206 protein-coding genes, 1 tRNA gene, 3 pseudogenes and 1 riboswitch (1 of these 211 running past the window's edge) are annotated in these 230686 nt (G+C 71.0%); of the genes and pseudogenes, 125 read left to right on the top strand and 85 right to left on the bottom strand.

The annotated features are described in order from the left end of the window. Positions 1-262: the 3' end of an amidase gene (locus tag EDC02_RS32210; protein WP_123605998.1), read on the top strand. The gene continues 1130 nt to the left of window position 1, outside the view; only the last 262 of its 1392 coding nucleotides appear in the window; the start codon falls outside the window, past its left edge; its stop codon occupies positions 260-262. Continuing rightward, positions 259-1479 (top strand): threonine ammonia-lyase, encoded by a 1221-nt coding sequence (ilvA, locus tag EDC02_RS32205; RefSeq protein ID WP_123605997.1) that lies wholly within the window; start codon positions 259-261, stop codon positions 1477-1479. The genes EDC02_RS32210 and ilvA overlap by 4 nt, the downstream gene beginning before the upstream one ends. Positions 1480-1524: 45 nt before the next feature. Here ilvA and greA read toward each other — a convergent pair whose 3' ends face one another. Both greA and EDC02_RS32195 read right to left on the bottom strand, forming a co-directional pair. Continuing rightward, positions 1525-2025, bottom strand: coding sequence for a transcription elongation factor GreA (gene greA / locus EDC02_RS32200; protein ID WP_123605996.1), 501 nt, complete (start codon positions 2023-2025; stop codon positions 1525-1527). A gap of 154 nt (positions 2026-2179) precedes the next feature. Then, complete coding sequence (locus EDC02_RS32195; protein WP_123605995.1) at positions 2180-2614, bottom strand: DUF4307 domain-containing protein; 435 nt, start codon at positions 2612-2614, stop codon at positions 2180-2182. A 149-nt stretch (positions 2615-2763) separates the two neighbouring features. Between EDC02_RS32195 and mca the strand changes: the two genes are divergently transcribed. From mca to purE, 7 genes are all read left to right on the top strand, one after another. Then, positions 2764-3627 (top strand): mycothiol conjugate amidase Mca, encoded by an 864-nt coding sequence (gene mca / locus EDC02_RS32190; protein WP_199758097.1) that lies wholly within the window; start codon positions 2764-2766, stop codon positions 3625-3627. Between the two features lie 51 nt (positions 3628-3678). Continuing rightward, positions 3679-3936 carry a hypothetical protein gene (locus EDC02_RS32185; RefSeq protein ID WP_123605993.1) on the top strand — a complete coding sequence of 86 codons (258 nt, stop codon included), beginning with the start codon at positions 3679-3681 and terminating at the stop codon, positions 3934-3936. Positions 3937-4263: 327 nt separating this feature from the next. Next, positions 4264-6795 carry an EAL domain-containing protein gene (locus tag EDC02_RS32180; protein ID WP_123607305.1) on the top strand — a complete coding sequence of 844 codons (2532 nt, stop codon included), beginning with the start codon at positions 4264-4266 and terminating at the stop codon, positions 6793-6795. Continuing rightward, positions 6792-7394 (top strand): HAD-IA family hydrolase, encoded by a 603-nt coding sequence (locus EDC02_RS32175; RefSeq protein ID WP_199757995.1) that lies wholly within the window; start codon positions 6792-6794, stop codon positions 7392-7394. The genes EDC02_RS32180 and EDC02_RS32175 overlap by 4 nt, the downstream gene beginning before the upstream one ends. An 80-nt stretch (positions 7395-7474) precedes the next feature. Further along, on the top strand, positions 7475-9508 hold the full coding sequence (locus EDC02_RS32170) for a thioredoxin domain-containing protein (RefSeq protein WP_123605992.1): 2034 nt from the start codon (positions 7475-7477) through the stop codon (positions 9506-9508). A 12-nt stretch (positions 9509-9520) separates the two neighbouring features. Next, positions 9521-10690 carry a 5-(carboxyamino)imidazole ribonucleotide synthase gene (locus EDC02_RS32165; protein WP_123605991.1) on the top strand — a complete coding sequence of 390 codons (1170 nt, stop codon included), beginning with the start codon at positions 9521-9523 and terminating at the stop codon, positions 10688-10690. Next, entirely contained in the window at positions 10687-11181 is a 495-nt protein-coding gene (gene purE, locus EDC02_RS32160) for a 5-(carboxyamino)imidazole ribonucleotide mutase (protein ID WP_123605990.1), read from the top strand. Before EDC02_RS32165 ends, purE begins: the two co-directional genes overlap by 4 nt. 21 nt (positions 11182-11202) lie before the next feature. Here purE and EDC02_RS32155 read toward each other — a convergent pair whose 3' ends face one another. Together EDC02_RS32155 and EDC02_RS32150 are read right to left on the bottom strand one after the other, a co-directional pair. Next, positions 11203-16275 (bottom strand): SCO7613 C-terminal domain-containing membrane protein, encoded by a 5073-nt coding sequence (locus tag EDC02_RS32155; protein ID WP_123607303.1) that lies wholly within the window; start codon positions 16273-16275, stop codon positions 11203-11205. A gap of 168 nt (positions 16276-16443) precedes the next feature. After that, positions 16444-17871 (bottom strand): UDP-glucose/GDP-mannose dehydrogenase family protein, encoded by a 1428-nt coding sequence (locus EDC02_RS32150; RefSeq protein WP_123607302.1) that lies wholly within the window; start codon positions 17869-17871, stop codon positions 16444-16446. A gap of 264 nt (positions 17872-18135) precedes the next feature. Between EDC02_RS32150 and EDC02_RS32145 the strand changes: the two genes are divergently transcribed. Continuing rightward, the gene (locus tag EDC02_RS32145; RefSeq protein ID WP_123605989.1) at positions 18136-19299 is read left to right on the top strand and encodes an acyl-CoA dehydrogenase family protein; all 1164 of its coding nucleotides are present in this window, start codon (positions 18136-18138) and stop codon (positions 19297-19299) included. Between the two features lie 43 nt (positions 19300-19342). Here EDC02_RS32145 and EDC02_RS32140 read toward each other — a convergent pair whose 3' ends face one another. Together EDC02_RS32140 and EDC02_RS32135 are read right to left on the bottom strand one after the other, a co-directional pair. After that, positions 19343-20350 carry a hypothetical protein gene (locus EDC02_RS32140; protein WP_123605988.1) on the bottom strand — a complete coding sequence of 336 codons (1008 nt, stop codon included), beginning with the start codon at positions 20348-20350 and terminating at the stop codon, positions 19343-19345. 88 nt (positions 20351-20438) lie between these two features. Then, a complete protein-coding gene (locus EDC02_RS32135; protein ID WP_123605987.1) occupies positions 20439-21176 on the bottom strand; it encodes a hypothetical protein in 738 nt (245 codons plus the stop codon). Positions 21177-21451: 275 nt separating this feature from the next. On the opposite strand from EDC02_RS32135, the gene EDC02_RS32130 reads away from it, so the two are divergent. After that, positions 21452-23464 (top strand): acetoacetate--CoA ligase, encoded by a 2013-nt coding sequence (locus EDC02_RS32130; RefSeq protein WP_123605986.1) that lies wholly within the window; start codon positions 21452-21454, stop codon positions 23462-23464. Between the two features lie 51 nt (positions 23465-23515). Beyond that, positions 23516-23872, top strand: a complete 357-nt coding sequence (locus EDC02_RS40550) for a hypothetical protein (protein ID WP_158632391.1) — start codon at positions 23516-23518, stop codon at positions 23870-23872. A 37-nt stretch (positions 23873-23909) separates the two neighbouring features. Here the strand turns inward: EDC02_RS40550 and EDC02_RS32115 are convergent, their stop codons facing one another. Beyond that, entirely contained in the window at positions 23910-24656 is a 747-nt protein-coding gene (locus EDC02_RS32115; protein ID WP_123605984.1) for a TIGR03089 family protein, read from the bottom strand. 198 nt (positions 24657-24854) lie between these two features. Between EDC02_RS32115 and EDC02_RS32110 the strand changes: the two genes are divergently transcribed. Then, positions 24855-26018: a glycosyltransferase family 1 protein gene (locus EDC02_RS32110; RefSeq protein WP_123605983.1), complete on the top strand. Its 1164-nt coding sequence runs from the start codon at positions 24855-24857 to the stop codon at positions 26016-26018. Between the two features lie 78 nt (positions 26019-26096). Next, positions 26097-27197 (top strand): mannose-1-phosphate guanylyltransferase, encoded by a 1101-nt coding sequence (locus tag EDC02_RS32105; RefSeq protein ID WP_123607301.1) that lies wholly within the window; start codon positions 26097-26099, stop codon positions 27195-27197. 13 nt (positions 27198-27210) lie between these two features. Here EDC02_RS32105 and EDC02_RS32100 read toward each other — a convergent pair whose 3' ends face one another. Further along, positions 27211-28353 (bottom strand): coenzyme F420-0:L-glutamate ligase, encoded by a 1143-nt coding sequence (locus EDC02_RS32100; protein WP_123605982.1) that lies wholly within the window; start codon positions 28351-28353, stop codon positions 27211-27213. Next, positions 28350-29372: a 2-phospho-L-lactate transferase gene (gene cofD / locus EDC02_RS32095; RefSeq protein ID WP_123607300.1), complete on the bottom strand. Its 1023-nt coding sequence runs from the start codon at positions 29370-29372 to the stop codon at positions 28350-28352. The genes EDC02_RS32100 and cofD overlap by 4 nt, the downstream gene beginning before the upstream one ends. A 79-nt stretch (positions 29373-29451) precedes the next feature. Here cofD and EDC02_RS32090 point away from each other — a divergent pair, with 79 nt between their 5' ends. From EDC02_RS32090 to EDC02_RS32065, 6 genes are all read left to right on the top strand, one after another. Beyond that, the gene (locus EDC02_RS32090) at positions 29452-30315 is read left to right on the top strand and encodes a hypothetical protein (RefSeq protein ID WP_148083729.1); all 864 of its coding nucleotides are present in this window, start codon (positions 29452-29454) and stop codon (positions 30313-30315) included. Between the two features lie 128 nt (positions 30316-30443). After that, positions 30444-32969, top strand: coding sequence for a bifunctional FO biosynthesis protein CofGH (locus EDC02_RS32085; protein ID WP_123607299.1), 2526 nt, complete (start codon positions 30444-30446; stop codon positions 32967-32969). A 236-nt stretch (positions 32970-33205) separates the two neighbouring features. Further along, entirely contained in the window at positions 33206-33490 is a 285-nt protein-coding gene (locus EDC02_RS32080) for a hypothetical protein (RefSeq protein WP_123605980.1), read from the top strand. Between the two features lie 80 nt (positions 33491-33570). Then, complete coding sequence (locus EDC02_RS32075; RefSeq protein WP_123605979.1) at positions 33571-34959, top strand: DUF4331 domain-containing protein; 1389 nt, start codon at positions 33571-33573, stop codon at positions 34957-34959. A gap of 57 nt (positions 34960-35016) precedes the next feature. Further along, entirely contained in the window at positions 35017-35382 is a 366-nt protein-coding gene (locus EDC02_RS32070) for a phospholipase (RefSeq protein ID WP_123605978.1), read from the top strand. A 494-nt stretch (positions 35383-35876) separates the two neighbouring features. Continuing rightward, positions 35877-36134: a WhiB family transcriptional regulator gene (locus EDC02_RS32065; RefSeq protein WP_123605977.1), complete on the top strand. Its 258-nt coding sequence runs from the start codon at positions 35877-35879 to the stop codon at positions 36132-36134. A 32-nt stretch (positions 36135-36166) separates the two neighbouring features. On the opposite strand, the gene EDC02_RS32060 is transcribed toward EDC02_RS32065, so the two are convergent. Further along, on the bottom strand, positions 36167-36532 hold the full coding sequence (locus EDC02_RS32060) for a metallopeptidase family protein (protein WP_233606708.1): 366 nt from the start codon (positions 36530-36532) through the stop codon (positions 36167-36169). Positions 36533-36751: 219 nt separating this feature from the next. On the opposite strand from EDC02_RS32060, the gene EDC02_RS32055 reads away from it, so the two are divergent. Further along, positions 36752-37123, top strand: coding sequence for a DUF3499 domain-containing protein (locus EDC02_RS32055; protein ID WP_123605976.1), 372 nt, complete (start codon positions 36752-36754; stop codon positions 37121-37123). 44 nt (positions 37124-37167) lie between these two features. Here EDC02_RS32055 and EDC02_RS32050 read toward each other — a convergent pair whose 3' ends face one another. Together EDC02_RS32050 and EDC02_RS32045 are read right to left on the bottom strand one after the other, a co-directional pair. Beyond that, positions 37168-38556 (bottom strand): FAD-binding oxidoreductase, encoded by a 1389-nt coding sequence (locus tag EDC02_RS32050; RefSeq protein ID WP_123605975.1) that lies wholly within the window; start codon positions 38554-38556, stop codon positions 37168-37170. Between the two features lie 31 nt (positions 38557-38587). Next, positions 38588-39934 carry an aspartate aminotransferase family protein gene (locus EDC02_RS32045; RefSeq protein WP_123605974.1) on the bottom strand — a complete coding sequence of 449 codons (1347 nt, stop codon included), beginning with the start codon at positions 39932-39934 and terminating at the stop codon, positions 38588-38590. Between the two features lie 399 nt (positions 39935-40333). Between EDC02_RS32045 and EDC02_RS32040 the strand changes: the two genes are divergently transcribed. The 6 genes from EDC02_RS32040 (at position 40334) to EDC02_RS39870 (ending at position 45796) form a co-directional block, all read left to right on the top strand. Further along, positions 40334-41104, top strand: a complete 771-nt coding sequence (locus EDC02_RS32040; protein WP_123605973.1) for a helix-turn-helix transcriptional regulator — start codon at positions 40334-40336, stop codon at positions 41102-41104. Beyond that, positions 41095-41301, top strand: coding sequence for a DUF397 domain-containing protein (locus tag EDC02_RS32035; RefSeq protein WP_123605972.1), 207 nt, complete (start codon positions 41095-41097; stop codon positions 41299-41301). The genes EDC02_RS32040 and EDC02_RS32035 overlap by 10 nt, the downstream gene beginning before the upstream one ends. 248 nt (positions 41302-41549) lie before the next feature. Continuing rightward, positions 41550-42056, top strand: coding sequence for a SigE family RNA polymerase sigma factor (locus EDC02_RS32030; protein WP_123605971.1), 507 nt, complete (start codon positions 41550-41552; stop codon positions 42054-42056). A gap of 149 nt (positions 42057-42205) precedes the next feature. Beyond that, a complete protein-coding gene (locus tag EDC02_RS32025; protein ID WP_123605970.1) occupies positions 42206-43108 on the top strand; it encodes a DUF4232 domain-containing protein in 903 nt (300 codons plus the stop codon). Between the two features lie 238 nt (positions 43109-43346). After that, positions 43347-44474: a hypothetical protein gene (locus tag EDC02_RS39875; protein ID WP_148083727.1), complete on the top strand. Its 1128-nt coding sequence runs from the start codon at positions 43347-43349 to the stop codon at positions 44472-44474. A 293-nt stretch (positions 44475-44767) separates the two neighbouring features. Beyond that, positions 44768-45796 carry a hypothetical protein gene (locus EDC02_RS39870; RefSeq protein WP_158632389.1) on the top strand — a complete coding sequence of 343 codons (1029 nt, stop codon included), beginning with the start codon at positions 44768-44770 and terminating at the stop codon, positions 45794-45796. 87 nt (positions 45797-45883) lie between these two features. On the opposite strand, the gene EDC02_RS32015 is transcribed toward EDC02_RS39870, so the two are convergent. The 5 genes from EDC02_RS32015 to EDC02_RS31995 all read right to left on the bottom strand — a co-directional run bounded on the left by EDC02_RS32015 (position 45884) and on the right by EDC02_RS31995 (position 49668). Further along, a complete protein-coding gene (locus EDC02_RS32015; RefSeq protein WP_123605968.1) occupies positions 45884-47140 on the bottom strand; it encodes an ATP-binding protein in 1257 nt (418 codons plus the stop codon). Positions 47141-47389: 249 nt separating this feature from the next. Further along, complete coding sequence (locus EDC02_RS32010) at positions 47390-47641, bottom strand: hypothetical protein (protein ID WP_123605967.1); 252 nt, start codon at positions 47639-47641, stop codon at positions 47390-47392. A 103-nt stretch (positions 47642-47744) separates the two neighbouring features. Continuing rightward, positions 47745-48656: an SPFH domain-containing protein gene (locus tag EDC02_RS32005; RefSeq protein WP_123605966.1), complete on the bottom strand. Its 912-nt coding sequence runs from the start codon at positions 48654-48656 to the stop codon at positions 47745-47747. Positions 48657-48788: 132 nt separating this feature from the next. Beyond that, complete coding sequence (locus EDC02_RS32000) at positions 48789-48998, bottom strand: hypothetical protein (RefSeq protein ID WP_123605965.1); 210 nt, start codon at positions 48996-48998, stop codon at positions 48789-48791. Between the two features lie 187 nt (positions 48999-49185). Beyond that, positions 49186-49668, bottom strand: coding sequence for an Lrp/AsnC family transcriptional regulator (locus tag EDC02_RS31995; protein WP_123605964.1), 483 nt, complete (start codon positions 49666-49668; stop codon positions 49186-49188). 233 nt (positions 49669-49901) lie between these two features. Between EDC02_RS31995 and EDC02_RS31990 the strand changes: the two genes are divergently transcribed. From EDC02_RS31990 to EDC02_RS31975, 4 genes are read left to right on the top strand one after another with little or no spacing between them, the layout of a single operon-like run. Continuing rightward, entirely contained in the window at positions 49902-51140 is a 1239-nt protein-coding gene (locus tag EDC02_RS31990; RefSeq protein WP_233606556.1) for a PotD/PotF family extracellular solute-binding protein, read from the top strand. 11 nt (positions 51141-51151) lie between these two features. Next, positions 51152-52330 carry an ABC transporter ATP-binding protein gene (locus tag EDC02_RS31985; protein WP_123605962.1) on the top strand — a complete coding sequence of 393 codons (1179 nt, stop codon included), beginning with the start codon at positions 51152-51154 and terminating at the stop codon, positions 52328-52330. Then, positions 52327-53238 (top strand): ABC transporter permease, encoded by a 912-nt coding sequence (locus EDC02_RS31980; RefSeq protein WP_123605961.1) that lies wholly within the window; start codon positions 52327-52329, stop codon positions 53236-53238. The genes EDC02_RS31985 and EDC02_RS31980 overlap by 4 nt, the downstream gene beginning before the upstream one ends. Continuing rightward, a complete protein-coding gene (locus tag EDC02_RS31975; RefSeq protein WP_123605960.1) occupies positions 53238-54077 on the top strand; it encodes an ABC transporter permease in 840 nt (279 codons plus the stop codon). Before EDC02_RS31980 ends, EDC02_RS31975 begins: the two co-directional genes overlap by 1 nt. Here the strand turns inward: EDC02_RS31975 and EDC02_RS31970 are convergent. The 3 genes from EDC02_RS31970 to EDC02_RS31960 all read right to left on the bottom strand — a co-directional run bounded on the left by EDC02_RS31970 (position 54055) and on the right by EDC02_RS31960 (position 56368). Beyond that, a complete protein-coding gene (locus tag EDC02_RS31970) occupies positions 54055-55491 on the bottom strand; it encodes a gamma-aminobutyraldehyde dehydrogenase (RefSeq protein WP_123605959.1) in 1437 nt (478 codons plus the stop codon). The genes EDC02_RS31975 and EDC02_RS31970 overlap by 23 nt on opposite strands. Before the next feature lie 155 nt (positions 55492-55646). Further along, positions 55647-55934: a CopG family transcriptional regulator gene (locus tag EDC02_RS31965; protein ID WP_123605958.1), complete on the bottom strand. Its 288-nt coding sequence runs from the start codon at positions 55932-55934 to the stop codon at positions 55647-55649. Next, the gene (locus tag EDC02_RS31960) at positions 55931-56368 is read right to left on the bottom strand and encodes a hypothetical protein (protein WP_148083725.1); all 438 of its coding nucleotides are present in this window, start codon (positions 56366-56368) and stop codon (positions 55931-55933) included. The genes EDC02_RS31965 and EDC02_RS31960 overlap by 4 nt, the downstream gene beginning before the upstream one ends. Between EDC02_RS31960 and EDC02_RS31955 the strand changes: the two are divergent. Further along, a pseudogene (locus tag EDC02_RS31955) lies at positions 56361-56807 on the top strand (DUF4291 domain-containing protein); the annotation flags it as partial. The gene EDC02_RS31960 and the pseudogene EDC02_RS31955 sit on opposite strands and share 8 nt — an antisense overlap. Before the next feature lie 82 nt (positions 56808-56889). Here the strand turns inward: EDC02_RS31955 and tnpA (EDC02_RS31950) are convergent. Next, positions 56890-57306, bottom strand: coding sequence for an IS200/IS605 family transposase (gene tnpA, locus EDC02_RS31950; RefSeq protein WP_123605955.1), 417 nt, complete (start codon positions 57304-57306; stop codon positions 56890-56892). Positions 57307-57331: 25 nt separating this feature from the next. Between tnpA (EDC02_RS31950) and EDC02_RS31945 the strand changes: the two genes are divergently transcribed. Together EDC02_RS31945 and EDC02_RS39865 are read left to right on the top strand one after the other, a co-directional pair. After that, the gene (locus EDC02_RS31945) at positions 57332-58501 is read left to right on the top strand and encodes an RNA-guided endonuclease TnpB family protein (RefSeq protein WP_123607297.1); all 1170 of its coding nucleotides are present in this window, start codon (positions 57332-57334) and stop codon (positions 58499-58501) included. Positions 58502-58612: 111 nt separating this feature from the next. Beyond that, on the top strand, positions 58613-58765 hold the full coding sequence (locus EDC02_RS39865; protein WP_148083724.1) for a DUF4291 domain-containing protein: 153 nt from the start codon (positions 58613-58615) through the stop codon (positions 58763-58765). A 120-nt stretch (positions 58766-58885) separates the two neighbouring features. Here EDC02_RS39865 and EDC02_RS31940 read toward each other — a convergent pair whose 3' ends face one another. Next, positions 58886-59254: a VOC family protein gene (locus tag EDC02_RS31940; protein ID WP_123605954.1), complete on the bottom strand. Its 369-nt coding sequence runs from the start codon at positions 59252-59254 to the stop codon at positions 58886-58888. 61 nt (positions 59255-59315) lie between these two features. On the opposite strand from EDC02_RS31940, the gene EDC02_RS31935 reads away from it, so the two are divergent. Then, positions 59316-59786, top strand: a complete 471-nt coding sequence (locus EDC02_RS31935) for a MarR family winged helix-turn-helix transcriptional regulator (RefSeq protein ID WP_123605953.1) — start codon at positions 59316-59318, stop codon at positions 59784-59786. Positions 59787-59967: 181 nt separating this feature from the next. Here the strand turns inward: EDC02_RS31935 and EDC02_RS31930 are convergent, their stop codons facing one another. The 5 genes from EDC02_RS31930 to EDC02_RS31910 all read right to left on the bottom strand — a co-directional run bounded on the left by EDC02_RS31930 (position 59968) and on the right by EDC02_RS31910 (position 63438). Further along, positions 59968-61356 (bottom strand): IS1380 family transposase, encoded by a 1389-nt coding sequence (locus tag EDC02_RS31930; protein ID WP_199757464.1) that lies wholly within the window; start codon positions 61354-61356, stop codon positions 59968-59970. Positions 61357-61449: 93 nt separating this feature from the next. Next, complete coding sequence (locus EDC02_RS31925; RefSeq protein ID WP_199757994.1) at positions 61450-61914, bottom strand: hypothetical protein; 465 nt, start codon at positions 61912-61914, stop codon at positions 61450-61452. Between the two features lie 156 nt (positions 61915-62070). Then, the gene (locus EDC02_RS31920; protein WP_123607296.1) at positions 62071-62274 is read right to left on the bottom strand and encodes a DUF397 domain-containing protein; all 204 of its coding nucleotides are present in this window, start codon (positions 62272-62274) and stop codon (positions 62071-62073) included. Positions 62275-62369: 95 nt separating this feature from the next. Next, the gene (locus EDC02_RS31915; protein WP_123605952.1) at positions 62370-62570 is read right to left on the bottom strand and encodes a DUF397 domain-containing protein; all 201 of its coding nucleotides are present in this window, start codon (positions 62568-62570) and stop codon (positions 62370-62372) included. Further along, positions 62551-63438: a helix-turn-helix transcriptional regulator gene (locus EDC02_RS31910; protein ID WP_158632388.1), complete on the bottom strand. Its 888-nt coding sequence runs from the start codon at positions 63436-63438 to the stop codon at positions 62551-62553. The genes EDC02_RS31915 and EDC02_RS31910 overlap by 20 nt, the downstream gene beginning before the upstream one ends. Positions 63439-63839: 401 nt before the next feature. Here EDC02_RS31910 and EDC02_RS31905 point away from each other — a divergent pair, with 401 nt between their 5' ends. The 3 genes from EDC02_RS31905 to EDC02_RS31895 all read left to right on the top strand — a co-directional run bounded on the left by EDC02_RS31905 (position 63840) and on the right by EDC02_RS31895 (position 66410). After that, positions 63840-64100: a hypothetical protein gene (locus EDC02_RS31905; RefSeq protein WP_123605950.1), complete on the top strand. Its 261-nt coding sequence runs from the start codon at positions 63840-63842 to the stop codon at positions 64098-64100. A gap of 88 nt (positions 64101-64188) precedes the next feature. After that, positions 64189-64611 carry a DivIVA domain-containing protein gene (locus EDC02_RS31900; protein ID WP_158632387.1) on the top strand — a complete coding sequence of 141 codons (423 nt, stop codon included), beginning with the start codon at positions 64189-64191 and terminating at the stop codon, positions 64609-64611. Then, positions 64608-66410: a hypothetical protein gene (locus EDC02_RS31895; RefSeq protein ID WP_123605948.1), complete on the top strand. Its 1803-nt coding sequence runs from the start codon at positions 64608-64610 to the stop codon at positions 66408-66410. Before EDC02_RS31900 ends, EDC02_RS31895 begins: the two co-directional genes overlap by 4 nt. Before the next feature lie 115 nt (positions 66411-66525). Here the strand turns inward: EDC02_RS31895 and EDC02_RS31890 are convergent, their stop codons facing one another. After that, positions 66526-67836, bottom strand: a complete 1311-nt coding sequence (locus EDC02_RS31890; RefSeq protein ID WP_199757993.1) for a ricin-type beta-trefoil lectin domain protein — start codon at positions 67834-67836, stop codon at positions 66526-66528. Positions 67837-68110: 274 nt separating this feature from the next. On the opposite strand from EDC02_RS31890, the gene EDC02_RS31885 reads away from it, so the two are divergent. Next, positions 68111-68518: an NUDIX hydrolase gene (locus tag EDC02_RS31885; protein WP_123605946.1), complete on the top strand. Its 408-nt coding sequence runs from the start codon at positions 68111-68113 to the stop codon at positions 68516-68518. Between the two features lie 504 nt (positions 68519-69022). Further along, the gene (locus EDC02_RS31880) at positions 69023-69556 is read left to right on the top strand and encodes an NUDIX domain-containing protein (protein WP_123605945.1); all 534 of its coding nucleotides are present in this window, start codon (positions 69023-69025) and stop codon (positions 69554-69556) included. A 12-nt stretch (positions 69557-69568) separates the two neighbouring features. On the opposite strand, the gene EDC02_RS31875 is transcribed toward EDC02_RS31880, so the two are convergent. The 9 genes from EDC02_RS31875 to EDC02_RS31835 are packed head-to-tail and all read right to left on the bottom strand — an operon-like array spanning position 69569 to position 76037. Beyond that, positions 69569-70243 carry a thymidylate kinase gene (locus EDC02_RS31875; RefSeq protein WP_123605944.1) on the bottom strand — a complete coding sequence of 225 codons (675 nt, stop codon included), beginning with the start codon at positions 70241-70243 and terminating at the stop codon, positions 69569-69571. A 24-nt stretch (positions 70244-70267) separates the two neighbouring features. Next, positions 70268-70927, bottom strand: coding sequence for a PolC-type DNA polymerase III (locus EDC02_RS31870; protein ID WP_123605943.1), 660 nt, complete (start codon positions 70925-70927; stop codon positions 70268-70270). After that, positions 70909-71946: a DegT/DnrJ/EryC1/StrS aminotransferase family protein gene (locus tag EDC02_RS31865; protein WP_233606555.1), complete on the bottom strand. Its 1038-nt coding sequence runs from the start codon at positions 71944-71946 to the stop codon at positions 70909-70911. Before EDC02_RS31865 ends, EDC02_RS31870 begins: the two co-directional genes overlap by 19 nt. Next, positions 71943-72974 (bottom strand): radical SAM protein, encoded by a 1032-nt coding sequence (locus tag EDC02_RS31860; protein WP_123607294.1) that lies wholly within the window; start codon positions 72972-72974, stop codon positions 71943-71945. Before EDC02_RS31860 ends, EDC02_RS31865 begins: the two co-directional genes overlap by 4 nt. Then, the gene (locus EDC02_RS31855; RefSeq protein WP_158632386.1) at positions 72971-73657 is read right to left on the bottom strand and encodes a thymidylate kinase; all 687 of its coding nucleotides are present in this window, start codon (positions 73655-73657) and stop codon (positions 72971-72973) included. The genes EDC02_RS31860 and EDC02_RS31855 overlap by 4 nt, the downstream gene beginning before the upstream one ends. After that, positions 73654-74463, bottom strand: a complete 810-nt coding sequence (locus EDC02_RS31850) for a bifunctional 2-polyprenyl-6-hydroxyphenol methylase/3-demethylubiquinol 3-O-methyltransferase UbiG (RefSeq protein ID WP_123605941.1) — start codon at positions 74461-74463, stop codon at positions 73654-73656. Before EDC02_RS31850 ends, EDC02_RS31855 begins: the two co-directional genes overlap by 4 nt. After that, on the bottom strand, positions 74460-74951 hold the full coding sequence (locus tag EDC02_RS31845) for a phosphoribosyltransferase (RefSeq protein WP_233606554.1): 492 nt from the start codon (positions 74949-74951) through the stop codon (positions 74460-74462). Before EDC02_RS31845 ends, EDC02_RS31850 begins: the two co-directional genes overlap by 4 nt. Next, positions 74941-75657 carry a 7-carboxy-7-deazaguanine synthase QueE gene (locus EDC02_RS31840; RefSeq protein WP_123605939.1) on the bottom strand — a complete coding sequence of 239 codons (717 nt, stop codon included), beginning with the start codon at positions 75655-75657 and terminating at the stop codon, positions 74941-74943. Before EDC02_RS31840 ends, EDC02_RS31845 begins: the two co-directional genes overlap by 11 nt. Further along, complete coding sequence (locus EDC02_RS31835; RefSeq protein WP_123605938.1) at positions 75654-76037, bottom strand: 6-carboxytetrahydropterin synthase; 384 nt, start codon at positions 76035-76037, stop codon at positions 75654-75656. Before EDC02_RS31835 ends, EDC02_RS31840 begins: the two co-directional genes overlap by 4 nt. Before the next feature lie 336 nt (positions 76038-76373). On the opposite strand from EDC02_RS31835, the gene EDC02_RS31830 reads away from it, so the two are divergent. From EDC02_RS31830 to EDC02_RS31815, 4 genes are read left to right on the top strand one after another with little or no spacing between them, the layout of a single operon-like run. After that, positions 76374-80207, top strand: coding sequence for a phage resistance protein (locus EDC02_RS31830; protein ID WP_123605937.1), 3834 nt, complete (start codon positions 76374-76376; stop codon positions 80205-80207). After that, on the top strand, positions 80204-83071 hold the full coding sequence (pglZ, locus tag EDC02_RS31825) for a BREX-2 system phosphatase PglZ (protein WP_233606553.1): 2868 nt from the start codon (positions 80204-80206) through the stop codon (positions 83069-83071). The genes EDC02_RS31830 and pglZ overlap by 4 nt, the downstream gene beginning before the upstream one ends. Beyond that, on the top strand, positions 83068-84396 hold the full coding sequence (gene brxD, locus EDC02_RS31820) for a BREX system ATP-binding protein BrxD (protein WP_233606552.1): 1329 nt from the start codon (positions 83068-83070) through the stop codon (positions 84394-84396). The genes pglZ and brxD overlap by 4 nt, the downstream gene beginning before the upstream one ends. A gap of 37 nt (positions 84397-84433) precedes the next feature. Then, positions 84434-86578: a DEAD/DEAH box helicase gene (locus EDC02_RS31815; RefSeq protein ID WP_123605936.1), complete on the top strand. Its 2145-nt coding sequence runs from the start codon at positions 84434-84436 to the stop codon at positions 86576-86578. Here the strand turns inward: EDC02_RS31815 and EDC02_RS41075 are convergent. The 4 genes and pseudogenes from EDC02_RS41075 to EDC02_RS31795 form a co-directional block, all read right to left on the bottom strand. After that, positions 86575-87588, bottom strand: a complete 1014-nt coding sequence (locus EDC02_RS41075) for a CU044_5270 family protein (protein ID WP_199757992.1) — start codon at positions 87586-87588, stop codon at positions 86575-86577. The two genes, EDC02_RS31815 and EDC02_RS41075, sit on opposite strands and share 4 nt — an antisense overlap. A gap of 130 nt (positions 87589-87718) precedes the next feature. Beyond that, positions 87719-88060: pseudogene (locus tag EDC02_RS42020) on the bottom strand (RNA polymerase sigma factor); the annotation flags it as partial. A 279-nt stretch (positions 88061-88339) separates the two neighbouring features. After that, a complete protein-coding gene (locus EDC02_RS31800; RefSeq protein ID WP_148083723.1) occupies positions 88340-89068 on the bottom strand; it encodes a hypothetical protein in 729 nt (242 codons plus the stop codon). A 97-nt stretch (positions 89069-89165) separates the two neighbouring features. Further along, positions 89166-90278: a YafY family protein gene (locus EDC02_RS31795; RefSeq protein WP_123605932.1), complete on the bottom strand. Its 1113-nt coding sequence runs from the start codon at positions 90276-90278 to the stop codon at positions 89166-89168. 111 nt (positions 90279-90389) lie between these two features. On the opposite strand from EDC02_RS31795, the gene EDC02_RS31790 reads away from it, so the two are divergent. From EDC02_RS31790 to EDC02_RS31770, 5 genes are all read left to right on the top strand, one after another. After that, the gene (locus EDC02_RS31790; protein ID WP_123605931.1) at positions 90390-90812 is read left to right on the top strand and encodes a VOC family protein; all 423 of its coding nucleotides are present in this window, start codon (positions 90390-90392) and stop codon (positions 90810-90812) included. Between the two features lie 15 nt (positions 90813-90827). After that, positions 90828-91946 (top strand): winged helix DNA-binding domain-containing protein, encoded by a 1119-nt coding sequence (locus EDC02_RS31785; protein WP_123605930.1) that lies wholly within the window; start codon positions 90828-90830, stop codon positions 91944-91946. Positions 91947-92019: 73 nt separating this feature from the next. Further along, positions 92020-92466, top strand: coding sequence for a hypothetical protein (locus EDC02_RS31780; protein ID WP_148083722.1), 447 nt, complete (start codon positions 92020-92022; stop codon positions 92464-92466). Positions 92467-92550: 84 nt separating this feature from the next. Continuing rightward, positions 92551-93999 (top strand): class II fumarate hydratase, encoded by a 1449-nt coding sequence (locus EDC02_RS31775; RefSeq protein WP_123605928.1) that lies wholly within the window; start codon positions 92551-92553, stop codon positions 93997-93999. Positions 94000-94018: 19 nt separating this feature from the next. Beyond that, positions 94019-94699, top strand: coding sequence for an HAD family hydrolase (locus EDC02_RS31770; protein WP_123605927.1), 681 nt, complete (start codon positions 94019-94021; stop codon positions 94697-94699). A gap of 29 nt (positions 94700-94728) precedes the next feature. On the opposite strand, the gene EDC02_RS31765 is transcribed toward EDC02_RS31770, so the two are convergent. Then, entirely contained in the window at positions 94729-95379 is a 651-nt protein-coding gene (locus tag EDC02_RS31765) for a helix-turn-helix domain-containing protein (protein WP_123605926.1), read from the bottom strand. 42 nt (positions 95380-95421) lie between these two features. Between EDC02_RS31765 and cysS the strand changes: the two genes are divergently transcribed. The 3 genes from cysS (at position 95422) to EDC02_RS31750 (ending at position 100710) form a co-directional block, all read left to right on the top strand. After that, entirely contained in the window at positions 95422-96885 is a 1464-nt protein-coding gene (gene cysS / locus EDC02_RS31760; RefSeq protein ID WP_123605925.1) for a cysteine--tRNA ligase, read from the top strand. Then, positions 96885-98000 (top strand): 23S rRNA (guanosine(2251)-2'-O)-methyltransferase RlmB, encoded by a 1116-nt coding sequence (gene rlmB, locus EDC02_RS31755; protein WP_123605924.1) that lies wholly within the window; start codon positions 96885-96887, stop codon positions 97998-98000. Before cysS ends, rlmB begins: the two co-directional genes overlap by 1 nt. Positions 98001-98088: 88 nt before the next feature. Further along, positions 98089-100710, top strand: a complete 2622-nt coding sequence (locus tag EDC02_RS31750; RefSeq protein WP_123605923.1) for an Hsp70 family protein — start codon at positions 98089-98091, stop codon at positions 100708-100710. A gap of 97 nt (positions 100711-100807) precedes the next feature. Here EDC02_RS31750 and tnpA (EDC02_RS31745) read toward each other — a convergent pair whose 3' ends face one another. Continuing rightward, positions 100808-101278: an IS200/IS605 family transposase gene (gene tnpA, locus EDC02_RS31745; protein ID WP_123600934.1), complete on the bottom strand. Its 471-nt coding sequence runs from the start codon at positions 101276-101278 to the stop codon at positions 100808-100810. A 19-nt stretch (positions 101279-101297) separates the two neighbouring features. Between tnpA (EDC02_RS31745) and EDC02_RS31740 the strand changes: the two genes are divergently transcribed. After that, entirely contained in the window at positions 101298-102641 is a 1344-nt protein-coding gene (locus EDC02_RS31740) for an RNA-guided endonuclease TnpB family protein (protein ID WP_199757990.1), read from the top strand. Here EDC02_RS31740 and EDC02_RS31735 read toward each other — a convergent pair. The 5 genes from EDC02_RS31735 to EDC02_RS31715 all read right to left on the bottom strand — a co-directional run bounded on the left by EDC02_RS31735 (position 102575) and on the right by EDC02_RS31715 (position 107607). After that, on the bottom strand, positions 102575-103219 hold the full coding sequence (locus EDC02_RS31735) for a hypothetical protein (protein ID WP_148083721.1): 645 nt from the start codon (positions 103217-103219) through the stop codon (positions 102575-102577). The two genes, EDC02_RS31740 and EDC02_RS31735, sit on opposite strands and share 67 nt — an antisense overlap. Positions 103220-103224: 5 nt before the next feature. Then, positions 103225-104103, bottom strand: coding sequence for a carbohydrate ABC transporter permease (locus EDC02_RS31730; protein ID WP_123605921.1), 879 nt, complete (start codon positions 104101-104103; stop codon positions 103225-103227). Between the two features lie 20 nt (positions 104104-104123). Next, positions 104124-105116, bottom strand: coding sequence for a carbohydrate ABC transporter permease (locus EDC02_RS31725; protein WP_370461589.1), 993 nt, complete (start codon positions 105114-105116; stop codon positions 104124-104126). 88 nt (positions 105117-105204) lie between these two features. After that, on the bottom strand, positions 105205-106554 hold the full coding sequence (locus tag EDC02_RS31720) for an ABC transporter substrate-binding protein (RefSeq protein ID WP_123605919.1): 1350 nt from the start codon (positions 106552-106554) through the stop codon (positions 105205-105207). Positions 106555-106572: 18 nt separating this feature from the next. Further along, on the bottom strand, positions 106573-107607 hold the full coding sequence (locus tag EDC02_RS31715; protein WP_123605918.1) for a LacI family DNA-binding transcriptional regulator: 1035 nt from the start codon (positions 107605-107607) through the stop codon (positions 106573-106575). Positions 107608-107876: 269 nt separating this feature from the next. Between EDC02_RS31715 and EDC02_RS31710 the strand changes: the two genes are divergently transcribed. The 6 genes from EDC02_RS31710 (at position 107877) to EDC02_RS31685 (ending at position 116353) form a co-directional block, all read left to right on the top strand. Further along, the gene (locus tag EDC02_RS31710; protein WP_123605917.1) at positions 107877-109202 is read left to right on the top strand and encodes a Gfo/Idh/MocA family protein; all 1326 of its coding nucleotides are present in this window, start codon (positions 107877-107879) and stop codon (positions 109200-109202) included. A gap of 43 nt (positions 109203-109245) precedes the next feature. Then, positions 109246-110715 (top strand): glucuronate isomerase, encoded by a 1470-nt coding sequence (gene uxaC / locus EDC02_RS31705; RefSeq protein ID WP_123605916.1) that lies wholly within the window; start codon positions 109246-109248, stop codon positions 110713-110715. Continuing rightward, positions 110712-112022 (top strand): enolase C-terminal domain-like protein, encoded by a 1311-nt coding sequence (locus EDC02_RS31700; protein ID WP_123605915.1) that lies wholly within the window; start codon positions 110712-110714, stop codon positions 112020-112022. Before uxaC ends, EDC02_RS31700 begins: the two co-directional genes overlap by 4 nt. Next, a complete protein-coding gene (locus EDC02_RS31695; RefSeq protein ID WP_233606551.1) occupies positions 112019-113539 on the top strand; it encodes a mannitol dehydrogenase family protein in 1521 nt (506 codons plus the stop codon). The genes EDC02_RS31700 and EDC02_RS31695 overlap by 4 nt, the downstream gene beginning before the upstream one ends. Positions 113540-113570: 31 nt before the next feature. Continuing rightward, positions 113571-114755: a Gfo/Idh/MocA family protein gene (locus EDC02_RS31690; RefSeq protein ID WP_123607290.1), complete on the top strand. Its 1185-nt coding sequence runs from the start codon at positions 113571-113573 to the stop codon at positions 114753-114755. A gap of 245 nt (positions 114756-115000) precedes the next feature. Further along, positions 115001-116353 carry a polysaccharide lyase family 1 protein gene (locus EDC02_RS31685; RefSeq protein WP_123607289.1) on the top strand — a complete coding sequence of 451 codons (1353 nt, stop codon included), beginning with the start codon at positions 115001-115003 and terminating at the stop codon, positions 116351-116353. Between the two features lie 199 nt (positions 116354-116552). On the opposite strand, the gene EDC02_RS31680 is transcribed toward EDC02_RS31685, so the two are convergent. Beyond that, positions 116553-117644, bottom strand: coding sequence for an ABC transporter ATP-binding protein (locus EDC02_RS31680; RefSeq protein ID WP_123605914.1), 1092 nt, complete (start codon positions 117642-117644; stop codon positions 116553-116555). A 362-nt stretch (positions 117645-118006) separates the two neighbouring features. On the opposite strand from EDC02_RS31680, the gene EDC02_RS31675 reads away from it, so the two are divergent. Beyond that, positions 118007-118083: transfer RNA gene (locus tag EDC02_RS31675), tRNA-Thr, on the top strand. 594 nt (positions 118084-118677) lie between these two features. Here the strand turns inward: EDC02_RS31675 and EDC02_RS31665 are convergent. Further along, on the bottom strand, positions 118678-119163 hold the full coding sequence (locus EDC02_RS31665; protein WP_148083720.1) for a hypothetical protein: 486 nt from the start codon (positions 119161-119163) through the stop codon (positions 118678-118680). A 494-nt stretch (positions 119164-119657) separates the two neighbouring features. Here EDC02_RS31665 and EDC02_RS31660 point away from each other — a divergent pair, with 494 nt between their 5' ends. Continuing rightward, positions 119658-120365 (top strand): hypothetical protein, encoded by a 708-nt coding sequence (locus EDC02_RS31660; RefSeq protein ID WP_148083719.1) that lies wholly within the window; start codon positions 119658-119660, stop codon positions 120363-120365. Positions 120366-120407: 42 nt separating this feature from the next. On the opposite strand, the gene EDC02_RS31655 is transcribed toward EDC02_RS31660, so the two are convergent. Next, complete coding sequence (locus EDC02_RS31655; protein WP_123605910.1) at positions 120408-121976, bottom strand: FAD-dependent oxidoreductase; 1569 nt, start codon at positions 121974-121976, stop codon at positions 120408-120410. A gap of 119 nt (positions 121977-122095) precedes the next feature. Here EDC02_RS31655 and EDC02_RS31650 point away from each other — a divergent pair, with 119 nt between their 5' ends. Then, a complete protein-coding gene (locus EDC02_RS31650) occupies positions 122096-123859 on the top strand; it encodes an NAD-binding protein (RefSeq protein ID WP_123605909.1) in 1764 nt (587 codons plus the stop codon). A 32-nt stretch (positions 123860-123891) separates the two neighbouring features. Here the strand turns inward: EDC02_RS31650 and EDC02_RS31645 are convergent, their stop codons facing one another. Then, entirely contained in the window at positions 123892-125112 is a 1221-nt protein-coding gene (locus EDC02_RS31645) for a DUF4032 domain-containing protein (protein WP_123605908.1), read from the bottom strand. A 150-nt stretch (positions 125113-125262) separates the two neighbouring features. Between EDC02_RS31645 and EDC02_RS31640 the strand changes: the two genes are divergently transcribed. The 3 genes from EDC02_RS31640 (at position 125263) to EDC02_RS31630 (ending at position 128121) form a co-directional block, all read left to right on the top strand. Then, complete coding sequence (locus EDC02_RS31640) at positions 125263-126033, top strand: phosphatase PAP2 family protein (RefSeq protein ID WP_233606550.1); 771 nt, start codon at positions 125263-125265, stop codon at positions 126031-126033. Positions 126034-126383: 350 nt separating this feature from the next. Further along, entirely contained in the window at positions 126384-127133 is a 750-nt protein-coding gene (locus EDC02_RS31635; protein WP_123605907.1) for an NYN domain-containing protein, read from the top strand. A 436-nt stretch (positions 127134-127569) separates the two neighbouring features. Then, entirely contained in the window at positions 127570-128121 is a 552-nt protein-coding gene (locus EDC02_RS31630) for an HD domain-containing protein (protein ID WP_123605906.1), read from the top strand. A gap of 125 nt (positions 128122-128246) precedes the next feature. Here EDC02_RS31630 and EDC02_RS31625 read toward each other — a convergent pair whose 3' ends face one another. Next, positions 128247-128705 carry an NUDIX hydrolase gene (locus EDC02_RS31625; protein WP_123605905.1) on the bottom strand — a complete coding sequence of 153 codons (459 nt, stop codon included), beginning with the start codon at positions 128703-128705 and terminating at the stop codon, positions 128247-128249. A gap of 50 nt (positions 128706-128755) precedes the next feature. On the opposite strand from EDC02_RS31625, the gene EDC02_RS31620 reads away from it, so the two are divergent. The 3 genes from EDC02_RS31620 to EDC02_RS31610 all read left to right on the top strand — a co-directional run bounded on the left by EDC02_RS31620 (position 128756) and on the right by EDC02_RS31610 (position 130288). Continuing rightward, positions 128756-129520: a GntR family transcriptional regulator gene (locus tag EDC02_RS31620; RefSeq protein ID WP_123607287.1), complete on the top strand. Its 765-nt coding sequence runs from the start codon at positions 128756-128758 to the stop codon at positions 129518-129520. 301 nt (positions 129521-129821) lie between these two features. Further along, on the top strand, positions 129822-130010 hold the full coding sequence (locus EDC02_RS40545) for a hypothetical protein (RefSeq protein ID WP_123605904.1): 189 nt from the start codon (positions 129822-129824) through the stop codon (positions 130008-130010). Between the two features lie 20 nt (positions 130011-130030). Then, entirely contained in the window at positions 130031-130288 is a 258-nt protein-coding gene (locus EDC02_RS31610) for a hypothetical protein (RefSeq protein WP_123605903.1), read from the top strand. A 7-nt stretch (positions 130289-130295) separates the two neighbouring features. On the opposite strand, the gene nagA is transcribed toward EDC02_RS31610, so the two are convergent. The 3 genes from nagA to EDC02_RS31595 are packed head-to-tail and all read right to left on the bottom strand — an operon-like array spanning position 130296 to position 133359. Further along, positions 130296-131426 (bottom strand): N-acetylglucosamine-6-phosphate deacetylase, encoded by a 1131-nt coding sequence (gene nagA / locus EDC02_RS31605; RefSeq protein ID WP_123605902.1) that lies wholly within the window; start codon positions 131424-131426, stop codon positions 130296-130298. After that, on the bottom strand, positions 131423-132430 hold the full coding sequence (locus EDC02_RS31600) for an ROK family protein (protein ID WP_233606549.1): 1008 nt from the start codon (positions 132428-132430) through the stop codon (positions 131423-131425). The genes nagA and EDC02_RS31600 overlap by 4 nt, the downstream gene beginning before the upstream one ends. Next, complete coding sequence (locus tag EDC02_RS31595) at positions 132427-133359, bottom strand: SIS domain-containing protein (protein ID WP_123605901.1); 933 nt, start codon at positions 133357-133359, stop codon at positions 132427-132429. The genes EDC02_RS31600 and EDC02_RS31595 overlap by 4 nt, the downstream gene beginning before the upstream one ends. A gap of 252 nt (positions 133360-133611) precedes the next feature. Between EDC02_RS31595 and EDC02_RS31590 the strand changes: the two genes are divergently transcribed. The 4 genes from EDC02_RS31590 to EDC02_RS31575 all read left to right on the top strand — a co-directional run bounded on the left by EDC02_RS31590 (position 133612) and on the right by EDC02_RS31575 (position 136927). Next, on the top strand, positions 133612-134397 hold the full coding sequence (locus tag EDC02_RS31590) for a DeoR/GlpR family DNA-binding transcription regulator (RefSeq protein ID WP_123605900.1): 786 nt from the start codon (positions 133612-133614) through the stop codon (positions 134395-134397). Positions 134398-134458: 61 nt separating this feature from the next. Next, a complete protein-coding gene (locus tag EDC02_RS31585) occupies positions 134459-135445 on the top strand; it encodes an ABC transporter ATP-binding protein (protein ID WP_123605899.1) in 987 nt (328 codons plus the stop codon). Then, positions 135442-136452 carry an ABC transporter permease gene (locus EDC02_RS31580; protein WP_123605898.1) on the top strand — a complete coding sequence of 337 codons (1011 nt, stop codon included), beginning with the start codon at positions 135442-135444 and terminating at the stop codon, positions 136450-136452. The genes EDC02_RS31585 and EDC02_RS31580 overlap by 4 nt, the downstream gene beginning before the upstream one ends. 31 nt (positions 136453-136483) lie before the next feature. Continuing rightward, entirely contained in the window at positions 136484-136927 is a 444-nt protein-coding gene (locus EDC02_RS31575) for a DUF3263 domain-containing protein (RefSeq protein WP_123605897.1), read from the top strand. Between the two features lie 51 nt (positions 136928-136978). On the opposite strand, the gene EDC02_RS31570 is transcribed toward EDC02_RS31575, so the two are convergent. Beyond that, positions 136979-137191, bottom strand: coding sequence for a hypothetical protein (locus tag EDC02_RS31570; protein ID WP_123607285.1), 213 nt, complete (start codon positions 137189-137191; stop codon positions 136979-136981). 160 nt (positions 137192-137351) lie between these two features. Between EDC02_RS31570 and EDC02_RS31565 the strand changes: the two genes are divergently transcribed. Together EDC02_RS31565 and EDC02_RS31560 are read left to right on the top strand one after the other, a co-directional pair. Further along, positions 137352-138218 carry a hypothetical protein gene (locus tag EDC02_RS31565; protein WP_233606547.1) on the top strand — a complete coding sequence of 289 codons (867 nt, stop codon included), beginning with the start codon at positions 137352-137354 and terminating at the stop codon, positions 138216-138218. 203 nt (positions 138219-138421) lie between these two features. Then, on the top strand, positions 138422-138943 hold the full coding sequence (locus EDC02_RS31560) for a GNAT family N-acetyltransferase (RefSeq protein ID WP_123605895.1): 522 nt from the start codon (positions 138422-138424) through the stop codon (positions 138941-138943). Positions 138944-138991: 48 nt separating this feature from the next. On the opposite strand, the gene EDC02_RS31555 is transcribed toward EDC02_RS31560, so the two are convergent. Then, on the bottom strand, positions 138992-141232 hold the full coding sequence (locus EDC02_RS31555; RefSeq protein ID WP_123605894.1) for an AAA family ATPase: 2241 nt from the start codon (positions 141230-141232) through the stop codon (positions 138992-138994). A gap of 75 nt (positions 141233-141307) precedes the next feature. Between EDC02_RS31555 and EDC02_RS31550 the strand changes: the two genes are divergently transcribed. The 3 genes from EDC02_RS31550 to EDC02_RS31540 all read left to right on the top strand — a co-directional run bounded on the left by EDC02_RS31550 (position 141308) and on the right by EDC02_RS31540 (position 145836). After that, positions 141308-144190: an alpha/beta fold hydrolase gene (locus tag EDC02_RS31550; RefSeq protein WP_123605893.1), complete on the top strand. Its 2883-nt coding sequence runs from the start codon at positions 141308-141310 to the stop codon at positions 144188-144190. After that, positions 144190-145092, top strand: a complete 903-nt coding sequence (locus EDC02_RS31545) for an ABC transporter permease subunit (protein ID WP_123605892.1) — start codon at positions 144190-144192, stop codon at positions 145090-145092. Before EDC02_RS31550 ends, EDC02_RS31545 begins: the two co-directional genes overlap by 1 nt. Positions 145093-145167: 75 nt before the next feature. After that, entirely contained in the window at positions 145168-145836 is a 669-nt protein-coding gene (locus EDC02_RS31540) for a hypothetical protein (protein WP_123605891.1), read from the top strand. Positions 145837-145840: 4 nt separating this feature from the next. Here the strand turns inward: EDC02_RS31540 and EDC02_RS31535 are convergent, their stop codons facing one another. The 3 genes from EDC02_RS31535 to EDC02_RS31520 form a co-directional block, all read right to left on the bottom strand. Next, positions 145841-147661 (bottom strand): dynamin family protein, encoded by a 1821-nt coding sequence (locus EDC02_RS31535; RefSeq protein ID WP_123605890.1) that lies wholly within the window; start codon positions 147659-147661, stop codon positions 145841-145843. Between the two features lie 176 nt (positions 147662-147837). After that, positions 147838-149469, bottom strand: a complete 1632-nt coding sequence (locus EDC02_RS31530; protein WP_158632385.1) for a hypothetical protein — start codon at positions 149467-149469, stop codon at positions 147838-147840. A 164-nt stretch (positions 149470-149633) separates the two neighbouring features. Then, positions 149634-151985, bottom strand: a complete 2352-nt coding sequence (locus tag EDC02_RS31520; protein ID WP_123605887.1) for a LuxR C-terminal-related transcriptional regulator — start codon at positions 151983-151985, stop codon at positions 149634-149636. A 396-nt stretch (positions 151986-152381) separates the two neighbouring features. Between EDC02_RS31520 and EDC02_RS31515 the strand changes: the two genes are divergently transcribed. From EDC02_RS31515 to EDC02_RS31505, 3 genes are all read left to right on the top strand, one after another. Continuing rightward, positions 152382-153851 carry a dynamin family protein gene (locus EDC02_RS31515; protein WP_199757989.1) on the top strand — a complete coding sequence of 490 codons (1470 nt, stop codon included), beginning with the start codon at positions 152382-152384 and terminating at the stop codon, positions 153849-153851. Between the two features lie 166 nt (positions 153852-154017). Further along, positions 154018-156009 carry an Hsp70 family protein gene (locus EDC02_RS31510; RefSeq protein ID WP_199757988.1) on the top strand — a complete coding sequence of 664 codons (1992 nt, stop codon included), beginning with the start codon at positions 154018-154020 and terminating at the stop codon, positions 156007-156009. A 189-nt stretch (positions 156010-156198) separates the two neighbouring features. Beyond that, positions 156199-156759: a hypothetical protein gene (locus EDC02_RS31505; protein ID WP_123605886.1), complete on the top strand. Its 561-nt coding sequence runs from the start codon at positions 156199-156201 to the stop codon at positions 156757-156759. Positions 156760-156775: 16 nt separating this feature from the next. On the opposite strand, the gene EDC02_RS40540 is transcribed toward EDC02_RS31505, so the two are convergent. Further along, complete coding sequence (locus EDC02_RS40540; protein WP_158632384.1) at positions 156776-156913, bottom strand: hypothetical protein; 138 nt, start codon at positions 156911-156913, stop codon at positions 156776-156778. Between the two features lie 485 nt (positions 156914-157398). On the opposite strand from EDC02_RS40540, the gene EDC02_RS31500 reads away from it, so the two are divergent. The 6 genes from EDC02_RS31500 (at position 157399) to paaN (ending at position 163696) form a co-directional block, all read left to right on the top strand. Beyond that, positions 157399-157659, top strand: coding sequence for a hypothetical protein (locus tag EDC02_RS31500; RefSeq protein WP_123605885.1), 261 nt, complete (start codon positions 157399-157401; stop codon positions 157657-157659). Positions 157660-157727: 68 nt separating this feature from the next. Beyond that, a complete protein-coding gene (locus tag EDC02_RS31495) occupies positions 157728-158588 on the top strand; it encodes an inositol monophosphatase family protein (protein ID WP_123605884.1) in 861 nt (286 codons plus the stop codon). A gap of 132 nt (positions 158589-158720) precedes the next feature. Beyond that, the gene (locus EDC02_RS31490; RefSeq protein WP_148083716.1) at positions 158721-159092 is read left to right on the top strand and encodes an STAS/SEC14 domain-containing protein; all 372 of its coding nucleotides are present in this window, start codon (positions 158721-158723) and stop codon (positions 159090-159092) included. 118 nt (positions 159093-159210) lie between these two features. After that, a riboswitch (SAM riboswitch) is annotated at positions 159211-159351 on the top strand. Positions 159352-159361: 10 nt separating this feature from the next. Next, a complete protein-coding gene (gene thrC / locus EDC02_RS31485; protein WP_123605882.1) occupies positions 159362-160666 on the top strand; it encodes a threonine synthase in 1305 nt (434 codons plus the stop codon). 325 nt (positions 160667-160991) lie between these two features. Continuing rightward, positions 160992-162005 (top strand): GNAT family N-acetyltransferase, encoded by a 1014-nt coding sequence (locus EDC02_RS31480; protein WP_123605881.1) that lies wholly within the window; start codon positions 160992-160994, stop codon positions 162003-162005. A 14-nt stretch (positions 162006-162019) separates the two neighbouring features. Further along, a complete protein-coding gene (paaN, locus tag EDC02_RS31475; protein WP_123605880.1) occupies positions 162020-163696 on the top strand; it encodes a phenylacetic acid degradation protein PaaN in 1677 nt (558 codons plus the stop codon). Positions 163697-163753: 57 nt separating this feature from the next. Here the strand turns inward: paaN and EDC02_RS31470 are convergent, their stop codons facing one another. Together EDC02_RS31470 and EDC02_RS31465 are read right to left on the bottom strand one after the other, a co-directional pair. Then, positions 163754-164293 (bottom strand): GNAT family N-acetyltransferase, encoded by a 540-nt coding sequence (locus tag EDC02_RS31470; RefSeq protein ID WP_123607283.1) that lies wholly within the window; start codon positions 164291-164293, stop codon positions 163754-163756. A 111-nt stretch (positions 164294-164404) separates the two neighbouring features. Beyond that, a complete protein-coding gene (locus EDC02_RS31465; RefSeq protein WP_123605879.1) occupies positions 164405-165325 on the bottom strand; it encodes a serine hydrolase in 921 nt (306 codons plus the stop codon). A gap of 232 nt (positions 165326-165557) precedes the next feature. Between EDC02_RS31465 and EDC02_RS31460 the strand changes: the two genes are divergently transcribed. Both EDC02_RS31460 and groL read left to right on the top strand, forming a co-directional pair. Continuing rightward, positions 165558-165761, top strand: coding sequence for a cold-shock protein (locus tag EDC02_RS31460; RefSeq protein ID WP_067305333.1), 204 nt, complete (start codon positions 165558-165560; stop codon positions 165759-165761). Positions 165762-166253: 492 nt separating this feature from the next. Then, on the top strand, positions 166254-167876 hold the full coding sequence (gene groL / locus EDC02_RS31455) for a chaperonin GroEL (protein ID WP_123605878.1): 1623 nt from the start codon (positions 166254-166256) through the stop codon (positions 167874-167876). A gap of 93 nt (positions 167877-167969) precedes the next feature. Here groL and EDC02_RS31450 read toward each other — a convergent pair whose 3' ends face one another. Further along, positions 167970-170381 carry a S8 family serine peptidase gene (locus tag EDC02_RS31450; protein ID WP_233606705.1) on the bottom strand — a complete coding sequence of 804 codons (2412 nt, stop codon included), beginning with the start codon at positions 170379-170381 and terminating at the stop codon, positions 167970-167972. Positions 170382-170488: 107 nt separating this feature from the next. On the opposite strand from EDC02_RS31450, the gene EDC02_RS31445 reads away from it, so the two are divergent. Then, entirely contained in the window at positions 170489-172324 is a 1836-nt protein-coding gene (locus EDC02_RS31445; protein ID WP_123605877.1) for a glycerol-3-phosphate dehydrogenase/oxidase, read from the top strand. A gap of 46 nt (positions 172325-172370) precedes the next feature. Here EDC02_RS31445 and EDC02_RS31440 read toward each other — a convergent pair whose 3' ends face one another. Then, entirely contained in the window at positions 172371-173765 is a 1395-nt protein-coding gene (locus EDC02_RS31440; RefSeq protein WP_123605876.1) for an FAD-binding oxidoreductase, read from the bottom strand. A gap of 99 nt (positions 173766-173864) precedes the next feature. Here EDC02_RS31440 and EDC02_RS31435 point away from each other — a divergent pair, with 99 nt between their 5' ends. Next, a complete protein-coding gene (locus EDC02_RS31435; protein ID WP_123605875.1) occupies positions 173865-175031 on the top strand; it encodes an aromatic acid exporter family protein in 1167 nt (388 codons plus the stop codon). An 89-nt stretch (positions 175032-175120) separates the two neighbouring features. Continuing rightward, positions 175121-176977 carry a PrsW family intramembrane metalloprotease gene (locus tag EDC02_RS31430; RefSeq protein ID WP_123605874.1) on the top strand — a complete coding sequence of 619 codons (1857 nt, stop codon included), beginning with the start codon at positions 175121-175123 and terminating at the stop codon, positions 176975-176977. Positions 176978-177024: 47 nt separating this feature from the next. Here EDC02_RS31430 and EDC02_RS31425 read toward each other — a convergent pair whose 3' ends face one another. The 3 genes from EDC02_RS31425 to EDC02_RS31415 form a co-directional block, all read right to left on the bottom strand. Next, positions 177025-178269 (bottom strand): helix-turn-helix domain-containing protein, encoded by a 1245-nt coding sequence (locus tag EDC02_RS31425; protein ID WP_233606546.1) that lies wholly within the window; start codon positions 178267-178269, stop codon positions 177025-177027. Next, positions 178266-178535, bottom strand: coding sequence for a hypothetical protein (locus EDC02_RS31420; protein ID WP_199757987.1), 270 nt, complete (start codon positions 178533-178535; stop codon positions 178266-178268). Before EDC02_RS31420 ends, EDC02_RS31425 begins: the two co-directional genes overlap by 4 nt. A gap of 465 nt (positions 178536-179000) precedes the next feature. Further along, on the bottom strand, positions 179001-180227 hold the full coding sequence (locus tag EDC02_RS31415) for a helix-turn-helix domain-containing protein (protein ID WP_123605873.1): 1227 nt from the start codon (positions 180225-180227) through the stop codon (positions 179001-179003). Between the two features lie 372 nt (positions 180228-180599). Here EDC02_RS31415 and EDC02_RS31410 point away from each other — a divergent pair, with 372 nt between their 5' ends. Genes EDC02_RS31410 through EDC02_RS31395 form a run of 4 tightly spaced genes read left to right on the top strand, consistent with a single transcriptional unit; the run spans position 180600 to position 185334 of the window. Beyond that, positions 180600-181655: a tetratricopeptide repeat protein gene (locus tag EDC02_RS31410; protein WP_123605872.1), complete on the top strand. Its 1056-nt coding sequence runs from the start codon at positions 180600-180602 to the stop codon at positions 181653-181655. Positions 181656-181658: 3 nt separating this feature from the next. After that, complete coding sequence (locus tag EDC02_RS31405; RefSeq protein ID WP_255500596.1) at positions 181659-181988, top strand: hypothetical protein; 330 nt, start codon at positions 181659-181661, stop codon at positions 181986-181988. A 14-nt stretch (positions 181989-182002) separates the two neighbouring features. Beyond that, a complete protein-coding gene (locus EDC02_RS31400) occupies positions 182003-184267 on the top strand; it encodes a CHAT domain-containing protein (protein ID WP_123605870.1) in 2265 nt (754 codons plus the stop codon). Continuing rightward, the gene (locus EDC02_RS31395) at positions 184264-185334 is read left to right on the top strand and encodes a tetratricopeptide repeat protein (RefSeq protein WP_123605869.1); all 1071 of its coding nucleotides are present in this window, start codon (positions 184264-184266) and stop codon (positions 185332-185334) included. Before EDC02_RS31400 ends, EDC02_RS31395 begins: the two co-directional genes overlap by 4 nt. Before the next feature lie 190 nt (positions 185335-185524). Here the strand turns inward: EDC02_RS31395 and EDC02_RS31390 are convergent, their stop codons facing one another. Next, a complete protein-coding gene (locus EDC02_RS31390; RefSeq protein WP_123605868.1) occupies positions 185525-185863 on the bottom strand; it encodes a co-chaperone GroES in 339 nt (112 codons plus the stop codon). A gap of 121 nt (positions 185864-185984) precedes the next feature. Between EDC02_RS31390 and EDC02_RS31385 the strand changes: the two genes are divergently transcribed. Further along, a complete protein-coding gene (locus EDC02_RS31385) occupies positions 185985-187328 on the top strand; it encodes an AI-2E family transporter (protein WP_370461588.1) in 1344 nt (447 codons plus the stop codon). Between the two features lie 12 nt (positions 187329-187340). Here EDC02_RS31385 and EDC02_RS31380 read toward each other — a convergent pair whose 3' ends face one another. Continuing rightward, positions 187341-189491, bottom strand: coding sequence for an ATP-dependent DNA helicase (locus EDC02_RS31380; RefSeq protein WP_123605867.1), 2151 nt, complete (start codon positions 189489-189491; stop codon positions 187341-187343). Between the two features lie 89 nt (positions 189492-189580). On the opposite strand from EDC02_RS31380, the gene EDC02_RS31375 reads away from it, so the two are divergent. The 4 genes from EDC02_RS31375 (at position 189581) to EDC02_RS31360 (ending at position 192864) form a co-directional block, all read left to right on the top strand. Beyond that, a complete protein-coding gene (locus EDC02_RS31375) occupies positions 189581-190087 on the top strand; it encodes a DUF402 domain-containing protein (RefSeq protein ID WP_123605866.1) in 507 nt (168 codons plus the stop codon). A gap of 93 nt (positions 190088-190180) precedes the next feature. Next, on the top strand, positions 190181-191089 hold the full coding sequence (locus EDC02_RS31370; RefSeq protein WP_123605865.1) for a PPK2 family polyphosphate kinase: 909 nt from the start codon (positions 190181-190183) through the stop codon (positions 191087-191089). Between the two features lie 138 nt (positions 191090-191227). Continuing rightward, on the top strand, positions 191228-191854 hold the full coding sequence (locus EDC02_RS31365; RefSeq protein WP_123605864.1) for a DUF47 domain-containing protein: 627 nt from the start codon (positions 191228-191230) through the stop codon (positions 191852-191854). 5 nt (positions 191855-191859) lie between these two features. Continuing rightward, on the top strand, positions 191860-192864 hold the full coding sequence (locus EDC02_RS31360) for an inorganic phosphate transporter (RefSeq protein ID WP_123605863.1): 1005 nt from the start codon (positions 191860-191862) through the stop codon (positions 192862-192864). A 17-nt stretch (positions 192865-192881) separates the two neighbouring features. Here the strand turns inward: EDC02_RS31360 and EDC02_RS31355 are convergent, their stop codons facing one another. The 3 genes from EDC02_RS31355 to EDC02_RS31345 are packed head-to-tail and all read right to left on the bottom strand — an operon-like array spanning position 192882 to position 194712. Beyond that, positions 192882-193301 carry an arsenate reductase ArsC gene (locus tag EDC02_RS31355; protein WP_123605862.1) on the bottom strand — a complete coding sequence of 140 codons (420 nt, stop codon included), beginning with the start codon at positions 193299-193301 and terminating at the stop codon, positions 192882-192884. 7 nt (positions 193302-193308) lie between these two features. Next, entirely contained in the window at positions 193309-194406 is a 1098-nt protein-coding gene (gene arsB, locus EDC02_RS31350; RefSeq protein ID WP_305036226.1) for an ACR3 family arsenite efflux transporter, read from the bottom strand. Then, positions 194407-194712: a helix-turn-helix transcriptional regulator gene (locus EDC02_RS31345; RefSeq protein ID WP_233606544.1), complete on the bottom strand. Its 306-nt coding sequence runs from the start codon at positions 194710-194712 to the stop codon at positions 194407-194409. It abuts the gene before it with no gap. Between the two features lie 133 nt (positions 194713-194845). On the opposite strand from EDC02_RS31345, the gene EDC02_RS42015 reads away from it, so the two are divergent. Beyond that, entirely contained in the window at positions 194846-196189 is a 1344-nt protein-coding gene (locus EDC02_RS42015) for a three-helix bundle dimerization domain-containing protein (protein ID WP_233606543.1), read from the top strand. Positions 196190-196214: 25 nt separating this feature from the next. On the opposite strand, the gene EDC02_RS31330 is transcribed toward EDC02_RS42015, so the two are convergent. Beyond that, entirely contained in the window at positions 196215-197186 is a 972-nt protein-coding gene (locus EDC02_RS31330) for a Gfo/Idh/MocA family protein (protein WP_123605860.1), read from the bottom strand. Positions 197187-197331: 145 nt separating this feature from the next. Between EDC02_RS31330 and EDC02_RS31325 the strand changes: the two genes are divergently transcribed. After that, on the top strand, positions 197332-198153 hold the full coding sequence (locus EDC02_RS31325; RefSeq protein WP_123607276.1) for an NUDIX domain-containing protein: 822 nt from the start codon (positions 197332-197334) through the stop codon (positions 198151-198153). A gap of 22 nt (positions 198154-198175) precedes the next feature. Here the strand turns inward: EDC02_RS31325 and EDC02_RS31320 are convergent, their stop codons facing one another. Next, positions 198176-198904, bottom strand: a complete 729-nt coding sequence (locus tag EDC02_RS31320; RefSeq protein ID WP_158632383.1) for a response regulator transcription factor — start codon at positions 198902-198904, stop codon at positions 198176-198178. A 485-nt stretch (positions 198905-199389) separates the two neighbouring features. Then, a complete protein-coding gene (locus EDC02_RS31315) occupies positions 199390-200667 on the bottom strand; it encodes an IS4 family transposase (RefSeq protein ID WP_233606542.1) in 1278 nt (425 codons plus the stop codon). Positions 200668-200986: 319 nt separating this feature from the next. Here EDC02_RS31315 and EDC02_RS31310 point away from each other — a divergent pair, with 319 nt between their 5' ends. Genes EDC02_RS31310 through pstA form a run of 3 tightly spaced genes read left to right on the top strand, consistent with a single transcriptional unit; the run spans position 200987 to position 203874 of the window. Further along, positions 200987-201958: a phosphate ABC transporter substrate-binding protein PstS family protein gene (locus tag EDC02_RS31310; protein ID WP_199757985.1), complete on the top strand. Its 972-nt coding sequence runs from the start codon at positions 200987-200989 to the stop codon at positions 201956-201958. A 24-nt stretch (positions 201959-201982) separates the two neighbouring features. Then, positions 201983-202939: a phosphate ABC transporter permease subunit PstC gene (pstC, locus tag EDC02_RS31305; protein WP_199757984.1), complete on the top strand. Its 957-nt coding sequence runs from the start codon at positions 201983-201985 to the stop codon at positions 202937-202939. Continuing rightward, positions 202936-203874: a phosphate ABC transporter permease PstA gene (gene pstA / locus EDC02_RS31300; RefSeq protein ID WP_123605856.1), complete on the top strand. Its 939-nt coding sequence runs from the start codon at positions 202936-202938 to the stop codon at positions 203872-203874. Before pstC ends, pstA begins: the two co-directional genes overlap by 4 nt. A 161-nt stretch (positions 203875-204035) precedes the next feature. Here pstA and pstB read toward each other — a convergent pair whose 3' ends face one another. The 3 genes from pstB to EDC02_RS31285 all read right to left on the bottom strand — a co-directional run bounded on the left by pstB (position 204036) and on the right by EDC02_RS31285 (position 207247). Continuing rightward, the gene (gene pstB, locus EDC02_RS31295) at positions 204036-204911 is read right to left on the bottom strand and encodes a phosphate ABC transporter ATP-binding protein PstB (protein ID WP_123605855.1); all 876 of its coding nucleotides are present in this window, start codon (positions 204909-204911) and stop codon (positions 204036-204038) included. Positions 204912-205348: 437 nt separating this feature from the next. Beyond that, a complete protein-coding gene (mshD, locus tag EDC02_RS31290) occupies positions 205349-206260 on the bottom strand; it encodes a mycothiol synthase (protein ID WP_233606541.1) in 912 nt (303 codons plus the stop codon). Between the two features lie 48 nt (positions 206261-206308). Continuing rightward, positions 206309-207247 (bottom strand): polysaccharide deacetylase family protein, encoded by a 939-nt coding sequence (locus EDC02_RS31285; protein ID WP_199757983.1) that lies wholly within the window; start codon positions 207245-207247, stop codon positions 206309-206311. Between the two features lie 363 nt (positions 207248-207610). Here EDC02_RS31285 and EDC02_RS31280 point away from each other — a divergent pair. Further along, positions 207611-208488 (top strand): IS5 family transposase gene (locus EDC02_RS31280; protein ID WP_370461505.1). Its coding sequence is split into 2 segments (ribosomal slippage): positions 207611-208000 and positions 208003-208488, totalling 876 coding nucleotides; the frame shifts between segments, so codons are not numbered across the junction. 18 nt (positions 208489-208506) lie between these two features. On the opposite strand, the gene EDC02_RS31275 is transcribed toward EDC02_RS31280, so the two are convergent. Further along, a complete protein-coding gene (locus EDC02_RS31275; protein WP_123605854.1) occupies positions 208507-209223 on the bottom strand; it encodes a response regulator transcription factor in 717 nt (238 codons plus the stop codon). Positions 209224-209564: 341 nt separating this feature from the next. On the opposite strand from EDC02_RS31275, the gene EDC02_RS31270 reads away from it, so the two are divergent. The 6 genes from EDC02_RS31270 to EDC02_RS31250 all read left to right on the top strand — a co-directional run bounded on the left by EDC02_RS31270 (position 209565) and on the right by EDC02_RS31250 (position 214135). Continuing rightward, a complete protein-coding gene (locus EDC02_RS31270) occupies positions 209565-210740 on the top strand; it encodes a hypothetical protein (RefSeq protein ID WP_370461587.1) in 1176 nt (391 codons plus the stop codon). A gap of 111 nt (positions 210741-210851) precedes the next feature. Then, positions 210852-211664 (top strand): DUF2993 domain-containing protein, encoded by an 813-nt coding sequence (locus EDC02_RS31265; protein WP_123605853.1) that lies wholly within the window; start codon positions 210852-210854, stop codon positions 211662-211664. Positions 211665-211763: 99 nt separating this feature from the next. Then, positions 211764-211874, top strand: coding sequence for an Ms5788A family Cys-rich leader peptide (locus EDC02_RS42970; RefSeq protein ID WP_370461622.1), 111 nt, complete (start codon positions 211764-211766; stop codon positions 211872-211874). A 223-nt stretch (positions 211875-212097) separates the two neighbouring features. Next, positions 212098-212946, top strand: coding sequence for a sulfurtransferase (locus EDC02_RS31260; protein WP_123605852.1), 849 nt, complete (start codon positions 212098-212100; stop codon positions 212944-212946). Positions 212947-212948: 2 nt separating this feature from the next. Then, the gene (locus tag EDC02_RS31255) at positions 212949-213290 is read left to right on the top strand and encodes a DUF1416 domain-containing protein (protein WP_123605851.1); all 342 of its coding nucleotides are present in this window, start codon (positions 212949-212951) and stop codon (positions 213288-213290) included. A 362-nt stretch (positions 213291-213652) separates the two neighbouring features. Then, on the top strand, positions 213653-214135 hold the full coding sequence (locus EDC02_RS31250; RefSeq protein WP_158632382.1) for a lamin tail domain-containing protein: 483 nt from the start codon (positions 213653-213655) through the stop codon (positions 214133-214135). Positions 214136-214239: 104 nt separating this feature from the next. On the opposite strand, the gene EDC02_RS31245 is transcribed toward EDC02_RS31250, so the two are convergent. Then, complete coding sequence (locus tag EDC02_RS31245) at positions 214240-218772, bottom strand: S8 family serine peptidase (protein WP_370461621.1); 4533 nt, start codon at positions 218770-218772, stop codon at positions 214240-214242. Positions 218773-219057: 285 nt separating this feature from the next. On the opposite strand from EDC02_RS31245, the pseudogene EDC02_RS42010 reads away from it, so the two are divergent. Together EDC02_RS42010 and EDC02_RS31235 are read left to right on the top strand one after the other, a co-directional pair. Beyond that, positions 219058-219573: pseudogene (locus tag EDC02_RS42010) on the top strand (winged helix-turn-helix domain-containing protein); the annotation flags it as partial. Between the two features lie 377 nt (positions 219574-219950). Then, complete coding sequence (locus EDC02_RS31235; protein ID WP_148083714.1) at positions 219951-220907, top strand: hypothetical protein; 957 nt, start codon at positions 219951-219953, stop codon at positions 220905-220907. Between the two features lie 40 nt (positions 220908-220947). Here EDC02_RS31235 and EDC02_RS31230 read toward each other — a convergent pair whose 3' ends face one another. Continuing rightward, positions 220948-221313, bottom strand: coding sequence for a DsrE family protein (locus tag EDC02_RS31230; protein ID WP_123605848.1), 366 nt, complete (start codon positions 221311-221313; stop codon positions 220948-220950). Positions 221314-221338: 25 nt separating this feature from the next. Between EDC02_RS31230 and mtfM the strand changes: the two genes are divergently transcribed. The 5 genes from mtfM (at position 221339) to EDC02_RS31210 (ending at position 224684) form a co-directional block, all read left to right on the top strand. Beyond that, the gene (gene mtfM, locus EDC02_RS42570) at positions 221339-221443 is read left to right on the top strand and encodes a small membrane protein MtfM (protein ID WP_278171721.1); all 105 of its coding nucleotides are present in this window, start codon (positions 221339-221341) and stop codon (positions 221441-221443) included. Positions 221444-221458: 15 nt separating this feature from the next. Beyond that, a complete protein-coding gene (locus EDC02_RS31225) occupies positions 221459-222088 on the top strand; it encodes an FABP family protein (protein WP_123605847.1) in 630 nt (209 codons plus the stop codon). Positions 222089-222163: 75 nt separating this feature from the next. Further along, positions 222164-222586, top strand: coding sequence for a Fur family transcriptional regulator (locus EDC02_RS31220; RefSeq protein ID WP_123607270.1), 423 nt, complete (start codon positions 222164-222166; stop codon positions 222584-222586). Then, a complete protein-coding gene (locus EDC02_RS31215; RefSeq protein WP_370461586.1) occupies positions 222583-223674 on the top strand; it encodes a folate-binding protein YgfZ in 1092 nt (363 codons plus the stop codon). The genes EDC02_RS31220 and EDC02_RS31215 overlap by 4 nt, the downstream gene beginning before the upstream one ends. 53 nt (positions 223675-223727) lie before the next feature. Continuing rightward, positions 223728-224684 carry an asparaginase gene (locus tag EDC02_RS31210; protein ID WP_123607268.1) on the top strand — a complete coding sequence of 319 codons (957 nt, stop codon included), beginning with the start codon at positions 223728-223730 and terminating at the stop codon, positions 224682-224684. 48 nt (positions 224685-224732) lie between these two features. On the opposite strand, the gene EDC02_RS31205 is transcribed toward EDC02_RS31210, so the two are convergent. Further along, positions 224733-225542, bottom strand: coding sequence for an alpha/beta fold hydrolase (locus tag EDC02_RS31205; RefSeq protein WP_123605846.1), 810 nt, complete (start codon positions 225540-225542; stop codon positions 224733-224735). Between the two features lie 142 nt (positions 225543-225684). Here EDC02_RS31205 and EDC02_RS42005 point away from each other — a divergent pair, with 142 nt between their 5' ends. The 4 genes from EDC02_RS42005 to EDC02_RS31185 all read left to right on the top strand — a co-directional run bounded on the left by EDC02_RS42005 (position 225685) and on the right by EDC02_RS31185 (position 228003). Continuing rightward, on the top strand, positions 225685-226269 hold the full coding sequence (locus EDC02_RS42005) for a helix-turn-helix domain-containing protein (RefSeq protein ID WP_233606539.1): 585 nt from the start codon (positions 225685-225687) through the stop codon (positions 226267-226269). After that, positions 226266-226727 carry a hypothetical protein gene (locus tag EDC02_RS31195; protein ID WP_123605845.1) on the top strand — a complete coding sequence of 154 codons (462 nt, stop codon included), beginning with the start codon at positions 226266-226268 and terminating at the stop codon, positions 226725-226727. The genes EDC02_RS42005 and EDC02_RS31195 overlap by 4 nt, the downstream gene beginning before the upstream one ends. Before the next feature lie 77 nt (positions 226728-226804). Further along, positions 226805-227113 (top strand): DUF2516 family protein, encoded by a 309-nt coding sequence (locus EDC02_RS31190; protein ID WP_123605844.1) that lies wholly within the window; start codon positions 226805-226807, stop codon positions 227111-227113. Continuing rightward, the gene (locus EDC02_RS31185; protein ID WP_123605843.1) at positions 227110-228003 is read left to right on the top strand and encodes an alpha/beta fold hydrolase; all 894 of its coding nucleotides are present in this window, start codon (positions 227110-227112) and stop codon (positions 228001-228003) included. The genes EDC02_RS31190 and EDC02_RS31185 overlap by 4 nt, the downstream gene beginning before the upstream one ends. Positions 228004-228053: 50 nt before the next feature. Here EDC02_RS31185 and EDC02_RS31180 read toward each other — a convergent pair whose 3' ends face one another. Next, positions 228054-229340 (bottom strand): FAD-dependent oxidoreductase, encoded by a 1287-nt coding sequence (locus EDC02_RS31180; protein WP_123605842.1) that lies wholly within the window; start codon positions 229338-229340, stop codon positions 228054-228056. A 147-nt stretch (positions 229341-229487) separates the two neighbouring features. Between EDC02_RS31180 and EDC02_RS31175 the strand changes: the two genes are divergently transcribed. Together EDC02_RS31175 and EDC02_RS31170 are read left to right on the top strand one after the other, a co-directional pair. Next, complete coding sequence (locus tag EDC02_RS31175) at positions 229488-229967, top strand: alanine--tRNA ligase-related protein (protein ID WP_233606538.1); 480 nt, start codon at positions 229488-229490, stop codon at positions 229965-229967. A gap of 177 nt (positions 229968-230144) precedes the next feature. Beyond that, the gene (locus EDC02_RS31170; protein ID WP_148083713.1) at positions 230145-230495 is read left to right on the top strand and encodes a hypothetical protein; all 351 of its coding nucleotides are present in this window, start codon (positions 230145-230147) and stop codon (positions 230493-230495) included. Positions 230496-230686: the final 191 nt, after the last annotated feature.

Raw genomic sequence — 230686 nt, 5'->3', positions numbered from 1 at the left:
CAGCTGGGCGCGCCGGTCCTGGGCGGCGAACATGTGGAGCTGCGTGCGGTACGCCCCGTACGCCGCGCCGTGGAACATGGCCGGCCTGCCCGCGTTGGTGGCGCCGGCCGGGCTGCGCCCGGACGGCCTGCCGGTCGGGGTCCAACTGGTCGGGCCGCCCGGCTCGGAGCTGCTGCTGCTCGCCGTGGCCGGCCAGCTGGAGATGATGGCACCGTGGCCCCGGCACGCCCCGTCGTGGCCTAGAGTGGACAGCACGGTATGACGGAACTGGTCGGACTGCCGGACGTCCTGGCCGCCCGGGACGTCCTGGCGGACGTGGTACGGGTGACTCCACTGGAGCCGTCCCGGCCGTTGACCGCCCTGCTCGGCGGTCCGGTGTGGTTGAAGTGCGAGAACCTGCAGCGGGCCGGCTCCTACAAGGTGCGGGGCGCGTACCTGCGGATCTCCCGGCTGACCGAGCGGCAGCGGCGGCGCGGGGTGGTCGCGGCCAGCGCCGGCAACCACGCCCAGGGCGTGGCACTCGCCGCCGGGCTGCTGGACATCGGGGCGACGGTGTTCATGCCGACCGGCGCGCCGTTGCCGAAGGTCGCCGCGACCAGAAGGTACGGCGCCGAGGTCGAGTTCGCCGGTGCCACCGTGGACGAGGCGTTGGAGGCGGCCCGGGAGTTCGCCGACCGTACCGGCGCGGTGCTCATCCACCCGTTCGACCATCCGGACGTCATCGCCGGTCAGGGCACCGTGGCGCTGGAGATCCTGGAGCAGTGCCCAGAGGTCACCACCATCGTCACGGCGGTGGGTGGCGGCGGGCTGATCTCCGGGATCGCGGTGGTGGTCAAGGCGCTGCGCCCGGACGTACGGGTGATCGGCGTGCAGGCGGACAGCGCGGCCGCGTACCCGCCGTCGCTGGCCGCCGGCGCCCCGGTGCGGTTGGCCGACTACCGTACGATCGCCGACGGCATCGCCGTGGGACGCCCCGGCGACCTGACCTTCGCGCACGTCAGCACGTTGGTCGACGAGATCGTGACGGTCACCGAGGAGGACCTGTCACGGGCGCTGCTGATGCTGCTGGAGCGGGGCAAGCAGGTGGTCGAACCGGCCGGTTCGGCCGCGGTGGCGGCGTTGCTGTCCGGCGCGGTGCGGCCGTCCACCCCGACGGTCGCGGTGCTGTCCGGCGGCAACGTAGACCCGTTGCTGCTGTTGCGGGTGATCGAGTACGGCCTGGCCGCAGCTGGCCGGTACCTGCGGTTCACCGTGCGGTGCGGCGATCGGCCCGGCGAGCTGGCCGCGCTGCTGGCGCTGATCGCCGAGCGGCGGGCGAACGTGGTCGACGTCGATCATCAGCGGCGCAACCCGCACCTGCGGTTGGGTGAGGTCCAAGTCGGCCTGTCGGTGGAGACCCGCGGACCGGAGCACTCGACCGAGTTGGTCGAGGTGCTCCGTGATCGCGGCTACCAGGTGGCGTTCGCCACCGCTGACTGACCCGTCCCCGCTGACTGACCCACCGCCGCCACGGCGGCCGCGAATTCAGCCGGCGAAGGGCTCGAACTTGTCGACGGTGACCTTGATGTCCGCGCCGCTCGGCGCGGTGTAGGTCACCGTCTGACCCTGCCGGCTGCCCAGGATGGCCTGACCGAGCGCGGACTCCGGGCTGTAGACGGTCAGCTCGGTCGTCGAGGAGATCTCCCGGGAGCCGAGCAGGAAGGTCTCGGTGTCGGCGGGGTCGTCGTCAAAGTGGATCGTGACGACCGTGCCGGGCGCGACGCTGTCCGCGTTCGGTGCCTCGCCGACCTTGGCGGTACGCAGCAGCTCCTGCAGGTAGCGGATCCGTGCCTCCTGCTTGCCCTGCTCCTCGCGGGCGGCGTGGTACCCGCCGTTCTCCCGCAGGTCGCCTTCCTCCCGACGGGCGTTGATTTCGGCGGCCATCGCCGTCCGTCCGGCGATCAGCTCGTTGAGCTCGGCCTGGAGCCGGTCGTAAGCGTCCTGGGACAGCCAGGTGGTGGGCGCCTCGCGGTCGGTCGTGGACACAGACGATCTCCTTGTGGGCTTGCGGGCGGTCGAGGTCGAACTACCAACGTACCAGCGATCCGCACCGAGGTACCGGGGTTGCAACGGCCCGGGTGTGCCGGCCGCCGGCTCGCCACCCGCCCCGGTGGGTGTGGCGAGGGTCACGGTCGGCTGGTCAGTCGGCGGGTCGGCAGCGTGGCACCTCGCCCAGGAACGCGACCCGTTCGGTGGCCAGTCGGTACGTGGTGCGGACGTGTCGTTCGCCCGGTTCGGCCCGGACGGTCACCTCGGACCGGCCCACCTCCGCCCCGTCCCGCGATCGGGCCCTGACCAGGCAGGTCGTCGCCCCGCCGGGGGGCACCGTGACGGCGAAGTCGATGGTGATCCCGGCCTCGGTGGCCTCGGTGTAGGTGATCACCTCGGGCTGGTGCAGCGGGTCGCCGTAGAGCGTGTACAGCCGGCCGGCGATCGCCGTCCCGACCAGCACCGCCACCGCCGTGAGCAGCGCGACGAGCCACGGCCGGCGCACTCGGGGCGCGCGTCGCCGGCCGTACCGCCCGGGTGGGAACATGGCGGCGGTCGGTGCGGTTGTGGCGGACGTGTCGGTCACCCGGGACGGAACTCCTTGGCGGACGTGTCGGTGCGGTCGGCGAGAATGGTCGACGGGCCCCATTGTCGCAGCCGGGCCCGGACGCCGCCGGCAGGGGATGTCAGGCACGGGATGAGGGAGCGTTTTCGTTGGCTGAGCAACTGCGTCTGATGGCGGTGCACGCCCATCCGGACGACGAGTCCAGCAAGGGTGCCGCGACGATGGCCCGGTACGTCGCGGAAGGCGCCCAGGTGCTGGTGGTGACCTGCACCGGCGGGGAGCGGGGCAGCGTGCTGAACCCGAAACTCGACCGGCCGGACGTCTGGGAGAACATTGCCGAGATCCGCCGGGCCGAGATGGACGCCGCCCGGGCGATCCTCGGCGTCGAGCAGGCCTGGTTGGGCTTCGTCGACTCGGGGCTGCCCGAGGGCGACCCGCTGCCGCCGCTGCCGGACGGGTGTTTCGCCCTGGAGCCGCTGGAGGAGGCGGCCGGGCCGCTGGTGCGGTTGATGCGGGAGTTCCGTCCGCACGTGGTGACCACCTACGACGAGGACGGCGGTTATCCGCACCCGGACCACATCATGTGCAACCGGGTCAGCGTCGCCGCGTTCGAGGCGGCCGGTGACCCGGCCCGCTACCCGGGTGTCGGTGGTGAGCCGTGGCAGCCGTTGAAGCTGTACTACTGCATGAGCTTCACCAAGGCGCGGATTCTCGCGCTGCACGAGGGGATGCTCGCGATCGGTCGGGAGTCGCCGTACCAGGAGTGGATGGACCGGTGGGAGGAGCGCCCGGACAAGGGCGACCGGATCACCACCCGGGTCGACTGCGCCGACTACTTCCCGGTCCGCGACGACGCGTTGCGCGCACACGCCACCCAGGTCGATCCGGACGGCTTCTGGTTCCAGGTGCCGATGGAGGTGCAGCGGCAGGCCTGGCCGACCGAGGATTTCGAGTTGGTCCGGTCGTTCGTCGAGAGCCCGAAGCCGGAATCCGACCTGTTTGCCGGGATTCGTGAGGGGCTCGGCCGCTCCTGATCCACCGGGCGTAACGTGTAGTCGACGTCAGCGACGCAGAGGGGTCCGATCGTGCTGAGTGCTGTCCATGTCCTGGCGGTGAACAACTTCGGGGACACCCGCAGCGGTGGTCTGGCCGGGCCGATGGGACTGTTCCTGCTCCTGCTGCTCGCCGCCGCGACGGTGTTCCTGATCCGGAACATGAACGCCCGGCTGCGTCGGCTGCCCGAGCGGTTCGACGACGCGGCGCCGGGCGGCGGGTCGGCGTCGGCCGAACGCAATGTCCTTGATCCGACAGAAGGCGACTCGCGTCCAGGATCCCCTTTGTAACCGCTTACATGCGCTCTCACCAGGGACTTTTCTCCCCTCCAGTGGGCCTCCGCCGGTAAACCGGCCCAGTGGCCCCTGTTGCCGGAATCGGCTTTGGCTTAGCCTTCCGCCGGGGACCTTCAGTTCCTCCGACCGCGCGCGGAAAGGGGCGACCATGGATCGGACAGCTGTCGTCCCTGGTCGTACGGAACGGACGCGAGGGATGCTCATCATGGTCGGTCGTCCGCGCCGGGCATCGGTCCACGGCCCGGCGGTCACCGGGAGTGACCCGTGACGCCGGCGCGGCCGGAACCGGCTGCGACCGCGTACGAAGCGACGACCGAAGCCCTGGACGGCGGAGGCCAGTGGCGGCTGCCCGTCTTCACCGTCGCCGTCGGTGTGGCCGCCGTCGCCACCATCGCCATCGGGCTGCTCACCGGGTCGGCCCCGCAGGCGTCGGCACTCCCGGCCCCGGCCGGGTTCGCGATCGTCGCGGCACTGCTCGGCGTCGCACAACTCGCCCGACTGCGGTTCCGCATCGGCACCGGCACGGTCAGCTTCACCTGGGGCGAGGCCGCCCTCATCGTCGGGCTCTACGTCCTCCCGGTCGGCTGGCTGCCGGCCGCCGCCGCCGTCGGCGTGGGTATCGCCTGGACCCTGCTGTCGGTCTTCTCCGAGTCCCGTACCGTGCCGGAGATTCTCCGGGTCACCGCGTCGTTGACCGTCGCCGTCGCGGCGGCCGGCGTCGCCGCCCGGGCGGTCGCCGACCCGTACGCCGAGCAGCTCACCCCGCTGCTCGCCGCCGCCATGCTGCTCGGCGGGCTGGTCTATCTGCTGATCACCGCCGCCCTGGCCACGGTCGCCCTGTCGCTGCGGCACGGCCGGCCGTTCGGTGCCACCCTGCTGCACGTGCTGCGCAACAAGCTGTTGATGTTCGTCGGCAACGTCCTGGTCGGGCTGGTCACGGTCGGGATGCTCGGCCACGATCCGCGTTGGCTGCTGCTGCTGCCCCCAGCGCTGTGGCTGCTGCAGCAGACCTACGGACACCGGCTGCGGGTCGAGGACGAGCGTCGGGCCTGGCAGGAGTTCGCCCGGGCGACCCGGGCGCTCAACCAGCTCGACGAGCCGGCCGTCGTCGGTGCCGGGGTCGCCGGCGGGCTCGCCCTGTTCGGCGCCGAGCGCGTCGAGATCGACGTGCGGCAGGCCGGCGGCAGGCTGTGGCGCTACGTCGGCGACGCCGATGGCGGGTTGCGCCGGTCGGAGCCGCCGGCCGACCCCGTCGACCCCGTCGCGGCGGCTGAGGACGTCGCCGACGACGCCACCGACCAGATGCTCGTCCACCCGCTCACGGTCGGCCGGACCGCCGTCGGCGAGCTGCGGATCCACCTGCCGGCCAGCACCATGCCGAGGTCCCGGGACCGCAACGCGCTCTCCGCCTTCGGTGACGCGCTCGCCGCGGCCCTGCACGACGCGGCCACCGACCGGGCACTGCGCCACCTCACCGACCGGACCTTGCACCGGTCGATGCACGATCCGGTGACCGAGCTGCTCAACCGGGCGGCGCTGCTCACCAAGGGCGACGTCGCCCTGCACCGGCTGGAGCATGATCATCCGGTCGCTCTGCTGCTGCTCGACATCAAGGGCTTCAAAGAGGTCAACGACACCCTGGGCAACGCCGCCGGTGACGAGCTGCTGCAGTCCGCCGCCCGGCGGCTCAGCGACCGGCTCCGCCCCGGCGAGCTGCTCGGCCGGCTCGGCAACGACGAGTTCGCCCTGCTCCTGACGTCGCTGAGCCCGGCGGCGGCCGGTTGCGTCGAGCGGACCTCGCCGACCGGGGTGGCGATGCGCCGGGCCCGCGAGATCACCGCGATGCTGGCCGAGCCGACCGAGGTCGCCGGTGTGCGGATGTCGGTCGAAGGCGCACTCGGCGTGGTGGTCGCCGGTGCCGGCACCGCCGACATGAACGAACTGCTTCGTCGGGCGAACATCGCGATGAGTCAGGCGAAGGCGATCGGCGGCAGCGTCGCCGGCTACGACAGCGCGAAGGACGCCGCCAACACCGACCAGTTGGCGCTGCTGGCCGAACTGCGCGCCGCGCTGGACGTCGACGACCAGCTCGAACTGGCCCTGCAACCGGCGGTCGACCTCGCCACCGGCGGGCCGACCGGGGTGGAGGCGCTGATCCGGTGGCGGCATCCGCGCCGCGGCCGGCTCACCCCGGTCCACTTCGTCAGAGCGGTCGAGGGCAGCGAGCTGCTCGCCCCGTTCACCCGGTACGTCGTCGACCGGGCGTTGTCGGCCGCCGCCGAGTGGGCGGTACACGGCATCGACGTACCGATCTCGGTCAACGTCTCGGCCCGGAGTCTGCTCGACCCGCAGCTGCCGGCCGAGATCGGCGAGCTGCTGCGCCGCCACCAGGTCCCGGCCCACCGGTTGGTGCTGGAGATCACCGAGACGGTGGTGATGAGCGAGCTGGAGATCATCGACGAGGTGCTGGCCAGCCTCCGGGAGATGGGCGTCCAGCTCGCCGTCGACGACTTCGGCACCGGGTTCTCCTCGCTGGCCTTCCTGACCCGGGTCACCGTCGACGAGCTGAAGGTCGACCGGTCCTTCGTGGTCCGGATGGCCGACTCGCCACGCGACGCCGCCATCGTGCGGCACACCGTCCGGCTGGGCCGCGAGATGGGCCTGCGGGTGGTCGCCGAGGGTGTGGAGACCGCCGACCAACGGGCCACCCTGGCCGCCCTCGGCTGTGCCGCCGCGCAGGGCTACCACTTCTTCAAGCCGATGCCCGCCGACAAGGTGCTCGCGGTGCTCCGCTCCCTGGCGGACTCCGCGCAGGCCCAGATCTATCCGCTGCGCGCGGACGGTGCGTCGTGACCGGCCGGCCCAGCGGCGCCGTCCGGGACTGGCTGGTCTTCGACTACGGCCAGGTCATCTCGCTGCCGCAGCCGCCGGCCGCGGTGGCCGCCATGGCCGAGCTGGCCGGGCTGCCGCAGGCCACCTTCGACGAGGGGTACTGGCGGCACCGGGACGCCTACGACGCCGGCTGGCCGGCCGACCGCTACTGGAGCCACGTGGTCGGTCGGCCGCTGCCCGCCGACGATCCGCTCGTGGCCGAACTGGACCGGGCCGACATCGCCAGCTGGTCGCAGCTGAATCCACGTACCGTCGAGCTCGTCACCGACCTGGCCGCCGACGGACACGGCCTGGCGCTGTTGTCCAACGCCCCCGCGTCCATCGCCACGGCGATCGACGCGGCCGACTGGGCGGGGGTGTTCCACCACCGGCTGTTCAGCTGCCGGCTGGCGCTGATCAAACCCGATCCGGCGATCTTCGCGGCGTTGCTGCACCGGCTCGGCGCGCCTGCCCACCGGGTCACCTTCGTCGACGATCGGCCGGAGAACGTGCAGGCCGCCGCCGAGGCGGGCCTCACCGCGCTGCGATACCCGGACGTTCCGCTGCCGACCCGGCGGTGAGCCGCCCGCCGACTGGCTATGGTCGGAACGTGCGACCCCACACCGTCGGGGTCGTGCCACGACCCCGAGGAGCGACCAGCGTGAACCGGCTCGGCGAGGCGACCAGCCCGTACCTGCAGCAGCATGCCGACAACCCGGTCGACTGGTGGCCATGGTGCCCGGAGGCGTTCGACGAGGCCCGCCGCCGAGACGTGCCGGTGCTGATCTCGGTCGGCTACGCGGCCTGCCACTGGTGCCATGTGATGGCGCACGAGTCGTTCGAGGACGACGCGGTCGGGCAGCTGATCAACGACAACTTCGTCGCGATCAAAGTGGACCGGGAGGAACGCCCCGACGTGGACGCGGTCTACCTGGCCGCCACCCAGGCGATGACCGGTCATGGCGGCTGGCCGATGACGGTGTTCGCCACCGCCGACGGCACCCCGTTCTTCTGCGGGACCTACTTCCCGCAGCCGAACTTCGTCCGACTGCTCCAGTCGGTCGGTGCCGCCTGGCGCGACCAGCGCGACGCCGTACTGCGTCAGGGGGCCGCGGTCGCCGAGGCGGTCGGCGGGGCGCAGGCGGTCGGCGGGGCGACCACGCCGTTGACCGCCGACCTGCTCGACGCCGCCGCGGTGACGCTGGGCAAGGAGTACGACCCGACGCACGGCGGGTTCGGTGGGGCGCCGAAGTTTCCCCCGCATCTCAGCCTGCTCTTCCTGCTGCGGCATCATCAGCGCACCGGTGCCGCCGACAGCCTGGAAATCGTTCAGCACACCTGCGAGGCGATGGCCCGGGGCGGCATCTACGACCAGCTCGCCGGCGGCTTCGCCCGGTACGCGGTGGACGGCACCTGGACGGTGCCGCACTTCGAGAAGATGCTCTACGACAACGCGCTGCTGCTGCGGGTCTACACGCTGCTGTGGCGGCTCACCGGTGACCGGATGGCCGGCCGGATCGCCCGGGAGACCGTCCGTTTCCTCGCCGAGGCGCTCGCCGTACCCGGTGGTGGATTCGCCTCCGCGTTGGACGCCGACACCGGCGGGGTCGAAGGCGCCAGCTACGTGTGGACGCCGCAGCAGCTGATCGAGGTTCTCGGCGAGGCCGACGGCCGGTGGGCGGCCGACCTGTACGGGGTGACCGGCGACGGCAGCTTCGAACACGGCACCAGCGTGCTGCGGCTGGCCCGCGACGTCGACGACACGCCGCCGGAGCAGCTGGACCGGGTCCGGGCGGCGCTGCGCCGGGCCCGGTCGGCCCGGCCGCAGCCGGCCCGCGACGACAAGGTGGTGACCGCCTGGAACGGACTGGCCGTCACCGCACTGGTCGAGTTCGCCACCACCGCCGACGCCCTGACCGGCACCGACGCCCTGACCGGCGCCGCAGACGGCACCGACGGCGACGTCGAGCTGGCCGCCGAGTTGGCGGTTGCGACCGGAGCGCACCTGGCCCGTACCCACCTGGTCGGCGGGCGGCTGCGCCGGGTCTCCCGGGACGGTCTGGTCGGCGCGCCCGACGGGGTGCTGGAGGACTACGGCTGCCTCGCCGAGGCGTTCTGCGCGCTGCACCAGCTCACCGGGGAACGCCGATGGCTGGACCTCGCCGGTGAGCTGCTGGACGTCGCGCTGGCCCGGTTCGCTGCCGACAACGGCGGCTTCTACGACACCGCCGACGACGCCGAACAGCTGGTCGCCCGGCCGGCGGACCCGACCGACAACGCCACCGCGTCCGGGCTGTCGGCCACCGCCGCCGCGCTCACCGGCTACGCGGCGCTGCGCGGCGCCCCGCAGTACCGGGCCGCCGCCGAGGCCGCGCTGGCCACCGTCGCGCCGGTGGTCGCCCGGCACGCCCGGTTCACCGGCTACGCCGCCGCCGTCGGCGAGGCGTTGCTGTCCGGTCCGTACGAGATCGCCGTGGTCACCGATGATCCGACCGGAGACCCGCTGGTACGGGCGGCGCGGCGGCACGCGCCGCCCGGTGCGGTGGTGGTGGCCGGCCGTCCCGACCAGGCCGGCGTGCCGCTGCTGGCGGACCGGCCGATGATCGACGGGGCGTCGACCGCGTACGTCTGCCGGGGCTCCGTCTGCGATCGGCCGGTCACCTCCGTCGCGGACCTGGTCGCGCAGCTGGGTTAGGCTGTCGCCGCCATGGATACCCGTACCGGACTGCCCGTCGTCGGCATGGTGGGTGGTGGGCAGCTCGCCCGGATGACCCACCAGGCCGCGATCGCGCTCGGCCAGTCGCTGCGCGTGCTGGCCCGCACGCCGGAGGACGGCGCCGCCCTGGTCGCCGCCGACGTGCAGTACGGCGAGCACACCGACCTCGCCGCGCTGCGTACCTTCGCCAAGGGCTGTGACGTGGTCACCTTCGACCATGAGCACGTGCCGGGCGAGCACATCCGGGCGCTGGCCGCCGACGGCGTGCGTCTTCACCCGGGGGCCGACGCGCTGCGCTGCGCGCAGGACAAGGCGGTGATGCGGCAGCGGCTGACCGAGCTGGGTGTACCGGTGCCCCGCTGGCGGCGGATCGGCTCGGTCGACGAGCTGGCCGCGTTCGGTGCCGAGGTCGGCTGGCCGGTGGTGGTCAAGACCGCGCGTGGCGGCTACGACGGCCGCGGGGTGTGGCTGCTGGACACGCCGGACGAGCTGGCTGCCGTCGGTCTCGACCAGGCCGGACCGTCGGCCGACCCGGCGGTGGAGCTGATCGCCGAGGAGCGGGTGAAGCTGGTCCGCGAACTGGCCGTGCAGGTGGCCCGCTCGCCCTTCGGTCAGCTGGCGGTCTACCCGGTGGTGGAGACCGTGCAGCGGGACGGCATCTGCGTCGAGGTCCTGGCACCCGCGCCGGCCCTGCCGCAGTCGCGCGCTCTGGCGGCCCAGCAGCTGGCCATCGACCTGGCCAGCGCGCTCGACGTGGTCGGGCTGCTGGCGGTGGAGTTGTTCGAGGTGCCCGGTGGCCTGGTGGTCAACGAGTTGGCGATGCGGCCGCACAACTCCGGGCACTGGACGATCGAAGGGGCGCGTACCTCCCAGTTCGAGCAGCATCTGCGGGCGGTACTGGACTATCCGATGGGTGACACCGGGCTGACCGCCCCGGCGGTGGTGATGGCGAACGTGCTGGGCGGCGCGGACAGCGGGATGGGCATCGACGAGCGGCTGCACCACCTGTTCGCGACCGACCCCGGCGCCAAGGTCCACCTGTACGGCAAACAGGTCCGGCCGGGCCGCAAGATCGGCCACCTGACGGTGCTCGGCGAGGATCTCACCGACGTACGGAACCGGGCCGCCCGGGCCGCCCGCTGGCTGCAGGAGGGTCGATGATCGGCGTCATCATGGGCAGCGACTCGGACTGGCCGACGATGCGGGCCGCCGCCGAGGCCCTCGCCGAGTTCGACGTCGAGCACGAGGTACGGGTGATCTCGGCGCACCGCACCCCGCACGGCATGCTCGACTATGCCGGCAACGCCGCCGACCGGGGCATCCAGGTGATCATCGCCGGGGCGGGCGGCGCGGCGCACCTGCCGGGCATGGTGGCCTCGGCGACTCCGCTGCCGGTGATCGGGGTGCCGGTGCCGTTGAAGCATCTGGACGGGATGGACTCGCTGCTGTCGATCGTGCAGATGCCGGCGGGCGTGCCGGTGGCCACGGTGTCGATCGATGGTGCCCGCAACGCGGGTCTGTTGGCGGTGCGGATCCTCGCCGCCACCGACCCGGGGCTGCGCGCCCGGATGCTCGCCTACCAGCAGGAGCTGGTCGAGCTGGTCGCCGCGAAGGACGCCGCGCTGCAGGCGTCACCCGGCGGCACTGCTTAGCCCCGTCGCCCCGGCCAACTCTCAGCGCATGCCGCGCAGAGCGCCCCGCACCCGCTCCTGAGTCTGCCGGCGCCACTCGCTGCTGGCCCCGAGCGCCAGCAGCACCAGACCGACCGGGATCAGCACCAGCCATGGCCCGAAGAAGGTCAACGCGTGCAACGCGGTCACCGCGCTGACCACCGTACCGACCACCACCGGGGCCTGCTGCTGACTCATCGCCCCGACCAGCAGGGTGCCGACCGCACCGAGCAGCAACAGGACCTGCCGGAAGCTGTTCTCCCCCGAGCTGATCACCAGCACCAGGGTGGGCAGGAACGCCGCGGCCAGTGCCGGCCCGTACGCCGTCCAACTGCTCAGGTCCGGCCGGTGCCGCAGCTCCAGGACCCCGACCAGCAGGGCGAGGACGGCGAACGGCAAGGTGTACGCCTCGGTGAGCGCCACGTCGGTGATCCGCATCAGCATCCACCAGGCGGTGATCTCGCAGCCGACCGCCAGCCAGAACAGCACCCGGCGCTCCATCGCGCGGCGGCCCGGCCGGGTGGCCGTCACCCCGAGCACCGCACCCCAGGCGGCCAACAGCCCGGCCAGATGCGCGGCCGAGTCGTACGCCAGGGCCAGCGCGAGCAGTGCGGCCGCGTAGCTGCTCCACTCGACCACCGCCGCCTCGCGTACCGCCTCGGGGTGGCTGAGCCGGGGCAGCCGGGTCGCGGACAGCAGCAGGCCGGCACCGACGGCGAGTACGCCGAACGCCGACCAGCTCGGCGGAAGGCCGGCGACGAGGCCCATGGTCAGCACGAACATCTGCGCCATCACCGAGGCGAACAGCCAGCCGAGGATCCGGGCCGGCTGGCTGCGTCCGGCGTACGCGGCCACCGCTCCGACGCACACCGAGCTGCCCAGCGTGAAGACGGTCAGTTGATCGTTGGCCAGCGCGCCGGCGAGCCCGGCGCCACCGGCGGCGAGGCCGATCAGGAACAGCAGCCGGCGGGCGATGCGCAACGGCCGGTGCCGTTCGGTGTCCGGCGGCGGTTCGGTCAACGCCAGGCCGACCATGGCGACCGCGAAGACCAGCAGCGCCGCCATGGTGCCCGCCGGCCACCCGACGCCGAACGACATCGGGGTGATCAGCAGGGTGATCGCCACGCCGGGCAGCACCACCGGAACCGCCTGGCCCGGCTGGCCGGTGTTGAACCCGGTCGCGGCCAGCGCCGCCGCGACGGTGAGCAGCAGCGCGGCGAGCACGTTGGTCGGGTCCACGGCGGCGGCTGGCGGATCGAGCAGCCCGGCCGGTGGTCCCTGCCAGATCGCGGCCAGGGTGCGGTACGGCTCGACCAGCGCGGCGGTCAGTGTCGGTGCCACCGCCGCGACGGCCAGCGCGGTGGGCAGCGCGGCGGCCGCCAACGCACCCTTGACCGGGCTGATCGCCCACTCCTGGCCGATCTCCAGCGGCCCCGGCTGGCTCCACCGGCCGCCGATCCCGGACCATCGGCGGCTCGGCCGGGACAGGTCCACCGGCGGTGGGGTGGCGGCCCGGAGCAGTTCGGCGAGTACGCCGAGTAGCGCGGCGCCGGCGGCGTACATGCCGGTCGGCAGGTCGGTGGGGAGCGAAGCGAGGGCGGTGACCGTCGCGCCGGCGGCCAACCCGACGGTGGCGTACGGCAGGTAGTGCGGCACCCGGCGGCGGACCATGGCCAGCACCGCGACGCCGAGCGCCGAGGCGGCCAACGCCCCGGTCAGCACGATCTCGGTGGTCCAGCCGAGCGCGGCGGCCAGCGCGGCGACCGCTCCGGGCAGAGCCAGCAGCGCGGCCCCGGTCGCCGCGCCACCGATCTTCGCCAGGTGCGCCGGCATCGATTCCCGGTCGGGGACGGGCTGTCCGTTACCGGCCTGGTCGGCCTGGTCGGCCTGAGTGGACTGGTCGGCCTGGTCGGACTGGTCGGCCTGGTCGGCCAGCGTCAAGGTGGCGACGACCCGGGCGAGTACCGCCACCACCACGCAGGTCAGCACCACGACACCGAGCGCGGCGGCGGTGGTCCACGGACGGACCAGGCTGGCGCCGATGGCGTACAGGGCGACCGCCACGGCGACGCCGGCCCGGGCGGTGGCCGCCTGTGGATCGTTGGCGGCCACCGAGATGATCCCGTACCCGATCGCGACCAGGCAGCCGACCACGATCGGCGACCACCAGGGCAGGCCGAGCGCCGCCGGGGTGCCGACGGTGGCGAGCGCGACCAGCACGCCGGCGGCGTGGAACGACCAGGGTCGGGGCAGCGCGACGGCGGCGGCCAGCGCGAGCAGTACCAGAGCCAGCGGCACCTGCCAGGAGTTGGCGGTGACCTCGGTGGACCAGGCGGTCAGGTCCGCCTGCCAGAGCTGGCCCGGGGTGGCCAGTGCCTGGACGCCGCCGGCGACCGCCGTGTAGCCGGCGAGGACGGCGATGACCCCACCGCTGACCGCGGTGCCCAGGACCGGTCCGCGCCGCCAGTGCTCGGGCAGGGCACGTACGGCGACCGCCACCAGCAGGGTCAATGCGGCGCTGGCCACCAGTTCGGTGCCGGGTACCACGATCGCGCTGACCCTGGCCAGCGTGCCGACCAGCGCGGCGGTGGCGGCCGCCGCGGCGTAGTCGGGGCCGTCGAGCAGCCGGTCCGCCCGCCGGCCGGCGTCGATCGACGGCGCCATGAGTAGCAGCCCCGCGGCGACCAGCAGCCCGACGGCGACCCACACGTCGGCGATGGCCGCGCCGGGCGAGCCGAACGCCGCGGCGGTGACCGCGAGCGCGCCCAGCCCGGTGCCGATGGTCAACGGTCGGGGGATCTGCCGTTCGGCCACCTGCGCCAGCGCCGAGTAGCCGAGCGTGCCGCAGACCGCGAGGAAACCGGCGGCCAGGATCGGGGCGGTCGTCTCCTGGACGGCCAGCGCGGTCGGCCCCGGCGGCGGCACCAGGGCGGTGACGAACGCCGCCACCCCGCCGGGCAGGGCGAACGCTGCACCGCCGGCGGCCCAACCGCCGACCGCGTCACCGGCCGGCCGGCGACGTACCTCCGGCAGCGTCCCGGCCACCGCGATCAGTACGCCGGCGGCGGCCAGCACCAGCAGAGCGGCGGCGGTGGAGCCGGGTCGGGCCAGCGCCGCGCCCGCACCGGCGGTGCCGAGCACCGCCGCGCAGATCACGTGCACCCGGGCGGCCCGGGTGGTGTCGGTGAGGAAACCGGTGCCGGCCACCGCGACGGCGGCGAGCACCGGCAGCCACGGCGCGGCGTACCAGGGCAGGGCGAAGGACGCCGGCACGGCCAGCGCGGTCAGCGTCACGCCGACGACGGTCGCCTCGCGACGCCATTCGACCGGCATGGCGACCGCCGCCGCGATGGTGATCAGCAGCGCGGCCAGGGCCAGCTGCCAGTCGGCGGGCCCGGCGTAGTCGACCAGGCTCTGCTGGTAGCCGGCCAGGTCGGCCTGCCAGGCGGGCAACGCGGCGCGGACCGGTGCCAGCGCCGCCCGCAGCGCGCCGCCGGCGACGAGTACGCCGAGCACGGTCAACGCGGCCGCGGCCGCGAGCTGCGGGCCACGGCGGACCTGCTCGGGCAGGGTCCGTACACCGATCCCGGCGACGGCGACCACGGCGGCGATCATCAGCAGCGCCGGGCCGGGCAGGGCGACCGCCGCGACCCGGCTGGCCGCGCCGATGACCGCCAGGGCGAACACGCCGGCGGTCAGGTCCGGCAGCGGCGGGTGGCCCAGGGTGAATCCGCCGGCCAGCCCGACCCCGGCGGCGATCAGCAGCACCGCCGCAGCGACCAGCGCGGCGGGCACCGTGTCGGCGCGCAGCACCGCCACCACGGCGAACAGCAGCGCGGCGGTGACGGCGAGCCCGTGCAGGGTCCAGACCAGGTCGCGTAGCCAGAGGACGGCCGCAGTGGGTGCCGGCGGTAGCCAGCCCGGCCCTCGACCACCGTCGCCGCCACCGGGCGGCTCGCCCTCGACGACGGCGTCGGCCTCCTCCGGCGCACTCTCCGGCCGGTCGGAGCCGCTGTCCGGTCCGGCCGGCGCGTCCGGCCGGGCTGGTGGCACCGTCGGCGACCCGAACCGCCAGCCGGCGCCGAGCTGTCCGGGGCCGCTCAGCAGCCGGACCAGCAGCAGGTCGAGCACGGCGACCACGGCGAGCGCCGACGCCCAACCGGCCGGCCCCCGGATCAGGTCCTGACCGAGCAGCGGCACGACCGGCTGGATCGCGAGCACCATGCCGTACCGGGGCAGGCGCAGCCCGGTCGTGGCGGCGTACCCGGCGGCGACCAGCGCGGTGACGGCGAAGGTGAGGCCGGCGAACGCCGACGGGCTGACCGGACCGGCCCGGACGGCGTCGGTCGCCCAGATCGCGTAGCCGTCGATCGGGACGAGGACCAGCGCCACGGCGGCGATCGTCTCCGCGGTGGAGGTGAGCCCGCGGGTGGCGACCGCCGGCGGGGCCGCGAGCAGCAGCAGCGTGCCGGCGAACAGCACGCTCAGCCGGGTGACGTCGGGCAGCGTGCTGTTGGCGACGGCGGCGAACACCACCACCGCCATCAGCGCGCCGAGGCCGAGCAGGACGTTCTGGATCGACTGGGCGGACGCCTCCGGTCGGGTGCCGTCCGACGACAGGACCTGGGTCGGATCGTCGCCACCGGCGGCCGGCGGGTAGCCGGGCTGGCCGGCGCCCGGCGGCTCGGAGCCCGGCGGCGGCCCGGTCGGCGGCAGGTCGTCGTCGGCCAGGTTGGGGCTCTGCCGGGGGAACCTGGGCGGGGCGGTGCCCTGGTCGGCGGTCGGCGGTCGCCGCCCGGCCCGGCGGCGGACCGAGACCCGGGGCCCCGGGCCACGCCGACCGGCGGCACCGCCGGTGGACAGGATGTCCCGTTGGAAGATCGCCGCCTGCAGGTCGCTGGCCGTCTGCTTCTGCTCTTTGGCCAGCGCGAGCTCGCGGGCCTTCATCTCGGCGATGGACCGCTCGATACGGACCAGGTCCTCAGCGAACTGCGGCTGCTCGGCGCCGCACCGTGGGCAGGTCGCCGCCGCCGGCACGGTCCGCCCACACGAGGCGCAGCGGTACGGCGAACTCATGGCACCCTCCTCCACGCCCGGACCACACTGTGGACCGCTTCCTACGAAGCATGCCTAAACCAAGCAACTGTTGAACAGCCCTAGGCGGCGTGGAGATCGGAGAAAAACCCGTCGTGGGTCCGGGACCGGACCCACGACCGGCCGGTTCGGGTGCGGGCGGTGCCGGGCTCAGGGGCGGCCCATGCCCCGGTACTGCCAGCCGGCGCCGGTCCACAACGTCGAGTCGAGGCAGTTCCGGCCGTCGATCACCCGGCGGCCGGCGACCAGCTCACCCAACGCCACCGGGTCGGCGTTACGGAAGTCGGCCCACTCGGTCAGGACGCAGACCAGGTCGGCGTCGCGGACCGCGTCGACCATCGACGGTACGTAGGTCAGGTCCGGCTGTGCCCGCCGGGCGTTCTCCGTACCCTCCGGGTCGAAGACCCGCACCTGCGCGCCGGTCTTGGCGAGCATCGCCGCCACCGCCAGTGACGGCGCGTCCCGTACGTCGTCGGAGTTGGGTTTGAACGTCGCCCCCAGCACCGCCACCGTCGTGCCGGACAGATCCGGCCCGGCCGGCCCGGACCGGCGGCCCAGCAGCTCGGCCGCCAGCTGCACCACCCGGGACCGCCGCCGCTGGTTGATCAGATCGACCTCGTGCAGGAACCGCAACGCCTCACCCGCGCCGAGCTCCTGCGCCCGCGCCTGGAACGCCCGGATGTCCTTCGGCAGACAGCCACCACCGAACCCGACCCCGGCCTGCAGGAACCGGTTGCCGATCCGCGGGTCGTACCCGATCGCCCGGGCCAGCTGGGTGACGTCACCGCCGGCGACCTCGCACACCTCGGCCATCGCGTTGATGAACGAGATCTTCGTGGCCAGGAACGCGTTCGCCGCGACCTTCACCAACTCGGCGGTGGCGAAGTCGGTCACCACCAACGGCACCTCCCGGTCCTCGGTGGCGGCCAGGTCGAACACCCCCTTGTGCGCCGCGAACAGCATCCCGTTGGCCCACTCGCTGCGTACCCCGACGACGATCCGGTTCGGCCGCAGCACGTCCTCGACGGCGAAGCCCTCCTGCAGGAACTCCGGACTCCAGGCCACCTCGACGCCCAGATCGCCCGGGGCGTGTTTGCCGACCAGCTGCTCGATCCACTCCGCGGTGCCGACCGGCACCGTCGACTTGCCGACGATCAACGCCTTGCGGGACAGGTGCTGGGCCAGACCGGTCACCGCCGCCTCGACGTACGACAGGTCGGCGCCCATCGCGTCGGCCCGCTGCGGGGTACCCACACAGATGAAGTGCACGTCACCGAACTCGGCCGTCGCCGCCATGTCGGTGGTGAACCGCAGTCGCCCGGCGGCCAGACTCCGCTTGAGCAGCTCGTCCAGGCCCGGCTCGTGGAACGGCACCTCACCGGCGGACAGCTTCGCGATCTTGTCGGCGTCGACGTCGTAGCCGATCACCTCGTAGCCGAGCTCGGCGAAACAGATGGCGTACGTCGCTCCGAGGTAACCGGTGCCGAGGAAGGTCAGCCGCGGGCGGGGGGCACCCGACGGCGGGGCCACCGCCGCGATGGCCGGAACGGGCTGGATGTTCGGGTACGGGATGGTCACGCCTTGTTCTCCGCTCGCGCTGGCGGCGCTGTGGTCGCGTCGCACTCGGTGGCCCGGTGCCGGGGGCTCGACACCAATCATCGTGGTTTTGACGTTCGCGGCATACCGCTTCGTGGGTGCCGACCCGGCTGAGGCTGCCGGTCGGCTGCCCGGCAGACGATAGTCCGTGCGGCTGGGCGGGGGCGACCGGCATCGGCGTTACTCACCGGTATCCTCGCACTCGAGCAGGATATCGAGGGAACACTCCAGGCGAGGGAGGGCGTGATGACGTCCGGGCCGGCGTTCGATGTCTATCAGTTACCAGAGGAGCACGCAGCGATCCGGGAAGCGGTCCGGGAGGTGTGCGACGCGAAGGTCGCCCCCAACGCCGCCGAAGCCGACGAGACCGCGCAGTTTCCCACCGCGTCCTACGACGCGTTGCGGGCGGCGGACTTCCACGCCCCGCACGTTCCGGAGCAGTACGGCGGGGCGGGCGCCGACGCCCTCGCCACCGCGATCGTCATCGAGGAGGTCGCGCGGGCCTGCGCATCCTCGTCGTTGATCCCGGCGGTCAACAAGCTCGGCACGATGCCGCTGCTGCTGGCCGGCTCGGAGCAGTTGAAGGAGCGCTACCTGCGGCCGGTGGCGTCCGGTGCGGCGATGTTCTCGTACTGCCTGTCCGAGCCGGAGGCGGGCAGCGACGCGGCGTCGATGACCACCCGCGCGGTCCGCGACGGCGACCACTGGGTGCTCAACGGGGTGAAGCGGTGGATCACCAACGCCGGTGTCTCGGAGTACTACACCGTCTTCGCGGTCACCGAGCCGGGTGCCCGGTCACGGGGGATCTCCGCGTTCGTCGTGGAGAAGTCCGACCCCGGGGTGAGCTTCGGCGCACCGGAGAAGAAACTCGGCATCAAGGGGTCACCGACCTGCGAGGTCTACCTGGACAATGTCCGGATTCCGGCGGACCGGATGATCGGCGAGCCGGGCACCGGGTTCGCCACCGCGATGCGCACCCTGGACCACACCCGGGTGACGATCGCCGCCCAGGCCGTCGGCATCGCGCAGGGCGCGCTCGACTTCGCTCGCGGGTACGTGCGGGAGCGCCAGCAGTTCGGCAAGCCGATCGCCGACTTCCAGGGCGTCCAGTTCATGATCGCGGAGATGGGCATGAAGCTGGAGGCGGCCCGGCAGATCACCTACGCCGCAGCCGCCCGGTCGGAGCGCGCCGACGCCGACCTGACCTTCTTCGGGGCGGCGGCGAAGTGTTTCGCCTCCGACGCGGCCATGGAGATCACCACCGATGCGGTGCAACTGCTCGGCGGGTACGGCTACACCCGGGATTACCCGGTCGAGCGGATGATGCGGGACGCCAAGATCACTCAGATCTACGAGGGCACGAACCAGGTCCAGCGGATCGTGATGGCGCGCCAGCTGCTGACACCCTGACCTGGCTTGACCTGCGGCCGGACCTGAGGTTCGGGTTCCGGCCTCAGGTCGGGGACTTGCCGGCGTCGTCGGGACGGGCCGGCAGCATCGTCGTGGTCTCGTCGCCACCGTCGGGGCCGTCGGGGCCGTCGGGGCCGTCGGGGCCGTCCGCCGTCCGGACGATCCGGGTAGTCTCGTCGGCCTGGTCGATCCGCACTGTCTGGTCCGGCCCGCTGATCCGGGTGGTCTCGTCGGGGTCGGTGGTGGTCGGCTGGTTGATCCGGGTGGTCTCGTCCGGGTCGCCGCCGGTGACCGCCGGTCGGGGCGGTGCGAACGCCGACGCCTGCGGCAGCACGACGGTCGGATCGTCCCGCCGGTGCCCCGGCGGGGTCAGCCGCATCGTGTCGTGCTCCGAGTCGGTGCCGGCACCCGTCGCCGATCGGGCTGGCCGCAGCGGCGGATTGGCGGCTGCCGGGAACGCGATGGTCCGAGCCGGATCGCCGGTCGGCGGCTGGGCCGACCACGCCGGCGGTCCGGCGCTGCCGCCGTACCCGCCGGCCGGGTTGCTGCCGTATCCGCCGGGGTTGCCGTATCCGCCGGGGCCGGGCAGCGGGGCGGTCCGCGTCACGTCCTGCGGTGGTGGCCCGCCGGCATACAGCGCCACCATCCGCTCACCCCGCCAACGACGTGGGCTGAACACGGTGGCCAACAACGGGACGGCCAGCACCACGGCGAGCCCTTCGGCCGGCGCCGTGAGGACGAAATCCGTGCCGAGCAGCCGGCGCGGCATCGTGTCGTAGAACCCCACGATGTCGACCGTTGCCCACACCGACACTGCGACGAACGACGCCCCGGCCAGCACCGGTCCGACCGGGGACAACCGGGGCAGCAGCAACAGCGCGTACGACACCCCGCAGACCGCGAGCGCGGCCAACCCGATGAACACGTCGAGCGGTGGTTCGCTGTACGCGTCCCGTCGGGCCAGCGCGTACTCGCTCAGGCCGAGCCCGGCGAGGAACCAGATCACCGGTGCGAGGAGCAGGGACAGGACCAGCGAGCCCAGGTGCCGCATCTGACCTCCTCGCGGGGATGGTGCCTTCCGGCACGGTACCCGCCAGGCGCAACGTCACCGGCGACGGTCGGTAAGTCGGTGGGTCGGTTCAGCGAATCACCCGACTGGACCGGGGGATGGGCCGGGCCGGCCGTAGCCCGTCGCCGTCGGGTCGAACGCCGTCGGGTCGAACGTCTTCGGCCGGCGCGGCCAGTGTCGTCCGCGTCTTCGTCGCCGACGCCGGCCAGTCGGCGTCGGCCCGGTCCGGGCCGGTCGGCGCGTTGGCGGACTCGTCCGACATCGTGGTGCCGCCGCCCGGCAGCGACCAGAGCGACGGGTCGAACTCGCCGAGCGGCCGGACCGGCAGCGGCTCTGCCGCCGCCGCGTCGGAGCCGGCCTTGTCGGCGGCGGTGCCGTTCGTCGCGGGCCGGGACCGCCACCGCTGCCGGCTCAGCACCGCGGTGCTGAGCAGCACCCCGAGTAACCCGAGGGTGCCGTTCTCCACCGGCTGCAGCAGCACCACCGGTTCACCGAAGAGCCGCCACGGCGTACCGATCAGGTCACGGGCACCGAACGGGTCGACGAACATCGCGACGTACGGGGCGGCCAGGGCCAGCCCGGCGGTGAGTGGACCGAGCGGGGAGAACCGTAGCGTGCCCAGCAGCCCGAGCAGCAGACCGGCGGCGAACACGAACGCGGCCGGTGCCAGCAGGGTCGCCGTGTGGTAGCTGCCGTCGGTCACCCAGCCGGCGATGGTGCGGGCCGACGTCGTCTGGCCGACCGCGATCAGCAACCAGCACAGCGGTGCCGCAGCCAGACCGCTGAGGAAGCTCCAGAGATGACGCATGGGCGAACCGTACCGTTTCGGGCGGGGAGGCTCGGGCAGGGGCGCAGCGGGGCGGCGCACTTTTTCGGGTACGCGTTGGCGCACGCCGCAGCCTGTGCCCGTTGCGCTACCTGCCGACGACAGCTTGTGTTCCCGGCACGCTCCGTCGCGTCCCGGTTGGCAGGACAATCGATCAGCGGCACCGCCGCTGGCGGCGCCCGACGTACGCGAGGATGGAAGTGGACGGCCACACGCGGTCCGGCGACGCGGCCGTGACCCGGGGAGGAGTGTCAGGCGTGAGCGAGGTGCTGTGGCGCCCACCGGCGGACGTGCGGCAGCGGACCCGGATCGGCGGGTACCTGGCGTGGCTGGAGCGCACCCGGGGGCTGCGGTTCGCCGACTACCAGCAGCTGTGGCAGTGGTCGGTCGACGACCTGGCGGGGTTCTGGGGGTCGGTCTGGGAGTACTTCGAGGTGGTCGGTCATCAGCCGGCCGAGCAGGTGCTCGCCGACCGGCGGATGCCCGGCGCGCGGTGGTTCCCCGGCGCCCGGCTCAACTACGCCGAGCACGTGCTGCGCGCACCCGGGCTGGCCGAGGACGCCCCGGTGGTGATCGCGCACAGCCAGACCCGAGCGCCGGTAACCCTCACCGTCGGGCAACTGCGCGACGAGGTCCGCCGGGTGCGGGCCGGGCTGCGCCGACTCGGGGTGGGGCCGGGGGACCGGGTCGCCGCGTACGCGCCGAACATCCCCGAGACGTACGTGCTGATGCTGGCCACCGCCAGCCTGGGCGCGATCTTCTCGTCCTGTGCGCCGGAGTTCGGCACCCGCAGCGTCACCGACCGCTGGCAGCAGATCGAGCCGACGGTGCTGGTCGCGGTCGACGGCTACCGGTACGGCGACAAGGCGGTCGACCGCCGGGCCGAGGTGGCGGCGATCGCGGACGCGTTGCCGTCGGCGCGGCACCGGGTGCTGATCCCGTACCTGTCGGCGGTGGCCGACCCGGCCGAGCTGCCCTGGGCCACCTCGACCTGGAGTGCGCTCGCCGCGCCGACCGACGAGCCGTTGGCGTTCGACACGGTGCCGTTCGACCAGCCGCTGTACGTGCTCTACTCGTCGGGCACCACCGGGCTGCCCAAGCCGATCGTGCACCGGCACGGCGGCATCCTGCTAGAGCATCTGAAGATGCTGGCATTGCATCACGATCTGGGACCGGGGGACCGCTTCTTCTGGTTCACCACCACCGGCTGGATGATGTGGAACTATCTCGCCTCCGGGCCGGCGGTGGGTGCGGCGATCGTGCTGTTCGACGGCAACCCGGCGGTGCGCGCGACGCCGGGCGGCCCGGCCAGCCCGGACCTGGGCACCCTGTGGCGGCTGGCCGCCGAGACCGGCACCACCTACTTCGGCACCTCGGCGCCGTTCCTGCTGGCCTGCCGCAAGGAAGGCCTGGTGCCGCGGGAGATCGCCGACCTGTCCCGGCTGCGCGGGGTCGGCTCGACCGGGGCGCCGCTGCCGGCCGAGGGATTCACCTGGGTGTATCGGTCGGTCGGCGAGGATCTGCAGCTGGCGTCGCTGTCCGGCGGCACCGACGTGTGCACCGGGTTCGTGGGCGGCGTACCGCTGCTGCCGGTGCGGGCCGGGGAGATCGCCTGCCGGTGCCTGGGCGCACGGGTCGAGGCCCGGGCCGCCGACGGCCGGACGGTCGTCGGTGAGCTGGGCGAGCTGGTGATCACCGAGCCGATGCCGAGCATGCCGGTCGGGTTCTGGAACGACCCGGACGGCAGCCGTTACCGGCAGGCGTACTTCGACCGGTACCCGGGCGTCTGGTGCCACGGCGACTGGATCACCATCGCCGAGCACGGCGCCTGCGCGATCACCGGCCGCTCGGACGCCACCCTGAACCGGGGCGGCGTGCGGCTGGGCACCGCCGAGTTCTACTCGGTGGTGGAGGCGTTGCCGGAGGTCGCCGACTCGTTGGTGATCCACCTGGAGGATCCGCAAGGCGGGGCGGGGGAGCTGCTGCTGTTCGTGGCGCTGCGGGCCGGGGGCGGGCTGGACGACGCGCTGCGTACCCGGATCGTGCGCGAGCTGCGCTCGGCGCTGTCGCCGCGGCACGTGCCGGACGGGATCCACCAGGTCGCGGCCGTGCCCCGGACACTGTCCGGCAAGAAGCTGGAGGTGCCGGTGAAGAAGATCCTCACCGGGGTGCCGGCCGGGCAGGCGGCGGCGGCCGGGGCGTTGACCGATCCGGCGGCGTTGGCGCCGTTCATCCGGTTCGCCCAGGACCGGGGGACGTCGGTCGGTTGACCGATTCCGCCGGGATGGCAACGCAGCGTCAGCGCAGCGCGTCTCACAGACGTGGGTGTCTACTTCCGCTTGAAGATCACCGACACGCTCGGCGTCCGGGTCGAGGGGGCACACGCCTTCAACCCGCTGGCCGGGATAACCCGGACGTTCTGGTACCGGCTGCCAACCGACTGGGTGGTGGACGGCGCGGTACCGCGACAACGTCGCGAGATGCTGGTCGACCGGCTGTACGGCCCGGGCTGGCGGGCCGGCAACCCGGACGGGTCCCGGTACATCATCCTCGGCGTGCAGGAGAAGCTGCTCAGCGACGGTGAGGCGGCCGGCAAGCCGTGGCTGGCCGACCGGGCCGGGTTCTACGTGTGCGCGCCGGACGGCGAACTGCGGGAAGTGGTCCCCCGCGAACTCTGACCGGTTCTGACCGTCCGGCGGCGCCGACGACGACCACTCAGGCCAGCACCAGATCGACCTTTTCGCTGTCCACCCGCCCGTCGAGTCGCTGCCGGTCGAGGTTGCGGCAGAGCACCATGGTCGCCTCGGCGGCCAGCGGCGCCAGCAGCCAGTCGGTCGGGTCCGGGTACCGGTCGCAGTCGATCAGGACCCGGGCCCCGGCCCCGATGCCCAGCTCCGCGCCGCGCCGGCGGGCCCGGCCGGCCAGCTCCGCGTCCTGTCGGTCGACCGCCGGGTACGGGGTGAAGTGGTCGCCGTGGCCGCGTACCTCGGTGATGTAGTCGGTCCAGCCGGGCGGCAGTTCCCGGGCGGGTGCCGCCATCGGGGCGAGGCTGAGCAGGTAGCGCTCGCCGACGGGCCGCCGATCGACCTCGGGCACCGCCGGTGGGCTGGCGAAGAGCACTTCCGCGGCCGGGTCGTCGGGCAGCGCCGGCAGCGGGTCCCGGCCGGCCGGGGTACCGGGCCCGGCGGCCGGGGCGGTCCGCACCACCAGCGCGGCCGACCAGCAACCGAGCAGGACGCCAGCGGTCTGCCAGTGGGCTGGCAACGCGACGTCGGCGTGGTCACCGGCGGCCGCGCCGGCCCCGTCCACCACCAGGTTGGCGGTCTTGGCCACCCAGTTGGCCAGCGTCGCGCCGGACAGTTCGGTCCGGTCGCCGGTCGCGTCGTCGTACCAGGTGAGCAGGGGCCTCGTCGGGTCCGCCGCGACGGCGACCGCGAGTAGCCCGGCCAGGTTGTTGGTCATCGGGGCCGAGCGTAGCGCCGTCACTGTACGTACACGCTGTCACCGGGCGGTCTCGCCCCGCTGATCGTCGGCGGTGCGGGCTCGCCGCGCCGCGTTTTCGGTCGCGTCGTCGACACGGCGGACGGCGTCGGGCGGCGTAGTCTTGGCACACGTGTCGTTCTTCACAACCCTCCACCACCCCCTTAGAGGAGTTGCCCAGTGACCGCCGGTCGACCGCCCCGCGTACTCATCGACGCCACGAGCGTGCCCACCGACCGCGGTGGCGTCGGTCGATACGTTGATGGCCTGCTGGGGGCCCTCGGCGCGCTCATCGGCAGCGGCGTCGAGCTCTCCGTCGTAGCGCTGCGTACAGATGTCGAGCGGTACACCCGGATGTTGCCGGCCGCCGAGGTGATCGCCGCGCCGGCCGCGGTCGCGCACCGTCCGGCCCGGTTGGCCTGGGAGCAGACCGGGTTGCCGCTGCTCGCCCAGCAGGCCGGCGCCGATGTGCTGCACTCGCCGTACTACACCTGTCCGATGCGGGCGGGATGTCCGGTAACGGTGACTGTGCACGATGCGACGTTCTTCACCGAACCGGAGCACTACGACAAGTCGCGGCGAACCTTCTTCCGCAGCGCGATCAAGACCTCGCTGCGCCGGGCCAGTCGGGTGATCGTGCCCAGCAAGGCCAGCCGTGACGAGTTGATCCGGCTGCTCAACGCCGACCAGGCCCGGATCGACGTGGCCTACCACGGCGTCGACTGCGGCGCCTTCCACGTGCCCAGCGACGAAGAGAAGGCCCGGGTACGGGCCCGGCTCGGGCTGACCGGCACCGACTACATCGCGTTTCTCGGTGCCAAGGAGCCGCGCAAGAACGTGCCCAACCTGATCCGGGGCTGGGTGCGCGCGGTGCAGGACCGGCCCGAGCCACCCGCGCTCGTCATCGCCGGCGGGCAGGGCCACGACGACGACATCGACCGTGCGGTCTCCGACGTCCCGGCCCACCTGCGGCTGCTGCGTCCCGGCTACCTGCGCTACGCCGACCTGCCCGGTTTCCTCGGCGGTGCGCTCGTCGCCGCCTACCCGTCCTACGGGGAGGGCTTCGGCCTGCCGATCCTGGAAGCGATGGCCTGCGGTACCCCGGTGCTGACCACGCCGCGGCTGTCACTGCCCGAGGTCGGCGGTGACGCGGTCGCCTACACCAGCGAGGATCCGGACCGGATCGCCACCGACCTGGTGGCGTTGCTCGACGACGAGTCCCGCCGGCACGCGCTGGCCAAGGCCGGGGTGGACCGGGCAAAGGAGTTCACCTGGGCGTCCAGCGCCGAGGTGCACGTGGCGTCGTGGACCCGGGCCGCCAGCATGAACCGGGTCGCTTGGTGACCCGGCCACTACCTACCGGTACGGGTAGGTATCCACCATCTCGTCGGGTGGCGTGCCCGTGCCGGGCATGATGTGCTGATGCTCTTCGCCGTTATTCCGGCGGGTGGCAGCGGCACCCGACTGTGGCCGCTGTCCCGCGCCGGTAACCCTAAATTCCTGCACCCCCTCACCGGCACCACCGCCTCGCTGCTGCAGGCGACCGTCGCGCGGCTGGCGCCGCTGACCGATCCGGAACGGATTCTGGTGGTGACCGGTGCGGCGCACGCCGCGGCGGTCGCCCGCCAGCTGGCGACGGTGCCGGAGGAGAACGTGCTCGTCGAGCCGTCGCCCCGGGACTCCTGCGCGGCGATCGCCCTCGCCGCCGCGGTCGTCGCCCGGCGTGAACCGCAGGCCGTGATGGGTTCGTTCGCGGCCGATCACCTGATCGGCGACACCGACCGGTACGTCGAGACGATCCGTCAGGCGGTGGACGGAGCCCGCACCGGCCTGCTGATGACCGTCGGTATCACCCCCACCCGGCCGGAGACCGGCTACGGCTACCTGGCCTGCGGCGACACCATCGGTCCCGGGCCGGTCCGCCGGGTCGAGCAGTTCACCGAAAAGCCAGGGCTGGCGGTCGCCGAGAAATACCTGAACTCCGGCCGGCACCTCTGGAACGCCAGCATGTTCGTCTGGCGGGTCGACGTGTTCCTCACCGAGCTGGCCCGCCAACAGCCCGAGCTGCACTCCGGCCTGACCCGGATCGCGGCCAGGTGGGACAGCCCCGACCGCGACGAGGTGCTCGGCGACGTCTGGCCGACACTGCCCCGCATCTCCGTCGACTACGCGGTGATGGAAGGCGCGGCCGCCGCCGGGCGGGTCGGCACCGTCCCCGGCGACTTCGGCTGGAACGACGTCGGGGACTTCCACACCCTCGGCGACGTGCTGCCCGCCGATCCGGACGGCAACGTCGTCCTCGGCGCCCCAGCGGCCGAGGAGAAGCCGGGGGTGCTGCTGCGAGACAGCAGCGGCCTGGTGGTGGTGCCGCACTCCGGCCGCCTGGTCGCGGCGCTCGGCGTACGGGACCTGATCGTGGTGGACACCCCCGACGCGGTGCTGGTCTGCCCCCGCGACCGGGCGCAGGACGTCAAGCGGCTGGTGGACGCACTCAAGGAACGCGGCGAGGACGGGTACGTCTGAGCCACCCGGTCCGTCACGGCGTCGCGACGAGCCCGAGCAGGACGACGGTGCCGTCGGGGCCGGCGACGGCACCCAGGTCGGCGCTGGCGACACCGTCGGCCGCCAGCGCCGCCCGTAGCCGGTGCAGATCGGCGCCGAAGCGCACCAGGTCCGGCGGTGCGTCGCCCGGCGGCCGGCAGCGCAGCAACGCCGAGTACGCCGCGTCGGCCGGCTGACCGCCGGCGTCGGTCAGCTCGAAGCGGGTGCCGGGTGCCACCACCTCGGACACCAGCCGGACCGCCCGGGCCACGGTCTCGCCGTCGACCGGACAGCGGTCGTCGACTCCGGCGGCTGGCGCACCCGCCGGCCCGGCTGGCGCCGCTACCGGCCCGCCGGGCGGCAGGGTCGCCGCCGTGAGCAGCCCGGCCCGCCGGGCCTCCGCCGTACCGAGCGTGAACAAGTCCTGGCCTGGTTCGCGGATCAGTGGGCGCACGCCCGGCCCGTCGGGACCGGCCGGCCCCGCCAGCGGTTCCGCCCGCCACGGGTAGCCGCGGACCACCGCCACCGGCACCTGCTCAGCCTTGCCCTTCACCAGGTCGCCGGCAGCGGCGATCTCGTCGACCACCGCCATCTGGGTCAGCCGCAGCTCGTTGCCGTACCGGTCGGTCTGGCCGCGGTAGTCGCGTACCGGGTCGATGCCGGCGGCCCCGAGCGCGACGTCGGTCAGGCCGTTGCGCCACGGCCGTCCCATGGTGTCCGACACGACGACCGCCAGATCGAGCCCCAGCCGGGCGCGTAACCCGGCACGCAGCTGCCGGGCCGACCGGTCCGGATCGACCGGCAGCAGCACCAGCCGGGCGGGCGCGACGTTCGAGTTGTCGATCCCGGCGGCCGCCATCACGAACCCGTGCCGGGTCCGGACGATCCGGGTCGCCCCACGCCGTGCCACCACCTCGGCGGTCTCGGCGGCCAGCAGCTGGTCGCGGACCCGATCGCGGTCCGCTTCGTCGGCCGGCAGGTCGACCAGCCGGCCCTCGGCCTTGGAAACGATCTTGCTGGTGACCACGAGGACGTCGCCGTCGCGCAGCCACGGCGCGGCGTCCCCGATCAACGCCGCCAGGTCGTCACCGGGGACCACCTCGCCGATCCCGGTGACCGGCAGGATCTCCAGTCTCATCCGGTCACCCCGGTCGGCCGGTCGGCCAGCTCGATCGCGGCCTCGACCATCGCGGCCGTCGCCGCCGGGTCCGACATCCACAGTGGTACGGCCCGCACCTCGATCCCGTCCACCCGGGTGGCGTCGTCGACCGGGTCGACCAGCCAGCCGTCCAGCAGCCCAGCGGTGCGGCGGGCGCCGTACAGTGCCGCCACCCCCGCCGCCGTGCACGGTTCGCCGAGCACGGCGAGGCACCGGTCGGCCATACCGCGTACCGGGGCGTCGCCGATGATCGGCGAGACCCCGACCACCGGGGCCGGGTTGCCGGCCAGCGCCTCGCGGATCCCGGGTACGGCGAGCACCGGCGCGATGCTCACCACCGGGTTGCTCGGCGCGATCAGCATGACGTCGGCGGCGGCCAGTGCCTCCAGTACGCCGGCCGCCGGCTTGGCCTGCGCCGCGCCGACGAAGACGAACCGGTGGGTGGGCAGCGCCCCCCGATGACGTATCCACCATTCCTGGAAGTGGATGGCCCGCTCACCGCCGACCGGCCCGGTGCCGCTGTCGTCGTCGACGGTGTCGCCGGCGGCGGGCTCCGGGTCCGACACGACGACGTGGGTCTCCAGCCGGTCGTCGGTGGCCGGCAGGAGCCGCACCCCTGGCTGCCAGCGGGCGCAGAGCGCCTCGGTGACCGCCGACAGCGGGTAGCCGGCGTTGAGCATGGTGGTACGGACCAGATGGGTGGCGACGTCGCGGTCACCGAGCCCGAACCAGGTGGGTTCCGCCTGGTACGCGGCCAGCTCGTTCTTGACCGCCCAGGTCTCACCGGCCCGGCCCCAGCCACGCTCCGGATCCGCGCCACCGCCGAGTGTGTACATCACGCTGTCCAGGTCGGGGCTGATCCGTAGCCCGTGCAGGATGACGTCGTCACCGACGTTGACCACGGCGGTCAGCTCGGCTCCGGTGCGTCGGGCGTACTCCCGCGCGCCGACCAGGAACTTCGCGCCGCCGATCCCGCCGGTCAGTACCACGATCCGCATGCCGTCCATCCTCGTTCATCGGCGGAGCACTACGCTCACCGGCATCGACCGTCGCCACCCGCGAGCACCGGGAGAATCCGTGACCACGCAACCAGAGGCTGGGCCCGGCGACCGGCCGCCAGCCAGAGACCTCACCATGCCGCTGCGGGAGCTGGCCGCCGCCGTCCTGCTCGGTGCCACCGCGGTGTTCCTGTTCACCGCGTTGCTGGACCTGCTCGTGCCGTACCGGCTCGGATTCGGGCCGGGGTTCGCCCGCCGTTCGGCGGACAGTTTCGGCAACTTCGTCAACCTGGCCACGATCGGCTTCCCGTTGCTGGCAGTGCTGCTCGCCACGCACCTCACCCCGGAGCTGGGCCGGGCCCGGCTGATGACCCTGGTCGCTCTCGTCGAGTACGCGGTCGCCGCAGTGTTCGGTGGTCTGTTCGGGCTGCTGGTCGGCTTCGTCGTGCTGGTCGACGACACCATTCGTGGCGGGTTCCAGGCGCTGCTGACCCGGGCGGCCTGGCTGGCGGTGCTCGGTGTCGCCGGGTACGCGCTGTGGCGGATCTGGCAGGGGCGCTACCAGGTGGTGCGACCAAAGCCGCCGGCGTCGGGCGGGTACGGCCCACCGCCGGGCTACGGCCCACCGGGGCAGTACGGCCAGCCCGGTCCGTACGGCTCGCCGCCGCCCGGTTACGGTCAGCCCGGTCCGTACCACCAGCCGGGGCAGTACGGCTACCACCAGCCAGGGCAGTACGGCCAGCCCGGCCAACCGGGACCGGCGTACCCACCGCCGCAGCCCAGCGGCCCGCATCCGATGTACGCGCCACCGCCGGCACCGTCGTCCGGACCGCCCGCTCCGCCGCCACCGTCGTCCGGCACGGCGGAACAGCCCGCGCCGGCTGGGGACAAGCCCCGGCCGCAGGAGCCGGGACCGGACGGGCCGACCCAGCGAATCTCCTGATCGGCTCCGGTCGTCGGCGGCTCAGCTCCGGTCGCCGGTGACCGCTGTGGCGAGCGCCACCGGTCGGCCTGGGCCCGAGGGCCTAGTCTGCACTGGTGGCCGAGCACACCGAATCCGTCGCCGCCCGGGTGGCCGAGGCCGTCCCGGCGGAGCAGCCCACCACCGCCAGTGTCCGGCGGGCGCTACGCCGCGCCGCGTCCGGCCGCAGCCTCGACCTGGAGGAAGCGGTCGCGCTGCTGGCCGCCAGCGGCGCCGAGTTCGACGAGCTGCTCGACCTCGCCGGGTCGCTGCGCGACGCGGGGCTGCGCGACGCCGGCCGGCCAGGCGTGGTCACGTACTCCCGGAAGGTCTTCGTGCCGTTGACCCGGCTGTGCCGGGACCGCTGCCACTACTGCACCTTCGCCACCGTGCCGGGCCGGCTGCCCGCCGCGTACCTGGACCGCGACGAGGTGCTCGCGATCGCCCGGGCCGGTGCCGCGCAGGGCTGCAAGGAGGCGTTGTTCACCCTCGGCGACCGCCCCGAGGACCGCTGGCCGGCGGCCCGCCAGTGGCTGGACGAGCGGGGTTACGACTCGACCGTCGACTATCTGCGGGCCTGCGCGATCGCCGTACTGGAGGAGACCGGCCTGCTGCCGCACCTCAACCCGGGGGTGCTGAGCTGGGCCGAGCTGCAACGGCTCAAGCCGGTGGCGCCCAGCATGGGGATGATGCTGGAGACCACCGCGACCCGGCTGTGGTCCGAGCCGGGCGGCCCGCACCACGGTTCGCCGGACAAGGAACCGGCGGTGCGGCTGCGGGCGATCGCCGACGCCGGCCGGGTCGGCGTGCCGTACACCACCGGCCTGCTGATCGGCATCGGCGAAACTCCCCGGGAGCGGGTGGAGTCGCTGTTCGCGATCCGGTCGGCGGCCCGGGAGTACGGCCACATCCAGGAGGTGATCCTGCAGAACTTCCGCGCCAAGCCGGACACGGCGATGCGTGGGATGCCGGACGCCGAGCTGCGTGACCTGGCCGCGACGGTGGCCGTCGGCCGCGTCCTGCTCGGGCCGGGTGCCCGGATCCAGGCCCCGCCGAACCTGGTCGAGGGGGAGTACGCACTGCTGCTGCGGGCCGGTATCGACGACTGGGGCGGGGTGTCGCCGGTGACCCCGGACCACGTCAACCCGGAGCGGCCCTGGCCACAGATCGACGAGCTGGCGCGGCGTACCGCCGCCGCCGGGTTCACCCTGCGGGAACGGCTGACCATCTATCCCGAGTATGTGCGGCGCGGCGAGGCGTGGCTGGACCCCCGGCTGGCCGCGCACGTGTCGGCGCTCGCCGAGCCGGGCACCGGTCTGGCGGACGAGTCGGCGATGCCGGTCGGCCGGCCGTGGCAGGAGCCGGAGGAGGGGTACGCCCCGGTCGGTCGGACCGACCTGCACACCACGATCGACACCACCGGGCGGACCGGGGACCGGCGGGGCGACTTCGACCGGGTGTACGGCGACTGGGCCGAGGTCGCCGGCCGGATCAGCGTACCGACCGGTTCCGGCACCCACGGCGACGGTGCCGGCGACGCGAATCTGCGGGCCGGGCTGCGGCTGGCCGCCGACGATCCGGCGGCGCTGCTGCAACCACGGCACACCGACGCGGCGCTCGCCCTGTTCACCGCCGACGGCGCTGCGCTGGACCAGCTCTGCCGGATCGCCGACGAGGTACGCCGGGACGCCGTCGGCGACGACGTCACCTATGTGGTCAACCGCAACATCAACTTCTCCAACGTCTGCTACGTCGGCTGCCGGTTCTGCGCGTTCGCCCAGCGGGAACGGGACGCCGACGCGTTCCGCCTCTCCGCCGAGCAGGTGGCGGACCGGGCCGAGGAGGCGTGGCGGGCCGGTGCCACCGAGGTCTGCATGCAGGGCGGCATCGACCCCAAGCTGCCGGTGACCGCGTACGCCGAGCTGGTCCGGGCGGTCAAACGACGGGTGCCGCAGCTGCACGTGCACGCCTTCTCCCCGATGGAGATCGTCACCGCCGCCGCGAAGGCGGGCATGCCGGTCCGGGACTGGCTGCTGATGCTGCGCGAGGCGGGACTGGACACCATCCCGGGGACCGCGGCGGAGATCCTCGACGACGACGTGCGGTGGGTGCTGACCAAGGGCAAACTGCCGGCCGCCACCTGGGTCGAGGTGGTGACCACCGCGCACGAGCTGGGTCTGCGGTCCAGCTCGACGATGATGTACGGGCACGTGGACCATCCCGGCCAGTGGTTGGCGCATTTCCGGGTGCTGGCCGGGGTGCAGGACCGCACCGGCGGCTTCACCGAGTTCGTCGCGCTGCCATTTGTGCACACCAATGCGCCGATCTACCTCGCCGGGCTGGCCCGGCCGGGGCCGACGTGGCGGGAAAACCGCGCCGTGCATGCCATGGCCCGGCTGCTGCTGCACGGCCGGGTCGACAACATCCAGTGTTCCTGGGTGAAGCTCGGCGACGAGGGCACCGTCGCGATGCTGCGCGGCGGGTGCAACGATCTCGGTGGGACGCTGATGGAGGAGACGATCTCCCGGATGGCCGGTTCGGCGAACGGCTCGGCGCGTACCGAGGCACAGCTGCAGTCGATCGCGGCCGCCGCCGGCCGTCCGGCGGTCCGCCGGTCCACCGCGTACCAGCGCTGACGCGCTGCGCTGCGCCGGCTGGCGGGCGCTGGCCCGGTGCCGGCCGGAGGGCGCTGGCCCGGTGCCGACGCCCTGCGGTGGCGCGCCCGACAAAAGTCGATTCGCGGATGATCGAACCCACCGGCGTCGCCGGCCGTATGGATAGGTGCCGGCGACTGCGGGTGACGGATGGGCCGCGCCGGCACTGGTCCCATCGCGACAGTGGGTTACCCCCTGACCCACCGGAAGGGTTGTCCATGAGAACTCGCCAGCGAAACCGACCGAAGTTCAAGATTTCCCGCCGCCAGGTGCTGACCGTGGCGGCGAGTGCGGGTGTCGGCGCCGCCGCGGTCAGCGTCAGCGGCCTGTCGTCGGCCGTGGACAGCCGGCTCGCCGGAGCCGCCGCGAATGACGAGGCGATCGTCGTCCATCTACGGGATCCGTCCAACGGCACGCTGGACGTCTTCGTCGGCACGTCGCGGATCGAGGTACGCGACAAAGGTCTCGCCGCCCGGTTGCAGCGCGCCGCCCGCCAGGGCTGAGTACGCCGTACGGGCACGTTTCACCTGACGCGTACCGCGTCGATCACCGATTCATTCAGGCTATGTGAGGTAGGTTCGCCATGTCTTCGCACCGTGAAGCGCCGGAGATATCCAAGGACCCGGTCGCCGACAGCACCGACCTTTACGCGTTCGTGAGTCCGGACCGCCCGGACACGGTGACTCTCATCGCCAACTATCTGCCTTTTCAGGTGCCGTCGGGCGGGCCGAACTTCTTCGAGTTCGGCGATGACGTGCTCTACGAGATCCACGTGGACAACAACGGTGACGGTCATCCGGACATCACCTACCAGTTCCGGTTCCACACGGAGATCACCAACGAGAACACGTTTCTCTACAACACCGGACCGATCGACGCGCTGGACAGCGAGAACTGGAACCGGCGCCAGTTCTACAGTGTCACCAAGGTGGACGCGCACGGCAAGGCGCAGTTGCTGGCCCGCAACGTGCCCTGCCCGCCGTGCAACATCGGTCCGCTGTCCACCCCCGACTACGTGGGACTGGCCAATGACGCCACGTTCCAGCTCAAAAGCGGTGAACGGGTCTTCGCCGGTCAGCGGGCCGAGGGGTTCTTCGTCGACCTGGGTGCCATTTTCGACCTGGGCAACCTGCGGCCCTTCCAGCAGCTGCACGTGGTCGGCAAGGACATTTTCAACGTGGCGGACGAGCCGGTCAACGCGACCGACCGGCTGAACGTGTCCAGCATCGCGCTGCAGATTCCGGTCACCCACCTGGTCAGTGGCGGCGGCCGGTACGACGTCAACGACCAGCGTTCGGTGATCGGGGTGTGGACCTCGGCCGGGCGTCAGCAGGTGCGGGTGCTGGGGGCGGCGAAGGCCGCCGACGTCACCGTCGGCCCGGTGGCCCAGGTGTCGCGGCTCGGCAACCCGTTGTTCAACGAGGTCATCGTGCCGATGGCGCAGAAGGACCTGTGGAACACCCTGCCCCCGTCGGAGGACAAGCGCTTCGCCGGCCTGGTGGAGAAGCCCGAACTGGCGCAGTTGCTGCCGGTGCTCTACCCGGACGTCTTCCCTAATCTGGCCGAGCTCAACGAGTCCGGCAAGGCCCGCGCCGATCTGGTGGCGATCCTGCTGACCGGGATCCCGGCCGGGCTGATCGACGGTTTCCAGAACAACACCGGTGATCTGCAGGCGGACATGCTGCGGCTGAACACCGCGATCCCGCCGGCGAAGCGGCCGAGCCGGTTCGGTCTGCTCGGCGGGGACCTGGCCGGTTTCCCGAACGGCCGTCGGACGACCGACGACGTGGTCACCATCTCGCTGCGGGCCATCGCAGGGTTGACGTTCCCGCTGATCGACAAGAACTTCGCACCGGACGACGCGGCCGGTGCGGTGACCCACGGGCTGAGCGCCGCCGACGTGACCGCCCCGTTCCTGAAGCATTTCCCGTATCTCGGCGTGCCGTACGACGGGTTCAACAACCCGTCCTGACCGGCCCGCACGTCCCGTCCGGGCCGACCCCCGGCACATCCAGAGAAGGTGGGGAGCATGCACGAGCACAGTCTGGCCCCGTCGGAGACCGGCGGCGTCGTTCTCGACATCGGTGGCGACATGGGCGCTCTGATCATCTACACCGGACAGGAGTTCCACGGCCGGGAGATCGAGATCAGCCCGACCGTCGGCCCGGACCGACCGGATCCGGCCCCGCGCACCCACGCCGCGGTTCGCGAGCGGCAGGTACGCGACGGAGTCTTCTTCAGCGCGGTCTACACCGATCTGCCGGCGGGTTCCTACACGGTGTGGCGCTCCGACGATGTGCCGGCCGGGCAGGTGACGATCACCGGCGGGGCGGTGACCGAGTTCGTCTGGCCGCAGCACGCCTCCGCCGGGCGGCTGATCCCCAAGGCGGGGTGAGAGGACTCCCGCGAGGCGGGGGGACGGGACTTCCGTAGACGGTGTGACGAGATCGACGCCAATGGTGTGAGCGACCCCTGGGGAGGGAAAGAAGGCAAGTGAGGTAGACCGGTCGACCGACCGGACACCGAGCCGGTGCCGCGTGAGCGGCACCGGCTCGGTGTCGTCTGCGGACAGCGTCGTCGCCGCGGGGATTCGCCGGTCGGGCCGGGCAGGGTGGTGCGACTCGCCGGTCCCGCGTTACCCGGTGGGGGTCTGAATCGATAGGGCAGGTTGCGGGCCGGATGACAACGGGGAGGGCGGGTGACCGGCGCGCGACAGCAAGCCCATTTACCAGGTTCGTCTTGACGACGCACGCATTACACGCGTGTAATTTCAACGGGGTCGCTCGGACGGGCTGCATCAAAACCGGATCGAACGGGCAAGATGGACACGCCTTCCGCGTGGGGGGTTGCGCCGGCCGGGTGGGGCGGCGCGCGAAAGGAGGCACGCGTATGGATGGTCGGCTGGAGGTCGCGGACCTGCTCGGTAACGCCCCGGAGTGGCAGGAGCGGGCGCTGTGCTCGCAGACCGATCCGGAGGCGTTCTTCCCGGAGAAGGGCGGATCCACCCGCGAGGCAAAGCGGATCTGCTCTCGTTGCGAGGTGAAGTCCGAGTGCCTGGAGTACGCACTCGGTCACGACGAGCGGTTCGGCATCTGGGGCGGACTGTCCGAGCGGGAACGACGCAAGCTCAAGCGCAGAGTCGCCTGACCTGCCGCTGTCGGCCCGGGCGAGTTGCCGAGTCAGGCCAGCTCGTCCGGGTCGACGCCGAGCAGATTCGCCACCTGCTCGATGATCACGTCGTGCACCAGGTCGGCGAGGTCCTCCCGGTTCAACGCCCGGAACTCCAGCGGACGCCGGTAGAGCACGATCCGTGGCGGCATCTCCTGACGCCCCGGCCGGCCGGGCAGCAACCGGGCCAACGGCACCTCGCCGTCCTCCAGCACGTCGGAGTCGTACACGTTCAGATCCGGCGGGACGTCCTCGACGGCGAATTCGACGCCGGCCAGCTCCTTCGCGAAGCGCCGCTCCAGCGTCTCGACCGTGTCCAGGACCAGCTCGTCGAAGACCTCGGCCTTGGTCCGGGCCAACGGCACCGTCGCCGGCACCAGCCGACCGCGCAGCCCGCGCCCGTGCCGGTCCCGGCGATCCCGACGCGCCCGGCGGGGCGTCTGCGCGCTGCCGGGCACGGGGATGGTCACTGGAATCCTCCGGTCACCTGCCCAGCGTAGTCCGGATCGGCCCTTTCCGGGCGTGGGGATCAGCAGTCCCGGCGTGTCGCGTCGGCAAGCTGGTCGTGAAGCCGGTATTAGAGATAACGTGCCGCCGTGAGGTCATCACGGCGCTGCTCCCGTAACGGCTGCCCCCGCCAGGCCGTCGCCACGTTGACCTATGTCTACAACGAGTCGACCGCGGTGGTCGGCCCGCTCGCCGCGTTCGCCGAACCGCACACCTACGACCTCTGCGAGCAGCACGCCCGCAGCCTGACCGCGCCCCGTGGCTGGCAGGTCGTCCGGCACGAGGGTGAGTTCGACCCGCCCCCGCCGACCACCGACGATCTGGTGGCGCTCGCCGAGGCGGTTCGGGAGGCGGCCCGACCGGCCCCGCCCCCACGCCCCGGCGACCCGGACGCCGTCGACATCGACATCAACCCGTCGACCGGCCGCCGGGGCCACCTCCGGGTGATCCCGCCGGCCTGACCCCGGCCTGCCGGCCGCACACTCCTGCGGTACGGCCGACCGGGTCAGTGTCCGGTCAGCCGGCCCAGCAGCCCGGCCAGCCGGGACGGCCGGTCCCCTCGGGTCTCGGCCGCGTCGGCGGCGGCCACCAGCCGCAGACCCGCGTTGACGCCGAGCCAGCGCAGCGGCTCCGGCTCCCAGCGCCGCGAGCGGTGCCCGACCCAGGGCAGCGCGGTCAACTCGCTGTCCACGCCGAGGATCAGGTCGGCGAGGGTACGGCCGGCCAGATTGGCGGTGCCCACCCCGTCGCCGACGTACCCGCCGGCCCAGGCCAGCCCGGTGGCCCGGTCCAACCCCACCGACGCCGCCCAGTCCCGGGCGACGCCGAGCGGGCCGCCCCAGGTCCGGGCCACCGGTACCGCGTCGCCGAGCACCGGGAACAGCTCGCCGAGCGTGCGGCGTAGCGCGGTGAACACCCGTGGGTCCCGGTCGTACTCGGGCCGGACCCGGGACCGGAAGTGGTACGGCGCGCCCCGCCCGCCGAACGCCAGCCGGCCGTCGGCGGTCCGCTGCCCGTAGATGATCAGATGCCGGAAATCGCTGAACGTCTCCCGCCGCGCCAGCCCGATCCGGGCCCAGGTCTCGTCCGGCAGTGGCTCGGTGGCGATCATCAGCGAGTAGATCGGGGCCACCGCGCGGCGGGCGCCGGGCAGCGCCGGGGTGTAGCCCTCGGTCGCCCGTACCACCACCGGGGCGCGGACCGTGCCGGTCGGTGTCCGGGCTGCCCCGGGGCCGTACCCGGTGACCGGGGTCCGTTCGTGGATCGGCACGCCGTGCCGTTCGACGGCCCGGGCCAGGCCACAGACCAGCCGGGCCGGGTGGATCGCCGCGCAGTGCGGGGTGTAGGTGCCGCCGTGTACGCCGTCGGCGGCGCACCGGGCGGTCGCCGCGTCGGCGTCCAGCAGGGCGAGGTCGGCGTCGGTGCCGCCGTACGCGTGGGTCTCGGCGACGGCGGCCTCGGCCCGCCGCAGCTGCGCCGGGGTACGGGCCAGAGTGACCGTGCCGCCGTGGCTCCAGTGGCAGTCGATGCCCTCGGCGGCGGCGACCCGGCCGACCTCGTCGACCGTGGCGTACATGGCCTGCTGCATGGCGACCGCCGCGTCTCGGCCGTGCCGGCGGGCCAGCGCGGTCGGCGAGCTGGGCAGCAGCGCCGAACACCAGCCGCCGTTGCGCCCGGAGGCACCGTACCCGGCGATCTCCCGCTCCAGCACCACGATCCGCAGCGCCGGGTCGGCGCGGGCCAGGTAGTACGCCGTCCACAGCCCGGTGTAGCCGGCACCGACGATCGCCACGTCGGCGGTCGTGTCGCCGTCCAGCGCGGGCCGGGCCGCCAGCTCGTCGTCCACGGTGGCCATCCAGTGCGACACGTCCCGGTAGTCACCGTGACCGCGCATGGTCCACGACCCTCCTGTTGTCGGCCCGGCGCTACAGGCGCTGCCAGGCCTCGGTGAGTACGGCCCGCAGGATCTGTTCGATCTCGTCGAACTCGGCCTGGCCGGCGATCAGCGGCGGGGCGAGCTGGATCACCGGATCTCCCCGGTCGTCGGCCCGGCAGTACAGCCCGGCGGCGAACAGCGCGCCGGAGAGGAACCCGCGTAGCAGCCGCTCCGATTCGGCGTCGTCGAAGCTCGCCCGGGTGGCCCTGTCCTTGACCAGCTCGATACCGTAGAAGTACCCGTCGCCCCGGATGTCACCGACGATCGGCAGGTCGTACAGCTTCTCCAGGGTGCCCCGGAAAGCGCTTTCGTTGGCCCGTACGTGCCCGGTCAGCTCCTCCCGGGCGAAGATCTCCAGGTTGGCCAGCGCCACCGCGCAGGAGACCGGATGCCCGCCGAAGGTGATGCCGTGACCGAACGACTCGGTGCCGTGCAGGAACGGCTCGATCAGCCGGTCGGACGCGATCATCGCGCCGAGCGGGGAGTAGCCGGAGGTGAGTGCCTTGGCGGTGGTGATGATGTCCGGCTGGTAGCCGTACCGCTGGGCGCCGAAGTACTCGCCGAGCCGGCCCCACGAGCAGATCACCTCGTCGGAGACGAGCAGCACGTCGTACGCGTCGCAGATCTCGCGTACCCGCTCGAAGTAACCCGGCGGCGGCGGGAAACAGCCGCCGGCGTTCTGCACCGGCTCCAGGAAGACGGCGGCGACGGTCTCCGGGCCTTCGCGTTCGATCGCCCGGCCGATCTCGTCGGCCGCCCACCGGCCGAACGCCACCGGGTCGTCGCCGTGCTCCGGCGCCCGGTAGAAGTTGGTGTTCGGCACCTTGATCCCGCCCGGTACCAGCGGCTCGAAGTCGGCCTTGATGCCGGGCAGCCCGGTGATCGCCAGCGCACCCATCGTGGTGCCGTGGTAGGCGATGTCCCGGCTGACCACCTTGTGCTTGGTGGGCTTGCCGACCCGCTTGAAGTAGGCGCGGGCCAGCTTCCACGCCGACTCCACCGCCTCGGAGCCGCCCGTGGTGAAGAAGACCCGGTTGAGGTCGCCGGGGGCGAGCGCGGCGATCCGTGCGGCCAGCTCGATCGCGGTCGGGTGGGCGTACGACCAGATCGGGAAGTACGCCAGCTCGCTGGCCTGCTTCGCGGCGGCCTCGGCCAGCTCGGTGCGCCCGTGGCCGGCGTTGACCACGAACAGCCCGGCCAGCCCGTCCAGCAGCCGGCGTCCCTCGCTGTCCCAGACGTACGCGCCGTCGCCGCGCACGATGGTCGGCACCGGGGCGTCCCGGTAGCTGGACATCCGGGTGAAGTGCAGCCAGAGGTGGTCGGTCGGGTTGCCCATGTCGTGGCCCCATCGCGTCGGTCGCACCGGCACCTGCGCAGGCGCCGTCCTGGATACGGTTATCGCACAGATCCGCCGCTCACTGCAAGGTTCACGAGATCAACACCGGCATTCGGCCACGATTTGAGCAATCCTGGCCAGTTGTAACGACGAAATCCGCATCACGGACCGAGTCGCCCAAGCGGTGCCGCTCGATGACATTTCGCGGTCCGCCCGACCACACCAACTCCGGCAACACCTTGATCAACGCGGGGGACGTGTCAAGGACGTTTCGTGAGACGTTCTGATCCGCCGTCGGACGTCCCGAACCGACCCACCGCGGCGCCCCCACCGCCGCCGGATTTCTCCGTAGGGTCGATCGTGAATTGCCGATGTGGACGCCATGTGTGAGGTGCGCGGATGAACGAGGTGCTGCGGGTCGCGCTGGCCCGGTCCGGACACACCGTCGAGTCGCTGGCCGAGCGGGTCCAGGTCGACCCGAAGTCGGTGAGCCGCTGGATCGCCAAGGGGCGGGTGCCGCATCCGCGCAACCGGCACCTGACGGCGGTGGCGCTCGGCGTGGACCCCGCCAAGCTGTGGCCGGACCCGTACCGGCAACGGGGCAAGGCCTGGTTCCGGCCGTGGGAGGAGATCGAGCGGGAGGCGGTCGCGCTGCGCTCGTACGAACCGCTCGTCGTGCCCGGCCTGCTGCAGACCGAGGGGTACGCGCGGGCGATGCTGCACGTCGGCGGGGTGAACACCGCCGATGAGGTGGAGCGGATCGTACTTACCCGACTGGAGCGTCAGACGATTTTGACCGGGCCACGTCCGCCGTTCCTGGTGGCGGTGATCGACGAGGTGGTGCTGCGTCGCCTGGTCGCCGACCGGGCAGTGATGCACGATCAGTTGCGGCACCTGATCGCGTTGACCGAGCGCCACCCGCACGTGCAGATCCGGGTGATCCCGGCGAGCGTGCCCTGGCACACCGGGCTGGCCGGCCCGTTCGCGCTCGCCCGGCTCGCCGACGGACACGAGTTCGCCTACCTGGACAACCAGTTGCGCGGCGAGATCCACGCCGCGCACGACGACATTGCCACGCTGGGCCGGCGGTGGGACAGTGTCAGCGGGGAGGCACTCCCGCGCGAGGCATCGATCGACCTGATCAAGGAAGTGGCGCAATCATGGACCTGACCGGCGCCCGGTGGCGTACGTCTACCCGAAGCAGCAACAACGGCGGAAACTGTGTCGAGGTGGCGGACAACCTGCCGGGGCGGGTGCTGGTCCGCGACTCCAAGGACCGGGCCGGCGGTGTGCTCACCTTCGACCCGGCCGCTTGGCGGACCTTCGTCACCACCGCCACAAGCGCCGGGATCGTCAACAAAAACTGAGCTACGGTGCTTCAGGGTGTCCACCTGCAGACGTCGAGGCCGCACTACTCGCTGGCTTGGATGACCGACCCTTCATCCGTGGTATAGCTGAGAGTGAGCCGCCTGATAGCGTTCGGTAACCACATCTAGACCGACGGTCCGCGTCGTCGGACACCCTGCACGTCCGTGGCTGCCAGCGTCGCAGGAAATTTTTTGCAGTTTTCTGATCCGTGATGCAACCAAATCGGTGGCTGTGGTGTCCTTGGGCTATGGCCCAGTGGGAAGCGCCAGAAACCTTTGCTGACTTCGTGCGGTCCCGGCATGGCGAGTTGCTGCGCTTCGCGTACGCGCTTACCGGTGACCGGCATGCCGCAGAGGACTTGGTCCAGGATGCCCTCGAACGAGCTGGAATATCCTGGCGGCGGATTCTACGCAAGGACGACCCGGAGGGGTATGTGCGTCGGATCATCATCAACCGGAACTTAAACAGGGTTCGATCTCTGGGGCGCGAGCGTATCGTCGCCGATGTGCCGGACTACGGGTGCGCCCCGAGAGAACCGGTAGATGAACAAGTTTGGCGTATTTTGGCCGAACTCCCTCGCCAGCAGCGTACCGTTCTGGTGCTGCGGTTCTTCCTCGATCTGTCCGAGTCGCAGGTAGCGGAGATGCTTGGCTGCTCGGTCGGCACTGTGAAGAGCAACTCCTCGCGGGCGCTGGCAAAACTGCGAGCGATTTTGCGAGCGCTAGATTCTACTGTGAGGAGTGACGAAAGGTGAACATTGAAGATCGCTTGCGACGTCTCTTGACTGACAACTTGCCCGACGTGCCTACCTGGTCAGACCCAGTCGGTCGAATTGGCGACGGGGTCACCCGGCGCCGTCGGCGGCGCCGGATCGCCTCTGCGGCGCTGGCCATCTCGGTCATCATGCTTACCAGCGTAGGCGTAGCGCAGGTCTCAGCGAGTAGGACAGATCACACTCTTCGTCCGGGTGATTCGGACGTCGTACCATGGCAGCAAAAGCCGGTGAACTCAGTGACGGTTATCCGCCGAGAACCAAGGCCGGATAGCCGACCCTGCAATCCGTCTGATCTGACCAGGAGCGCCTGGACCGAGGCTACCGAGCCGGGCGTTGTAACTCTCCTGGTTGCCAACAACAGCGACACCCGTTGCACTTTGCGGGGTACGGCCATGCTGACGGGGCTCGAACAGCAATCTAGCGCACGCCGGCAGATTGAGGCCAGGGCGCTAGTTACTGAGCCGGAACCGCTGGGCCAGCATCCGGCCACTATCGACCCGGGTGAGCCAGCACGGATTGATCTCAGGGTCTCGGATCGATGCTCGGATCCGGCCGCGTCCGTAGTTAGGTATCTGGATGTCGAGATTGTTACCCTGGGGCGCTCAATTCCGGTCGCGCAGCTGGAGCTGCCAGGTACCTGCCCGGTGGAGATCGGCCAGTGGTACGTGCTTCCTCCTCCGCTGTACACACCGTTTGTGAGCGCCTCGATCGAGGCGCCGAAGGCGGTGCAGCGTGGCACTCAGTTGACGTATGTGGTTACTCTACGCAACGAGTCTGGAAATGCTCTACCGCTGTCCCCATGCCCCATCACCGTTCAGCAGATCAGCGGACAAACCTCAAAGAATCTGCTCAACTGCACGGACGAGACCCTTGGTGCGCATCAGTCCCGCCGGTTCGAGATGCAAATGTGGATACCGGCGGATACCCAGCTGGGCCGAAACAGGCTTAGTTGGATGGCGGTCATGGGCGACGGCCGCGTCACGGTTGCTGATTTGGCCACAGGTGGCACCCCGCTCGTCGTCGAGGAGTGACCCAGCCCCTGCTTAGAGTAGTGATTGAAGTCACTGTCGGATTTCGGACCTTTGGTGGCTGGGGTGTGTTGGCCCAAGCTGACCTGCGAGACTTCGGGTGGAGTCATCACTCGCTGCCATCTTCGTTGGTGCCACGCCTCGTTGCATCGAGGAAAGTTGATATCCTCTGGGTGTCGGCCTTGACCGGCTTGGCCGACTCGGCGCTCCTGCTGGAGCGGCGGATCCCCTGGGGAGGGACATGCGCATGTATCAGAGCCTACCGCTCACTGACCGCTTGGCGGCCGCGTGTACGGCAGCAGTTGTTGGTGTTTCGGGCGTGCTGATCGCGTTGCCGGCGCAGGCTGCGCCCGCCGCGACAGAAGTGGCTGACGCTCGGGTGGTCACGTTCGATCGGGCAGAGTTGAGGGCCGTGACTCGGGCGGTCAGCGGAGTGGGCGGCAGCGGGCGGACGGACTCGGTCGATGACTCACTGCGCCAGCGCGTCAAGGAGCACATCGAGGATGCGGTGCGGGCAGGTCGTCTCGTGGACGAGCGGCGGCTGATGTCTGCGAGCATCGCGGACCCGTTTAACCGGGGCCGACGGATCAACATGATCTGGGATGGCGAGAAAGGCCCGGACCGTGTCACCTACGCAAGTATGGGGGAGGGTCCGGAGTCCGGCATGGCGGCCGCGTTGGGCGTCCAATGGGGCGGTGAAGACGCCGCCGAGGCGCCGATGACCAAGTCCGCGCGTGTAACGGGCGGATCTGGCTATGGTGCCGGGTTCAACGTTACTGGGATGCGCAACGCGGACAGCAACTGTGCAACGACGTGGTTCACATCTGGTTGGAATTCGTCTAGGGATCACAAAATCGTCTCGTGCTACGAGGACTGGGAGCAGGACGGAACGGTTCATTACGTATACAACCGCTGGGCGCTATGGACGCCGGCTCCAGCGCCATGGCCGTTTACTACCACTACAAAGGACTTCTATGTGGCGGCTCGAGCTTGGAGTGGTCACGAGTATAAGTTTGCGCGTTTGCGGGACTGGGCCCCACGAAGTGGTGATCTGATCAGTTCCTGCGATTCGAGTCGCAACTTTACTCTCGGTGGCTCCTATGGGGGTGTCAGTGCATCTGTGAGCATACCAATCAATGTCTGTCAGAACTATTGGATGGATATTACCACCACCAGTCCCTGGAAGATCGGGATTGACTTTGACGGGTCGCGCAGTGGTCAGATGTACATGGATGTGGCGGGTCGCTACGAGGCGATAAATTCGTCGGTGCAGTTGGTGTGGGCCGACTATAACTGGGTTACCGTCAACGCCTGCGGGGTTACCAACTGTCCGACGCAGCACTGGGTGGCCAAGGATAGTGGCTGGTGAGTGTGTCCCACCGCGGACGTCACTTGCCTAGAGCGCGGGTGCTGCGGCTTGGTCGTGGCACCCGCGCTGGACATGGCGTCCTTGCATTCGTAGCAGTGGTACTAGTGGTCACCGGGTTAGCCTTGTATGACGGCAATTCAAGACAGGAGGGGACTGCGTCTGATCAGCCTGCCCCTCAGTCATTATGTGAAAGGAATCCGACGCGGGAGCGTTGTCAGGAGATCGTGCTTGACGGTCAAATCTGGAGGTACGCATTGCTGCGTGCTGATCGTCCGACCGATAGAACGGTGATAGTGGATTTTGGCGGGCCCGGCGAGCCAATTTTGTCCGGTACTAGCAATCTGGGGGGATTTCGGAACAGCTTTCCAGAACTGGCTAGCCAGTACAATCTGCTGTTCCTTGAGGAGCCTTGGGTCACCGAGAACATCAAAGAATCCTGTGGGAAGTCGTTGGCTGATTTCTACCGTGCACTTCGATCGAACCCGTCTCAGGCTCCCAGCCGAGGACGGGAGCTCGCCGATCGGTGCGAGATTTCGAGTGGCCAGGGGCGATGGGGCTTTACTGCAGTTGACTACCGGGTGCTGGTTGACGCGATAAGTGATGGGGAAGGCCTTGAGCTCAAGGGGTTCGTCGGCCGTTCTTGGGGAGCGGTTCGGCTAACGTATCTGTCGCCGTCCGCGTTGGATTGGGCAGTGCTTGTTCGCCCGTTCCCGGTCGGTGCAGACGCTCAGACGTTATTGAGTAGTCGAGTAGATTTGGTGCACGATATCGGCCCCTCGGGCTCGGCGATTGATGCGCCGCAACCCATCGAGGGCCGCTCAATACCGGTGACCGAGTTCGACCGGCTCTCCGCAGCAGTGGAACTCTCGTACGTCGATGATGCCTACCGCACGCAACATGCGGCTGGTGTCCTTGCGGGCACTGACTATGAGCGGATCGGGCTGCTCTCTGACCGGCTATGGGGCCGGTACGGTGAGAGTTCGCTGTCCCCCGGCTACCTTGCCCGGTTGCAGGAAATCTGCGCCAATGTCGGTCCACTGTCGGATTTTGGTCCGTCTATAGAGTCGGTCCGCGACGTTCTTGCGGCCAGTCAACTCCCGTGTACCGGTATTACGCATCGGATACCCCATGTAGGTGCTGGTGCGGCCAGGACCTGCGTGATCAAATCAAAGCTCGATGCGGTGACGCCGGCCGACCTGATTGAGGAGAGCTACGCTGAAAACGACAACATCTGGTGGGTTGAATCCACACAACAGTCGCACGGTTCCTTCGACGGTCTGTCGGCATGCCTGCGCCACTTGGGGATTGCGGCGGAATCTTGACGGGTAGCCGATACCGGGATTTGGATGGATCGCACGCACCGAGCCGGACGCACCATCGGGTCGTGCGATAGAGGTCAAGCACCATCTCTACGGGTTGTGGGAGACCTGCCACAGGGCGCTGACCGGCATGGCCCGTAGTTTGGGGCCGAACGGCAACGTGGCGGTGCCGGTGTAGAGGACGACGCCGGCGACGAAGTCGTCGCTGAGCCGGTCGGCGAGCCTGCGTAGCCCACGGAAGTCGTCCGGTCCGACGGTCGAGGCGGCCTTGACCTCGATGCCGACGACACGACCGGCCCTGTCCTCGAGCACCGCGTCGACTTCGAACTTGCTGTGGTCCCGGTAGTGGGACAGCTCGACGGACTGGGCGGACCAGCTGAGTTGGCGGGACAGCTCGGACAGGACGAAGGACTCAAGCAGCGGGCCGAACGGCGCGCCGGGGCGCAGCAGCGCCCGCGCGTCGACGGCGATCTCGTTGGCGGCGATGCCCGAGTCGACGAAGATCAGTTTGGCGGCTGCGGTGGCTCGGGTGCCGAGGTTGCGCGACCATCCTGGGATTCGCCTGATGAGGAAGATCTCCTCCAGAGCCTGGAGGTAACGCGCGATCGTCGGTCGGCTCAGTCCGAGCGCGGATTTGAGGGAGTTGGCCGCGATGATGGTGGCTGACCTGGCAGCGAGCAGCCGTACCAGTCTGCGGAGTTCACCCTTGCTCTGGATGTCGGCGAGTTGCCGGACGTCGCGGTCGATGAGCGCCTGGACGTATGCGTCGAGAAAGCGTTGACGACGGCGGGGGTCGTCGCGGGATGTGGCTTCGGGCAGACCGCCGCGCACGATTCTGGCGGCGTAGTCGGCGCGGGTGACGGCGGACTCGTGGCGCAACTCAGGGCCGAGCGTGAAGATGGCGTCGACGAAGCCGTCCGGCTCATCTTCCAGCTCACCCTGGGAGAACGGCCAGAGCTCGATGGTCTCCATCCGACCGGGCAGCGCGTCGGGAGCGGCTAACGTGCCGAACAACCGCGCGGAGCCGGTGAGAAGGTATCGACCTGGTCGGGGATCCTCATCCACGGCGGCTTTGATGGCCAGCAGCAGTTCCGGGACACGTTGGATCTCATCGATGATCAGCAGTTCCGGGGAGTCAACGAAGCCGACCGGGTCGGCTGTCGCCGCCGCGCGATCCTGCGCCCGGTCAAGATCGCGGCGTTCGGCGAGGCGGTCCCCGGCGACGATGCGCACGAGGGTGCTCTTGCCTGCTTGGCGTGCACCGCTGATCAGTACGACGCGGGTGTCCGCCAGCGCGGCGTCCACCTGGGCTGCGGCGTGGCGCGGGATCAGGCGTGACGTAGGCACAACCCCATACTAGCCGCCGCACTTTCGATCTGCGACGACTTCGCTTTCGATCTGCGGCAGGTTGATGTTCGGTCTGCGGCAGCCTCGTGTTCGATCTGCGGCGCACGTGTTCGGTTTGCGGCATCCGGCTCGGCCTCGCTTGCCGGCGAGGCCGAGCCCGAATCGGGCCGATCGGTCGGTGGTCGTCGGGTGACCGGCGTTGAGGACGACGCTGCCGCCGGCCAGCGTGGGCAGAGCCCGTTCGCGCTTCTACGGGCAGGGGTGCATGCCGCTGGTGGAGAACGGGGTGCGTACGCCGGACAGGCGGTCCCAGTCCCGGTCGGGGCAGTGGCCGAACCACCAGGTGCCGACCCGGTTGGCGTGACTGCTGTCCGAGTAGTAGTGGGTGACGATCAGGTAGTCGTCGGGTGGCACGGCCTGGGCCGGGGCGCTGGTGACCACGAGGGCGGTGGAGACCGTTAGCAGGGCTGCGGCGAGGGCGTTGCGGATGAGGGCCGGCACAGTACGGGTCCCTTCGGGATGATCTACTTTCGGTAGTCATACCGTAGCAACCCGTAGGCCAAATGTGGGGCGCGGTGAAGATCCGACAATCACCCGCGAGCGGTCAGTCGGTGGTTGCCGGGCGGCCGGCGTTGAGGTCGACGCTGCTGCCGGCGGGCACCGGCAGGAACGTCGGGCAACCCTTGGCGGTCTCGTCGGTCAGGCAGCGCTGGAACACCTCATACAGGATGTAGCCCTCCGGGCCGAGCACCTCGACGAGCTGACGGATCTGCTTGAGCTTCTCCTCGACGGTGGCGTTCTGCTCGATGATCGCCCGCCGCTCGGTGATCGCCACCTGGACCGCGGCCAGGCCGTCGACCAGGTCCTGGCGCGGTGTCGGCTTCTGCAGGGTCAGGTTGAACTGCAGGAAGTACGCCCGCCCACCGGTGGTGGCCTGCACCGCCGCGCCCAGGTCTTCGTTGATCGCCGTCTCGAACGCGGCCCGGGTCGCCGGGTCGTTGTACAGCGCCAGCCAGTCGTACTTCTGCGCCTCGGTGGTCATCGCCTTGTGCAGCGGCTGCCCGACGTAGAACCGCAGCAGGTCCAGCCAGTGTTTGGTGGTCCGGCCGTCGTCGTCCATCACCGGCTGGAACTTCAGCCCGATCTCCTCGTGGAACTCGCGCAGCATCCCGCCCTCGTCTTCGCACGAGGTGTCCAGGTGGAAGGTCAACCCGCCGGAGACGGTCAGCTCCTGGTTGTCCTTGGAGACCACCACGAACGGCGTCGACTCGGAGCCCTCGTTGCCGGTGAAGTCGAAGGTCCGCTGGCCGGCCGGGTACACGTAGTACCGCTCGCCCGGCCCGTCCCAGGTGCGGTTGTTCTGGGTGACGCAGGCCTGGTAGGTCGTGCTGGAGAAGGCGCCCGCGTCATAGTGCAGCGCCACCTGGTCCGACTCGGTGCTGACTGTGGTGCAGCCGGTCACGGTCAACACCAGCAGCGCACCGACACCCGCGATCACCCGTAGCTGACGACGCATCCGTTTGCCCCACTTTCCTCGACGTGTGCCGTCAGGGTAGGGAAGCGAATCAATCCGGCCGGTCAGGCCGTACCCCAGGTGTCGGCTGCCGGCGCGACCGGCTTGCGGCCGCACCGTGCCGTCCTGGTCGGGCTAGAAGCAGTACGGGACTGTGATCGAGGTGAAGTACACCGTACGTTCGCCCGTCAGATACTTATAGTTGCCATCCGGGCAGTGGAAGTGGTACCCGATGCCGACCTCGGTGGCGTGGCTGCTGTCCGAGTAGTAGTAGTAAATGACGGTGTGGTAGTCGGGCGGGGCGCTCTGCGCTGGGGTGGCCGTGAGTGCGATGGTGGTTGCCACGGCCAGTAGCGTTCCCGCCAAGGCGCTGCGAAGATAATTGCGCACGGCTGATGCCTCTCCGTCTAGTCACCATGGGTAGCTCCAAAGTAGCATCGAGTGTTGGCCTCTGTGGACCCCGATGAACAATCGACATATGTCGCATCGGTGCCCACTCGCGGTCTCGTCGGTGGGGCGGTGCTGACGCGGGTCAGGCCGTACCCCAGGTGTAGGTCTGCTTGCGCAGCTTCAGATAGACGAACGCCTCGGTGGAGACGACCCCTTCGACCGAACGCAGCCGCTGCAGGATCTCCAGCAGGTGGTCGTCGTTGCGGCAGACCACCTCGGTGAGCAGGTCGAACGACCCGGCGGTGATCACCACGTAGTCGACCTCGTCCAGCTCCGCGAGCCGGTCGGCGACCGTCTCCAGATCCCCGGCGGTACGCAGCCCGATCATCGCCTGGCGGGGGAAGCCGAGCTGCAGCGGATCGGTGACCGCGACGATCTGCATCACCCCGGCGTCGAGCAGCCGCTGCACCCGCTGGCGGACCGCCGCCTCGGAGAGCCCGACCGCCTTGCCGATGGTGGCGTACGGACGCCGTCCGTCCTCCTGCAGCTGTTCGATGATCTGTTTCGCCACGTCGTCGAGGACGGCGTGACCGGAGCCGCCGCCACCCTGCTGTCGTGTCCCCATCCGGGTCTCCTCGTCTGTCAGAATCGGCGCATTGTGCCGCACCGCTGATACGTCGCCGAGTGGCCCGGCGTTAAGAGTCCGAGTCTGGCGTATTTCGTGGCCAATGGCGAGCGGCGCAACGGAATCCCTTGTGAAGTGCGCATCTGCATGCCAGGATCGGCGTCTGATCGGTTGACAAACTACGCCTTGCCTCCGGGTCGGCCCCGCCGGCCCGCACCCTTCAGGAGCCGTCCATGCGCAGTCGCCTCCGCCCCCCGCCCTCGGCGCCGGCCGCCGCCCTGCTCTCCGCCCTCGGCATGCGCCGTAACCTCACCCGGCGCACCCTGGTCTGCGGCGCCGCCACCTCCGGCGGGCTGCTGATCGCCGGCGGCGCGCTCGCCGCCTGCGGCACCCCGGCCGCCCAGCAGACCGAGGAGAGCTGCGTCAGCGAGGACCTGTCCGACAGCGAACAGGTGATCAACTTCTCGAACTGGCCGCAGTACATCGACGTCGACGCCGTTGACGAGAGCCGCCGACCCACCCTGGAGGCGTTCCAGCAGACCTCCGGCATCACGGTCACGTACACCGAGGACATCAACGACAACAACGAGTTCTTCGGCAAGGTGCAGAACCAGTTGTCAGCCTGCCAGCCCACCGGGCGGGACATCATGGTGCTCACCGACTGGCTCGCCGCCCGGATGATCCGACTCGGCTGGGTGCAGTCCCTCGACAAGGCGAACCTGCCCAACGTCACGGCCAACCTGCTGCCGTCGCTGAAGGCCCGGCCGTTCGACCCCGACGACTCGTACGCCGTACCGTGGCAGTCCGGGCTGACCGGGATCGCCTACAACGGCACCGTCACCGGCGAGGTCCGCACCATCGACGACCTGCTCACCCGGGCCGACCTCAAAGGCCGGGTGACCGCGTTGACCGAAATGCGCGACACCATGGGTCTGCTGCTGCAGTCCAACGGGCACGACCCGGCCGCCTTCACTGACGCCCAGTTCGACGACGCTCTGGAGAAGCTGCGCCAGGCGGTCGCCGACGGGCAGATCCGCCGGTTCACCGGCAACGACTACGCCGCCGACCTGGCCCGGGGCGACGTCGCCGCCTGCATCGGCTGGTCCGGCGACGTGATTCAGCTGGCCGCCGAGGATCCCAACATCGTCTTCCATGCACCGGAGTCCGGGCTGATCCTGTTCTCCGACAACATGCAGGTGCCGAACCAGGCCGCCCACAAGACCAACGCCGAGAAGCTGATGGACCACTACTACCACCCGGCGGTCGCCGCCGAGGTCGCCGCGTACGTCAACTTCATCTGCCCGGTCGCCGGTGCCCAGGAGGCGATGACCGCCATCGACCCGGAGCTGGCCGCCAACCCGCTGATCTTCCCCGACGAGGCGCTGCTCGCCCGGTCGGCCGTGTTCATGGCGCTGACCGAGGAGCAGGAACGCACGTACGAGCAGAAGTTCCAGCAGGTCATCGGGGCCTGAGGCAGGCACCGATGGCGACCGACCCGACCGGCGGCGGCCCACGCCCAGCCGACCCACCCGCCGGTGACCTGCAGCTGACCGACCTGACCAAGCGGTTCGGCCCGTTCACCGCCGTGGACGGACTCGACCTGACGATCCCGCAGGGCGCGTTCTTCGCCCTGCTCGGCGCCTCCGGCTGCGGCAAGACCACCACGTTGCGGATGGTCGCCGGGCTGGAACAGCCCACCAGCGGCCGGCTGCTGCTCGGCGGGCGGGACATCACCCGGCTGCGGCCGTACCGGCGGCCGGTGAACACCGTCTTCCAGAGCTATGCGCTGTTTCCGCACCTCAGTGTGGCCGACAACGTCGCGTTCGGACTGCGGCGGCGTGGCATCCGCGACGTGCGCCCGCAGGTCGATCGGATGCTCGCCCTGGTGCAGCTCGACGGGTTCGGCCCGCGCCGCCCGCAGCAGCTCTCCGGCGGGCAGCAGCAGCGGGTCGCCCTGGCCCGCGCGTTGATCAACCACCCGCAGGTGCTGCTGCTCGACGAACCGCTCGGCGCGCTCGACCTCAAACTGCGCCGGCAGATGCAGGCCGAGCTGAAACGCATCCAGACCGAGGTCGGCATCACCTTCGTGCACGTTACCCACGACCAGGAGGAGGCCATGACGATGGCCGACACGGTCGCGGTGATGAACGCCGGCCGGATCGAGCAGCTCGGCCCACCCGCGCAGATGTACGAATTTCCGGCGACCGCGTTCGTGGCGAACTTTCTCGGCCAGTCGAACCTGCTGGCCGGCGAGGCCACCGGCCGATCCGGCGACGACGTGCTGGTCACCGCGTACGGCTCGCGGTTCACCGTGCCCGCGGCCCGGTCCCGGTCCGTCGACGGTCCGGTCCATCTGGGGGTACGCCCGGAAAAGCTCGCCCTGACCCGGGACGCCGACGCCGTGCCGGCCGGGGCGCAGTCGGTCACCGGCGTGGTCACCGAGTTGGCGTACCTCGGGGTCAGCACCCAGTATCAGGTGCGTACCGGCTGGGGCACCGAGCTGAGCGTGTTCAGCCCGAACAGCGGGGACGGAGCTCTGCTGCCGGTCGGTGCCGAGGTGGCCGCCTACTGGCAGCCGGCGCACGCCTTCCTGCTGGCCCGCGAGCCGGGCACCGGCGACCAGACCGCCCCGCTGCTCGACGACGCCGTACCCGCCTCATGAGCGTCCTGGCCCACGTCGGCGGCGGAGCGGGAAAGCCACCCGCCCCGGTGCCGGCCGTCCGGCGGCGCAGCCGGCTGCTGCCGTACCTGCTGCTCCTGCCCGGCGGGGCGTGGCTGATCCTGTTCTTCGCGGTGCCGGCGGTGCAGCTCGCCGCGACCAGCCTGTACGACCCGACCGGCTCGCTGGCCACCGGGTACGCGATGACCTGGTCGTTCGGCAACTACCCGGACGCGCTGGCGGCGTACTGGACGCAGTTCGGTCGCGGCTTCCTCTTCGCCGGCATCGCCACGGTCATCGCGGTGCTGCTCGGCTACCCGCTGGCGTACGCGATCGCCCGGCGGGCCGGCCGGTGGAAGAACCTGATGCTGGTCTGCGTCGTCGCCCCGATGTTCACCAGTTTCCTGGTGCGCACCCTGGCCTGGAAGACGATCCTGTCGGAGAACGGCTGGCTGGTCGGCGTACTGCGGGATCTGCACCTGCTCGCGCCGGACGGCCGGCTGCTGTTCACCCCGGTCGCGGTGGTGCTCGGGCTGACGTACAACTTCCTGCCGTTCATGGTGCTGCCGCTGTACGCGAGCCTGGACCGGCTCGATCCCCGGCTGCTGGAGGCGGCCAGTGACCTGTACGCCAGCCCGGCGCGGGCCTTCTGGCGGGTGACCCTGCCGTTGTCGGCACCCGGCCTGGTCGCCGGCACCCTGCTGACCTTCATCCCGGCCTCCGGTGACTACATCAACGCCCGGCTGCTCGGCACCCCCAACGAGTACATGATCGGCAACGTGATCGACTCGGCGTTCCTGGTGCGGCTGGACTATCCGCAGGCGGCGGCGCTGTCGTTCCTGCTGATGGCGGCGATCCTGATCATCGTGTCGGTCTACGTCCGGCGCACCGGCACCGAGGAGGTGCTGTGATGGGCCGGGGCGCGACGGGGACCGGTGCGCGGCTGGCCCGGTGGCTGGTCGACCGCTGGGTGCTCGGCGTCGGTCTGCTGGTGCTCGGCTACCTGCTGCTGCCGGTGGCGGTGGTCGCCGGGTTGTCCTTCAACCGGCCGTCCAGCCGGCTGTCCTACGACTTCAACGAGTTCACGTTGGACAACTGGCGGCAGCCGTGTGCCACCAGCGAGATGTGCGACGCGGTGCTGCGCAGCGTACAGATCGGTTTCCTGGCCACCGCCGGGGCGACGATCCTCGGCACGCTGATGGCGTTCGCGCTGGTCCGGCACCGGTTCCGTGGCCGGTCCGCGGTCAACCTGCTGATTTTCCTGCCGATGGCCACGCCGGAGCTGGTGATGGGCTCGTCGCTGCTCACCCTGTTCGTGGCCGGGGCGGTGCCGCTGGGCTTCTGGACCGTGGTGACCGCCCACGTGATGTTCTGCCTGAGCTTCGTCGTGGTCACCGTGAAGGCGCGGCTGGCCGGCATGGACACCCGCCTGGAGGAGGCGGCGATGGACCTGTACGCCTCCGAATGGCAGACGTTCCGCCTGGTCACCCTGCCGCTGGTGCTGCCCGGCATCGTGGCCGCCGCGCTGCTGGCCTTCTCGCTGTCGTTCGACGACTTCATCGTGACGAACTTCAACTCCGGCACCACCGTCACCTTCCCGATGTACGTCTGGGGCGCCGCCCAGCGTGGCATCCCGCCGCAGGTCAACGTGATCGGCACGGCGATGTTCGCGGTCGCGCTGCTGCTGGTGGTGCTCGGCGGTGCCCTCGGGCGGCGGCGAGGCCAGGTCAGTCCTCGATCGCGTGCATGACGTGCTTGAGTCGGGTGTAGTCCTCCAGCCCGTACATGGACAGGTCCTTGCCGTGGCCGGAGTGCTTGAAGCCGCCGTGCGGCATCTCCGCCACGATCGGGATATGGGTGTTGACCCAGACGCAGCCGAAGTCGAGCCGGCGGGTCATCCGCATCGCCCGGCCGTGGTCGCGGGTCCACACGGAGGCGGACAGGCCGTACCTGACGCCGTTGGCCCACCGGACCGCCTCGTCCTCGTCGGTGAAGCGCTGCACGGTGATCACCGGCCCGAACACCTCGTCCTGGATGATCTCGTCCGGCTGGCGCACCCCGGCGACCACCGTCGGGGCGTAGAAGTAGCCCCGGTCACCGACGCGCGCGCCGCCGGTGTGCAGCTGCGCGTGGTCCGGTAGCCGGTCGACGAAGCCGGTGACCCGGCCCAACTGGTCGGCGTTGTTCAACGGCCCGTACGCCACGTCCGGCTCGTCCGGTAGTCCGGTTTTCGTCGACCGGGCCTGCTCGGCCAGGGCGGCGACGAAGTCGTCGTGCACGCCCGGTCCGGCCAACACCCGGGTCGCCGCGGTGCAGTCCTGCCCGGCGTTGAAGTAGCCGGCACCGGCGATCGCCTCGGCAGCCGCCGCCACGTCGGCGTCGTCGAAGACCACCACCGGGGCCTTGCCGCCCAGTTCCAGGTGGGTGCGCTTGAGGTCGGGTGCGGCGGCGGCCGCCACCTCCATGCCGGCCCGGGTGGAACCGGTGATCGACACGAACTCCGGGGTCGGGTGGGCGACCAACGCCCGGCCGGTGTCCCGGTCGCCGCAGACCACGTTGAACACGCCCGGCGGCAGGAACTCGGCGGCGATCTCGGCCAGCAGCAGCGTGGACAGCGGGGTGGTGTCGGACGGTTTGAGCACCACCGTGTTGCCGGCGGCCAGCGCCGGGGCGATCTTCCAGACCGCCATCATCAGCGGGTAGTTCCAGGGCGTCACCTGCGCGCAGACCCCGATCGGCTCCCGGCGTACGTAGGAGGTGTGCCCGGCCAGGTACTCGCCGGCCGATTTGCCCTCCAGCACCCGGGCCGCCCCGGCGAAGAACCGGAGCTGGTCGACGCTGGGCGGCAGCTCCTCGTCGGCGGTCAGCTGGCGTGGCTTGCCGGTGTTGCGGACCTCGGCGTCGACCAGGTCGGCGGCGCGGGCCTCGACCGCGTCGGCCAGCTTGAGCAGGGCCAGCTGCCGCTGCGCCGGGGTGGTGTCCCGCCAGCTTTCGAAGGCGGTGGCGGCGGCCGACATGGCCCGGTCGACGTCGGCGGGGCTGGACGTTGGTGATTGGGCGAACACCTCACCGGTGCACGGGTCGACCAGGTCCTGGTAGCCGCCGTCGACCGGGTCGACGTAGCCGCCGTCGACAAAGTTGCGCACCGTCTGCTTGTCGGTCATCGTTCGGCTCCTGCACGTCGGCTCGGCCTGGATCAGGCAGGATGAGGTATCCGCCAGCTAGGAGCCATCTTCGCGACCGAAATCGCAGCAGACAAGAGGTACGGCAACTGTTTCCGTGCGCGCGTTGCTGGACCGTGCCGCCTCGTCAGCGTGTCTCACGCCGCTTCGTCGGCGTGTCGGGCGAGGAACTCGTCGATCGCCTGACGAATGAGCCCCGACCGGCCTCCCTTGTCGTTGCCGGCGAGTTCGTCCAGCCGCCGCACGGCCGTCGCGGAGAGGCGGACTCCGGTAACGATCATGGGTACGCTCTCCGGTGACGGCGTAGGGCCAAGATCGGGGCCTCTGGAGGCGTCGCGTAGCAGCTCCGAGATGTCGCCACCCTGGTCGAAATACGCCACCAGCTCTTCGCGGCTCATCATCCGCGGATCACGGCTCGCACTCATCGTGTCCCCTCCATCCACTGCTTGACCTCCTCCGGCGTCGCAGGCCGAGCCGCCAGGATCGCGTAGCTGTTGACCTTCCCCACCCGCTCACACAGCACCATGATCACGCGTGCTGTGTCAGCCAGGCCAGCTACCGCCAGCAGGAGTGTCCCGATGTGGTTCTCGATCCGCTGCGGCGAGTAGAGCGCTTCGACCGTCTCCCGTTCGGAGACGCCGTGCCGTGCCGCGCTGATCTTGCCGGCCTCAGTCCACCCGTACTCTCGCGCAACCACGACACCAGCGTACAACGCGTAAAACGTGCGCACCGGCAGCGCTGCTGTCGCAGCTCTGAGTGACGTCGGCGCGTAAGGCCCTAGCAGGCGGAGCGTGTTACGGCCGTGCGGATGCTGGGCGGAATCTGGTGGATGACCGTCGGCTGCATCGGCGATGATCACATGCGTGGAGGGTCGTCATCGGCAGGTCCGGGGTCGGTACACCGCCGACACCGTCACCGTGTACCAGGCGTATCCGGCGGAGATCGCAGTGCCGGCGTTGGCGAACGGGCGATTCGTGGCCCCGTTCAAGCGGGACCGGATGACGTGGATCAAGCCGTCGTTCCTGTGGATGATGTACCGGTGCGGGTGGGCGTCCAAGCCCGGTCAGGAGCGGGTGCTGGCGGTCGAGATCCGGCGCAGCGGGTTCGAGCGGGCGCTGGCGGCAGCGTGCCTGAGCCACTTCGACCGAAGCTTGTACCCGGATCGCGATACCTGGGCGCAACGGGTGAGGACGAGCCCGGTGCGGGTGCAGTGGGATCCTGAGCGGTCGCTGCGGCTCGGACCGCTGCCGTACCGGTCGCTGCAGGTGGGGCTGTCCGGCGACGCAGTCGACCGCTACCGGAATGCGGGCCAGTGCTCCGGCCTTCAGGCCCGGGGGTGAAGGCCCGCGCTGGGAGGGCCGCCAGGGCCCGGGCAGTGCTCTAACCTGGCCGGTTTTGCTGCTCGATGTACTGCTTGACGATGCTCAGTGGTGCGCCGCCGACGGAGCCGGCGAAGTACGAGCCCGACCAGAGTTTGTTGGCCCGGTAGTAGTGGCGTGCGAGGTCGGGGAACTCCTGCCGCGGGCGGCGCGACGGGACGCCCTTGAGTGAGTTGACCAGGCGGGAAACGGCGACTTTGGGTGGGTGGTCGACCAGCAGGTGGACGTGGTTGTGGCCGCCGTTGAACTCGACCAGTTCGGCCTCGAAGTCGCGGCATACGTCCCGCATGATCTGTTCCATGCGGGACAGGTGCCGGTCGGCGAACACCGTGTGCCGGAACTTCGTCACGAAAACCAAATGAACATGCATCGCGAAGACGCAGTGTCTACCGGTACGGATACCCTCAACTTCTGCCATAGACCAACATGATATCGTGTGGTTCGTGCAGCTCCGGTACCAGTTCCGGGTCTACCCGACACCCGGCCAGCAGGTTGAGCTGGCCCGGGCGTTCGGGTGCGCGCGGGTGGTGTTCAACGACGGGCTGCGCGCACGGCAGACCGCCCACGAGCAGGGCCTGCCGTACGTGTCGGACGCCGAGCCGTCCAAGCGGGTCATCACGCGGGCCAAGGCGGCTCCGGAGCGGGCGTGGCTCGGCGAGGTGTCCGCGGTGGTGTTGCAGCGGGCCCTCGCGGACCTCAACACCGCCTACCGCAACTTCTTCGCCTCGATCACCGGCAGACGCAAGGGTACGAAGGTGGCCCCGCCGAGGTTCCGGTCCCGTAAGGACAACCGGCAGGCCATCCGCTTCACCCGCGATTCCCGGTTCACGGTGCTGGACAACGGTCGTCTGCGGTTGCCGAAGATCGGCGACCTCGCGGTCCGCTGGTCCCGGACCCTGCCGTCGGACCCGTCGTCCGTGACGGTCATCCGGGACGCGGCCGGGCGGTACTTCGCCTCGTTCGTCGTGCAGACCAGCGAGGACGAGCCGCTGCCCGAGGTGGACTCGGAGGTCGGCATCGACCTGGGGCTGACGCACTTCGCGGTCATGTCGGACGGTACGAAGGTGGCCGCGCCGAGGTTCCTGCGCCGTGCGGCCCGCAGGCTCAAGCGGCTGCAGCAGGCCCTGTCGCGCAAGCAGCGGGGCGGCAACCGCCGTGGGAAGGCTGTCGTGAAGGTCGCCAGGGCGCACGCCCGGGTGGCCGACACCCGGCGGGACTGGCAGCACAAGTTGTCCACGACGATCATCCGTGAGAATCAAGCGGTGTATGTCGAGGATCTGTGTGTCGTCGGTCTCGGTCGGACCCGGCTGGCGAGGTCGGTGCACGACGCGGGATGGTCGTCGTTCGTCGGCATGCTGGAGTGCAAGGCGGCGAGGTACGGGCGTACGTTCGCCCGGGTGGACCGGTGGCTCCCGTCCACCCGGATGTGCTCGGACTGTGGCCGGATCAACGAGCAGATGGCGTTGAACGTGCGGTCGTGGGTCTGTCCGTGCGGCGGTCACCACGACCGGGACGTCAACGCGGCGATCAACATCAAGGCCGCCGGGCAGGCGGACTTCAACGACCGTGGAGCGCGGGTAGGACCGGGACCCGTCCCCGGCACCGCGCGGTGAAACGGTAACCCACCAGAACGCCGCGCGTGTCACGCGCGGCGTGGCTGGAATCGCCGCGGTTTAGGGCGGCGAGGATGTCAAGTCGACGAGTGGACCGTCACTATCACCGAGGTGACCGGGCTGGCGCACGCCGTGCGTGACCGGCTTTCCGCTGGTGATGACGCGGGTGCTGGTGCCCTACTGCCGGCCGAGCGGGTCTATCCGTTGCCGGTCGAGGTTGCGGCGGTCATCGGCGCCGACCCGATACCGGCGGCGACCTGCTGATACCGCAGGACGGGATCGAGCACGTCAGCCGTTGGTACTGGTTGAGCTTGATGCCTCAGGTGCATCTTGATGCACCTGAGGCATCAAGCCATCGGAGGCATCATGTGGGTCCGGGGCTCGTCAGGCGCGGTCGTGCAGAGTGACCTGGTAGCCGTCGGGGTCGGCGAAGGTGAAGGTCCGACCGAAGGGGCCGTCGATCGGCGCGGAGACGATGGTGTGACCGTCGGCGACGAGAGCATCGTGAATGTCCTGCACGTCTGTGGCGTGGAGCCAGATGGCTGCACCGATGCCCGGCTGAGCAACGGATCCAAGGTCGGTGCCGGGGACGATCTCGCGCAGCGCGAACGCGATGGGCTTGGTCTCGAAGACGACGGCGTGCGCAGGCCCGGCCGGCGAGCGTACGAGCCCGAAATACTGCTCGTAGAACGCCCGCGAGGCGTCGAGGTCGCGTGCCTGCAGCGAGATGAAGTCGGGGCCGGTGACGGGCATGATGATCTCCTCCGGTCGTGTCAGGTTCCTGACATCGCGTAATGTATGTCAGGATGCTGACATGAGTCAAGGCGGGCGGGGCAATGGGCAGGGCGTCGACCTGGAGACATCGCTGGGCTATCTGCTGAAGGAGGCGTCGAGCGCGCTCCGGGTGGCCATGGAGGAGGTTCTGCGACCACTCGGGATGAGCGTGACGCGTTACTCGTGCCTGGAGTTGCTGGCGCAACGGCCAGGCCTGTCGAACTCCGAGCTCGCGCGGGGCGCCTTCGTGACCCGGCAGTCAATGAACGTGCTGCTCCAGACGCTGGAGCGAGAGGGCTACGTGACCAGACCGGCGGAAGCGCCCGTCGGGAAGGTGCTGCCCACGCGGCTCACGCCTCTGGGTCGGCAGAGTCTCGAAAAGGCGACCGTCGCGGTCCGGTCGGTCGAGGTCAGGATGCTGGCCGGGTTGACCGAGACCGAGCAATCGGAGGCGTTGCGGATCCTGCGGCGGATGGTCCGTTCCCTGCGCGATGGCAACGACGGCGCTTAGCCTCGATCCACCGACGCGGTTGCCGCTAAATGTTGGTTGAACATTTCTGTATTGGGGTGGTGGGGCGGGCGTGAGGGAGTCGCCGATCACGTGATCGGCTTGCTCCGAGGGTGAGGGTTCGAGGTGGAACGGGGATTGTGGCCTGTGGTCGGGCCGCCTGGTTTCGGCTGGTGGGGTGTGGTCAGCCGGGTGCCGGCTGGACGGCGGTGAACAGGTTGTCGAACGCCGCCTGCCAGGGCCAGTACTCGGGCAGGTGTAGGTGGATGGTGCGGGCCCGGTGGGCGAGGCGGGCCGCGACGGTGATGATCCGGGTCCGGATGGTGGCGGGTCTGGCGGTCGACCAGGTGCCCGCGGCGAGGTGTCCGGCGGCGCGGGTGAGGTTGTGCGTGATCGCGGCGCAGGTCAGCCAGGCGTCGTTGGCGCTGAAGTGTCCGGAGGGCAGGTGGGCGAGGGGCCCGGTGATCAGGTCGGCGTTGACGTGCTCGATGATCGCGTGTTGCCGGTGCTGGGCTTCGGCCTGGACGAGGGTGTACGGGCTGTCGGTGAACACGGCGTGGTACCGGTAGGTCGGCAGGAGTTCGTCCTGGCCGGGGATCTGTTGCGGGTCGTCGCGGCGGACGCGGCGCACGATCAGCCGGGCGGTCGCCTCGTGTCGGGTGCCGGCGAACGCGGTGTACGTGGTTTCGGCGATCTGCGCGTCGGAGATCCACCGGCCGGCGTCTTCGTCCCAGACGGCCTGCGGATAGGTGATGTCGACCCACTGGTCGGCGGCGATGCCGTCGCACGCGGCGCGGATCTTCGGGTCGATGCGGCAGGTGACCGAGAACCGCACGCCACGACGCCGGCAGCCGCTGATCACCGTCTTGGCGTAGAACGCCGAGTCCGCTCGCACCATGATCTCCCCCGAAGCGCCGCATGCCCGGGCGGTCGTGATGGCCTCGGCGATCATGGTGGCGGCGCCCCGGGCCGAGCCGGCGTTACCCGACCGCAGCCTCGTGGCGGCGATCACCGGCGCGGACAGCGGGGTGGACAGCGTCGCGACCAGGGGGTTGTAGCCGCGCAGGTAGACGTTGTAGCCGCCGACCTTGGCGTGGCCGAACCCGATGCCCTGCTTCTGCTTGCCGTACACCCGCCGCAGCATGGAGTCGATGTCCACGAAGCACAGGGTGTCGGCGCCGGTCAGGATCGGTGCCCGGCCGGTCAGACCGATCAGGGTGTCGCGGGCGGCGGCCTGTAACTGCCGTACGTGCCCGTGGGTGAACGTACGCAGGAACGACCCGAGTGTCGACGGCGCGTACACGCCGCCGAACAGCGACCGCATGCCGCCGTGCCGGGCGATGTCGAGGTCGTCGATGCTGTCCGCGCCCGCGAGCATCCCGGCCACGATCGTGGCGACCTTGCCGGCCGGGTTCGCGCCCTTGTCCGTCGGTAGCCTGACCCGGTCTGCGACCGCGTCGTGCAGACCGGCCTGCTCGGCAAGGCGCATCACCGGAACGAGACCGGCACACGACACCAGATTCGGATCGTCGAACGTCGCGCGCACCACCGGCGCGTCCTGGCGTATTCTCACCTGCGAGGTGCCCTCTCGAACCGAGTGATAGAAGCGTCAGAACTCCTATCCTTCCAGTTCAGAGGGCACTTTCTGTAGCCGGGGTCCTGCCGGTCAAACCTTCATCGGTGGATCGAGGCTCAGTGTGTTGCGGGTCAGTAGCCGGTCGCAGGCCTTGAGGTCCTGCTGCCGCAGCTCAGTGAAACTGTCCAACTCGATGCCACGCTTGCGGGCAATTTTTTCGACGCCCTTCGGGTCGTTGAGCTCCAAGGCCCAGGCGTTGACCAACTCCAGCAGCGCTGCGGCAGCCTCGGCCGCTGGCCGCAGGGCCATGCTGGCAACCGCGTCGCCTCCGCGGCGCACTGGTTCCTTGATCGTCTCTGGCACAGCCCTGGTGGCCCGGCTCGCGGCGTTTCGCGCGACCTCGCCGGAGCGATCGAGTGCAGTGCTCGCCCAGTTCGGTAGACCACGGCGGTTGTTGCGGCGCTGCCAGTGCTCGTTGAGCCTGTCCCACACCTGCTCTTCGTAGGCACTCATCGGGGTTGCGCCGTCGGCGAGCGAGTCAGCGACAGTGCTCATCGATGGCCTCCATTCAGTCCACAGACGATCGAGGGTACGCCGCTTGAGCGCCGGGCAGACATCACCTGAACGGTGGAGGGTCGGAACATCCACTTGCCGAATGTCGCTACCTGCGTCGTCTGTCTACGGCATGGGAGGGCAGCTCTAAGCCTCGGGTCAGCTGAGAGCGTCGGGGGTGAGGGTGGAGAGGAAGGACGTCCAGCCGGCGGGGGAGAAGGTGAGTGCCGGGCCGGCGGGGTCTTTGCTGTCGCGTACGAGGACTGTGGCGGGGACGGTGGTGGCGACCTCGACGCACTGACCTATCCCATTGCTCCGAGTGCTCTTGCGCCAGATCGGCTGTTCAGGGCTATGGATGAGCATGGCGTGCTCCCCGCTAGGACTTGACTGCATCGGGTTTGGTAGCGCCGCGCCTTCGATCATGATCATCAGGGTCGGTCCAGGAGACCCTGACCAGGTCAGGGACGAGTGAGGGTGGAGAGGAAGGACGTCCAGCCGGCGGGGGAGAAGGTGAGTGCCGGGCCGGCGGGGTCTTTGCTGTCGCGTACGAGGACTGTGGCGGGGAGGTTGGTGGCGACCTCGACGCACATGGCCTGTCCGTTGCTGCGGGTGCTCTTGCGCCAGATCGGCTGCTGCGGATCACCGGGGGTGGTGGTCATCGGTGCTCTCCCTTGCTCCCTGCTCCAGGATCGCCTCGGCCCTCATCCGCAGGAAGGCCAGCGTGTCGGCGGGTGAGAGCGCGGTCGCACGGAGATGGTCGAACGCCAGCCCGTGCATCTCCACATGGTAGTCCTTGTCCAGGTACAGAGCGCCACTCAGATTTTCCTGGTAGACGACCGTCGGATGGTTGCTGAAGTCGAGCATCGCGAAGGGGCCGCCCATGCCCATGTGTGCGCCCTGGCGGAAGGGCAGCACCTGGACCGTGATTGACGGCCGCTGTGCCATGGTGATCATGTGCTCCAGCTGGGCTGCCATCACCTGCGGGCCGCCGACCGGCCGGTGCAGCACCGCTTCGTCGAAGATGAACCACAGCCTGGGTGGTTTGCTGCGTTCCAGGATGCGCTGGCGGGCGAGGCGTAGCTCGATCCGCTCCTCAATCTTCTCCGGTGGACCCTCCGGGAACTCCGCGCTGATGATGGCGCGGGCGTAGTCCGACGTCTGGAGCAGGCCGTTGACGAGTTGGACGTCGTAGGTGCGGAGCTGGGTCGCCTCGTCCTCGAAGGCGATGTACCCGTCGAGCCCGTGCGGCATCGCGTCGGAGTAGTCGACCCACCAGTTGTACTTCTGGGCGTCGCGGGCGAGCTCGATGAGCCCGACAGCCTCCTTGTCGGGTACGCCGTAGAGGCGCAGCAGCTTCGTGACGTTCCGAGTCGTCACCGAGACCTGGGCATTCTCGACGCGGGACAACGTCGACTTGCTGATCTTCACCTGTTGGATGACCTGGTCAATTGTCAGACCTGCAGCCTCGCGATGTGCGCGAAGCTCGGTCGCGAGCCGTCGTCGCTGGACGGTTGGGGTTCCTGCCACAACAGACAGTCTGCGCCATGAGTATGTCGTTTGACGAGTCTCTGAGCCAACTAATTTTCTATCGGATGCGGTGTTGCAAGATCACGCTTTCCCTGTCAGTGTGGGCCAAGCATCGAAGGTGGACGGTTGATCAACTGGCCGGCTGCTGGGTAGCGGGGATCGGCGAGTTCATGATCGTTTTCCCGCTGCGTATCGCTGAAATCCCAGGTGGCTGGGCGGGTCGCGGCAAGGGCCCGCCCGGTCGTCCCCAGCCCAATCAGAGGGGTTGATCATGGTGGCGCTTGGTGCTCTGGTTTCCGGAGTTCTGCTCGGGTTCTTCGTCGGGTTGTTCAGTTTCAAGGTCAAGTCGCGGTGGTGTCCCGACTGCGGTCGGACGACGGTGCCGGCGGCTGATCGGTAGCGTGCCGGCCGACCGGTCCCCGGCGGATCCCCGGCCCGGTGACGAGTTGATCGTCGATGGTCGGGCGAGTGTGCAGTTCGCGGCCGGGCGGGGTTTCCGGTTCCGGGTGACGACAGTGGACGCGAAGCTGACGTACGACGGCTGGGTCTGGTTGGCCGGGTATGTGTTGGCAGCCGACGGTGAGGCCCGCGAGCGTCGGGAGATCTTCGTCGAGCGTGACGGTCTCCGCTGGGCTCCCCGCCCGCGCCGGCCCCACCGCTGACCAGTGCGGCGGCACAACTGCGACGTAACCGCGCGCTTTCCATCCGTACTTCTGAAGGTTTTCGACTGTGTGAAAGGTGGTTCCTGCTGTGCGTGGATTTCTTGACTTGTTCCGGCGGGCTCCGGTGCGGAGTCGGCGTAACCGGCGGTTGCTCGCCGAGATCGCCCGCCACGATCGGCGGCCGGCCGACGTCGCGGCCGGGCTGCGCCGGCCGGTGCGGCCCGCCCCGAACGCCGCCGGTCACTTGTACGGCAGGCCGGTGCGGCCGTCGATTAGCCCCGGCCTGGTCCGCGACCGTTCGTTCGGTGACCGTGTGCGGCGTGGCTGCGACCCGGTCGAGGTACGGGCGTTCCTGCACCTGGTCGCCGACGAGTTGACCGCGCTGCGCGCCGAACTTGGCTCCACCCGGGAGGAGAACGCCCGGCTCAAGCAGGCGTTGCGGGACTGGCAGTCGCAGCAGTTCGAGCAGACCCAGCAGTCGCAGCGGTTCGGGGCGGGGGTGGCGGCGTGAACGGCGTCAACAAGGTGCCGGCCGGCTCGCTGCACATCGTCGGCGTCGGCGCGGACCGGCGGCGGGCGCAACGGGTGTTCACCGTGGCGAACCTCGACACCGGGCAGGTGGCGTCGACCAGCCTTGTCCCGGGCTCGTTCACGCCGTTGCCGACGCCGGGCGGGACGTGGTGGCTGCCGTACGCGCCGATCGTTGCCGACCTCGCCGCCCGCGCGGGCGTTGTCGAGGCGACGCTGCGTGACCCCGACTTCCCCGACGAGCCGGGCCGGCTGCCGTCGTCCGGGTTGACGCTGCCCCGGCAGTGGCAGCCCGCCGTTCCGCAGCGGGACCGGCTGCGGTGGGAAGCGGTGGCGCTCACCAACCGGCTGGTGTCGCCGTGGCTGGTGCTGATCGGCCGCAGCGTCGAGCCGCCGCCACCGGGTGATCCGGGCCGGCTGCTCGGCCGGTTGTGTGCGCTCGCCGATCAGTTGCACGTCGACCTGGTCCTCGAAGTCCGGCCCAGCTCGATCGGGCGTGGGTTGAGCTGGGATGTCCGGTTCGAGCATGCCGGCGGTGCGGTGCCCGACTACCAGCACCGGTGGATCGCCGACCTGTCGACCGCGCTCGCCAGCATCCCCGCCGAACGGGCGGTGACCGGCCTGACCGTCGCCAACCCGCTGCTGCCCGCCCACTACCTGACCGGCGACGCGCTCACCGGGCGTGCGGTGCCGGTCGGGTTGGACGGGCACCCCGGCGGCCACGACCTGGACCAGGTCGAACGCCGCATGATCGCCGACGCCGAGCAGCACGGCGGCGCGCAGGCCATCTGGCGTAACCGGCACTGGTGGCACACCAGCCTGCGACCCGCCGACACCGCCGGCACATTCGTCCGCGGCTGGGAACCGCCAGCACCGAAACACTGGGGCGAGCCGATCCCCACCCACCCGTGCGGCCGATGCGCCGACCGGGCCGACCCGCCGTACTGCCTGGACTGCTACGGCACCCGCCAGGTGCGACGCGGCGCGGTGCTCACCGTCACCGACCTGCGTGGCCGGACCGTGCACCGCAACTGGCGACCCGACAGCGACCCGACCGGCGACCCGGAAGCCGCCGTCGGCCCGCAACCGCCCACCCTGGTGCTCACCGACCGGCCGTCCGGCACCACCGTGTGGCAGCTCGACGAGCACTACCAGATCGGCTCGCTCGCCGCGCGGTTCGGCGTGCAGCCGACCGACCTGACCGACATCGACGGCGAACACGTCATCGACCAGCACCTGCGCAACGGCGTCAGCCAGGTCCCCCACACCGGCGGCGACCCCGTCGACGCGTACCTCGGTGAAGTCGGCGCCACCCACGACGGCGCCCGCATCATGGTCCTCGCCAACGGCTGGCCCGGCCCCACCCTCGACGAACTCGCCGCCCTGATCCGCGGCCTCGGCCTCGCCCTGGACATCACCGTCATCGACCACCGCAACACCATCGGCCGACCCGAACTGTCCCAGGGCCACAGCTGGTCGGTCCGGGTCGTCGACCCGGCCACACGCTTGGCCGTCGACCCCGTCCCCACCAGCGCCGCCCTGCCCGAAGCCGTAGCGCTCTGCCACCGCTACCTACACGGCGCACTCCGCGCCACCATCCCCACCGACCCGGAACAACCGATACCCGTCCCACAACAGCCCGCAACGGCCGGCACCCTCACCGACACCACAGCCTGCATCACCCAGGTACGCCGCCACGCCGCCACCCAGCCCGGCGAACCTGTCACCGTCCGCCTCCACCCCGACGGCACCCACACCGTCACCACAGACCACCCGAGGTAGCCCGGCTGGCTGGGTGAGGGTGCCGAGCTGATGCCGGCCGAGCGGTTCGACGCGGTGGCGGCCGAGAGAGACGGCCGCCACCGCCGAGCTGCGGTTGTGCGGGGTTGTCGGACCGTCAGCTGCGGGTGCTCCACTGTTGGTTCGCGCCTCCGTGGCACGCCCACAGGTGGAGCTGCGTCCCGTTGGCGGTGCCGGCGCCGACGGCGTCCAGGCAGAGTCCCGACTGAGCGGAGGTGATGGTCCCGTTGCTGTTCATGTTCCACTGCTGGTTCGCGCCGCCGTGGCAGTCCCAGATGAGCACAGCGGTGCCGTTGCTGGTGCCCGCCCCGCTGGCGTCCAGGCACTTGTTGCCGTAGACGGTGAGGGCACGGTTGGCGGTATAGGTCCAGCGCTGGTTGTTGTTGCCGTGGCAGTCCCACAGCTGCACCCGGGTGCCGTTGCTCGTGCTGGCGTTGGGGACGTCGACGCAGCGGTTCGACTGGCTGCCGGCGATCATCACGTTCGCCTGGCCGGGCGGCGGCGTCGTCGGCGGCGGGTTGCTTGGCGGCGGACTGGTCGGCGGCGGGTTGGACCCGAACTGGGTGAAGAACCGCCACACCTCGGGCTTGACCCAGCTGCGCGCGCCGCTCTCACAACCTGCGCACCCGTCCACCGGGCCCTGCTGGTGGCCGCCGTCGAACGGAGCCCAGACCACCGGATAGCCGGCCTGGCACGAATAGGTGGTGATGATGTGGGTCAGGCTTCCCTGCGCGGGCTCGGGAGCGTTCTGCGCGGCGCAACCGTTGTTCCTGAGCCACCTGTCGCGCAGCGACCGGCCGCTTTGGATGTTGTCGCTGATTCCGTGGATTCCCAGGTACGCCACAGGCTGGGTGCCGCCGCTGCAGCCGCTGATCTCGCCGGGGGCCGCGATGGCCGCGACCGCGCGGAACATGGTCGGCCGGGAGCACGCCAACGAGTAGCTCATCGCGCCGCCGTAGCTGAACCCGACCGAGAAGCGTTGCGTCGTGTCGACGCAGAGCGCGTTCTCGATCACGCGGATCATGTCGTCGGTGAAGGTCACGTCCTCGCCGTTGGTGTTGGCCCAGGCGTTGTTGATGCCCTGCGGGGCGACGAAGATCGTGGAGTTGTTCGACTGCGACAGCATGCCGTAGTAGGCCCAGGCGTAGCCGTCGGTTCCGCCCGAGGCGACGTCGTTGGCGGTGCCGCCCCACCAGTGGAACCCGAAGGCAAGCCGGTGCGGGTAGGTGTTGTCGTAGCTGTCAGGCAGTCGGAGGATGAAGCTGCGGTTCCTGCCGCCGCTGGAGATGGTGTGGGTGCCGCTGCTCAGCCCGGGGGCCTGACCACAGCCGGCAGTGGTGGCCGCAGCCGCCGGTGTCACGTTCGTGACGACATACGCGCTGGCGGCGGCCAGGACCATAGCGGCCATGACCGTCCCTATCCAGCGGGCCGAGCGTTTGCGATGTAACACAGGATCGTCTCCCTACAGTGGAGGGCCGCCGTGGCGTCCACCCTCGGCAGGAGGGTGACCGAAGCTGCGGCGGCAGGTCTCGGCCGGTCTGGTGCATTCGGCCTGCCGGCCCGGACGTAGGCCAGCATCAATATAGATAGCCATGGTGGTATGACGTACGACGTCTGTCAATGCTTGTACGGCGCGCTGCCTGCGGTTGACGGTCCGGGCGGCTCGGAGTTAGCTGATCGGCGTGCAGCAACCGCGGGTCGGGGTGGCGGTCTTCGTGCTCAGTGAAGGTCGCTTCCTGATGGGCCTTCGCAAAGGTGCCCACGGGGCCGGCACCTGGTCGCTGCCCGGCGGCCACCTCGAACACGGGGAGAGCTTCGAGCAGACCGCGCGGCGGGAGGTCGCGGAGGAGACCGGCGTCAAGATCACCAACGTACGCTTCGGCGCGGTCACCAACGACGTGTTCGACGCCGCCCGGCACTACGTGACGATCTGGATGATCAGCGACCACCTGCGCGGCAGTCCCCAGGTCCGCGAGCCGGACAAGTTCGTCGACCTGCGCTGGACCGCCCCGCCCACGATGCCTGATCCACTCTTCCTCCCCATGCGCAACCTGCTCGACCAACTTGATCTGGACCAACTACTGGGCTGAGTCCGTGCGGCGTCCACTTTCGCAGCGACCTGCAAGATCCAAAATATACTCTGTACGGCTAATATTTATAGTCATAACGGCCGATGGGCAGAGCGCCAAGAATGGCTTGACGCTTCACGTTCGATAACGCTTGGTGCATTCGCGTCTACTGTTTCGGTGGCCTGTCGCTTCACGGAGCGTATCCGCGTGGCTTTCTGTCCGTTGTCGTGGCCGGTGCCTCGGTCTCGGTGGGGTGTGCCCGATGTGAAGTCCTCTCACCTGCGGAGACTTCCGTGGAAGTGCTCGATGGCGAATGAAACGGGGCGGACCTGTGTCTCATTGAACGGGCAAAACGGTGACGATGGGTGTCGATTCCTTTGGGGTGGGGTGGATGACGGCTCGGCGCAGATCCTTCGTAGAGTAACGGCCGGCATGGCGGGGAGACAGGTGCCGAAAAATGTGGCAAAGTCATTCATGGATCACTCGTCGGGATGATCCATTCGCCGAGCGGATGCGGATCTTGAGATGACCGTGAAGCATGCGACTGCTGGTGCCTTTGTCTTTCACCGCTTCAGCGCGGGTTGGCGCCTGGGTCTGATCGAACATCCCCGCCTCCACCGGCACATGATCATGGGTGGCCACGTCGAGTCCTTCGAAACCCAGGTCGAGGCCGCGCTACGCGAGGTCGAGGAAGAGTCCGGGCTGCACCGCGTACGCCTGATCAACCCGCCGACCCCAGACCTGCCGACCAATTTCCCATTCGCGCCGGTCGCTGCTCCCTGGTGGATCGTCGAGCAGGACGTTCCCCCTGACAGCCACCTGGCAGAGCCACACATACACATCGACCACCAGTACGTGGCCGTGGCGGACGATCCGGGTCCCGCCGGCACCGGGGAGCACCGGTTCGACTGGTTCGGCCCCGACGAGCTGCCCCAGCTGTCGATGTTCGATGACACCCGGGTGCTCGCGACGGTGTTGTTCTCCTGCCTGGACGACGTGGTCGGCGGTGTGGTCGATCCGATCACAGCGATCCGTCCGCTGGTCGCCGCACTGACCTGACCACGAATCGGGTCAAGCCGCGTCGATGAGCTGCGCCATCCGTTCGATGGCCCGGCCCATCGTGAGCCGGCGCCGGTCGAGCACGACGATTCGGCTCCCGGCATCCGCCGCGAGCCGGTCGAACAGTGCGGCGGCACGCCGGTGCAACCGCCACTGCTCCGGGGTGTAGTGCCGACCGTCGCGCTGCTCAGCCCGACGCACCGCCTCGACCACGTCGTCGACGATCAGGATGGTCAGATCGGGCAAGGGTCGCCAGGTGGCCGCAAGCCGGAGGATCGCTCCAGCGTGCCGGTAGGCGGCCTCGTCGTCGCGGTGCGCGATGAGCGACTGGTACACGGCTATCGAGTGCACGCTGCGGCCCTCGATCACCGTACGGCCGGTGGCGAGTGTGGCGGCGGAGCCGGCCTCGTAGTCGAACATCTTGATCGCCAGCAGCAGCAGTGTTTCGGTACCGCAGTGCCCGCCGCGCAGGAACGGGTCGCCGTCGGCCGCGCTGATCAGGGCCCCGAGCAACTCGCGGCCGAGGTCCACGCCCGAGCGCGGCCGTTGGGAGAATTCCTCGAGAAGCGCCGGGCGGAGTTCGCTGGGATAGTTCTCCAGCAGTCGGTTGGTCAGGTAGGTCTTGCCGACCCCGCTCAACCCCTCGATGGACACCAGCCGTCCCCGATCGCGTGGCTCGCCGGACATGTTGTCCTCCTCACACCGACGGGATCAGAACAGGGCAGCCTGCTCGGGTCGGCCGCCCCTGGACTGGTAGCCGCCCACGGCACGCAGCTCGCGCAGGGATCGCCACTTGCCGGTCCGCACCCCATCGGCGACGACGCGGCGGAACACGTCGGCCGTGACCACGACGTCCGGCATCGCCCGGTGTCGACCAGCAGGCCAGGAGAGCCCGAGGTGATGGATGAGCAGGTCGAGTCGGTGCGAGGGCAGCGCAGGGAAGATGGCCCTGGCGAGACGGACCGTGTCGACGAAGTCCATTGCGGCCAACCGGGGGCAGTGGGCGCGGTAGTCGTACAGGATCCCGGCCTCGGTCGGGGCGTTGTGCGCGACCAACAGGTACGGCGGCCGGGTCAGGCGGGCGTCGAGCCGGGCCAGCACGGTGGCGGCATCCGGCTGCCCAGCCAGCATCTCGGCGGTGATGCCGGTCTGGTCGGTGTCGGAACGGGCCAGTGAGGCGTGGCCCGGCGGCCGGATCAGCGCGGTGAACCGGCCCACCTCGATCAGCTCGGCACCGCGCGGCCGCAGCGCCATCGCCGCGACGTCGATGGGTTCGGGGCGGTACCCGGTCGGCGTGGTGGCCTCGAAGTCGATGACCACGAAACAGACAGCACGGAAGTCGGCGTCGTCGGTCAGCAGGGTCGGTGCCATCGGCGAGCCTCCCGAATGATCGTCTTCGCGTATCGGTCCAGGCGACCGTCGTGATCGTGGTCGTTGAGTACAACGGCCAAGGTGCGGTCGACGACCGCCGCCGCGTTGCGGCACGGTGTGGTCGGGAGTCCGGCGAAGACGGGCTGGCGGTCGGCCGGCACCAGACGAAACGTGCCCACGCTGTTTGGCACCCCCTGACGGGCCAGGTGCTCGCAGAACGCGCGTGGGGCCGGCAGGGTCACCGAGGCCAGCAGGCTGTACCCGTTCCACTGCTGCTCCGCAGACACGTCAACGACTTCGATGCCCGGGGTCCCGGACAACAGCTCACGGAGCAGCCCGGCCTGCCGCCTGCGTCGGGCGAGGAGCGCGTCGAACCGGGCGAGGTTGGCCCGCGCGACGGCGGCCAGGGGCTCGGCCAGCCGGTAGTTGTGCCCTGGTCGGGTCGCTCGGACACCCGGGTACGGAGGCTGGTGGTGGGACCGGAACGAGCGGGCGTACGCGTACAGGTCGTCCCGGTCGGTGAGCAGGTACCCGCCTTCACCCGACCACAGCACTTTGCCGTCCTTCATGCTGAAGCAGCCGATGGTGCCGAAGGTGCCCGCATGCCGGCCGCCGACCTGGGTGCCCTGGGCCTGGCAGGCGTCCTCCACCACATCCACCCCGTACCTGCGAGCGAGCCGCAGCAGCCGGACCGAGTCCCCGACCCGGCCCCACAGATGCACCGGCAGGATCGCTCTGGTGGCGGCGGTGATCTTGGTGGCGAGGTCATCGTGATCGAAGTCAGTGCCGTCCGGGGTGCAGTCGACGAAGATCGGCCGGGCACCGGCATGGATGACCGGTGCGACGGACATGACCACCGACAGCGCCGGTACGAGGACGTCGTCGCCTGGGCCGAGGTCGAGCGCAGCCAGGGCGGTGTGCAGCGCGGCGGTACCGGAGGCGACCGCGACGGCATGTCGAACGCCGAACTGGGCGGCGAGCTCCCGCTCCAGGGCCTCGGTGTGAGCGGTACCAGTCACGACGAGCTCCCCGCTGCCCACAGGAAACTGTCGAAGTCCATCAAAGGCCACATGTTTACGCAGTCGACCGAGAACAATGCGCAGTCGGCACACGTCGTGGCCGGGCCGAACAACGCCTTGGCACTGTTGCCACGGATGTCGCGACGCGGCCGATGGGCACTGGCGGCGATCTTCAAGCTGGACGGGCAGTCCCAAACGCTGCCATCGGGCTCGATGAAGAAGAGGTTCGTGCCGCCGAAGCAGTTGCGTACCATGCCGGGAACTGCGGCAGCGACCGTGGCGACGACCTGACCCGGGTACGTTGGCGCGGGCAGTGGTAGCGGCTGCTCGGCATAGAGGCGATCCAGCACACGCTCCAAAGCCGGCGCGTCAGCCGGGGTGAGCGACAGGGTCTGATGCAGCGGATGGCCCCGCTGCAGGGCTATCGGCTGCGGTACGAAATAGTCACAGCCGAGCCGGGCAGCCAGCACGGCCATCTCGGTCACCGCGTCCAGGTTCCGCCGGGTGATCACCGTGTAGATGCCCACTCGGGGCGTGGACCCCGTGCCACGCGCGCCCAGCAGCGCTCGTATCCCGTGCGATACGTCGACGTGGCCGTGCTGGCCGTTGCGGGCTGGACGCCAGTGATCGTTGTAGCTGGCATCGGCGGAGTCCAGCGAGACCGATACGGCATCCACACCGATGGCGAGAATCCGCTCCACGAGCTGCGGCCGGTTCAGCGGAATCCCGTTGGTGCAGAGCACCACCTGGACCCCGGCCGCTTTGATCGCGGCGACGACATCCAACACCGGCGGCCAGATCAACGGCTCGCCCCCGGCGATGAAGATCCGATCGACCCGCGAGCCAGGCAGCGTGTCGACGAACGCGACGATGTCGGTCAGGTCCAGATCGGTACGGGACAGGTGGGACAGCATGCCCGGTCCGTCGGGCAAACCGGCCCGGTGCTCCTCGACGGTGCCGAAGTAGCAGTACCGACAACCGAGGTTGCACGGCGAACGCAGCGCCCACAGCAGCGACACCCCGGTCATGCGGCATCGGCCTGTCGCAACACCGGGCGACACCAGGCGTCCATCTCGTCCAGGACGTCCTCTTCGGTCCGGCCGGTCAGGTTCACCACCTGGATACGGTGCGGATGAGCGGCGGCGAGCCCGTCGTACAGACGCGCGATCCGGGCGAGCAGATCCCGGTCGGCCGGAGCCAGCGGCGCGCCGAGCCGTGCCTCGAACCGATCAATGCAGCGGTCGAGGTCGTCGACAAGCAGCAGGGTCAGCGTCGGCTGAGGCCGCCACAACTCGACCGTCTCACCGAGCCGGCGCATGGCCTGTTGGGCGACGTCGGGTGGCTGGCCGGAGCCGAGGATGGCGGCCTGGTACACCGCGACCGTGTCCGGCCCACGGTCCTCCAGCACCACGGCGGGCGGACGCGGGGCGGTGCGGGTCAGTCGTTCGTACTCGTACACCTTTAGCGCCAACAGGGCGAATGTCTCAGTCAACGGATGTCCGGTGCGCAGGAAGGTGCCTCCGGGGCCGGTGAGGGCGGCGACGACCCGCCCGGCCAGCTGGTCGGGCCCCTGCCCGGCTCCCTGGTCGGTCAGTTCGCTGAGCATCCGGCAGGAGCCGCCGAGCCGGTTGGCGAGCCGGCTGCTCAGGTACGTCTTGCCGACCCCGTTGATCCCCTCGACGCTGACCCAGCGGTGGGCAGGGCGGTTCACGTCGCCCGCCGGCACACGTAGAGCACCTCTGTCGCCGCCTCCGGGAGAGCCGCAGCGACCATCGGCGCAAGCAGCGCGGGCGGCACGGTCACGCGCAGCTGTTCGTACCACTCCGCCGCGCCAGTACCGAACCGGGCTGTCAGCGCCGCAGCGGCCTGCCCGGCTGGTGGCGGTAGCAGCCCTACCCGATGCTCGACGGTCAGGCCGCAGTCGGCCAGGACCGGCTCAAGCTCCGCGATGTTCCACTCATAGACGTGGACCCGGTACTGCAACGGTCGAGGCGGGTCACCAGGGGTGTTGGGGGTGGACAGGTAGAGCAGCCCGCCGGGGCGCAGTGCGTCGGCGATGTGGCGCAGGCTGGCCACCGCCGCTGTGCGAGGCAGGTGCTCCAGCGCCGACGTGTAGACAGCCACGTCGAATCCCGAGCCGACCGCCGCCGGCCAGGGCGCGGCTGCGTCGCACTCGACGAACTCGATCGGGAAACGCGGCCCGCCGTAGCGGGCGTCGAGCCGGTCGACGGTTGCGCGTGCCTCGGTCAGGTTGTCGGGGGAGATGTCGAGCCCGACGTACCGATCGATGTCGCAGTAACGGTAGAAGGTCGGCAGTTGCAGACCGCGTCCGCAGCACACGTCCACGACGCGGGTGCGCTCGGGGCACCGCTGCGCGATGTACAGCCGCTGTGCCAGGTTCATGACGCCCGATGGTTTAACCTCGCCGTCCGCGATCGCTGCGGGGAAGTCGTCCATTTGATTGACCGAGTACGGTCCGATCATCGGCGTGCCCGGCCGGGTCTGGTGAGCCGTCATCGGGTCTCCCACGGGAAGATCACCCACCCCGATACCTCGTCCCCGAGCAGTGACACGGCCTGATCGGGACGACCCGGGCCACGCCAGTTGACGCGGTTGGCAACGCAGGCGGCGGTGCGGATCCGGACCGCCCCGGCGGCCCGGACGAGGTCGACGGTGCGCGCGATGGTGGCACCGGTGCCCACGATGTCGTCGATCACCAACACGTCCAGCTGGGCGAGGTCACCGAGGCTGGCCGGGTTGGACACCTGCGGCTCCGCCGTCTTGCTCGCACCGACGGCGTCACTCTGGGTGTGCACGATCTCGATGGCCCGTACCGTCCGTACACCGAGCGCGTGGGCGACCATCACCGCCGGTACGAGTCCGCCCCGTAGTACGCCGACCACCGCGTCCGGCGTTCCGTCGGCTCGGGCGCCGGACGCGAGCCGGCCGACAATGGTGTCGATTTCGGGCCAGCTGAGGGCGATCGGCGGGGGCTCAGCGGCCACGTTCGTTCCCCCACAGCAGCACGTGGAGCCGCGGTGTGAGGTGCCAGCCATGTGCCAGTGCGGGACCGGTGAGGGCACGCATGCCCGAGACCACGGCCTCCTCGGTGACTCCCTGCGGCATGACCCACACCGGCGCGAGCTGGTACCGGTGCTGCAAGTCGACCAGTTCAGCGACATCAGCATGATCGCTTACGACGAACTTGAACACGGTTTTACCGCACGCTCGCAGGGCACGGAGCGCGGCGGGCCGGATACGACGGCTGGCTGGCACACCGGAACCAGCCAGCTTCGGTGATGCATTGAAGGTGGCCAGATCCACAAGGCTGTGGTGGGGCGCGACCGTGGCGTTGGTCTCGATCTCCACCCGCCGTCCTGCGGACCGGATCGCGGACACCAGCGGCAGCAACCGCCGGTGTTGGATCATCGGCTCTCCGCCGGAGATCACAATCAAGTCGGCCTCCCGCCCCAACACCCAGTCGACAAGGGTGGAGAGTTCCATTTCGCGGGATTCTTCAGCTGGATCGAAACGCGACCAGTCCCAGGTCCACGGGGTGTCGCACCAGGCGCAGTCGAGGTTGCATCCAGCAAGGCGGACAAACAGCGCGCGTTGTCCGGCGGAGGGACCCTCGCCTTGCAAGGTGGGGCCGAAGAGTTCGGAGACCCGCAGATTTCCCTCGTTGAGGGTCGCCTGGTTCACGGTGATCACTTGGTTCGGTCCGGGCTGTACTCCGCCCAGGTGGAGTCCGTTTCGTGAACCCGTACCGAGATCAACGTCCCGTGGATACCGGGCTCAAGGTTATCAATGATCCAGATCGCGAGGTGCGTGGCCAGGTTCTCGCTCGTCGGCGGATGTGCCATGACGTCATTGAGATGGCGATGATCGATCTTGTCGTCCAGGTGATCCTTGAATGGTGCCAGATCCCCAAAATCGGTCACGAACCCTGGTGGGACTAGTTGATCTGCGCGGAAGGTGACCTCGACCCGGTAGTTGTGCCCGTGCAGGCGTGCGCACTTGTGCTCGGCCGGGAGATCGGGCAACTGGTGGCTGGCACTGAAGCTGAAAACTTTACCGATCTTGTATCCCACTGCGGATCATGCCCTCCTGCCGGGCCCCGGTTCCGATGTTCCAGCCACGAATGCGCTGTGTCACCCGCGTGTCGTGAATCCGTCAATCAGGCCTACCTAACGCATCGATGTTACACGATTAGGACTTGATCGAATAAATTGATCAAAGATTGTCATCGATCATCACCTGACGTGCCAATGTCATCCGATCCTGCGTTGATCGGATCAACGCCGGCGTCCAGTCCAGCTCGTGTCTGGCGCAGCAGCGTCTTCGGAGACGGGCGGCATGGGCCTAGGATCGACGGGCCGAGGCGATCCCAGGTTCACACGTGCTCAACCAGGTGGAGAGGAGCGGGAATGACGCTGCTGCGGGATCTGATCACCATCCCGACCTCGGTGGGCGACTCCGACTTCGTCGTACGCGCCGCCGCCGGTGCCGACCTGACCAACTACGTCGTCACCGACCAGCTCCGGGACAGCTTCACCAAGGCACTCGCCAAGGTCCAGCACGCCGTCACCACCGGCCGGTCCCAGGCAACCTTCCTGCACGGCTCCTTCGGCTCCGGCAAGTCGCACTTCATGGCCGTACTGCGGGAGATCCTGCACGGCAACCCCGACGCCCGCGCGCTGCGCAACCTCGGCGAGCAGGTGACCGTCGCCGACAGGTGGCTCACCGGGCGGCGGCTGCTCACCCTCACCTTCCACATGCTCGACGCCCGCTCGGTCGAGCAGGCCGTGCTGGAGGGCTACCTCAACCAGATCACCGCACTGCACCCCGACGCGCCGACGCCCGCCGTACACCGGTCCGACGCGCTGCTGACCGACGCGGCCCGGCTGCGCGCCCGGATGGGTGACGAGGCGTTCTTCGCCGCGCTCAGTGACGCCGACCCCGGCGTCGCCGCCGGGTCCGACGCCGCCGGCAGCGCCGCCGGATCCGCCTCCGCCGTCAGCTCGGACGACGAAACCCCCGGCCTGGCCGTGCTGCACAGCCAGCGACAGGGTTGGACCGCAGACCGGTACGCGGCGGCCGCCGCCGAGCCGCCGGGCACCGCCGACCGCGACCGGCTCGTCACCGCCCTGACCACCGCGTTCTTCACCAACGCGGTACGCAGCGGCGAATACCTCGACCTCGACACCGGACTCGCCGTCATCACCCGGCACGCCAGCAACCTCGGCTATGACGGGATCGTCCTCTTCCTCGACGAGATGATCCTGTGGCTGTCCACCAAGATGAGCGACCACGTCTTCGTCAACACCGAAGGTGCCAAGCTCAACAAGCTGGTCGAGTCGGCCGACGCCGACCGGCCGATCCCGCTGATTTCATTCGTCGCCCGGCAACGCAACCTGGAGGAGTTCCTCGGCCCGCAGGTCGGCGGCACCGAACGCGAAGTCCTCGCGCTGGTCCTACGCAGCGTCCAGGGCCGGCTCGGGGAGATCCCGCTCGCCGACACCAACCTGCCGGAAATCACCGAGAAACGGCTGCTCAAGCCGCGCAGCGACGACGCGAAGGCCGAAATCGACCGGGCCTTCGCCGTCGTCCGCGGCAACCGGCAGGTCTGGGACATCCTGCTGCTCGGCGCGCAGTACGGCGACGCCGGGATCGGCTCCGACGCCACCGCCTTCCGTAAGCTCTACCCGTTTTCGCCGGCCCTGGTCGCCACCCTCGTCGCTCTCTCGCAAGCGTTGCAGCGGGAACGGACCGCGATCAAGGTGATGACCGAGCTGCTCGTCGAACGCCGCGACACCCTGCGGATCAACGACCTCATCGGGGTGGCCGCGCTGTTCGAGCCGCTGGTGCTGCGCGGCGAACTGCCCGACCGGGTCGAACTCAAGCAGCGCTTCCAGGCCGCCCGCGAGCTGTACGGCAAGAAGCTGCGCCCGCTGCTGCTGCGCCTCAACGGCATCACCGAAGCCGACGCCGCCGGCAACACCCAGTTTGAGCTCGACGACAAGCTGATCAAGACGGTGCTGCTCGGGGCGCTGGTGCCCGAGGTGCCCGCCCTGCACAACCTGACCGCCGGCAAACTGCACGCGCTCAACTTCGGCACCATCACCTCGCCGATCCCCGGCTACGAACACCAGATTGTGCTCAACCGGCTCAACAAGGTCGCCAACGAAGCCGGCGAGCTGCACCTCACCGACGGCGCCGACCCGGTCGTCACCATCGAGCTGCACACCGTCGACTACGACAAGCTCCTCGACTGGGTCCGGCCCGAGGAGGCGACCACCGGCGGCGCGTTGCAGCAGCTGTTGCGCGAGCTGGTCAGCACCGAGATCGGGCTGACCGGCGCCACCGGGCAACTCGGCGAGCTGCAACACCCCCGCGAATGGCGCGGCCGGCGACACACCGTCCAGGTCAAGTTCGGCAACGTACGCGACGCCGACAGCATGCCCGTCGCCGCGCTGCTGCCCACCGGCGACGCCTGGCGGATCGTCATCGACTACCCGTTCGACCCGCAGGGCCGCCCGCGCAGCGACGACCGGGCCCGGATCGAAGCCCTGCCGCGCGGCGAACGCAGCGTCTTCTGGCTGCCGCTCTACCTCAGCGACCAGACGATGGGCCACCTCGCCCAACTGTCGAAAATCAACTACCTGCTCGGCGGCACCGGCGAACGGTACAACGACGCCGTCCGGGACTGGTCGGTGAGCGAACGCCAGCAGGGCCGCGCCTACCTCCAGCAGCGGCAGACCCAACTGCGCGGCACCGTCGTCAACGCGCTCAAACAGGCGTACGGCATCGCCGTAGCGCAGCCCGGCGACGTCGTCGAGGACAGCGTCGGGGTGCTGCACACCCTCGACGACGCCGTCGACGGCGAACTCGGCGACCCGCGCGGCGGCACCCTCGCCCAGGCGTTCCACAACCTCACCGGCCAACTGCTGGCCGCGACCTACCCGGGCCGGCCGGCGCTGCCCGAGGACGAGAAACCGCCGACCAGCGCCGAACTGGCCAAGGTCCTTACCTACGCCCGGCAGGCTGTCGCCGACCCCACCCGGGGCGCCACCGTCCCGGCCACCGACCAGCGGACCCTGCGGCGGATCTGCAACAACCTGCAACTCGGCGAGCTGGCCGACCACCGGTACGTGCTCACCACCAGCACCAGCTACTGGACCCGGCACCTGCTGCAGCGGGCCGCCGTCGACGGCCACCGGGACAGCTTCCCGGTGCACCGACTGCGCGGCTACCTCGACCAGCCGGAGCCCCGAGGCTTCGACCGGAGCCTGCAGAACCTGATCCTCTGCGTCTTCGCCCTCGACCACCAGCTCGCCTGGTACCTCAACGAAGGCCAGGTCACCGTCGACCGGGTCGACGCCGTCACCGACGCCCACGAGCTGAAGTTCCCGCCGATGCCGAGCGACGCCGACTGGCACCGGGCGATCGAACGCGCCCAGCACCTGTTCGGTCAGGTGCTGCCGGCCTGGCTCATCCCAGCAAACCTCGCCAAGGCCGCGGCCCAGGTCCGGAAAGCCGCCACCGAACGCGGACCGGCCGTCAGCGACCTGCTCGACCAGCTCACCGCGCACGCCGGCACCCTCGGCCTCGACCCCGCCGCCGACACCGGTCGGATCGGCGTCACCCGCCGCCTCGCCCGGCTGCTCACCGACCTGCGCCACGAACGCGACGACGTCGTCCTGATCGCCCAACTCGCCGGCGCCGACCTCGGCGACATCGACGACGCGACCGCCGGTACGGCGATCGCCAGCGCGCCGACGATGGTCCGCGCCCTGCGGGACACCCAGTGGGCGGTGCTGACCGCCATCACCTCGATGGCCGCCGACGACCAGCGGGCCCGCGCCCTGGTCGACCGGCTGCACACCGCCGCCGGCCACCACCAGCACTCCCTCGACCTGGTCGGCGAGCTGCACGCCGTGTTCGGTGCGGCAGCCGCACTGCTCGCCGAACGCCGCCCCACCTCGACGCCGGACCCGGCTCCGGACCCGAACCCGGACCCGAATCCGAGGCCGAACCCGCAGCTGCCCGACGGGGATGCCACGATCACCGTCGCCGACCCCAGCGGTACGCGGGCCATGGGCTACGACCACACCGGCGGCGGCTCGCCTGCCGTGCCCGGTGCGAAGCCGCCGCGCCAGCGGACCATCGTCGACGAGGCCGGCCTCAAGGAACTCACCGACGAGATCGGCGGCGAGCTCGCCCAGGGCAGACGGGTCCGGATCACCTGGGAGACCGAGTGACCGCAACACCCACCCGATCAACCGCAGGCCCGACCCCGCCGGGCAAGCCGGACATCGTCCGGCCCGACGCGGTACGCCGCAAAGTCGACGCCTGGCTGAAGGAGGACGACGGCACCGACGCCATCGCGCTGCGCGCCGCACCGGTCTGGGACAGCGATGCGGTGATCGTCGTCGGCCGCGTCCGGCTGCAGGTCGTCGCCTGCCCGACGCCGCTCGCCGCCCGCGCCGCCCTGCACGACCGAGCCGACGACGAGAAGCTGGTGCTGCTCACCGACCTGCCCGACGCCGTCCTCGGCGACGGGCTGCTCGCCCACCTCAGCCGCCAGTCCGTCCGCAGCGTCAACGCCTGGGAACTCGTCCGGCAGATGTTCGGCGGCGTGCGACTCGACCCCAGCCTGCCGACCGACCGCCGCTGGCTGCCCGCCGCGCTGGCCGACCACGCCCCCGTCGACGGCTGGCCCACCCCGCCCGGCACGATTCTCACCCGCGACCACGCGCTGCGCTGCCTCACCGCCGAATTGCTCGGCATCGAACGTGACCAGCTCGACGCCTCCGGGCTGCTGCAGTGGACCACCGACGCGCAGGCGCAGCAGCGGTTCACCGACAGGGTCGCCGCCGACGTCGCCGACGGCATCACCGCCTATCTCCGTGACGTCGCCGGGCCGATCGCCGAGCCGGTGATGGCGGCGGTCCGCGCCGGCCACGGCGTCGACGTCATCCCCATCGGACTGCTCGCCGAGGTGCTCTGGCCCACGCCGGCCGGCGGCACAGCCGGCGGGCCAGCCGGCGCGGCGGCCAGCGGGCCGGCCGGAGTCGAGGTCGCCGTCGCCCGGACCCGGCTCGAACCACGCTTCGGCACCCTGCGGATGACCCCCGTGCAGGCCGCGGCGCTGCACGACGCCGCCGACGCCTGGGTGGCCCGCGCCCTCGACTCCGACGACGAGCTGGCCCGCCAGCAGGGGCTGCGGCTGGTCCGCCGGGCCGAGGCCATCGCCGCCGACATCGAGCTGACCAGCCAGCTGGCGGCGTCCAGCCTGCTGCCCGCCGGCGTCACCTGGCGGCTGCGTGCCTTCGCGGCAGCCGTCCGCGCCGCTCTGCCGCCGCCCGGCGCACCCGCCGCCGGCACCGTCACCACGGCTGGGCTCGGCCGGGCCGAAGCCGCGTTCAAACGGCTCAGCGAACACCGGGCCGCCGACCAGGGCAGGCGGACCACCGCCCATATGGCCCTGCGTCTGCTGCGCTGGCTCAGCCGGCCGGCTGGCCAGCCACCCCGGACCCTGTACGCCGCCCTGCAACGGCAGGTCACCGTCGACGGCTGGGTGGACCGGGCCCGGCTCGACGTCTTCGCCGGCGACGTCGACCCCGAGGTCGCTGAGGCGTACCAGGCGCTGCACCGGGCCGTTGACGCCCGCCGCGCCCGCCACGACGAACAGTTCGCCGGCTTGCTCGCCGAAGCCACCCGCGCCGACGCCGAACCCGGCCGGATGCTGCGCGTCGAAGACGTCCTGGACCGGGTCGTCGCCCCGATCCTCGACGCCGGACGTCAGGCGCTGCTGCTGGTCATGGACGGCATGGGCGTCGCCGCCGCCACCGAACTCGCCGAGTCACTCAGCCGCGACGGCAGCTGGATCGAGCTGACCCAGGGCGGCGGCCCCCGGGCCGGTGTCCTCGCCGCGCTGCCCACGGTGACCGAGGCCAGCCGGTGCAGCCTGCTCAGCGGCCGGCTCGCCGTCGGCGGCCGGCAGACCGAGCAAACCGCGTTCGAACGGCGGTTCACCGGCGGTCGGCTGCTGCACAAGAGGTCCCTGCGGGCCGGGGCAGGTGCCGCCATCGACCCCGAGGTGCGGGCCGCGATCGACGACCCGACCGTGCCGGTGGTAGCCGCCGTCGTCAACACCATCGACGACTCCCTCGGCTACGGCGAGCCCGGCAGCACCGTCTGGGGCCAGGACACCGTGCCGGCCGTACGGGACCTGCTCGCCGTCGCCCGGCACCGGGTAGTGGTGATCGTCTCCGACCACGGGCACGTCGTCGACCGGGGGCCCGAGGCGGTCACCCTGCCCGGCGGCGACGGGCAGAACAACCGGTGGCGACCGGTCACCAGCAGCACCGGCGACAGCGCCGGTGACCGGCTCGGTGACGGCGAGATCGTGGTCACCGGGCGGCGGGTGCTGCTCGGCGGCGGCACCGTCGTGCTGCCCTGGCGGGAGGAGCTGCGCTACGGCCCCCGCAAGGCCGGCTACCACGGCGGTGCCACCCCGGCCGAGGCCGTCATCCCGCTGCTGATGTTCACCTCCGGCGACGAGGAGTCGGTGCCCGGCTGGCAACCCGCTCCGGTCGCCAGCCCCGACTGGTGGCGGGAGCCGGTCTCGTCGGGTGCGCCGACCAAGGCCGGCACCGGCGGCGGCCGATCCGGTACGGGCGGCAGGCGCGCCGGCAAAGGCGGCCAGTCGGCCAAGCCCGTGCAGACCGAGCAGCTGTTCGACGTACCCGCCGATCCGCAGCAGCCGCCGCCGGTGGCCGCGCCGCCGGCCGTCACACCAGCCGATGCGGACCGGGCGCTGATCGACCGCCTGCTCGCCAGCGAGCGGTACGCCCAGCGCCGCAACCCGCGCACTCCACTCGACGACGACCGGGTCGCCGCCCTGCTCCGGGTGCTGCTGGCCGGCAACGGCCGGGCCGGGCTGGAGACCCTCGCCGCGCAGGCCGGGGTGCCCGCGCACCGGATTCAGGGCACGGTGACCGCGTTGCGTCGGCTGCTGCAGGTCGAGGGTTACCCGGTGCTGACCATCGACGCCGACGGGCAGACCGTCCTGCTCGACAGGACGCTGCTGGTCGAGCAGTTCGACCTCGGCGAGTCGTGACCGTGCCGACCCCGCCGGGCAGCCCACCGGAGATCTCGCCGCGTCGCCGCCGCGACATCATCGACGCGCTGCGGCGCGGTGCCGTGCCCGCCAACGGCCTCGATGCGCTCGCGGTCGGGCTGGACCGGTTCGCCGCCGCCATCGACGACGACCTCGACCGGGTCGCCGGTGGCGGCAGCGTCTTCAAAGCCGTCCGTGGCGAATACGGTGCCGGCAAGACGTTCTTCGCCCGCTGGCTGGCCGAACGGGCCAAACAGCGCGGCTTTGCCGCCGCCGAAGTGCAGATCTCCGAGCTGGAAACCCCGCTGCACCGGATGGAGACCGTCTACCGACGGCTCGTCGAGCACCTCAACACCGAACAGTTCGCCGCCAGCGCGCTACGGCCCGTCCTCGACGGCTGGATCTTCGCGCTGGAGGAGGACGTACTCGCCTCGGGAACCGTCAGTGAATCGGACCGTGACGGGCTCGACCGGGCTGTCAGCGACCTGCTGGAACGCCGCCTCGCCGAAATCTCCCGCAGCACCCCCGGGTTCGCCGCCGCGCTGCGCGGCTACCGCACCGCCACCGCCGCCGGCGACCAGCCCACCGCCGACGGGCTCGCCGCCTGGCTCGCCGGGCAGCCACACGTCGCCGCCGCCGCCCGCCGGGCCGCCGGAGTGAAAGGCGACCTGGACCACTTCGCCGCGCTCAGCTTCCTACGTGGCCTGCTCACCGTGCTGCGCGACAGCGGCCACCCCGGTCTGCTGCTCGTCCTCGACGAGGTGGAGACCCTGCAACGGGTCCGCTCCGACTCCCGGGACAAGGCCCTCAACGCGCTGCGCCAACTCGTCGATGACGTCCACGGCGGACGGTTCCCCGGCCTGTTCCTGGTGATCACCGGTACGCCCGCCTTCTACGACGGGCCGCAGGGTGTGCAGCGCCTCGCCCCGCTGGCCCAACGCCTCGCCACCGACTTCGGCGGCGACCCCCGTTGGGACAACCCGCGCGCGGTGCAGCTGCGGCTGCCCGGCTTTACCGTGCCGGCGCTCGTCGAACTGGGCGTACGGGTCCGCCAGATCTACGGCAGCGACCGGCTCGCCGGCCGGGTCGACGACGCGTACCTGACCGAGCTGGCCGACGCGGTCACCGGCAGACTCGGCGGCAAGGTCGGGGTGGCGCCCCGGATCTACCTGAAGAAGCTGGTCGCCGACGTGCTCGACCGGGCCGACCAGTTCGCCGACTGGGACCCCCGGCAGCACTACCAGCTGACGCTGCGCTCCGACGAGCTGACCCCGGTCGAACGCAACGCGGCCAGCGCCGGCGAGGTCCCGTTGGACCTGCCGTGACTCGTCTGGCCCGTGTCGTGACTCGGCGAACCGTGCCGTGACCGACGTCGGCGAGCTGCACCCGGTCCTGACGTACCACCTGGTCAACAGCCTCGGTTGGCGGGACCTGCGGCCGATGCAGCGGGCCGCGGTCGGCCCGGTCCTGGCCGGTGAAGACGCCCTGCTGCTGGCCCCCACCGCCGGCGGCAAGACCGAAGCCGCCGTCTTTCCGCTGCTGTCGAAGATGACCGACGCCGGCTGGCCCGGCACCTCGGTGCTCTACCTGTGCCCGCTGAAAGCGTTGCTGAACAACCTGCTGCCCCGGCTGGAACGCTACGCCGACTGGCTCGGCCGCCGCGCCGCCCTCTGGCACGGTGACGTCAGCCCCGCCCGCCGCCGGGCAATCCTCGCCGGCCGGCCGGACATCCTGCTGACCACCCCGGAGTCGCTGGAAGCGATGCTGGTCAGCGCCAATGTCGACCACCGGTCGTTCTTCGCCGGGGTGCGGGCCGTCGTCGTCGACGAGGTGCACGCCTTCGCCGACGACGACCGTGGCTGGCACCTGCTGGCCGTCCTGGAACGGCTCACCCACCTGATCGGCCGGCCGCTGCAGCGGATCGGGCTGTCGGCCACCGTCGGCAACCCGGACGCCCTGCTGACCTGGCTGCAAGGCTCCGGTGCGGCCAGCCGCCCGAGCCGGGTCGTCGCCCCCGACGCCGCTTCCGCCCCGGCTGCCGCTCTCGCCTCTGATGCCAGCGCCGCCGTCGCGGACCGGGCACCGCCCGGCGACGTCGAACTCGACTTCGTCGGCTCGCTCTCCAACGCCGCCACTGTGATCGCCGCGCTGCACGCGGGCGAGAAACGGCTGGTCTTCTGCGAGTCCCGGCAGGCCGTCGAGGAACTCGGTCAACTGCTGCGCCAACGCGACATCACCACGTTCCTGTCGCACGCCTCGCTCTCGGCCGACGAACGACGGCGCTCCGAACAGGCGTTCGCCGAGGCCCGGGACTGCGTCATCGTCTCCACCAGCACGCTGGAGCTGGGTATCGACGTCGGTGACCTCGACCGGGTGGTCCAGATCGACGCCCCGGCGACCGTCGCCTCGTTTCTGCAGCGACTCGGCCGGACCGGCCGGCGGCCCGGTGCCAGCCGCAACTGCCTGTTCCTCGCCCGCGATGGCGACGTCCTGGTGGAAGCGGCCGCGCTGCTGACCCTGTGGGGCCGTGGCTGGGTGGAGCCGGTCGTCCCGCCGCCTGAACCCCGGCACATCGTCGCCCAGCAGATCCTCGCCCTGAGCCTGCAGCAGAGCCAGGTCGGCGACCAGGAGTGCATCGCGTGGTGGAACGGGCTGGCACCGTTCGACGACAGTGCCCGGCCGATCCTGCGGCATTTGGTGGACAGCGGGTACCTCGACACCGACAGCGGCATGTTGTTCATCGGCCCGGAAGCGGAGAAGCGGTTCGGGCACCGGCACTTCATGTCGATGACCGCGGTCTTCACCGGGCCACCCGAGTTCACCGTCCTCTACGGACGATCCGAGCTCGGCCGGATCGACCCGAGCCTGCTCACCGAGGAGGTCCGGGGTGACCGCCGGCTATTGCTCACCGGGCAGAGTTGGCGGGTCACGTACATCGACTGGCGGCGACGGCGCTGCTTTGTCGAACCGGCCGACGGCGGCGGGAAGGCCCGTTGGACGGCTGGTGGCCTTGCCGGGCTGGGCTACGAACTGACCCGGGCCATGCGCGATGTCCTGCTCGGCACCGATCCACCGGTACGGCTCACCCGCCGCGCGGTCGACCGGCTGCACCGCGTACGCGACGAGCGCTCCTCGCTCGTGCACCCCGGCGGCAACGTCATCCTGCGCGACCGCTCCGGCGACCTGCGCTGGTGGACCTGGGCCGGATACCGGGCCAACGCCACCCTCGCCGCGACCCTCAGCGAGGTGGTCGACCCGGTGCAGCGCTTCGACGACTGCCAGATCCGGCTGCGCGCCGACCTGACCCCCGCCGACTGGCGCTCACTGATCGCCGACGCCACCGAACGGATCTGCCTGCCCGACGTCGACGAGAAGGCCCTGGCCGGGCTCAAGTTCAGCGCCGCCCTGCCGGCGCGGCTCGCCATGGCCACCCTCGCCGCCCGACTGGCCGACCCGGTTGCCGCCTTGGCCGTGCTCCGGCAGGGAACCCGGTTCGTGTCGGTTTAGGGCGGTACGTCTCCTGCCTCGTCCACGGTGGCCTGGCGGAGTAGGGCGCTGTTGGTGGTGCCGAGGAACGCGTACGACGTCGCGTCGAAGATTAGGGTCGTCCCATCGGTCATGCCGACTCCCACTCCGTCACGGTTGGCAAGGTCCCGCACCTGCTGCTGGACGGTCACACCCGGCAGCGAGGCCAACGCGGCGAACAGGGCGCTCCGCTGACCCGAGGTGAGATACCGACCGCCGACCAGCAGCTCACCGGCCCGCTGGAAGACGAGCGCATCGGCGACGCCGCCACCGGCAGCGGCAGCGGATGCCACCGGTGGCCCTGCCGCCGAGGACACGCCGGCTCGGAGCCAGTCGAGCAGCGCCGCCGGGCTGTCCGGCATGCCGGCGTCGAAGCCCGGCTGCGGCGTACACGGTCGGCCCGGCACCGGGTCGGCGGACGAAACGGCGGGGCAGGCCGGCAGCGCCAGTTCGTCGGACGCGGCCCGGTCCTGCTGGTACGGCCGGTCGCGGACCAGCCCGTCCCGGGTGCCGTCCGCCGACAGCCAGGTCTGCCGCAACACCCGAGGCCCCTGAGCGGTGCTGAAGCCACCGTCCGGCTGCTGCACCTGGTTGATCGGGCTCGCCACCGTCTCGGTGAACACGAACTGCCCGGCTCGCGGGACGGGCAGATCCGCCTCGTGCGCCACCAACGCAGCGGTACGCAGAATCTCGGCCGCCTCGGCCGTACCCGGTGGCGGTGCCGATCCGCCGGCCGGCCAGCCATGCCGTACCAGTGGGCCGACGGTGACCACGACGAGCAGCGCCGCCAGCGCCCCACCGGCCAGGCCGAGGCTCCACCGACGAGCCGACCGCCGGGCCGCGCCGCCGCGCCGCATCATTGTTCGCGCGCCCGGTTCGTCGAGCCGCCGGCTGCGCCAGGCCGTCGGTGCGTCCCCGGCGTCCGGGGCCAGTGCGGCACCGAGCTCCCTGAGCCGGTCCATTTCGCTCACGCCCCGCTCCAACTTTGCCACCACCGCTCCTTGATTCCGGTGTCTGCCACAGTGCTCCGGGCCGGTTCGGCGTCCAACGCGTCACGCATCCTGCGCGGGCCCGGTTGAGTCGTGACCGGACTGTGCCGACCGGGATGTCCAGGGCTCGGGCGACCTCCTCGTAGCTCAGGTCACCCCAGGCGACCAGCAGGAGCACGTCCCGCTCCTTGCGGCCGAGCCGGGCGAGCGCGGCGGCCAGCGGCCGACGCCACGCCTGGGCGGACGCCGAGGCCGCCACCCGGTCCGCGAACGCCTCCTCGCCGCCGTCCGGCTTCACCCGCAGGTACGCCCGGTAGCGGGCGTTCTCGGCGCGGTGATGACAGGCCAGCTCGCGGTGCACGATCGCGAGCAGCCACGGAAACGCGTTCGGGTAGCCCGGATCGTAGGTGCGCCGCGCCCGGAACGCGGCCACGAACGCGTCCGCGACGACGTCCTCGGCGATCTCCCGACCCACCCGCCGGTACGCGTAGCCGTACAGCTTCCCGGCATGCTTCTCGTAGACCTGCGCGAACCGGTCCGGGTCGTCGAGCGATGCGACGATGACCGCGGCGTCATCGGCCGGCGGCGCCGCACCGCCCCTCACCCTCACCCTCACCCGAAACCCCGCGACGGCGGTACGCCCACGATGGTCTGCCCTCCCCGGTCTGCTTCCCCTCGGCAATGTCTATGCACGAGCTCCGGATCGGGTTCATTCCACTGGCGGCATGCGGCGGTCGGGCGGGAACGCCGCGCGTCAGCCGTCGGTGCCGCAGTCGGTGACCGGCTGCGTCGACTGGGTCGTGGCGACGATGGTCAGGTCGTGTTCGGCGAGTGCGTCCGGCAGCCGTACCAGGCCGGCGCGCTGGCGCTCCCACAGTGCGATGCCGTCGTGGAAGCGCACCGCGTAGGTCAGCACCGCCCCGTCGCCCGGCGGACGGTGCCCGCCGGTGTACGGCGCGAAGGTGTCGGCGTCGCGCAGCGCCTGGTCGAGTAACGCCTGGTCGACCCGCGCCGCCATCGCCGGCTCGGTCAGGTCCACCTCGGTCATGGTGCACGGCGGCAGATCCGAGATCTGTACGCCGATCCGTCGTTGGTATGACCCGCTGAACTCGCGCTCCTCCACGTCGATGACCTGCACCATCCGCAGGGTCACGTCCAGGGCGGGCACCGGGGAGCGGTTCTGGACGACGACGGTGCCCCGGCCCCGTCGGGTGGCCCACCACGACACCCGCTCGGCGTACCGCCGCTCGAACCGGTCCAACGCGAGACCGTTGACCTGCTGCTGGTCGCGCAGCGCGCTGACCGCGATGATCAGCGCCACCGTGGAGACGACGGTGGCGGTGATCGCGGCAACCGCCTGGACCCAGCTGGCGACGGTGCCGGACCGCCCCGGCCGATCTGTGCCGTCGCCGCCGGGTGGGGCTGCCTCGGGCTGTCCCGCCGGGACGTACAGGCCGCTGCCGGACCGCTGCCACTCTGACAAATCCACCACCTCGCCCTCGGCCTGCCTGCGGCAACCGCGCGGTGACCGCTACCTCGCCCATGATGTCGGCCAGCGGCAACCTGGCGTCATGGCGCGGCTACTGCGCGGTGGTCGGCATGTGCTCGTCATCCGGAGGCTGACCGGCGGTGGTGGCGTACCGGCGGGCCAGGGTGGCGAATGCGGCGGCCAGCTCAGGTGGGCCGATGACCTCGATGTCGGCGTCGAACATGCCGACGATGCTCGCCAGACCCACCCACGACCAGGAGCCCAGGGTCAGCCGGCAGCGGCGTGGACCGATCTCCTCGACGACGCCGCCGTAGGCGTACTGGGCCACCTCGGCCGCGGGCAGGTCCAGGATCACCTGGCCCCGGCAGGGCCAGTCACCGGAGCCGGCTGAGCCCGCTGAGCCCGCCGAGCCGGCTGAGCTCGCCGCGCCGCTTGTGCCGTCCGCGCCCCGGAACCTGGCCGTGACGAACGCGGCGACGCTGTCCGCCGGCAGTTCGCGCGGGGTGAAGCGCGGCCCGGTCGGGGTGCGCGGGGTGATCCGGTCGGCCCGGAAGATCCGCCAGTCGTCGCGGTCGAGATCCCAGCCGACCAGGTACCAGCGCCCCCGCCGGGTGACCAGGTGGTGCGGCTCGACCCGCCGGGGCACAGGCGCTGACCGGTAGTCGAAGCGCAGCACCTCGTGGGCCCGTACCGCGTCGCTCACCGCCAGCAGCGTCGCGCTGTCGACCGGCGGCGCGGCGGCCGACCCGACGGCCGACCCGACGGCCGGACCGGTCGTGACGGCCCCGGTCGTGACGGCTCCGGTCGTGACGGCCGCCCCGATCGCCTCGATGGCCCCGACAGCGTCGATCCGGTGGCGCAGCCGCTGCGGCATCACCTGCCGGACGGTGTGCAGCGCCCGCGCCGCCGCCTCCCCGATGCCGGCGCCGCTGGCGGTGGCGGTCCGCAGCGCGATGGCGAGCGCGACCGCCTGCTCGTCGTCGAACAGCAGCGGCGGCAGCCGGGCGCCGGCGTCGAGCCGGTAGCCGCCGGCCGGTCCCTTGCCCGCCGCGATCGGGTAGCCGAGCGCGCGTAGCCGGTCGACGTCGCGCCGGACGGTACGCGGGCTGACCGCCAACCGCTCAGCCAGCAGCCCACCCGGCCAGTCGCGGCGGGCCTGCAGCAGCGACAGCAGCATCAGCAGCCGCTCCGAGGTTTTCGGCATGTTTCTCATTCTGACCGTAGTAGCGGACACAACCTGGCCACTACCCCTGCGAATGTTGCCCCTGCGTCCGACACCCGTCGGGCCCGCACCACACAGCCAGAGGGGCCGACCTTGTCGATCACCACCACCACTCATCTCAACTTCCGGGGCGAGGCGCGCGCCGCGCTGGAGTTCTACCGGTCCGTCTTCGGCGGCGACCTGGTCGCCGTCACGTACGCCGACCTCGGCGCCGCCCAGGACGAATCCGAGGCCGACCAGGTGATCTGGGGCCAGGTCCGCGCCGACAACGGCTTCCACGTCATGGCGTACGACGTGCCCGGTCGGCTGGCCTACGCGCCGGGCGAGAACGCCTATTTCGTCTCCGTACGCGGCGAAACCGTCGACGAGGTCACCGGCTACTGGGAGAAGCTGGTCGACGGGGCGACCGTGGTCGTCCCGCTCGGCCCGGCCGCCTGGGCGCCGGCGTACGGGATGGTTCGGGACCGGTTCGGCGTCGTCTGGGTCGTCGACGTCACCGTCCCGTACAACGGCTAGTCGGGAGCGCGACCGATGACGGTGCTGGACACCCGGGCGCTCAACCGCGCGACGCTGGCCCGGCAGTTGCTGCTCGACCGCGCGGACCTGCCGGCGTACGACGCCGTCGCGCATCTCGGCGGCCTGCAGGCGCAGGAGCCGCAGGAGCCGTTCGTCGGGCTGTGGAGCCGGCTGCGCGGCTTCGACCCGGTGGACCTGTCGGACCTGCTGCTGCGCCGCGCGGTGGTCCGGACCCATCTGATGCGCCGCACCGTCCACCTGCTCACCGCCGCCGATGCCGTGGCCTGGCGTCCCCGCCACGACGTCATGCTGCGGCAACGGGTCCTCGCCGGCTACCGCCGCGAGCTCGCCGGGGTCGACCTCGACGCGCTCGCGGCGGCCGGTCGGGCGGTGCTGGCCGACGGCGAGCCCCGGACGATGACCGGGCTGGCCCGTGCCCTGCCTGACCGGTGGCGGCAGTTGGAGCCGAGAGCAGTGGGGGAGATGCTGGTCGCGGCCCTGATCCCGGTGGTGCAGCTGCCGCCGCGTGGGCTGTGGCGGACCGTCGGCGGGGCACGCTACCGGCCGCTGGCGGAGTGGGCGGGCCAGCAGCCGGACCCGCTGACCGACGCAGCCGGCGTCGACCCGGTCGAAGCCGGCACCGACCCGGTCGGCCAGGCACTGGTACGGCGCTACCTGGCGGCGTACGGGCCGGCCGCCAGCGCCGACCTGCGCGCCTGGTGCGGGCTGGCCGGGCTGCCGGCCGCCGTCGCCGCCGTCCGCGACGAACTGGTCGTCTTCCGCGACCAGCGCGGCCGGCAACTGCTCGACCTGCCGGACGCGCCGCGACCCGCCCCGGACACTCCCGCCCCGGTGCGGTTCCTGCCGGCGTTCGACAACGCGATCCTCGGCTACGACGACCGCAGCCGGATCATCGACGACGCCCACCGGGGCCTGTCCGTCGCCGGGGCACGGGTGGTGCTGGTCGACGGCCGGGTCGCCGCCACCTGGACCGTCGACGCCGGCACCGTCACCGTCACCGGGCTGCGCGGCCTCACCCGCGCCGAGCGCGCCGCCGTGGCCGAGGAAGGGGAGAGCGTGGCGGCATTCCTCACCGACGGCGACAGCCAGCGGGTACGCCTGACCACTGGCTGAGGGCAGGCCGGACAGCTCAGGTTTCGCCGCCGCCGATCCGGGCACACCCGCCGTGACGGGAGGGGTGGTGACGATGGGGCGACGAAACCGCGACGCCGACCGCGACGCCGAGTGGGCCGGCGACGAAGGGCAGGCGTTCGTTGACGACCTGGAGCAGCGGTCGGCGTACCGCCAGGAGATCCTGGACGACGTGGTCGCGCCACCGACCGACCCGGTCCGCGAGGTGAAGGAGCGCGACCTCGACGACCCGGCAGATGTGCCGATCCCGGCCGAGACGCTGCGCGACGGCGGCCCGACCCGCTCCGGCGGCGGGCTGACCACCACCGGTGGCACCGCCGGCCCGGCCAGCACCCGCCGGGTCAACGACAGCAACCGTGACACCGGCCCCGGCCGGGGCAGGAGCCGGGGTAAGAGAGGTCGCGGCAAGGTGGCGCCGACGACGACCGGCGACGCCACCAGCGGCGGCATGGGTACGCCGGCCGGCGGCACGACCAGCGACGCCACCACCCGCGAGGCGTAGCCCGTCGCCGCCCGCGAGCAGTACTGGGGGGCAGGGACCGTACGTGGCCCACATCATCTGCGGGCTGCCGCCACTCGGGGCAGGATGGGAAAGGTGACTGACGAGGGCATCAGCGACGGTGGGATCAGCGAGGACGGCGTCCGGGACGAGGGCTACCGGATCGAACGCGACACGATGGGCGAGGTACGCGTCCCCGCCGACGCGCTGTGGCGGGCGCAGACCCAGCGCGCGGTGCACAACTTCCCGGTCTCCGGCCGTACGCTCGAATCCGCCCAGATCCGCGCGCTCGCCCAGATCAAAGGCGCCGCCGCAAAGGTCAACGCCGACCTCGGGGTGATCCCGGCCGGCATCGCCGAGGCGATCGTCACCGCCGCCGCGCACGTCGCCTCCGGCGGCTACGACGACCAGTTCCCGGTGGACGTGTTCCAGACCGGTTCGGGCACCTCGTCGAACATGAACACCAACGAGGTGCTGGCCACCCTCGCCGCCCGTGAACTGGACCGGCCGGTACACCCCAACGACCATGTCAACGCCTCGCAGTCCAGCAACGACGTCTTCCCGACCTCGATCCACCTGGCCGCCTCGCACCAGGTGGTGCACGAGCTGATCCCGGCCCTGGACGAGCTGGCGACCACGCTGGAAGGCAAGGTCGACGAGTTCGCCACCGTGGTCAAGGCCGGGCGTACCCATCTGATGGACGCCACCCCGGTCACCCTCGGCCAGGAGTTCTCCGGCTACGCCGCCCAGGTCCGCTACGGTCAGGAGCGGCTGCGCTCGATCCTGCCCCGGCTGGCCGAGTTGCCGCTCGGCGGCACCGCCGTCGGCACCGGGGTGAACACCCCGCCCGGCTTCGCCGCCGCCGTCATCGCCAAGCTGGCCGACGCGACCGGGCTGCCGCTGACCGAGGCCCGCAACCACTTCGAGGCCCAGGGTGCCCGCGACGCCCTGGTGGAGACGTCCGGGCAGCTGCGCACCATCGCCGTCGGCCTCTACAAGATCGCCAACGACATCCGGTGGATGGGTTCCGGCCCGCGCGCCGGCCTCGGCGAGCTGCGCATCCCCGACCTGCAACCCGGGTCGTCGATCATGCCGGGCAAGGTCAACCCGGTGGTCTGCGAGTCGGTACGCCAGGTCTGCGCCCAGGTGATCGGCAACGACGCGACCATCGCGTTCGCCGGCAGTCAGGGCGACTTCGAGCTGAACGTGATGCTGCCGGTGATGGGCAGCAACCTGCTCGAAGCGGTCCGGCTGCTGGCCGCCGCCAGCCGGCTGCTCGCCCAGCGCTGCGTCGCCGACCTGGCAGCCGACCCGGAGACCTGCCTGGCGTACGCCGAAGGGTCGCCGTCGATCGTCACCCCGCTCAACCGGCACCTCGGCTACGATGAGGCCGCCTCGATCGCCAAGCAGGCGCTCGCCGAGAACAAGTCGATCCGGGCCGTGGTGCTGGAACGCGGCCACGTCGACGCCGGCACGTTGACCGCCGCCGAGCTGGACGAGGCGCTGGACGTTCTGCGGATGACCCGGCCCAGCTGAGCCGGCATACCCTGGTGGGGTGATTACCACCGTGGTGTTCGACGCCGACGAGACCCTCGTCGACCTGCGGCCCGCGGTCACCGGCGCGTTGCAGACCGTCCTCACCGAGCTGCGTCGGCTGACCCCGCGTGCCGCCGAGCTGACCCTCGGCGACATGGCCGACGACTGGGCGGCCGCGTTCGCCGCCGACCCGTCCGCGCCGGTGATGCAGATCCGCCGGGGCGCGCTGGCCCGCTCGCTGGACCGGGTCGGCCTGCCGGAGCAGCTGGACCGGATCACCGGGATCTTCTTCGAGCGCCGGTTCGCGCTCAGCCGGCCGTACGCCGACACGCTGCCCGCCCTGGACCGGCTGCGCCGCCGGTACGCCGTCGGCCTGGCCACCAACGGCAACAGCCGTGCTGACCGGTGCGGGCTGCGCGGCCAGTTCGCCTTCGAGGTGTACGCGCACGTCGACGGCCTGCCGAAAAAGCCGGACCAACGGTTCTACGACGCCGTACTGACCGCCGCCGGGGTCTCCGCCGCCGACCGGGTGGTCTACGTCGGCGACTCGATTCCGCACGACGTGGTCGGCCCGCAGACGGCCGGGCTGCGGGCCGTCTGGCTGAACCGGCGTGGCGAGTCCTGCCCGGCCGAGGTGTGCCCGGACGCGCAGATCACCAGTTTGGCGCAGCTGCCCGACGCCCTCGCCGACCTGTTCTGAGCCCGACTGTTCTGCTTCACAGGAAGCGGTCACAGCTCGCCGGCGAGCAGCTGGGACACCGCCTCGGCGGTCGCCTGCACCTGCGCGCCGATCGCCGGCATGTCCAGGGTGCCCATCGCCACCACCCCGACGCTGGCCTCCAGGCCGGGCACGCCGAGCACTGGGGCGGCGACACCGTACGCGCCGGGCTGCAGTTCGCCGCTGCTGGTCACCGGTCCGGGCGTACCGTCGCGGCCGGCCAGGATCGCCCGGCCGGCGGCGCCGCGGCCGACCGGGTGCCGCGACCCGGCCCGGTACGCCACGTGGAACGCCGTCCAGCTCGGCTCGACGACGGTCAGCGCCACCGCCTCCGCGCCGTCGGCGACGGTCAGGTGGGCGGTGGCGCCGGAGGACTCGGCGAGCCGGCGCAGCGCCGGCAGCGCGGCGTCGGCCAGCAGCGGCTGCGCCCGCCGGGCCAGCTGCAGCAGCCCGGCACCGAGCCGCAACCGGCCAGCCGTGTCGCGGCGCAGCATGCCGTGCGCGGCGAGGGTGGTGGCCAGCCGGTAGACGGCGGCCCGACCGATGCCGAGCTGCCCGGCGGCCTCGGTGACGGTGATCCCGCCGGTCGCCTCGGCGACCAGGCCCAACAGGCGCAGCCCCCGGTCCAGGGTCTGCGCCGTCTCCGCCCCTCGCGCGTGCACACCGACAGAGTACGGACGGGTGCCAGTCGGTACCCTCGTAGCGTGACGCTCCGCTTGTACGACACCGTGACCCGGTCCGTGCGGGACTTCGTGCCCCGCCAGCCCGGCGAGGTCAGCGTCTACCTGTGTGGCGTCACCGTCCAGTCCGCCCCGCACATCGGTCACCTTCGCTCCGGCGTCAACTACGACGTGCTCCGCCGCTGGCTGAGCCACCAGGGGCTGCGGGTCACCTTCATCCGCAACATCACCGACGTCGACGACAAGGTGCTGGACAAGGCGGCCGCCGCCGGTCAGCCGTTCTGGTCGATCGCGTACGCCAACGAGCTGGTGCTGGCCGCCACGTACCGCAGCCTGAACGTGCTGCCGCCGACGTACGAGCCGCGCGCCACCGGGCACATCCCGGAGATGCACCAGCTGATCGAGCGGCTGATCGAGCGTGGCCACGCCTACCCGGCCGGCGACGGCAGCGGCGACGTCTACTTCGACGTCGCCTCGTACGCCGACTACGGCGCGCTGTCCGGGCAGCGCCTCGACGCGATGCAGCCGGCCGGCGACGGCGCCGAGCGGGCCAAACGCGACCCGCGTGACTTCGCACTGTGGAAGGGCGTCAAGCCGGACGAGCCCGCCGACGCGGCCTGGCGCTCGCCGTGGGGCCCGGGCCGGCCCGGCTGGCACATCGAATGCTCGGCGATGTGCTGGCGCTACCTCGGCCCCGAGTTCGACATCCACGGCGGCGGGCTGGATCTGACCTTCCCGCACCACGAGAACGAGCTCGCCCAGTCCAAGGCGGCAGGGTTGCCGTTCGCCCGCTACTGGGTGCACCACGGGCTGCTGAACCTCGGTGCGGCGAAGATGAGCAAGTCGCTGGGCAACGTCATCGACCTCGACCACGTCGCCCGGCTCGGGGTGCGCCCCGCCGAGCTGCGCTACTACCTGACCGCGGCGCATTACCGGTCCCGCATCGACTACTCCGACGACGCCCTGCGGGAGAGCGCCACCGCGTACCGGCGGATCGAGGGTTTCGTCCGGCGGGCGGCGGAGCAGGTCGGCGCGAGCCCGGCAGCGGACGCGGCCACCCAGGTGCCGGCGGCGTTCGCGGCGGCGATGGACGACGACCTGAACACGTCGGCCGCTTTCGCGGTGCTGCACGACGAGGTCCGCGACGGCAACAGTCTGCTGACCGGGGCCGGGGCCGGGGTGAGTGCCGCCGGGAGCGACGGCGACGCCGGTCGGGCGTTGCGGGCCAGCCTGGGCCGGGTCCGCGCCATGCTCGGCGTGCTCGGTCTGGACCCGCTCGACCCGGCGTGGGGCGACGCCGCCCCGCGCGACGAGCTGCGCGGCGCGGTCGACGCGCTGATCGCCCTCGCCCTCGACCAGCGGGCGCAGGCCCGTGCCCGCCGCGACTGGGCCGCCGCTGACGCGGTGCGTGACCAGCTCAAGCAGGCCGGCGTCACGGTCGAGGACACCCCGCACGGCCCCCGTTGGACCATTGGAGAGCAGACCTGATGCCCGGCAACTCGCAACGACGTGGCCGGCGGGTCACCCCCAAGAAGGGTGCCGCCGGCGGCACCGGCGGCAAGAACCGGTCCAGCCTGGCCGGCAAGGGCCGCACCCTGCCGGCCGACGAACGGCCGTGGCACAAGGGCTATTCCGGCACCGAGAAGCTGCCGAACAAGACCGCCTGGAAGCAGGAGAAGGAACGCCGGGCGGCGGCTGCCGAGGGGCGCGCGCCGAAGATCGGCGTACCCGGAACGAAGGACACCACCTGGGGCGGCGGTGGCCGCAGCCGGGGCGGTCCGGCGACCGGTCGGCTGGCCCGGGGCGGTGCCCGGTCCGGGCCGCGAGTCTCCCCGGGCCGCAAGGCGCACCCGCCGAAGGACGCCCCGGAGCTGCTGGTCGGCCGCAACCCGGTGGTCGAGGCGCTGCGGGCCAACGTGCCGGCGACCGCGCTCTACGTCGCCCAGGGCATCGACGTCGACGACCGGGTCACCGAGCTGGTGCGCACCGCCGGTGACCGGGGCATCGCGATCCTGGAGATCAGCCGGGCCGAGCTGGACCGGATGACCGGCGGCGTGCTGCACCAGGGCGTCGGGCTGCAGGTGCCGGCGTACGCGTACGAGCCGTTCGAGGACCTGCTGGCCGCCGCCGCCGAGCAGCCGGAGCCGCTGCTGGTCGCCCTGGACGGGGTGACCGACCCGCGCAACCTCGGCGCGGTGGTGCGCTCGGCGGCCGCGTTCGGCGCGCACGGCGTGTTCGTGCCGGAGCGGCGGGCCGCCGGGATGACCGCCACCGCGTGGCGGACCAGCGCCGGTGCCGCCGCCCGGACCCCGGTCAGCCAGGTGGTCAACATGACGCGGGCGGTGAAGAAGTGCCAGGCCGAGGGGTTCACCGTGGTCGGCCTGGACGCCGACGGCGAGACCGACCTGTACGACCTGGAGGCCGCCGTCGGTCCGCTGGTCGTGGTGGTCGGCTCCGAGGGCCGAGGGCTGTCCCGGCTCGTCGGCGAGACCTGCGATCTGCGGGTACGCATCCCGATGCACTCCGACGTCGAGTCGCTCAACGCCAGCGTGGCTGCCGCGGTCACCCTCGCCGAGGTCGCCCGCCGCCGCGCTGTCGGCTGACCGGCCGATCGCTGATCAGCGGGTCAGTCACCCGTAGCATGCCCGGGGTCGGTGTCGGTCGGTTCGGGGTGCGGCGGAGGAACAGCGGATGACAGGGCAGGACGGGGGCTTCGCTCTCGGCGTCGACCTTGGCACTTCCAACACGGTCGCGGTGCTGCGCTGGCCGGACGGGCGGACCCGTCCGCTGCTGTTCGACGGTGCACCGATCCTGCCGTCCGGAGTGTTTCTCGGCGACCGGCTGTACGTCGGGCGGGACGCGCTGCGGCTGGCACAGAGCGACCCGGCCCGCTTCGAGCCGAACCCGAAACGCCGCATCGACGAGTCGACGGTGCTGCTCGGCGACCATGAGGTGCCCACCGCAGACCTGCTGGCAGCCGTGCTCGCGGCGGTCGCCCGCGCGGCGGTGGAGGCGGTCGGCTTCCTGCCGCCGGCGGCGTTGACCTATCCGGCCGCCTGGGGCAGCCGCCGCCGGGAGGTGTTGGCCCAGGCGGTCGCCCGCGCCGGTTGGCCGCCGGTCGCGCAGCAGCCCTCGGCCGGGACGCGGCTGGTGCCGGAGCCGGTGGCGGCCGCCCGCTACTTCGCCGACGTGCTGCGCCGGCCGGTGCCGGTCGGGCAGGCCCTCGCCGTGTTCGACTTCGGCGGCGGCACCCTGGACATCGCGGTGGTGCGCAACGACGGCGTGGATTCGGCCGGCCGGGCCCGGTTCGCCGTGATCGGATCCGGCGGGATCGCCGAGCTCGGCGGGCTGGACCTGGACGCCGCCCTGGTCGAACACCTCGGCGGGGTGCTCGACCCGCAGGTGGCTCAGCAGCTCAATGCTCCGGCCAGCCCTGCGCAGTGGCGTAACCGGCGGCAGTTCTGGGACGACGTACGCGGAGCCAAGGAGATGCTGTCGCGGTCGTCGTCGGCACCGGTCGCCGTGCCCGGGGTGGACCAGGCGGTACATCTGACCCGCGACGAGCTGGAGCAGGTCGCCACTCCGCTGATCCGGCGGGGGGTGCGGGAAGCGGCCCGGGTGATCGCCGACTGCGGTCTGGGCGGCGACCAGTTGGCGGGTCTGTTCCTGGTCGGTGGTTCATCGCGGGTGCCGCTGGCGGCCCGGCTGCTGCACAGCGAGCTGGGCGTCGCACCGACCGTGCTGGAGCAGCCCGAGTTGCCGGTCGCCGAAGGCGCCCTGGCCGACCTGGCGACGGTAGCGGCTCCGGCCCCGGTGCCGCCGGCCCCGTCCAACCTGGTGTCGCCGGCGGTACCGACAGCGCAGATGCCGGCGCCGCCGCCGGCCGCGGCACCGCCGCCCGCGTCAGCATCGGTCGTGCCGCCGCCCGGCGGACCGCCCGCCGCTGGCCGCAGCCGACGAGGCCGGTTGCCGTGGCTGGTCGGCGGTGCGGTGCTGGCCCTGACCGCAGTGGTCGCCGCCACCGTGGTCTATCTGCTACGCGACCCGGCCTGGCCGATCGAATTCCGCGACTTCACCCAGGTCGGGTCGGAAATCACCGTCGATGAGGACGCCGACGCCCTGTACACCCAGCTCGTCGATGGCCGGGCGTACGGCGGCTTTGTCCACGATGACGGGCGGCTCGGCGTGGTCGCGATCGACCCGGGCTCCGGCGAGAAGCGGTGGGAGGCGGCCACGGAGGCACGGGCCGACCGCTGGTCCGGGCTGCTCGCTACCCCGGCCGCGCTGGTCGCCGTCGCGGACGCGTCGAGCAGCACCCGCCGGCCGATCGCGGTGCTCGACCCGGCCGACGGTCGCCAGCGCTGGAAGGTCGACGTTCTCGGCAACGACCAGCTTTTCGTCTTCGACGACGTCCTCGTCTGGTCCGATGTGGAAGGGGCCCAGCTGGTCGGGCTGGACCTGCGCGACGGCACACAGCGCTGGGCACACGCGAACCCGGCCGACCAGTACGACGACACCAAGGCCGCCGTCTACGCGGCGGTCTCCCCGGCCGATGTGACCGGGCCGGCCGGGTTCGACGGCCAGCCCGTCGCGCCGCAGCGCGGCGACGACCGACGGATCGTGCAGATCACCGCGAACCGGCAGGCGCGCGTCTTCGACGCGAAGAGCGGTGAACTGCTCGGCGAGCGTCCGAACGTGGCAGGACCGAACGACACCGCCCTGGTGTACGACGGCAAGCTGCTGATCGCGCCGTACGGCCGGGATTTCCGGCTGGCCGCGTACGACCTGGACACCACCGGCGAGCCGGTGAACCTCTACACCCCGGCGAACGATCAGCGGCGGTTGCAGAACATCGTGCCGTGCGGTGCCGCGCTGGTCTGCCTGCTGGAGTCGCAGGGGTTCAGCTCCGACACCAACGAGCTGGTGGTCGTCGACCTGGATGAGGGCGGGGTGCGGTGGCGGGCCGAAGCGGCCGATTTCAGCATCGTGGTGCCGGTCGGGGAGCACATCCTGCTGCGCCGTACGTCGAGTGACTATCTGTCGCGGCTGCTCGACGCTGAAGGCAACGAGGTGCTCAGCCGTGCCGGGGTGGCGGTCCGGATCGACCGGGCCAACCTGTTGTGGTTCCGCGAGAATCCGGCCAGCTATCCCGGTGACACCAGCGTGGCCGGGCTGGCGGCCGGCACCCCGGCCGAGCCACGTGAGCTCGGTGTGCTGGGTGGCGTCCGGACCGTCGCCTGCTCCTGGGACCGGACCTCGATCGTCTGCCCGACCAGCGAGGGTTTCGCCGTGCACCGCTTCGTCGCCGACTGATCGCCGCGGCACGGGAGCGGTTCTGGTTCGGTCGTATGCCGCTGCGGTCTGTTGATTGCCACAGCGGCTACCGGAATGCGGGCCAGTGCTCCGGCCTTCAGGCCGGGGGTGAAGGCCCGCGCTGGGAGGGCCGCCAGGCCCGAGCAGTGCCTTGACCGGGACGGTTCTGCTGCTCGATGTACTGCTTGATGACGCTCAAGGGTGCGCCGCCGACAGACCCGGCGAAGTACGAGCCGGACCAGAGTTTGTTGGCCCGGTAGTAGTGGCGCACCAGGTCGGGGAACTCCTGCCGGAGGCGGCGCGAGGAGACCCCTTTGAGGCTGTTGACCAGCCTGGCCACGGCGACCTTGGGCGGGAAGTTGACCAGCAGGTGGACGTGGTTGTTCTCGCCGTTGAACTCGACCAGTTCGGCCTCGAAGTCGGCGCACACGTCTCGCATGATCGCCTCCATCCGGGTCAGGTGCCGGTCGGCGAACACGTTGTGTCGGAACTTCGTCACGAAAACCAAGTGGACATGCATCGCGAAGGTGCAGTGCCTGCCGGTGCGGACGCCTTGAAGTTCGACCATAAACCAACATGATACAGTGATGGCCGTGCAGCTCCGTTACAACTACCGGATCACCCCGGACGCCGCCCAGCGCACCGCGCTGGCGCAGGCGTTCGGGTGTGCCCGGGTGGTTTTCAACGACGGACTCAGGCTGCGTCAGCAGGCCCGCGAGGCGGGCGAGAAGTACATCTCCGACGGCGACCTGTCGAAGTTGGTCATCACAGCGGCCAAGGCCAGCGAGGACCGGGCCTGGCTGGGTGAGGTGTCGGCCGTGGTGTTGCAGCAGGCCCTCGCCGATCTGAACACCGCGTACCGCAACTTGTTCAACTCGCTGTCCGGCAAACGCCGGGGCCGCAAGGTGGCCCCGCCCCGGTACCGGTCCCGTAAGGACAACCGGCAGGCGATCCGGTTCACGGAGAACTCCCGGTTCAAGGTCTGTGACAACGGCCGCCTGCGGCTGCCGAGGATCGGCGACGTTCCGGTGCGCTGGTCGCGCGGCCTGCCGTCGGATCCCACCTCGGTCACCGTGATCAAGGACACAGCGGGCCGGTACTTCGCCTCGTTCGTCGTGCGGATCGGCGAGGACGAGACGCTGCCGCCGGTCGACTCCGAGATCGGCATCGATCTGGGCCTGACCCACTTCGCGGTCATGTCCGACGGCACGAAGGTGACCGCACCGAAGTTCCTGCGCCGCGCGGCCCGCAAGCTCAAGCGGTTGCAGCAGGCACTCTCACGCAAGCAGAGGGGCAGCAACCGCCGCAAGAAGGCCGTGATCGAGGTGGCCCGCGCTCACGCGCGGGTAGCCGACACCCGGCGGGACTGGCAGCACAAGCTGTCCACGGCGATCATCCGCGAGAACCAAGCGGTGTACGTCGAGGACCTGTGCGTTGTTGGTCTCGGCCGGACTCGGCTGGCGAAGTCCGTGCACGATGCGGGCTGGGCCGCCTTCACCGGCATGCTGGAGTACAAGGCGAAGCGGTACGGGCGCGCGTTCGCCCGGGTGGACCGGTGGCTCCCGTCCACCCGGATGTGCTGCGACTGCGGCCGGATCAACGAGAAGATCGCGTTGAACGTCCGGGAGTGGGACTGCCCGTGCGGCAGTCACCACGACCGGGACATCAACGCCGCCATCAACATCAAGGCCGCCGGACAGGCGGACTTCAACGACCGTCGAGCGCACGTAAGACCGGGACTTGTCCCGGCGGTGCGCAGTGAAGCGGTAACCCACCCGGACGCTGCGTGTTCCACGCGCAGCGTGGAGGGAATCTCCGTCCTTCAGCTTCAGGGCGGAGAGGATGTCAAGACTGAAACGCACATCTACCGCGACGGCAGTTTATGCGGGGTGATCCGGCGTAGCGCGGTGTGCAGTGCGAAGAGGGTGTAGCCGAGCAGGATCGGCGCCAGGATCGGCATCGTCAGCGCGGTGAGCAGGCCGGCCAGGCTGACGACGCCGGTGGCCGCCAGCACCGCCAGCGGCCGGCGTTCGGCGATCCGCCAGGTATCCCGGGCCGCCGCCCGCCAGCCCTGCCCGGCAGGACCGTCACCACCGCCCCGGCCGGTCTGGACCACGGTGATCCCGGCGAGGCCGGCCATCAGCGCGGCCAGCAGCCCGGTGCCGACCAGCAGCACGGTGCCGCCGGGCACCATCCCGGCCGAGATCAGCACCATGTTGCCGCCGAGTAGCAGCGTGCCGACCACGGCGACCACGGTGGCGACGGCCCCGGGCGCCAGCCCGCGCCAGAAGTGACTGGCCAGGTCCCGCAGACCTGGCCAGTGGCCGTCGACCGTCCACTGATGGATCGCCGCGCTGGCGGTGGCCAGCGCCGCGCCGGCGGTCAGTACGGCCGCCGACGCGAGCGCGGTGACGATGCCGAGCAGCGCCAGGTCGGTGGCGGCCCGCAGAGTGTCGCGCCAGTCGGCGCGGGCCGGTGCCGGGTTGTCCGGCCAGTCTGCGGGAGCCATCGACGTCACCCCTTGAGGCCGCTGGTGTTGATGCCCTGCACCAGCATCTTCTGGAATGCCAGGAAGAAGAGGAAGACCGGCAGCAGCGACAGGACCGACATGGCGAACATCGGGCCGAGCGAGGTCTGCCCGGTGGAGTCGATGAACAGCCGTAGCCCGATCGGGACCGTGTAGCTGGACACGCTCGGCAGGTAGATCAGCTGGGTGAGGAAGTCGTTCCAGGTCCAGATGAACGAGAAGATCGCCGTGGTGACCAGCGCCGGTCGGGCCAGCGGCACGATCACGTACCGGAAGACGCCGAACGGCGAACACCCGTCGATCTTGGCCGCATCGTCCAGCTCCCGCGGGATGCCCCGCATGAACTGCACCATCAGGAAGACGAAGAACGCCTCGGTGGCCAGCAGCTTCGGCACGATCAACGGCAACGGGGTGTCGATCCAGCCGAAGTAGTTGAACATGATGTACTGCGGCACGATCAGCACGTGGCTGGGCAGCAGCAGCGTGCCGATCATGATGGCGAACCACATCTTGCGGGCCCGGAACCGCAGCCGGGCGAATGCGTACGCCGCCAGCAGGCAGGAGACCGCGTTGGCGACCACGGTGGCCGCCGCGATCACCGTGCTGTTCCAGAAGAACCGGCCGAACGAGATGTTGCGCAGGTAGTTCCAGCCGTCCGGGTAGTTCGCCCAGGTCGGGTCCTGCGGGATCACCGACAGGTTGCTGGCCACCTCGGTCGGTGACTTGAGTGACGAGCCCAGCACCCAGATCAGCGGGTAGAGGACCACGACCAGGATGGCGACCAGCACCGCCACCCGGGCGACACCCCGGGCGGTGCCGCCGGCGGCCCGACGGCGCGCGGCGCCGCCGCCGTCCGCTGTCGACATCGGAGCAGCTTCGGTAGCCATCAGTCGTTGTCTCCGTCCGAGTAGTGCACCCAGAACCGGCCGGTGCTGAAGAACAGCACGGTGATCAGGCCGATCGCGATCAGGAAGACCCAGGCCAGCGCGGACGCGTATCCCATCTGGAACTCGGTGAAGCCCTTGGTGTACAGGTACAGCGTGTAGAGCATGGTCGAGTCGACCGGCCCGCCGGTGCCGTTGCTGATCACGAACGCGGCGGTGAAGCCCTGGAACCCGTTGATCGTCTCCAGCACCAGGTTGAAGAAGATCACCGGGGAGAGCATCGGCAGGGTCACGTTGAAGAACTGCCGGATCTTGCCGGCGCCGTCGACCGAGGCCGCCTCGTACAGCTCGGTCGGCACCTGCTTGAGCCCGGCCAGGAAGATCACCATCGGTGCGCCGAACTGCCAGATGGCCAGCACCATCAGGGTCTCCAACGCCCAGTCCGGGTCGTTGACCCACGGTTGGCCGGGGATGCCGAACAGCCCGAGGAAATCGTTGAACGCGCCGTCGCCGCTGAACATCGCCCGCCAGATCAGCGCCAGCGCGACGCTGCCGCCGAGCAGCGACGGCAGGTAGAACAGGCTGCGGAACAGCCCGACCCCGCGCGACTCGCGGTTGAGCAGCAGCGCGACGCTGAGGGCGGCGGCCAACTTCAGCGGTACGGCGACGAACGCGAAGATCAGCGTGACCTGCGCCGAGTGGCGGAACGTCTGGTCGTTGACGAACAGGTCCCAGTAGTTCTCGAAGCCGACCCACTCGACGAAGTCCCAGGAGGACAGGATGTCGTAGTTGGTGAAGCTGAGGTAGAGCGAGAACAGCATGGGGAAGGCGGTGATCGCCATCAGCCCCAGCAGCCACGGGGAGAGGAAGACGTACCCGGCCAGCCCTTCGCCGTGCCGCCGGCTGGCACCCGGGGCGCTGCCACGCCGGGCGCCGCTGCGAGCCGGGGTGGTGGTGCTGGTCGTGGCCGGAGCGGGTTTCGTGGTCATGGCCACGATCGGGGTCCTTTCTGGGTGTCTTGGGTCGTGGCGCCCACGGAGAGATCCACCGTGGGCACCACGACCGCCCGACGTCCGGCCCGGACTATTCGAGGGTGGCTTCGGCCTGTCGGAAGAACTCGGCGGCGGCGTCGGCCGGGCTGGCCTGGCCGTAGGTGACGCTCTCGGCGACCGTGGTCAGCGTGGACCGCAGCGGCCCGTGGCCCTGCGGCGGGGGTGCCGGTGCCGGGCCCATCTGCGGGATCAGCGCGTTCTCGAACTCGACCGTGGCGGTCATGTACGGGTCGTCGAGACCCGCCTGGACCGTCTCCCGGTTGTCGAGGTTGGACGGCAGGCCCCGGTCGACGCCGAGGATCTGCGCCGCCTCCGGGTCGTTGGCCAGGAAGTCGATGACGTCGGCGACGACCTCCGGGTGCTCGGTGGAGCGCGACCCGGCCCAGTACAGCGACGCCCGTGCCCACTGGCCCTTCGGGTCACCGGGGTAGGCCACCATGCCGAGTTCGCTCTCGGTCGACTTGCCCAGCTCGGAGAGCTGGTTGGACCACATGAACGAGGTGGCCCCCTTGCCGGTCACCACCAGCTGGTCGGAGACGCCGCCGCCGACCGCCTCGTGCACCACGTCGGCCGGCGGGGTGGCGCCGGCTTCCCGGGCGTCCAGCCAGAACTGGAACCACTCGGTGAGGTCGGCCTCGGTGAAGGCGAGCTGCGGCCCGTCGTAGAACTCCTTGCCCTGCGAACGCAGCCACAGCCACAGCGCCTTGTAGTCGGCGCTGGGGTCCATCGCGCCCCAGTAGCCGTCGCCGGCAGCCTCGGTCACCTGCGCGCTCCAGGTGACGAACTCGTCGTACGTCCAGCCGGTCTCCGGCACCGGCAGGCCGAGCTCGGTGATCTTCGTCTTGTCGTAGACCATCGCCGGGGTGTTCTCGCCGGCGGCGACCGCGACCTGCTTGCCGTCGATCTGCCCGTACTGGGTCAGGCTCTCCGGGTGGTTGCTCAGGTCGATGTCGCCGGAGGAGACGAACGGGGTCAGGTCCAGGGTGACGTTGCGGCCGGCGTACTCGGCCAGGCCGTTGTCGTCGATCTGGAAGATGTCCGGCGCGTTGCCGCCGGCCGAGATGGTGGCCAGCTTGTCGTAGTAGCCGGTGAACGCCTGCCAGGTCGGGTTGATGGTGACGTTCGGGTTCTTGTCCTCGTACAGGTCGAGGGCCTGCTCGGTGAGTGCGGCGCGGGACTCGCCGCCCCACCAGAAGAACTCGATGGTGACCGGCGCGTCCGGGTCGCTCGACGCCGCGTCGTCGCCGCAGGCGGCGGTGCCGAGGACCAGCGGCACGACGGCGGTGGCGGCGATGCCGCGCAGCAGGCGGCGCCGGCCGAAGGGGGTACGGTGAGCACGCGTGGCAGGCGTGTTCGCCGTCGGTGATGTTGCGGGGTGCATTGCGCTCACTCCTTGGGGTTAGGAGGCGACATCGGCCGGCGCGGCGGTAGCCGCGTCGCCCGGGTCCGCATGGCGGTGCGGCCCCGGGCCCGTCGAGTCGCGGATGACCAACTCGGTCTGGAGCGTTACCTGGGCGGTGGTGCGACGGTCGTCGCCATGCTGGAGCAGCATGTCGACGGCCGCCCGACCGGCGGCCGCGTTCGGGGTGGCCACCGTCGTCAGTTTGGGTCGGGTGAGCCGGCTCAGCGCGATGTCGTCGATGCCGACCACGCTGATGTCCCGGGGGACCGCGACCCCGTGTGCGTCGAGCCCTTCGATCAGGCCGATCGCCATCAGGTCGTTGTAGGCGAGCACGGCGGTAACCTCCGCCCGGCGGACCTGTTCCGCCGCGGCGATGCCGCCGCCCTCGGTGGGCGGGTTGGGGCCGATAACGGTCAACGCGACGTCCGCCGAGCGGGCCGCCGAGGTGGCGGTGCGCCGGATCTCCCGGTTGGTCCACGACCCGCGCGGCCCGCCGAGCAGCGCGATCTGCCGGTGGCCGAGGCCGATCAGGTGCTCGACGGCGAGCCGGGCACCCTGACCGACGTCGATCACCACGTTCGGCAGGCCGGTCACCTGCCGGTTGATCACCACCAGCGGTACGTCCCGGCTGAGCTGCTCGATCAGGCTGTTGCTCATCCGGGGGCTGCACAGCAGCACCCCGTCGACCTGCTTGGCGAGGGCGTGGACCAGCTCCTCCTCGACCGCCGGGTCCTCGTTTGTGTCGGTGACGAAGATGTGGTAGTCGCGGTGCCGGGCCTGGCTCTCCGCCGCCTTGATCAGCGGCGGGAAGAACGGGTTGGCGATGTCGGCGACGATCAGGCCGATGTTGTGGGTCCGGCCGGTGATCAGCGCGCGGGCCGCCCGGTTGGGGCGGTAGCCGAGATGCTCCGCGCAGGCCAGCACCCGGCTGCGGGTCTCCGGGTTGACCAGGTGCGGTGCCGAGAACGTACGGGACACGGTGGAGATGTGCACTCCGCTGGCCCGTGCGACGTCTCGAATGGTGGCTGGCACGCGTCGTCCTTCATCGATGTGGTCGCCGTCCGGCGTGGGCGGCGACCAGTGTGGCTGGGGTCACGTTGGTTCGCCAATTAATGCAAACGGTTGCTCAGGTGTCAACGGTCTTCGATTGCGGATCTGTTGCGTCCGGGGTCCTTCCCGGTGCTCGAAACCTCGCCCATGCCCGCAAATCCGGCGAGTTGCTTTCCGGGCATTGACGAAGGTGTCCGTCTCGTGGCAACTTCTCCTGCAAACCTTTGCAGCCAACCCGGAGGCGGAGCAGGATGTCCCCAGAACCCGATCGGCGGCTGCGCTACGCGCTCGTCGGCACCGGCGCCCGCGCCGAGATGTTCGTCCGGTCCCTGGTCCTCGACTACCGGGACAGCGCCGAACTCGTCGCCTTCGCCGACAGCAACCAGGCCCGGATGGACGCGCACAACGCCTGGCTCGAGGAGCTCGGCCGCGACGCCGTGCCCACCTACCCGGCCAGCGACTTCGTCACCATGCTGAGCAAGGAACGGGTGGACGTCGTCCTGGTCACCACCGTCGACCGGGTGCACGATGAGTACATCGTCGCCGCCCTGCACGCCGGCTGCGATGTGATCACCGAGAAGCCGATGACCGTCGACGTGCCGCGCTGTCAGCGGATCCTCGACGCGGTGGCGCAGACCGGGCGCACCGTACGGGTCGCCTTCAACTACCGGTACAACCCGCTGCACGAACGGGTCCGCCAGGTGCTCGCCGACGGTCAGATCGGCGAGATCGGCTCGGTGCACTTCGAGTGGCTGCTCGACGTGCGCCACGGCGCCGACTACTTCCGCCGCTGGCACCGCGACAAGGCCAACTCCGGCGGGCTGATGGTGCACAAGGCCAGCCACCACTTCGACCTGGTCAACTGGTGGCTGAACGCGGTCCCGGTGCAGGTCTACGCGGCCGGCCGGCTGTTCTTCTACGGCGAGCCCGGCCGCCGCCACGGCTACGCCCGCGACTACGACCGGGCACACGGCGAAGTCGCCGCCGGTGATCCGTTCGCCCTGCAGCTGGCCGCCCACCCCCGGCTGCGCGCGCTCTACCTGGAGGCCGAGGCCGAGGACGGCTACCACCGCGACCAGAACGTCTTCGCCCCCGGCGTGACCATCGAGGACGACATGTCGGTGCTGGCCAGCTACTCCACCGGGGCCACGATGACGTACCACCTCACCGCGTACGCCCCCTGGGAGGGCTACCGGGTGATGTTCAATGGCAGCAGGGGTCGGCTCGAGCTGGAGGTGGTGGAGAGCGACTTCGTCAGTCCGTACGCCGCCGGCGAACTCAAGGGCGCCGCGCTGCACGGCGTCCAGGCCGCGGTCGAGGAGGGCTGGGCCAAGCTGACCGTACGGCCGTTCTGGGAGCAGCCCCGGCAGGTGCCCGTCGCCGGCTACACCCGGTCCGGGCACGGCGGCGCGGACGCCAAGATGACCGCGGCGCTGTTCGGCGGCGAGACCGACCCGATGGGCCGGGCCGCCACCGCCCGAGACGGTGCGCTCGCGCTGCTCACCGGGCTGGCCGCCAACCGGTCCTTCGAGACCGGCCAGCCGGTCCGGGTCGCCGACCTGCTCACCGTCGACTGACCGGCAACCACCCGACCCCCGTACCCGCGAGGAGCCTGCTTCCATGTCCTCTCAACCCGACCGGCCGGACCAGCTGTTCCCGGCCGAACCCACCCAGCGCGCCATCGCCCGCGAGCTGTACGCGCACGCCCGGGACCTGCCGGTCATCTCGCCGCACGGCCACGTCGACCCGGCGCTGCTGGCCGACGACGAGCCGTTCCCGGACCCGGCGCGGCTGCTCGTCGTGCCGGACCACTACGTGACCCGGATGCTGCTCAGCCAGGGCATCCCACCCGGCGAGCTCGGCGTACCGACCCGACCCGGGGTCCGGGCCCGGCCGCCGGCCGGTGACGGCGACTACGCCACCGAGACCGACGGGCGGGCCATCTGGCGCAAGCTGGCCGCCAACTGGCACCTGTTCCGGGGCACCCCGTCGCGGCTGTGGCTGGAGAAGACCTTCGCCGAGGTGTTCGAGGTGGACGCCGTCCTCGGCCCGGACACCGCCGACGGCGTCTACGACGCGATCGCGGCGAAGCTGGCCGAACCGGCGTACCGGCCCCGGGCCCTGTTCGAACGGTTCAACATCGAGGTGCTGGCCACCACCGAGTCGCCGCTGGACGACCTGGCCCGGCACGCCAAGCTCACCGCCGACGGCTGGGGCGGGCCCGGCGGGCGGGTGATCACCACGTTCCGGCCGGACAACGTCGTGGACTTCGAGTTCGACGGCTGGTCCGACAACGTCGCCGCGCTCGGCGCGGTCACCGGTGCCGACACCGGCACGTACGCCGGTTACCTCGACGCGCTGCGGGCCCGCCGGCAGGCGTTCATCGCCGCCGGCGCGACCAGCTCCGACCACGGTCACCCGACCGCGTTGACCCTGCGGCTGGACCGGCGGGAGGCCGCCGAGCTGTACGACCGGGGGCTGCGCGGCGCGGCGACCGCCGCCGACGCCGAGGCGTTCCGGGCCCACATGCTGGTCGAGTTCGCCCGAATGTCCATCGAGGACGGGATGGTGATGCAGCTGCACCCCGGCTCGGTGCGCAACCACAACAAGTGGCTGTACGCCACCCACGGCCGCGACGTCGGCGGCGACATCCCGCAGGCCACCGAGTACCTGCACGCGCTGACCGCGCTGCTTGACGCGTACGGCAACGACCCCCGGCTGCGGATCGTCGTCTACACCCTCGATGAGTACACCTTCACTCGGGAGCTGGCCCCGCTCGCCGGCGGGTACGCCGCCCTCTACCTCGGCGCGCCCTGGTGGTTCCTGGACTCCCCGGAGGTGCTGCGCCGGTTCCGGGAAGCGGTCACCGAGACCGCCGGCTTCTACAACACCGCCGGCTTCGTCGACGACACCCGGGCGTTCTGCTCCATCCCGGCGCGCCACGACGTGGCCCGCCGGATCGACGCCGGCTTCCTCGCCCGGCTCGTCGCCGAGCACCGGCTCGGCCTCGACGAGGCCGCCGAGACCATCGTCGACCTGGCGTACCGGCTGCCCAAGCGGGTCTTCAAGATCGGGGAGAAGCTGCCATGAGCGTCACCATCACCGGCGTCGACGTGCACGACGTACGGTTCCCGACCGCTGCGGCCGGCGACGGCTCGGACGCGATCAACCGGGGCGACTACTCGGCGACGTACGTCGAGCTGCGCACCGACTCGCCGGACGGGGTCTTCGGTGCCGGCTTCACCTTCACCAACGGCCGGGGCAACGAGATCACCTGCGCGGCGGTACGCGCGTTGGCCCACCACGTCACCGGGCGGACCGTCGCCGAGATCGTCGCCGAACCGGTCGCCTTCTGGCGTTCGCTCACCGCCGACGTGCAACTGCGCTGGCTCGGCCCGGAGAAGGGCGTCATCCACATGGCGTGCGGCGCGCTGGTCAACGCCGTCTGGGACCTGCGGGCCAAACTGGAAGGCAAGCCGCTGTGGCGGCTGCTGGCCGAGCTGCCGACCGACGAACTCGTCGCCAACATCGACTTCCACCACATCAGCGACGCGATCACCCCCGACGAGGCCGCCGCGATCCTCGACAAAGGGCTGACCGGCCAGGCCGACCGGCTCGCCGAGCTGCAACGCGACGGGTTCCCGTCGTACACCACCTCGGTCGGCTGGCTCGGCTACCCCGACGACAAGGTCCGGGCGTTGACCCGGGCGGCGTACGCCGACGGCTGGCGGGCGATGAAAATGAAGGTCGGCGGCCCGATCGACGACGACGTGCGGCGGGCGAGGATCATCCGCGCCGAGATCGGCCCGGACGCGCTGCTGATGATGGACGCCAACCAGGTGTGGGACGTCGACGAGGCGATCGCGAACATGGCCCGGCTGGTCGAGGTCGACCCGTACTGGATCGAGGAGCCGACGCACGCCGACGACGTGCTCGGCCACGCCCGGATCGCCGCCGCCGTCACCGAACTGTCCGACGGGCGCTGCCGGGTCGCCACCGGCGAGGTGGCCGCCAACCGGGTGATCTTCAAGCAGCTGATGCAGGCCGAGGCGATCCGGGTCTGCCAGATCGACGCGTGCCGCATCGCCGGGGTCAACGAGGTGCTGTCGGTGCTCCTGATGGCCGCCAAGTTCGGCGTGCCGATCTGCCCGCACGCCGGCGGCGTCGGCCTCTGCGAGTACGTGCAGCACCTGGCGATCTTCGACTACCTGCGGGTCGGCACCTCGCTGGACGGGCGGATGGTCGAGTACGTCGACCACCTGCACGAGCACTTCGTCGACCCGGTCCGCACCCGGGGCGGCCGCTACCTGGTGCCCGACCAGCCCGGCTACAGCGCCACCATGAAACCGGCGTCGATCGCCGAGTTCTCCTTCCCGGACGGGCCGGTGTGGCGGTGAACGGCGACCCGGCCGCGTCGGTGGAGCCTCGCGGCGACATCCCGCTGCTCGGCCTGGGCACCCTCGACCGGGTGCCGGCGGACAGCCGGCCACTGGTCCGCCCCGGCGACGTCGGCGCCGGCATCGTCCACCTGGGACTCGGCGCGTTCCACCGGGCCCATCAGGCGGTCTACACCGAGCAGGCGATCGCGCGGGCCGGCGGTGACTGGGGCATCATCGGCGTCGCGCCGCGCAACGTCGACGTGGTGCGCCGACTCACCGACCAGGACTGCCTGTTCAGCGTCACCACGCTGTCCGCCGCCGCGGCGCGGACCCGGGTCGTCGGCGCGCTCGCCGGGGTCCGGCACGCCGCCAGCGACCCGGCGGCGGTCGTGGCCCTGCTGGCCGACCCGGCGATCCGGGTGGTCACGCTGACCGTGACCGAGAAGGCGTACCAGTTGGACCCGGTCACCGGGCGGCTGCGCCCGGACGAAGCGGTCGCCGCCGACCTGAGCACCGACCGGGCGCCGACGACCGTGCCGGGCCTGCTGCTACGCGGGCTGGCCGCCCGGGCCGCCGCCGACGCCGGCCCGCTCGCCCTGGTCAGCTGCGACAACCTGCCGTCCAACGGGCGCCGGCTACGCGGCCTGGTCACCGAGGCCCTGGCGTACGCGAAGGTGCCCGACGGGACCGCCGACTGGGTGCACGCCAACGTCACCTTCCCCGGCACCATGGTCGACCGGATCGTGCCAGCCGCCACCGCGCAGACCCTGGCCACCGCCCGGTCCGCGCTCGGCGTCACCGACCTGGCGGCGATCGCGGGGGAGCCGTACACGCAGTGGGTGATCGAGGACGACTTCCCCGGTGGCCGGCCGGCCTGGCAGACCGCCGGGGCGGTGCTGACCGGTGACGCCGGCCCGTGGGAGCGGCTCAAGCTGCGCGGGCTCAACGGGGTGCACTCGGCGATCGCCTACCTCGGGGCGCTGGCCGGGCACGACACCATCGCCGAGGCGCTGGTCGGCGTCCCCGGCCTGCCCGCCGTACTGCGCCGCATGATCGCCGAGGACGTCGCGACCAGCTTCACCCCGCCGGACGGGGTGTCGGTCGTCGGGTACGGCGAGTCGGTGCTGGAGCGGTTCGCCAACCCGGCGATCCGACACCGCACCATCCAGGTGGCGATGGACGGCTCGCAGAAGCTGCCGCAGCGGGTGCTGCACACCATCGCCGACCGGCGCGCGGTCGGCGACCGGCCGTACTGGTCGGCGCTGGTGGTCGCCGCCTGGATGCGGTTCGCGCAGGGGCGGGCCGACGACGGGGCCGAGTTGCCGTTTGACGACCCGCTCGCCGCCCAGATCCGGGTGGCGCTGGCCGGGTCCGGCGGCACCCCGGCCGGAGTGGTGGCCGCGCTGCTCGGGCTCACCGAGGTGTTCCCGCCCGAGCTGGCGGCCGACCCGGAGGTCCGCGAGATGATCACGACCTGGCTGACCGCGCTGGACCGGCACGGGGTGGTCGGCGCGCTGACCGGCGCGGCCGGCTGACCGCGGTCGTCGACAGGTGGAGGTTCCCGACGTGACGAGCACGCCGCCCCGGTTGGCCCTGATCGGTGCCAACGGGCACGGCCTGTGGCACCGGCGGCAGATCGCCCCGCTGCACGCCGTCGGCGAACTCCGCCTGGTCGGCCTGGTCGACGTACGGCCGGTCGAGCCGGCACCCGACGCTCCGATCCCGGACGGCGCGCAGGTCGGCACCGACCACCGGCTGATGCTGGCGGACACCCGGCCGGACGTGGTGGTGATCTGCACGCCGCCGTACACCCATCTGCCGATCGCGCTGGACGCGCTGGCCGCCGGCGCGGACCTGCTGCTGGAGAAGCCGCCGGTGCTGTCGCTGGACGAACACCGGCGGTTGACCGCGGCGCTGGCCGAGCACGGCCGGGTCTGCCAGGTCGGTTTCCAGGCGCTCGGGTCGGCGGCGTTGGCCGAGTTGACCGCGGCGGCCACCAGCGGTCGGCTCGGTACGGTCACCGGGATCTCGACGGTCGCCTCCTGGCAGCGCGACGACGCCTACTACCGGCGGTCGCCGTGGGCCGGGCGGCGTACCGTCGACGGCCGCCCGTCGCTGGACGGCGCGCTGGCCAACCCGCTGGCGCACGCCACCATGCAGTGCCTGGCGGTGGCGGCGGCGGTGGATCCCAGCCCGCCGGTCCTGGTCGAGCTGGAGCGATACCGGGTTCGTCCGATCGAGGTGGACGACACCGCGTCGATGCGGATCACCCTGGACTCGGGGCTGTCGATCGTGGTCGCGGTTACCCTGGCCGGGGAGGAGTTCATCCCCGGTGAGGTGCTGGTGCACGGCACGGCCGGCGCCGCGGTGCTGGAGTATCCGACGGACCGGCTGCGGCTGCCCGGCGAGCCGGCGATGCGGCCGGTGCCGGGGCGGACCGGTCTGCTGGAGAACCTGCTGGCGCACCGGCGGGACCCGGCCGGCGTACCGCTGATCGCCCCGCTGGCCCGGACCGAGGCGTTCACCGCGTTGCTGGAGGTGGTGCAGGCCGCTCCGGAGCCGGGTCTGCTCGGCCCGGACCGGACGGTCGCGACCGGGGTGGCGGGCGCGGACCGGGTGCTGACGATCGAGGGGGTGAACGCGGTCGTCCGGCGCGGTGCGGCCGAGCTGGCGCTCTTCTCCGAGCAGGAGGTGCCGTGGGCGGTCCGGCCGTTCCGGGCCCGGCTGGCGCAGGGGGTGGTGGGCCGCTGACCGGGTCGGCGGAAAACGTACTGCAAACCGGTGACCGCCGCCGGTGTCGCGAAGTCGGACAGATCAGTCGTCCGCTCGGCAAATTGATGCCGGGTGAATAGGCCTCGTCCAAATGCGCTGCAAACAATCTGCAAACAATCTGCATTGACACATTTCGTGATGAAATTTATCGTTTGGGTTCAGGAAGATTGCGTGTGTGTTACGTGATCGAATCCGAACAATGTGTGCGGAGTGTGGTAATGCGACTGAGGAGATTGACTGCAGCTGTTGCTGGAATCGCGCTCGTGGCGGTACTGCCGGCACCGGCCGCCGCCGGCCGGGACACCGACTCCGACCGGCTGTCCTGGCCGGCCCGGTCGCTGGGTCGCCAGGCGCTGCCGCCGAACGACGGCTGGGCGGCCGCCGGCGAGGGCACCACCGGAGGGTCGGATGCCAGCCACGACAACGTCCACGTGGTCGACAGCCGGGTCGAGTTGATCGACGCCCTCGGCGGCGACAACGCCACCAATCGGGACAACGACACCCCGAAGATCATTTACGTCGAGGGTACGGTCAACGGCTTCGAAGGTCCGGACGGCAACCTGTTGACCTGTGCCGACCTCGCCGACCCCGAATACGACTTCGACGAGTTCCTGGTCACCTACGACCCGGCCGTATGGGGATACGAGAACGACCCGAGCGGCCCGCTGGAGGACGCCCGTCGCCGGTCGGTCACCAATCAGACCCGGTACACCCAGATCAACGTCGGCGCCAACACCACCATCGTCGGGCTGCGCGGCGCCCGGCTGGAGAACCTGACCCTGATGGTGGACAGCGTCCGTAACGTCATCGTCCGCAACATCGTCTTCGACGACGCGTACGACTGCTTTCCCGCCTGGTCGCCGGATGACGGCGACGCCGGCAACTGGAACTCCCAGTTCGACCTGATGTCGGTACGCCGGTCGGAGAACGTCTGGGTCGACCACAACACCTTCACCGACGGCGACAACCCGGACAGCGCGCAACCGGTCTACTTCGGCCGGCCGCTACAGGTGCACGACGGGGCGCTCGACATCACCCACACCGCCAGCCTGGTGACCGTCTCGTACAACCGGTTCGACGGCCGGGACAAGGTCATGCTGATCGGCTCATCGAACACCGTCGGCCCGGATCTCGGCCGGCTCAACGTCACCCTGCGCCACAACGTCTTCGACGGCAGCCTGCAACGGCTGCCCCGAATTCGGTTCGGACAGGTCGACGTCTACAACAACCACTACGAACTGTCCGGCGACGGCTTCCAGTACGCCGTCGGAGTAGGCGTTCAGGGCGCGCCGTACCTGGAGAACAACTCGTTCCGGCTGGGCTCCGGGATCGACACCGCAGACCTGCTCTACGACTGGGGCGGCACCGTGCTGACCGAGCAGGGCAGCTGGGTCGGGCAGGGCCACCGGCCACCGCGCCCGGCCAGCCTGCTCGACGCGTACAACGCGGCGAACGACCCGGACCTGGGCGACGACGCGGGCTGGACCCCGACGCTGCGGCACGGGCCGGTGCTGCCCGCCGCGGTCGTCCCGATCTACACCCGACTCACCGCCGGCGCCGGCAAGCTGCCGGTCTGACCGACTGGCAAGCTGCCGTCTGTCCCGCCCGGCCGGTGTCACAAGCGGGGTGGGTCGGCGAGACGCCCGCCGGCCCACCCCTTGCACCGCTCTGCCGCCACGGACCGGGGGCGCGGCGTACCACTCGGAAACGCCGAACGGCCGGCCTCCCCAACCGGGAAGGCCGACCGTTCGGTCAGTCAGCCGGAGTGGCGGTCGGTCAGAGCCGCTGGCCGTTGGCGGCGTGGAAGGCGTGGTGCTGGCCCGGCCGGGGTCGGACGAACACGGTGTCGTTCATCCGCGGCATGTGCCGGCGGTCGGTCCGCACCACGAACCGCTCCGAACTGCCGTCGAGTGTCGCGTAGCCGTAGACGTTGGCGTCCGAGCCGAGGTCCTCGACCAGCTCGACCGACATCGGCATGCCGCCCTCGGAGGCACCGACCAGGTCGCAGTCCTCGGGACGGAACCCGACGGTGACCCGATCGCCGCCGCCGTCGGCCTTGGCCGCCTCGACCTGCTCGCGGGTCAGCTCGACGATCATCTCGGCGAAGACCCCGCCCTGATCGGTCAGCGGGACGGTCTTGATGTTCATGGCGGGGGAGCCCATGAAGCCGGCGACAAAGACGTTCGCCGGTACGTCGTACAGGTTCCGCGGGGTGTCGACCTGCTGCAGTACGCCGTCGAGCAGCACCGCCACCCGGTGGCCCATCGTCATCGCCTCGACCTGGTCGTGGGTGACGTAGACGGTGGTGACCCCCAGCTTGGCCTGCAGCGAGGCGATCTGGGTACGGGTCTGCACCCGCAGCTTCGCGTCGAGGTTCGACAGCGGCTCGTCCATCAGGAAGACCTGTGGCTCCCGGACGATCGCCCGGCCCATCGCGACCCGCTGGCGCTGACCACCGGAGAGCGCCTTCGGCTTGCGGTTGAGGTACTCCTCCAGCTGCAGCAGAGCGGCGGCTTCCTTGACCCGGCGGTCGATCTCCGACTTCGAGGTCCGGCGCAGCTTCAGCGCGAAGGCCATGTTCTCGTACACCGTCATGTGCGGGTAGAGCGCGTAGTTCTGGAAGACCATCGCGATGTCGCGGGCCTTGGGCGGCAGGTGGGTGACGTCGCGGTCGTCGATGAGGATGCGGCCCTCGTCGACGTCCTCCAGGCCGGCGAGCATCCGCAGGCTGGTGGACTTGCCGCAACCGGAGGGGCCGACCAGTACGAGGAACTCGCCGTCGCCGATCTCGAGGTCGAGGTTGTTGACAGCGGGTCGCTCGGTGCCCGCGTAGATGCGGGACGCCTGGTCGTAGGTGACCGTAGCCATGGTCAGTGCTTCCTTTCACCGGCAGGAACGTGCCGGACGATCCGAGTGAAGGAGCGGCTGGCGCTCTGAGCGCCGGCCCACGCGTGCCCGCAGCCGCCAGGGCGGCGTGTCGCACGTGTCACGCCACGGTAAACGGGATTTGCCTGGCTGCCAAGACCGGGACGGCCCGCAACTACCTCCGATAACTGACCAAAACGGACATCGACGTGGGGTATGCCACTGTTCGTCACCCTTGGCCGGCGGTCCACGGCGGCCGCCGCAGCGACGGACACCGTACGCAGAACGGGAGAGATCGATCGGACAGACCGGCCGATGCGGCGGTATCGCCACGTCAGTGGCTATGCTGACGCTGAACGAACGCTGCCCCTGTAGCTCAGTTGGCCAGAGCACTCGCCTTGTAAGCGAGATGTCGCCGGTTCGAGCCCGGCCGGGGGCTCCAGCACCGCCGCGCAGGTCCCGCCGTGTGACGCACGGCGGGACACGTTGACAGCAACGCTGGTGACGACAGCAGTCCGCTGAGCTTGCCGGTGGCTTGACGCATCACACGGCTGTCTGCCGGTGGTGCTGCGGGCTACCGTCGGTAGGCTCTGGGCGAGGGCGGTGACGGTGACGGTGACGAATTTGTACGGTGGGCGGGAAACGAATGGCAGAGACCCTGCCTGCGACGGGGGGAGGTTTCGAGATCCCTGGTTGCGAAGATCATTCCGTGGCACGGGGATGCGCGGTCGAAGCGTACATGATCCACACAAATCTACGTTCCGGATCAGGGCAGTACCAGATTCTCCCGCCGCTCGTTACCTCGTACTGCCATTGCTCCAGACCGTCGCCCTGGACCATGCGGCTTCCTAGCTCACCCTTCAGCCGATGCTGTCGGTGTGGCTTGTCCGGATCTGTTGGGCCGTAAGTCAGAGCCTCCCACGCCTGCCACAAGTTTCCCGGCGCGGCTCTGACCAAGTCCTCCCAGCCGTTGGCGGCCTCCTTGGTGCCAAACCGCAACTCCCAACCTCCTGGGGGAGCTGGTGGAGCAACACGGTCATTCCTCTTCGGCACCAACTTCCTCCGACACCATCGGAGCAGGTACAGGACCGAGGTCGGAGTCTACCGCGCGGGACAGCTCTTGGGCGAGCGCCGGGTCAGCGTGAATCGCCGCAGTCTGCTGCCATTCGTGAATCATCCTCCCGAATGGAGCCCATACATCAAGATCGCTGCATGCTTCAAGGGTCCACATGAACTCCTTGACGAAGGTAATGCGATCTTTCTCGGGAAGGAAGTTGGTCCATGGGAAGGCGTCTACCAGGGCCTCCGTGACTAGCTCCTCGCCGCCAAGCTGGAAGAGATTGCGGAGTAACCGCGTGCTCGTCTCCATCCCCTGATGTGCCTGCTGGGCGCGATCTTCCCGCATGATCACGAAGGGAACGCCGTCCCCTCGGCGCTCCAGCCGAACTTCGCCTGAAGACTCGACCGCAGATGCAACCTCACGCGGTGCGCGTGCCGCGTCACTCCACTGCATGGTCTGCATAGAGTCAATGCTGAACTAATTCAGCCCTGGCGCGCAATACATTGTAAGTGATTTAGCTCACAGCAAGCGGGACTTGACTTGACCTGTCGCGGCTGGTGGTGTAGCAACCGTTGTCCCTTTAGCTCCCGTGTGTACCTTTCTCTCAGCTGAGTGGCAACGTCGCCACTGACTGAAGGTGCTTCCGCCACCTGATGCCACAGGTGCATCTTGATTCGTGTCCGGCATCAAGCTGCGCGAGTGCCCCGACCCCAGATGGTGGCACCCTGAGTCCGTCCGGCGACTGCGCGCCGGCTCCGGCTCCGGCCGTCGTGGCGTGGCTCCTGCCCCGGGTAACGGTTCGGTGGTGATTCCACCCCGTCGGTTCCTGTCGGGCGACTCAGTTGTCGCCGCCCACCGTTACGATCGGCCGGCCCCGCGTACAGCGGGTTGCCAGGAAAGCTCCGAGCCGCCTGCCGGTCAGGAGTCACGGGGCCCTCATCAGAAGTAGGTAGAACATGTCTGACCCCTCTCAGCCGCAGTACCCGGGCGCGCCCGCCGGGCAGCCGGTGCCGCCGGCTGGAGCCGCTCCCGGGCCGGCCTACGCCGGCCAGCCCGGTGTTCCGATGGCCCCGCCGCCCAAGAAGAGGTCCAAGGCGGTACCGATCATCCTGATCGTCATCGCCGCTGTCCTGGTGCTCTGCCTCGGTGGCGTGGCCGTGACCTTCTTCCTCGTCCGGGACACCGTCGGTGAGGTCATCGAAGCGACCCAGACCCGGCTGGTCACCCCGGACACCCTCGCCGGCCGCGAGCTGAACACCGACCCGACCTTCCAGGGTCTCGCCGAGGAGGTGGCCACCGGGCTGGCCGCCGACGTGCCCGAGTCGACCAGCAGCATCGGCGCCTTCTACGGCGACATCGAGCAGGAGAACCTGGTGATGATCGCCGGCGTTTCCGGCGTGATGGCCGACCCCGACCAGGAGCTGGCCGACGCCACCGAAGGCGACGCCACAGGGCTCGGGATGACCAACGTCACCGACGTCGACGCCGGTCCGAAGGGCGGGTCGGCGCGGTGCGGCGACGCCGACCTCGAAGGCATCCCCGGCGGGGTCTGCGTCTGGGCGAGCCGCGGCGCGCTGGTGATGTACGTGTTCTACTTCAGCACCGGCGAGGAAGCCGCCGGATCGCTCGTCGAGATCCGCGACGCGGTCGAGCAGACCAGCTGACGGACACCTGCCCGACACCTGCCCGACGCCGGCCTGCCGCAGCTACTGCGTCGGGCCGGCGTCGGGCGGGGCCGACGAGTGCGGCGCCCGCGCCAACAGCCCGTACCGGCGGATCGTCCGCAGCGGCTCGGTGGCCGCGCCCTCCCGACGCAGGATGTGGTTCGCGGCCAGGATTCCGGTCACCGCCGCCCGTTCCATCAGAGCGCTCGGCAAATCGGTGTCGATCCCGTCGCCAGCCAGGAACAACCCGTCCGCGTCGGTGACCACGCCGGGCCGCACCGCCGCCGCCCCGGGCGGGAACGCCGGGGCCTGCGCCGCGACCCGCGCCCGTGACTCCAGCACCGGCAGGTCGGCCACCTCCGGCCACAGCGATGCCAACTCGGCGCGCATCCGGTCGGCCAGCACCTCGGCCGGCACCTGTTCCGGGCAGGCGTACGCGTGGAGTTCGAGCACCGCGCCCCGGCTGCGCTGCGCCCACTGCCGCGCCTGACGCTCCAGCCGGTGGTAGAGGGTGACCGAGTCCAGGGTCGGCTGGCGGGATACCCCGCTGAACACCGGCCGGTCGGGTGCGACGTCGCCACCCAACCAGAGCCGGGCCACCGCGTACGGCGGAGCGTCGACCAGCGTGCCGACCCGCTCGGCCAACGTCGGCGCGGCCTCAGCCAGCCGGGGCGAGTCGGCCAGCAGTGTGCGCAGCGCCGGCGGGTCGACGGCCAGCACCACGTACCGGGCAGTGTGCGCGGCTCCGGAGGCGCACCGCACCTGCCAACCGTTGGCCCGCCTGGGGATGATGGTCTGCACCGCGTCGCCGGTGACCACCCGGCCACCGTGCCGGCGCAGATGCTCGTGCAGCGGCTGCCAGATCGCGGCGTCGTAATCCTGCTCCGGCGCGTCGAAGCCGAGCCCTTCCGGATTACCCAGAAAATAGAAGTGGAAGTTGGCCACCAGCTCGGCGGCGGACAACTCCCGCTCATGGTTGAAGAACGAGTGGGAGAAGACCTCGAACAGCATGGCGCGGGCCCGGTCCGGCAGCCGCAGCGAGTCCAGCAGCTCGGCGGCGGACCGCCGGTCGAGCTCGGCGTACGTCCGATCCGGATCGTAGGCAAGCAACGGCATCGCCGCCCGACGGTCCATCTCGCGCAGTTCGCGCAGCCGCAGGCTCGGGCTGCGCAGCAACAGCGCCAGCAGGTTCAGCGGTGGCGTGGTCGGCAGCCGACCGAACTCCTCCGGCGGCCACTGCGCCGACCACACCGGATAGCCGTCGACCGGCCGCAGCATGCCAAGTGTCGGGTCGGCCCGGCGCAGGATCGCCCGCCAGTTGTAGTACTGGCGGAAGAACGCGTGGAAACCGTGGTCGACCGGCTGGACCGTGCCGTCGGCCAGCGTTTCCGGCCAGGCGGCCAGCCGCCCGCCGAGCTGGGCGGCGCCTTCCAGCACAGTGACCCGTACGCCGCGTTCGGCCAGGACGATCGCCGCGCACATGCCGGCGATGCCACCGCCGACTACCAGCGCATCGGTGCCTGCGGCCACCCGGTCGGTACCGGCCGGATCCGCCCGGACCAGCTCGGACCGTACGCCGAAGAGCCGGCCGACCGTTCGGGACAGTCCCAAGAGCTCCTCCTTGCGTCTGCGGTGATGCGCCGGTGCCGGGTCCAGTGTGCCGGTCCGGTCCGCCGGGGAGGCGACTTTGCGGTCACCCCGCGCGTGCCGTCGGTGGCTACCATCCGGTCATGGCTGTCGACCCGTGGCGTGACCGCGCCCGCCGCGCCGTCGGCGGTCGGCTGCGCAGCAACGGCGACAACCGGCCGCACTACGTCGTCTGCGGGCACGATCCGCTGGCCTACCGGCTGGTCGGCGAGCTGGTGGCGGCGGCCGCCACGGTGACGGTCATCGTGCCGACCCGGCCCCGGCCGGACGGGCCGGACATGCGGTCGATCAAAGGGATCCGGCTGCTGCGGGCCGACCGGCTCACCGAGCAGACGTTCCGCAGCGCCGGGCTGGCCGGCGCGCGCGGCCTGGCGCTGCTCAACCAGGACGACGTCGGCAACATCAACGCCGCGCTGTGCGCCCAGGAGGTCGAGCCCGACCTGCGGGTGGTGATGCGGATGTTCAACACCCGGCTGGGCAGTCGGGTGAAGCGGCTGTTCGCCGACTGCGAGGTGCTGTCCGACGCGTCGATGGCGGCACCCGCCTTTGTCGCGGCCGCCCTCGGGGTGGTGTCGCCGACCCATTTCCGCCACGGCGGCCGGACGCTGCACGTGGCGCAGCGCGACGAGGTCCGCCCCGACCACGTCATCTGCGGGCTGGCCGACCTGAGCGACGCCGGCCGCCCCCGGGTGCTGCCGGCCGACCAGGACAACGCCGATCTGGTGCTGGCCGAGGCGGCCGGCAGCCAGCTGGCGCCGGTCCGGGCGGCCCGTCGGATCGTCCGCGCCCGCCAGCGCGCCCGGCTGTGGCGGGACCCGGTACGGGCGTTGCGGTCCTTCGCCACCCGCAAGATCGGGATGGCCACGCTCGGCGTACTGGCGGTGGTGGTGGTCTTCGGCATGCTGCTGTCGCGTGCCGAGGGGGTGAGCGTCGCGGAGGCGGTCTACCTGACCGTGGTGATGACACTCAGCGGCGCCGATCCGGACCTGGGCAAGTCGGCCGCCGTACAGGTGATGCAGGTGGTGCTCAGCCTGGCCGGGCTGGCGTTGATCCCGCTGCTCACCGCCGCCGTGGTGGACGGCCTGGTGAACGCCCGACTGGCGATCGCCGACCGGCAGACCCGGCCGGAGCGGACCGGGCACGTGGTGGTCGTCGGGCTCGGCAACGTCGGCACCCGGGTGATGTGGCAGCTGCACGACCTCGGCGTCGAGGTGGTCGGCGTCGACAAGGACCCGGACGCGCGGGGCGTCTCGGTCGCGCGGGAGCTGGACGTTCCGTTGATCGTCGGCGACGGCTCCCAGGAGGAGACGCTGCGCGCCGCCTCGGTGGCCACCTGCCGGGCGCTGGTGATCGTCTCCACCGACGACGTGACGAACCTGCAGGCGGCGCTGTACGCCCGGGAGATCCACAGCGACGTGCACGTCGTGCTGCGGCTGTTCGACGGGGATTTCGCCAGCCGGATCCAGCGCACCTTCAACATCGGTATCTCCCGCAGCGTGTCGTACCTGGCGGCACCGGCCTTCGCCGCCGCGCTGATGGACCGCGAGGTGATCGCGACCATCCCGGTCGGCCGGCACGTGCTGCTGGTCGCCGAGGTGATCGTTGCCGCCGGGTCGGCGCTGGACGGCGGGTCGCTCGCCGCCGCCGACGAAAATCCGGGCGTACGGGTGATCGCGTTCGCGCAGTTCGGCGAGCCCCGACCGATCTGGCTGCCGGCGTCGGGTTTCCGACTGGGGGCCCGGGACCGGATCACCGTGGTGGCCCGCCGGTCCGGGCTGAGCTGGCTGCTCAAGCAGGCCACCGAGGCGGTCGACGAGGCGGTCGACGAGGCCGAGCCGGCACCCTGACCCGGGTGCCGCGCCGGGCCGAATCGCGTCGGTCAGCCGACCGGCGCCTCGGTGCCGAGCACCGCCTGCTCGTCCGGGTAGTGCACCAGCACGTCGGCGAGGAACGACTGGACCGCCGGGGCCAGTCCGACGTCCCGGCCGGCCTCCTCGGACAGCCGCCACCGGTGTTCGATGACCTGGGCGAACAGCTCCGACGGCTCGACCTTGCGGCGCAGATGGGCCGGTACCGCGCGGACCACCGGCTCGAAGACCTCGGTCAGCCAGCGGTGCGCGGCCTGCTGCTCGTCGGTCAGGTCGCTCTCCGCCCGGTGCGCGTCGAGGTCGTTGAGCAGCCGCCGGGCCTGGTTCTCCTCGGCGTCCAGGCCGGTCAGCCGCAGCAGCCGCCGGCTGTGGTAGCCGGCGTCGACCACCTTCGGCCGGACCAGGTAGGAGCCGCGGTCGACGACCGACATCGCCACCTCGGCGACGTCGAAGCCGAGTTCGTTGAGCCGGCGGATCCGCCGTTCGATGTCGTGCCGCGACTCCCGTTCGATGTGCTGCTCGTAGGTGATCTCGTGCCACAGCCGTTCGTAGCGGGTGACCACCTCGTCGGCGACGGTCTCCGGGTCGATCGACTCGTGCAGCAGGCCGGCGGCCTGCAGGTCGAGCGCCTCGCCGAAGATGTTGACCCGGGCGATCTCCAGGTCCTCGCCGCGTTGCCCGTTGGACAGGGCCGGCCGCAGTGCCCCGGTTTCGGCGTCGACCAGGTACGCGGCGAACGCACCGGCGTCGCGGCGGAACAGCGTGTTGGACAGCGAGCAGTCACCCCAGAAGAAACCGGTCAGATGCATCCGGACGATCAGCGCGGCGAGCGCGTCGAGCAGCCGGGCCAGGGTTTCCGGGCGCAACTGGTTGGAGAAGAGCGCCCGGTACGGCAGCGAGAACTGCAGATGCCGGGTGATCAGCACCGGGTCGAGCGGTTCGCCGTCGGCGTCGGTGCGGTCGGCGACGATCGCCACCGCCTCGACGGCCGGGAAGTCGATCCGCTCCAGGGCGCGCAGCAGGTCGTACTCGCGTTCGGCGACCCGTTCGCCGGTCTCCTTCACGGCGTAGACGGTGCCGGCGAGTTTGACGAACCGGACGACGTGCCGGGAGATGCCCTGCGGCAGCGCCACCAGGTGGTCGGCAGGCCACTGCTCCAGCGGTGTCGACCAGGGCAGGTCGAGCAGCGCCGGGTCCACAAGGGCCGAGGTGATCCGCACGGGATCAAGCATGACGGGTACGCCGCCAGGATGCCGCCTGCCGTGGCTCGGCTAACACTGTTGATTTGATCCATATTCAGAGTGTTCGTGGTGGTCCCGCCGTCAAGCTGTCGCCGTAGCGACACGACATCGTCACCGCGCGGGTTCGGTAACCTGGCCGGCGTGCCCGAACCGACCGCCACCCGCCCGCCCGCGCCGCTGTCCGACGCGTCGCGGCGACCGGGGCCGCGGCCGGCCGGCTGGTGGTTCGACGCGGTGCTGCTGGCCGTGCTGGCCGGGCTGACCGGGGCGCTCACCGGCGGGGTGTTCCTCGACCTCGACCTGGTAGTACGGGACTGGGTCGACGCGCACCGGCCGCCGGTGGCGTACTGGGCCGCCCGGGTGTTGAACTATCTCGGCCAGGGCGGCCAGGTGCTGATCCCGGTCTCCACCGTGCTGGCGCTCTGGCTGGCCCGGCGGGTCCGTTCGGTGCGCCCGCTGCTGCCGGTGCTCGGCGCGGTGGTGGCGACCTATCTCAGCGTCGGCGCGATGAAGGTGCTGCTGCCCCGGGGCTACCCGCACGATTTCGACGACCCGTTCCCGGAGCGGCTGTTCACCGAGGCGACCCCGGCGATGGCGTACCCGTCCGGGCACGTGACCAACGCGATCGTCTGGTACGCGGTGATCGCCCTGCTGATCACCGGTCTGCTGCGGGCGTACGGCCGGCAGGTCCCGGCCCGGCGGCCGTTCCCCGGCTACCTGGCGCTGCGCTTCCTGCCGGCGGCGGTCCTCTTCTGCAGCACGGTCTACCTCGGCTACCACTGGCTGACCGACTCGGTCGCCGGGCTGCTGCTCGGCTGGCTGCTACTTCGCCTGCTGCAGCGGGTGCCATGGGACGCCGTACGGCTGCCGTGGGTGCGCGGCGGCCTGGACCGCCAGGCCGGGCTCTTCTAACCAGTAAGCCCTCGCTGTTCGGTGCCGCGTCGAGTTGCGGGCTGCACGCCTCACCTGGCCCCTGACTTGCACCGTTGGCGGGACGTCTAGGGACGACGCCGTACGCTCCGGGGTATGTCGGGTCTGTCGCTTCCGCGTGGAGCCCTTGGCCGGGCTCGAAGCGGCGACATCTCACTTTACAAGCTCTGCACACTCCGTCCGGCTTAGCCTTGTCTGTCTTTGATCGCCTACGATCGGGGTAGGCGCCTTCACTACGGGGCATCGTCTTGACCTCTGCTAGCCGACCGATCGGGCACGCAACGGGCACCGCAGAGTCGAAAGTCCTTGCTCGTTACTGGTAGCGTTCGCCGGTGCGCGTTGGTGTGTATGTCGATGGGTACAACCTCTACTACGGTGGAAGAGGGCTGTGCGGACAGGGAACTCCCGGCTGGCGCTGGCTCGACGTCCGGGCTCTTGCAGAACGCTTGCTAGCGAACGTACCGAGCTGGGCAGGTGCCCAGGTTCACCGAATCGTTTACTGCACTGCTGTAATCGATGCTGCGAGCAATCCCTCAGGCTTCCGCGATCAAGACATCTACCTCAAGGCCCTCACGGCATCATCGAGCGTCGACCTCATCGAGTACGGCAGCTACGTCTCTCGCGTGAAGTACGCCCCGCTGGCAGTGCAGGCTCAGAGTCGTAGGGCTGGACCCCAGCTCGTAACCTCCCAGTGGCCGATAATGGTTCAGGACGCGCAGGGCAATCCGGTACAGGATGCGACATTCATGGTGTCGTACGCCCATCGAGAGGAAAAGGGCTCCGATGTCAACGTGGCTTCTCACCTCCTGGTCGACGTCCTCACATCCCAGGTAGACGCAGCCCTCGTACTCTCCAACGACAGTGATCTTAAGTTTCGCGTGTCCTACGCGAGGACAAAGGTCCCTGTCGGCACGATCAACCCATCGCGGAACTACCTGGCAGGGGCGTTGAAGGGACAGCGAGGCGGGGGTGTAGGCGGGCACTGGTGGAGGCAGCTCACAGCTGCGGACTTCCAAACCTGCCAGCTCAGCGACCCGGTCGTCAGCCCCGCCGGGACCTACGTACGCCCGTCCGGCTGGTAAGAGCCCTGTCGCCAGTTTCAGTTGCAGGTCGGACCTGGCTGCGCTAGAGTTCACTGCATATACCACCCGGTTCCCCTAGAGGGGCCGGGTTTTCTTTTGGATCGAGGCAGCAGGCGACTTGGCACCTCCATACCGGTTTCCGGGTAGCCCACTGCGGAGGACGAGCCAAGATCACCGTCTCGGGGCCTCCCTCTCTGCACCGCGAGAAGCGATAGGGGGCATCCACCCCTCGGCCACGCCGCGCCCCGGCCGGCGGCCGGCCCACACCACACATTCGGAACGCTGACAGTCGGCGGCGGCCCGGTTGGTGTCCGCTGTCCGCGCCAGCCGCCGGGCGTGTTGCGGGGCCGGAGCGGAGCGGTAGCGGAGTGCAGGCCGCGCGCCCAGGCGGCGGCGCGTGCGGCCCGTTTCGCTAGGGACGCCGTACGCTCCGGGTATGTCGGGGCTGGTGGCGCGAGCGGCTGAGCTTGCCGAGGAACAGTTAGCGGCGGCCCTGCCTCAGCGTTGGCGTCATGTGCAGGCTGTAGCCAGGAAGGCCGGCAAGATCAGTCACGTCCTGGACCCGACGGACGCTGAGGTTCTCGTCGCTGCCGCGTGGCTGCACGATGTCGGGTACGCCCCCGGCGTGGCCGATACCGGCCTGCACGCTCTTGACGGCGGGCGGTGGCTAAGTCGTGTCGGGGTATCCGACCGCGTGGCCGCTCTGGTGGCTCACCACTCGTGCGCACTGTTCGAGGCGGAGGAACGCGGCCTCCGGGACGAGTTGGCCGTTGAGTTCCCGCAGGAACAATCGCTGACCGCTGATGCCCTCTGGTACGCCGACATGACCACCGGCCCGGACGGCCACGACGTCGCCGTTCTTGACCGCCTGGCGGAGATCGAGCAACGCTACGGCCCTGACCACCTGGTCACCAGGTTCTGGGTACGGGCCAGACCGACGCTGCTGGAAGCCGTCGGGCGGACGACGGATCGGCTCGCGGTGTCCTAACCGATGTACGGCTTCGAGAGTCTCTCGTAGCCGTAATCGATGCGCAGTCGCATGGACGGATGGATCGTCAGCATGCTCAGCTCATCCTTGGCGACCCATCCAACTGCTGGCGGCCGTTCCAGGAATCAGCGGGGCAGGGCGGCAACACCGGTAAGCAGCGCAACACCATCGTGGGCGCGGACGGCCGGGCCGTCCTGGCGCAGCGCGTCGAGCACCCGGACGGCGTAGGCGGGGTCCATCCGCTCCGCCACCGTTTCGGGTGTCCACCAGTTGATTTGGCTCGTCTCGTCGGACGTCGAGAGAGTTCCCCCGGTGATCTCGGCGCGGAACATCAGCGCGACGATGCCACGGGGCATGTTCTTGTAGACGCCGGTGAGTCGAGTCGGCTCGATGACAAGGCCTGTCTCTTCCCAGACCTCGCGGCGTACGCCGTCCAGCACGGATTCTTCAAGCTCGAGCACCCCGCCGGGTGGTTCCCAGCGGGCGTTGTCGCGACGTTGCGTCACCAGCACTCGCCCGGCTGAATCGACGATCACGGCAGCGACGCTGACGGAGTGCCTCGGGCCGCCGGTGGCATCGGTCATGGGCTCAGGTTAACATGTTGTCGACACATGTATACCTCGTGGAGTTTACGATGAGCATCCGCAAGATCGACCCTGCCAGTGATCGAGCGGTCTACCGGCAGATCGCGGACCACCTCCGCGAGGCGATCGAGCGGCATGATCTCGCACCGGGCGCACAGCTTCCCTCGGAGAGCGCCCTGGTCAACGACTACGGGGTCAGCAGGGTGACCGCGCGCAGGGCGTTGTCGGTCCTCGTTACGGACGGCCTTGTGGTTGCCGAGCACGGCAAGGGCTGGTTCGTCCGACGTCGGCCACCGGTCAAGCGGCTTTCGTCGGACCGGTTTGCCCGGCGGAAGGAAGGCAGAGCGGCTTTCACCGTCGACATGGAGGCGAACGAGCGCAGGTTCAGTGTCGATGTGCTGCACGTGGGGACTGGTCAAGCCCCGGTTGAGGTGCTGGATCGGCTCGGGCTCCCACACGGCAGTGAAGTAGTGGTCCGGCGCCGCCGGTACCTGGCCGAGGGTCAACCCATCGAGTACGCCACGTCCTACATCCCGACGGATATCGGTGCAGGTACACCGATCGCGGAGCCAAACCCTGGTCCTGGCGGTATCTACGCCCGCATGGAGGATCAGGGCTTCGTCTTCGAGCGGTACGACGAGGAGACAACCGCTCGGATGCCCACTGAGGAAGAGGCGAGGATTCTCGCGTTGCCTGCCGGGTCGCCGGTTCTGCACCTCGTACGGACGGCGGTGGCGTCCGGTAGGCCTGTCGAGGTCTGCGACACCGTGATGGACAGCGCCGCATTCGTGCTCTTCTACTCTCTTCCCGCTTAATAGCTCAAATTGGACGACGTTCGAGGCATCGTTGACGGCCTACGTAGACTCGTGTACACATGTATTCGAGTGCTTGGTGCTTCGAGCTGTCGCCCGCAGGGGGCGCGCTCTGAACAGGAGGTCCGTTGTGAACCCCACCAATTCGGAAGCCTGATGGTGGAAATCGGAGCGATCGTCGGGGCGGCGCTGCTCGGCTTCTGCGCGGGGCTGTGGTCGTTCCGAGTGAAGTCCAGATGGTGCCCCAGCTGCGGATGCGCCACCTGGCCGATGGAGCGAGGCGCCGACGGCGTGGAAAGGCCATGTGGCGACGGGTGACCCGGTGAACAACCGGCTGCTGCGGACCCCGGAACCGAGCCCAGGAGATGTGTTGCTGATCGGGCGGGAGGCGAGCGTCCAGTTCGCCGACGACCGCGGCAACGCCACAGAACGGCGCGAGATCTTCGTCCAGCGTCACGGACTCTACCGACTGCACAAACGTACCGCGACCTGACTGTTGACCAAGGAGAAGAAGTGATCATCGACGTACTGCGTGACTGGTGGCTGCGCTGGCTCGACTCGCGCTCCGGCCGGTCCACGGCGTCCCGGCGACTGCGCGCCCTGCGGCTGCGGCAGACGACATCCGCTCGGCATCGCCGCCTCGACGGTAACCGTGGACACCACTGGCGATCGGAGACCACCACCCTGCTGCCGACCCTGCGCCCACTGATGACCTACGGCCAGCAACTCGGCTATCGACTACCGCCCGCCAGCATGCTGACCAGCCGGTGACCGTGGCTCACTGCCAGACGCCGGCGCGCATCACTCGGCGTACCCGCAGGTCGTCGTCGAGCTCGACCAGGTCGGCCCGGTGCCCGGGGGCGAGTGCGCCGACCGTGCCGGCCAGGCCGATCGTCGCCGCCGGGGTGGTGGCCGCCATCCGTACGGCGTCGACGATGTCGATGCCGGCGGCGACCGCCCGGCGCAGCGCCGCGTCCATGGTCAGCGTGCTGCCGGCGATCGACCCGTCGCGGGCCAACCGGGCCACGGAGCCGGACACCGTCACCGCCTGCCCGCCGAGTTCGTACGCGCCGTCGGGCATCCCGGCGGCGGCCATCGCGTCGGTGACCAGCGCGGTCCGGCCGGGGCCGCCGACCGACGTGGCGAAGGTGAGGGTGCCGTCGTGCAGGTGCACCCCGTCGGCGATCAGTTCACAGGTCACCCGGTCGTCGCCGAGCAGGGCGAACACCGGGCCGGGTTCGCGGTGGTGCGGTGGCCGCATGCCGTTGAACAGGTGCGTACCGGCGGTGGCGCCGGCGTCGATCGCCGCCCGGGTCTGGCCGTAGCCGGCGTCGGTGTGGCCGATCGCGGCGACCACCCCGGCGTCGACCAGCCGGGCGATCGCGGCCAGCGCGCCGGCCCGCTCCGGGGCCACGGTGACCATCCGGATCACGCCGCCGCCGAGGTCGAGCAGCCCGGCCAGTTCGTCCGGCTCCGGGTCGCGCAGGTACGCCGGGTTCTGCGCCCCGCACCGCACGACCGACAGGTAGGGGCCCTCGAAGTGCAGCCCGGCGAGGGTGCCGTCGGCGACCAGCGGGGCGTACCGGGTGACGGCGTCGCGCATCAGCTCGACCGGCGAGCTGACCAGGCTGGCCAGCAGGCTTGTGGTGCCGTGGGCCAGGTGGAAGGCGGCGGCCCGGCGGGCCGAGTCGGGGTCGCCGGTGGTGAAGGTGTGTCCGCCGCCGCCATGGTTGTGGATGTCGACGAAGCCCGGCACGATCCAGCCCGACGCCGACGCCGACGCCGACGCGGGTGCGCTGGGCCGGCCGTGGTCCGCCGTCGCCACCTCGGTGATCGTGTCGCCGTCGACGGTCAGGCGGCCGTGCTCGCGTACCCCGTCGGGGGTGACCAGCCGGCCCTCGACCATCATCGGGCGGCCCTCTCGACCGGCTCGGCGGCCCGCTCGACCAGGTCCGACGCGAGCAGGTCCGACGCGAGCAGCGCGGCACCGAGGCAGCCTGCCTCGTCGCCGAGCGCGGCCCGGACCAGCCGGGGCAGCCGGTGGAAGGTGGCCCGGCGGCGGATCGCGGCGTCCAGCGGGGCGAGCAGCTGGTCGCCGGCCTCGGCCAGCCCGCCGCCCAGCACCACCAGCTCGGGGTCGAACATCGCCTGCCCGATCAGCAGGCCGTCGGCGAGCGCGTCGACCGCGTCGGTCCAGATCCGGCCGGCGGTCGGGTCGCCGGCGGCGGCCAGCCGGGCCACTTCGGCGGCGCCGCCGGTGCGGCGGCCGGCCTGGTCGGCGTACCGGCGGGTGATCGCCGACGCCGACGCCACCGCCTCCAGGCAGCCGGTCTGCCGGCAGCCGCAGGCCGGCCCGTCTGGGCGGACCACCACGTGGCCGAGTTCGCCGGCCGCGCCGTGCGCGCCGGGGTAGCCGGTGCCGTCGACGACGGCGGCGGCGGCGATGCCGGTGCCGATCGCCACGAACAGCACGTGCCGGCTGCCCTGCCCGGCGCCGATCCGGGCCTCGGCGACCCCGCCGGCCCGTACGTCGTGGCCGAGCGCCGTCGGCAGCCCGACCCGGGCGGCCACCAGGTCGCGCAGCGGTACGTCGCGGAAGCCGACGTTGGCCGACCAGACCGCGACGCCGGCCGACTCGTCGACGACCCCGGGTACGGCGACGCCGACCGCGACCGGGGTGAGCCCGTCGGCGCGGGCGGTGTCGGCGAGTTGCCCGGCGAGGTCGCAGATGGTGTCGACGACGGCGGCCGGCCCCCGGGCCGCTGCGGTCGGGCGCCGCTCGGTGTGCCGTACCGCCCGGTCGGTCAGCCCGACCAGGGCGCTCTTGATGCCGGTGCCGCCGACGTCCAACGCGATGACGACCTCGTCGGACGGCCCCGGCGGCGTCGGGTCGACTCCGCCGGCCAGGGTCACGTCAGCACGACCGACCGGGTCAGGTGGCGCGGGTTGTCCGGGTCGAGGCCCCGGCTGGTGGCGAGGGCCACCGCGAACCGTTGGGCGAGGATCAGGTCGGCCATCGGGTCGAGCGGGCGGCGTCCGGCGGCCCACCGGTCGAGGACGGCGTACACGCCGTTGGTCCGGCTGTGCACGAACGCCGCGCCGGTCGCCGCCACGTCGTCGGCCAGGTGGTCGGGGATGTCGCCGAACGCCCACACCATCCGGCCCGGCCCGGCGATCGCGATCGGCCCGTGCCGGTAGTCCATCGCCGGGTACGCCTCGGACCAGAAGACGGCGGCCTCGCGGCACTTCAGCGCCGCCTCGTGGGCCAGGCCGACGGTCCAGCCCCGGCCGAGGAAGGTGGCCTGGTCGATCAGCGCCGGGTCGATCGGCAGCCGGGCCCGGACGGCGACCTCGGCGTCGGCGGCGATCGCCGCGACGTCCGCGCCGAGGTGGGCCCGCAGCAGCGCCAGCACGCTGGTGGCGAAGCGGGTCTGCACCACGGACCGTTCGTCGGCGTACGGCAGGGCGACGACGTGGCCGGCGAGCTGGGCGGCGGGGGAGCCGGGGTCGCCGACCAGCACCGTGGTGCGCTGCGGGTCGTCGACGGCGGCGAGCAGGTCGGTGATCTCGGTGGTGGTGCCGGAGCGGCTGATCGCGATGAGCCGGTCGTAGTGCCGGCCGGTGGGGAACTCGGAGGCCTGGAAGGCGTCGGTCTCACCCTGGCCGGCGCTCTCCCGCAGCCCGGCGTACGCCATCGCCATGAACCAGGATGTGCCGCAGCCGACCACGGCGACCCGCTCGCCGGGGCTGGGCAGCGCCGGTGCGGGGGTGTCGGCGGCCTGTGCGGCAGCCTGGCGCCAGCACTCCGGCTGGCTGGCGATCTCGGCGTCGACGTAGCTCATCGCGACACTCCTCGCTGACCACAAGCAGTGGTGCTCGTTCGGGCTCGAACTGGCACCTTTTCGCGCGTCATTGTGCGCGTCCGGTCACCGGGTGGCAACAACCGGGCTGGGGTGATGCCCGATCGCGCAGCCGAAGGTTTTGCCTACCGGGCGTTTCGCGCATTAGTGTGCAGCAAACTGGTCACCATCCGCGCAGCTAGGCATGGCAGGCGGTGAGGCGCGGGAAGCAGCGAGGCGCGGGAAGGGGGCGGCATGGATCGGTACGCACGCTGGAACGCGCTGCTGGAACTGCTCACCGACAGCGGCCGGATCACCGTGGAGGACGCCGCCACCCGCCTCGACGTCTCCCAGGCCACCATCCGCCGCGACTTCGACCAGCTCGCCCAGCAGCAGATGATCACCCGCACCCGGGGCGGGGCGGTCGCCAACGGCGTCTCCTACGACCTGCCGCTGCGCTACAAGACCGCCAAGCACTCGGCGGAGAAGCAGCGCATCGGCACCGCCGCCGCCGCACTCGTCGAACCCGGCATGGTCGTCGGACTCAACGGCGGTACCACCACCACCGAGGTGGCCCGCGCGCTCGCCGTACGCCCGGATCTGAACACCAGCGCGGACGGCGCCCAGCTGACCGTGGTCACCAACGCGCTGAACATCGCCAACGAGCTGCTGGTCCGCTCCCGGATGAAGATCGTCGTCGCCGGCGGGGTGGTCCGCCCGCAGTCGTTCGAGCTGGTCGGACCGCTCGGCGGCGCGCTGCTGCGCGAGGTGACCCTGGACGTCGCGCTGCTCGGCGTCGACGCGATCGACCCGCAGCTCGGCGCCGCCGCCCACCACGAGGGCGAAGCGTCGATGAACGCGCTGATGGTGGCCCGCGCGAAGCGGGTGGTGATCATCGCCGACGGGTCGAAGCTGGGCGGGCACGCCTTCGCCCGGATCTGCCCGATCGACCGGGTGGAGACCCTGATCACCGACTCCGGCGCCGAGCCCTGCACGGTCGCCGCCTTCCGCGAACTCGGCGTGACGGTGGTCACCGCCTGAGCCGTCGGTCCCGTATGGTGTGCCCTTGTCCTGACGGCGGGTACACGGGGGAGGGCGGCGGATGACGGCCGTACTGGAGATATCCGGGCTGCGCAAGACGTACCGCAGCCGTCGGCGCGGGGTCCGACACGCCGTCGACGGTTTCGACATGCGGGTCGAGGCCGGCCAGGTGCACGGCTTCCTCGGCCCGAACGGATCCGGCAAGACCACCACGCTGCGTACCCTGCTCGGCCTGGTCGCGCCGAACGGCGGCCGGATGTCGATCCTCGGCCAACCGGTCCCGCAGCAGCTGCCGGCGGTGATCGGCCGGGTCGGCGCCATCGTGGAGAGTCCACAGTTCTTCCCGCACTTCACCGCCCGGGACACCCTGTCGCTGCTCGCCCAGGCCGGCGGCCTGGCACCGCACCGGGTGCCGGCGGTGCTGGATCTCGTCGGCCTCGCCGACCGGGCCGGCGAGCGGGTCCGCACCTACTCACTCGGCATGCGCCAGCGGCTGGCCGTCGCGTCGGCGCTGCTCAAGGAACCGGCACTGCTGATCCTCGACGAGCCGGCCAACGGCCTCGACCCGGCCGGCATCCGGGAGATGCGCACCCTGATGCGTGACCTGGTCGCCGCCGGCACCACCGTGGTGCTGTCCAGCCACATCCTCGGCGAGATCCAGGTGATCTGCGACTCGGTGACGATCATTTCGCGGGGCCGCCGGGTCACCGCCGGCCCGGTCGCCGAGGTGCTGGCCGCGCACTCCGGCGGCGGTCTGCGGGTACGCCTGGAAGCCGCCGCCGACCTGCCGGCCGCCGAGTCGGCCCTCACCACGGCCGACGGCCCGCCGGTCACCGTCACCCGGCACGCCGACCACCTGCTGGTGCACGGGGTCGACCAGCCGGCCCGGGTGACCCGAATTCTCGCCGCCGCCGGCCTGTACGTCAGCGAACTGACCCCGGTCACCGCCGATCTGGAAAGTGTCTTTCTCCAGCTGACCGCCGACGCTGCTCCGGCCGCCGATGCCGCTCCGACGGTCGCCGCCGGCCCGACGGGAGCCGGGCGATGAACCTGTACCGGGCCGAGCTGCGCCGCCTCGGTAAACGGCGCTTCGTCCGCTACCTGGTGGCCGCCGCGCTGCTGGTGCTGGTCGCGATCGCCGTCGGGACGTTCCTCGGCAACCAGAAGATCGGCCCGGCGGCGTTCGCCGAAGCCGAGCGCACCGCCGAGGCCGAGTACCGGGCCGGGGTCGAATGGGCCGAGCAGTGGCGGGCCGAATGCGAGCGCAGCCAGAGCAGCGGCGCTGCCGACGCGAACCGGTTCCCACCGAACTGCGCCGACATCATGGTGCCGACCCGGGACATGTACCCGGCCGAGCAGCACCTGCCGGCGACGTTCACCTTCCACAGCCAGTTTCCGGCCACTCTCTACATTTTCGCCACCCTGACGACCCTGGTCTTCTTCGCGGCCGGGGCGTCGTTCATCGGTGCCGAGTGGACCTCCGGCGGGATGATGAACCTGCTGCTGTGGCGGCCACGGCGGCTGCGTGTCCTGTTCACCAAGCTGGCCGCGCTGCTGACCGGCGCACTGGCCGTGACCGTGCCTGCCGTGCTGCTGTGGACGGCGGCGCACTGGGCCACCGCCGTGTGGCGCGGCTCGACCGCCGAGATGACCGCCGGCGCCTGGCGGTCCGTCGCGTTGACCGAGCTGCGGGTGGTGGTGCTGGTCGTCGCGGCCGCCACGGTCGGCTTCGGGCTGGCCGCGATCGGCCGGCACACCGCGTTGGCGCTCGGCGGCGTCCTCGCCGTACTGGTGCTGGGTCAGTCCGGGTTGAGCTTCCTCGCCGACGTGACCGACGCGACCTTCGTCGAGGCGTGGCTGCTGCCGGTGTACTGGATCGCCTGGATGGACTCGTCGATCGAGCTGACCGACTGGCAGGCCTGTGCCGGGCAGCCCGGCTGCGTACCGCCGACCATGGAACTGACCTGGATACACACCGGCGTGCTGATGGCGGCGGTGGTACTGCTGGTGTCGGCCGTCGCGGCGTGGACGGTGCGGCGGCGCGACGTCAGCTGAGCCCGACACACCCGACGGCGCGAACCGGCGGATGCGTACCCGCCGGGTGGGCGATTACCCTGGTGAGGTGCCGGCTGCTGACGAACCCCGGACCGGACCGGGCGCCGGGTCGGTCCCCCGGACCACGGCCGGCGTTCCCCGGCAACGCAGCGAGCCGCTCGACGGCTGGGAGTCCGACGACGCCGGCACCGAGCCGGTCGGTGCCGACCCCGTCAGCGGTACGGCTGCCGCCGGTCCGGCCGCGACCGGGCTGACCGAGCGTGAGCAGCGGATCCTCGACTTCGAACGGCAGTGGTGGAAGCACGCCGGCGCCAAGGAACAGTCGATCCGGGACACCTTCGGTCTCTCCGCCACCCGCTACTACCAGCTGCTCAACCAGTTGCTGGACAACCCGGCCGCGCTGGCCGTCGAACCGGTGCTGGTGGCCCGGCTCCGCCGGTTGCGGGCCGCCAGGTCGCGGGCCCGGCGCGGCTGAGCCGCCCCGGGGCGAGCGGGCCAGCGCCAGCGTGCGCCCCGGTGGGTCGGTCTACTTCTCGTACATTTTGAGCCCGTTGCCGAGCGCGATGAACGTCGGCGCCCACTCGCCGATGAAGATGCCCCACCGGTCGGCCCGGTCGACGCCCGCCGCCTCGAACCGCTTGGAGAGTACCCAGCTGGTGAACGAGATCCCGATGCTGACGATGCCGGCGACGTACATGTGTTCGGCCCGCAGGCCCTTCTCGTGTAGTTGACGCAACATCTGTGGTCCCCCTGTGTCCCGGGCGCCGCTGTCACGTGCGCCGCGCGGCCCGCGATCCTCGACACCCACCTACCGGTCAAGCTACCGTCGGTGACGGACCGGATTCCGAGAGTTGGTGAGAGATGCTCAGGGTGATTCCCGACCGACTCCGGTGCCGGCGGTGACGAGCCGGTCGTCGGCGTTGCCGGCCGGCCTGCCGACGATGCGGGTGGACGCCTGCTCGGTCGCCGCGCCCGGACAACCGGACAACGAGGACCATATCCTGCAGTACGGGGACCTGGTCGGCGTGCTGGACGGTGCCACCGCACCCGCCGGCTTCGACACCGGCTGCAGCCACGGGCCGGCCTGGTACGTGCGCCGGCTCGCCGCCCGGCTCGGGCTGGCCAGCGCCGCCACGCCGGCCGCGCCGCTGGCCGGGCTGCTCGCCGAGGCCATCCGGGCGGTCCGCGACGACCACGCGGCCAGCTGCGACGTGGACCACCCGGGCACCCCGTCGTCCACCGTGTGCCTGCTGCGCCGGTCCGGTGGACACCTGGACTACCTGGTGCTGTGCGACAGTCCACTGGTGGTCGAAGCCGCCGGACAGGTCGGCGTGGTGGCCGACAACCGGTTGGCCGACACCATGGCCAGGCTGCGCGGACAGCACGATCCGCCGGCCACCGACGACCCGCGGCACAGCTACCACCGGGCCGTACGGTGGCAGCGGCAGTGGACCAACCAGCCGGACGGCTACTGGGTGGCCGCCGCCGACCCGGTCGCCGCCGACCGTGCGCTCTGCGGCACCCTGCCGCTGACCGGACCGGGCCGGATCACCCGGGCGGCGCTGCTCAGCGACGGGGCGTCCCGGGCCGTCGAACAGTTCGGGCTGTACGGCTGGCCGCAGCTGATGGATCTGCTCGCCGAGGCCGGGCCAGCCGAGTTGATCCGCCAGGTACGGGCCGCCGAGACCGCCGGTCCGGATCGGTCGACCGGTCACAAGCGGCACGACGACGCCACGGCGATATCTTGTCTGTTCGATACCGGCTGATCTGGTCCGTCGATGCGTACTGAGCTGGAACAACAGCTGGCGGGCGGGATCCGGGCCGCCGGCCGGCGGGTGACTGATGTCCCCGAGGCCGTTTCGGCAGCGCCGGAACTGAGCAAGTATCCGTCCCAGGGGCCGGTAGCTGGGTAGACGGGAGGTGCGGAATGAGTAAGGCGGAATCGGCACCGGCCTGGGAGACTACCGCCGTGCGGCACGACGTGCGGTTGACCCCGATGAGCGACGACCTGTTGGAGCCGTTGCTCTCCGCCGCCGTGGCCGAAGCCGAGCCGGGTGAAGTGATGCCGCCGGTGCCCGGCCCGGCCGGTTGGACCGCCGCCCGTCGGGACGCCTTCCGCACGTTCTACCGGTCCCACTTCGGCGGCGGACAGTTCGGGCCCGCCGGCACCATCGTCTACGCGGTCACCGTTGGCGGGGACGTGGTCGGCGGCATCCGGCTCAGCCGGCTGGACACCCCTTCCGTCGTGGAGACCGGCATCTGGCTCGGCCGGTCCGCCCGCGGGCGGGGGATCGGCTCCGCCGCGCTACGCGCGGTGCTGGACGAAGCGGTCCGGCTCGGCGCCCACCTGGTCATCGCCCGGACCACACCGGCCAACCGGTCGGCGATCAACCTGCTGCGCCGGTGCGGCGCGATCATCGGGGTCGAGCAGGGCCAGGTACACGCCCGGTTCTGGCTGGACGAGGCGTTCACCACCGACCTGGCCGGCTGATCCGGGCGCCGACGCGTCGGCGCACAGCTGCCGTCAGGTGCGAATGCCCTACCGGGCGGACTGCTGTTCGGCGTACGCGGCCAACCAGGCCACCTGCGCCGGGTCCAGCGACGGCCGGATCCGGTCCCGGGCCGCCGCGACGTGCGCGGCGGTCACCGACGACGCCTCCAACGACTCCCGCATCGCGGCCAGCGCCGACTCGCGGACCAGCGCGGCGCAGTCCGCCGCCGAGAAGCCGTCCAACGTCCCGGCGAGCCCGGTCAGGTCCACGTCGTCGGCGAGCGGCACCGACTTCGCCGCCGCCTTGAGGATCTCGGTGCGCGCGGTACCGTCCGGCGGCGGTACGTACACCAGCCGCTCCAGCCGGCCCGGCCGCAGCAGCGCCGGGTCGACCAGATCCGGTCGGTTCGTCGCACCGATCACCACGACGTTGCGCAGCGCCTCGACCCCGTCCAGCTCGGTGAGCAGCGCGGCCACCACCCGGTCGGTGGTGCCGCCATCGGACGCCTGCCCGCGCACCGGGGCCAGGGCGTCCACTTCGTCCAGGAACACCAGGGTCGGCGCCGCCTCGCGGGCCCGGCGGAACAGCTCGCGGACCGCCCGCTCGCTCTCCCCGACCCACTTCGACAGCAACTCGGCGCCCTTGACCGACAGCACGTTCGCCTTGCCGGTGCCGGCCAGCGCGGTCACCAGGAACGTCTTGCCGCAGCCCGGCGGACCGTAGAGCAGCACCCCGCGCGGCGGCTGCACGCCCAACCGGGCGAACGTGTCCGGGTAGGTCAACGGCCAGAGCACCGACTCGGTCAGCATCTGCTTGACCTCGGCCATGTCGCCGACGTCGTCCAGGGTCACCCGCGCCAGCTCCAGTGTGGACGTCGCCATCGAGGTGGGTCGGACCACCTCCAGCGCTGCCTCGAAGTCGGCGGCGGCCACCATCGGCGTCTCCGCCGACTTCTGCCGCAGCGCCGCCCGTACCCCGGCTTCGCGGGCCAGCGCGGCCAGGTCGGCGGCGACGAACCCGGGAGTACGCCCGGCGACGTCGTCGAGCCGGACGTCGTCCTCCAGCGGCATGCCCCGGGTCAGTACGGCCAGCTGCTCCCGACGCATCGCGGCGTCCGGCAGCGGCACCGCGATCTGCACGGCGAGCAGGTCCGGGCCGCGCAGCCCGGGGTCCAGCGCCTCCGGGTGGCTGGTGGTGCAGACCACCGCCGCCCCGGCGGCCACCGTCTCGGCCAGCAGCTGCCGGAACACTGTCGACAACGGACCCGACTCGTCGCGGGGCGCGATCGCGTCCACGTCGGCGATCAGCAGCACTGCGGCGTCCCCACGGCGCACCGACTCGGCGGCCCGCCGCAGCCGCCGCGCCGCGGCGTCGTTGGTGAGCGCGGCGATCTCCGGGGCCCATAGCGTCTCCACCCGGGCGTCCAGGTCGGCGGCGACCGCACGGACCAGCGCCGACTTGCCGGACCCGGCTGGCCCGCTGAGCAGCACGCCGAGTGACACGGTGGTGCCCAGCCGGTCCAGCACCTCCCGATGGTGGAAGCCGAGGTCGAGCAGTTCGGCCAACTCATGTGCCTGGGCCCGCAGGCCGGGCAGGTCGTCCAGGTTGGGCGCCGGCTCGTCGACGAAGTCCGGTGCCGGTGCCGGCGACACCGGCCCGGCCGGGCGGACCTCCTCCCCGGACGACCCGTGGGTGGCCGGCCCGTGCCGCCAGGCCACCACGGTGTCCATCGTGACCAGCACCGGGTCCCCGATCCGGGCCGGGTCGGCCGGCTCGGCGTCGGTGACCGTCAGCAGCGTGCTGGTCCAGGCGTACCCGACGACGTTCGCGAGACTGCGCCGGGCCGCCTCCATCAGGCCGCGGTGCGCCGAGTCGGAGAAGACGTCCTGCGGCAGCAGCGACACGTCGTCACCGGCGGTGACCACCTTGCCGAGCAGGGCCAGCCGCAGCATCTCCGGGCTGACCACCGCGACGATCTCCACCGGTCCGTCCAGGGTCACCCGGCGGGCGGCCGTCTCCGGTGCCGGGGCCACGGTGACCTGGCCGCCGTCGCGGACACCGAGGTTGCCCAGGGTCAGGTCGTCGGCGTACAGCAGGGCGCGGCTGGCACCGGCCTCCGCGCGGGCGGCGACCCCGGCGGTGCTGCGCCGCCCGGTCAGCCGCACCGGTGTACCGGCGGTGACGCCGAGCGCGGCCAGCACCTCCGGGTGCAGTCGGACGATGCCCCGGCGGGCGTCCAACGCGGCGGGCCGCAGGCTCGCGGTCAGGGTCAGTTCGGGGTCGGCCACCCGCCGAGCCTATCCGCCGCCGCAGCTGAGAGGGTTCACAGCTGGCCGGCGGGCGGTGGCCGTACCGTGTGGCACATGCCGACTCCCTTGTCCACGCGGCTGCGGCGGCTCCTGCCCGGGTCGAACCAGCGGCGGCTGACCGGCGGGCTGCTCGCGCTCGCCCTGGTCGCCGGCGTGGTCACCTGGGCGGTCTGGCCCGAGTCGGTGCCGTACGCGGTGACCGAGCAGCGGCTCACGGTCCGCTCCGGCCCGGACGGTGACCAGCCGGTCGACCTGGACACCACGTTCTACCTGCCGGAGACGGCCTCGGCGACGGATCCGGTGCCGGCGGTGCTGCTCGCCCACGGGTTCGGCGGCTCCAAACAGTCGGTGGCGGCCGACGCCGAGGAGCTGGCCACCCTCGGGTACGCGGTGCTGGCGTACTCGGCGCGCGGGTTCGGCGCCAGCGGCGGACAGATCCACCTGAACAGCCCCGACCACGAGGTGCGCGACGCCGCCCGGCTGCTCGACTGGCTGGCCCAGCGTCCCGAGGTGCGTACCGACGCCGCCGGGGACCCGCAGGTCGGGGTGGTGGGCGGCTCGTACGGCGGCGCGTTGGCGCTGCTGCTGGCCGCCGCCGACGACCGGGTCGACGCGATCGTGCCGATGATCACCTGGAACGACCTGGCCGGTGCGTTCCTGCCGGAGGCGACCGGCGGCGACCCGGTCGACGGGGTGTTCAAGAAGGGCTGGGCCGGGCTTTTCTTCGGCAGCGCCGGAGCTCCCGCCGGCGGGCCGGGAATGCCGGCCGACCCGGGTGGCCAGGGGGCGCCGACCGGTGTCGGCGGGCCGGGAATGCCGGCCGATCTCGGTGGGCTCGACCCGCAGTGCGGGCGGTTCGCCGCCGACGTGTGCGCCGCGTACCTGCGGATCGCCACCACCGGCCGGGGGGACCCGGCGGCGGTGGCGCTGCTGCAGCGGTCCAGCCCGGCCCGGGTCCTGGATCGGATCACCGCGCCGACGCTGCTGATCCAGGGCACGGCGGACACGCTGTTCCCGCTCGCCCAGGCCGACGCCAACGCCCGGGGCATCGCCGCGAACGGCACCCCGGTGCGGGTCGCCTGGTACACCGGCGGCCACGACGGCGGCAGCGGTCCGCAGACCGACCAGGACCGGGTGAAGTTCCTCACCGCGCAGTGGCTGGACCACTACGTCGCCGGGGACGGCGACGCCCCGGGCGGCAGCTTCACCTGGTCGCGGATCGCCGGCTTCGACGCGATGGACCGGGGACTGGTCGCCACCGGCTACCGGATCACCGACTACCCCGGCACCGCCGGTGCGGCAACGACGACGGTCACCGTCGACGGTCCGCCGCAGCCGATCGTCAACCCGCCGGACGGTAACCCGGCGGCGATTTCCTCGCTGCCGTTGGCCGGCGGGCTGGCCGGCGCGCTCGGCGGCGTGGCCGGTGGTGTGGTCAGCGACCTGCCCGGCCAGCACAGCCACTTCGACTCGGCGCCGCTGGCCGACCCCGTCGACGTGGTCGGCGCGCCGACGGTGACCGTGCGGGCCGCGTCGGCGACCGGCGAGGCGGTGCTGTTCGTCAAGCTGTACGACGTCGACCCGGACGGCGCGATGAGCCTGCCCGGTGGGCTGGTCGCCCCGGTCCGGCTCACCGGCCTGCCGGCGGACATCGCGCAGGCGCAACCGGTCGAGGTGACCCTGCCGGCGATCGTGCACCGGTTCGAGGCCGGCAACCGGCTGCGGATCGTGGTCGCCACCTCGGACCAGGCGTACGCCACCCCGGTCGAGCCGACCGTCTACACGATCGCGGTCGGCGACAGCACCGGCGGGGCGGGCACCGACGCTGCCGACACCGACGGCGCGCCGGTCGCCCTGCCACAGGTGGCCGGTGAACCGATCGCCACCTCGGCGGCGCTGTGGCGCTGGGTGCTCGCCGGCCTGGTCGCCGCGATCGTCGTCGGACTGGTCGTGGTCCTCGCCGTGGTGCGGCTACGGCAGCGGCGCACCGACCACACCGTGAACGCCGCGCACGCGCAGACCCCACTGGTGGTGCGGGACCTGCGCAAGGAGTACGCGGACGGGTTCGTCGCGGTCGAGCGGGTCGACTTCACCGTGGAACGCGGCCAGGTCGTCGGCCTGCTCGGGCCGAACGGGGCCGGCAAGACCACCACCCTGCGGGTGCTGATGGGGCTGACCCAGCCGACCCGTGGCGAGATCCTGGTCTTCGGCCACCGGCTGGTGCCCGGCGCGCCGGTGCTGTCCCGGATCGGGTCACTCGTCGAAGGGCCCGGCTTCCTGCCGCACCTGTCCGGCATCGACAACCTGCGGGCGTACTGGCGGGCCACCGGACGCCCGGCGGCCGACGCGCATTTCGACGAGGCCCTGGCGATCGCCGGGCTGGGGGATTCGGTCCACCGCAGGATCCGCAACTACAGCCACGGGATGCGCCAACGGCTGGCCATCGCCCAGGCCATGCTCGGGCTGCCGGAGCTGCTGGTGCTCGACGAACCGACCGACGGGCTGGACCCACCGCAGATCGCCGAGATGCGCCGGGTGCTCAGGCGGTACGCCACCGGCGGGCGGGCGGTGCTGGTCTCCAGCCATCTGCTGGCCGAGGTGGAGCAGACCTGCACCCACGCGGTGGTGGTCAACAAGGGCCGGATCGTGGCCGCCGGACCGGTCGACGACATCGTCGGGGATTCGCCGAGCGTGCAGTTCGACGTCTCCGACGTGACCGCCGCCGAAGCGGTGCTGAACCGGCTGGCCGGGGTGCGTACCGTCGCCGCCGACAACGGCGGACTGATCGTCGACGTCGACGGCACGCCGCGCAGCGAGGTGGTCGCGGAGCTGGTCCGGGCCGGGGTGGCGGTGGACCGGGTGGTGCCCCGCCGCCGGCTGGAGGACGCCTTTCTCGCCCTGGTCGGCGAGAACTCACGGGGGAGCGGGGACCGCTGATGGCTACCGTCGAATCATCGGACCTGCGACAGCCGGACCGGCCGGTCGACCAGTCCGGCGCCGCCGCCGGCTACCGGGCCCGCGCCACCTTGCCGTTCTGGGCCGAGGTACGCCGCCAGGCGGCCCGCCGCCGCACCCAGCTGACCCTGGGCTTCATGGTGCTGCTTCCGCTGATCGTGCTGATCGCCTTCGAGTTCGACGACGGTGACGACGACAACGGCGGCGGCGAGTTCGCCAGTCTGGTCGAGCTGGCCACCACCGGCGGGTTGAACTTCGCCCTGTTCACCATCTTCGTGTCGTCGACGTTTCTGCTGGTGGTGGCGGTGGCGTTGTTCTGCGGCGACACGGTGGCCAGCGAGGCGAGCTGGGGGAGCCTGCGCTACCTGCTGGCCGTGCCGGTGCCCCGGGCCCGGCTGCTGGCGGTGAAGCTGGCCGCCGCGTTGGCGTACTCCGGGTTGTCGATCCTGATCCTCGCCGCGACCGCGCTGCTGGTCGGCACCCTGCGGTACGGGTGGTCGCCGCTGCGTTCGACGGTGGCCGCCGAGATCCCAGCCGGGGAGGGCACGCTGCGGCTGCTCGCCATCCTCGGCTACCTGGCGGTGGTGCTGCTGATCGTGGCGTCGCTGGCGTTCCTGCTGTCGGTGTCGACCGACGCGGCGCTCGGCGCGGTCGGCGGCGCGGTGCTGCTGTGGATCCTGTCCAGCATCCTGGACCAGATCACCGCGCTGGGCGTGCTGCGCGACTTCCTGCCGACCCATTTCAGCACCGCCTGGCTGGGGTTGCTGTCGACCCCGATGCAGACCGACGATGTGGTACGCGGCTGCGTGTCGGCGTTGGCGTACGCCACGGTCTTCCTGTCGTTGGCGTTCTGGCGGTTCACCCGCAAGGACGTCACGTCCTGACCGTCTCAGGGTTAGGGGGCAGGGCGGGGATGTCCCCCTTGCCGGTCCCGGGGGTGCTCTTCTTACAGTGGTTACATGGCACCGGCGCGATCCCTGCACGAGATCTTCGCTGGGCTGCCCGGCGACGCCGCAGCCCACAGCGACGTCGCTGCCGTGCTCGATGCCCACGGCTACGCGGACCTTCCCCCGGAGTTGCTGGCGCAGGCCGTGGTGAGCTTCGCGGACACCGCTCCGGCTGAGGTGGCCGAGCATCTGGCCCCGTTCGTCACGGCGCACAGCCAGATCGGCGGCGACGGCACCGTACCGGACGATCTGGCCTCGCCGCTCGACCTGCTCGCTACGGCTCCCGTGCCGGCGTTCGACGATCCGATGCCCGATGATCCGGCGTTCGACGGTCCGGATTTCGACGGCCCGATGCCGGATGGGGCGGAGTTCGATGCCTCCGGGTTCGACGCCTCCGGGTTCGACGACCCAAGTTTCGCGGCCGGCCCGGAGATCGACGCGGCGTTCGGCCACGGCGATGGCCCGACCGTCGACGATCGTGAGCCGGCAACGGTCGAGCCGTCCCCGGCCGGCCCAACCGGGGACGACGCCGAACCGGCCAGCCACGACAGCCAACAGGATGCGGCGGATCTCTTGGACGGTCCGCTATCGTCCGGTGACCCATGGGCGATGCCGTCGATCTCCGAGGGCACCGCCGGGGTGGACGGTGCCGCGGAGATCGACGACCTCGGGGCCGGCTGACCGGTCAGGCGCCGACGATCGCGGTGGCGTGCTCGCGCAGCTGACGCAGCCGGTCCAGCTCGGCGTTCAGGTCGCGGAGCCGGCTCTCCCGCTCCGCCTTGGTCCGCTGCGCGGCCTCCGACGCGGCGGCCAGCGCCTTGGCGTTCGACCGGGACAACTCCTCGGCCAGCGCGCTGTAGTGGTCGCGGAGCTGGCGCTGAATCCGGCGCAGCGTGTCCCGGGAGTCCTTGGTCATCACGAAACTGACCTCGTCGCAGTACCGCCGGACGGCGTTCTTCGCCTGGTTCTGCCGGTTGACGCGTTGCCGCTTCTTCTCCTCGCGCAGGCCCTTGCGGCCCATCACCAGCCCGATCCCGATACCGATCGGGCCGAGCGCGATCCCGGTCAACGAACCGAGCATGACGAACATGAGCGCGCCGCCGTAGGCGCTCTTGAGCGCTACCATCGCCTGCTTGCCGAGCTTCATCTTGGCCAGCTCGATCTTGTGGTCCACCTGTGCGGTGCCGACCAGCGGGACCGGGTCGGGGATGGCGACGTGGCGTAGCACCTCGCCGGCGGCCTCCTGAAAGTGCAGGGCCACGTCGTCGCTCAGGCTCATCGCCCGGTCCCGCAGCATCATGTAGTTGGCCAGCAGTTCGTTGGACACCCTGGCCTGCAACCAGCGTTCGGTCTCGTCCCAGGCGTCGGCGGGGTCGATCTCCTCGATCGCGGCGTCGGCCTCCTCGAGGATGCGCCGGAGCCGGCCGCGCAGGTCGTAGTCGACATCGGCGTTCAGATCGGAGATCCCGTCGCTCAGCGTCTGCTGCCACTTCGCCGCGGCCGCCTTGAGCGCCTCGACCCGCTGCTTCACCGCGTTGAGCTCGGCCACCACCGTGGCGGCGGCCTCCGGGTCGGCGAGCGCGGCGTGCTCTGCCTTGAACTGGTTCTCCATCTGCTCGCAGATGCCGACGACCGACGCGGCGGCCTGTGTGGCGACTCGGGTCGCCGCCCCACCGGCCACCCGCTGCGTCACGAACTTGACCAGATCCGGGAACCCGGACTCGGCGTTGAGTTCCTTGTCGTTGCCGGCGACGGCCCGCAGCCGCAGCGCGGACGACACCGGGATGATCGGCATCTCGACTTCGCGGCGCAGGTGGCCCTCGTCCAGGTCACGGATCTTCCGCCAGTGTGGGTAGAAGTCCGTCTTGGTGATCACGCACACCACCGTCGGGCACACCTCGTGGGCCTGCCGCAGGAAGTCCAGCTCGCTGCGGGTCAACTCCTGGGCGGCGTCGGTGACGAACAGCAGCGCGTCGGCCATTGACGCGGCGGCCAGGCTGGCCGCAGCGTGGACCGAGCCCAGACCGCCGACCCCCGGGGTGTCGACCATGACGAGGCCGTTCGACAGGATGTTGCGCGGCAGCCGGACCTCCACCCCGGCGATCCCGGGCGGGGTGGCGTCGCCGGTGGCCCGTTCCAGCACCACGTCCTGCACCTGGTCGATGGGCAGCGGCTCCCGCCGGGCGGGGTCGTCGCTGAACAGCAGTTGCGCCGACGGCTGCGGTCCGTGCCGGATGTAGGTCGGCAGGGCGGTGGCCACGTCGTCGTCGACCGGGCAGATCTTCGTCCCGACCAGCGCGTTGACCAGCGAGCTCTTGCCCTGCTTGAACTCGCCGACGACCACGACGTGCACCACCGGGTCGGACAGGGTGTGCCGGATGGTGGCCAGCCGGCCACCGAGGTCGGGGCGGTCGTACGCCTCGCAGGCGCGTACCGCGAGATCGACGATCTGTGTCGCCCGTTGCAGCGTGCTGTCAGCGTCAGGGGGTGTCGTTTTCGCGGTCAACGTCGCTCCTCGATCGAGGTTGGTATCAGCGGGCGGTGGTCAGCGGGCGGTGGCCAGCGGCAAAACGGTGCGAGCGCCAACATGGCGTGGCAGGCCCCGGCCGGACCTGCCACGCCATGTTGGCGCTCACCGGGCCGGACGCCGTGCGACGTCCGGCCCGCTCTGTGGGTGTCCGGTCACGCCCCGAGGGCCGGGTCCGGAGTGCTGTCCGCCTCGGCGGTGTTGTTGTTGTTGAACGAGTCGTCGGTGGTGAACGAGTCCTCCGTGTTGAAGGAGTCCTCCTGGTTGAACGAGTCGTCGGTGTTGACCGAGTTGTCGGTCGACTGGTCGTTGAACGAGTCGTTGGTGGACTGGTCGTTGAACGAGTCCTGGGTGCTGGCCGAGTTGCCTCCGGAGGCCAGCGACGAGTCCTCGATCTTCGAGTCGGTGGTGTTCTGCTGGCTGCCGCCCCCGAAGTTGATGTTGATCGGCCCGACCTCGCCGCCGGCACCGCCGCTGGCGTCGCCGCCGGTGCCGCTGCCACCGGCACCGCTGCCACCCGTGGCGTTGCCGCCCCGGCCGCCGTCGCCGCCGTCGCCGCCCTCGCCGTCGCCTTCGCCTTCGCCTTCGCCCTTGCCACGCCCGACGCCGACACCGGTCCCGATGCCGACCCCGGCCCCGGTCCCACCGTCGCCGGCGTTCCCGCCGTCGGCGCTGGCGTTGCCGCCCCGGCCGCCGTCGCCGCCGGTGCCGCTGGCGTCGCCGCCGGCCGCCCCGCTGGCGTCGATGTCGAACTGGGCGGCCTGGTTGTTGTCGCCGACCACGGCCTTGTCCACGTCGTCGGCGACGATGCCGGTGTTGTCGCCCAGCACCGTCCGGTCGACGTCACCGTCGGCGATCACTCCGGTGTTGAGGCCGGTGTTGACCACACCGTCGATGTCGTCGCCAGCGGTGACGGCGTTGTCGCCGGTGTTGCCGACCACGTCGCCGGACTCCGAGTTGCCGAGGAACGCCCCGTCCCCGGTCGCGCCGAGCACGTCGCCGTCGCCGGTGCCGACCACCGCGCCGTCGCCGGCGGTCACCTTGTCACCGTCGACGAACTCCAGCGACGAGTTGTCGCCGGTGACGCCGAACGCGTCGTCGCCGGCCGCCACCGACCCGCCGGTCGCGGCGACCTGGTCGCCGTCGCCCTGCTGCGCCACCGCCCCGTCACCGGTGGCCGCGTTGACGTCCCCGTCACCGGTGTTGGCGACGTTGCCGTCCCCGGTCTGGTTGAGGTTCTCGGAGTCGACGTCGATGTCGCCAACAACCGGACCGTCCACGTCCAGGTCGACCGAGTTGTCAATCTCGGTGGAGTTGTCGGTGAAGGTCTGCGAGTTGTCGACGAAGTTCTGGTTGGTGAAGTTCTGCGTCACCTGGGTCACCTGCTGGACGACCTCTGGGGTCGGCACGTTGGCGGCGGCGCCGGCACCGAAGCCCCCACCGGCGCCGCCACCACCTCCGGCGAAGCCGCCGCCCCCACCAGCGCCTCCACCGGCCCCCCCACCGGAGAAGCCCCCACCCCCGGCGCCTCCACCGGACCCCCCGCCAGCGAAGCCGCCCCCACCGGGCCCCCCACCGGACGGGCCGTCGCTGCTGCCGAACGCCGCCTCACCGACGATCTGGTCGACGTCGAGCTCGTTGAGCGTCTCCGCCTCGATCCCGTTGGCGGCGAACGCGCCCTCCGGGTCGGCCAGGAACTTGGCGGTCTCCTCTTCGCTGCTGAACACCTTGTCGAACAGCGCCTTGACCTTTTCGACGATCAACGGGGTGACTTCTACCGCGGCCATGATGTCTCCTGAATTCGTGGTTCGTAGGGGTTCTGGTCCGTCCCGATCGGCCGGACAAGTACAAGACTGCGGGTCGACGCCCGCCCCTCGCATCGGGGCTTCCCCCCTGCCAGGTTCGGGGGTGTAGGGGGGTGCCACCAAGCTCAGGTCAGCTAACCGACAAGTCAGGACTCCTCGGGGAGCAGACTTCGCAGCGTAGCGACCATCTCGGCCCGGGTGGTAACCCCCAACTTGCCGCGGATCCGGGCCACATGGTGCTCGACTGTCTTGGGGGACAGGAAGAGTTGCGTCCCGATCTCCCGGTGGGTCCGGCCGGCCAGCACCAGCCGGGCCACCTCGACCTCCCGGTCCGACAGGCCACCGTGCGAGGCACCCTGCTGAGTCTCGTCCGGCACCGGGTCCATCCGGGACAGTTCCCGGGCCCGTTCCAGCAGCCGACGGGCGGCCGACGCGTCGGTGGTCCGGACAGCTGCCTGCCCGATCAGTCTGGACGACTCCCAGGGCAGCTCGGCGGCGGCCAGCTCGGCGGCGTCCGCCAGCACCGCGTCCGGGTCGACCTCGCCGGCGAGCACCGCAGCCCACCGGCCGGCGGCCCGGCACTGCGCCTGTTGCCGGAATCCGCCCGGGTCGAGCGAGGCCAGCTCGTCGGCCGCTGCCGCAGCCGCCGCCGGGTCCTCACCCACGACCGCGATCTGCAACCTGATCCAGCTCAGCGACACCGTCCACGCCGTCGGTCGACCCAGCTGGTCGATGATGCCGGCCAGGTCGGCCAGTACCGGCGTGATCCGCTGGTGGTGGCGCAGCCGGGCGGCGGCGACCAGCAGCTCCTCGACCACTTCCAGCTGGGACAGGTCGACCGCCCGGCGGGCCAGCACCGGCTCGGCGACGGACCACGCCGCCCGAAGTTGGGCGATGTCCCCGCTGCGGCGGGCGATCCCGGCGGTGAGGCCGGCGTAGGTCAGCCGTTCCCGGCCGGGCAGTGTGGCACCGGACAGTCGGCGCAGTTCGGCGACGGCCGAGTCGTACCGGCCGGTGCGCATCCGGACCCAGGCCAGCAGCGTACGGTGCCGGTCCAGCGCGACGGGACCACCGGCCCCGCTGGTCGACGCCCGGTCCAGCAGATGCTCGGCGGTGGCGGAGTCACCGGCGGCCACCGCGACCAGCGCCCCGACCGCGTGCGGCAGATCCGGTACGGCGACCGGGGGCGGTGCCTGTTCGAAACTCTCGGCGGCCTCGATCAGCAACGGCAGCGCCGCCGCCGGATCCGTCATCGCCAGCGCGGCGTCGGCCAACCGCCGCACCGGCAGCGGGGCCGATCCGGTCGCCGCCGTCCGGGCAGCCGCCAGTTGACCGGTGACCACCAGCGCCGGTACCGCGAGGACCGGGCCGGGGGCGTCGGCGCCCAGCAACGCCTCCGCCGCGCGGCCGGCGCGGCCGTCGTACGCCGCCGCCGCCCCGGCGACCAGGGCGATCCGGCCGGTGTCGGCCGGAGCGGCAGCCGGGCCGTCCAGGTCGACCGGCACCCCCAGCAGGGTGGCCGCCTCGGCCCGCCCGGCGGCCACCATGGACGGATCGGCGCCGGCGTCCAGTGCGTCGTCGTACCAGGTCAGGGCGCTGCCCGGGTCGGTGAACCGCAACCGGTCGCCGGCCCGCCGGTAGACGTCGGCGGCGGTCGGGGTCCGGGCCCGCGCGGCGCGCAGCTGGCCGGCGGCGCGGACCGGGTCGGCACCGGTGGCCAGCAGCGCCGTTGCCACGGTCTCGTGTAGCCGACGGCGCTCCGACGGGGGCAGGTCGAACAGCACGGCGCGGGCGACCGCCGGGATCATCCGTTCCCCGTCGGGGGTGAGTAGCCCCTCGTCGCGCAGCGACCGCATTCCGGTGGCCGCCTCGGCCGGGTCCAGGCCGGTCGCGGCGCAGACCACGTCGTCGGCCAGGTCCAGGCCGAGGGCCAGGACTGCGGCCAGCCCGGCGACACCGCGTTCGGCGACGTCACGTCCGGCGGCGGCGGTGGCGAATCGACGTTGTAGTCGGGCGACCAGCGCCGGCGGCGTACCGGACGGGTCGGCGGCGACCGCGACGGCGACGGCGGCCAGCCCGGCGGAGGCGACCTGGAGTGCGTCCAGCTGTTCCGATGTGGCCGGTCGGCCGAGAACCTCCTTCGCCAGCTCGGCCAGGGCGGCCGAGGGGAGGGGGCCGAGCTGCTCGACTGGGCCCTGCCCGGCGACCACCTCGTCCAGGTCGGCGAGTTCGGGACCGGTGATCGTGGGACGTCGGGCGATCGCCATCGACACCCCGCCGCGAGCAGCCACGGTCAGTGACCGTAGGATCGCCGGTTCCAGGTGGTGTGCGTCGTCAACCAGGACCAGGGCGTCGTCGGCGCGCGCCCGGTCCAGGAGAACCTGCAGGTCGTCGGTGGTTGCGGGCGACACGCGTACGGCCGGTCGGCCGGCGGCCGTGGCGATCTCGCCCAGCCGCCGCGTTCGCCCGGAACCGTCCACACCCACCACGACAGTCACCGGTGCAGCCCCTCCTTGCCCGCGTCAGTGAGGCAGTGTACGGACGGCTCCGCAGGCCGACGCATGGCCTGACCCCGTACGCGTGTACCGTGTACTCTCGGCTCGACCTGGGCGCTGAGTGCGCCGTATCCCGAACGTGCGTTCCGCCGGCCGCCGAACGTGCGCTTGGTCAGCTGTGCTGTGTCTCCCGGCTGGGCTGTTCAGCCGGTCAGCAACTCGTTGATCGACAGGGTCGCCCGGGTGGATCCGCGGGTCGGTCCGATACCGATGGCCGACTCCGACGAGCGAGACAACACGACACATCCCCGGCGGACTAGAAAGTAGCGGTGTGACAAATGTGGAGTCCGAGTTGTTCTGTAGCCGTTTGCCCGGACGACGGTCACCGGCGGTGACCGGATGAGTCTGATCGACCGGACCCGCAGCGTGCTCGGCCACGCCGTCGAGGTCTACCAGGGCACCGCGTACGAGCGGCGGCTCAGCGCCGTCCGCGACCGGCTCGACGAGCCGCTGCGGGTGGCGATCGCCGGCCGGGTCAAAGCCGGCAAGTCCACCTTGCTCAACGCGCTGGTCGGCGACCGGCTGGCCCCGACCGACGCCGGGGAGTGCACCCGGATCGTCACCTGGTACCAGGACGGACACACCTACCGGGTGCTGGCGACGCCCACCGACGGCGAGCCACGCCAGCTCCGGTTCACCCGCGAGGACGGCGCGATCGATGTCGACCTGGGCGATCTGTCCGTCGACGACGTCGCGCAACTGGACATCACCTGGCCGTCGCAGGCGCTGCGCAACGTGACGCTCATCGACACCCCCGGCATCGGTTCGCTCTCCGAGCAGACCTCCCGGCGCGCCTGGGACCTGCTCGTGCCGGACGAGGAGGAGACCCCAGCCGACGCCGTCGTCTACCTGATGCGCCACCTGCACTCCAACGACGTCGACTTCCTGCGGGCCTTCCACGACGTTGAGGTGTCCCGACCCAACCCGGTCAACGCCATCGGCATCCTCTCCCGGGCCGACGAGATCGGCGTCGGCCGGCTCGACGCGATGGCGTCCGCCCGGCGGATCGCCGAACGGCTGAGCACCGACGCCAACGTGCGCCGGCTGGTGCAGTCGGTCGTCCCGGTCGCCGGTCTGCTCGCCGAGACCGCCGCCACGTTGACCGAAGTGGAGGTCGCGCAGCTGCGCCGGGTCGCCGAACTGCCGGTGGCCCAGGCCGAGCAGCTGCTGCTCTCCGCTGACCGGTTCGTGCAGAACATGCCCGAACTCGGGTTGACCACGATCGAACGGGAAGCGTTGCTGGCCCGGCTCGGCATGTTCGGCCTGCGACTGTCCGCCGCGATGCTGCGCCACAACGGCGCGGCCACCGCCACCGAACTCTCCCAGGAGTTGACCGAGCGCAGCGGGCTCACCCAGCTGCGCGAGGTCCTCGGCTCACTGTTCTTCGAGCGCCGCGACGTGCTCAAGTCCCGGTCGGCGCTGCTGGCGCTCTCCGACGTCACCCGGGTCTGTGTCCGACCCGGCAGTGAGCAGGTGGCCGGCGCGGTCGAGGAGATCATCGCCTCGGCGCATCCGTTCAACGAGCTGCGCGTGCTGTCCAGCCTGCGCGCCGGCTGGATCACCGGCAAGGCTGCGGTCGTCGCCGAGCTCGAGCAGGTGATCGGCGGTTCCGGCGCGGCGGCGCACCAGCGGCTGAGGCTGCCGGCCGACGCGACCACCGCCGAGGTGACCGAGAGCGCGGTCGAGGCGCTTGGCCGCTGGCAGCGTCGCGCCGAGAGCCCGATGACCTCGTACGAGCTGTCGGTGGCCGCCCGGGTGGCGGTCCGGTCCTGCGAGGGCATCATCGCCGACCAGCGGCGGTCCCGGTGACCGCGTACCCGACCGGAGCCATCCGGCCCAGCGGAGCCACCGGACGTTCGCCTCGTACCACTACCGTTTTCAGCAGTGATCCGACTCCGTGGTGTGCGGCACACCGCCGGTCGGCCACCCAGACCCGGCCATACCTGTCTCCACAAACTCCATCGGAGCAACCCTGATGTACGCACTTGGCATTGACCTCGGCACAACGTTCACGGCGGCAGCGATCTGGCGGGAAGGCCGGGTGGAGACCGTCTCACTCGGCGGCCGGAGCGCCGCGATCCCATCCGTGGTGCTGCTACGGCAGGACGAGACGTTTCTCACCGGTGAGGCGGCGCACCGCCGGGGGCTCTCCGAGCCGCACCGGGTGGCCCGCGAGTTCAAGCGGCGGCTCGGCGACACCACCCCGATCCTGCTCGGCGGCGTACCCCAGTCGGCCGAAGCCCTGATGTCCCGGCTGCTCTGGTCGGTGGTGGAAGAGGTGGCCCGCCGGGAAGGCAGCTTCCCGGCGGCGATCTGCATCTCGCACCCGGCCAACTGGGGGCCGTACAAGCTGGACCTGCTCCGCCAGGCGGTGCGGATGGCCAACCTCGACGTACCGGTGACCTACACCACCGAGCCCGCCGCCGCGGCGATCAACTACGCCGAGCAGCAGCGGATCGAGCCGGGCTCCATCGTCGCCGTCTATGACCTGGGTGGCGGCACGTTCGACGCGGCGATGCTGCGCAAGACCCCCACCGGCTTCGAGATCATGGGCCAGCCGGAGGGCATCGAACGACTCGGCGGCATCGACTTCGACGCCGCGGTGTTCAACCACGTCCGGGCGGCGCTCGGCGGCAAACTCGAAGAGCTCGACGAGGAGGATCCGGCGGCGATCGCCGCCGTCGCCCGGCTGCGCGACGAGTGCATCCAGGCCAAGGAGGCGCTGTCGTCGGACACCGACACCTCGATCCCGGTGCTGCTGCCCAACATCTCCACCGAGATCCGGCTCACCCGCTCCGAGCTCGAGGCGATGGTCCGCCCGGTGCTGCACGGCTCGATCGAGGCACTGCACCGGGCCGTACGGTCCGCCGGCTGCTCGCCGGAGCAGGTGCACTCGGTGCTGCTGGTCGGTGGCTCGTCGCGGATGCCGATCGTCTCCCAGCTGGTCGGCTCGGAGCTGGGCCGGCCGGTAGCGGTCGACGCGCACCCCAAGTACTCGGTCTCGCTCGGCGCCGCCTGGCTGGCCGCCGCGGAGCTGACCGGCCAGACGACGCCGGCCGGTCCCGCCCCGACCCCGATGCCGAACCCGGCTCCGCCGGCTGCGGCATCGGCGACCGGTACCTACCGGGTTCCGCCGACCGCGCCGATTCCGCCCACCGCGCCCGTCTCCCCGGCGGGTTACCGCACGTCTTCGCCGCCGGCCGGCGTCACCGGTGTCGCTTCCGTCGGGCGCGGCGGCGGTGCGGACGGCGGCGGCTACCCGTCCCGTACCGAGACGTTCGCCTCGGCGGGTTCCGTCGGCACCGACGACCCGAAGGCGCGTCGTGGCGGGGAGAAGTCGTCGGCGAAGCGTGGCCGTGGGCCGCTGATCGTGGCCGCCGCCGTGCTGGTGGTGCTGCTCACCGGCGGCGGGGTCACCTACGCGCTGACCAGTGGGCAGAACGACGACGGCCAGCCGGTCGCCAACGGCGTGGACGATCCCGGCCAGGACGACGGAGCGGAACAGCCGCAGGACCAGCAGCCGGAGCAGACCGGCGAGCCGGAGCCGGACACTCCGCAGATCCCGGCCGACGAGCAGTGCACCGACGAGATCAAGAGCAACTGGACCTGGGTCTGTCTCACCTCGGCGCGGGTCGCCGGCGGCAAGTTGACCGTCGAGTACGAAGCGGAGTTCGGCGGGAACCAGCCGTCCACCAACGGTGGATGGCACCTGCACATCTACGGCAGCGACGGCACCAACCCGCCGGACAGCATCATGGGCAGCCACGTCCCGGAGGACCAGCAGGGATTCTGGTACGTCGAGGCCAAGCAGCCGTCGGTGGTCTGGACCGACGACCCGGCGTTCATCAACGCGGTCGGCGACCAGCCGAAGGTGTGCGCCCGGATCGCGAACTCCGCCCACGAACTGGCGCGGCACGACAACGGCAGCTACACCACCGGCAACTGCGTCAAGATCCGCTGGGAGTGACGCGGTAATCGGCTCAGCCACGCCCCGACCAGCCGGTGGAACCGGGTCGTCACCCGCCCACCGGCTGGTCGGATCGCGAGTGATTCCCGCCGGGTGACCCGGCCGGTCCGACCGTGGGCACGACCATGCAGATCGGCAGTGCGTCGTAGCGGAGGGTTGGCGATAGAAAGGCGTTGCTACGTTGGCTGTATGACCAACGTGGAGAAGTCGTGGGGCAGGACTGTCTCGGGCGGCGTCGTGAACGGTCTCTTCTTTAGCATTTTCGCCCTCCCGCTGGCCCTCGGCATCATGGCCGGTAAGAGTATGTGGCTGTGGTCGTTCCTTACGATTCCGGTCCTGGTCGTGCTGTGTGTCCTGATCAGCACGATCGCGCGGCTCGTCCGGGCGATCCGCAGCACCCGGCCGGTTCGCGAGCCGCGCCCCGATCGGGGCACCGGCCGAGTCCGAGTGGTCCTGAAACGCACTGCGGCCGTGGTCGGGCTGCTCGGCGCCGCAGGGGCTGGCATCGCACTGATGGGCGTCGGCATCAAGGTCGCCACCGACCTACCGACCTGCGACCCTGAGCTGAGCCGCTGCACCACGGTGGTCGACGGCGTCGCCCGCGGCGAGTCAAACTCCTCGGTCGGCGAACAGCAAGTCGGCAACGTGCTCACCGGTGGCATCGCGTTCGTTCCGGGCCTCGGGATCCTGGTTGCCACCTATTTCGGTGCGTCGCAGCTGGTCCGCTCGATCTCGGCCGGGCGTAGGTGACTCCGTCGTCCGCCGGTCAGCCCTTGCCGACCCGGAGCAGGCGCGCGTCAGTGTCCCGTTCGTCGACGCCGACCGAACCGAGCTGCATGAACCGCCGGAGCGCGTGCTCGACGGTCGCCCCGACGGGTGCGGCGACGTCTTGTGTCCGCAGCACCGGTCGAGCCGGGCTTCGGCGATCCGGCTCGATCAGCGTGCCTTGATGATTGCGACCCTGTCCCACGGCAACTCCGTACCCTCATGCGTGGTCTGTCCCACACGGTCCGCCCTCACTCTATCGTTGCCGACGGTGATCGTCGAAAGGTGCATGGCCGAAAACGTGGACGGGCGGATGGAAGGCAGCCGCCGTCACCGACGTCCGCCTGGCATCCTGGCAAAGGCACCCGCTTTCACTTGCGGACTTGTTCTCCAGTCAGGATGGTTGTGCGCAAGTAGCCGGGCAGCTGGAACTCTGTCTCGGTCGTCAAATGGCCACCGATGCTCGCTCACTTGATGATCTGAAGACTACTTTACGTAACCGTTGGTGGGTGTTGCCGGCGGTGATCCGAGGTGTGGTCACGGTCGGATGGTGAACGGGACCGTGGTTCACGTCCGGTAGCGTCGTACCGGTCCCGGTGGTCGTCCGATGGGGAGGGTTCAGGCATGAGCTCGGTCGAAGAGGTCAAGGCGGGGGTCGCCCGGTTCGGTGACGAGCTCGGCCAGCAGGTGGGGGCGATCCGGGCGAGCGCGGAGGCGCTGAGCACCAGCGGGGCCGCGCTGCGGGCGATCACCAGCGGGTCCAGCCATTCGCAGGTGACCGAGACGATCGCCAAGGTCGAGCAGGCCAAGCAGAAGCTGGCCGAAGCGGCCGCCCTCGCGCAGAGCGCGATCGAGTCGAGCCGCGGGTACGCGTCGAGCTTCTGACCAGCGGTCACCCGACTGTCCCGGTTGGTGGCCTGCCCAGGGCTGGCGGCCTGTCTAGGGTTGGCGGCATGGCTGACAATCCGCTTGCCCTGAACGACCTGCTCACGATCGCGACACAGGCCACCGCGCGCGGTGCCGAGCTGATCCGTACCCGTGAGCCCGGGCACCTGGCCGGCAAGGGCGACCGGGACTACGCGTCCGAGGTGGATCTCGCCGTCGAGCGGGAGCTGCGCGCATTCCTGGCCGACGCCACCCCGCACGTCGGGTTCCTCGGCGAGGAGGAGGGCGTTTCCGGGGTCGGCGACGGGCTTCAGTGGGTGCTGGATCCGGTCGACGGCACGGTCAACTTCGCGCACGGCGTACCGCTGTGCGGGGTGTCGTTGGCCCTGGTCCGGGACCGGCGTCCGGTGGTCGGGGTGATCGAGCTGCCGATGCTGGCCAGCCGGTACACCGCGACAATCGGCGGCGGCGCGTGGCGCGACGGCCGGCCGATCCACGTGCGGGGTACGACGCGGCTGCCCGACGCGTTGGTCAACCTCGGCGACTTCGCGGTCGGCGACGAAGCCGCGGAGCGCAACGCCGCCCGGTTCGCGCTCACCCAGCGGATGGCCCGGGGCGCGCTGCGGGTGCGGATGCTCGGCTCCGCCGCGATCGACCTGGTCTGGGTGGCCGACGGCCGTACCGACGTTTCGATCGCCCTGTCGAACAAGCCGTGGGACATGGCCGCCGGCACGTTGATCGCCCGCGAGGCGGGGGCCGCCGTCGTCGACATGGACGGTACGCCGCACAGCCTCGACTCGTCCGCGACGATCGCCACGGCTCCACAGTTGCTCGACGAGGTGCTCGCGCAGGTGCGGGCGGCGGCTGCCGACGGCGGGCTCGGCTTGACGGCCGGCGGGCTCGGCTTGACGGCCGGCGGGCTCGGCTGACGGCCGGCGGACTCGCAGGTGTGCGGGGTCGCAGGTGTGCGGGGTCGCCATCCGGGAACGGCAGTGGACGGCCACGCCGGGTCGACGACCGGGCGGCATCCGGGATTCGCGAGGCTGCAGGGAAGGAACGGGATGATCACCAAGATCGGGCAGGAAGGGAACGTGCTCGGCTACGAGGTGGCCGGGAAGCTGACCGAGCAGGAGTACCACGACCTGTACCGGGAGCTGCGGGCGGTGATCGCCGAGTACGGCTCGGTCTCGGTCCTCGGCCGGCTGCCGGACGACAGCCTGCCGGGTATGGGGCTTTCGGCGATCGACGACCGGTTGCGGTTCGCCCGGGAGCATCTGACCGACATCGACCGGGCTGCGGTGGTCGGCGGCAACCGGGTGGCCGAGTGGGTGACCCGGGCCTCGGACACGATGACGCCGATCGAGCTGCGGCACTTCCACGCCGGTGCGGAGCAGCAGGCCTGGGACTGGCTGCGCCGAGCCCGCCCGGTGTGACGGCAGGTCGCGCCCGGTCGACGTTCGGTGGCGGCCGGTGCGGGCTTGCTCACACCCTGGGATCGCCGGGTGCCCGGTCCGACCAGCGCCCGTACACTCGCTGGAAACACAACTTCATACCTCATCCAGAGGGGCAGAGGGACACGGCCCGATGAAGCCCCGGCAACCACCCCACCCGTCGCGCCGGTCGCAATCGGCCAGCCGGGGCAGGTGCCAATTCCGTCCCCGTCGCACCGCGCGGCGCAGGGAAAGATGAGAGGACAGCCGCCATGACGTCGCTGATCGACGCGAGCACCACCAGCCCCGACTCCGCCCCGGTGAGCACCACCAGCCCGGCCCGTGTCCTGGTCTGTCGCGGCTGCGGTGCCGAATACCCGCTCGCCGCGCAACACGCCTGTTACGAGTGTTTCGGGCCGCTGGAGGTCGGCTACGACCCGGCGGCTCTCGCTCGCGTCACCCGGGCCGACATCGAGGCGGGTCCGGCCAACATCTGGCGGTACGCCCCGCTGCTGCCCGCCGGTCAGGACCCGGCCACCCGGGTCAGCCTGGATCCCGGCTTCACCCCACTCGTCCCGGCCGCCGCGCTCGCCGCCGAGCTCGGCATCCGGGCACCGCTGTGGGTCAAGGACGACAGCGCCAACCCGACCCACTCGTTCAAGGACCGGGTCGTCTCGGTCGCGCTCACCGCCGCCCGTACGCTCGGTTTCTCCCGGTTTGCCTGCGCCTCCACCGGTAACCTGGCCAACTCGGTCGCCGCGCACGCCGCTCGTGCCGGCGTACCGTCGATCGTCTTCATCCCCGGCGACCTGGAGCCCGGCAAGATCGTCACCACTGCGGTGTACGGCGGTGAGCTGGTCGCGATCGAGGGCTCCTACGACGACGTGAACCGGCTCTGCAGCGAGCTGGTGGAGACCGACGAGTTCGAGGACACCGCGTTCGTCAACGTCAACGTGCGGCCGTACTACGCGGAGGGGTCCAAGACTCTCGGCTACGAGGTGGCCGAGCAGCTCGGCTGGCGGATCCCCGAGCAGGTGGTGATTCCGATGGCCAGCGGTGAACTGCTCACCAAGGTGGACAAGGCGTTCACCGAGCTGGTCGAGATCGGTCTGGTCGACGCGCCGGCGAACGGCTGGCGGGTGTTCGGCGCGCAGTCCGCCGGCTGCAACCCGATCGCGACCGCGCTGCACCGCGAGACCGACCAGATCGTGCCGGTGAAGCCGACCGGGATCGCCAAGTCGCTCAACATCGGTGACCCGGCCGCCGGCCTGTACGCGTTGGAGGCGGTGCGGCGCACCGGTGGCTGGATGGACTACGCCGACGACGACGAGATCCGGGAGGGGATCCGGCTGCTGGCCCGGACCACCGGGGTGTTCGCCGAGACAGCCGGTGGGGTGACCACGGCGGTGCTGAAGAAGCTGGTCGACAGCGGACGGCTGGACCCGGCCGCCGAGACGGTCGTCTACAACACCGGTGAAGGTCTGAAGACCATCGACGCGGTCGCCGGGCAGGTCGGCCCGACGCATCGGGTGAAGCCGTCGTTGCGTTCGGTTCGTGAGGTCGGACTACTCGGCTGACCTTCTGACCAGCACGCCCTCCACTGAATCGGCTGATCGGCGTACGCCGATCAGCCGATGTTCATGTGCGGTCCGTAGTCGGTGTTTTGCCATAGGTCGAGAAAATACGCCGGTGGGGTCTTGACGACTGCAACTGCACGGCGCAGGATGCTCCGTGCGGGAGGACGACTCGCCGTAAGGGCCCCGACCGAGCTTGGCAACAATCTCAACCCTGGGTCCCAACGACCGACAGCGCCGGAGGCGCTGTGCGAGCGTCCTCCCGACCAACATCTTCCGATCGGTAATTCGGTCGCGCGGGTGGCCCGGCCCCGTCAGGCTCGACGGCATGGACATCACCATCACCCCGCTGGATCCGGCCGACGAGGCCGCCTTCGAGCAGGCATACCAGATCAAGCGGTCGGCCTTCTTCGTTCCGGACATGCCGCCGACCCCACGTCAGTGGTTCGAAGCCCTGCTGCGCCATCCGCGCCGCAGCGTACGGTTCGAGGCCGCGCTGGCCAGCGTGGACGGCCTACCCGTCGGGCTGGCCGCCATGGAGTTCCCGCTGCTCGACAACCTCGACAACGTCGGCTTGGACATCCACGTGATGCCCGCTCACCGGCGGCGCGGCGTCGGTCGGGCGCTGCACGCATACGCCGTGCGGCGGGCCCGGGAAACCGGCCGGACCCGGATCATGGGGCAGTCGGCCGACACCATGCCCGGCGGTGTCGCCCGCGACCCGGCACCGACCGCCTTCGCCCACGCCATGGGCGCCAAATCGGCCCTGGTCGACGCGCGCCGCCGACTCGACATCGACACCGTCGACCAGCCTGCGCTCGACGTGATGCTCGCCGACAGCTGGCGCCGCGCCCCCGGCTACGAGTTGGCGACCTGGGTCGGGCACTGCCCGCCGGAGTACCGCGCCGATCTCGCCTACCTGGACGGACGGCTGGTGACCGACTCGCCAATGGGTGACCTGGAATGGGAGCCGGAGAAGGTCGACGCCGACCGGATCCACGAAGTGGACCTGGCACGGTCAGCGGCCGGGTTCCGTAGCTACCACGCGGTGACCCGGCACCTGGACAGCGGCCGGATCGTCGCCTGGAGCAACATCACCCGCCAGGCCGAGCCGGACTGGCACGCGTACCAGCAGATCACCATCGTCGACCCGGACCATCGCGGCCACCGGCTGGGCACCATCGTCAAAATCGAGAACCTGCGGTTCACGCTGCGCCACGAACCGGCGCTGCGGGTGATCGACACCTGGAACGCCGACAGCAACCAGCACATGATCGCCATCAACGAGGCGATCGGCTTCCGCGCGGTCGACATCTGGCAGAACTGGCAGCAGACCATCTGAGGCATGATGACGGCATGACGGAGACCCCGCACCCGCTGTACGTCACGCACGCCGACACCCTGGCCCGGGCGCTGACCGCGATCGCCGAACGGGACTACTGGTCGGCCTACCCCGAGTCGCCGAGCCCGCGGATCTACGGCGAACACGCCGCCGCCGAGGGCGCGGCGGCGTTCCGCGCCTACCTCGGCAAGGACTTTCCCCTCGACCAGCCCACCGCCACCGGCGCCCCGGTCGCCACCGACGACAGCCCGTTCGGCATCGAACTCGACGTCCGGTACCCCCGTGCCGACGTCGACCAGCTGATCACCGCCGCCCGGGCCGCGTTGCCCGGCTGGCGTGACGCCGGCCCGCGTAGCCGGGCCGGCGTCTGTCTGGAGATCCTCGCCCGGCTGCACGCGCACAGCTTCGAGCTGGCCAACGCGGTGCAGTTCACCACCGGTCAGGCGTTCGTGATGGCGTTCCAGGCCGGCGGTACGCACGCGCTGGACCGTGCGCTGGAAGCCGTCGCCTACGCGTACGCCGAGATGACCCGCCACCCGCGCACCGCCGGCTGGGAGAAGCCGGCCGGCCGCGGCGAACCACTGCGGATGACCAAGACGTTCCACGTGGTGCCGCGCGGCGTCGCCCTGGTGGTCGGCTGCCACACCTTCCCGACCTGGAACTCCTACCCGGGGCTGTTCGCCTCCCTGGTCACCGGGAACCCGGTGCTGGTCAAGCCGCACCCCGGCGCGGTGCTGCCGCTGGCCATCACCGTCCGCTACGCCCGCGAGGTGCTCAGCGAGGCCGGCTTCGACCCCGACCTGGTGCAGCTCGCCGCCGAGGCGCCGGGCGAGCGGCTGGCGACCGTCCTCGCCGGCCGCCCCGAGGTGCGCATCATCGACTTCACCGGCTCCACCGAGTACGGCGACTGGCTGGAGGCCAACGCCCGTCAGGCCACCGTCTACACCGAGAAGGCCGGCGTCAACACGATCGTCGTCGACTCCACGGCCGACTTCGCCGGCATGTGCCGCAACATCGCCTTTTCCCTGTCACTCTACAGCGGACAGATGTGCACCACCCCGCAGAACATCCTGGTGCCGGCTGGCGGCATCGAAACCGATCAGGGGCGCAAGAGCCCGGACGAGGTGGCCGGTGGCATCGCCGCCGCGATCGGCAAACTGACCGGCGACCCGGCCCGGGCGGTCGAGCTCATCGGCGCGATCGTCGACGACGCGGTCCTCGACCGGCTCGCCGCAGCCGCCAAGCTCGGCGAACCGGTGCTGGAGTCGCGGGAGATCAGCCACCCGGCGTACCCGGACGCGGTGGTGCGTACCCCGCTGGTCGTCAAGCTCGACGCGGACGCCGACGACGTCTACGGCCGGGAGTGGTTCGGGCCGGTCACCTTCGTCGTCGCCACCGCGTCCACCGAGCGCAGCGTCGAGATCTTCCGGCGTACGGTCGCCGCCCGCGGCGCGCTCACCGCCGGCGTCTACTCGACCGACCAGCGGGTGCTCGCCGACGTGGAGGCCGCCGCGCTGGACGTCGGTGTGCACCTGTCGGCGAATCTCACCGGCGGCGTGTTCGTCAACCAGTCGGCGGCCTTCTCCGACTTCCACGCCAGCGGTGCCAACGCCGCCGCGAACTCGGCGTTGACCGACGGCGCGTACGTCGCCGGCCGGTTCCGGATCGTCCAGTCCCGCCGGCACGTCTGACCCACTGTGGTTGCCGACCGGCCCGGCTGATGAGCCGGGCCGGGGTCGGCTCGCCGGTCACGCCGGCCGGCGCATCTGCAACTCGGTCAGGTCCGGCCGGGTCGGGTGCGGCAGGCGCACGCCAGTGTCGGTGAAGCCGAGCCGCTGGTACGCCCGTACCGCCCGGTCGTTGCCGACCACCACCTCCAGTATCAGCTCCGGCCGCCCGGCCGCGCGTGACCAGGCGGCCACCGCGTCGACCAGTTCGGCGAGCAGGTTCCGGCCGCGCCAGGCCGGGCTGATGTAGACGGCGAACAGAACGGACACCGACGGGTCGTCGCGCCAGACGTGTGCTCCCGCGTGCGCCACGAACGTTGTCGGCCCGGTCTCGGCCACGAACTGGGCGATCAGGTCACCGACGGCGGACCGGGCCGCCCGCTCGGCGTACTCGTGCAGCGGGCGGGCCGCCGCGTCGGCGAGCCGTTCGATGAACGCCAACGGCGAATCGGCGAGCATCTCCAGTCGCAGCGCCCGCATCCGGGCGGCGTCGTCGGCCCGGATCCGCCGGACTGCGGCTACCGACGGTACGACGTGGTCGGTGTCGGTCCCAGTTCCCATGCCGGCATGCTCACCCGGCGCGGCCCGGCCGACAACCGGAATCCCGCCTTCGGCCCGGCCCGCGCCGGTCACGCCACCAGCGCTATCGGCCCGCCGCCAGTTTCTACCAGGTCACGCCACCAGCAGCAGGGCGGTGCCGAGCTGCCGGCAGTAGTCGACACCGTGGTCGAGCCCGTGCCGTCCGGGGTAGCGGGCCAGCGCGCCGATCACCCAGGTCTCCCCGATCGCGAGGCAGCTGACGTGCCAGAGCCCGTCCTCGTCGCGCAGCAGCCAGCCGTTCTTGATGGCGATGGTGGCCGCGTACTCGGGGGTGAGCGCGTCCCGCGGGCCGAAGTCGCCCTCACCGCGGACGGCGCGCATCTCGGACAGCAGCCACGGCGTCCACTGCGGCCCGGCCGCCCGTCCGTCGGCGAGGCAGCGCCCCAGCCTGGTCAGATCGCGGGCGGAGACGACCGTGTTGCTCCACAGGTCGCGCTCTGGGGCCGAGTCGGTCAGTCCGCAGAGCCGTACCATCCGCTCGATGGACTCCCGGCCACCGACCCGGTCGTAGGTGGCGTCCGCGCCGGGATTGTCGCTGTCCCGGATGATCGACGACAGCTGGGCCAGCTGGGGTGTCCGGAGCATGTGGCCCTGCTCGTCGGCGCGGCGCAGGTCGTCGGCGGCCAGCCACACCTTGATCAACGACATGGTGTCGCTCTGCGCGGCGAAGTTCGGCGACCCGGTGATCAGCCCGGTACGCCGGTTCAGCGCCGCCCAGGAGAAGAATCCGTCGGTCGGTGCCGGCACGGTGCCGGCACGCAGCAACACGCTGCGCTGGTGGTGGTCGTGGTCGGCGACGGTCCAGCCCGGCTCGCGCGGCGGTGGTTTGCCGGCGTCGCCGGGCAGGCCGCCGGTGAACGCCGACAGCACGATGAGCAGTCCGACGGCGGCGGCCGCCGGGCGGCGTTGGCGGGCGCGGTCGTGCCGGGGCGCGGTGCGGTCCGACCGTCGGACGGCCCGGCTGCCAGGTGCGCGATGCCGTCCGGGCTTCACGTTCTGCGGTGTACGGGACACACGTGGTCAACGAAATGTGGTGCCAGAGAGACTTGACCGGGGGTTAATGTCCCCTTTTGGGGTAGTGCGGTGCCGTCCGGCCTCGTGTAGCGTGCGATTCCGGCTGCTGTAGTCGGGCACCCGCACGGGAGTCCGATCGGTGGCTCCGGCCGGCGAACACGCCGACCAGAGGGCCGGCAGAGGCCCGGCACGACAGAAGTGAGGAAGTACCGTGGCGCAGGGCACCGTGAAGTGGTTCAACAGCGAGAAGGGCTACGGTTTCATCGCGGTCGACGGGGGTCAGGACGTCTTCGTCCACTTCTCCGCGATCGAGATGGACGGCTACAAGGCGCTCGACGACGGGCAGCGCGTCGAGTTCGAGATCGCTCAGGGGCAGAAGGGTCCTCAGGCGGAGAGGGTCCGGGTCATCGCCTAGTCACACACTGCTGGCCAACTGCGCGTCCGGTGGCCGGTGCGGCCGCCCGACCGGACGGCGACGTATCTGATAGCTCGACACAGGTCTGCGTACCCGCAAGGCGTCGGTTCTCCTCGTGGAGCCGGCGCCTTTCATCGTCTCGCCGCCCGGCGATCCTGCCCACCTGATCTTGACCGTGACCGCAGTCTGCGGCCGTGCGGCCCGACGGGTGACGTCGGGCCGGCAAGTTGCTGTTCGCTTGCACTCGACAGGGGAGAGTGCTAAACAAGGATTGGCACTCGCCAACCGGGAGTGCCAAAGGTCGGGGCGGTGGGGCCACCGCCGTCGTTCCGCTTCCGCGGGGTGACGGAGATGGCCGGTCGTCGCGGGCTATCCGGCCCGGCCGGCGGACGTCACTGTCGCCAGGTAGTGACGTCCGAAGGTGCGTAGAGCAGGCGGCATGGCGGAGCTGACCGGCTCCGGTGCTGCGAGCGTCCAGGAGGACAACGCCGTATGGCCAAGATGATCGCGTTCGACGAAGAGGCGCGCCGCGGTCTCGAGCGGGGCATGAACACCCTCGCCGACGCCGTCAAGGTGACGCTGGGCCCGAAGGGCCGCAACGTCGTGCTCGAAAAGAAGTGGGGCGCCCCCACCATCACCAACGATGGTGTGAGCATCGCCAAGGAGATCGAGCTCGAGGACCCGTACGAGAAGATCGGCGCCGAGCTGGTCAAGGAGGTCGCCAAGAAGACCGACGACGTGGCCGGTGACGGCACGACGACGGCGACCGTCCTGGCCCAGGCCCTGGTCCGCGAGGGCCTGCGCAACGTGGCGGCCGGCGCGAACCCGATGGCCCTGAAGCGGGGCATCGAGGCCGCCGTGTCCAGCGTCGCGGAGGAGCTGAGCAAGCTCGCCAAGGACGTGGAGACCAAGGAGCAGATCGCGTCCACCGCGTCGATCTCCGCCGGTGACTCCAGCGTCGGCGAGATCATCGCCGAGGCGATGGACAAGGTCGGCAAGGAAGGCGTCATCACCGTCGAGGAGAGCAACACCTTCGGCCTGGAGCTGGAGCTCACCGAGGGTATGCGCTTCGACAAGGGCTACATCTCGCCCTACTTCTGGACCGACCCGGAGCGGATGGAGGCCGTCCTCGACGACCCCTACATCCTGATCGTCAACAGCAAGATCTCCTCGGTCAAGGACCTGCTCCCGATCCTGGAGAAGATCATGCAGTCGGGCAAGCCGCTGCTGATCATCGCCGAGGACGTCGAGGGCGAGGCGCTGGCCACCCTGATCGTCAACAAGGTGCGCGGCACCTTCAAGTCGGTTGCCGTCAAGGCTCCCGGCTTCGGTGACCGCCGCAAGGCGATGCTGACCGACATCTCGATCCTCACCGGCGGCCAGGTCGTCAGCGAGGAGCTCGGCCTGAAGCTCGACGCGGTGACCATCGACATGCTGGGCCGGGCCCGCAAGGTCCAGGTGACCAAGGACGAGACCACGGTCGTCGACGGTGCCGGCGACGCCGAGCAGATCCAGGGCCGGGTCAACCAGATCCGGGCCGAGATCGAGAAGAGCGACTCCGACTACGACCGCGAGAAGCTGCAGGAGCGGCTGGCCAAGCTGGCCGGCGGCGTCGCGGTGATCAAGGTCGGCGCGGCCACCGAGGTGGAGCTCAAGGAGCGCAAGCACCGCATCGAGGACGCGGTGCGCAACGCCAAGGCGGCCGTCGAGGAGGGCATCGTCCCCGGTGGTGGCGTCGCCCTGGTGCAGGCCGGCAAGACCGCCTTCGACAAGCTCGACCTGGTCGGCGACGAGGCGACCGGCGCGCAGATCGTGAAGATCGCGCTGGACGCCCCGCTGCGGCAGATCGCCGTCAACGCCGGCCTCGAAGGCGGCGTCGTGGTGGAGAAGGTCCGCAACCTGGAGGCCGGCCACGGCCTCAACGCCGCCAACGGCGACTACGTGGACCTGCTGCAGGCGGGCATCATCGACCCGGCCAAGGTGACCCGGTCGGCGCTGCAGAACGCCTCGTCGATCGCGGCGCTGTTCCTGACCACCGAGGCCGTGGTGGCGGACAAGCCGGAGAAGAACCCGGCTCCGGCGGGTGCGCCGGGCGGCGGCGAGATGGACTTCTGAGTCCAGCCACGCCGCAGTAGCGACAAGACCGCAGGGCGGTTACCGGGCAGCTTCCCGGTAACCGCCCTGCGGCGTTTGCCACCCGCGTGCCGATCAGCCGCCGGACCGGGCGGCCCGCACCGCCGCGTACGCGTCGACCAGGCCGGCGCCGGTGAGGTTCGCCGGGTCACCGCAGGTGTCACCGCCCCCGGTGCCGGCCTCGGCTGCGGTCTGCCGCAGTATCCGCGCCGTGCCGTCCAGATCACCGATCAGCTCCGGTTGCGCCGACCACAGCAGCGCCACCACCCCGGCCACCTGCGGGGTCGCCATCGACGTACCGTCCAGCGCCGCGTACCCGCCGCCCGGCATCGCCGACAGCACATCGGCGCCCGGTGCCACCAGGTCCGGCTTGACGGTGCCGTCCGGCGCCGGGCCCCGGCTGGAGAAGTCGGTGACCTCCCGGTCGGCGTCCACCGCGCCGACGGTCAGCACATCGGTGTACGGGGCCGGCGGGTCGTCGACCGAGCTGCAGAACGGGCCGGTGTTGCCGGCGGCGGCCACCATCATCAGCCCGGCGGCGGCCAGCGCCTCGGTGGCCGGCCGCAACGAACCCAGGTCGCAGCCTTCCAGCTCCGGGCAGCCCCAGGAGTTGGTGAGCACGTGCGGCGCGCGTTCCGGTCGCCCGTCGGCGAACGGGTCGCCCCCGGTCGGGAACGGGGCCAGCATGAACTGCAGGCAGTCCAGGTAGCGTGCCGGGTTGCCCAGGTTACGGTCCAGGTTGACACAGCCGACCCAGGACGCGCCCGGCGCGACCCCGATCGGGGTGTCACCGACGGCCGAGCCGAGCGTGTGGGTGCCATGCCCGTTGTTGTCGGTCGGCGTACCGGTGCCGTTCCACGGGTCGAACCAGGAGTCGTCGCCGCCCCGGAACCCGTCCGCGAGCGCCGGATGGTCGCCGTCCACTCCGGAGTCCGAGGCGCCGACGACGATGCCGGCGCCGTCGACGCCGAGCTCCGTCCAGACCCGTTCGGCGCCGAGCATGGTGATGTTCCACGGCGGGGTACCCGGAGCGGGCTGATCGCCCCGTTCGGGCTCGACCGTGGCCGGCAACGGCCGCAGCTGCTGGCTGATCAGCACCCGGTCGACGTCGTCCCGCCGGGTCAGCCAGGGCCGCAGCGCCGGCCCGGCATCCACCTCGATCGCGTTGACCAGGTAGTACGGCGTGTAGGACAGCCCCCACCGGTCCAGGTCGTCGCGCAGGTCGGCCTGGCTGGCCTCGGCGGTGTCGACCAGCCGTTGGAAGACCGTACGGACCCGTTCGTCGCGGGCCTGCGGCCCGGTGTCGCGCGGCACGTCGGCCAGGTCGGCCTGTTCCCGCAGCACCACGAACAGCCGTTCGCCGTGCAGTCCCGGCTGCCCGACGGCGAGGTGCACGGCGGCACCGGCCACCGCCAGCACCGCGACGGTGGCCGCCGCCACCCACCGCAGTGGCCGACCCGCCAGTCGCGGTGGTCGACCCGACGGCCGCCAACCGAGACCGAAGCCGAGGCCGAGGCCCAACGCGAGCGCCAGCGCCAGCCCGACGCCGGCACCGACCGCCGCCCAGAACGGCAGGTCACGGCCGATGGCCAGGAGCAGCGAGACCTCTTCCGGGTCGAGCAGGGCCAGCGGTCCGGCGACGGACAGCCCGGCCAGTACGCCGACCGGCGCGCCGGACCGGTCGGCGGCCCAGCTGATCGCCGCGGCCGCGTAGGCGATCGGCGGCAGCACCAGGATCGCGGCCAGCTGCCCGCCGGGTTGACCGACGCCGGCGGCGAGCAGCAGCAGCCCGACTCCGGCCACCGTTCCGCCGAGCAGGATGGTGCGCACCGCCGAGCGTCCCTGCGGGCCGGCACCGATCGCCGTCCAGAACCGCCGGGGCAGCAGTTCGGCGGCGTACCAGCCGATCGCGGCCGCCGCGGCGACGGCGAGTGCCGTCTCCACCGCGCCGCCCAGCGCACCGACCCACCACCAGGGCAGCAGCAGGACCAGCCCGGCCGCGACGGCGAGCAGGACGGCGGCCGTCCGGTCCGCCTTGCCTGACTGAACCGGCCCCGGCTCGGCCTCGTTCGGCTCGGCCCTGCGCCGTAGCGCCCGCAGCCCGGCGGCGCCGGCGGCGGCGAGCACGGTGAGCGCGGCCAGGTACAGCTCGTGGTGGACGGTCGGTACGGCCCGCAGCAGCCCGAAACCGGCGAGTGCGAACGCGGCGACCAGCCAGGCCCGGCCGGTCGCCCGCACCGCCGGTGACCGGGGCACCAGCGCCAGCAGCATGGTGGGCACGCCGACCAGCAGCGCGTTGCCGAACGCGATCAGCGGCCAGACCACCGCCGGGGTGGGCAGCCCACTGGCCAGCAGGACCTGGTCGGTCAGCCAGCCGCCGGTCTGCGCGAACACCGTCACACCGACCGACCAGATCGCGATCGCCACGGCGGCGACCGTCGGCCACACGCTGGCCGACGGCGGCACGCTGCCGGCGGGCGGCTGCATCGGGTAGGGCGGCTGCGGCGGGTAGGGCTGACCGGGATACAGGTAGCCGGGATGACCGGGCGGCTGCGTCATGTCCGCCACCATAGGCGGCCGGATACGGTGGAGAGGTGCGTGACCCTGCCGTCTCCCGGTACGCAGCCGGCCAGCTGTCCGTGACCCGCCGTGCCGCCGATCTGCGCCGTCTCCGAGGCGAGCGGTTCGACGTACTGGTGATCGGAGGTGGGGCGACCGGCGCGGGCGCCGCGCTCGACGCCGCGTCCCGCGGCCTCAAGGTGGCACTGGTCGAGGCCCGCGACTTTGCCGCCGGCACGTCCAGCCGGTCCAGCAAACTGATCCACGGCGGGCTGCGCTACCTGGAGCAGCTCGAATTCGGGCTGGTGCACGAGGCGTTGACCGAACGTGGGCTGCTGGCCACCCGGATCGCCCCGCACCTGGTCCGGCCGGTGCCGATCCTGGTTCCGCTGCCGCAGGGCGGCACCAACGGGCCACGGGCGCTGCCCGGCCGGGTCTGGCGGCGGGCCTACTACGGCACCGGCGTCGCCGCGTACGACGCGTTCGCCGGGGTGTTCGGCGGCGGCCGGGGGATGCCGCTGCACCGGCACCTGTCCCGCGAAGGCGCCCGGCGGGTCTTCCCCAGCCTGCGGTCGGACGTCGTCGCCGGTGCCGTGCGCTACTACGACGGTCAGGTCGACGACGCCCGCCTGGTGGTCACCCTGGCGCGGACCGCGGCCAGCCTCGGCGCGGCCGTGGTGACCAGCGCCCGCGCCGTCGGCCTGCTGCGCCAGGCCCGCGAGGTGACCGGGGTGCGGGTCCGGGACATGGAGGCCCGGCCCGGCGACCCGGACGCCGAATTCGAGGTACGCGCCCGTACCGTCATCGCGGCCACCGGGGTGTGGAGCGACGACGTGTCGCGGATGCTCGGCGACGTCGGGGTCCGGCCCGGTCTGCGGGTACGCGCGTCCAAGGGCGTGCATCTGGTGGTGCCCCGGTCGGCGATCACCGGCGAGGCCGGGCTGATCCTGCGTACCGCCACCTCGGTGCTGTTCGTGCTGCCCTGGGGCGGGCACTGGATCATCGGCACCACGGACACCGACTGGCGGCTCGACCGCGCCCACCCGGCCGCCTCCGAGCGTGACATCGGCTACCTGCTCGACCAGGTGAACACGGTGCTGGACCGGCCGTTGACGCCGCGCGACATCGAAGGGGTGTACGCCGGGCTGCGGCCGCTGCTGTCCGGTGAGGCGGACTCGACGTCGCGGCTGTCCCGCGAGCACGCTGTGGTCGAGCCGATGCTGGGGCTGCTGCTGGTGGCCGGCGGCAAGTACACGACGTACCGGGTGATGGCCGCGGACGTGGTGGACCGGGCGGCGGCCCGGCTCGGGGTGAGCCGGCCGTCGCGGACCGCCGACCTGCCGCTGCTCGGTGCCGACGGGTTCGCCGCGATGTGGCGGGACCGGGCCGACGTGGCCCGCCGGCATGGCGTCCCGGTCGGGGTGCTGGAGCACCTGCTGGAGCGGTACGGCACCCTCGCGGTGGAGCTGCTGGCGTTGATCGGCGACGATCCGTTGCTGGCCAGCCCGGTGCCCGGCGCACCCGAGTACCTGGCCGTTGAGATCGCCTACGCGGCCCGCGCCGAGGGCGCGCTGCACCTGGACGACGTGCTGACCCGGCGGACCCGGATCTCGATCGAGACGCCGCACCGGGGCAACGAGTCGGCCGGGCACGCCGCCGAGGTGATGGGCCGGGTGCTCGGCTGGGACGAGGCGGTGCGGGACCGTGAGGTGGAGCACTACCGGGCCCGGGTGGCGGCGGAGCTGCAGTCGCAGCGGATGCCGGACGACGCGACCGCCGACGCGGCGCGGCTCGGTGCGGCGGACGTCCGGGGCTTCGCCGCCGACCGGGGCGTGGACTGGCCGACCGACTCCGACGTCTCCGCCGGCTGAACATCCGCCCCTGCTGACCCGGCTGGTCCGTCCGGCCGGCTGCAGGTCAGAGCAGTTTGCCGGGGTTCAGCAGATTCGTCGGGTCCAGCGCCTGCTTGACCGCGCGGTGCACCCGCATGCCGACCGGGCCGATCTCCTCGGCCAGCCAGTCGCGTTTGAGCAGGCCGACCCCGTGCTCGCCGGTGCAGGTGCCGCCCAGGTCCAGCCCGAGGCGCATGATCGCGTCGAAGGCGGCCCGGCCGCGCGTCAGGCTGTCCGGGTCGGCCCGGTCGACCACGATGTTCGGGTGCAGGTTGCCGTCGCCGGCGTGCCCGACGACGCCGATCGGTACGGCGTGTTCGGCGGCGATCGCCTCGACGCCGTCGAGCATCCGGGACAGCGCCGAGCGGGGCACCGCCACGTCGTCGATGATCAGCCCGCCGTTGCCGGCGGGGAAGGTCCGCGCGGCGAGGCGTTCCATCGCCGGGTGGGCCAGCCGGCGGGCCTGCAGCAGGGCGGCGGCCTCGACCGCGTCGCTGGCGGCGTACACCTCGGCGGCGCCGGCGGCGGTGCACACCTGCGCGATCCGGTCCAGGTCGGTGCCGGCGGCGGTGCCGGTGTCGACCGAGGCGAGCAGCAGCGCGGCGGCGTCGGTGCGCAACCCCATCGGCCGGTACGCCTCGATCGCCTGCAGGTGGGTGCGGTCCAGCAGTTCCAGCAGGCTGGGGCTGAGCCCGCCGGAGGCGATACCGGCGACGGCGGTGCCGGCCGCCGCGGTGGAGTCGAAGACCGCGACCAGGGTGAGGGAGGTGTCGGCGGCCGGCCGCAACGCGACGGTCACCTCGGTGATCACGCCGAGGGTGCCTTCGGAGCCGACGAACAGCCGGGTCAGGTCGTATCCGGCCACCCCCTTGGCGGTGCGCCGGCCGGTGCGCAGCACCTCGCCGCTGGCCAGCACCACTTCGAGCCCGATGACGTACTCGCCGGTCACGCCGTACTTGACGCAGCACATGCCGCCGGCGTTGGTGGCCACGTTTCCGCCGATGGTGGACGACTCCCACGAGCCGGGGTCCGGCGGGTAGCGCAGGCCGTGCCGGCCCACCTCGGCGGCCAGGGCGGCGTTGACCACGCCGGGCTGCACGACGGCGGTGCGGTTGACCGGGTCGACGTCGACGATCCGGTCCATCGCGGCGGTGGAGAGCACCACCGCGCCGTCGACCGCGTTCGCCGCGCCGGCCAGCCCGGTCCGCGCCCCCTGCGGCACCACGGGTACGCCGTACCGGTCGGCGACACAGACGGTGGCGACCACCTCGGCGGTCGTCCGGGGGCGGACCACGACGGCCGGGGTGCCGGCGGCGCACAGGTCGGCCTCGTCGCGCTGGTGGCCGCGCAGCAGGTCGGGGTCGGTGAGCACCGCGGCGTCGGGCAGCGCCGCGCGGAGGGCCTCGATGAGGTCGGACATCTTCGCAGGCTAGCCAGCGCGGCACCGGACCGGCCACCTCGGGCGTGACCGGATGGGCAATACCGCCATAAGCGGCAAATTGCTCGGTACGCTGCCCGCATGGCCGTCGCCGGGAAGCCACCACGCGCGGCGGCGGCACCCCGCCTCACCGGGCTGCTCACGCTGACCCGCAGCCGGGTCTCCATCGAGGTCCGGGAGCGGTCCGAACGGGTCCGCGCCAACCTCGTACTCGCCCTGCAGGCCGGCCTGGCGGCGGCGCTGGCCTGGTTCATCGCCCGTCGGGTGATCGGCCACCCGCTGCCCTTCTTCGCCCCGATCTCAGCAGTGATCATCCTCAGCGCCTCGATCGGGCAACGGCTCAAACGCGCCTCCGAACTGGTGGTCGGCGTCGCGGTCGGGATCGCCATCGGCGACCTGATCATCATCACCATCGGCACCGGCACCTGGCAGTTGCTGCTGATCGTGCCGCTCGCGGTGGTGGCCGCCGTCTTCCTGGGCAGCGGCGCCGCGCTGGTCACCCAGGCCGCGTCGTCCGGGGTGCTGGTCGCCACCCTCACCCCGCAGACCAACAGCCTCTACCCGGACCGGTTCATCGACGCCATGGTCGGCGGGCTGATCGGGCTGGTGGTGCTGATCCTGCTGCTGCCGCTCAACCCGCTGGTCATCGTGCGCCGGGCCGCCGACCCGGCGTTGGACGTGCTGTCCGACATGCTGATCCTCAGCGGCAAGGCGCTGGCCGGGCGGGACCGCCGCCGGGCGGAGAACGCGTCGAAACGGCTGCACGAGGCCGAGAAGGAGCTGTCCGAGTTCCGGGACGCGGTCGAGGCGGGACACGAGACGGCGGTCCTGGCACCGGCGCGCTGGCGGGCCCGCGGCCCACTGGCCCAGTACGCGGAGAGCGCCGAGTACGTCACCCGAGGGCTGCGCAACTCGCGGGTGCTGACCCGTCGGGTGGTCTCCATGCTGACCGAGGACGAGCCGGTGCCGTCCGCCCTGCCGGAGGCGGTCTGTCACCTGGGCGACGCGGTGCGGATTCTGCGCCACGAACTCGACGCCGGCACCGACCCGGTACGCACCCGACGGCGCGCGCTGGACGCCGCCCGGTGCGCCGGCGCGGCGTACGACGCCGGGGTGGGGTTCAACGGCAGCGTGGTGGTCGCCCAGATCAGGGCTACCGCGAGCGACCTGGTCCGGGCCAGCGGCACCGAAGCGGGCGCGGTCGAGGAGATGGTCAGCGAGGCGTTCGGGCGCGACGGCCCGGAGTAGCCGGCCGGGGACGGCGGCATACCCCCGCCGGTCGGGTCCGGCGGGCGACACGCTGCCCGCCGTTGGTCGGCGCTGGCTACGCTAGCCCAATGTCCGACACTGTCCCCGGTGGTCCATCCGGCTCCCGCCCTGCGGCGGATTCGACCGATCCGACCGAACCGGTGGACGCGGTGTCCCCGCCCGAGCAGCCAGCTCCGGAGACGTCGGCGGAGCCGGTGTCTCCGGCCGACCCACCACCCGCAGCGGATCCGGCAGCTGCGGCGGAACCAGCGGCGTCAGCGGCGGAGCCGGTGGCCCCAGCGGCTGCCCAGGCGGAGCCGGCGGACGGGGTCGTGCCGGCCGGTCGGCTGCGGCGCAGCGTCTGGCTGCGCTGGCTGGCGTTGGCCGGCATCGTGGTGCTGATCGCCGGCTGCGGCGTCGCCATCCTGGTCTACCTCGGCACCGCGCTCGGCCCGGTCGCGTTGACCGTCGGCGTCATCGCGGCGGTGCTGCCCGTACCGGTGCTGGTCGCCTGTTTCCTGTGGCTGGACCGGTACGAACCGGAGCCGGTGCGCTACCTCGCCTTCTGCTTCGCCTGGGGGGCGTTCGTCTCCACGTACGCCTCGCTGAACGTGAACAACTTCTCGGCAGATCTGCTCTACAACCTGGGTTACTCGGAAGCGCTGGTGGCGGTGCTGGTGGCGCCGTTCATCGAGGAGCTGACCAAGACCCTCGGCCCGATCCTGCTGCTGCTGACCCGCCGCCGCGAGTGGTCCGGCATCACCGACGGGATCGTCTACTGTGGCATGTCCGCGATCGGCTTCGCGATGGTGGAGAACATCCTCTACCTCGGCGGATACGGCTACGCCGCCGGCGCCGAGCAGTACGGCCCGGCGACCGGCGCGCAGAACGTCTTCGCCATCTTCATCGTCCGGATTCTGTTCACCGGCTTCGCCCACCCCCTGTTCACCTCGATGGCCGGTGTCGGTCTCGGGGTGGCCGCGCGCAGCGCCGACCGGCGGATCCGGGTGCTCGCGCCGACCGCCGGGCTGCTGCTGGCGATGATGCTGCACGGGGCCTGGAACCTGATTCCGACGTTGGTCGAGGCGACCGGCCAGACCCTGATCCTGCTGTACGGCTACATCGGCCTGATGGTGCCGATCTTCTTCGGCATGGTCGGCTTGGCGGTGTGGCTGCGCAGCTGGGAAGGGCGGCTGACTGAGCGGGTGCTGCCCGACTACGTCCGGGCCGGCTGGTTCACCCCCCCGGAGGTGGCGGCGTTGGGCAGCCTGGGCCGGCGGCACTCGGCGCGCCGCTGGGCCAGCCGGGTGGCCGGCGAGCCGGGCGTACGGGCGATGCGCGACTTCCAGGCCGCCGCCACCAAGCTGGCGCTGCTGCGCGACGGGCTACTGCGCGGCCTGGAGAGCAAACCGAAGGAGCTGGCCCGGCACGCCAAGGAGGAGCAGCGGCTGCTGACCGCGTTGGCCGGCTACCGGCAGGCGTTCGTCGGCCGGGATCCGCAGGCGCCACAGGCGCTGTGGAACGGGGCGGACTACCAGATCACCTTCCCGGACGGCAGCCAGCGGCAGGTGCCCGCGCCGGATGAGCCGGTGGTGCCGATCCCGGTGGTGCTCACCGCACCACCACCACCGGCGTATTCCGGCTATCCGGGCTGGCCCGGTGCCGGGCCGGGCACCCCGCCCGGCTACGGCCAACCCCCGTTCTCCGGCTACGGCACTCCGCCACCCGGTTACGGCCCGCCCCCTGGCTACGGCTTTCCGCCGCCGGGCTATGGTCAACCGCCTCCGCCGGGCTATGGTCAACCGCCTCCGCCGGGCTATGGTCAACCGCCTCCGCCGGGCTATGGTCAACCGCCCCCGCCGGGCTACGGTCCGCCATCCGGATACCAGGTCCGGCCCGGCCACTACAACCCACCGCCGCCCGGCTACGGCCCGCCCCCGGGTTAGCCAGCGGGTGGCAGCAGCTGCAGCTGCCGAGGGAACCTCCATGACCCTCAAACCGGCCGGATGCGGGTCATGGAGGTTCCCTCGTTTCCGGATCTCGTCAGCCCGAGCGCCGTCGCCAGCCGGGCGACGCCGGCGACCTGCGGTCCGTGGCGGAAAATCTCAGCCACGAGGGTACGGGCGGAAGGCCGGGAGCGGATTTCAGCCGGTGCGACGCGGTCCGCTTCGACGAGCCACCGTCCTGCCGCAGTGAGGTCAGCGACGTCGAGGTACGCCCGCGCGGCGTCCACCAGGTACGCCGCCCGGTGCTCGGCGGGCAGCCCGCGCCATGCCTGCCGCTGGGTGGCTGTTTCGTGTCGGCGTACCGCCTGCTGGGCATCGCCCGAGTCCACCGCCGCCACGATGTGCGCCAGCTCGACGGCTGCCGGGGCGAAGCTCGCCGTCCGATAGTCCTGCCCGTCACCCATCCGGTCAGCGACGTCGGCAGCCCGGCCGAGTAGCTCACCGACGCTGTGTGTGTCGCCGCAGCCGGCGGCGGCCAACCCGGCCTGCAGCAGCAACGTCCCGTACACCGCCCGGCACTGCGTCGACGCGGCTCCACGGCTCGATGCGGCTCCACGGCTCGATGCGGCGACCCGGTCGGCGGCGGCGACCGCTGTGGTCATCGCCAGCCGGCTCTGGCCCAGCCCGCGCAGCGCCTGCGCGAGCGGCACCGCCGCCGACCCGGCCAGCAGCGGATCGCTGCCCGCCGTCGCGAGTGCCCGGTCGGCGGCCAGCCAGGCCAGCTCCGCCTCGCCCACCTTCACCAGCACGAGCGCGGTGACCCGGTACCCCTGCACCAGTAGCCCCGTCCCATGCTCTGGTCGCGCGGTGTGCAGCCGGCGTGCGGCGTCCAGCAGCTCCGGCACCGTCCGCAGCAGCCGGGGATGGTCCCCGTGCCGGTACGTCGACCAGGCATGCTCGACCCGCTGCGACACCTCCCCGGCATCGGGTGCCGGACCGGCCGGACCGGCGGCGAACACCTCGTATCGCGCGAGGGCCGCCCGGACCGCGTCGACACCGGCCGGCGCGCCGCCGATCTGCGGCTGGCCGGTGTCGCCCAGCAGCTCCGTCGGGTCGACCCGCAGCACGTCGGCAACCTGCTGGATCAGCGAGAATCGGTCCAGGGTCCGGACCCCGCGCTCGACCTTCTCCACCCAGCTCTTCGACCGGCCGACCCGGTCGGCGAGCACCTGCTGGGTCATCCGCCGCCGCACCCGCCACAGGGCCACCCGACGCCCGACCGCCACAGTCACCGGGGACCGCCGTCGATCCAGGTCCAGGAGACGAAGCGTTCGTACAGCTTGGCCGGGTCGGTGATGCCGGCCTCCTCGGCGGCGACCGTCAGCAGCTCACCGACGTCGACCGCCAGCGCCAGTGGCTCGCCCACGTACGCCTCCGCCAACTGGGTGCGGCCGGGTGGGCATGGCCACGGCGTCCCCTCCGGGCACACCGCACAGCACCACGATGGACGCAGCGGCTCGTGCACCGGCCCACCGCCACCGGCCCGGGGCTTCTTCACCGCAGGTAGTGCCGGCCGGCGTTGCCGCCCCGGCGCTCCGCGCGATCGGTCCGCGTCGCCGGCCGCCGGTCCGGCGGCGGCACCGTCCGGTCGGCGTACCGCCGCCGACCCGGCACCGGATACACCACATCGACCGGTATGTCCGCACGCTGAAACCATTTTCCGAACACAGACGCCCCCCTCGACGAGTGTGGAGGGCGGCGACCCGAGGTGGCTCTCCGTGTCGACCCCGGGCCGCCGCCCAGTGGGCGGGCCCGACGCGCGAAAAGGGCGATCACGGGTACACGTCGGGCCCAGCTGAGCGGACGGCGGGCCGGGCGGTGTTCCGCCGGTGTGATGGTGCGGGACCCGGCACCGCCGTCCTACGTAGAAGGATGCCGAGTTGATCACTGAAAGTGAATGCCTGGGTCGTGCCGGTTGTTCGGCAGACCCCAAGACCGGTACTCCAGGTGCTGGTTGTGCAGGTCAGGCGGCCTGGCCGTCCATCAATGCGGCGAGCTTCGCCAGCTCCTGGCCCATCGCCCGGCGTCGACTGGTAGTGATCATGCGGACGGTGTCGCGGGCGTACCGCTGGTGCCGCAGCCACACTGGAGCGTCGGCAGCCAGCTCGCCGAGCACCGCTGTCGCTTCCGACCAGTCTCGCAACTCGGCGTGCGCGCGGGCGACGTCGAGCCGGTGCCGCCGCCAGGAGGTGATCGGCGCACCGCCCCGGCGGACGTCGGCCGCCAGATCGAGCGCGCGACGCGGCTCGCCAGCGACCACCGCCGCCTCGACCCGCGTCATGTCGACCCTGCTCGACCGCATCCCACCGACGACGAGTAGATGGTCGGGACTGACTGGTCGGGTGCCCAGCCGGGCCGTCGCGGCCGCCGCCACGTCGAGCTGGGCGGCCGCGTCGTCCGGCCGGTTGTCCCGAGCGGAAGCAGCGGCTGCACTCACCATCAGCCAGCCCCACACCGCCAGCTCATCCGGAGTGGCCCGGGAGATCCGGGGCTCGACGCTGTCAGCGGTGGCGATCGCCAGCCGCTCAGCGTCGGTCAGCCGGCCCTGGCGCAGCAACAGCCAGGTCATGCGCTTGACCGTCACCGCGCTGAGCAGTTCGTCCCCGGCGGACGCGGCAGCATCCAGCGCAGCAGTCACCGCCTGGTAGGCGAGGTCAACTGCCCGTACCTGGATCAACAGGCTGCCGGCCACCTCATAGGCGCGGGTCAAGGTCCGGTACGCGGCCGGCCTGTTGGCGTCGTCGGCGTTCTCGACGGCGTGCCGGGCTCCGGCGATCAGCGGCGGCAACACAGCCAGCGCCGCCGCGTAGTCGCCCTGGTGGTAGGCGCGGTCCGCTTCGGCGAGACGTCCCGGCACACCCGCCGCCGGCAACGCCGGCACCTCGTCAGCGACGTACCCGGCCGGTCCACGCGCCGGGATCAACACCCGACGCAGATCGAGTAACGCCAACGGACGATGACCGGGCTCCCGACGGGCCGCCCCGGTGCTCGCATCCCCGAGCAGAGTCGTCGTCGGCACCCCCAACGCCCGCGCGATCGCATGCAACGTCGCGATCCGAGGCGTCGTACGCTGATTCGTCTCCAGCTTCCGGATCGTCTCCGTGCTCACCCCGGCCGCCGCCGCGAGCTGCTCCTGAGTGATCGACTGTCGGCGCCTGACCTGCGCGATGTTGTCGCCGATGGTGGCCATCGGGTAGCCCTTCCCCGTCAACGGTCTGGACAGCGGCACACCAGCCCGAGAAGCCCGGCACACCACCACACCAGACGGTACTCCGCCTACCCGTCGCCATCCAGGACCGCCGATCACCGTCAATCCTGATCAACTTCGTCTCTGGTGAAGCCAAGGTCAACTCGCCTGATGTCAGATCATGGTCATTCCTGGTCGCCGGATCGGTGCCGGCCATATCCTGCTGGCCGTTGTAGAGGGTTTCGCCTTGCTGGCGACCAGTGGTGGTATCGAGACGATCGCCCCACACGGGACAGGGAGGGTGCCGGGTTGAAAGCTCCAGCCTCAGCGGCATCGGACGGTCGTCTCGGGAACCTGGAAACGCCGGCTAGGTCGATGGCAACCGTCAGCCGATGGGTGGAGGTGCACCGACTCGCGGTGGCCGGTCGGGAGGCGACGATCGCCCGGAGCGTCGGGCACCAGGTGGCGAGGGTGTGGTTGCGTACGTCCCGGTTCGCCGATGTGGCGGCCCTGGCAGCCGCGACCCTGACGCTGGGCGAGGATGCGGGTGCCTTCTACGACCTAGGCTCGGCTCAGTCGTCCACCGGGCATCCTCGGCAGGCTCTGACCAGCTATGAGCAGGCGCTGCGCCTGTACCGCGAGGCCGGTGACCGCGCCGGCGAAGCGGCGACGCTCAACAACCTCGGCGGTACGCACGACGGGTTGGGGGATCGGCGGCAAGCACTGGACTACTACCGGCAAGCTCTCCTCATAGCGCGAGACGTCGGCGACCGCGCTGGCGAAGCGGCGACGCTCAACAACCTCGGCAGCGCGTACGACGGGTTGGGGGATCGGCGGCAAGCACTGAACTACTACCAGCAAGCCCTCCTCCTCCACCGGGACGTCGGCGACCGCGCTGGCGAAGCAGTCACCCTCGTCAACATGGGTCTCGTCTACAAAGGGCTGGGGGACCGAAGGCAAGCACTGAACTACTACCAGCAAGCCCTCCCCCTCCACCGGGACGTCGGCGACCGCGCTGGCGAAGCAATCGCCCTCAACAACATCGGCAGCGTGTACGACGGGCTGGGGGACCGGAGGCAAGCACTGGACTACTACCAGCAAGCTCTCCTCATAGCGCGGGACGTCGGCAACCGCGCTGGCGAAGCAACTGTCCTTATGAACATCGGCGGAATTCGCTTTAATCAGGGCGATCTTGCTAAAGCCAAGGAGGCTCTAGGCCAAGTTGTTGAGGCTCTTCTCATCATCGGTGATCGTGGATCAGAGGCGATGGCGCGGTACAACATGGCCGTCCTGCTTCGGCAGATGGAGCAGGTTGACGAAGCCATAGAGACTCAGCGCCAAGCGATCGCCCTGGCTGAGCAGACGGAGCATCCAGACCTGGACCAGATGCGAGCATTTCTCGGCCAGCTTGAGCGGATGACGGAGGGATAGGCGATGGGCACTGCCGTACTTGAGGTTTCGGGACCGGACGCCGCACAGCGGGCTGCCGAGCTGCACGGCGCTCTTGGCGTGAGTGTCCAACCTGGCGAGGTTGTGTCGCCGGTCGAGGTGCAGCGATCCGCTGAGATAGTGATCGCTGTCATCGGGCTGGTGTTCGCCGGGGTCGGCACAGCCAAGACGATCTGGGACTGGTGCCAAGCCCGGCGCCCCGACGGCGTCGCCGTCACGATCGTGCTCAACGACGGCACCCGGCTCGAAGTCTCAAACGTCAGCCAGGGCGAGCTGGAGATCGCCTTCCAGCAGGTCGAATCGAAGCAGTGCTGAGGGCGGAGACCACAATGGCCGAGCTGCACGCGTACGAGTTGGAAATCTTCGAGCAGACCTCCGACTACTCCGAGCTGCGCCTGTCGACCGGTAGCGGCCGACCCCAGGCCCGTGGCGTGGACAAGGCGGCCATCGAGGGCCTAGTCGGTGCGGTGGAACGTGACTACAGCCTGAACGCTGTGGCGCAGAACGTGTTCGGCGCACCGCAGTTGCGCGAGCTCGGCGCGAAGCTGGCCACCTTCCTCGACGGCGATGAACGATGGTTGACCCCGGTCCTGGGCAACCCTCCCGGCACCACACTGCGGATCACCACGGCGGGAAGGCTGCGGCACCTGCCCTGGGAGCTGCTCGCCGTGGACGACTCGTACCTGGCCGTCTCCGGCCACGCGCCGCTGCTTTCGGTACGGGCGGTCGGCACCAACACGGCGCTCAAGGACATCAAGCCGGCGAACCGTCCCCTGCGGGTGCTGTTCATGGCCACCTCCCCGGAAGGTGTCGAGCCGGTGCTCAACTTCGAGGCGGAGGAGGCGTCGATCCTGGCCGCCACGACCCGCACCGGCACCGAGCTGGTCGTCGAAGAAAGCGGCACCCTGGAGGGGCTCCGCTTCCTCGCCCGGGACTACGGCGACGGCTACTTCGACGTCCTGCACTTGAGCGGCCACGCCACCATCAACACCGAAGGTCAACCCGTCTTCCTGGTGGAGAACGAGTTTGGTGGGCTCGCCTACGCCACCGCTGACCAGATCGCTCAGGCCATGGCGGGGCACTGGCCCCGCCTGGTCTTCGTCTCCGGCTGCCTCACCGGCAACGCCCCCGACGCTGGTGTGTTTCCGTCGATGAGCGAAAGCCTGGTCCGGGCCGGGGCACCGACCGTGCTGGGGTGGGCGCTGCCCGTCGGTGATGTCTCCGCGACCGAGTTCGCCGCCGAACTCTACCGATCACTGGCCGACGGGCAGCCCATCGACCGGGCCGTCGTCGAGGCCAGGCAGCACCTGTACGCGCACAAGCGCGGCAACTGGCACCTGCTGCGCGTCTACGCCGACCGATCCCCGCTCGCCCCGATGGTCACACCGCTGAACACCAAGGGACGGACCCGGATCCAGCTCCGCCACGCCGACCAGGAGTTCCTCGACCCGCGGACCCAACAGTCCCGGGTAGCCGCCCGATCCGCTTTCGTCGGGCGACGGCGGATCATCCAGCGCTGTCTGCATAATCTCAAGCAACCGCTCGGTAGCGACGGCGCGGCACAGGCCCTGGTCCTGTCGGGAATGGGTGGCCTCGGCAAGAGCAGTCTCGCCGCCCGGCTGCTGGAACGCATGCCAACCCACCGGCGCGTCGTCTGGTACGGCCGCGTCGACCTGGCCAAGTTCCGGGAACTCACCGACAGGGACATCTTCGACACGCTGGAGCAGCAGATCGAGGCGACCAAACTGCTCGACAACGACCAGGCCCCGTTGCTCGCTCGCCTGCGCCGCCTGCTAGACATCGACGGGCCGCTCGGGCAGACGCCGTGCCTGTTCGTGTTCGACGACTTCGAGGACGGCAACCTCGACAAACGCGACGGCGCTTACGTGCTCTCCGCCGAGATGGCCGAGATCCTTCCCGCCCTACTTACCGCCATCCGCGACACCGGAAGCCCCAGCCGGGTCATCATCACCAGCCGCTACCGATTCCCGGTGCCTGCCGAGACGACCGTTGCCTTCGAGTCGCTCGAAACCCTCACCAAGAACGAGCAGGACAAGAAGCTGGCGAACCTGTCGAACCTGCGTCCTGGTTCCCCCCTCGACCCCGACATCCGCAGGCGCGCCATCGACGCTGCTGCGGGGAATCCGCGACTGCTCGATTGGCTGGATCTGATCGTCGCCGACACCAGCCTCGACGTCGACGGACTCATCCGTGCCGTCGAGCAGGAAGCCGACCGGTTCCGCCGGGAAACCATCCTCGCGCAGAACCTTCTGCGCTCCCAGGACCCCGAGCTGCAACGGATGCTCGCCAGGGTCAACGTCGTCGAACTGCCCGTCCCCGCCGAGACTGTCCGGTCCGTCCACGACCACCCAGATGCCGCCCGCCACACCGACCGTGCGGTCCAACTGGGCCTGATCGAAGCGGGCACCGACCCGGAAACCCGCGAACCGCGCTACTACGTCTCCAACGTCCTGCGCCCGCTCGTTCGACCCCTGCTCACCGACGACGAATACACTCAGGCCTGCGCCGCCGCCGCACGATCCCTCTACGAACTCTGGGTCACCGGCTCGGCCACGCCCGGATCGCCGTCATGACTGCTCTCGCTCAGTGGGTGGAGGTGCACCGGCTGGCGGTGGCCGGCTGGGAGCCGACGATCGCCCGCCAGGTCGGGGACCAGGTAGCGAGGGTGTGGTTGCGTACGTCCCGGTTCGCCGACGTCGAAGCCCTGGCGAACGCGACCCTCACTCTCGGCCCTGACACCGACGCCTTCTATGACTTGGGCTGGGCCCAATATGCCACCGGGCGACCCCGGCAAGCCCTAGCCAGCTACGAGCAGGCCATGCACCTCTACCGCCAGGCCGGCGACCGTGGGAACGAAGGAGCCATCCTGAGCAATATCGGCCTGGTGTACGACAATCTTGGGGATCGGCGGCAGGCGTTGGTCTACTTCGAGCAGGCTCTCCCCATCATGCGGGAGGTCGGCAATCGTGCTGGTGAAGCAACCATCCTGAGCAATATCGGCCTGGTGTACGACAATCTTGGGGATCGGCGGCAGGCGTTGGTCTACTTCGAGCAGGCTCTCCCCATCATGCGGGAAGTCGGCGATCGTGCTGGTGAAGCAACCATCCTGAGCAATATCGGCTCGGCGTCCAACGGATTGGGGGATCGGCGGCAGGCGTTGGTCTACTTCGAGCAGGCTCTCCCCATCATGCGGGAAGTTGGCGATCGTGCCGCTGAAGCAACCATCCTCAACAACATCGGCGGTGTGTACGACAATCTTGGGGATCGGCGGCAGGCGCTGGTCTACTTCGAGCAGGCGCTTTCCATCCGGCGGGAGGTTGGCGATCGTGCTGGTGAAGCAAACACTTTAAACAACATCGGCGGCGTGTACAACGGGCTTGGGGATCGGCGGCAGGCGCTGGTCTACTACGAGCAGGCGCTACCCATGCTGCAGGAGGTCGGCGACCGTGCCAGTGAAGCAGTCAACCGGTATAACATTGGGATGATCCACCGGGCGGAGGGAAACCTCGACGAGGCGATCGGCGAGCTTGAACTCGTCGTCGACCTCGACCGCCAGGTCGACCACCCGGATCTCGCATCCGATACGGCCACGCTTGAGCAGCTACGCCAGGAACGAGCAGGAGCTGAGAAAGCGACCTGATCAGGATGGGAGCTGGACGAGAGTATGTTGATTCGGCTGACTGGTCCGGTGCCCAGCCGGGTAGCAGTAACCGACCGCTGGATCGGATGCGGGTGATCTGATGTGGTGTCGGCGTGTCGAGTTGATGGGGCGTATTGGATCAACGCCAGCGCCAGCGCCAGCGCCAACGGCCGGAGCCGGAGGCAGCGAGTCAGAGGTAGAGGCCGGTGGAGTCTTCTTCGACCCGTTGGGCGGCTACCGCGTGTACGTCGCGTTCGCGGAGCAGGACGTAGCCCCGGCCGTGCAGCTCGACCTCCGAGCGGTCCTCCGGGTCGAACAGCACCCGGTCGCCGGTGACGATCGAGCGTACGTTGGGTCCGACCCCGACCGTGGTCGCCCAGGACAGTCGCCGGCCAACCGACGCGGTGGCCGGGATCACGATGCCGGCGGTGGAGCGGCGTTCGCCCTCGCCGCCTTCGAGTTTGACCAGCACCCGGTCGTGCAGCAGGCGGATCGGCAAACCGTTGTCGTGCGGTGGGTCGGCGGTCACGACCGAACCGTACCGCGTGCGTGTGCCGGCCGGTCGCGGGTGGGTCGGCCGGATGGTTGCCCGATGCCCGTACGGGGCACATCGGGGAGAGTTCAGGGAGGTAGCGGCAGCAACGACGGACATGTGCCCGTTACCGTGTACGCACCGATACTCGACTCCGGGGGTTCGCTTGAGCCGGCTGCAACAGATGAGAGGGCGGCTTCGCCAGGCGTACGAGGCCGGGCGGGAGTCGGTGCGGACCGCCCGGGAGCGGGAACGGTCCCGCCGGGCCGCCGCGGCCGGCGCCGCCGACGAGTTGGCCGGCGCGGGTGCCGACCCGGGCGCGGAGACCCCGCCGCCGGGCGCCGGACACCTGTCGACCACGAGCCGCGACGACGCGGACGTGCCGCACGCGCTACGGATCGCCGCCGCCTGGTCGTGGCGGCTGATCGTGATCGGCATCGTCGGCTGGGCGTTGCTGCGGGTCATCGGCGACGTCCGGATCGTCATCATCCCGTTGCTGGTGGCGCTGCTGCTGGCCGCGTTGCTCGCCCCGGCGGTCGGCTGGCTGCTGCGGGCCCACGTCCCGCGCACCCTGGCCACGGCGGTAGTGCTCATCACCGGGCTGGCCGGGGTGGTCGGCACGCTGACCCTGGTGGTCAACGAGTTCATCACCGGCCTGCCGGACCTGAGCGAGAAGGCGTCCAGCGGCATCGGGGAGATCCAGCAGTGGCTGCGCACCGGTCCGCTGAAGCTCGACGACGGACAGCTCGACCAGTACGTCGAGGCCGGACAGAACTGGATCAACGAGAACACCCAGACGTTGACCAGCGGGGCGGTCTCCACCGCAGGGACGGTCGTCGAGCTGTTCACCGGTGCGCTGCTGGTGCTGTTCTCGACGTTCTTCTTCCTCCGGGACGGGCAGCGGATCTGGCGGTTCCTGGTGGGGCTGTTCCCGACCGGTGCCCGGTGGCGGGTCGACGACGCAGGTAGCGCGGCCTGGATGACCCTGGTCGCCTATGTCCGGGCGACCGTGCTGGTGGCGTTCATCGACGCCGTCGGCATCGGGATCTTCCTGGTGCTGTTCGACATCCCGTTCGCGTTCGCGCTGGCCGCGCTGGTGTTCCTGGGCGCGTTCATCCCGATCGTCGGCGCGACCCTGTCCGGCGCCGTGGCCATCCTGGTGGCCCTGGTGGACAGCGGCTGGGTCACCGCGTTGATCATCCTGGGTGCGGTGATCGCGGTGCAGCAGCTGGAGGGCAACGTCCTGCAGCCGTTGATCATGGGGCGGGCGGTGGCGATCCACCCGCTGGCCGTGGTGCTGGCGGTGACCTCCGGCGTGGTGCTGGCCGGCATCGTCGGCGCGCTGGTCGCCGTACCGCTGATCGCGGTGCTGAACACGGCGGTACGCCGGCTGGCCCGCCGCCGGCACGTCCCGCCGCCGCCACCGCCGGAGTCCGTGGTGATCGGCACCAGCCCCCCGTGACCCGACGGCGGGTCAGCTGGCGGCGAGCCGGCGCAGCGCGCCCTGCACCACCTCCGGCCGGGTGGTGTACCAGAACGGCGGCAACGAACGGCGTAGGAACGCGCCGTAGCCACGGGCGGTCTCCAACCGGGAGTCAAGCACCGCCACGACACCCCGGTCACCGGTCGACCGGATCAGCCGACCGGCGCCCTGCGCCAGGCGTACCGCGGCGATCGGCACGCTGACCGCCGCGAACCCGGAGCCGCCGGCGGCGTCCACGGCAGCGGCGCGGGCGGCGGCCAGTGGCTCGTCCGGCCGGGGAAACGGCAGCCGGTCGATCACCACCAGCTGGCAGGCGTCGCCGGGCACGTCCACCCCCTGCCACAGCGACATCACGCCGAACAGGCAGCTCGCCTGGTCTTCCCGGAACCGGCGGACCAGCAGCGGCAACGCCTGTTCGCCCTGCACGTGCACGGTCAGCCCGGTCCGGGCCCGGACCAGCTCCGCGGCCTGCTGCGCGGCCCGCCGGGACGAAAACAATCCGAGCGTACGGCCACCGAGCGTGCCGATCAGCGACAGCAGCTCCTCGCCGGCCTGGGCGGGCAGCCCGGAGACGGTCGGCCGGGGCAGGTGCGCGGCGACGTACAGGATGCCCTGCTTGGGGTAGTCGAACGGGGAACCGACGTCGAGTGACCGCCAACTGAGATCGTCGTCCGTGACCGCCTCGGCCTGCTCGGTGGCCGGGGCGGCGGTCTCCAGACCCAGCGACCGGGCCACCGTGTCGAACCGGCCGCCCAGGGCCAGGGTGGCGGAGGTGGCCACCACGGTCCGCTCCTCGTAGAGGTGGCTGGCCAGGGTGCCGGCCACCGACAGCGGCGCCACCACCAGCGCCCGGCGGTTGGCGGCCGGGCCGTCCGGCTTCTCCACCCAGGCGACGTCGTGTTCGGCCTCGTCGAGCAGCCGCTGGGCGGTCGTGGAGAGCTCGTCCAGCACCGACTTGGCCTGCTGCTTGCGGACCGGGTCCGGGTCGTCGGCCTTGATGTCGCCGATCTTCTCCAGCGCGGCCCGGGTGGCCGACTCCAGCAGGGTGCACGCCTCGTGCAGCGCCGGCGGCAGGCCGCTGGTGAGCCGGCCGGCCGGCGACTCACCCAGCCCGACGGCGAGGGCGTCGCCGGCCTCGGTGAGCTGCTCGGCGGTCTCCGGCGGCAGCAGCGGACGGGCCCGCCGGGCGGCCCGGTCGATCACCTCCGGGGTGAGCTCGGCCTGGGCGGCCGACGAGACCCGGTCGGCCAGCTCGTGGGCCTCGTCGACGATCAGCAGCTTGTGCGGCGGCACGATGTGCCGGCCGGCGAGCATGTCGACGGCGAGCAGGCTGTGGTTGGTGACCACCACGTCGGCCTCGCGGGCCCGGAACCGCGACGCCTCGGCGAAGCATTCCTCGCCGTACGGGCAGCGGGCCGCCCCGACGCACTCCCGGGCCGGCATCGACACCTGCCGCCACACCTGGTCGTCGACGCCGGGGTCCAGCTCGTCGCGGTCGCCGGTGTCGGTCTCCATCGCCCAGTCACGCACCCGTTGCACCTGCTTGCCGAGCCGGCCGGCGGCACCCAGCCAGCGGGTGCCACCGCCACCGTTGCCGCTGCCAGCGCCGCCACCGGCACCGTTGTCGCCGGCGGCGTCGAACAGGTCCGTCGGCTCCTCCTCGGCCGAGTCCTCCAGCCGGGCCAGGCACAGGTAGTGGTGCCGGCCCTTGAGGACGGCGAAGGTGGGCCGGCGGCGCAGGATCGGCTCGACCGCGTCGGCGAGCCGGGGCAGGTCGTGCTCGACCAGCTGGGACTGCAGCGCCAGGGTGGCGGTGGAGACCACCACCGGGCCGTCGACGGTCAGCGCGGGCGCCAGGTAGGCCAGCGATTTGCCGGTGCCGGTGCCGGCCTGCACGAGCAGGTGGTGCCGGCTGCGGATGGCGTCGGCGATCGCCGTCGTCATCTCCTGCTGGCCGGGCCGGGCCGCGCCGCCGGGGACCGCGCCGACCGCGGCGGCGAGCAGCTGGGCGGCGCTCGGCCGGCCGTTGCCGGAGCGGCCGGCCGAGCGCGGCGGGGCCGCCGGAGCGGACGCGGTGCTGGTGGTCGTCGCAGGGGTCACCCGGTGACAGTACCGATCACCAGCGTCGTCCCGGGCGGTCATCCACAGCGTGCCGCCGGTGCCGTCGCGGGCACCCGGGCGTCACCTGCACGTTGCCTTCCGGTGGGCGGCCATCGGTTAAGGTGCGACACATGTCCAGCGATGTCGTACGGGTGGTCTATCGCAAGTACGACGGTTCGGCCCACCGCGACTACCCTGCCCGCCGGTTGACTGAGGACGAGGTCGGCGTGTGGCTCGGCGTGCCCCGGGGCACCGAGTCGATCTACCACGGTCGCCCGTCGGTGGAGCAGATCCCGTTCGTCTTGCTGGTGCCGCGTGAGCAGTGGTGGACCTGCATGTTCAACCCGCCGCCGCGCACCAGTGAGGTCTACTGCGACATCGCCAGCCCGGCCCGCTGGGAGGACGAGTCCACCGTACACCTCATTGATCTTGATCTTGATGTGGTGCGGCGCCGGGCGACCGGCCTCGTGGAGCTGCGCGACGAGGACGAGTTCGCCGAGCACCGGGCGCGGTACGGCTACCCGGAGGACGTGGTGGAGTCGGCCTGGGCCGCCGCCCGCTGGTTGCAGGACGCGCTCGGTGACGGCACCGAGCCGTTCGCCTCGGCCTACCGGAAGTGGCTGGCGCTGGTCTGCTGACCCGACCGGCTCGCCGGTTGGCCGGTCGGGTGGCCGGCCGGTCGGGTAGCGGTCGGCTGGTCGGCCGGGGGCCGGCTGGGTGATGATCGTCGGATGACTGCTGACCTGTACGAGCCACCTGTCCGGGAACTGCTTCGGGTCGGCGCCGGCCGGCCGGTCGACCTGTCCGCGATCGACCCGAGGTCGACGCCGGGGCTGCCGGCGCTGTCGGTGACCGGGCCGGACCGCAAGTCGTGGGCCCGCGCCGAGGTCCGCCGGATCGGCGACGAGTTGGCCGAGCAGCAGGAGATGCTGCACGCCCAGGCGGTTGCCGGCGACGCGGCCGGTCGGCGGATGCTGCTGGTGCTGCAGGCGATGGACTGCGGCGGCAAGGGCGGCGCGGTGAAGCGGGTGGCCGGCGCGATGAATCCGCTCGGCCTGCAGATCCGGGCGTTCGGGCCACCTACCGAGGAGGAGCTGGGGCACCACTTCCTGTGGCGGATCCGCCGGGCGTTGCCGGGCGCCGGCCAGGTCGGGGTGTTCGATCGGTCACACTACGAGGACGTCCTGGTGGTACGGGTCGAGTCGCTGGTGCCGGAGGAGACCTGGCGGGCCCGGTACGACGAGATCAACGAATTCGAGGCCGGGCTGGCCGACGAGGGGTTCGTGCTGATCAAGGTGTTCCTGCACATCTCCTACGGGGAGCAGCGGGAGCGGCTGCTGTCCCGGTTGACCGACCCGACCAAGCACTGGAAGTACCACCCGGGGGACGTGGACGCGCGTACCAAGTGGCCGGACTACCAGGCCGCGTACACGGAGGCGTTGAGCCGGTGTGCCACGGACGCCGCGCCCTGGTTCGTGGTGCCGGCCGACCGCAAGTGGTACCGGGACTGGGCGCTGGCGCACCTGCTCCGGGAGCATTTCGCGGATCTGGAGCTGAGCTACCCGCCGGCCCGGTTCGACCTGCGCAAGGAGCATGCCCGGCTGCTCGCCGGGGACGGGCTGAAAGTGAACGGCGGATGAACAGAGACTGACTCGTAGGTGTACGGGGGTGGGCCGCGAGCAGACGCGATTCACTGTTCCCTAGCATTCCCTGCAGTGCGCGCGGGCGTTTCCCGTGGCCAGCCCCTGTTCCCCACCGTCTCCGACGAGGTCTGCGCTGTGAAGTTCTCCTTCCGCCCGGTCGAGGGCGCCTTCTATGAACTGTTCACCAAGGCCGCGCGGAACCTCATGCGGGGCACCGAGCTGCTCAACGAACTCGCCCTGCCCGGGGTCGACGTCCAGTCGGTCAGCGAGCGGCTCACCGAGGTCGAGCACGACAGCGACCAGATCACCCACGACCTCTACAAGAAGATCAACTCGGCGTTCATCACCCCGTTCGACCGGGAGGACATCTACCGGCTCGGCAGCCAGCTCGACGACGTGATGGACCACCTGGAGGCGGTCGGCAACCTGCTCTACCTTTACGGGTTGACCCAGCTGCCGTCGCTGCCCCGGGAGATGCACGAGCTGATCGCGGTGCTCGACCAGCAGGCCCGGGTGACCGCCGACGCGATGCCCCGGCTGCGGGCGATGAAGGATCTGAAGGACTACTGGATCGAGTGCAACCGGCTGGAGAACGAGGGTGATCGGGCGTACCGGATGCTGCTGGTCCGGCTCTTCTCCGGCGAGTACGACGCACTCACCGTGCTGAAGATGAAGGAGGTCGCCGACGAGCTGGAGGCCGCCTGCGACGCCTTCGAGCACGTGGCCAACACAGTCGAGACCATCGCGGTCAAGGAGTCCTGAGCCGGGTGAGCGCCGAACTCATCGCCGTCCTCGCGGTGATCACCGTTGCCATGGTCTTCGACTACACCAACGGGTTCCACGACGCGGCCAACGCCATCGCCACCAGCATCTCCACCCGGGCACTCACCCCACGGGTCGCCCTGATCATGGCCGCCATCGGCAACTTCATCGGCGCCCACTTCGGCGCCGAGGTGGCCAAGACCGTCGGAAGCGGCCTGGTCGAACTGCCGGCCGGCGTCTCCAGCCTCGGCATCGTCTTCGCCGGTGTGGTCGGCGCGATCACCTGGAACCTGATCACCTGGTACTTCGGTCTGCCGTCGTCGTCGTCCCACGCGTTGATCGGTGGCCTGGTCGGCTCCACCATCGCCGCCTCCGGCACCGTGCTGTGGGGCGGCATCGCCAGCGACGTGGTGGCACCGATGGTGCTCTCCCCGCTGGTCGGCTTCGGCCTCGGCTTCCTGGTCATGCTCGCTGTGCAGTGGATCTTCCGCAACGGCCATCCGGGCAAGCTCAACCGGGGCTTCCGGATCGCGCAGGGAATCTCGGCAGCGGCGATGTCGGTCGGGCACGGCATGCAGGACGCCGCGAAGACCATCGGCATCGTGGTGCTGGCGCTGTTCGTCGGTGGCTTCCAGTCGGACGCCGAAACCATCCCGGAGTGGGTCTTCTGGACCTCGGCGACCGTGCTGGCGCTGGGCACCTACGCCGGTGGCTGGCGGATCATCCGTACCCTCGGTCGCAAGATCATCGACCTGCGGCCGCCGGAGGGGTTCGCCGCCGAGACCGTCGCCAGCTCGGTGCTCTACTTCAACGCCCTGGTGCTCGGCGCGCCGATCTCCACCACGCACACCATCACCTCGGCGATCATGGGCGTCGGGGTGACCAAGCGGCTGTCAGCCGTACGGTGGAACGTCGCCGGGAACATCGTCGGCGCCTGGATCCTGACCTTCCCGGCGGCCGGCAGCATCGGCGCGGTGATGTACTTCGTCGTCCGTCCGCTGTTCAGCTGACCCGGGCCCGGTGGCGCTCAGCCGCCGGGTCGGCCGGCCGGCACCAGGTCGGCGAGCAGCGCCTCGACCCGGCGGCGGATCTCGTCGCGGATCGGCCGGACCGCCTCGACGCCCTTGCCGGCCGGGTCGGTCAGCTGCCAGTCCTCGTACCGCTTGCCGGGAAAGACCGGGCAGGCGTCGCCGCAGCCCATCGTGACGATTACGTCCGAGGACTCGGCGGTGGACCACTCCAGCAGCTTCGGCGTCTGGTCGGTGATGTCGATGCCGACCTCGCGCATCGCCTCGACCGCCGCCGGGTTGACCGACTCGGCCGGCGCGGAGCCGGCCGAGCGGACCTCGACCGCGTCGCCGCCGAGGTGACGCAGCCAGCCGGCGGCCATCTGGGACCGGCCCGCGTTGTGGACGCAGACGAACAGCACACTGGGCTTACCTGCCATGGGTCGGCTATCCCTTTCCAACGGTGACGGGCGACGGGGCGGACGGCTCCGCCGGGAACATCCGCCGACGTAGCGCGAGGCTCAGGTATACCAGGGCGACCAGCACCGGCACCTCGATCAGCGGGCCGACCACGCCGGCGAGCGCCTGGCCGCTGGTCACGCCGAAGGTGCCGATGGCTACGGCGATCGCCAGCTCGAAGTTGTTGCCGGCTGCGGTGAACGCCAGGGTCGTGGTGCGTTCGTATCGCAGCCCGATCGCCCGGCCGAGCAGGAACGCGCCGGCCCACATCAGGGCGAAGTAGGCCAGTAGCGGTACGGCGATCAGGGCCACGTCCCACGGTTGCCCGGTGATCGCGTCACCCTGCAGCGCGAACAGGATCACGATGGTGAACAGCAGCCCGTAGAGCGCGACCGGCCCGATCCGTGGGATGAACCGGGTCTCGTACCAGTGCCGGCCCTTGGCCCGCTCGCCGAACCGGCGGGTGAGGTAGCCGGCCAGTAGCGGGATGCCGAGGAAGACCAGTACGTTTGCCGCGATCTCCCAGGCTGAGACGCGTAACGGTTCCCCGGCGAGGTTGAGCCACTCGGGTAGCACCGACAGGTAGAACCAGCCGAGCACACCGAACGCCAGGACCTGGAACATCGAGTTGAGCGCGACCAGGACGGCGGCGGCCTCCCGGTCTCCGCACGCCAGGTCGTTCCAGATGATCACCATGGCGATGCACCGGGCCAGACCGACGATGATCAGGCCGGTGCGGTACTCGGCGTGGTCGGCCAGGAAGATCCAGGCCAGGGCGAACATCAGGGCCGGGCCGACGATCCAGTTGAGCACCAGCGAGGAGACCAGCAGCCGGCGGTCGGCGGTGACCGTGCCGAGGCGGTCGTAGCGCACCTTGGCCAGCACCGGATACATCATGATCAGCAGGCCGAGCCCGATCGGCAACGAGATGCCGCCGATCTGCACCGCCTCCAGCGCGGAGTCCAGACCGGGCACGAGCCGGCCCAGGGCGAGCCCGGCGACCATCGCCAGCCCGATCCACAGCGGGAGGAACCGGTCGAGGCGCGACAGGCCGGCCATCGCGCCGCGGGTTTCGGTGGCGGTCATTCAGCACTCCCGGCGGGATTCGGCGTTGGCGGTGGCCTGGTCGGCGAGGTCGGCCAAGTGCGTCGCGGCGGCGCGCAGCGCCTCGGGCACCAGTCGGTAATAGGTGAACCGGCCGTACGCTTCGGCCGTCACCAGGCCGGCTTCGCGCAGCAACCGCAGGTGGTTGGAGACGTTCGGCTGCTTGGCGCCGGTGTCGTCGACCAGGTGGCAGGTGCACGCCGGCCCCTGGGCCAGCAGCCCGACGAGTTGCGCGCGCAGCGGGTCGGCCAGCAGGCGCAACACATCAGGCGCATCTGATATCAGCACAAGATGATTCAATCACGACCGAGTGACAGCGTCCGCAACTCTTGACATAGATCACATGCCGGCCGGTCCGGCCACCAGTTCGCCGGGTACAGACGGGTTGCTTCGGTACGATAGCTCAGTCATCATTGAGTCGATGTTAGCTGAAAATTTTACCCTTGAGGATCGAGCCCGGGTGCACGCCGCGCTCGGCGATCCGTCCCGGCTGGCGATCGTCGACATCCTGCTGGTCGCCGACGCCGCTCCTGGCGAAATCGCCAGGAGGCTTGACCTGCCGACCAACCTGGTCGCCCACCACCTCAAGGTGCTGCAGGACTGCGGGCTGCTGCGCCGGATCCGGTCCGAGGGCGACCGCCGACGCACGTACGTCCGGCTCGTCCCCGACGCGCTCCTCGGGCTGCATCCGCAACCGGCCAGAACCGCCGCCCGGGTGATGTTCGTCTGCACCGCCAACTCCGCGCGGTCGCACCTTGCCGCCGCTCTCTGGCGGCGGCGCAGCCCGGTGCCGGCCGCCTCGGCCGGCACCGACCCGGCCAACCGCATCCACCCACGGGCCATCCGGGTCGCCCACCGGCACGGCCTCACCGTGCCGGAAATCCCACCGGTACGCCTCGACGACGTGCTCCGCCCCAACGACCTGATCGTCGCCGTCTGCGACAACGCCCACGAGACCCTCGCCGACCACTCCAACCCGCGACTGCACTGGGCCGTACCCGACCCGACCCGAGTCGACGACGACGCCGCGTTCGAAGCGGCCCTCGCGGACCTCGCCGACCGGGTCGACCGGCTGGCACCCGCCATCACCTACGGAGAAGTTATGACCGACGTCACCGCGCACCGACGCCCCGACCTGTCGATGGACCAGACCACCGCCCTGCACACCGCCGCCGTCCGGCTGCGCAACGAGTTCGACGGTGTCTACGGAGCCGAGACCATCGAACGGTTCCTGCACACCAGCTACGACCAGTTCGCCGCGCACAGCACCGTCGTCCACTTCCTGCCGCTGCTCGCCGAGCGGTTCGCCCGGCAGCGGCTCACCGCGTTGGCCCGGGTCGAAGGGCTGCGCAGCGACGACCGGCCGATCGTGCTGTTCCTCTGCGTCCACAACGCCGGCCGCTCACAGATGGCCCTCGGCTTCTTCACCCACCTCGCCGGGGACCGTGCGGTCGCCTGGTCCGGTGGATCCGATCCGGGCATCGAGGTCAATCCGGCGGTGGTCGCCGCGATGGCCGAGCGCGGCATCGACATCACCGGCGAGTACCCGAAGCCGTGGACCGAGGAGGTGGTGGCCGCCGCCGACGTCGTCGTCACCATGGGCTGCGGTGACGCCTGCCCGGTACTGCCCGGCAAACGCTACGAGGACTGGAGCTTCGACGACCCGGCCGGCCTGGGTGTCGCCGACATCCGCCCGATCCGCGACGCCGTGGAGCGCCGCGTCCGTGACCTGCTTGACCAACTCGGGGTAGCCACCCGCTCGTGACCCCGGCTGTCGTGTCCGAACCCGCTCAGGGGTAGCTGACGCCGATCTGGCCCCGGATCGTGTCCAGCAACTCCATCACCTCGAGGCTCACCGCGGGCGGCACCAACGGGCTCTCCCGCAGCCCGGCGGTCAGACACCGCTGCACCTCGGCCGCCTCGTACTGGTAGCCGTTGCCGGCCGGCTCCACCACCCGGATGGTTTCCGGATCGGAGCCGGCCCGGCGCAGGGTGAACTCACTCGGGCAGAAGAACGGGTCCGGCAGCGCGATCCGCCCCGTGCTGCCGGTGATCGTCGCCGCGACCGCGGTCGCACCGACCAGCCCACAGGTCAGCGCCGCCACCGCGCCGCTGCCGTAGCCCAGTAGGACGCCGGTGTTCTGGTCCACGCCCTCCGGGGTGAGCTGTGCCCAGGAGTGCACCGAGTCCGGCCGGCCGAGGACCAGATGCGCCAGGCTCACCGGATACACCCCGAGGTCCAGCAGCGCACCACCGCCCTGCGCGGGGTCCCGCAGCCGGCTCTCCGGGGCGAACGGGCCGGCCAGCCCGAAGTCCGCGTGAATGGCGGTCACCTCGCCGATCGCCCCGTCGGCGATCAGCTCGCACACCCGCCGGATGGTCGGGTTGCAGCGCATCCACATCGCTTCCATCAGGAACACGTCGCGGTCGCGGGCGGTCTCCACCAGCTCGGTGCTGGTCGCCAGGTCGAGGGTGAACGGCTTCTCGCAGAGCACCGCCCGACCGGCCGTGAGGCAGGTCATCGTGGCGGCGTGGTGCGCGGAGTGCGGGGTCGCCACGTAGACGACGTCGACGTCGGTGTCCGCCGCCAGCTCCGCCCACGACCCGTACGCCCTCGGGATGTCGAACCGGTCGGCGAATGCCCGGGCGGCGGGCGTGGAGCGGGAGCCGACGGCCAGCACCTCGGCGTCGGGCAGCAGCCGCAGGTCCTCGACGAAGCGGGCGGCGATGCCGCCGGTGGCCAGAATTCCCCAACGTGTCATGCCCAGCACGCTAACCGACCGTGCCGACGCGCCGGCACGACGGGGCGAACTGGTGGGCGGCCCGTCGTCCGCCTACCCTCACGGCGTGACCATCGACGACAAATCGAGCGTCGCCGTACCGCTGGCGTTCCCGGTTCCCGAGCCGATGATCGAGCAGGCCAGTCGGTTCTATGCGGCAGGTCGCTCCCCGGTGCAGCCACGGGTGGCGGCGACGGTGCTGCTGCTGCGCCCGTCGACCCCGCCCGGCGCGAGTGGGTTCGAGGCGTACCTGATCCGGCGGGTCGCGGCGGTGGCCTTCGGCGGCGTGTACGCCTTTCCCGGCGGCGGGGTCGACCCGTCCGACGCCGGCACGGACCTGCGTTGGGCCGGACCGGAGCCGGCCGAGTGGTCCGCCCGGCTCGGGTGCCCGCCGGCCGAGGCGCAGGCGGTCGTCTGCGCCGCCGCCCGCGAGGTCTTCGAGGAAGCCGGGGTGCTGCTCGCCGGTCCGGACGGGGACACGGTCGTCGGCGATGTGGCCGGTGACGACTGGGAGGCCGAGCGGCAGGCGCTGCTGGCCCGCTCGTTCAGCTTCGGAGACCTGTTACGGCGTCGCGGACTGACCTTGCGTGCCGATCTGCTCGCGGCGTGGAGCAGGTGGATCACGCCCGAGTTCGAGCCGCGCCGGTTCGACACCTACTTCTTCGTGGCGCGGCTGCCGGCCGGCCAGGTCCCCCGGGACGTCTCCGGTGAGGCGGACCACACGGTCTGGGTGCCGCCGTCCACCGCCCTTGGCCGCGCCGACGCGGGGCAGTGGAGCCTGCTGCCACCGACCCGGGTCACCCTGGCAGAGGTCGGCGGCTGCGCCGACCTGGACGGCGTCTTCGCGGCCGCGGCCGGCCGCGATCCGGCCGTGCCGGTCAGACCCGAGCTGCGGGTTGACCCCGACGGTACGGTGAGCTTTGTCGTGCCTTTCGGTTCCCGCCACTAGTCTGATGAACCTGGCTGCGGTTTCAGTACTTCTTGTCGCCAAATGAGGGGGACGTCGGCGGATCGAGGCGGTAGCCTATGCCGCGCACTGCGACGATGATAAACGGTTCCTTTGGATTGTCGCCGAGACGGGTGCGCAGCCTCCGGATATGGACGTTGACGGTATTGGATCCTTCGCCTTCGCCTGCCCAGACCAGCTGGTTGATCTGATGGCGCGTCACCACTCGTCCCGCGTGCAGCATCAGCAGGTGAAGGAGCTGGAACTCGCGAAGAGGCAGGCTGATCCGACTGCCGTGCAGGTAGACCGCGTGGGCTGCCGAATCGAGGGTGAGAGCACCTGCGTGCAGGGGCGGCCGGTCGTCGGTCACCGTGTCTGGGGATATGGCACGTAGCAGCGGCAGGATGTCCTTGAGCCGGTAGGGGCGGGGTATGCAGGCCCGTGCACCTACAGACAATGCGGCGGAAGCGTGATGGCCGTCGTCCTGACCGACGCCGACCAAGGTGGGGATGGCGCCGCATCGTTGCAGGGCGCGCGCTATCGATGCTCCGTCCAATGGTGCGACCGTGGCGGCGGTGAGCACCGCGTCCGGGGTCAATGCGCCGGCTCGGACGAGGGCTTCCGCGGCATCATCTGAGCAGATCACGTCGATCCGGCAATGCCGTAGCTGCTCGGCAAGTGCCTCCATCGCCGCGCGGTCTGGATCGATGATGAGCAGGAGGAATCTGGTGCGGACCGTTGTGCGGGAGACCACGGGCCTTCTCCTCACCGAACCGGCCCGTGCTGTGGTCCTCGGTTTACGTGTCATCTGGGGCGGTGAACAGGCGTCCAGTGTTGTCGGACACGACCAGGCGGTTGTGGTGCTCGCCTGCGTCGTCGGTCTTTCCGGCGCAGGACGCGGTGTACCGCCAGACGCGGGGCAAGCCCGGAGGTGATGCCGATAGAGACCGGTCGGTCGTGCTATCGCTCATCGTCCGTCCCTGTCGTGTAGTGGCGACTACCGCCGACCATCACAGACCCTTGACGTGAGCGCTTGAGAACTCAAGGGTGAACGCAGGTTGAACGTAAGTAGTCCCAAGTCTCGTGGGTCATCGTGACTGTGGGGTCGGCGTGGCCGGTGGCGGCAGCGCCGTGGTGGTGGGCGGCGGGTCAGCTGGTCGAGGGTGGTTGGGCCCAGCGGTACAACCTGGTCAACTGCAGGCGACTGACTGCTCCCCGGCTAGCCTCAACGCCGCTCGGTTAAGGTCCGGCGGATGCTTCGCAATGGTTTGTGATGATATCGACTGCTATAGTCGCTTTGTAGCTGCGCCGGTCTATGCTGGGTCCGCGAGCCTGGTACTTGGAGTTCGAGCGTTTGATCATCCGGGTCTTCACCCGGATCCGGCGGTCGGGTAGCAGGTGGGCCAGGACCGCGCGGCCGATGGCGCCGACCAGGTCGATGACGGTGTCGGCGAGGACGCCGGCGGCGTTGGTGATCTGGTCGCGGGCGGCGTTCAGGGCGGTGGTGAAGCTGGCCCGGTCGGGGCTGGTGGCGGGCTGGCTGTCGGTGGCGTCGGTCATGGCGGTGCGCAGTACCTGATAGACGGTGAGTAGGGCGTAGATCTCCTGGTCGATGCCGTCGGGGGTACGGGCGCGCAGGACCCGACCGCCGAGGATGCTGGATTTGATCTCCAGGTAGGCGGTTTCGATCTCCCACCTGCGGTGATACAGCCGGATCAGGTCGCCGGCGGGGTAGCGGTGCGCGTCGAGCAGGGTGGTGACCAGCCGGTAGCCGCTGGTGTGGGTGCCGTCGCTGGTGGTGACGCTGATCTGGGCGTCGATGACCCGCACGCGTACAGTGCCGATGGTCGATAGCCAGGACCCGTCGCGGTAACGGGTGATCACGGGCAGGCGGCGGCCGTTCTTGCAGCGGATCAGCAGGTCGGCCCTGGTCGCGACGAGGGTGGCGATGAGGTCGGCGGCGGCGTGGTTACGGTCGGCCGGCAACAGCATCCCGGCCCGTAGGCTACGGGCCAGGGTGCGGGCCTGGTCGAGTTCGCCGGTGCTGATCGGGTCGAACGCGGCGTCGATGATCGAGCGGGTACCGCAGGTCAGCAGGACACTGAGCCGTAGTGCCGGGTAGCCGGCGCCGCCGTGGTTACCCCGTTGTTTGCGGTAGCGGGTCCGGACCTTCCCGGCGTCGGCGACGGACATCGTGGTCCCGTCGATCGCGGTCAGCAGCAGACCCCGCCATCGCACGGCGTGTTTCGCCGTGGTCACGGCCGGGCCACGCAGCGGGTCGAACAACGCCTGTAGCGGCGCGGACCCGAGTCGCCGCCTGGCTTCCCGTAGCGTGCCCGAGGACGGGGCGGCCAGGTCCAGCCCGGTCAGACCGGCGGTCAGTTTCCGCCACACCTGCGGGTAGCCGAGTTCGGCGAACAGGCAACCCGCCAGGACCAGGTACACCGTCACCCGGGCCGGGAGCAGCCGGATCCTTTGCTGGGTACGACGGGTCGCGGCGAGGATCTCGTCGACCATCCGGAACTCCGCTTCCGTTTGCCCGAGCGACACGCCCTTGACAGCCGCCACAACGCCCTAACCGAGCGGCGTTGCCGCTAGCCTGGCTGAGCGAAGGGTGGCCGTTCGTGCCCATCTGCCCAAATGTGAACACTTGGTAACGGCGCACGGCCGGCCGTACCGTTATTGACTCGTGACCTGCGCTGAGGTCTACGTCATCGTTCAACATCCGTTCACCTTCGGTTCGGCGTGGACTCATGTCGAGCGCCTTTCATGAGTTGCGTCGTCGCCGATTGGCGGCGACGCCGTGACCCCTGAAGCAATCTAGGAGTAGGCAGACGTGACCAGGAGAATGCGAAGCATCGGCCTGACCTCGGCCGCGCTCGCGCTGGCCTTGGCCGCCGCGGCGTGCGGCAGCGGTGATAGCGACACCACCGGCAGCGACTCTTCCGGGCTGTCGGGCACCATCGTGTTCGACGGCTCCAGCACCGTCGCGCCGCTGAGCGAGACGGCCGCGGAGGCCTTCGAGGACGCCAACCCGGGCGTGTCGGTGCCGGTGGGCACCTCGGGCACCAGCGGCGGGTTCGAGAAGTTCTGCAACGGTGAGCTCGACATGACCGGTGCCTCCCGTGCGATCAAGGAGTCGGAGGTCGAAGCCTGCGCGGCGAACGACGTCGCCTACGCGGAGGTTCAGGTCGCCAACGACGCGCTCGGTGCGGTGGTCCACCCGGACAACCCGCTGCAGTGCATCACCGTCGACTCGCTCAAGCAGATCTGGGACCTCGACTCGCCGGTCGACAGCTGGGGCGACGTGACCGGTCTGGAGACCGAACTTCCAGATGAGCCGATCACCCTGTACGGGGCGGGCGAGGACTCTGGCACCTTCGACTACTGGACCGAAGCGATCAACGGCGAAGAGGGCCGGATCACCACGGGGTACAACGACATCGGTGAGGACGACAACGCTGCGGTCAACGGCGTCTCCGGCGACCCGTGGGCAATGGCCTTCGTTCCGTTCTCGTACGTGCAGGAGGCGGGCGGCAAGGTCCGGGCCCTGGAAGTCCAGGACCCTGCCACGGGCGAGTGCGTGGCCGCCACGTTGGACAACGTGATCGAGGGCGCCTACAACCCGCTGGGACGGCCGTTGTTCTGGTACGCCACCGCGGATGCCGTGCAGCGTCCCGAGGTGGTCGCGTTCTTCGAGTTCTACCTGGAGAACCAGGAGGACATCACCACCGAGGCCATCTTCATCCCGCTCAACGATGCGCAGGTCGAGGAGTCGAAGAAGCGTGTCGCGGACCTAGGCAAGTAACGACGTAGAGAGACTTCGTCTGTCATGACTGACCGTCAGATGACAGCCTTCGATGCGGCGGGCACCCGTGCCCGCCGCCTTGAGGCGTCCAGCAAACGTTACGGCGAGAAGGCCATCAAGGCCCTCCTCGCCGTCGCGGCGGCCATCTCAGTGATCACCACGACTGGGATCGTCGTCGCCCTGGTGGGGCCGACCATCGGGTTCTTCCGTGACGTCCCGATCATAGACTTCCTGACCGGCACCGAATGGGCACCGCGGTCCGACCGTTTCGGGGTCGTCCCCTTGGTGGTCGGAACTCTAAACGTCGTCCTCTGGGCCATGGTCTTCGCCATCCCGATCGGCCTCGGAACAGCGATCTACCTCAGCGAATACGCCCGCCCCGGATTCCGAAAAGTGGTCAAGCCGGTGCTCGAGGTGCTGGCCGGTGTGCCCACTGTCGCCATCGGATTCTTCGGCGTCTACTTTCTCACCCCGCTACTCCAAGACATCTGGCCGGGAAGTTTCCTCGGCGGCCCACCCGGATTCTTCATGGCCGGCGCTGCCTCGTTGTGCATCGGTCTCATGATCGTTCCGATCGTCACGTCGATCTCCGAGGACGCGATGCGAGCGGTGCCGGCCGGTCTCCGTGAGGGTGCCTACGCTCTAGGTTCGGCGAAGGTGCATGTGGCGACCAGAGTCGTCTTCCCCGCAGCGATCTCGGGAGTCATCGCGTCGGTCATCTTGGGAATCTCACGGGCATTGGGTGAGACGATGATCGTTCTCATGGTCGCCGGCAACAACCCCAACATGAGCCTCAACCCGGTAGAGAGCATCCAGGCGATGACCGCCTACATCGGGGTCACGGCAAGCGGCGACGTCGCTACCGGGACCACCCAGTACGACACGCTCTTTGCGGTGGGAACGCTCCTGTTCGTCATGACGCTGATAATGAACTTGATCAGCATCCGTCTGGTGCGCAAGTTCCGTGAGGTGTACGAATGAGCTACGACTTGCAGCGCACCAGTGGCCGGACGCGATTCGCCGCAAAAGGTGCGCGGAATGCCACACTGGCGGGCCTGTCCCGGCAGTCCGGTGGCCACAACCTGCGCAATCGCATCTTTCAAGGCGTGCTCCTCGTCACCGTAAGCATTGCCCTGATCGGTCTGGCTGCCATCCTGATCGACGCATTCAACAAAGGCCTGCCGCGGCTCGGATTTGATATCGTCACCAAATCCACCTCGGCGAACCCGGAACGTGCCGGATTCAAGCAGGCCATTATCGGTACTCTCTATCTCATGGGATTGCTGGCGGTCATGGTGGTGCCTCTCGGGGTGGCGTCGGCGATCTACCTGGAGGAGTACGCGAACAGCCGTCGCTGGTACAACAAGATCATCGATATCAATATTCAGAATCTCGCGGCCATCCCGGCGATCATCTACGGTATCCTAGTCCTTGCCTTTGTGGTACGCGGGCCGATCGGTATCGGTTTTATCCTTTTTGCCGGTGCTGTCGCGCTGACCCTTCTCGTCCTGCCAACCGTGATCATTGCTTCCCGGGAAGCGATCCGGGCTGTTCCCCCATCGATTCGCGACGGCTCACTCGCCCTTGGTGCGACTCCATGGCAGACGACATGGCGTCAGGTGTTGCCAACAGCATCCCCTGGCATCCTCACCGGGGTCATCCTTGCGATCTCACGCGCCATCGGCGAAGCGGCACCCTTGCTGCTGTTGGGTGCGGCGACATTCATCCGCTTCAACCCCTCGATCTTTGAAGGTCAGTACACTGCCCTTCCGGTGCTGATCTACAACTACGCGCGTCGGGCACAAGAAGGAATGATTCCGCTTGCTGCGGCCGGCGTCATCGTCATGCTCATCATGCTGCTGCTGATGAATTCTGTCGCCATCTGGCTGCGCAACCGATACCAAAAGAAGTGGTAAGGGCCGGTCGTGTCTGCTGATGATGGGTTGTCAGCACTGTGGTGGGAGAGATTCTTCAGACCTCATTAGTCGTCGTTTCTACCAGGCCTGTAGCAGTAGAGGCGGCCCGGGGAACTCCGAATTCGGAGTTCCCCGGGCCGCCTCTGCTTGGTCCTGCGTCGTCAGCCGAACCGGCCAGTGATGTAGTCCTCGGTCCGCTTGTCACTCGGGTTGGTGAACAGCTTGTTGGTGTCGTCGAACTCGACCAGCTGGCCATGCCGCTCCTGATCCTCGTCCACCTCCGCGGTGAAGAAGGCGGTGTAGTGGCTTACCCGAGCCGCCTGCTGCATGTTGTGGGTGACGATCACGATCGTGTACTGGTCCGACAACTCGTGCATCAGGTCTTCGATCTTGTTGGTCGCGATCGGGTCCAAAGCCGAGCAGGGTTCGTCCATCAGGATGACGTCCGGCCTGACGGCGATCGTCCGGGCGATGCAGAGCCGCTGCTGCTGGCCACCGGACAGCGACAGGCCACTCGACTTGAGCTTGTCCTTGACCTCGTCCCACAGGGCGGCACCTCGCAGCGCCTCCTCGACCAGGTCGTTCATGTTGCTGACCTTCATGCCGGTGACCCGAGGTCCGTATGCCACGTTGTCGTAGATCGACTTGGGGAAGGGGTTCGGCTTCTGGAACACCATGCCGATCCGGCGTCGCACCTCGATTGGATCGACCTCCTTGGCGTAGAGGTCCTGTCCGTGGTACTTGACCATTCCGGTGACTCGGGCGCCGGGAATCAGATCGTTCATCCGGTTGAGCGACCGGAGGATCGTCGACTTGCCGCAGCCCGACGGGCCGATCATCGCCGTGATCTTGTTCTGCTCGATCTTCATGTTCGTGCTGCGGACAGCCTGGTACGCGTCGTAGTAGACGCTGACGTCGTCGAGCTCCATGACGGGCCCGGCATCCGGACGTCCTGGTTGCTCGTTACCGGTGCGCTGGGTGCCGATCCCGGTTGTGTTGATGCTCACCGACGGCCGGTTGGAGGTGGTGGAGGTCATGTTCCTCTCCTCGGTGTCTTCCTGACAGGGGTAGCGGAGGGGACTGTCATCGAGGTACGCCTACCACGGTTCTGGAATCTCTTGCGGACCACGACAGCCACCGAGTCATCAGCAGCACGACGCCGAGCAGTAGCGGGCGCGCCGCGTGAGCCCGTTGCGGTTCACCTGGGAAACCTATCTGTAGGGGTGCGTCAGACCCGATCAGCCTGACAGTCAAGGCTAGAAGGGGCAGGTAGCCGTCGACCCGGACGCAAATGAACGATGGATGAACAGAAAAGCCCGGTGAGTTTGCCAGTGGCCCGTGGGCAGATGTCCGTTAAGTGAACTGGCGGCGCTGCGGGTGATCTTTGGTTTATATCCGACCATCTGCGACGTGTGTCGCCTCTAGTCGATCCCTGTCGCCGCATCAGTGATGCGAGCCCTTAGCGATCGCGTCGCTACCGCTTGTAGTTGACGTCGGTGGACCAGCGCAGGAAGCCGAGCCGGGTGTAGAGCCGTACCGCGGCGGTGTTCGACTCGTCGACGTAGAGCATCGCCCGGTGCAGCCCGGCGGCGGCCAGATGCCGCAGCCCGGCCAGGGTCAGCGCGCGGCCGAGACCGCCGCCGTGCGCGTCCGGATCCACCCCGAGTACGTAGACCTCGCCGACCGCCGGCCCGGTGTGCACCTTGGTCCAGTGGAAGCCGAGCAGCCGGCCGGCCGGATCCTCGGCGACCAGGAAACCGGCCGGGTCGAACCACGGCTGCGCGATCCGGGCGTGCAGCTGCGGCAACCCCCACCGGCCCTGCTCGGGGTGGTCGGCAAACGCCTTCGCGTTGAGCGCCACCCAGGCGTCGTCGTCCTGACCTGGCACGAACGACCGCATCCGCACCCCGGCCGGCAGGACCGGCTCGGGCAGCGGTTCGGTCAGCTTGCGGCGCAGCTGCAACAGCACCCGGTCGCGGACGAAGCCGTAATCGAGGGCGAGGGCGGCGGCCGACGGATGGTCGCCGTGCGCCCAGACGCGCAGCGGGGTGGCCGGGTCGACGGCGTCGAGCAGCCCGGCGAGCAGCCGACGACCGTACCCGCGTCGCCGGTGTGCCGGGTGGACCACCAGCTCGGCGACCGGACCGGCCGGATCGGTCGGGTCGAGGTGCCCGTACCCGATCGTCTCGCCGGCCGGGTCGGAGAGCGTGAGGTGCCGGGCGGACGTCGCGTCCCGCAGGCCGATGACGACCTGCTCCGGCAGCGGGTCGGCGCCGTCGGTGTCGGCAGCGGCCGCCGCCAGCTTCAGCACCCGGTCGACCTGGGCGGGGTGGAGCAGGTCGGACCACTCGACGGTCACGGTCGTCTGGGTCACCGGATCAGCCACGTGCCCCACCGTATCTCCCGTCCGGCCCGTCCGGCCCGGGTCAGCGGGTCAGAGCTGGCCGGTGCGCAGGTGCAGCCGGCGGCTGCGCTGGTCGGCCGGTTCGGCCATCGGCGGCAGCGCGTCGACCAGGAAGCGCTGGCGCAGGTTCGGCAGGATCGAGCGCAGCGCCAGCACCGTGCCGGTCCGGTTGCCGCCGGCGTCGTGCAGCAGCACCACCGACCCGGGTATGGCCTGCGCGGTCACCGTCGCGGTGATGCTGCCCGCACCGGGCTGGAAGTAGTCGGCCGGGTCGATGGTCCAGTGGATCGAGGTCATGCCCAGTTCCCGCGCCACCTCGACCACGGCGGGAGTCCAGAAGCCACCGGGTTGGCGGTAGTAGGAGACCGGGTAGCCGGGGGCGGCGGCTCGGATCGCCTCGGAGGTCCGGGTCAGATCGGTGCGGATCGCGGCCGTCGGGTAGCTGCCGAGGTCGAAGTCGTGGCTCCACGAGTGGTTGCACAGGGTGTGCCCGTCGGCGGCGATGGCCCGGACCAGCTCCGGATGGGCGACCACGTTCCGGCCGACCAGGCAGAAGGTCGCCTTCACCCCGAACTGGCGGAGCACGTCGAGGGTCTGCTGGGTGTGCACCGGGTGCGGGCCGTCGTCGAAGGTGAGGGCGACCGCGGCGCTGCCGCTGGTCCGGCGGGTCCCGTGCGGTCCGCTGTGGTCGGGGGCCAACGGGGCGTACGCCGGCAGCCGGGCCGCCGGCCGGTCGGGGTCCGGTGTCCCGGTCGGCGTCGCCGGTGCCGCCGTGGACCGGGTCGGTGGCGGCACCAGGTCGGGGTCAGGTCCGCTGCGGGTCGGGCCCGGTGCCGGCGCGGGCGTGGGACCCGGGTCGGCCCGGTCGACTGGCGCACTGCTGGAACCGAGTAGGTACGCGCTGGTCAGGAGGGCCGCCACTGCCACTGCGGCGATGGTCAGCCCACGTAGACCCGCCAGCACCGTCACTGCAGCCCTCCCGCCGTCGGTCTGTTGTCGGGCCGACGCTAGGAGACTGCAATTGGCTGGTTAGATGAAACGGGAGATAACCGATTTAAACGATCTATTCGGACGAAAAACTGAGGCACCATCCGGACAGATCCGAATGGCGCCTCAGTTGATGTTTCGGTGTTGCGCCACGCGGGGTGGCCGGATCCGCTAGACCGGCAGCCGGTCTGGCTGGACCTGTGGGCTAGGGCGTGTATCAAAGTCGGCCGTGGGCGGGTGACGAACTTCCGGCGTGTCGCTGCCCGGTAAACAGCGAGGCCTCCGGTAGATGGCTTATCGACCAAGACGAACCATCAACACGGAGACCTCGTGACCAGCGTAGCGGTGACGAGGCGGCACGACCTGACGGACGCGCAGTGGGCAGTCCTGGAGCCTCTCCTGCCCACCGCACGCCGACCGGGCCGACCGCCCGCATCAACGAAACGGCAGCTCATCGACGCGATCCGGTGGCGCACACGGGCCGGCGCCCCGTGGCGGGACATCCCCGACCACTACGGCTCCTGGGCGGCGGCGTACGCCCTGTTCCGCCGGTGGCAGCGCGACGGGACCTGGGCCAGGATCCTGACCGCGTTGCAGGCCCTGGCCGACGCGGCGGGACGGATCGTCTGGGACGTGTCCGTGGACTCCACGATCAGCCGAGCGCACCAGCACGCCGCCGGAGCGCGTAAAAGGGGGATCTGCAGGCCGAACCACCCGGCGGTACCGGGTCGGAACCCGACGACCACGCGTTGGGGCGTTCCCGTGGCGGACGGACCACGAAACTGCACCTGGGCTGTGAACAGGGACAGAAACCGCTGTCGATCGTGCTGACCGGCGGGCAGCGTGGCGACAGCCCGCAGTTCACGACGGTCCTCGACGGTGTGCGGGTGCCCCGGGTCGGGGCCGGTCGGCCCCGGACCCGTCCGGACCGGGTGCTGGCGGACAAGGCGTACACGTCGAAGGCGAACCGTGCCTACCTGCGTCGACGGGGTGTCGCCGCGACGATCCCGTCGAAGGCCGACCAGGACGCCAACCGGCGGAAGAAGGGGTCGAAGGGCGGCAGGCCGCCGGCCTTCGACCCCGAGATCTACAAGCAGCGCCACGCGGTCGAGTGCGGGATCAACCGGCTCAAGCGCAACCGTGCCGTCGCGACCCGCTACGACAAGCTCGCGGTCCGGTACGAGGCGACCGTGCAGGTCGCGGCGATCAACGAGTGGCTGTGACCGACTTTGATACACGCCCTAGACCGGCAGCGGTGCGGGCTCGGTGTCCGGCAGCGACGAACGGCTCGGCGGTACCACGAACTTGTAGCCGACCTGGCGGACCGTGCCGATCATCGACTCGTACTCCGAGCCGAGCTTGGCCCGCAGCCGCCGCACGTGCACGTCGACCGTACGCGTACCGCCGAAGTAGTCGTAACCCCAGACCTCGCGCAGCAGCTGGTCGCGGGTGAAGACCCGCCCCGGGTGCTGGGAGAGGAACTTGAGCAACTCGAACTCCTTGTACGTCAGGTCGAGCGGACGGCCCTTGAGCTTCGCGGCGTAGGTGTCCGGGTCGATGGTCAGCTCGCCGGCCCGGATCAGCCCGCCCGCGCCTGACGTGGCGTTGGTCAGCCGACCGACCGCCAGGCGCAGCCGCGCCTCCACCTCGGCCGGGCCGGCGCTGGCCAGGATGACGTCGTCGACGCCCCAGTCGGCGTTCAGCGCGATCAGGCCGGCCTCGGTGACCACCGCGACCAGCGGGACGCCCAGACCAGTGGCATGCAGCATCCGGCAGGTCGCACGGGCCTCGGACAGCTCCGACCGGGCGTCGACCAGGACCGCGTCCGGGCTCGGCCCGGAAACCAGGGTGCGGACGTCGCGGGGCGCGGTCCGCACCGAGTGGGGGAGCAGGTCGAGTGCGGGCAGTACGGCCGACGGCTCGCCCGCACGGGCCGTTACCAGCAGCAGGATTTCCACACATCACCTCCGTCCTCGCGGCCTGTCCCGGCCGCGCGTGGTGACCGCGGACGCCGGCCACGTGGCCGTCACCGCAGACAGTGGCGTCGAACCCCGGCTTCGCTGACGGGTGGTTAAGCCATGAGCTTAACCGATTAGGTGCTGGAAACACCCGGGCGGTGAGCTGTTCATCTGTGCGATCGGCCATAACGGCCCGGTGCCGTCGCCAGCGGGCCACCCGCCCCGTCTGGCACCATCAGGGCGTGCATCCCTCCACGCCATCCGAGACCGGTCGCGGACAGTGGCCTGACGGTAGCCGACAGCCTCCGACCGGGCCACCGCCCGGTGGGCGGCCCGGCGGCATGCGGGGCGGACCCGGCCGCGCCGTCGTCCCGGGACCGCCGGACCCCGGCCAACCGGTGCCGGGTCGGGCACCGGCCCCAGGCCGGGCGCCCGCTCCCGGTCGGGCACCCGCGCCAGGTCCGGGTCGGGCGGCCGCGCCGGTACCGGGTCGGGCACCTGCTCCCGGCCCGGCCCCGGGTCGGGCTTCAGCACCTGCCCCGGGCCACCCGCCCGCTCCCGGCGGTGCGGCCGCTGCGGCCGGTGAGGCCACCGGCCCGTCGGGCGCGGTGGACAGCCGGCCGGCGGACCGGCCGGACCGCACCGGGGAGCAGGAAACCGTCAGCAGCCGGTCCACGTCGGAGCCGGTGCCGGTCAGCCGGGCCATCTCGCTCACCGTGGCCGGGTTCTCCGTGCTGCTGGCCATGGGGCTGATCTTCGGTGCGCAGACCGCCGGGCCAGGGCTGGCCCGGACCCCGTTCACCATCGTCGTCTTCGGCGTACAACTGCTCTTCGTGATCTCCTGGACGTTGGCGATCCGGCCACCGGCGATGCCGGTCATCGGCGGGGTGAGCCTGCTCGCCGCGGCCGCCGCCGACATCGGAGCGTTGCTGCCGACCGTCGCCTCGCTGGCCCCGGTCGGGTACGCGGCGGCAGGTGGCTTCGTCATCGCGGTGCTCGCCCAGCTGATCCGGCCGGCCGACCGCACCAGGGTCACCGAGTCACTCGGCGTCACGTTGCAGATCGTCGTCGGAGTGGTCGCCTTCGCCACCCTGATCGTGCTCAGCCGGCTGCAGCTCGGCGGCACCCAGACCATCGTGGTGGCGCTGGCCGGCACCGGCATCGCCCTGATGACCGCCCGGCTCACCGACGCGGTGGTGGCCCGGCCACGGCTCGCCCCGCAGGTGCCCCGAGGTGCCACCGGAGTGGTGCTCGGCGCCATGGTCGGCACGCTGGCCAGCGCGGTGCTCGGCATCTACGTGGTCGGCTTCACCCCGGTCACCGCAGCCCTGGTCGGTCTGGTCGCCGCCAGCGCGGCGGTCCTGGTCGACCTCGCCACCGGCTACGCCGAGGCCAGCCGGCAGATGGCCGGGGATCCGCCGACCATGTGGGTGGCCCGGCACATGCAGGGGCCGCTCGGCGGGTTCGCCCTCGCCGCGCCGCTGTCCTACGCCCTCGGTGTGCTGATCTTCAACTGAGGCGCCGGTCGGTCAGGTGAGGCGCATGGTCGGTCGGGCCGATGCCGGGTGAGCCGTATTCAGGTTGGGTAGATACGGTACGGCGCATCCGTCCGCAGCCGAGGAGGCACCGTGTCGACCTATCCGGCGTACCAGGAGGAACCGGTCCGCCGGTCGCGTTCCCGGCGGCAACCGGGCCGACGAGCACGCCGGCTGCTGGCCGTCGTCGCGGTGCTGCTGCTGGTCCTGGCACTGGTCCTGGTCGTCGCCGACCGGGTCGCCGTCGCGTACGCCGAACGGGCGGTCGCTGACCAGATCCGCCAGCAGGTGGCCGGGCAGAACATCGAATCCTCCGAGCCGGAGGTCTCGATCGGCGGGTTCCCGTTCCTCAGCCAGGTCGCTACCGGCCGCTACCAGTCGGTCTCGATCGTGCTGCGCGACGTGTCGGCGGCGGTCAACGGCAACAGCGTGCGGCTGCCCACCCTCGACGTCGACGCGCGGGGCGTACAGGCGCCGTTGGAGACGCTGCGCACCGGGCAGGGTGAGGTCACCGCGGAGACCGTGCAGGGCACCGCCACGGTCTCCTACGACAGCATTGTGCAACTGATCGACCAGCCCGGTGTGGAGTTGTCCGAACAGGATGGACGGCTCGGCGTCACCGCCCCGGTGGACATCCTCGGTCAGCAGGTCACCCTGACCGGTACCGCGGACCTGGAGGTCGCCCCGGGCGAGGTGCTCCTGCGCTTCGGTGAACTGGCCGCCGAAGGGCTGCCCGGCGACGAGGCGGCCCGTGGCTTCGTCGAGGCCTACGCCCAGCAGTTGTCCATCGCGGTGCCGCTGCCCGCCCTGCCGTTCCAGCTCGACCTGCAGGAGGTGGCCGTGACGCCGGCCGGCCTCGCGGTCACCGCCACCGCCACCGACGTGCCGCTGAGCGCGCTCGGCTGACTGGCCTTCTCGGCTGGCCGGCGCACTCGGCTGGCCGTCTCCGGCGGGGTGGCGTAGGTCTCAACGCGCGGATGTCCCATTGCGTGGTCGGATCGGTGACTGACCGGAAACAGGCTGGTAAGCTTCGGCCCCATGGGGAAGTTCCTCACCAAGCGGCGCGCGGTCGACCTGTGCCGTGTGGCCACCTGCCTGTGTCGCCCTGTCCTCTGACGGCGGGCTGACCCGGCGGGCTTTCGCCGACCCTTCCAACGGTCGGTGACCAGCGCCGAAGAATTCTCACCATCGCCCGGCAGCGGCGCCGTCGCACGTCCGTGATCCGTCCTCCAGGGTCCCGCACAGGTGCGACAACCTGCGGCGTGGACTCGCCACCGATCCGCTTCCTCCGTACCGGCGGCCCGCCGGACCAGGGGGAGACCAACCAGGGAGTGATCTGATGAGTCGCGACACCGCACTCGTTTCGGCCGACTGGGCCGAGAAGAACCTCGACGCCCCGGGCGTCGTCTTCGTCGAGGTCGACGAGGACACCTCCGCGTACGACGGCGGGCACATCGCCGGCGCGGTCAAGATCGACTGGAAGACCGACCTGCAGGACCCGGTACGCCGCGACTTCATCAACAAGTCGCAGTTCGAGGCGCTGCTGTCCGGGCGGGGCATCGGCAACGACGACGTCGTGGTGCTCTACGGCGGCAACAACAACTGGTTCGCCGCGTACGCGTACTGGTACTTCAAGCTGTACGGCCACCGCGACGTCAAGCTGCTCGACGGCGGCCGCAAGAAGTGGGAGCTCGACGCCCGTCCGCTGACCACCGAGGTGGTCGCCCGCCCGGCCACCCAGTACGTCGCCCAGGAGCCGGACAGCTCCATCCGGGCGTTCCGCGACGAGGTGGTGGCCGCGATCGGCACCCAGAACCTGGTCGACGTCCGCTCGCCCGACGAGTTCGCCGGCCGGCTGCTCGCCCCCGCCCACCTGCCGCAGGAGCAGGCGCAGCGGGCCGGGCACATCCCGACCGCGGTCAACGTGCCGTGGTCCAAGGCCGCCAACGAGGACGGCACCTTCAAGTCCGACGACGAGCTGCGCGCCCTGTACGCCGAGGCCGGCCTGGAGGACGGCAAGGACACCATCGCGTACTGCCGGATCGGCGAGCGTTCCTCGCACACCTGGTTCGTGCTCAAGGAGCTGCTCGGGCACTCCAACGTAAAGAACTACGACGGGTCCTGGACCGAGTACGGCTCGCTGATCGGCGTGCCGGTGGTGCTCGGCGACGAGCCCGGGAAGGCGTGACGATGACCGCTGCGACCACACCGAACGCCCCGACCGCGGCGGGTTGCGCCGCCCCGGACCAGGCGGCACCGCTGCCGGCCAGCGTCGACCTGGCCAAGGAGACCGTGATCACCGGCACCGTCCAGTCCGCCGACGGCGAGGCCGTGGCCGGCGCGTACGTGCGGCTGCTGGACGCCACCGGCGAGTTCACCGCCGAGGTGGTGACCTCGCCGGCCGGCCAGTTCCGGTTCTTCGCCGCACCGGGCAGCTGGACCCTGCGGGCCCTGTCCCGGCACGGCAACGGCGACACCCCGGTGACCGCCGCCCAGGGAGTCAACGAGGTCTCGGTGACCGTCGGCAGCTGACGCCCCGGCCGACCCGCCGACAGGCCGCCGCCCCCGGAACTCGTTCCGGGGGCGGCGGCCTGTCGGCTTCATGACCGACATTGGCGGCGGATTCCCCGCCGTCGGGCCCCGCTGTCGCCCTGTGGACAGCGGAAACGGCCGACCGGCGGCGTCACCCTGGTCGCTCCGGCCGGTGGCCACGCCGACAAGTCACCGGCGTCCGACATGACGGCGCGGCAGGACGAACTGACTTGATGACGTCACTCTCTGGTGAATTGGGCGGCCCGTCACCCACAATTCTTCGTGGCGGTAGCGGGCGTACGGCGAATCGGATTTCGATTCTTTCGATGCCTGCGAGAATTGCTCATCCCATGGGGGGAACCATGAGAAAGACTGTCGGTGTCCTGACTGCGGCGATGCTCGGCCTGGTCACCTCGATGACCATCGCCGCGCCAGCCAGCGCCGGGGCCGCGAGCGCCGCGCCCAGCCTGCGGGTGCACAGCGTCCAGTACCACCCGAACGGCGTCGACGACGGCAGCGGTGCGTTGGCCAATCGGGAATGGCTGCAACTGATCAACCGAGGCAAGACGGCGATCAACCTGCGTGGCTACACGGTGCACAACAAGAACGGCCGGACGTACCGGTTCGGTGACGTCGTCATCCCCGGAAAAGGCGGCCGGGTGTGGCTGCGTTCCGGCGCCGGTGACGACACCGCGCGGACCGTCTACTGGAACACCGCCGGGTTCGTGTGGAACGCCGACGGCGACAAAGCATTCCTGCGAAACCGTAAAGGCCACGCTGTGCACACCTGCTCCTGGTCGTACGTGAAGGGCCGGGACTGGGTGCGATGCCCGGTCAACCCGTGACAATTCCGGGTTGACCGTCGGCGGGTGCCGGGCCAGAGCTGGGCTGGCCCGGCACCCGTTCTCACCGTCGGTCAGACGCGCCGGCGGTCGGACCGGTCACCCGGTCAGATCCCGCCGAGGCGGGCCGGGCAGGGATCGACCGGTTCGAGCACGCTGTCGACCGTGGTGACGATCCCGGCCGGCAGCCGCTCCTGCCGGGCCTGCGGCACCCAGCCGTCCTTCGCGGTGATGATCTCGTACTGCCCGCGTGGCAGCCAGTACGCGTACCCGCCGTCGGCACCGGTGCGCAGCGTGTAGCCGGTGCCCGGATCGGTCAGCGAGTTCAGCCGGATCGTCGCCCCGGCCACCCCGACCTCGACCCCGGCGCAGCTGACCCCGGTGACCGTGCCCTGCACCTTCGCCCAGGACGCCGGCGGCGAGACGTTCATCTGCACGTCCACCTGGCCCACCGGGTACGGGGTGTCGGACCGCAACCCGAGGGTCGCGGCGTACCGGCCGGGCTGGTCCACGCCGGCCTCGGCGGTCGCCGCCAGCGTGACGGTGACCGTCCGGGAGGCACCGGGTGCCAACGTGAAGCTGCCCGGGTCGGTGACCAGCCATGGCAGGTCGGCTGCGGCGTCGCACAGCTCCAGCCCGGCGAGCACCTCCACCTGCGCCGAACCGACGAACGAGCTCGGCGATCCACCGACCTTGTACGCCCCGCAGGCGCCGGCGCCCCGGTACCGGGCGAACTCGGTGTTCGGCAGGTCCCGCCACTCACCGGCGGCCGGGTCGAAGCCGACCGTACGGTTCGTCACCGTGGTGGACGCCCCGGTCACGCCGCCGGCGATCACCAGCAGGCCACCGGCCGCCGCGTACTGCCCGCCCCACAGGTCGAGCGGCAGGTCCGGCAACGGGCTCCAGGCGTCGGTGGCCGGGTCGTAGGCGTACGTCGACCGGTACTCGACGGTGCCGGCGCCGCCGGCGCAGTACGCCAGCTCACCGATCCCGCCACAGGCCAGCCAGGACGCGGCGACCGGATAGTCGGCCCGGGACCGGAACGTGCCGGTGCCGGTGTCGAACGCCAGCACCGTACGCGAGTCGGTGCAGGTGCCGTCGATGCAGCCGCCGATCAGGTAGATCGTGCCGCCGATGACGGCGGACCCGGCTGCGGCCCGCGGCGCGGGGCTGGTCACCCCGGACAGTGTGGCCCACGTCCCGGTCGTCGGGTCGAACACGTCGACGCTCGCCACCGGAGTCCCACCGGCGCCCCATCCGCCGAACAGGTACAGCTTGCCGCCGGCCGCGGCGAGCGCCGGCTTGCTGCGGGCCGTCGGCAGGTCGGGCAGGGCGCTCCAGGCGTCGGTCACCGGGTCGTAGACCCAGGCGTCCCGCTCGGTGCCGGTGGTGCTGCCACCGCCGACGGAGTAGACCTTGCCGTCGAGCGTGGCGGCCGCGTTGTCGAAGATGGCGGTCGGGTGGTCCGGGGCCCGCGTCCAGGCATCGGCGGCCGTCCCGGCCGTCTCGCCCGCGATCGCCGACGCCGCGGTGATCCGGGTCGGCGCGGCACCGGCCGGGGCACCGTACGCCGGACCCTGCCAGGCCTTGCTGATCCCCTTCACCTTGTGTTCGGTCAGCGGGGCGCCGTCACCGGACAGCAGGCTGAACCCATCGTCGCCGGCCAGCATCTCGACCTCGGCCGGTGCGCTGCCGGTGTTGGTCACCGTCACCTTGGCCTTGCGGGTGCTGCCGTACGGCTGGTGGGACACGACCGGGTCGGTCGGGCTGATCGCCAGCCGGCCGGCCTTGACCGAGAAGTCGGCCCGGCGGGCCCGGTCGGCGACCACCGTCACCGTCCGGCTCCGCACCTGGTACGGCGCCCGCGTCGCGGTGAACTCCTGCTTGCCGACCAGCGGCGAGAAGAGCTGGTAGTAGCCGTCGGGCAGGGCCGGGTCGTCCGGCGTGGCGGCGGAGACCGCCTGTACCGTCGGGTCGGTGGCGCTGGCCACCGTGACCCCGTTCAGCGCGGCCCCGGTGTTGTGGTCGGTGGTGTTGCCTACCAGCAGGCCACCGGGCAGCGGGGTGCAGCTGCGGTCGACCACCTCGACGTCGTCGACCTGCCACCACCAGGCGTAGCTGCCCTGGAAGCGGAACCGGATCAGCACCTCGTCGGCACCGGCCACCGAGGTCAGCGGGATCTCCTCGGTGCGCGGTCCACGCCGGCTGGTGGTGTACCGCCACACGTTGGTCCAGCTGGCGCCGCCGTCGACCGAGACACCGATCTCGGCGCTGTCGCTGAGCCCCACCGCCCGCCAGTCGCTGGCGAACCGCAGGTACGGCGCGTCCGCTCCGGACAGGTCCAGCATCGGGGTGACCAGGTCGGTGTCCTGGACCGCACCGACGCCGAGCGCGTCACTGTCGATGTTGGCGAAGCCGCCGTCACCACCGGTCAGGTTGCCCCGGGAACCGATGTCGGAGAACTCCCAGCCGCCGCCGTCGGTGCGGTTCACCACCGACCAGCCGTCCGGGGTGTCGGCGGTCGGGAAACTCTCGGCGAGCACCGGGTCGCCGAAGCTGGCCACGTACCCGGGGGTGACGCACTCGGCGGTGACCGGCACCGCCAGGTGCACGGTGCGGTCGGTGTCTCCGGCCGGCACCTCCACCCGGGCCGGCTGGTATCCGGCGAGCGTCGCCGTGGCGACCAGCGTCACGGCGGTGCCGCCGGGCACGGTCAGCGTGTAGCGGCCGGATGCCGGGTCGGTGTAGGTGGCCGTCTCGGGCCGCCCGTCGACCTCGACCCGGGCGTAGAGCGGCCAGCCGTGGCCGGCCGCGTCGGTGACCCGACCGCTGAGCGTGACCAGGGTGGTGGCGGCCAGGTCGAAGTCCTGCTCGACGGTGCCGTCCTCGGCGACCGTGACCGTGGCACTGGCCGACTGGTAACCGAAGGCGCTGGCGGTGATGGTGTGCTCGCCGGTCGGCAGGGTCAGCGCGTAGCCGCCGTCGGTGCCGGTGGTGACGCTGCGGTCGCCGGTGGAGACGGTGGCGCCGGGCAGCGGGTCGCCGTCGCCGGTGACCACGCCGGTCACCCGGCCGGCGGGTCCGCGCGGGGCGGCCTCGACGGCGGCGTACGCGTCGAGCCGTCCCTCACCGAAGTTGTTGTTGTTGGCGGCGGTGCCGCCGCAACTGGTGTCGTCGGTGTCGATCGCGGTGCCGTCCAGCAGGGCCCGGGTGGCGGCGATGTCGCCGTGCAGGGTCGGCGCCGCCGACCAGGCCAGCGCGACGGTGGCGGCCACGTGCGGGGAGGCCATCGAGGTGCCGTTGAACGCCGCGTACCCGCCGCCGGGGATGCTGGAGCGGACCGCGGTGCCGGGCGCGGCGATGTTCGGTTTGACCGATCCGTCGACCAGCGAGGCGCCCCGGCTGGACCGGGCGGCGATCCGGTGGTCGGCGTCGTAGTTGCCGGTCGCGTACGCCTGCGGGTAGTCGCCGGGGGAGTTGGCGGTGCCGCAGCCCGGTCCGTCGTTGCCGATGGCGAACGCCGGGAAGATGCCGGCGGCGATCCAGGCGTCGACGGTCTGCCGGTACCACGGGTCGTCCTGCCCGCCGCCCCACGAGTTGTTGACCACGTCGGCGCGCAGTTCCGGTCGGGGGTTCGCGCCCGAGGTGTCGGTCGGGGCGAGCACCCACTGGCCGGCGGCCAGCAGCGACGCGTCGGAGCAGGTGTCCACCTCGCAGCCCTTGGCGGCGATCCAGCGGGCACCGGGTGCCACGCCGGTCTGGTTGTCGCCGCCGTCGTCGCCGGTCATGGTGCCGGTGACGTGGGTGCCGTGACCGTTGTTGTCACAGGGGGTCCCGGCCGGGCAGATGCCGGTCGGGTCGAACCAGTTGTAGTCGTGGTCGTAGCCTCCGGTGCCGGCTCCCCGGTAGCTGGCGGCCAGGGCCGGGTGGTCGAACTCGACGCCGCTGTCGATGGTGGCCACGACGATCCCGTCGCCGCTGGTGCCGAATTCGGACCAGACCTGTGGCGCCCGGACATCGTCGATGTTCCACTCGACGGCCGTGGTGCCGGCGTCGTCGCCGACCGGCGGCACCGGTTCGGCTGGTTCCGGGGTGAGCAGCGGGTAGCTGTGGACCGGTTCGAGCTGCTGCACCTCGGGCAGGGCGGCGATCCGGTCGGCCAGGTCCCGGTCGCCGGTGACCCGGACCGCGTTGGCGATCCAGTACGCGGTGTAGCCGGCCTTCCGCCCGTCGAGCAGTTTGCGCAGGCTCTGCTGGCTGCGCTGGGCGGTGGTGGTCAACTCGTGGTAGACGGCCTCGGCTCGGGCGTCGGCGCGACGGTCACCGGCCGGCATCCCGGCGCTGGCGGCGTCGGCCGCGCCGGACAGGTCGGCGCGGTCCCGCAGGTAGACCATGAAGTCGACGGTGCCGTCCCGGTCCAGTTCGGCGGCGAGTTCGGCGCTGATCGGCGCGGTGGCCGACCCGTCGACCGGGCCGGCGCCGGGTGCGGCGGTCGCGGCGGCGGGTTGGGCGGTCACCGCGAGCAGGGTGATCAGCCCGGCGGTGAAGATCCGATGCAGCAGCCGGCCCGGGCCGCCTCGGACGCGGCGGCGGGCGGTGCTGCGGTCACTATGGTGTCGTCCGGTTCGGCGGCGGGGCAGGTCGACCACGCGGTCCCCCCATGCTCGTAGGCGGTCCGTACTCGTCGAACCGCGGGATCAGCGGACCGGAAAGCCCGAAATCCGCCCAAGACGCGTGCGGGTTGTGCTCTACGGATAGTTTTCGCACGGCGGCTACGAGTCATGCTTTAGTGGGCGACGTTGGTGATCAATGGGGTCTGTTGGGCAGTTTTCAGGCAGTACCCGGGCAACACGTGGTCGAGCGTCGGGCCGCAGTGGTATCGGTGACTGTCGCTGTTGACTCCGGCGACTAAACGGCGTTGTCTGATGACACGCAGCAACCTGGGGAGGAGTGCGGTGGTCAACGGTGAGGTGCCACTGGTCGTGTGTGTCACCGCTGACGTAGCCGTCCGTGAGCGCGTCGTGAGACGGCTCGACGACTGCGGCACGGTAGTCATCTGTACTGATCTGGCCGAGTTACGGGCGATGCTGTTCCCGCCCGTACCGGCGGAGGACCCGGAGCCGGCGGCGCCGGTCGTGCTCGGCGACCTCGTCGTCGACGTGCCCGGCCATCTCGTCACCTGGCGGGGTGAGCCGTTGGCGCTGACCCGGCTGGAGCGAGAGTTGTTGGCCCGGCTGGCCACCCCGCCGGTGGTGGTCTGGACCTACGAACGGCTCTTCGGCTCGGTCTGGGGCGGGGCCTACCTCGGCGACACAGCCATTTTGCACTCGGCCGTCAAACGGCTGCGCCGCAAGTTGCGCGGCGCTGGCGGCGGCCTGGAGATCCAGACCGTACGCGGCGTCGGCTACCGGCTCGCGTCAAGCGCGCCGGACAACTTCGGCGCACCGGCGGCGACGGGACCCGACCGGGCCGGGTACCAGCGGGACGACCTGGCCGGCGTCGGCGCGGTCCGCGACGACGTGGCCGCTCGCGACGACGTGGCCGCTCGCGACGACGTGGCCGCTCGCGACGACGTGGCCGCTCGCGACGACCTGGCCGCTCGCGACGAGTTGGTCCGCGACAGCGCGGCTCGCGACGAACTGGGCCACGAGGAGGCGGTGCCGGACGAGCCTGGCTGGGACGGGTCGGATCGGGAGTTGCCGGAGCAGCGGATCGGCAGGCCGGTCGAGGTCGGCTGCTGACCGCTGCCGGGGCGGCCGGTTGTCGACGGCTGCCGGGCGGGCCGGCTGCCCTGGTCGGTGCCTGGCACGATGGCCGGGTGACTGACGACCCGCCCACGACCCCGGCCGTCCCGCCGGCACACCCGGCCGCAGCGGTCCCGCCGCCGGCGGGACCGCCAGTCGCCGCCGTACCGCCGAACGCCACGGGCCCTGGCCCGTCGCGTCGGTGGTGGCGGTGGTGGCTGGCGGCCGCCGCAGTGGCCTGGAGCGTGCTGCTGTTCGGCCTGGCCGTGCAGTCCCAGCGGGACGACAGTCCGACCGTGCGCGAGCAGCGCGACATCGGACAGGCCCGGCCCGTCGCTGACCGGGCGGCGATCGACCTGACCGCCGCGGTCGGCGACGCCGGCGTGGTGGTGCTGGCCGAGGAGCAGATCACCGCCGGCTGCCGGATCACGCCGATGCGACCCGGCGCCGAACTGACCCGGGTGCTCACCGCCTACACGGCGCCCGACGCCGGCCCGGCGTTGCTCGACCGGATCGCCCGCCAACTCCCGGCCAGCTACGCCGCGATAGCTCGGCACGACGCCACCACCGGCCGGTCGCGGCTCGGTGCCGACGCCGGTGATTTCGTCGCGGTCCGCGGCGAGCTGATCCGGGCCGGCGTGGTGCAGTTGCGGGTCAGCACCGGCTGCCGACCGGCGTCCGGTGGGTCCCGGCCCGCACCCGCCGACCCCCGGCCGGGCGCCACCGTCGGCCCGACCCCGCGCAGCCACGCCGAAGTGCTGACGGGCGCCTTCGGGGTGGCCGACGTGCAGGCCGCATCGTCGGTGGAACTGCCCTGTCCCGACGGCGACGGACAGCTCAGCAGCTACGCGCTGACCGCGGCCAGCACAGCGGAGTCCGACGAGTGGGCATCGCTCGGCTTCACCATGCCGCGCGCCACCGTGGTCTCCGATCAGGCACCGCTGTTCGTCCACCGGTACGGCACCAAGGGCACCGTGGTGCGGCTCGACGGCGACGACGTCTGGATCGCCTCCACCGACTTCACCTGCTGATCCCGCCGCCCCCCGCTGAGCATCGGCGGCGCCAGCCCGGTCAGTAGACGAGGGCCTGGCCGCCGTCGGCCATGATCTCCTCGACGAAGACCGCCGCCCCGGCGATCCGTACCCCCGGCAGCACGTCGTCCGGGCCGAACCCACGGCGGGCCGCGCACTGCGTACAGACCGTCACCCGACCGCCGCTGGCCAGCACCGCGTCCAGCAGGTCGGGCAGCGGCGCCGAATGCGGCAGGTCGAACTCGGCGGCCCGGCCGGGCAGCCCGAACCACGCCGACTCACCGGTCAGCCAGAGGGAGACCTCGACGCCGGCCGCGGCGGCGGTGCCCGCTACGGTGAACGCCTGGGCGCACCGCTCCGGCTCGTCCGAGCCGGCGGTCGCCTTCACGACGAGAGTGCGAGCCATGCGGCCAGCATAGGATGGCCTTGTCATGGTTACCGAGATCGGGTTCGTCAGCCTGCTGGTGGCAGGCTTCGGCGCGCTCGCCGGTGGCCTGGTCTACCTCGCGGTCCGCATCTGCCGTGGACGCTGGTGAGAAAGCGGAGGATCGATGAGCGCGAGCAGCGCGTCCGGAGCGGGACAGCCGAGCACCGAGGAGAACCCGGTCCGGCCGCCGTGGCTGGACGCCCCGCCGGTCGACCCGTACCCGTTCGAGGAGAGTCACGACCTGCGGGTCGGCCCGAAGCTGCACCCGGCGTTGAACGCGCTGCTGCCGTACATCGGGGTGTGGCGCGGGCGGGGACGCGGCGGCTACCCGACGATCGAGGACTTCGACTACGCGCAGGAGATCCGGATCAGCCACGACGGCCGGCCGTTCCTGCAGTACGAGTCGCGGGCCTGGCTGCTCGACGAGCAGTCCCGCCCGGTGCGCCCGGCCGGCCGTGAACTCGGCTGGTGGCGGGCGGTCACCGACGCCGACGGCCGGGCCACCGGTGAGCTGGAGGCGACGATGATGACCCCGACCGGGGTGATGGAGCTCTACCTGGGTCGGGTCACCGGGGTGCAGGTCGAGTTGGCCACCGACGCCGTGGTGCGTACCGGTACCGCCAAGGAGGTCACCGGCGGCCACCGGCTGTTCGGCATCGTCGAGGGGGCGCTGCTGTACGCCCAGGAAATGGCCGCGGTCGGTCAGCCGCTCTCCCCGCACCTGTCCGCCCGGCTGATCCGGGTCGGCGGCTGATCCGGCTCGGCAACGGAGACCGGTCGGCTACGGAGATCGGTCGGCTACGGAGACGGCGGCGATAGGATGGCGACGGTGGCTGAATCTTCCCTGGCAGAGATGCTGCGCTCGCGCGGGCTACGGCTGACCGCGCAGCGTCAGCTGATCCTGGAAGCGGTGCACGAGCTAGGACACGCCACCCCGGAGCAGGTGCTCAACGCGGTGCGCGAGGTCGCCGCCGGGGTGAACATCACCACCATCTACCGCACCCTGGAGCTGTTCGAAGAGCTGGGCCTGGTCACCCACACCCACCTGTCGCACGGTTCGCCGACGTTCCACTCGGTCGGCGAGGACCAGCACGTCCACCTGGTCTGCCGGTCCTGCAAGTCGGTCTCGGAGATGGACCCGGTGCTGGCCGAGCCGCTGATCACCGCGCTCGCCGAACAGCGCGGCTTCCAAGTCGACATCGGCCACATGGCGTTGTTCGGCACCTGCGAGCGGTGCGGAGGAAAACAGTGATCGACATACCCGGTGCGGTGGACATCGCCGACGTGGCCACCGGATCCCCCGACACCGGGGTCGCCGCCCACTACGGCGACCCGATGCGCGAGCAGCGCCGGCTCGCCACCGAGGTCGGCCTGGTCGACCGGAGCAACCGGGGAGTGCTCGCGGTGCCCGGTGCCGAACGGATCGGCTGGCTGCACACCCTGACCACCCAGCACCTGGCGACGCTGCGCGCCGGTCAGGGCACCGAGCTGCTGGTGCTCTCCCCACACGGCCATGTGGAGCAGCACGCGATGGTCGCCGAGGACGGCACGACCACCTGGCTGGACACCGAGCCGCAGATGGCCGGCGAGCTGCTGGCGTACCTGCTGAAGATGCGATTCTTCACCGAGGTCGACCCGGCGGAGGTGACCGCCGACTGGGCGGTGCTGTCGCTGGTCGGCCCGGCTGCGGTCGACGCGGCGGCGGCGCTGGGCGTGACCGGGCTGGCCGACCCGGACCTGCTGCCGGTGCCCGCGTCGAAGTTCGCCGCCGGGTCGATCCCCGGCCGGCCCACCGTGCTCTACCCGGTGGCCGCGCTGCCGACCGACGGGCCGTACCGGGGCGGCTGGGCCCGCCGGGTGCCACTCGGCGTCGACCTGCTGGTGCCCCGGTCCGCGACGGCACAGCTGGTGGCCGAGGCGACCGCGGCCGGTGCCGCACCGGCCGGGCTGTGGGCGTACGAGGCGATGCGGGTCGCCTCGCGTACCCCCCGGGTCGGTCTGGAAACCGACCACCGGGCGATCCCGGCGGAGGTCGGCCTGCTCGGGCCGGCGGTCCACCTCGACAAGGGCTGCTACCGGGGGCAGGAGACGGTGGCCCGGGTGCACAACCTGGGCCGGCCGCCGCGCCGGCTGGTGCTGCTGCACCTCGACGGAGTGGCCAGTGACACCCCGCCGGACGCCGGCACCCCGCTGACCCTGGAGGGACGGACGGTCGGCTTCGTCGGCACCGCGCTGCGCCACCACGAGCTCGGCATGGTCGCCCTGGCGGTGGTGAAACGCAACGTGCCGGACGATGCCGATCTGCGTGCCGGTGAGTTCACCGCCGCGATCGAGCCCTGAGCCGGGATGGCGCAGAGTTGACCGGGTACGCCGGCGGGGTGCCGCTGGTCGAGATGGTTCGCTCCGGTTTCGGGGAGAGCCGGCATCACGGCTCACTGGTGGTGCTGGCCGCTGACGGCGGCCTGCGGGAGCGGTTCGGCGACGTGGAGTCGCCGGTGTTTCCCCGGTCGGCGAACAAGCCGTTGCAGGCGATCGGCATGTTGTGGGCCGGGCTGCGGCTGGCCGATCCAGCCGATCTGGCGGTGGTCTGTGCCAGCCACAGTGGCGAGGACTTCCACCTGGCCCGGGTGGCCGCGTTGCTGCGTACCGCCGGGCTCACCGAGGCGGCGCTGCGCTGCCCGCCGGAGCTGCCGGTCGGCGCGGCCGCCGTAGCCGACGTGCTGCGGGCCGGTGGCGGGCCGAGCCGGCTGCAGATGAACTGCTCCGGCAAGCATGCCGGGATGCTGCTGACCTGCCGGGCGGCCGGCTGGCCGGTGGAGGAGTACTGGCATCCGGAGCATCCGTTGCAGGAACGGATCCGGGCCGCCGTCGAGGAGTACGCCGGTGAGCCGGCCGCCGCCGTCGGGGTGGACGGCTGCGGCGCGCCGGTGCTGGCGTTGTCGCTGACCGCGGTGGCGCGGGCGTTCCTGCGCCTGGTGCACGGCCCTGCCGGGTCGGTGGAGCGGACCGTGGCGGACGCGATGCGGGCGTACCCGGAGCTGGTGGCCGGCACCGGACGGGCCGACACCCGGCTGATGCGGGCGGTGCCCGGGCTGCTGGCCAAGGTCGGCGCGGAGGGTGTGTTGGCGGTGGCGGTGCCCGGCGTCGGGGCGATCGCGGTGAAGGTCGACGACGGCGCGCAGCGGGCGACGGTGCCGCCGGTGGTCGCCGCACTACGCCGGCTCGGCGTCGGCACCGGCCCCGACGCCGAAGGCCTGGATCCGGTGGCTCTGGCCGAACTCGGTGAGCCGCCGGTGCTCGGCGGCGGCCAGCCGGTCGGCACGCTGCGCGCCCTGTGCTGGCCGTCCTGACGACGAGACTGGCCGGCGGACGAGCGGGCTGTCGCGCGGTGTGGGCGGCTATCGCGCGGTGTCGGCGAGGAACTCGCGCAGCGCGGCGTCGACCGGCCCGGGGCACTCCAACGGCAGCAGGTGGGCCGCGCCGGGCACGTCCGGCAGCCGCCGGGCGGTCGGGATGCCGGTGCTGATCAGGTCGGCCAGGGCGAGGATGTCCGGCACGTCGAGCGCGCCGGCGCCGACCAGCACCGGCACGCCGATCTCACCGAGCCGGCGGGCTGCCGGTGGATCGAGTTCGCGGTGGGTGACGTCGCCGAGCGCGGCTTCGGCGGCGAGCGCGCGGCGGTCCATCTCGCGGGCGAACGTGATCAGCTCGGGATCGACGTCGGCGGGCTGCCGGTGTGGGCCGACGACCCAGAACCGCACCTCGGCGTCGGCCATCGCGTCCAGGTCCTCCGGGTGCACCGCGCCGACCAGGTCGTCCCAGAGCTGCTCGGTGGCGTCGGACCAGTCGTGACCGCCCAGCGCCGACCCGAACAGGGCGAGCGCGGTGACCCGGTCGGGGTGGGCGAGGGTCGCGTCGATGGCGACCGCGCCGCCGAACGAGCAGCCGACCAGTGCGGCGCGGGTGACGCCGAGCGCATCCAGCAGGCCGACCACGTCGTCGTGGTGGGCGAACGGGGTGGCCGGCAGGTCGGACTCGCCGTAGCCGCGCAGGTCCATGGCGATCACCCGGTGCCGGTCGCGCAGCGCGGCGACCTGCGCCCGCCACATCCGGCGGTCGGCGATGCCGGCGTGGATCAGCAGTACGGGCGGCCCGGTACCGACGTCGTCGTAGCTGATCGTCGCGTCGCCTACCCGGATCGTCGCCATCGGCGGGGAGCCTAGCGTCACGGGGCGGCCGGCCGCCAACGACTTTCTCGACCGCTCCTCCCGACGGCTCTTCTCGGTGACCCCGCTAACTTTCGTTAGCGTTTCGCTAGCAGTTGCAAGCAGATCGGGTTACCGTCGAGACATGGCCACACCGAAGGACCTGCCTCGCGACATCGGGGGCTTCATCCGCGACCTGCGGCACAACGCCCGCATCTCGCTGCGGCAGCTCGCCGAGCAGGCCGGCGTCAGCAACCCCTACCTCAGCCAGGTGGAGCGCGGCCTGCGCAAGCCGAGCGCGGAGGTGCTCCAGCAGTTGGCCAGCGCGCTGCGGGTCTCCACCCCGGTGATGTACCTGCGGGCCGGGCTGCTCGACGACAAGGACGGCCAGGGCGTGCTTGCCGCGATCGCTTCGGACCCCGACCTCACCATGGCGCAGAAGCAGTCGCTGAGCCAGATCTACGAGACGTTCCGCCGGGAGAACGCCCGGCACGCCGGACCGGACGCCGACGCGGACGCAGCTACCGCCGCCGAAGAAGTTGAGGAGCAGACCCTGCAGTCGGTCGCCGTCACCGAGGCCGGGGCCGCGCCTAGCCCGGCGACCGAGGACCCGCCGCCCACCGCGCCGACCAGGACCACTTCCCGGCAGAAGACCACCCCCCGGCGTCGTACGCCCCGGGCCGGGGGAACCGAGCAGGCCGCCGCGGCGGCCGAGGAGGAGCAACGATGAGCCAGCCGAAGACCAAGCGGATCCCCGCACCCCTGTACGCCGTCGCCGGCGCCGGGGACCTGGCTTACCAGCAGCTGCGCAAGCTGCCGGTGGCCGTCACCCAGCTGACCGGCAAGGCCACCCTCGGCACCGTCGGCCTGCGGGAGAAGGCCGCACAGGGCACCGCCGAGCTGCGTGAACGGGCCAACACCGGTGCCGACCTGGAGCGCCTGCGGGCGATCGCGCTGCGCAACCGCGACGCGGTGCTCGCCGGTGCCCAGTCGGCCGGGCAGCGAGCCGTGGCGATCTACGGCACGCTGGTGGCGCACGGCGAGCGGGTCGTCGGCACCGGGGTGGTCCGGGCCGCCGACACCGTCAACGCCGACATGGAGACCACCGAGGCTCCGGCCCAGGTCACCGCGGCACCGGAAGCCGATTCGACCGAGCCGGCCAAGCCCACCCAGGCCAAGGCCGAGTAGTTCCGGCGGGTCCGGGTGACCCGCGGGCCCCGGATGCAGGTGGCACGCATCCGGGGCCCGCGGCATAAGCTTTGGGCATGGACTCTGCCGCGCCGCTGTTCTATGCCGACGTCCGGTACATCCTCGACTTGGCGCTGTTCGTGTTCGCCCTCGTCGTGCAGGCTGTCGCGCTGGTGCACTGCGTCACCCAGAAGGGTGAGGCGTTCCCGGCGATCGGCACTCTGCCGAAAGGCGCGTGGCTGGCCATCCTCGGCGTCTGCCTGCTGCTCACCCTGCTGTTCCAGGTCAGCCTGTTCGGTCTGATCGGGATCGCCGCCGGGCTGATCTACCTGCTCGACGTGCGGGTCGGGCTGCGGGACATCGCCGACGGCCGAGGCTCCTGGTGAGAGATTTCCGTTGGCCACCGCCGCCCGACGGCGGGCCGCGGACCTACGGGCCCGGCCCGTCCGGTCCCCGTACCGGCCGGCCCGCGCTGCCCGAGCCGGAGACCGAGGTGATCGCCACGCCGCACGGCGTGGAGCTGGAACGGCTGATCACCGGGTCCGGTGAGCCGACCACCGTCTTCGCGCACGGCATCGCGCACGGCATCGCCACCACCCGGCCGCTGGGCAGCGGAGTCGCCGGGCGCAAGGTGTTCTTCCAGTTCCGGGGGCACGGCCGGTCCGCCGTGCCGGCCGGCCCATGGGGCTACCCCGACCTGGCCCGGGACCTGCGGGCCGTGGCCGATCTGACCGGTGCCGGCCGGGCGGTCGGGATGAGCCTCGGTGCCGGGGCGTTGGCCCGGTTGCTGACCGACAGCCCGCAGCGGTTCGACCGGGCGGTGTTCTTCCTGCCGTCGGCCTTCGACACGGCCCGGCCGGCCTCGGCCCGCCAGCGGGTCGCCGATCTGGTCACTGCGGTCAACGACAGCGACGTCTCCGGGGTGGCCGAGCTGATCGCGGCGGAGACCCCGGTGCCGGTACGCAACACCCCGGCCGCGTGGGCGTACCTGCGTACCAGGATCGACCAGCTGCTGCGCGACGGCCTCGCCGCCGAACTGGTCGACCTGGCCGACGCGGTGCCGGTGCCCGACCCGGCGGCGCTCGCCGCGGTCACCGCCCGGGTCCTGGTGATCGGCTGCGCCGGCGACGACCTGCACCCGACCGAGACCGCCGAGCGGCTGGCCGCCGCCATCCCGGGCGCCGCCCTGTACGTCTACAGCCGCCCCGGCGTGCTCTGGAATCAGCGCACCGATCTGCGGCAGCGGGTCTCCGGCTTCCTCAACGAGCCGACCTGATCAGCGGCGGGCGCCGTGGCCCCGGTCGTTTCCTGACATGTCGACGACGGTCAACCGCAGCAGCCACCGGAGGCGGCGGACGGCGTGGTGGACTGATCGCTGGGCGCCACCGAGCAGACGCCGGTCTCCGGCAGATCCAGCTGCACGTCCCGGGCGGCGGTCCAGTCACCGGCCAGCGCCGCCGTGACCGAGCGGACCTGCTCGTAGCCGGTGGCCAGCAGGAACGTCGGCGCCCGGCCGTAGCTCTTCATGCCGACCACGTAGTATCCCGGCTCCGGCTGGGTGAGCTCGTCCACCCCGTGTGGCGGGACGGTGCCGCAGGAATGCTCGTTCGGGTCGATCAGCGGGGCCAGCCTCCGGGTGCAGCCCAGCGCCGGGTCCAGGTCCAGCCGTAGCTCGTCGGCGATCCGGTGGTCGGGGCGGAAGCCGGTGGCGGAGACGATCCGGTCGGCGGTCAGCGTCCGGCCGTCGGTCGCGACCAGCTCGGCCCGGCCGTCGGTGGTGACCCGTACGGCGTGCACGCCGAATCCGCTGACCAGCTCGACCCGGCCGGAGTCGACCAGCAACCGCAGCCCGGTGCCCAACTTGCCGCGGCCCGGCAGGGCGTCGGCGTCGCCGCCGCCGAGCGCCCGGTCGATGGTCGCGCCACGGGTGACCCAGCTGACCCGGGTGTCCGGCTCCTGATCGGCCAGCTCGGCTAGGGCCAGCAGGGTGTTGGCGGCGGAGTGGCCGGCACCGACGACGACGGTATGCCGGCCGGTGTGCTCGGCCCGGTGGGCACCGAGCACGTCCGGCAGAGCGGTGCTGATCAGGTGGGCTGCCGGCGGCTCGCCGTGGGCGGGCAGCCCGTTGACGCCCAGGACGTTCGGCGTACCCCAGGTGCCGGAGGCGTCGATGACGGCACCGGCGCTGAGCTCCGTACCGTCGGCGAGCCGGACCACGAACGGTGCCTGCTCCCGGCCGTCGGTGCGGACCCGGTCGATGCCGGCGCGGCCCAGCGCCACGGCCCGTGTGCCGTACCGGATCCGATCGGCCAGGTCGGGGAGCTTGGCCAGCGGTTCGAGGTAGTCGCCGATGAGCTCGGCGCCGGTCGGCAGCTGCTCGGGATCGGGGGCGGCCCAGCCGGCGGCGTCGAGCAGCCGGCGGGCGGCTGAATCGATGTTGTAACGCCAGGGGGAGAAGAGCTGGACGTGACCCCAGTTGCTGACCGCCGCGCCGGCGTTGCCGCCGGCCTCCAGCAGGACCCAGGGCAGGCCGCGCTCGTGCAGGTGGGCGGCGGCGGCCAGGCCGACTGGCCCGGCCCCGATGACGACAACCGGTAGTTCCTCGTTGATCATGAGTCCCTCCGTGGCGGCGAGCGTTCGTAGTCTTGATGATCGTCGAATCAACATCACGATGCCCACTGTTTCGACGATGGTCAAGTTTGACACCCGTCGAATCAGCCGACTGGGTGATTCCACCTGGTCGGCGGTAACCTGCCACCCGTGGGTGTCACCAGTCACGGTCGTACCGACCGACTCGACCTGCGCGACCCGACCCTGCGTGAGTGGCAGTGCACTGTGCTGCACGCCGACGCCGAGCAGGGCATCGTGCTGGACCGCTCCGCCTTCTACCCGGGCGGCGGCGGCCAGCCGCCGGACCACGGCGTACTGCTCTGGCAGGGGGCGCAGACCCGGATCGTCGGCACCCGCAAGGGCGACGACCTCTACCTGATCCCCGCCGACGATGACCCGCTGCCGCCGGTCGGCGCCGAGGTCACCGGCGCGGTCGAGGACACCCGCCGCAGCCTGCTGATGCGTACCCACTCCGGGCTGCACGTGCTCTGCGGCGTGGTGTTCCGCGACTTCGGTGCCCTGGTGACCGGCGGCAACATGGAGCCCGTCATGTCAGATGTAGAACAGACACTGCCCGTTCGGTTGGACCTCGACGCTGATCAAGGTAGACGGCGCCGGCCATGCGGATGATGTCCCAGGTGGTAGCCCTTCGCGGTACTCCCACCCATGCCGGTGGACGTCGCCCGGACGGTGGATCAACTCCCCGGTAACGGCCCGTAACATCTCCGTGTCTAAGTGGATCTAGCGACGACGGGGGATGTCGCTGGAGACCAGATCCCCATCCCTCCCGAGGAGGATCGCCCCACCATGGCACGACTACAGCTCGTCGACGACGATGGGCCGAACAGCACGTCATACCGGCGGCCCGCCGCCACCCTGCTCACCGTCATCCTGGTCATCGCCACCGCCGTCACGGTGCTGGCCGTCGGGGCCACCGTGCTCGGACTCGCGGCCCGCGATGTCCTCATCGCCGGAGCGGTTGTGGCGTGGACCGTCTACGCAGTCCGGCTCGGTGAGTCGTCGCTACACCGGCGCATGGACCGCATCGAGCGGCGCGTCCAGGATGCCTCCTACCACGAGGGCTATGTGGAGGGTTACATGCAGGGCGTCCGGCGAGAACTGCCGAAGCCGAGCCATAGAGCGGTCCGGCCCGTCTGACCCGGGAGGGACGGGACTGGGTCCAGGGGCTTGAAAACCCATCAACGAAGCCCCCCCCCGCTCGAAGTCAACTTTGGATCACTGTCGGTCACGTGGGGTCTGCTGATGCAGACCCCACGCCTGCACCTGGCCAGCGCAGTCCGCGCGGATGCCGGTGAGACGGAGCCGGCCGGTCCGGCAACTCGGCGACC

The organism is Micromonospora sp. Llam0, assembly GCF_003751085.1.
Classification (GTDB): Bacteria; Actinomycetota; Actinomycetes; order Mycobacteriales; family Micromonosporaceae; genus Micromonospora_E.
Note: the sequence above shows the minus strand (reverse complement) of the source record. Positions and strands in the feature narration are given on the sequence as shown.

Bases quoted from the DNA above. Each gene is read 5' to 3' on its own strand.
- ilvA (WP_123605997.1), top strand. From the start codon at position 259: ATGACGGAACTGGTCGGACTGCCGGACGTCCTGGCCGCCCGGGACGTC.
- mca (WP_199758097.1), top strand. From the start codon at position 2,764: ATGGCGGTGCACGCCCATCCGGACGACGAGTCCAGCAAGGGTGCCGCG.
- EDC02_RS32165 (WP_123605991.1), top strand. From the start codon at position 9,521: ATGGATACCCGTACCGGACTGCCCGTCGTCGGCATGGTGGGTGGTGGG.
- purE (WP_123605990.1), top strand. From the start codon at position 10,687: ATGATCGGCGTCATCATGGGCAGCGACTCGGACTGGCCGACGATGCGG.
- EDC02_RS32155 (WP_123607303.1), bottom strand. From the start codon at position 16,275: ATGAGTTCGCCGTACCGCTGCGCCTCGTGTGGGCGGACCGTGCCGGCG.
- EDC02_RS32145 (WP_123605989.1), top strand. From the start codon at position 18,136: ATGACGTCCGGGCCGGCGTTCGATGTCTATCAGTTACCAGAGGAGCAC.
- EDC02_RS32140 (WP_123605988.1), bottom strand. From the start codon at position 20,350: ATGCGGCACCTGGGCTCGCTGGTCCTGTCCCTGCTCCTCGCACCGGTG.
- EDC02_RS32135 (WP_123605987.1), bottom strand. From the start codon at position 21,176: ATGCGTCATCTCTGGAGCTTCCTCAGCGGTCTGGCTGCGGCACCGCTG.
- EDC02_RS32115 (WP_123605984.1), bottom strand. From the start codon at position 24,656: ATGACCAACAACCTGGCCGGGCTACTCGCGGTCGCCGTCGCGGCGGAC.
- EDC02_RS32105 (WP_123607301.1), top strand. From the start codon at position 26,097: ATGCTCTTCGCCGTTATTCCGGCGGGTGGCAGCGGCACCCGACTGTGG.
- EDC02_RS32100 (WP_123605982.1), bottom strand. From the start codon at position 28,353: ATGAGACTGGAGATCCTGCCGGTCACCGGGATCGGCGAGGTGGTCCCC.
- cofD (WP_123607300.1), bottom strand. From the start codon at position 29,372: ATGCGGATCGTGGTACTGACCGGCGGGATCGGCGGCGCGAAGTTCCTG.
- EDC02_RS32080 (WP_123605980.1), top strand. From the start codon at position 33,206: ATGAGAACTCGCCAGCGAAACCGACCGAAGTTCAAGATTTCCCGCCGC.
- EDC02_RS32075 (WP_123605979.1), top strand. From the start codon at position 33,571: ATGTCTTCGCACCGTGAAGCGCCGGAGATATCCAAGGACCCGGTCGCC.
- EDC02_RS32070 (WP_123605978.1), top strand. From the start codon at position 35,017: ATGCACGAGCACAGTCTGGCCCCGTCGGAGACCGGCGGCGTCGTTCTC.
- EDC02_RS32065 (WP_123605977.1), top strand. From the start codon at position 35,877: ATGGATGGTCGGCTGGAGGTCGCGGACCTGCTCGGTAACGCCCCGGAG.
- EDC02_RS32050 (WP_123605975.1), bottom strand. From the start codon at position 38,556: ATGCGCGGTCACGGTGACTACCGGGACGTGTCGCACTGGATGGCCACC.
- EDC02_RS32045 (WP_123605974.1), bottom strand. From the start codon at position 39,934: ATGGGCAACCCGACCGACCACCTCTGGCTGCACTTCACCCGGATGTCC.
- EDC02_RS32040 (WP_123605973.1), top strand. From the start codon at position 40,334: ATGAACGAGGTGCTGCGGGTCGCGCTGGCCCGGTCCGGACACACCGTC.
- EDC02_RS32035 (WP_123605972.1), top strand. From the start codon at position 41,095: ATGGACCTGACCGGCGCCCGGTGGCGTACGTCTACCCGAAGCAGCAAC.
- EDC02_RS32030 (WP_123605971.1), top strand. From the start codon at position 41,550: ATGGCCCAGTGGGAAGCGCCAGAAACCTTTGCTGACTTCGTGCGGTCC.
- EDC02_RS32025 (WP_123605970.1), top strand. From the start codon at position 42,206: ATGCTTACCAGCGTAGGCGTAGCGCAGGTCTCAGCGAGTAGGACAGAT.
- EDC02_RS39875 (WP_148083727.1), top strand. From the start codon at position 43,347: ATGCGCATGTATCAGAGCCTACCGCTCACTGACCGCTTGGCGGCCGCG.
- EDC02_RS32005 (WP_123605966.1), bottom strand. From the start codon at position 48,656: ATGCGTCGTCAGCTACGGGTGATCGCGGGTGTCGGTGCGCTGCTGGTG.
- EDC02_RS31995 (WP_123605964.1), bottom strand. From the start codon at position 49,668: ATGGGGACACGACAGCAGGGTGGCGGCGGCTCCGGTCACGCCGTCCTC.
- EDC02_RS31990 (WP_233606556.1), top strand. From the start codon at position 49,902: ATGCGCAGTCGCCTCCGCCCCCCGCCCTCGGCGCCGGCCGCCGCCCTG.
- EDC02_RS31985 (WP_123605962.1), top strand. From the start codon at position 51,152: ATGGCGACCGACCCGACCGGCGGCGGCCCACGCCCAGCCGACCCACCC.
- EDC02_RS31980 (WP_123605961.1), top strand. From the start codon at position 52,327: ATGAGCGTCCTGGCCCACGTCGGCGGCGGAGCGGGAAAGCCACCCGCC.
- EDC02_RS31975 (WP_123605960.1), top strand. From the start codon at position 53,238: ATGGGCCGGGGCGCGACGGGGACCGGTGCGCGGCTGGCCCGGTGGCTG.
- EDC02_RS31970 (WP_123605959.1), bottom strand. From the start codon at position 55,491: ATGACCGACAAGCAGACGGTGCGCAACTTTGTCGACGGCGGCTACGTC.
- EDC02_RS31965 (WP_123605958.1), bottom strand. From the start codon at position 55,934: ATGAGTGCGAGCCGTGATCCGCGGATGATGAGCCGCGAAGAGCTGGTG.
- tnpA (WP_123605955.1), bottom strand. From the start codon at position 57,306: ATGGCAGAAGTTGAGGGTATCCGTACCGGTAGACACTGCGTCTTCGCG.
- EDC02_RS31940 (WP_123605954.1), bottom strand. From the start codon at position 59,254: ATGCCCGTCACCGGCCCCGACTTCATCTCGCTGCAGGCACGCGACCTC.
- EDC02_RS31935 (WP_123605953.1), top strand. From the start codon at position 59,316: ATGAGTCAAGGCGGGCGGGGCAATGGGCAGGGCGTCGACCTGGAGACA.
- EDC02_RS31925 (WP_199757994.1), bottom strand. From the start codon at position 61,914: ATGAGCACTGTCGCTGACTCGCTCGCCGACGGCGCAACCCCGATGAGT.
- EDC02_RS31920 (WP_123607296.1), bottom strand. From the start codon at position 62,274: ATGCTCATCCATAGCCCTGAACAGCCGATCTGGCGCAAGAGCACTCGG.
- EDC02_RS31915 (WP_123605952.1), bottom strand. From the start codon at position 62,570: ATGACCACCACCCCCGGTGATCCGCAGCAGCCGATCTGGCGCAAGAGC.
- EDC02_RS31890 (WP_199757993.1), bottom strand. From the start codon at position 67,836: ATGGCCGCTATGGTCCTGGCCGCCGCCAGCGCGTATGTCGTCACGAAC.
- EDC02_RS31880 (WP_123605945.1), top strand. From the start codon at position 69,023: ATGACCGTGAAGCATGCGACTGCTGGTGCCTTTGTCTTTCACCGCTTC.
- EDC02_RS31875 (WP_123605944.1), bottom strand. From the start codon at position 70,243: ATGTCCGGCGAGCCACGCGATCGGGGACGGCTGGTGTCCATCGAGGGG.
- EDC02_RS31870 (WP_123605943.1), bottom strand. From the start codon at position 70,927: ATGGCACCGACCCTGCTGACCGACGACGCCGACTTCCGTGCTGTCTGT.
- EDC02_RS31860 (WP_123607294.1), bottom strand. From the start codon at position 72,974: ATGACCGGGGTGTCGCTGCTGTGGGCGCTGCGTTCGCCGTGCAACCTC.
- EDC02_RS31850 (WP_123605941.1), bottom strand. From the start codon at position 74,463: ATGACGGCTCACCAGACCCGGCCGGGCACGCCGATGATCGGACCGTAC.
- EDC02_RS31830 (WP_123605937.1), top strand. From the start codon at position 76,374: ATGACGCTGCTGCGGGATCTGATCACCATCCCGACCTCGGTGGGCGAC.
- EDC02_RS31795 (WP_123605932.1), bottom strand. From the start codon at position 90,278: ATGCCGAAAACCTCGGAGCGGCTGCTGATGCTGCTGTCGCTGCTGCAG.
- EDC02_RS31785 (WP_123605930.1), top strand. From the start codon at position 90,828: ATGACGGTGCTGGACACCCGGGCGCTCAACCGCGCGACGCTGGCCCGG.
- EDC02_RS31780 (WP_148083722.1), top strand. From the start codon at position 92,020: ATGGGGCGACGAAACCGCGACGCCGACCGCGACGCCGAGTGGGCCGGC.
- EDC02_RS31775 (WP_123605928.1), top strand. From the start codon at position 92,551: ATGGGAAAGGTGACTGACGAGGGCATCAGCGACGGTGGGATCAGCGAG.
- rlmB (WP_123605924.1), top strand. From the start codon at position 96,885: ATGCCCGGCAACTCGCAACGACGTGGCCGGCGGGTCACCCCCAAGAAG.
- EDC02_RS31750 (WP_123605923.1), top strand. From the start codon at position 98,089: ATGACAGGGCAGGACGGGGGCTTCGCTCTCGGCGTCGACCTTGGCACT.
- tnpA (WP_123600934.1), bottom strand. From the start codon at position 101,278: ATGGTCGAACTTCAAGGCGTCCGCACCGGCAGGCACTGCACCTTCGCG.
- EDC02_RS31740 (WP_199757990.1), top strand. From the start codon at position 101,298: ATGGCCGTGCAGCTCCGTTACAACTACCGGATCACCCCGGACGCCGCC.
- EDC02_RS31735 (WP_148083721.1), bottom strand. From the start codon at position 103,219: ATGGCTCCCGCAGACTGGCCGGACAACCCGGCACCGGCCCGCGCCGAC.
- EDC02_RS31730 (WP_123605921.1), bottom strand. From the start codon at position 104,103: ATGTCGACAGCGGACGGCGGCGGCGCCGCGCGCCGTCGGGCCGCCGGC.
- EDC02_RS31720 (WP_123605919.1), bottom strand. From the start codon at position 106,554: ATGCACCCCGCAACATCACCGACGGCGAACACGCCTGCCACGCGTGCT.
- EDC02_RS31710 (WP_123605917.1), top strand. From the start codon at position 107,877: ATGTCCCCAGAACCCGATCGGCGGCTGCGCTACGCGCTCGTCGGCACC.
- uxaC (WP_123605916.1), top strand. From the start codon at position 109,246: ATGTCCTCTCAACCCGACCGGCCGGACCAGCTGTTCCCGGCCGAACCC.
- EDC02_RS31700 (WP_123605915.1), top strand. From the start codon at position 110,712: ATGAGCGTCACCATCACCGGCGTCGACGTGCACGACGTACGGTTCCCG.
- EDC02_RS31680 (WP_123605914.1), bottom strand. From the start codon at position 117,644: ATGGCTACGGTCACCTACGACCAGGCGTCCCGCATCTACGCGGGCACC.
- EDC02_RS31665 (WP_148083720.1), bottom strand. From the start codon at position 119,163: ATGCAGACCATGCAGTGGAGTGACGCGGCACGCGCACCGCGTGAGGTT.
- EDC02_RS31660 (WP_148083719.1), top strand. From the start codon at position 119,658: ATGTCTGACCCCTCTCAGCCGCAGTACCCGGGCGCGCCCGCCGGGCAG.
- EDC02_RS31650 (WP_123605909.1), top strand. From the start codon at position 122,096: ATGGCTGTCGACCCGTGGCGTGACCGCGCCCGCCGCGCCGTCGGCGGT.
- EDC02_RS31645 (WP_123605908.1), bottom strand. From the start codon at position 125,112: ATGCTTGATCCCGTGCGGATCACCTCGGCCCTTGTGGACCCGGCGCTG.
- EDC02_RS31630 (WP_123605906.1), top strand. From the start codon at position 127,570: ATGTCGGGGCTGGTGGCGCGAGCGGCTGAGCTTGCCGAGGAACAGTTA.
- EDC02_RS31625 (WP_123605905.1), bottom strand. From the start codon at position 128,705: ATGACCGATGCCACCGGCGGCCCGAGGCACTCCGTCAGCGTCGCTGCC.
- EDC02_RS31620 (WP_123607287.1), top strand. From the start codon at position 128,756: ATGAGCATCCGCAAGATCGACCCTGCCAGTGATCGAGCGGTCTACCGG.
- nagA (WP_123605902.1), bottom strand. From the start codon at position 131,426: ATGATGGTCGAGGGCCGGCTGGTCACCCCCGACGGGGTACGCGAGCAC.
- EDC02_RS31595 (WP_123605901.1), bottom strand. From the start codon at position 133,359: ATGAGCTACGTCGACGCCGAGATCGCCAGCCAGCCGGAGTGCTGGCGC.
- EDC02_RS31590 (WP_123605900.1), top strand. From the start codon at position 133,612: ATGGATCGGTACGCACGCTGGAACGCGCTGCTGGAACTGCTCACCGAC.
- EDC02_RS31585 (WP_123605899.1), top strand. From the start codon at position 134,459: ATGACGGCCGTACTGGAGATATCCGGGCTGCGCAAGACGTACCGCAGC.
- EDC02_RS31580 (WP_123605898.1), top strand. From the start codon at position 135,442: ATGAACCTGTACCGGGCCGAGCTGCGCCGCCTCGGTAAACGGCGCTTC.
- EDC02_RS31575 (WP_123605897.1), top strand. From the start codon at position 136,484: ATGCGTACCCGCCGGGTGGGCGATTACCCTGGTGAGGTGCCGGCTGCT.
- EDC02_RS31570 (WP_123607285.1), bottom strand. From the start codon at position 137,191: ATGTTGCGTCAACTACACGAGAAGGGCCTGCGGGCCGAACACATGTAC.
- EDC02_RS31550 (WP_123605893.1), top strand. From the start codon at position 141,308: ATGCCGACTCCCTTGTCCACGCGGCTGCGGCGGCTCCTGCCCGGGTCG.
- EDC02_RS31545 (WP_123605892.1), top strand. From the start codon at position 144,190: ATGGCTACCGTCGAATCATCGGACCTGCGACAGCCGGACCGGCCGGTC.
- EDC02_RS31540 (WP_123605891.1), top strand. From the start codon at position 145,168: ATGGCACCGGCGCGATCCCTGCACGAGATCTTCGCTGGGCTGCCCGGC.
- EDC02_RS31530 (WP_158632385.1), bottom strand. From the start codon at position 149,469: ATGGCCGCGGTAGAAGTCACCCCGTTGATCGTCGAAAAGGTCAAGGCG.
- EDC02_RS31515 (WP_199757989.1), top strand. From the start codon at position 152,382: ATGAGTCTGATCGACCGGACCCGCAGCGTGCTCGGCCACGCCGTCGAG.
- EDC02_RS31510 (WP_199757988.1), top strand. From the start codon at position 154,018: ATGTACGCACTTGGCATTGACCTCGGCACAACGTTCACGGCGGCAGCG.
- EDC02_RS31505 (WP_123605886.1), top strand. From the start codon at position 156,199: ATGACCAACGTGGAGAAGTCGTGGGGCAGGACTGTCTCGGGCGGCGTC.
- EDC02_RS31500 (WP_123605885.1), top strand. From the start codon at position 157,399: ATGAGCTCGGTCGAAGAGGTCAAGGCGGGGGTCGCCCGGTTCGGTGAC.
- EDC02_RS31495 (WP_123605884.1), top strand. From the start codon at position 157,728: ATGGCTGACAATCCGCTTGCCCTGAACGACCTGCTCACGATCGCGACA.
- EDC02_RS31490 (WP_148083716.1), top strand. From the start codon at position 158,721: ATGATCACCAAGATCGGGCAGGAAGGGAACGTGCTCGGCTACGAGGTG.
- thrC (WP_123605882.1), top strand. From the start codon at position 159,362: ATGACGTCGCTGATCGACGCGAGCACCACCAGCCCCGACTCCGCCCCG.
- EDC02_RS31480 (WP_123605881.1), top strand. From the start codon at position 160,992: ATGGACATCACCATCACCCCGCTGGATCCGGCCGACGAGGCCGCCTTC.
- paaN (WP_123605880.1), top strand. From the start codon at position 162,020: ATGACGGAGACCCCGCACCCGCTGTACGTCACGCACGCCGACACCCTG.
- EDC02_RS31470 (WP_123607283.1), bottom strand. From the start codon at position 164,293: ATGGGAACTGGGACCGACACCGACCACGTCGTACCGTCGGTAGCCGCA.
- groL (WP_123605878.1), top strand. From the start codon at position 166,254: ATGGCCAAGATGATCGCGTTCGACGAAGAGGCGCGCCGCGGTCTCGAG.
- EDC02_RS31450 (WP_233606705.1), bottom strand. From the start codon at position 170,381: ATGCAGCCGCCCGCCGGCAGCGTGCCGCCGTCGGCCAGCGTGTGGCCG.
- EDC02_RS31440 (WP_123605876.1), bottom strand. From the start codon at position 173,765: ATGTCCGACCTCATCGAGGCCCTCCGCGCGGCGCTGCCCGACGCCGCG.
- EDC02_RS31435 (WP_123605875.1), top strand. From the start codon at position 173,865: ATGGCCGTCGCCGGGAAGCCACCACGCGCGGCGGCGGCACCCCGCCTC.
- EDC02_RS31430 (WP_123605874.1), top strand. From the start codon at position 175,121: ATGTCCGACACTGTCCCCGGTGGTCCATCCGGCTCCCGCCCTGCGGCG.
- EDC02_RS31415 (WP_123605873.1), bottom strand. From the start codon at position 180,227: ATGGCCACCATCGGCGACAACATCGCGCAGGTCAGGCGCCGACAGTCG.
- EDC02_RS31410 (WP_123605872.1), top strand. From the start codon at position 180,600: ATGGCAACCGTCAGCCGATGGGTGGAGGTGCACCGACTCGCGGTGGCC.
- EDC02_RS31405 (WP_255500596.1), top strand. From the start codon at position 181,659: ATGGGCACTGCCGTACTTGAGGTTTCGGGACCGGACGCCGCACAGCGG.
- EDC02_RS31400 (WP_123605870.1), top strand. From the start codon at position 182,003: ATGGCCGAGCTGCACGCGTACGAGTTGGAAATCTTCGAGCAGACCTCC.
- EDC02_RS31395 (WP_123605869.1), top strand. From the start codon at position 184,264: ATGACTGCTCTCGCTCAGTGGGTGGAGGTGCACCGGCTGGCGGTGGCC.
- EDC02_RS31385 (WP_370461588.1), top strand. From the start codon at position 185,985: ATGTGCCCGTTACCGTGTACGCACCGATACTCGACTCCGGGGGTTCGC.
- EDC02_RS31380 (WP_123605867.1), bottom strand. From the start codon at position 189,491: ATGACCGCCCGGGACGACGCTGGTGATCGGTACTGTCACCGGGTGACC.
- EDC02_RS31375 (WP_123605866.1), top strand. From the start codon at position 189,581: ATGTCCAGCGATGTCGTACGGGTGGTCTATCGCAAGTACGACGGTTCG.
- EDC02_RS31370 (WP_123605865.1), top strand. From the start codon at position 190,181: ATGACTGCTGACCTGTACGAGCCACCTGTCCGGGAACTGCTTCGGGTC.
- EDC02_RS31355 (WP_123605862.1), bottom strand. From the start codon at position 193,301: ATGGCAGGTAAGCCCAGTGTGCTGTTCGTCTGCGTCCACAACGCGGGC.
- arsB (WP_305036226.1), bottom strand. From the start codon at position 194,406: ATGACCGCCACCGAAACCCGCGGCGCGATGGCCGGCCTGTCGCGCCTC.
- EDC02_RS42015 (WP_233606543.1), top strand. From the start codon at position 194,846: ATGTTAGCTGAAAATTTTACCCTTGAGGATCGAGCCCGGGTGCACGCC.
- EDC02_RS31330 (WP_123605860.1), bottom strand. From the start codon at position 197,186: ATGACACGTTGGGGAATTCTGGCCACCGGCGGCATCGCCGCCCGCTTC.
- EDC02_RS31325 (WP_123607276.1), top strand. From the start codon at position 197,332: ATGATCGAGCAGGCCAGTCGGTTCTATGCGGCAGGTCGCTCCCCGGTG.
- EDC02_RS31315 (WP_233606542.1), bottom strand. From the start codon at position 200,667: ATGGTCGACGAGATCCTCGCCGCGACCCGTCGTACCCAGCAAAGGATC.
- pstC (WP_199757984.1), top strand. From the start codon at position 201,983: ATGACTGACCGTCAGATGACAGCCTTCGATGCGGCGGGCACCCGTGCC.
- pstA (WP_123605856.1), top strand. From the start codon at position 202,936: ATGAGCTACGACTTGCAGCGCACCAGTGGCCGGACGCGATTCGCCGCA.
- pstB (WP_123605855.1), bottom strand. From the start codon at position 204,911: ATGACCTCCACCACCTCCAACCGGCCGTCGGTGAGCATCAACACAACC.
- EDC02_RS31270 (WP_370461587.1), top strand. From the start codon at position 209,565: ATGCGGGGCGGACCCGGCCGCGCCGTCGTCCCGGGACCGCCGGACCCC.
- EDC02_RS31260 (WP_123605852.1), top strand. From the start codon at position 212,098: ATGAGTCGCGACACCGCACTCGTTTCGGCCGACTGGGCCGAGAAGAAC.
- EDC02_RS31255 (WP_123605851.1), top strand. From the start codon at position 212,949: ATGACCGCTGCGACCACACCGAACGCCCCGACCGCGGCGGGTTGCGCC.
- EDC02_RS31250 (WP_158632382.1), top strand. From the start codon at position 213,653: ATGAGAAAGACTGTCGGTGTCCTGACTGCGGCGATGCTCGGCCTGGTC.
- EDC02_RS31230 (WP_123605848.1), bottom strand. From the start codon at position 221,313: ATGGCTCGCACTCTCGTCGTGAAGGCGACCGCCGGCTCGGACGAGCCG.
- mtfM (WP_278171721.1), top strand. From the start codon at position 221,339: ATGGTTACCGAGATCGGGTTCGTCAGCCTGCTGGTGGCAGGCTTCGGC.
- EDC02_RS31225 (WP_123605847.1), top strand. From the start codon at position 221,459: ATGAGCGCGAGCAGCGCGTCCGGAGCGGGACAGCCGAGCACCGAGGAG.
- EDC02_RS31210 (WP_123607268.1), top strand. From the start codon at position 223,728: ATGGTTCGCTCCGGTTTCGGGGAGAGCCGGCATCACGGCTCACTGGTG.
- EDC02_RS31205 (WP_123605846.1), bottom strand. From the start codon at position 225,542: ATGGCGACGATCCGGGTAGGCGACGCGACGATCAGCTACGACGACGTC.
- EDC02_RS42005 (WP_233606539.1), top strand. From the start codon at position 225,685: ATGGCCACACCGAAGGACCTGCCTCGCGACATCGGGGGCTTCATCCGC.
- EDC02_RS31195 (WP_123605845.1), top strand. From the start codon at position 226,266: ATGAGCCAGCCGAAGACCAAGCGGATCCCCGCACCCCTGTACGCCGTC.
- EDC02_RS31190 (WP_123605844.1), top strand. From the start codon at position 226,805: ATGGACTCTGCCGCGCCGCTGTTCTATGCCGACGTCCGGTACATCCTC.
- EDC02_RS31180 (WP_123605842.1), bottom strand. From the start codon at position 229,340: ATGATCAACGAGGAACTACCGGTTGTCGTCATCGGGGCCGGGCCAGTC.
- EDC02_RS31170 (WP_148083713.1), top strand. From the start codon at position 230,145: ATGGCACGACTACAGCTCGTCGACGACGATGGGCCGAACAGCACGTCA.